Source organism: Sphingomonas sp. (genome assembly GCF_024508665.1).
GTDB lineage: Bacteria > Pseudomonadota > Alphaproteobacteria > Sphingomonadales > Sphingomonadaceae > Sphingomonas.
On sequence record NZ_JANINP010000001.1, the window covers coordinates 460133 to 622129 of the forward strand.

Consider the following 161997-nt stretch of genomic DNA (forward strand, 5'->3'; position numbering starts at 1 on the left):
GCCCGAGAGCTTCATCAAATATGGCGTGGCGGCGTTCAGCGGCTTCGCGGACTATTATCGCGGCGACGCGCGCAAGGCGTTCGCCAGCGTCCACGACAAGAAGATGCAGAAGGACCTGAAGGACGCGTCCGAAGCGGCAGCGATCGTGACCAGCGACCTCGCCAAATGGCTCGGCAACCAGAAGAAGACCGCGACCAAGGACTTCGCTCTGGGACCGGAGAAGTTCCAGCGCATGCTTGCCGAAACGGAAGGCGTGGATACCCCGCTCGACCAGCTCGAGGCCGCGGGCAAGGCCGATCTGGCCAAGAATCAGGAAGCGCTCAAGCAAGCCTGTGACAAATACGCGCCGAAGAAGACGATCCAGGCGTGCATGGACAAGATGTCCGCGAACAAGCCGGCCGGCAATGATCCGGTGGCCGAGGCGCGGCGGCAGATCCCGATGCTGCGCCAGTTCGTGGTATCGCACGACATCGTCTCGATCCCCGGTACCGAACAGGCTCTGGTCGAGGAAAGCCCGCCCTATAACCGGCAGAATTCCGCCTATATCGATCCGCCGGGACCGTTCGATAAGGGCATTCCGTCGGTCTATTACATCTCGCCGCCCGACCCGAGCTGGCCTAAGGCCAAGCAACTCGGCTTCGTGCCCGGCAAGATGGACCTGCTATTCACCTCGGTCCACGAAGTGATGCCGGGGCACTTCGTCCAGTTCCTCCACGCCAACCGTTCGCCGTCGCTCTTCGGCCAGCTGTTCGTCGGCTATGCCTATGCCGAGGGCTGGGCGCATTATGCCGAAGAGATGATGTGGGATGCGGGCCTCGGCAATGGCGATCCCGAGACGCATATCGGCGAGCTGTCCAACGCCTTGCTGCGCGATTGCCGCTTCCTGTCGGCGATCGGCATGCACGCGCGCGGCATGACCCAGGCGGATTCGTACAAGATGTTCCGTGAGCAATGCTATCAGGACGAGGGCAATTCGGATCAGCAGGCGGCGCGCGGGACATACGACCCGGCCTATCTCAACTACACGCTCGGCAAGTTGATGATCCGCAAGTTGCGCGACGACTGGACCGCGACGCGCGGCGGGCGAAAAGCGTGGAAGGCGTTTCACGACCAGTTCCTGTCGTACGGCGGCCCTCCGATCCCGCTGGTTCGCGGCGCGATGATGGGGACTGAGGCGAAGTCGGTTTTTTGAAGACGCTTAACCCTCTCCCGCGCGCGGGAGAGGGCTTTTGAAACCTCACCGCGTCGTTTTGAGCGTCGGAACGTCGCTCTGAACTTCGGTCCGTGTCGGGTTGCGGATCGAAGGGCGCAGGCGCGCGATGCTGCAAAGGCCCGCGACCGCGGCTAGCCCGACCGACACCAGCGGAGGGACGCGGCCCGACCCGACGCCCAGCGCCAACAGAAGCGCTACCACGGTCGCCCCCGTGGTCTGGCCGGTCAGGCGCACGGTAGAGATCAGCCCGCCCGCCGCTGCGGCACGCTCGCGCGGCGCGCTGCCGATGATCAGGCGCGCATTGGGCGGCATGAAGGTACCGAACCCCGATCCGCACAAGGCCATCCGCCAGGCGATGTCGAAATAGCTGGGATGGGCAGGCAGGAAGGCGATCAACAGCAACGCGGTGATGCTGACGCACATGCCGATGCCGCCGAGCAGCCCGGCGGGAATGCGATCGGACAGCCAGCCGGCCATCGGTGCCACGATCATGTTGGTCAGCGGCCAAGGCGCGATCGCCGCGCCGACCATTGCCGCGCTGAAGCCGAACTCCTGGGTCAGGCGGAAGGGCGTCGACAGCAACAGGGTCATCGACGCTATGAACGCGGTATAGGCTCCGATTACCGATAGCGCGATGACCGGGCGGTTGAGCAAATCGAGCGGCAGAATCGGATTGGCGTCGCCCCGTTCGCGCCGGACGAAATAATAGCCGATCAGCGCGCCGGTCGCGACGATCGCGGCCGACACGATCGGGCTATCGCCGTGCACCGCGCTTTCCGCGCCGCCGATGACCAGCCCGAACATCGCCGCGCACATCACTGCGCCGAGCAGATCGAAATTGGCGTGGCGCGGCTTCGGATCGGGCAGTGCGCGGCCGAGTAGCAAGCTGAGCATCGCGAACGGGATCGCGCAGGCAAATACCCAAGGCCATGGCGCGATCGCCAGTACCAGCCCGCCGATCGTTGGCGCGGCGGCCGCCGAGCTCGACACGATCACCGAATTGATTCCCAGCCCGCGGCCGAGTTGCTGCGAGGGATAGGTGGAGCGGATCAGCGCCGACGACACGCTGAGCGCGCCCGCCGCGCCGATCGCCTGCGCAGCGCGGACGACGAGCAGGAAGGGCAGGCTTTTGGCGAAGAAACAGAGCAAGGTCGCGACCGTGAAGATCATCTGCCCGACCTGGTACATGCGCTTCAGGCCGATCCGTTCGCCGAGCCCGGCAAAGGGCAGGAGCAGCATGACGAGCATCAACTGGTAGACGGTGACGATCGCCACGACCGAGCTCGCATCGACCTTCAAGTCGCGCGCGATCGAGGGCAGGGCGACATTGGCGATGCCGCCGTCGATGATGATCAACGCGGTCCCGCAGCATAGGGCGCCGATCGCGAGATAACGCCGTGGCAGGGCCACGCCGTCGCTGTGAGCGGGCTCGATTTCGGGGTCGTGGAGATCGATATCGCCGCTCACGCTGGGGACCATCCCGGAGCAGCCAACTCGAATCCGGCGAAATCGAACCCTGGCGTCACCACGCAACTGACCAATGCCCAGCCCTCGCGTGGTTCCGCCGCCTGCCAGGCATGGGCGGGGACGAGCATCTGCGGATTGTCGGGGCCAAGGCGGTGCTCGCGGGTCTCACCGTTTTCATGGATCAGCAACGTGAGCGGGTCGCCATCGTTCCAAATCCAGAGTTCGGCGGCGTCGACCCGATGCCAATGCGAGCGTTCGCCCATATCGAGCAGGAACAGGATCGCCGTGGCGAGATCGCGGCCGCCGCGCGGGTCGGGTGCGCGCATCGTTTCCCTGAACCACCCGCCCTCCGGATGCGGGGCGAGATCCAGGCGAGCGACGAGCGGATGCGGCATGGCAATGCCCATGCTCCCGGTAATCGGGTCAGGACAACCCCCAAACGTGCATCTGCGCTGGGTGGGGTTACACCCGACCTTTCGGTTCACGCGGAGGCGCGAAGGCGCGGAGATTTTGCTCGCGCGAAGGGGCGAAGGCGCAAAGAGCGAGCAAGCGCGCGTAAGCGCCCCCTTCCAATGCGGTCGATAGTTGAAGGGCTGCTGGCGCAGCCATACCAGCCAACTCCGCGCCTCCGCGCCTCCGCGTGAATCCAAATCTCTTTGCGCCTTAGCGCCTTAGCGTGAACAAATCGCGAGAACGGCGCAGCGGGCGCCTTGGCGCGAGGCGCGCGCTGTGCTTTGAAGCGGAGTATGACGATCCTCCTCCCCCGCCGTCTGCCCGCCATGTTTGCTGCATGCGGGCTCGTCCTCTCGTCGATCGCCCAGGCTGCGCCGTCCGGCGCCGTTGCGGCCGTCGATCCGTTCATCGGCACGGGAGGAGAGGGGCATACTTTCCCTGGCGCGGTGTCGCCGTTCGGGATGATGCAGGTATCGCCGGATACCGACGCGACGTGCGTGATCCGCACCTGTTATGGCCACGCCGCCGGCTATCGCTATGACGATCCGACCATCCAGGGATTCAGCCAGACGCATTTTTCGGGATCGGGCCATTCCGACCTCGGCGATTTCCTGGTCATGCCGGTTTCGGGTGACGCAGTGCCGCTCGAACCGGGCGATCCCGCCAAGCCGGGCAGCGGCTACCGCTCACGCTTCAGCCATCAGGGCGAAGTCGCGTCGCCCGGCTATTATGCGGTCAATTTGACCGACGCTGGCGTGCGAGCCGAACTGACCGCCGGGACGCGCATCGGCGTCCACCGCTACACGTTCGAGCGCGGCAATCCCGCGCACCTCGTCCTCGACCTGCGTTCCAGCCTCTATAATTATCCGGGCAAGGTGTCGTGGTCGTCGGTCCGCCTCCGCGCCGACGGCACGCTGACCGGCGGCCGCGAGACGCGCGGCTGGGCGCCGGGGCGCAAATTGTTCTTCGCGATGCGTTTCTCGCGGCCGCTCACCGGGCACGAATTCGTCAATCGCGAGACCGATATCCCGTATAAGGGCTTCAAGGCCCCCGGCCGCACGGGCAGCGACATCGCCGAGATCAAGGGCCGGGCGCTGGTCGCGCGGCTCGATTTCGGCCGGCTCGACGCGCCGCTCGAGGTCAAGGTGGCGATCTCCAGCGTCGACGAGGATGGCGCGATCCGCAACCTCGACAGCGAGCCGGGCGGGTTCGACGCGATCCGCGCCAAGACAGAGACTGCCTGGGCCAAGGCGCTCGGCGCGGTCGACATCCAGGCCGAGCCGGGCATCCGCAAGTCGGTATATACTGCGCTCTATCACGCGATGATGGCGCCGAGCATCGCCGGCGACGCCGACGGCCGTTATCGCGGGCCGGACGATCAGGTCCACAAGGCCGAGGGCTTCACCTTCCGCTCGACCTTTTCGCTGTGGGATACGTTCCGCGCCGAGCATCCGCTGCTGACGATCATCCAGCCGCAACAGACCTCGACCGATGTCGTGCGCTCGCTGCTCGCGAGCCAAGGCGAGAGCCCGTACGGCATCCTCCCGATCTGGCAGTTCCAGGGCCAGGAGACGTGGTGCATGATCGGCTATCACGCCGTGCCGGTAATCGCCGATGCGTATCTGAAGGGCATCAAGGGGTTCGATGCCAACAAGGCGCTCGATGCGATGGTCGCGAGCGCCACCTATGCTCCTTATGGTGGCCTGGGCGACTATATGAAGCTCGGCTACGTGCCGATCGACCGCGAGCCCGAGGCGGCGTCGAAGACGGTCGAATATGCGTTCGACGATTGGACGATCGCGCGGATGGCGCGCAAACTCGGCCGCACCGACGTCGCGGAGACGTTCGAGAAGCGCGCCGCGTTCTGGCGCAACAGCTTCGATACCCAGACCGGCTGGCTGCGTGCGCGCAAGAGCGATGGCAGCTACCGCACCCCGTTCGACCCGACCGCGATCAACTATGGATCGGACTATACCGAGGGCAATGCCTGGCAATATTCCTGGTTCATGCCGCACGATCAGGGCGGGCTGATCAAGCTGCTCGGCGGCGACGCCGCGACCGTGAAGAAGCTCGACGCGATGTTCGATTTCGACACTTCGAAGCTCGACTACAGCCACGCCGAGGATATTGCCGGCCTGATCGGCCAATATATCCATGGCAACGAGCCGAGCCACCACGTCGCCTATCTCTATGCCTATGCCGGCGCGCCCTGGCGGACCCAGGAGCGGCTCAAGCAGATCGTCGACAGCCAGTACAAGCCGACCCCCGATGGCCTGGCGGGCAATGACGATCTCGGCCAGATGTCGGCCTGGCTGGTGTTCACGTCCCTCGGTTTCTACCCGGTGGCGCCCGGCAGCGAGCAATATGTAATCGGCCGTCCGTTCGTCGACCGCGCGACGCTCAACCTGCCCAATGGCAAGCGCTTCACCGTCCTTGCCGACGGCATGTCGCCGGCCAACCGCTATGTCGGGACGGTGACCCTGAACGGCAAGCCGCTCGATCGCGTGTGGATCGGGCATGACGAGATCATGCGCGGCGGCACGCTCCGCTTCACCATGTCGGCGACGCCCAACAAGACGTGGGGAACCAGCATCGCCTCGCGGCCTTATTCGATGAGCGGCTATTGAGTGGGGCAGGGGGCGGACCCATTTGACGGGCTCCCCCTAGGAGGATCGCCATGTCCGATACCGCCACCGCCCGCCGCACGCTCATTCCGGGGCCCGACCATCCGATTACCGTGACGCCAAATCCGAAGCGCGTCGTCGTCAGCGCCGGTGGCAAGGTGATCGCCGACACGCGCCGCGCCCTGACGCTCAAGGAAGCGAGCTATCCCGCAGTGCAATATATCCCGCGCGCGGACGCCGATCTCGCTGCGCTCGAGCGCACCGAACACCACACCTGGTGCCCGTATAAAGGCGAGGCGTCCTATTTCTCGATTCCCGGGATCGATCGCGGCGAGAATGCGGTCTGGACGTATGAGGAACCGCACGAGGCGGTCGCCGAGATCCGCGATCATCTCGCTTTCTATCCCGACCGCGTGGCGATCGAGGAGCGCGACGACTGACCAAGGCACCCCTCCCTGCAAGGAAGGGGATTAAGGGGTCGGTCGAGCGACGGGCGAGGCTCGATGCCTCGTCCGTTGCTGTTCTGGCGGTGGACTGATGAATCTCTGAAGCGCGCAGACGCGCGCACCCACCCCCACCCCCTCCCTGGAAGGGAGGGGAGAGAAACCTTCCCTTAGACACGTCCCAACGCATCCATTCTTGCTGCAATGCAGCATATGCGCTATATCCGAGTCATGTACCTCGCCGAGAAAACCGATCCCGCGCCGAATGGCGGCGCCCCCGTCATCCTGGAAGGGATCGTTCGCAAGAAGTGCGTCGTGGCGACCTATAACCGCATGGCGGTGCTCCTCGCGCCGCACGCCTTGTTCACCAAGAACGACGCGCTCTACGTCGCCGCGGTGACGATCGAGCGCGACGGGCAGCGCCCGCGCGAGGAAAAAGTCGGGCTGTTCAAGCTCGACGGACTGGTCGGCCTGCGGCTCGACGAGCGCGATTTCGTGATCAGCTCGGTCTACGAGCCAGAGGACGAGCGCTTCGTCGGCTCGACGCTGATGGCGGTAGAGGGCTGATCTAAACCATTCTCCCGCGGCAACCCCGATACGCCTCGCGCGTAGTGCCGGGAGGAGACTATGGATGACCCTGACCGGCCGATGCCATTGCGGGCGCAATGCGTTCGAGATCGATGGCGAGCTACCCGAGACGCTGACCCGCTGCACTTGCTCCTTCTGCTCGAAGCGCGGGCATCTCTACGCTTATTACCCGCCCGAGCGGTTCAAGGTCACGCAGGCCGACAGCGACGCGATCTATCGCTGGAATACGCGCCAGGTGCACAACCATTTCTGCTCGGCTTGCGGGTGTGACCTCTATGCCGACAGCCCCGATTTTCAGCGCGACGGAAGTTGGGACGGCAAGACCCGGCGGATCGCGGTCAACGCGCGATTGCTCGACGATTTGGAGGCGGCCGACTGGCCGGTGACGGTAATCGACGGAAAGAATTTGTGGTGACGAAAGGGGCGGCCGATCGGCCGCCCCGTTCTTGTTCAGCGCCAGTTGCGCCCGCAGACGCGCACCCAGCGGTGATGGCGGCGCTCATTGTGGCAACGGCGATTGCTCCAGCCATAATGATTTCCGCGCCAGCCATTATTCCAGTCGCGGCCGCGGCGGTCGCTGCGATTCCAGTCGCGGCCGCGGCGATCGCTCCGGTTCCACTCGCTGCGGCTGCGGTCGCTTCGGTTCCAGTCCGCGCCACTGCGGTCGCTCCGATTCCATTCGGCTCCGCCGCGGTCGGTGCGGTTCGTGCTGCGGTCGGCGTCCTCGCGACTCTGGTCGCGGTTGCCGCGGGTCAGAGTGTCCTGGCCGCCGCGCTGCTGTGCAGCGCCGGGCGCGGTACCACCTAGCGGCGTTGCAGAGGCGGGTGCTGTACCCAACATGGCGGCCATCAAGCCGGCCGCGATCAACATAGTTTTCATGTCGTCCTCTCCTGGGCCCGAAACGGGCCATGGCGACGGATACGGACGAACGAACCATATCGTTCCGGAGAATTGTATATTTGCGCCGACGATCTGGAACCGGTCCGGCAGCCATGCGAGGGTCCGCGCGTTGGAGGACCGATGGCCGGCGCGGACGATATCGAAAGGGTGACCATGCCGGTGCGGAGGGGTGGCTGGGCGTGGCCGGCGCTAGCCTTGTTCGTGGTGTCGCTGGTGCTGTTCGGCGTGCATCTCGCCGACGAGTTGATCGAGGGGGAAGGCTTCTCGTTCGACACACGCTTGCTGCTCGCCCTGCGCGTGCCCGGTCATCCGCAGACGCCGATCGGGCCGTCTTGGCTGCTGCAGTCCGCGGTCGATATCAGCGCGCTCGGCGGGTACACCTTGCTGTGGCTGTTCGGCGTCGCCGGCATCGCCTGGCTGATCGGCGCGGGCAAAAGGTCGGAAGCGGCGGGCATCGCGGTGTCGCTGATCGGCAGCTCGGTGATCGACGGCCTGCTCAAGAGCTGGATCGCCCGCCCGCGCCCAGAACTCGTCCCGCATCTGGTCCAGGTGACCAATGCCAGCTTCCCCAGCGGCCACGCGATGATCTCGTCGGCAGTCTATCTGACGCTCGCACTGATGCTGGCCGAGGGGATCGACCGCACCAGCTGGCGAGGCAGGGCGGGGAGTGTGGCGGTGGTCGCCTTCTTCAGCGCGCTCGCGGTGCTGATCGGGATGAGCCGGGTCTATCTCGGCGTGCACTGGCCGAGCGACGTGCTGGCCGGATGGTGTTTCGGGACGGCCTGGGCATTGCTGGTGTGGATGGGAGATCGGTGGTTGGGGCGGAGGCAGAAATGATGGGAGGGTGCTGGGGTCGCAGGACGATGGCGGCATCCATGTTGGCCACGGCATGACCGGCGATCGCGCGCAATCCGATCTCGTCCGGCTGCTACGCCGAGCGCGTATGACTGCTACGTCGCTTATCACCGCCAGCCGCAGAGTGAGGCGAAGGGCAGCTGGCGGTGGATCGATGTACTAATGCTGACGGGACGCTCAAACCGTTGGCCATGACCGCGCACTTAGAGATAGAGAATTCTCGCTATCTGGCTCGGATACCCCTATTCTGGTTTAGTGACACATGAAATAGATTGCCTTCAGGTCGAGGAAATCATCGCAAAAACGGCGACTGGAATAACCGAGCCGTTTCTGTGTCGTCTCTCTGATGATGATCGTTACGTCGTAAAGGGCCGGGGTGCTCTGGTTCGAGGGCTGCTTAGCGAAATCTGCTGCGCTAAGCTTGCCAGTGCACTCGGTTTGCCAGTTCCCGATTTCGCTATCGCCCAAACGCGGGCGGATTTGTTTGCCCTAAATGCTGAAGCCAAATCATCTCTCGGTGTAGGGTTCGGATTTGGTTCGAAATATATGCCCAATGTTACCGAAATAGATTGGAATTCTCTAAAGGGAATATCTGCTACGATTCTGAGAAGAATATTCGTATTCGACTATTGGGTAAAAAACTCTGATAGGACTGGGACGGAGTGGGGTGGAAATTCGAATTTATTGTTTGATGTTTCGGAAAAAAGATTAGTTATGATCGATCACAATCTAGCGTTCGAGCGAAATTTTGACGTCGATCAGTTCAATTCTCTTCATATCTGTTCCAAGTTTTGGTTTGATTCTTCAAATCTTTTGGATAGAGTGGAGTTGCAGCAGCGCTTCGCCGTTGCTCGGGATACGCTGGCCGATATTGAGGAGGCTTTGCCCGAGGCATGGCTTGAGACAGAGCCCGCATTGTTAGATGAAATCCGAGCAACGCTTGATGCGTCGGACACTGAAGAGTTTTGGGATAGAATTCAGCCGTGAACGTGGCTCACTACGTAATTGTCAGGTTTCGGCCTCTCCTGGAAACGGGGGAGTACGCGAACGTAGGCATCGTTGCTTTTGATGAGAATTCAGTTGCGTTAGAGTATAAGCTGGCTCCCCGGAGATTCCGGAGAGTGACCCAGTTTTTCGATAATGTTGATGCCGAAATTTATTCCGACTCAATGCTATTCATCGATAAAGAGTTGGCTGACCTGAGTCTCTTTGTCAGCGGAAAGCCACGAGATACGGCGTTAGGAATATTCTCCTCGTTCGTGCGACAGCGAGAGGGTATAATTGTATTCAGCCCTGTTCGTTCTGTAATGACACCGGAATCCGGATCCGTAGTTGATCAACTATTTGATCGGCTTGTGCGGCGAAATATTGATGGCCCTCCGATGCGTGAGTTAAGGATGGTTCGGAAGATTCAATCCAGCCTCAAGCGAGCACATATTAATTCATTTAAAGCCAGGCGTGTGGGGGATGAACTTATGCCGCTTCGCCTGCCGTTAGTCAGCGGGAGTAGCCGTCCCTTTGTGATCAAGCCAATGGCTTTTGATCAAAAGACTACACTTGGAATTATAGATCACGCTAATATTTGGCGAGAGAGATTGAGCTATTTTATCGAGAAGAATATTCTTGATCCCAAGAATATTCTAATACCTATTGAGCGGTCTACTAAATTCGATGACGAATTGCTTGAAGATGCCTTTGACGTTGCTAGCGATCAAATCCATCGGCTGCCGGTAGAGGTGATAGATTATGAATCCCCTTCGGCAGATCAAACCATTATGGATTTTGCGAGGAGGGGGGATGTCTATCGCGGCGGGCTTCGGTAGATATCACCCCAAGGTTACAAAGCTATCCATCACCCGCTTCCGCCCGGCCTGTTCGAAGTCGATCTCCAGCTTGTTGCCCTCGATCTCCGCAATCTCCCCGTAACCGAACTTCTGGTGGAATACGCGCATGCCGACCGACAGGTCGCTGCGACCCTTGTTCCCCAAACTCACCGCACTCGCGCGGCTCTCCACCACCCGCGCCGGTTCGCGCGTGAACGTCCGGCTCTGCCACTCCCCACCCGGCTTGGCCGCGTTAAGCGTGCCCGCCGCGCGCTGCCAGCCCGGCCCGCGCCCCGTCCCACGCCCGACATCGGCGAACGGGTCGCTGCGTTCGCTCCAGTTCGCGCGCCACAGGCTTTCGCCGCCCGACATGCTGCTTTCGCTCTCGATATGCGCTTGCGGCAGTTCGCCGACGAAGCGGCTGGGGATGCTCGACGTCCATTGGCCGTAGATGCGGCGGTTGGCGGCGTGGATGATGATCGCGCGGCGCCGGGCGCGGGTGATCGCGACGTACGCCAGGCGGCGCTCCTCCTCGAGGCTGGTCAGCCCGCCTTCGTCGAGCGCGCGTTGCGAAGGGAACAGGCCTTCTTCCCAGCCGACCAGGAACACGGTGTCGAACTCCAGGCCCTTGGCGGCGTGGATGGTCATGATCGTGACCTTGGGCTCGTCGGCCTGGGCCTCATTGTCCATGACAAGCGAGACGTGTTCGAGGAACGCGCCGAGCGTCTCATATTCCTCCATCGCGCGGACGAGTTCGCTGAGGTTTTCGAGGCGGCCGGCGGCTTCGGCGGATTTCTCGTTCTGCCACATCGCGGTGTAGCCGGATTCGTCCAGGATGACGCGCGCGAGTTCGGAATGCGGCACCGCCCCTCCACCAGTTAGCTGCGCTAACTGGTCCCCCTCCCCGAGCGAGTTCGGGGAGGAATTGTTGAGCATGCCGCGCCAGCGGGCGACGTCGCCCACCAGATTGCCTAGCGCGCGGCGCGCCTGCGGGGTGAGTTCGTCGGTGTCGAGGATGCGTGCGGCGGCCGTGGTCAGCGGGACCTGTTCGGCGCGGGCGAGCTGGTGGACCTTGGCCAGCGCCTTGTCGCCCAGGCCGCGCTTGGGAGTGTTGACGATGCGCTCGAACGCCAGGTCGTCGGCCGGCTGCGCGACGACGCGGAGATAGGCGAGCGCGTCGCGAATTTCCTGCCGCTCATAGAAGCGGAAGCCGCCGACGATGCGATAGGGCATGCCGATCGAGATGAAACGGTCTTCGAACTCGCGCGTCTGGTGCTGCGCGCGGACCAGGATGGCGATGTCGTCCAGGCTGGCGCCGCGGATCTGTTGCGCCGCCTCGATCTCGTCGCCGACGCGGCGGGCTTCCTCGGGCCCGTCCCAGACGCCGAGCACTTTCACCTTCTCGCCTTCGTTATGCTCGGTCCACAGCGTCTTGCCGAGCCGGCCCGAATTGTTGGCGATCACCCCCGATGCGGCGGCGAGGATGTGCGGGGTCGAGCGGTAATTCTGTTCGAGCCGGATCACCTTTGCGCCCGGGAAATCCTTTTCGAATTTCAGGATGTTCTCGACCTGTGCGCCACGCCACGAATAGATCGACTGGTCGTCGTCGCCGACGCAGCAGATATTCTTGCGCTCCTGCGCCAGCAGCCGCAGCCAGAGATATTGGACGCTGTTGGTGTCCTGATATTCGTCGACCATGATGTAGCGGAAGCGCTGCTGGTATTGTTGCAGTACCTCGCGATGCGTCTTCAGGATCGTCAGCATGTGGAGCAGCAGGTCGCCGAAATCGCAGGCGTTGAGCGCGCGCAACCGCTCCTGATATTCGGCATAGAGCTGCGCGCCGCGGCCATTGGCGTAGCGTTCGCCTTCGCCGGCGTCGACGTCCTTCGGGGTCAGCCCCTTGTTCTTCCACTCGTCGATCAGCCCGGCGAGCTGGCGTGCGGGCCAGCGTTTCTCGTCGAGGTCGGCGGCCTGGATCAATTGCTTGAGTAGGCGAAGCTGGTCGTCGGTGTCGAGGATGGTGAAATTGGGATGCAGCCCGACCAGCTCGGCATGGCGGCGCAGCATCTTGGCGCCGATCGCGTGGAACGTGCCGAGCCACGGCATGCCCTCGACCGCGTCGCCGACCAGCCGGCCGACGCGTTCCTTCATCTCGCGCGCGGCGCGGTTGGTGAAGGTGACGCTGAGGATCTCGGACGGATAGGCCTTTCGCGTCCACAACAGATGCGCGAGCCGCGCGGTCAGCGCCGCGGTCTTGCCCGTGCCTGCGCCGGCCAGCACCAGCACCGGCCCGTCGGTGGTCAGCACCGCTTCACGCTGCGGCGGATTGAGGCCGCGCAGATAGGGCGGATCGTCGGGAAGGGAGGCGGGGGCAGGGTCGGTCACGCGTGAACACTTAGGGAACGGCGCCCGGCGGGGCAACCGTCAGGACGCGCGGGCGAGCGTCATCCGATACATCCCCGCGAAGGTCGACGGGTGGCGCATTTCATAAGCGTGCCAGGCCGCGAAGTCGCGGTGCAGCGGATCGTGCGGCGCGAGCTCGCGATATTGCTTGGCGTCCTCCGGCGTCGGCAGCTGGAAGCGGAGCAATTTGAGGCCCAGCGCATCGGTCGCTCGCTCGATCCGGGATATGTCGAAACAATCCTCGTGCACGTGGAACAGCAAATCGTGGACGCCCGCTGTGCTAAAGAAATCGCGCGAGTCGGTGACGCTCGGCAACGGTGCGGCGATCAGCCTCCGGCGCGCCTCGCGGATCACATCGTCGCTGACCGGTTCCTGCGTCAGCGTGCCCAGCCGCATCCGCGCCGCAGCGACCTGCAAGCGCGCGATCCGGCTGTACAATGCGATCTGCATCGTGCCGCCGGGCGCCAGCACATCGACCAGCGCCGCCCATCCGGCTTCGGGATCGGGCAGATGATGCAGCACGCCGGAGCAGGCGATATAGTGGAATCGCTGGCCGAGTTCGGCGACGGCGTGGAGGTCGTGCCGCAGCAACCGCAAATTGGCTTGCCCGGCGCAGCGCGCTCGCGCGACGGCGAGCGAGGTCTCGCTGAGCTCGATCGCCGTTACCGTCGCATCGGGCGCCATGCGGGCGATGCTCAGCGCCTCGCGTCCGGTGCCGCAACCGGCAACCAGGATGTTCGGTCGATCGGGCAGGATCGGCGCGTCGGCGCCGCAGGCGCGGAGCGACTCGCCAAGCGATCGCAGCGCAACGGCGTTCGCCCGCTGCCACACCGGATAGGGCCAGCGGCCATATTGCGCCGCCACCGCGCGCGTCACCGGCGCGGCGAAGTCCTCCTCCATCGTGCCCGGCGGTTCAGGCATATAGGCGGCAAGAAATTCGGGCGCGGCAGCTAGCGCCGCGCGCTCCTCCGCGTCGAACGGCCAGGCACCGCCATTGATCGCCGCTTGCCGGAGCAATGCCGCCGCCAACCGAGGAAAAGCGTCAGTCTTGTGCTCGATCAGCAGCCAGCGGCGTATTGTGCTCAACAAATGCTCGGCGGCGGTATCGGCGACCTGGGTTTCCTCGATCAGCGCGATCGCGAGATCGTGGCGTTCGAGCCAGAGCGCGGCAGCTTGCGGATCGGCGGGATCGGGTAGCATCGGACCGAGCGTGACCCAGCCTGCGCGTTCGAACTGCGCGGGGTCGATCTGCCGGTCGCGAACCATCGCTGCGATTGCCGGCAGGTGAGACGCGTCGGCCAAATCAGGCCGCCGCCACAGCAACACCGCCAGCCGGGTACGCGCAGCGGCATCGTCGGGCGCCGAGCGCCAGGCACTGGCCGCAGCGGCGAGGCGCTTGACGGAGGGCGTATCGGTCATCGCCGCGAGCATGGCGCCGCAGTCTGGAGGCGGCAAGGCCGGCTGCGTCCCGCGATTGCCCTGCGCGATCGAACGGCGCATCCTCGGCGCATCGAGGATCTGGGGAGGCATCGGATAATGCGAGGGCTCATTCCGCTGACGGCATTGTTGCTGGGCGCTGCCGCGACGCCGGCGAAGGTCGATATGGCCGCCGCGATCCTGCCGCCGCTCGCCGCGCCCGGCAAAGCAGTCGTGCCGTTCGTCAAATATGGCGCGGGTCGGATAGCGCTCGCGCATGTCCGGATCATCGACGGCACCGGCGCTCCCGCAGCCGACGATCGCATGGTGCTGATCGATGGCGGCACGATTGCGGGAATCGGCGCCGGCGGCGGCGCGGTGCCCGGGGAGTACCGCGTGATCGATGCGACCGGACAGACGGTGATGCCGGGCATCGTCGGGATGCACGACCATATGTATTATGCCGCGCGGCCCAACCTGACGTCCGAGGGCAAGTCCGAACCGCCGATCATGGTCCCCGAAATGGCGTTCAGCTCGCCCAGGATGTATCTGGCGGCGGGCGTGACGACGATGCGCACGACCGGCGCCGTCGAGCCGGCAACCGACGTCAACATCAAGCGCGCGATCGATCGCGGCGAACTACCCGGTCCGCACATGGATGTGACCGGCCCTTATCTCGAAGGCGCCAGCAGTCCGTTCATCCAGATGTAGCGGCTGAGGGATGCCGACGATGCCCGCCGCGTCGTCGCGTTCTGGGCGGATCACGGCGTGACCTCGTTCAAGGCGTACATGAACATCACCCGCGACGAGCTCAAGGCGGCGATCGACGAGGCACATCGTCGCGGGTTGAAGCTTACCGGACACCTCTGTTCGGTGACCTTTCCGGAAGCGGCCGCGCTCGGCATCGACGATCTTGAGCACGGCTTCTTCGTCAATACGCAGCTCGATCCGGGCAAGATGCCGGATAACTGCCCGGATAGCGGCGGCGATCCGACCTTGACCGTGATGACGCCCGGCAGCGCGTCGGGCGCGGCGCTGATCAAGCTGTTGGTCGACCACCATGTCGCGGTGACGTCGACCCTGCCGGTGTTCGAGGATGCTTCGCCTTCCTACAGGATTCTGCCACCGAGCCAATTGGAGCTGCTGACGGTGGAGGCGCGCACGGCGTATCTCTATGGGTTCGCCCGGGTCGGCCGCCGCAGCGCCGCCGCGCGGGCTCAGCTCGCGACTTTGTGGACCAACGAGCTTGCGATGGAACGCGCGTTCGTTGCCGCCGGCGGCCTGTTGCTGGCCGGCCCCGATCCCACCGGCGATGGCCATGTCTTGCCGGGATTCGGCGATCAGCGGGCGATCGAACTGTTGGTCGACGCGGGGTTTTCGCCGATCGAGGCGATCCGCGTCGGTACGTTCAACGGCGCGACCTATCTGGGGCTGGCTGATCGGATCGGGTCGATCGCAGCAGGCAAGCATGCCGACCTACTGCTCGTCCGTGGGGACCCGTCGCGGCGCATTGCCGACATCGAAAATGTCGAGACGGTGTTCAAGGACGGAGTGGGCTATGATCCCGCGGCGCTGCTGGCATCGGTGCGCGGGCGCTACGGCCAATATTGAGAGCGAAAAATCGGGGCGGTCCAGGGGAGAACCGCCCCGCAGTTCGGGAAGAGCCGGCACATGGGGATGGGCCGGCGCTCGCGGCACGCAAGGGGCCTACCGCGAGCGGCGCTCTGGGCGCGATTTGTCGCACGGACGTGTCATGGCTGTATCAAAATGTCGCAGCGTGAAAAAAAGCGTGTGGTTACCGGCGAGTTCGGTGCGCAACCGCGCCGGGCAAAAAAAGGGGGCGGTCCGCAGGTGGAACCGCCCCGTAGTTCAGGGAGGACCGGCCGACAGGGGAGACGGCCGGAACATGCCGCGGCAAGCAAGGGGAAGAACTCTCCGCGGCAAGGCTTAGGTAGGCGCTCTTTGTCGCAGTACAATGTCGCAATTGTTGCAAATTGTCGCAGGCTGCGTGCAGTGGGCACATGCACCCGATAATCGCCAATCGCCGCATCCTGCTCGCTGCCCTGGTCGGCACGTCGGTCGAATTTTACGACTTCTATATCTACGCGACCGCTGCCGCGTTGGTGCTGGGGCCGCTGTTTTTCCCGTCGACCTCCGACACCGCGCAATTGCTCTCGGCCTATGCCAGTTTCGGGCTGGCGTTCGTGGCGCGTCCGGTCGGAGCGGCGGTGTTCGGCCATTTCGGCGACCGGATCGGGCGGAAGTCGACCCTGGTCGCCAGTTTGATGCTGATGGGTGCGTCGACATTGCTGATCGCGTTCCTGCCGACCTATCAGCAGATCGGCTGGTGGGCGCCGTTATTGCTCTGCGTGCTCCGGTTCGGTCAGGGGTTCGGTCTGGGCGGCGAGTGGGGCGGGGCGGCCCTGCTCGCGGTCGAGAATGCGCCGGAGGGATGGCGCGGCCGGTTCGGCACCGCACCGCAAATGGGCGCGCCGATCGGGTTCATCGCGGCGAACGGGCTGTTCCTGATCCTTGGCGTGACGTTGACGCCCGATCAGTTCCGCGACTGGGGATGGCGGTTGCCGTTCCTGGCCAGCGCGATCCTGGTCGGGCTAGGGCTTTGGGTGCGGCTCAAGGTGAGCGAAACGCCGGCGTTCAAGCGCGTCCTGGAGGAAGGGCCGCCGCCAAGCGTTCCCTTGGGCGAAATGGCGCGCGAGCATCCCGGCGCGGTCGCGCGCGGGACGCTGGCGGTGGTGGCGTGTTTCGCGATCTTCTACATCGCGACCGCGTTCGCGCTGGGTTACGGCACCACCAAGCTTGGGCACCCCAAACAGGCGTTTCTCGGCGTGCAGCTCGTCGCCATCCTGTTCATGGCCGCCGGTATCGCGATCGCCGGCTGGTGGAGCGACCGGTCGACTCCGCGCACGGTGCTGATGTGGGGATGTGCCGGGACGGTCGTCGCCGGGATATTGCTCGCGCCGCTGATGGCCGGGCCGCTGGCGCTGGCTGGCTTATTTCTCGCCTTCGCATTGTTCGTAATGGGGTTCGTTTACGGGCCTGTCGGCGCATGGCTGCCCGATCAATTTCCGGCGCGCGTGCGCTATACGGGCTCGTCGATCGCCTTCAATGTCGGCGGCGTGATCGGCGGCGCGCTGACCCCGTTCGCGGCGCAGGCATTGTCGGCGCGCGGGTTGGGATGGGTCGGTCTCTATCTCGCCGCGGCGGGCGTGCTGAGCTGGATCGGCCTCGCGGCATCGCGCCGCCGTTGATTACAGAAGAACAGGTCGATCGGGGAACGGTTTAGCCCGCGCGACTATCAGGAAACCGGCAATACGTGCCCCACGGCGGGACGGCGTTGTAACAAGCTTGTCACACGATCCGTGCAGGGGCGGCGACATGGCTACCGATCTGACGGCCGATTCCGGCACCGTGCCTCTCGCGGCCGAGCCCGGCGCAACTCATGGCGGCAGGCGGCTCGATCAGCCCAACCACCCGATCGCGAAATTCGTGTTCGTCGCGCTGATCGTCGGCGCTCTCGGCTATGCCGGCTATTCGATCCTGGCCGACACCAGCCATGTCGGCGAACAGATGGCGACGCATGTTTTCGCCTTCCTGATCGTCGCCTTGGTGATCGCCCTGGGATTCGAGTTCGTGAACGGCTTTCACGACACCGCAAACGCGGTCGCCACGGTCATCTACACCAATTCCATGCCCGCGCCGCTCGCCGTGATGTGGTCGGGGACGTTCAATTTCCTCGGCGTGCTGCTGTCCTCGGGCGCGGTCGCCTATACGATCGTTACGCTGCTGCCGGTCGACCTGATCCTGCACGTCGGGTCGAGCGCCGGCTATGCGATGATCTTCGCGCTCCTGCTGGCGGCGGTACTGTGGAACCTGGCGACCTGGTATGTCGGCCTGCCCAATTCGTCGAGCCATACGCTGATCGGATCGGTACTGGGCGTCGGTCTCGCCAACCAGCTCATCTCGTCGGGTTCCAAGGGCGGGACTGCCGGTGTCGACTGGAGCCAGGCCTATGGCGTGCTTTCGGGTCTGTTCTGGAGCCCGCTGATCGGCTTCGTCTGCGCCTTCGCGCTTCTCTATGCGATGAAGGCTGTGATCCGTACGCCCGGACTCTATCGCGAGCCGGTCGGCGATACGCCGCCCCCGGGACCGATCCGGGCGTTGCTGATCTTCACCTGTACCTTGGTCAGCTTCTTCCACGGATCGAATGACGGGCAAAAGGGAATGGGCCTGATCATGCTCATCCTGATCGGCTGCGCGCCGACCGCCTATGCGCTCAACCGCACGATGCCAGCCAGCGCGACGGCGGCGTTCATCGAGACCGCCAAAACCGGCGTGGCGCCGTTCGCGATGCGTGCCGGCACCATCGATCCGAACACCGATCATGCGCGCACCACGCTCGTCGCCGCGCTTCAGCAGCGCAAGGCTGACGATGCGCGCGTCTATGGCGCCATTACCACCTTGTCGGCCGATATCAGCCAGCGGATCCAGGCGTACGGCGCCATCTCCAATATTCCCGCGGCGGCAACCGGCAACCTGCGCAATGACATGTATCTGGTCCTCGATACGTCAAAGCTGATCACCAAGGCGAAGGATGCGAGCACGCGGTTCCGGCCGGCGGAACTCAAGGCGATCGATGGCTATCAGAAGAATTTGGAGCAGGGCACGCGCTATATCCCGATCTGGGTAAAACTAGCGGTGGCGATCGCGCTCGGCCTCGGCACGATGGTGGGCTGGCGCCGGATCGTGAAGACCGTGGGCGAACGGATCGGCAAGACGCACCTAACCTACGGCATGGGCGCCACCGCCGAATTGGTCGCCGGCCTGACGATCGCTTTCGCCGACAAAATGGCGGTGCCGGTCTCTACCACGCATATCCTGACGTCGGGCGTCGCGGGAGCCAGCCTCGCCAATCGCGCCGGGCTACAATTCCGCACCATAAGGAACATGGTGCTCGCCTGGGTGTTGACGCTTCCGGCGGCGATGATCCTGTCGGGCGGGCTGTATTGGATCCTGTTGCAGTTCGTCAGTTGACGATCGCCTGATCGCGGGGAGGGGAGAGCGAATTTTTGCTCTCCCTTGCATTTAAGGGTTGCTTGTTCGTTCGAACGAACTAATGGGCGGCCGATGGTGCAGCAGCGACTTCTCGATATCGCGGTCGACGCTTTCGGAAAGCATGGGCTGGAAGGCGCCAGCACCCGCGAGATCGCGGCCGCGGCAGGGACTGCGATGTCCTCGATCACCTATCATTATGGCGGCAAGGAGGGACTCTATCTTGCCGCCGCCGATCACATCTCAAGCAAAATGGCTGAGGGCATGTCTCCGGCTCTTCTGGTCGAAGTTGCGGATGGCGATGCGGTCGGCGCGCGTCAGGCCGTGCACGGTATGCTGGACGCCCTGTTCGACAAGATGATGGCACAGCAGACCGAAAGCTGGAGTTTGTTCATCGTTCGCGAACAGATGCGGCCGACGGCCGCGTTCGCGCGGCTATTCGACGGGCCGATGGGACGGATGATGCGAAAATTGATCCGCTTCATCTGCCTCGCCACCGGGATAGAGGAAGACGAGGACGCGCGCATCACCGGCCTGATGCTGTTCGGGCAAGTCCTGGTGTTGCGGTCGGCCCGCGCCTCGGCACTTCGGCTGTTCGAAATCGACACGATCGACGACACGCTGGCGCAGCGCATCCGCGCCCGCATCCACGCCAATACCAATGCCATTCTCGATGCCCTGACGGCGGAAGCAAAGGAAACGCGATGAGCGACGATACCCAGCCACAGGCGACCCCCGACCAGCCCGAAGCCGGCAGCGAGACCGAGCAAGAGGCCAAGGCCAAGGACAGTACGCCGATCTACCGCCGGCCGTTCTTCTGGGTGTTGATCCTGGTGGCGGGCGTCGCCGTGGTCGGCGGTACGCTCTATTACCTGCATGCACGCCAATTCGAATCGACTGACGACGCGTTCGTCGACGCGCATATCGTCCGGATCGCGCCAGAAGTGGCGGGAACGCTGATCGACGTCGCCGACCTCGACAACCGCCACGTCAATGCCGGCCAGTTGCTTGCGGTGATCAAGCCGACCGGCCCCGAAGCGCAGCTCGCCGAGGCGCGCGCCGGGGTGGATCAGGCGCAAGCGCAGCTGCAACAGGCCGAGGCTCAAGTCAGCAGTGCGATCGCCACGCGCAATCAGTCCGCGGCGGAGGCGCAAGCGCCGATGGCGGCCGCGGTCAAGGCGGCGCAGGATCTCGCCCGCTATCAGAACCTGGCGAAGATCGACCGCTCGGCGGTGGCTTCGACCCAGCTTGACCAGGCGCGCGCCAACGCCGTCTCAACGCGGGCGCAGGCCGACGCCGCGCGGCGCCAGGTCGCCAGCGCCGACGCCCAGATTGCCGTCGCCCGCAAGGCGGTCGATGCCGCTGGTGCCGTGATCGCCGCCAAGCGTGCCCAGGTCGCCCAGGCCAATGTCACCCTCGGCAATCTCCGCCTCGTCGCTCCTGTCTCGGGTCAGGTAGTCAACCGCCAGGTCAACAAGGGATCGTACGTCGCGCCCGGCAGCCAATTGCTCGCGATCGTGCCCGACGCGATGTGGGTCACCGCCAATTTCAAAGAAACCCAGCTCAAGAACATGCGCATCGGGCAGCCGGTGTCGATCAAGGTCGATGCCTATCCCAATGTCGAATTCAAGGGCCGGGTCGATTCGATCCAGCGCGGCGCCGGCCAGGCCTTCGCCATACTGCCGCCGCAGAACGCGACCGGCAATTACGTGAAAGTGGTCCAGCGCGTGCCGGTGCGGATCAATTTCCTCGTCGGCAACGGCAATCCCGATCCGCGCAATTATCCGATTGGGCCCGGCATGTCGGTAATTCCGACGGTCAAGGTCCGCTGACGTGGCGAGCGCCGCGGCAGAAGCCGGCGCGGGATCGCCCGCGAAGCAAAGCGGCTGGGACAGCAGTCGCTCGGCGGCGGGGAAGTACAATCCCTGGCTGATCGTCGCGATCATCTCGCTTCCGACCTTCATGGAGGTGCTCGACACCTCGATCGCCAATGTCAGCCTCGACCATATCGCCGGCGGCCTGTCGATCACCACCGACCAGGCGACCTGGGTGCTGACGAGCTATCTGGTTGCTAATGCTATCGTCATCCCAATCTCGGGCTGGCTGTCCGATGCGATCGGGCGCAAGCGCTATTTCCTGATCTCGATTGCTTTGTTCACGATCTCGTCGCTGATCTGCGGCCTGTCGCCCAACCTATCGACGCTTGTCATCGCGCGGGTGCTGCAGGGTATAGGCGGGGGCGGGCTCGCACCGGTCGAGCAGTCGATGCTGATCGACAGCTTTCCGCCGGAAAAACGCGGCATGGCGATCGCCGCCTTCGCGATCGTCGTCGTCGTCGGGCCGGTATTGGGCCCGACATTGGGCGGCTGGATCACCGAGACGTCGAGTTGGCATTGGGTGTTCCTGATCAACGTGCCGGTCGGCATCGCGGCCTGGTTCCTCACCGAGATATTCGTCGACGAGCCCGAGCAGGTGAAGGCCGATCGCCAGCGCAAACTCGCCGGCGGACTGCGCATCGATTATGTCGGCGTCATCCTCGTCGCCTTGTCGCTCGGCTTGTTCGAGTTGACGCTCGATCGCGGTGAGCGCGAGGACTGGTTCGCCAGCGGCTTCATCGTGTTTACCGCGGTTACGTCGTTCCTCGGGTTCGTTGGCCTGATCTTCTGGGAGCTCAGACAGAAGGATCCGGTGGTCGATCTCCGCTTACTCGCCAATCGCAACTTCGCGATCACTTTGTTGGTCATGGGGATTACCGGTCTGATCCTGTTCGGCACGACCCAGCTGATCCCGCAGATGTTGCAGCAGGTGATGGGTTACAGCTCGTTCGATGCCGGACTGGCGCTGACGCTGGGCGGCATCGCGACATTGGTCGCCGTACCCTTCGCCGGCCGGTTGGTCGGCAAGGTCGACGCCCGAATCCTCCTTGGCGGGGCGTTATTCGTTCAGGCGGCCGCCTTGTGGAACATGTCGCATTTCAGTCCCGACATCAGCTTCGCCGATGCCGCTTTGGGGCGGCTCTACCAGGCGATGGCACTGCCGTTCCTGTTCGTGCCGATCAATGCAGTCGCGTATCAGGGGCTGCCCCGCGACAAGACCGCGCAAGCCTCAAGCCTGCTCAACGTCGCGCGCAACCTGGGCGGGTCGATCGGCATCTCTGCCGCACAATCGATGCTCGCCGGGGGCATGCAACGTCACCAGGCCGAGCTGGTCCAGAAACTCAATCCGCTCGATCCCAATTATACCGACTGGCTGGCCAAGGCGAAGGGCGCGTTCGCCGGTTTGGGTGATCCGACCGTGCTGCCCCAGGCGGTTCTCTATCAACAAGTACAGCGACAGGCGGCGATGCTCGGTTTCCTCGACGTCTTCCGGTCGCTGATGGTGCTGATCCTGATCTTGCTGCCGGTGGTCATCTTCATGAACTCGGGCAAGGGCGCGAGCGGCGGAATGGGACATTGATGATGCGGAAAAGAAACATCCTGCTCGTGTCTGCGCTGGCGCTTGCCGCCTGCACGGTCGGCCCGAATTATTCCAAGCCCTATCTGGCGGTCCCCGCGACCTATGCCGGCCCGCAAGGCGCGCCGCCGCCCGGCCAGGCGATCGATCCGGCGCGCTGGTGGGAGGCGTTTGCCGATCCCAAGCTGACCGACCTGATTAACCGCGCGCTCAAGGACAATCCCGACATGGCGACGGCGGCGAGCCGGGTGCGCCAGGCGCGGCTGGGCGAGATTCAAGCGCGGGCGCAATACAAGCCGGTGGTCAACGCCGATGCCAACGCGACCGACGTCAAATTCAGCAAGAATGCCGGCTTTGCGACCCTCGCGCGGGCCTTTTCCGGTGGCGGCAACAGCGGGCCGCCTTCGGGTGTCGCCTTGCCCGGCGACAGCATCAAGACTTTCGCGGTCGGCTTCGACGCGAGCTGGGAACTCGACATCTTCGGTGGTGGCCGGCGCGGCGTAGAGGCGGCGCTGGCGCGGACCGAGGCGGCCGAGTGGAACCAGCGCGACGCCGCCGTGACGCTCGCAGCCGAAGTCGCCGACGCCTATTTCGCGCTTCGCCTCGATCAGGAACAGATCGCGGTGCTCGACAGCGAAATCGACAGGCAAGGCCGGGCGCTGCAGATCGCGTCGAACATCTCGAAGGTCGGGCTGACGCCGTCGATCGACGTCACCCGGCAGAACGGCAACATCACTGCGACTCGCGCGCGACTGGAACCGCTCAAGGCCGACCTCGACGTACGCAAGCACGCGCTCGGCGTCCTGATCGGACAACCGCCGGAAGCCTTGATGGCGGAATTATCCGGGCCTTTGCCCGCGTTAGTGCCTACGCCGGAAATTCCGGCCGGATTGCCCAGCGACCTGTTGCGCCGCCGTCCCGACATTCGTGCCGCGGAACGCAATCTGGCCGCCTCGACCGCCGATATCGGAGTCGCAGTGGCCGATCTCTATCCTAAGTTCAGCCTGACAGGCATGGCGCAGTTGATCTCGACTTCGCTCGGCAGTCTCTTCGCCGGTGATAGCCTGCAGCTAACCGGCACCGGACAGGCGACATTTCCCCTGCTGGATTGGGGAAAGCGCAAGGCGACGGTTAAAATCCGCAAGGAGCAGCGTGAGCAAGCGTATCAAGATTATCGCATGACCGTGCTCCAGGCGTTACGCGACGTCGAGGACCCGTTGAGCAAGATCGACGCCGAACGCCGTCGTAACGCGCTGTTACGCCAAGCGCTGGCGGATGCCGACCGAACTGCCGCCGCGGATCAGGCGCGATACCAGGCGGGCCTGGTTGCGCAGGATACCGTCATCAATACGCAGGTGGACGTCCTGCGCGCGAAGGAAAACCTGGCGAATAGCGACGCGCAGCTCCGGCAGCTATCGGTGGTGTTGTTCAAGGCGATGGGCGGCGGATGGTCTGAAGGGACGCCGGGCACCCCCTGACGGGCGCGTTTGCCACGGCCGCACGGGCTGGCGCGTCGCTGCGCGGTATGATGGTTAGCGACCGATTCGTAAAATTTAAGAAAAGGTTAATTCGGCAAGGTTTGGGCTGTAATTACGGCCCGGCAACGCATCGAATTAACCAGATACAGAGCGACCCGCCTCCGCCGTCAACTTGTTGAATCAACAAGTCAATCGGTGGGAAGCGGGCCGTCTAATATCGCTTTACCAGGGACGAATGGTTTCGCCGTGGACGAGCGCAATAAGAAACGCGAGCATTGCTTTACTCCTGATGCGCCCACCCCGGGCACGGGAGTTTCTTAATAACTTTTTAACTTAAAAGCAATCGCGATTCCGGGCGGTTACGTGTTTTCCCTGAGGTCGGGGCTTGGGAGCTTAAGAGTTCTTTCAGGCCCTTTGGGGTAGCAGGGCGGCGATGACGCGCGTTCGCATCCCGATCAGCCCGGCCGAAGAGCCGGTAGGCCAATCCGGCCTATCGTCGACATCGCGGAGCCGTATGCGCGGTGCCGCGACCCCGTTTGCGCAGGTTTCCGCCACGAAACCCTGGGCCGTCCAGGCACTTGCCCAAATGACCAACCAGGCATTCCTGCGCCGGCATCTCGGTGTCGCGCGGTCGAACGACATCGCATTCGATATCGCCGACCGAATCGCCAATGCGATGCCCGGCGTGGTGGCCACGGTGATCGGCCGCTGGACGGTCGAAGTGGACACTTGCGTCGCCGACACCGCGGAACTTCAACAATTCTCCGACAGGTTGACCGAAGCGCTCGCCGCGCCCTTCGACCTCGACGGCGAACGCCATCACATCGACCTGGCCATCGGTATCGCTGCCGGACCCCCGGGTACGTTGGACGACATTCGCCTTGCTGAGGAAGCCGAGGACGCGTTGGTTCAATCGCGCAACGAAAGCCAATTGGTGTTGCGCGACTTGTCGCAAGTCGACCCGATGGTCGACAAATTGGCGTTGAAGCGTGAGCTCAAGGGAGCGATCGATCGCGGCGAGCTGTTCCTGCAATATCAGCCCAAGGTGCATGTCCGCCGCCAGGAGATCGCGAGCGCCGAGGCGTTGGTGCGCTGGCGCCACCCCACGCGTGGACTGATCCTGCCGAGCGACTTCATTCCGCTGGCCGAAACCTCTCGCGATATCGACCGGCTGACGCTGTGGACGATTGAGCAGGTCATTGCCGATCAGCATTATCTCCGGGCCGACGGCCAGGAGATCACGATCTTCGTCAACATTTCCGGCCAATTGCTGAGCAACGTGTCATTCGTGAAGCGTGCGTGCGAAATGGTCAGTAAAGCGGGCGTCCCGCTCGGCTTCGAGATCACTGAAACTTCGGTCATCCGCGATCCCGTCAGCGCGATCGCAAACCTGAATATCTTCGCCGATCACGGCATCGCGATCGCTATCGACGATTATGGCGCTGGCCTTTCGAGCCTTGCCTATCTCAAGCAATTGCCGGCCCGAGAGCTCAAGATCGACAAGATGTTCGTCCTGCAGCTGACCAGCAGCAACCGCGATCCCTTGATCGTGCGATCGACCATCGATCTTGCCCACGCGCTGGAAATGGAAGTGACCGCCGAGGGCGTCGAAACGCCAGCTGCGCTGGCGTTGCTCAGCGTGATGGGATGCGACATGATCCAGGGCTATCTGATCAGCCGCCCGGTCGAGATCGAGGCGTTCCGCCAGTTCCTGCGCGATCATAAGGACGCCGCGCTGGTGGATTCAGCGCGAGCCAGTTTCCGCGCCGCCGCTTTCCGCCGCCTCGGCTAATCGACGATGGCGGCCTTAGGGCGGTTTTAACGTCGCAAGTTCATTCTGGTTACGTCATGAATCGGTGGATCCTACGCGCGTGCACGCTGTTTGCGATTTTCGTCGCGACCCCGTGCGTGGCGCAGGTCGAAGGGGCGCCGGTCGACAAGGCGCAAGTCGACAAGGCGCTAGACGACGTCAAGGCGACGATGGGCATCGATCCGCAGCTGACGGTGCAGAAGGCGATTGCCGCGCGCCAGCTCGCTCAGCGTATGGCGGAGCCGGATCGCGACGTCGAGATCGCCACGGCGCTGTGGCTCCAGGGTGTCGCGTCCAATTTCAGCGGCAAGCCCGCCGCCGCGGGCCAATTGCTGGCGCAAGCGCTGATCATCACCGAACGGGCTGCGAAGGGCAGCAAACTCAACGCCGATATCTTGCTTGCCCGGGGCAGTTGGAATGCCGACAAGGCCGACATCGCCAACGCGTTGCGCGACTATCAAGCGGCGCACGACCTCTATCGCGCGATCGGCGATACGACTGGCCAAGCCAAGGCGTTGATCGGCATTGCCGGGATCTACCTTGATGCCAACGATTTCGATGGCGCGATCAAGAACAGCGACAAGGCGCTCGCGGTCGGCAGCAACGACCCTCAACTGCTGAGCACGATCCACGGCAACCGCGGCGACGCGCTCCGCGAATTGAAACGCTATGACGAGGCTGAAGTCGAGTTTCAGAAGGCGCTCAAATTCGCGCGACAAAGCCGGAATCCGGCCCTCGAAGCGATGGTGTTGCGCAATCTGGCCCGAAACGAATTGTGGGCAGGGAGGCTCGACGACGCCGAAAGGACAATCGCACAGGGCTTCCGCCTGACCGACAGTTCCTCGCGCGACGATGCTGCCCAGCTCTGGGCGCTTGCCGCCAAGGCCGCGTTCGAGCGTCGCAAGCTGACCGAGGCGCGCGCGAAGATCGAACGAGCCTTTGCGTTGGCGGGGAGCGCGGTCGACACCGTGGCATTCTGGCAGGCGCACACGACGGCCTATGACATCTACAAGGCCCTTGGCGACACGCCGCAAGCGCTGCACCAGCTCGAGGTGATTCGCGCGATCGATGAAAAGACGACGACGACCGCGCGATCGAATAACACCGCGCTGATGAGCGCAAAGTTCGACTTCGCCAACCAGGAACTCCAGATCGCCAAGCTGCAGGCCGACGAGGCCAAGAGGCGCGCCGATGCGCAATTCTGGATATTCGTCGCCACCGCGACCGTTTCGATCGTGGTGTTCGGCATGCTGAGCTTCGGCCTGATCACGATTCGTCGCAGCCGGAACCAGGTGCGCGCGGCCAATGTCGACCTCGAAGCGAGCAATGCCGCTCTAGGCAAGGCGCTGGCTGCCAAGACCGAATTCCTGGCCACTACCAGCCACGAAATTCGAACGCCGCTGAACGGGATCCTGGGGATGACTCAGGTGATGCTGGCCGACCGACGGCTAGATCCCGCGATGCGCGATCGCATCGGCGTGGTGCATGGTGCTGGCGTGTCGATGCGCGCGCTGGTCGACGACATTCTCGACGTGGCCAAGATGGAGACGGGCAATCTGACGATCGAGCGCGCGCCGGTCGACCTGGCGGCGATGCTGCGCGACGTATCGCGCATGTGGCAGGATCAGGCTGCCGCGAAGGGTGTCGGATTCGAACTCGATGTCAGCGAAGCGCCGTCCCGGATCGAGAGCGATCCGGCGCGTTTGCGGCAAATTGCGTTCAATCTGCTTTCCAATGCTCTGAAATTCACCCAAAATGGATATATTCACGTCCGGTCGGGGGTGATTCAGGGGGCCGACGGCGAATACGTGACCATCGAAATCCGCGATACGGGGATCGGGATCCCGCCGGACAAGCTCGAACTTATCTTCGAGTCGTTCCGTCAGGCTGACGCCGGCACCACGCGTCAGTTCGGCGGCACCGGCCTAGGTTTGGCGATTTGCCGCAACATTGCACGGGCGATGGGCGGCGACGTCACCGTGGCGAGCGTTCCGGGCGAGGGGTCTACGTTTACGGTGGCGGTCCCCTTGGTTCGCGTCGCCGAAGAACAGGCTACAGCGATCGACGACGAGCAAGGCAAGGCTCTGCTGATCCTCGACAAGAATCCGATCAGTCGAGCGATGCTCAAGACTTTATTCGCCCAGCGTTTTCCTTCGGTGAAGATCGCCGGATCGATCGACGATGCCGCCGCGATGTTGAAAGAAGGTGGAATCCAGCGGATTCTTACCGACGAAGCGACGATGGGGATGGACGGCGACGTGGAGGCGGGAATCGCGCGCCTGAACGGTGCGCCGATATCATTGCTATGGACAAGCCCGGATGCCGCCGACCGCACCCGGTTAACCGCGGCAGGCGTAGATCAACTGATTGCCAAGCCGATTGCCGGCGCCGCGTTGGTTCAAACAATCGTTTCGGTAGCGAAAGATGAAGATGTTGATAGTCGGGCCGCTTAGGCGGATAGGGGGATCGACCATGATCTCTAATGCCCCCCACGCTGCGGTCCGGACCGGTCCGCTACGATGAACGTGCTTTTCATTGAGGATGATCCGATGAATCGGCGCGTCGTCGCCGACATGCTGGACGTGGCGGGGGCGGCAATGACCGAGGCGGAAAGCGCCGAGATCGGTCTGAAACTGATCGACGAGCGCGATTTCGACATGGCGCTGGTCGACCTGCGCATGCCGGGGATGGATGGCATTACCGCGATCCGACGCATTCGTGAGCGGCCCGATGCCAAAGCCAAGCTGCCGATCATCGTCGTTACGGCTGATACCGCGATCGACCTGCGCGAACGCTGCATCGCGGCGGGCGCCAACGAGGTGCTGTTCAAGCCGGTCGCGATGGACGCTCTGTTCGAGGCGATGGGGCGCATTCTCGCCAGCGGCGAGGGCGACGTGATTCTTTAGCGCTATTTTGGCTTCGCTGGGTCGGTGCCGGTTTCAGCTTCAATGAAAAGGATCTTAGCCATTTCGGCTCGCCCGCGCTCGTGGCAAGAGCGCTGCCATGATCGAACGTCTTTCCGCTGAACCGCGGCCGCTCGGTAGAAGCGGCATCCTCGTCTCACCGATCGCCTGGGGCATGTGGCGGCTGCGCGGTGACGATATCGCCGGCGCCACGGCGCTGATCGAAGCGGCGCTCGATAGCGGAATCACGCTGTTCGACACGGCCGATATCTATGGATTCAACGGCACGAGCGGATTCGGCGATGCCGAGACGGCGCTAGGTCGCGTGCTGCAAGGCGCGCCTGAATTGCGGGCGCATATGGTGGTGGCGACCAAGGGAGGGATCATTCCCGGGGTGCCGTATGATTCGAGTCCGGCCTATCTCGAGCGCGCGCTCGACGCATCGCTGCGACGCCTGGGTATCGAGCAGGTGGATCTCTGGCAGGTCCATCGTCCGGATCTGCTTGCGCATCCTCAGGAGCTGGCGGCTGCGCTCGAGAAGATGATCGCAAGTGGGAAGACCCTGGCGATCGGTGTGTCCAACTTCACGCCGGCGCAGGTCGCGGCCCTCGAAAGCTTCCTTACCGTGCCGCTGGCGAGCACCCAGCCCGAATTCTCGCCGCTACACACCGATCCCCTCTGGGATGGCACGCTCGACTTGGCGATGACGCGCGATCATGCCGTCCTGGCTTGGTCGCCGCTAGGCGGTGGGAGGCTCGGTCAGAACGGACCGGTTGCGGCCTTGTTGGAAGGGAAGGGCGCACAACATGGCGTCTCCGCCGTAGCTGCGACTTATGCCTGGCTGATGGCGCATCCGGCGCGGGTCATTCCGATCGTCGGCAGTCAGCGCGTCGAGCGAATCCTTGAGACGCGCGACGCCTTCAAGGTCGAATGGTCGCGTGCCGAATGGTACGGCGTCTTGCAGGCATCGATGGGAAAGAAACTACCCTGACCGTCGGTCGCGATATCGCGATGATGGAGGCCCGTGCCGGAATCGAACCGGCGTAAACGGATTTGCAGTCCGGTGCGTAACCACTCCGCCAACGGGCCTCGAAGGCGTGGTAAGGCGCGGGGCTTTGCGCATCGGACGGCCTCAAGTCAACAGCGGCTTTATATGACGTTTGTAATTTAATGCGCTATTGCGGGTTGGCGTGCGGCGCAGCGCACCATATAGCAGCCGAGCGGCATGAAGTGTGTTGCATACGTAAAACAGTTATGCGATTGGGCGGGCTATGAACAATTTGGCGCCAGGGACGGTCGGCGAGGATATCAGCTTCGAGGCGATGCGCCATGCCATGGTGCAGAGCCAGTTGCGCACCAACGCGGTCAACGATCCGCGCGTGGTGACTGCGATGGCCAGGGTGCCGCGCGAGGCGTTCGTCCCCGAAAGCGCGCGCCGGCTCGCCTACCGCGACACTGCTGTAGCGATCGGTAGCGGCCGTTACCTCAACCTGCCGATCGCCACCGGCAAATTGCTGACCGAGGCCTATCTGGAGCCCGGCGACCGGGTGCTGCTGATCGGCGCCGCCGGCGGTTATACTGCCGCTGTGCTGTCCAGTCTGGTACGTTCGGTCGTCGCCGTCGAAAGCGATGCCGATCTTGCCGCGCACGCCCGTGCCGCACTGGCGGGTTACGGCAATGTCGAGTTGGTGGAGGGGCCGCTCGATCAAGGTCATGCGCCGGGTGCGCCTTATGACGTGCTGATCGTCGATGGCTGCGTGGAGCTAATTCCCGAATCGCTCGTCGGTCAGGTGATTCCCGGAGGGCGGGTGGTGACCGGGCTGCGCGAACGTGGCGTATCGCGCCTGGCGTCGGGACGTACGATCAAGGGGGCGTTCGGGCTGCGCGCTTTCGCCGACGTGGATTGCGTCGCGCTGCCCGGTTTTTCGGCGCCGCGGAGCTTCGCCTTTTGAAAGAAATGGCGTTTTGAAAGAGGTGGGGATTTGATGCGCGTTTCCGTTTTGCTCGCTGGTGTAGCCATGGTCGCGGTCGCCGCCGTCCCGGCTGCCGCCGACACTCTGCGCGAAGCGCTTGTCAAAGCGTACAACACCAATCCGGGCTTAGCCGCGGAGCGCGCCAATGTCCGTGCGTCCGATGAGAACGTCCCGATCGCCAAGGCGCAGGGACGTCCCAATGTCGGGGTCAGCGGCAACTATACCGAGAATGCCCTGAACAGCAGCCAGAACAGCTTGCTGTCGCCCGATCGCCAGCTTCAGGCGAGCGCGCAACTCGCCGTGCCGGTGTATAGCGGCGGCCGTGTCCGCAACTCGATCAAGGGGGCCGAAACGCGCGTCGAGGCGAGCCGGATGCAGCTGCGCGGCACCGAATCGGATACCTTCGTCGGCGTGGTCGGTGCCTATATGGACGTCATCCGCGACGAAGCGATCGTCGGGCTGAACAAGGAAAATGTGAAGGTGCTGGAGGTCAACCTCCAGGCCGCCAAGGATCGGTTCCAGGTCGGCGACCTGACGCGCACAGACGTCGCGCAGTCCGATGCGCGCCTGTCGGTCGCGCGCGGCCAATTGGAACAGGCCCAGGCCCAGCTCATCTCCAGCAAGGAAAGTTACATCCGGGTGGTTGGCTCGCCTCCGGGACAGCTGGAAGATCCGCCCGCTTTGCCGAACCTTCCCAATGCGCCCGACGATGCGGTCGAGGTTGCGCTCAGGAACAATCCGGTGCTGCTCGCGGCGCAACGCAACAGCGATGCGACACGCTTCGACATCGATGCGGCCAAGGGCGCGCGGCTGCCGACATTGAGCGGCGTCGTCGGCGGCAATTACTTCAATTATCTGGGTTCCTACGGCTCCGGCACCAGCCCGAAGCCGGGTCAGTCCGGCTCGGCTGGCACTGTCGGGCTGCAATTCTCGGTCCCGCTCTATCAGGGCGGCGGCCCGTCGGCACAGGTCCGCCAAGCGCAGGCGCGCCGCGCCCAAGCGCTCGAACAGGCAACCGATACCGAGCGCGGCGTGATCGCGCAGGCGCGCTCGGCTTATGCGATCTGGAAGTCCTCGCTCGAGGTGATCGCCTCGTCGCAACGCGCGGTTGAAGCCAACAAGCTGAGCCTCGAAGGCGTCCGCGCCGAGAATAGCGTCGGCAACCGCACGATCCTCGATATCCTCAATGCCGAGCAGGAATTGCTCAACAGCCAGGTGACCTTGGTGACCGCGCAGCGCGACGCCTATGTCGCCGGCTTCGCCTTGCTCGCGGCGATGGGACAGGCCGAAGCGCGCGACCTCGGACTCGAGGGCGGGGCGCTGTATGATCCGTTGACCAACTACAACCGCGTCAAGGGCAAATGGAGCGACTGGGACATTGATCCGGCCTATAAACCGACCGGTACCAGCACGCGCGATACCCCGCCGCAGGACTCGTCGCAGAAGCGCCCGCTCGACCCTCAGTTGAACGCCCCGGTTGACACGGCCCCCGATCGTCCCGCAAACGAGGCCAAATAGCTCGCGATTTGCGCGAGTTCGTGCGTCGTCAGGAAGCAGGCCGCCTATGGGGGATGTAAGCGCCGAACCGTCGATGGAGGATATCCTGTCCTCGATCAAACGGATCATCGCCGAGGATGTCGAGACCGGCGGGGCATCGCGTGCGCGCCGTCGTCCGGCTCCGCAGCCGACTCCGGTCGAGGTCGCCGAAGAGGATGACGTGCTCGAACTGAACGAGCCCGCGCCCGATTCGGATACCCCATCGATCGCGGCGCCCGTTGCCGCCCAGACTGCCGCGACGCCGGCGCCTGTGCCCGCCGAAAAGATCATCTCTGATGAGACGGCGGAAGCCAGCCGGGCACGGCTTGCCAGCTTGTCGCGGCTCGTCGTCAAGCCCGAAGTAGCGGGTAGCGACACGCTGGAAGGGCTGGTTCGCGATATGCTGAAGCCCATGCTGCGGGACTGGCTCGACGCGAACCTGCCTAGCCTGGTCGAAGCCATGGTCGCCAAGGAAATCGCCCGGATCACCGGTCAGCGCTGAGACTCAAACGCTCGGTCTCCCGCCCAACACGCGTCATTCCCGCTTGCGCGGGGATGACGTAGTCTGTGGCCGACAGACTGCTCCCCAGATCACCGACGAAGCGAGCATTTGCGGCGACGGGTAGTTGCTCGGGCAACCACCTTCTGCTCTACCTCGGGTCATGAAAAAGCTCCTCCTCGCGAGCGTCGCGCTCGCTTCGTTCGCTTTCCCCGCAACTGCGCGCCAACTGACGATCGAAGACGTGACGATGCTCAGCCGCGTCTCGTCGCCGGCGGTATCGCCCGACGGCCGCTGGCTGGTCTGGCAACAGCGTGAGACCGATCTGGCGGGCGACAAGGGGCGTTATGATTTGTGGCGGCTCGATCTGACCGCCAAAGGTGCGAAACCGGAAAAGCTGATCGGCGAATGGGCGGTCAACGAGACCAGCCCGCAATTCTCGCGTGATGGCAAGACCGTATGGTTCCAGTCGGACAAAGGCGGAGAGGACAATGTCTGGGCGATCGCCGTCACCGGCGGTGCGCCGACCCAAGTCACCGACCTGAAGGGTGGTATCGGCGGGTTCAAGGTGGCGCCGACCGAAGACAAGATGCTGATCTGGGCCGACCGCCTGCCCGGCGCGCTCTCGAGCGAGCCCCCCATGGTCAAGAAGCGCGACGATGCCGGCAACGGCCGCACCTTCGACCAGATGTTCATCCGCCATTGGGCGAGCTGGTCCGACGGCACGCGCTCGCAACTGTTCGTGCTGCCGATGGCGAACGGCAAGGCGCCAGGTTACGGCAAGGCGATTGAAGGCGGGCTAGTCGGCGACAGTCCGTCCAAACCGTTTGGCGGCGGCGAAGAAGTGTCCTGGTCGGCGGACGGCAAGACCGTGTACTTCGCGCTGCGAGAGGCGGGGCGGATCGAGCCGCTGTCGACCAATCTCGACATCTTCGCGGCGCCTGCGGACGGTTCGGCCGCGCCGACCAATCTGACCGACGCCAATGACGGCATGGACAACCTTCCCACGGCGTCGCCCGACGGCAAATATCTCGCCTGGTTCGCGATGAAACGTCCAGGCTACGAAGCCGACCGTCAGGTGCTTATGGTTCGCGACCTCGCGACAGGCCAGGTTCGCGCGTTGACCGAGGCTTGGGACCGTTCGGTCGGCTCGATTGCGTGGAGCGAGGACGGCAAGACGATCTACGTCACCGCCGAGGATACGCAGGAAACGCCGATTTTCGCGATCGATCTGAAGTCGGGCAAGCCGACGCGGTTGACGCAGGAAGGCAACGTCTCGGCGGTGGTACCGACCGCCAAGGGACTGGTCTATGCGATGAACTCGTTGACCTCGCCGGACGATTTCTACTGGCTGTCGGGCAAGAAGAGCGCGCGGCTGACCAGCGTGAACGCCGACAAGCTCGCCGGGATCGACATGCCGACGGTGACGCGGTTCAGCTTCACCGGTGTCAATAACGACAAGGTGTGGGGCTATGCGGTCAAGCCGGCCGGCCTCGCCGAAGGCGCCAAGGTGCCGGTCGCGTTCATGGTGCATGGCGGGCCGCAAGGGTCGAGCAACAACAGCTGGTCGTACCGCTGGAACCCGGCCTTGTTCGCCGGCGCGGGTTATGGCCTGGTCGCGGTCGATTTCCACGGTTCGACCGGGTATGGGCAGGGCTTCACCGACGCGATCCGCAACAATTGGGGCGGCTGGCCGCTCGAGGACCTGAAAAAGGGCCTCGACGCTGCGACGACCAAATTCACCTGGCTCGACGGCAACAATGCCTGTGCGCTCGGCGCCTCTTATGGCGGCTATATGATGAACTGGATCGAGGGCAATTGGCCCGACCGCTTCAAGTGCATCGTCCAGCATGACGGCGTGTTCGACGCTCGTGCCATGGCGTACGAAACCGAAGAACTCTGGTTCGACGAATGGGAGCATGGCGGCCATCCTTATTACGAGGATCCTGCCGCGTTCGAGAAATGGAACCCGGTCAATTTCGTCGACAAGTGGAAGACGCCGCAACTCGTCATCACCAGCGAGGGCGATTACCGCATTCCCTATACCCAGGGCATCGCCGCCTTCACCGCCCTGCAGCGGCGCGACATCCCGTCGCGGCTGATCGTCTTCCCCGGCGGCAGCCATTGGGTGCTCAACCCCAAGGAAAGCCGCCAATGGTATCGCGAGGTGCTTGGCTGGATGGGCAAGTGGACGGGGAAGGGCGCGAACTAACTCCTTCCTACCCTCAACAGCGGCCGATCAAGACCGAGTAGCGCTATCGCTTCGTCGCCAGCAATGCCTGCGCGCGCTTGAGATGCGGCATGTCGAGCATGGCGCCGTCGAGACCGACCGTGCCGGCGCCGGGATTGGCGTCGAACGCGGCCAGGACCTTCTCGGCATGCGCAATTTCTTCGGGTGACGGCGTGAAGGCGGCGTTGATCACCGGTACCTGATCGGGATGGATCGCGAGCATGCCGCGAAAACCGGCGCGGCGAGCGCGGCGGGCCATTTTCTCCAGCCCCTGCGCATCACGGAAATCGCCGTGGATGGTCTCGATCGCGCTGACCGATGCCGCGGCCGCGCCAGTCAGGCAGAGCGCACGAAAAAGCTGATAGGGGAAATCGTAATCCCCGTTGTCGTCGCGGTTGCTCGTCGCACCGAGCGCCGTTGCGCTATCCTCCGCGCCCCAACTCAAGGCGCAGAGGCGCGGGCACCCGGCGTAATTGCCGACATCGAACACGCCTACGGCAGTCTCGGTCGCAAGGACGAACACCGGGATGCCGCCGAGCGGAAGGCCGGCGGAGGCCTCCAGCGCCGACAGATAATTGTTCAGCCGCTCGGCATCGGCACGCGTCGCCTTCGGTAGGACGATGCCATCAGGACGCGCGGGCACGACCGCCGCGAGGTCGGGCAGCGCATGCGGCGTATCGAGCGGATTGATCCGTACCCAGTGCGGCTGTCGGCGGTGGGTGGTCTTGAGGTGTGCGGCGACCGACTTGCGCGCTTCCGGCTTGGCGCTTTCGGCGACGGCGTCCTCCAGGTCGATGATCACCAGATCGGCAGCGCTCAGCCCGGCCTTTTCGAGCTTGCGGGGCGAATCGCCTGGAGCGAACAGGAGCGAACGGGCGGCGAGCGGCTGTGTCATGGCGGCGTTCTGGCGCAGGCGAAGGACATGCGCCAGCCCTCTCGCTTTTCGCGTGCGTCGGCGCTAAGCGCCATACCCGATATTCGATAAATGAGAGGATAGAACATGCGCGAAGCCGTCATCGTCTCCACAGCCCGCACCGCCATCGGCAAGGCCAATCGTGGCTATTTCAACAATGCCGAGGCGACCGTGCTGGGGGCACACGTGATGAACGCTGCGGTCGAGAGGGCGGGGATCGATCCGGCGCGGATCGACGACGTGTTCTACGGCGCGGGAAACGAATGGGGGACGCAGGGCTATAACGTCGCGCGCAACACGATCTTCGCGGCAGGGCTGCCGACGAGCGTCCCGGCCTTCACGCTCGATCGCAAGTGCGGTTCGGGCCTGACCGCGATCGCGCTCGCCGCGCGCGGGATCATGTGCAACGAGCTCGACGTGGCATTGGCGGGCGGGATGGAATCGATAACGCTGACCACGAAGCAGGCGGGCAAGCCGTATCAGAACCAGTCGGTGATCGCGAAGAAGCCCTATGCGTATATGCCGATGATCGAGACCGCCGAGGTGGTAGCCGAGCGCTACGGCATCAGTCGCGAGGCGCAGGACGAGTTCGGCGCAATGAGCCAGCAGCGTGCCTATGAGGGGCTACAGAAAGGCGCTTTCGCCGAGGAGATCGTACCGATCACCGTCGAAAAGGCCAATTTCGACAAGGAAGGCAACCAGACCGGCACCGAACAGGTCACCGTGACGCAGGACGAAGGCATTCGCGGCGGCACGACGGCGGAAATCCTGTCGGGCCTGCGCACCGTGTTCAAGGACGGCATGGTGATCAAAGAGGGCAAATACATCACTGCCGGCAACGCCAGCCAGCTGTCCGATGGGGCTTCCGCGCAGATCCTGATGGAGCGCAAGGCGGCCGAGGCCGAAGGCAAGGACATTCTCGGCATCTATCGCGGTTTCCAGGTCGCGGGTTGCGAGCCTGACGAAATGGGCATCGGCCCGGTTTTCGCGATCCCCAAGCTTTTGAAGCGGGCGGGCCTCAAGATCGAGGATATCGGCCTGTGGGAGATCAACGAGGCGTTCGCGTCGCAATGCCTCTATTGCCGCGACACGCTGGGGATCGATCCCGACAAGCTCAACGTCAATGGCGGCGCCATCGCGGTCGGGCATCCGTTCGGCATGACCGGATCGCGGCTCGCAGGTCACGCCCTGATCGAGGGGCGCAAGCGCGGCGTGAAATATGTCGTGGTGTCAATGTGCACGGCCGGGGGCATGGGCGCGGCGGGATTGTTCGAGATTCCGGGCTAAGCATCACCCACGCCCATCACCCCGGACTTGTTCCGGCGTCCAATCCTGCACAATGGAATCCGTCCATTGTTGCCCGTTGGATGCCGGAACGAGCCCGGCATGACGATTGGTAGTGAGGCAGTGACGTCGCTCCGCTGCTTTCGTCTAAAGCAGTCTCATTTGCGCCATCCAACGCTCGACTAGCTGCGGCCACGCGCCGATCGGTTGGTCGCTCTTGCGCAGGCCAAAGGCGTGGCCGCCCTTCGCGAACAGATGTAGCTCGGTCGACACCCCGGCTTTGTCCAGCGCGCTGGCGTACATCAGGCTGTTGCAGATTGGATCGATCGGATCATCCCAGGCCTGGGCGATAAAGGTCGGTGGGGCCGCCTTGTTGACCGGCAGCGTGGGGTCGAACTTGCCGCCGTCGCGACAAATATGGCCGGGATAGAGTGCGATGGCGAAATCGGGGCGGCTGCTGATCCGATCGATCACATCGACGGGCTTGTAGGCGGGGGTCAGAATATTGCTGGTTTGCGCGACCAGATAACCGCCCGCCGAGAAACCCATCACGCCGATCCTGTTGGGGTCGATGTTCAGCGCTTTCGCCTTGGATCGCACCAGCCGGATCGTGCGCTGGGCGTCCTGCAGAGCGCGCATGATCTTGGGCGTGATGTGACGCTTGAGTTTGTCGTCCCAATAATCGTTGCCGCCGGGCGCGCGATATTTCGAGACGATGCATGTGATCCCTCTGGCAATCAGCCAGTCGCAGATCTCGAAGCCTTCCAGGTCGATGAACACCTTTTGGAAGCCGCCGCCGGGAAAGACGATCACGGCGGTGCCGGTATTATGTCCCCTGGCAGGAACGACGGTCACCGTGGGGATGGCGATGTTGTTAACCGCCTGCGACTTGCCGCCATATTCGGGCGGTTCCTTGTAGGTGTCGACGCTTTCCGGTGGCTGCGGGCGAAGCGTACCGTCGGGCGGATTGCCGGGCCAGATCGGCAACTGGACCAAACCTAGCGCGGGCTGCCAGACGCCGACAGTGCGTAGCGGTGGGTTCTTGGCGGGAGCGGGCGCCGCGCTGGTTTTGTTCGACTGCGGTGCGCTTGACGCGCTACAAGCGATTCCGGCCAAAGCCAGCGAACAGAGGAGCAAGGCAACGCGGCGCATGATGATTCTCCCCCGGGGCGGCTTGCTGCAGCTTTCGGTCCTCCTTGGCCCCGTGCAAGCTTTTCTGCGCCGTGTTGCAGCTTGTTGTGGATAAGCGCGATACCAGATTTGCGCGAAAGGGGCCTTCGCCCTTAGGACGCACTTCATGACCACGCACACGACCCGTATGCTCATCCTCGGTTCGGGCCCGGCCGGCCTGTCGGCTGCGATCTACGGCGCGCGCGCCGGGATGGAGCCGATCGTCGTCCAGGGCATCCAGCCCGGCGGCCAGCTGACGACCACTACCGACGTCGAGAATTATCCAGGCTTTCGCGAGGTGATCCAGGGACCGTGGCTGATGCAGGAGATGCAGGCCCAGGCCGAGCATGTCGGCACCCGCATGATGTGGGACACGATCGTCGAGGTCGACCTGACCAAGCGGCCGTTCCGGCTGATCGGCGACGGCGGCGATGTCTATGTCGGCGACGTGCTGGTGATCGCCACGGGCGCGCAGGCCAAATGGCTCGGGCTCGACAGCGAGGAGGCGTTGAAGGGCAAGGGAGTCAGCGCCTGCGCGACCTGCGACGGCTTCTTCTATCGCGGCAAGAAGGTGGCGGTGATCGGCGGCGGCAACACCGCGGTCGAGGAAGCGTTGTACCTGACCAACCATTCGCCCGACGTGACCCTGATCCACCGCCGCGACTCGTTGCGCGCCGAGAAGATCCTCCAGCAGCGCCTGCACGCCAACGAGCGGATCAAGGTGCTGTGGAACAAGGAGGTCGAGACCTTCGTCGATGGCGGCGGCACATCCGGGCTGGTCGCGCTCGAACTGCGCGACACGGTTACGGGCGAATTGTCGCGGCTGGATGTCGAAGGCGGGTTCGTCGCGATCGGGCACCATCCGGCGACCGAGTTGTTCCGCGGCCATCTGGAGCTCGACGCCGACCATTACATCAAGGTCGAGACCGGTTCGACCCGGACCAGCGTGCCCGGCGTGTTCGCCTGCGGCGACGTGATGGACAAGGTCTATCGTCAGGCGGTCACCGCTGCCGGCACCGGCTGCATGGCCGCGCTCGATGCCGAGCGGTTCCTGGCCGAGGCGGATTTCGAGAAGGTGGCCGAAGCGGCCGAGTGACGTCAGCCGTTTGTCGGCTCCCCTTTGGGGTCGGCATGCTCTCCTGCTGGGACGTCATGAGGGACGTTCCAACCGAAATAGACTTCGACCTCGACGACCTTGCCGTCGCGCAATCTGTGAACCTCCGTGTTGCGGAAGCGCCGGCCGCCCATCGTGCCGATATAGGTCACGAACACCGCATCCCGGTCGGATGCCATGCGGACGATCTCGAAATCGTCCATGTTTTCGCTGCTCGGCCAGCAGAGGCGAAAATAGGCGTCGCGGTCGATCCGGTTGTCGAGCGGGCTCGAGAAATGGAAATCTTCGGCGATCAGTTGCTCGATTGCCTCACGATCCTTGTCGACATAGGCCTGCAACGTACCGCGGACGACATCTTGGTTGGAACTCACTGCGGTTGCTCCCATGGCGTCGTGGGGCAAACGCTAACGGGCTGGCGCCGTTCCTGGGTCAGCCGCTCCGATCGCCGCCAGGATCTGCGCGCGGAGCCAATCGCCATCGCCGGCCCGCGCGAAGCTGTGACTGTCGGTATCGCGGCGGTGGACGATATCCGGCTCGTGCCATGCATGCTCGAAGCGGATCGCGGTATTGTCGCGCTGGGCGAGCAGGATCGTGCGCGGCGTATCGACCATCGCCACCGCCATCTGCGCGGCGATAGGATTGGTCGGCTGCTTTGATTTGGAAGAAGCCTTTCGTAACCCTTTGATCGCTTTTGCGATATCCATTCCTCCGGACAACGCGCGGAGCCACTGGCGTGGATCGCGCAGGCGCTGGGCGTAATGCGAGCGAATGGCGCTTGCCGGGGGCATATCGTCCTCCTCGCCGCCGATCCAGGGATTGGCAAGCACCAAGGCATCGATCCCGGCATCGCGGTGGAAGAGCGCCAGCGCAGTCGCCGCGTCGCAATTGCCGAATCCGACGACACGCTTCATGTGCGGCGCTAGCGTGCGGAATTTGCGCGCGGCGGCGGCGATATCGGGACCACTATTCTGATAACCGCGATTGGCGCCGTCCGAATCGCCGATCCCGCGCCGATCGAACCGGAATACCGGAATGCCCGCCGCGGCGAGATCGGCGGCCAACAGCGCCATGCCGCGATGCGCTCCGCAGCGCAGTTCGTTCCCCCCGGAGACGATCAGCAGCCCGGTTGTGCCCGGGGCGTCGTCGAACGTTCCGATCAGCGTGTCGCCATCGCGGGGGAAGGCGGTCAGCTCGCGCATTGCGCAATCCAGTCGGCGATGTCGTCCGCGAGCAGGTCGGCGAGCGCGGGATCGTCGCCGGGCTCGCTCTGGCGCCATAACGGCGCGCCGGCGACCTTGCGGTCGGCCACCGCTGGATCGGTGTCGAGCCGGACGACGCGGACCGCGCCCTCTCGCACGCAATCCGCGGCGTTGAGTTCGCGCAGCAGCGTTCGCGACAAAGCGTTGCCCGCGATCGTCACCGGGCCGCCCTCGTCATTGTAATTGGCTAGGTCGATGTCGATCCGCGCGCCAGCTGCCGCGCTCGTACGCAGGAGTTCGCGGATCAGCGCCTCGCCCTTGGCCGGGGCGAGTTGCCAGCGCGATGCAGCCTTGACGTCATGATCGAGCAACGCGCCGCCGCGAAAGGATAAAATATGGACCGGGCGCTCGCCTGCGGCTGCCGTCGCGGCGGACGCGAGCGCCGTTCGCCAGCCGGCGAGCATGGCATTTTCGGTCGGTACCAAGCTTTCGCCTTGCCCGGGAAGGTCGGGCAGCGCGCCAGCGATATCTCGCGCGGCCAGACGGCGCAGTATGCCGCTAACGAAGGTGCGCGTGCGATTGGCTTCCTCGAGCAAGGGCAGCACCACAACCACGACCGGGCCCGTGGCAGGCCCGAAGCGGATCATCGCCTCGCGCCCGCCAGCCCAGTCATAATGATCGATCATGTGCCTTTCTTAGCGCCAACCTTGGCTTCGGCGAAACGGCGGAGCGCACCGAAGCTCTCAAGCATCTCTCCATCCACCTCATCGTCCTCGATCAGGATGTGCAGCCGATCCTCGAGTTCGGTCAGCACGCCGGCGACCGCCATCGAATCGAGCTCGGGCAGGGCGCCGAACAAGGCGGTGTCGTCGTCGAACGCGGCGACGCGGTCGGCGTTGAGCGCCAGGACATCCTTGAGGACGGCGCGCACGGTCTGGTCGACCGTCGACGGAGCAGGGTGCGTGGTCATCGTTTCGGCGCGTTACCGACAGGGAGGCGGCTTGGGAAGGGCGGCTGGTAGTCGCGGATCGGGACTCCGCTCCTCATGTTACGAATAGGCCGGCATGCCGGGCTTGTCCCGGCATCCAACGCGCAACAACGCGGGATTCGGTTGGGGAGGGTTGGACCCCCGGAACAAGTGCGGGGTGGCGATGATGGGAAGGGGGGCGAAAGTACGAAAGCGACCTTGGGGGAAGCGCCCGGCCTCGCTATCACGACGCCATGATCCCGCTCGATCCCGTGCCCCGGCCACTCGATCACCTTGCCCTATGCGGGCGTTCGGGCGATCCCGCACTAGTGATGCGTGACGGTACGCTCGATTTCACGGGCCTGGAGGCGCAAGTCGGCACACTGGCAGGTTGGCTGGCCGCGCAGGACCTGGAACCCGGCGACCGCGTTGCGACCTGGCTGCCAAAGACGCGCATCGCCTGCCTGATGCCGCTGGCGGCGGCACGTGCCGGTTTCGTACACGTGCCGATAAATCCGTTGCTCAAGCATCTGCAAGTGCAGCATATTATATCAGATAGTGGCGCCCGATTGCTGATCACGCAGGCCGCGCGCGCCAAGACACTCGAGGCCGACGGCGTGCGGATCGTGACCGAGGAGCTCGATCTGGAGGGCGCGACGCTGCCGCCTTCCGATGCCGATCCCGATGCGCTTGCCGCGCTTCTCTACACGTCCGGTTCGACCGGCCGGCCCAAGGGAGTGATGCTCAGCCACGCCAATCTATGGCTGGGCGCGATCAGCGTGGCGCATTATCTTCGGCTCGGTCCTGCAGACCGTGTACTCGGCGTACTACCGCTCAGCTTCGATTACGGTCAGAACCAGCTCTTCTCGACCTGGGCGGTGGGGGCGTGCGTGGTGCCGTTCGATTATCTGCTGCCACGCGACGTCTATCGGGCGATCGAGCGCGAGCGGATCACGACGCTGGCGGGCGTGCCGCAGCTCTGGACGCAATTACTTGATATCGATCCTCAAGATATCGACACACGTTCTTTGAAAAGAATAACGAATTCAGGCGGCGCGCTGACCCGTCGTCTGATCGACGGCCTGCGCGCGCGCTTTCCGCGAGCGGACATCTATCCGATGTATGGCCTCACCGAGGCTTTCCGCTCGACCTATCTCGAACCCAGCCTGGTTGCCGACCACCCGGATTCGATCGGTCGGGCAATTCCGTTCGCAGAGGTCATGATCGTGCGGCCCGACGGCCAACGGGCGGCCGCCGGAGAGCCTGGCGAATTGGTTCATGCCGGCCCGCTCGTCGCGCAAGGCTATTGGCAGGATCCGGAGCGCACCGCGGCGCGCTTCCGACCAGCACCGGCCTGGTCGCAATCTGGTGGCATGGCGGTATGGTCGGGCGATACTGCCGTGGCGGACGCCGATGGCTTGCTGCGCTTCGTCGGTCGCGACGACGAGATGATAAAATCGTCGGGTAACCGTATCAGCCCAAACGAAATCGAGGAAGCGATCACCGCCGGCGGAGAGACCAGCGAAGCGGTCGCGATCGGCGTACCGGACGAGCGGCAGGGGCAGGCAATCGTGGTGGTGGCTAAAGGGGACGGTTCTGCGGAGCCAGCCTTGCGGGAGCGCCTCCGGCGCGATTTGCCCAATTTCATGCAGCCCGCGCGCTATATCTGGCTGGCGGAACTGCCGCGCAATGCGAACGGCAAGCTCGACCGCGCAGCATTGAGGGGGGTGACGTCATGAAGCCGATGGGCGCGATCCCGCAGGAATTTAAGTCGTTGCCTATGACGATCGGCGGCCGCTCGGTCGAAGAGTTGCTCACGTCCTCGCCACTATTCGTCTACGATTCGGCAGTGATCCGGAGCCGGATCTCGCGCTTCCGGGCGGCATGTCCAGGCATCGACCTCCATTACGCCGTCAAAGCTAATCCTTTCCCGCCGTTGCTCGCGGCGATGGCACCCCTGGTGGATGGGTTCGATGTCGCATCCGCAGGCGAGCTGGCGCGGGTTACCAAGCTCGGAAAGGCGGTCAGCTTCGCCGGACCGGGCAAGACCGATGCCGAGCTTGACGCTGCCATAGGGGCAGGGGTTACGATCAACCTGGAGAGTGAAGGCGAGACTGACCGCGCGTTGGCGGTTGCTGATCGACTGGGGCGGAAGCCGCGCCTCGCGGTTAGGGTCAATCCCGAATTCGAACTGCGCGGATCGGGCATGCGCATGGGTGGGCGCGCCTCGCCGTTCGGGGTCGATGCCGAGCGCGTGCCGGCGCTGGTGAAGCGGATCCTGGCCGCCGATGCCGAGTGGCGCGGGTTTCACATCTTCGCCGGGTCGCAGGCGCTCGACCCGGCGGCGATCATCGATAGCCAGGCGCATACGCTTGAGCTGGCCCTCCGTTTGGCGGACATGGCAGGAGCTTCCCCGCCGCTCGTCAATCTCGGCGGTGGCTTCGGGATTCCCTATTTCCCGGGCGAGCAAGCGCTTGATATCGAAGCGATCGGTGTCGCGCTGACGCCAAGGCTCGACGCCTTGCCCGACACGCGATTCGCGATCGAACTCGGCCGCTGGCTGGTGGGAGAGGCAGGCGTGTATCTGACCCGCATCGTCGATCGCAAGGAGAGCCGGGGAGAGGTTTTCCTGGTCTGCGACGGCGGCCTCAACCATCAGCTCGCCGCCACTGGGAACTTGGGCACCGTCGTGCGCCGCAATTATCCGGTGGCCGTCGCCACGGCATCGGCGGACTCGCGCTGCGAAATAGTGAGCGTGGTCGGTCCGCTATGCACGCCGCTCGATCGCCTCGCCGATCAGGTCGAGTTGCCGGTGGCCGGTCAAGGTGACGTCATCGCGGTCTTCATGGCGGGAGCCTATGGGCTTACCGCAAGTCCGTGGGAGTTCCTGGGCCACCCCAGACCCGCGGAAATCCTGGTCTGATCTTTTACTCCTAACGCAATATTTACCCCCTCGACCCCATAGCCAAGCCCGAAGTCTGCGCATGCCGGAGTGACGTCACCGGTCCAGCCGTGCGCCGACGGGAGGCTGATTATGAGTTTCGTGAAGTTTTCCAAAGCCTTGATGCTCGTTGGCGCGAGCGCCAGCGTGCTGACGGGGTGCGCCGGCGGCGGCGGTGCGCAATTGCCCCCCGCGTCCTTCGTCGGATCCCGCGAACAGCCGAGCGAGGAATATGTGATCGGTCCGATGGACCAGCTCAACATCTTCGTATGGCGCAATCCCGAATTGTCGGCGAAGGTCCAGGTGCGCCCCGACGGCCGCATCACCACGCCCTTGGTCAACGACATGCCTGCGGTCGGCAAGACCCCGGCGATGCTCGCCGACGACATGAAGATCGCGCTGTCGACCTATATCAAGGACCCGATCGTCTCGGTCATCGTCGAGAGCCCGCAGAGCACTTATAGCCAGTCGATCCGCATCGTCGGCGCGACCGAAAAGCCGGCATCGATCCCGTATCGTGCCAACATGACCCTGCTCGACGCGATGATCGCGGTCGGCGGGCTCAACCAATATGCCGCGGGCAACCGCGCGCGGCTGGTGCGCCAGGACCGCGCTACCGGCCAGCAGCGCCAATATAACGTCAAGCTCGGCAAGCTGCTCAAGGACGGCGACCCGTCGGCGAACGTCAAGCTCGAGCCAGGCGACGTCATCATCATCCCCGAATCGATGTTCTGACGGAGGCCTGAAACCGTGAACGGCCTCTATGACGAAGTTCGCATCGCGCTCCACGCGATCTGGAACCGCCGCTGGATTGCGCTGGCGGCGGCCTGGGTCGTCGCGATCCTGGGCTGGCTGGCGGTCAGCCAGATGCCCAACCGCTACGAATCGAAAGCGCGTGTCTTCGTTCAAATGGGCCAGGTGCTGCCCTCCAAGATCGGCATCAGTGCCGCGGAGCAGCAGAACGACGTCGACACGATCCGCCAGACGCTGACCAGCGCGGTCAATCTGGAAAAGGTCGTGCGCGGTACCGATCTCGCCAACACAGTCTCGACGCCGCAGGAGGTCGCCGACCGCGTCGCCGGGCTGCAGCAGAACGTCAAGATCGTCGCCCAGCAAAACAATCTGTTCGAGATCAGCGTGACGGCGTCGAGCCCCAAGCTCGCCGCACAGATCAACCAGAAGCTGATCTCGATCTTCGTCGACCAGAATCTGGCCGACGATCGCAACGACACACAGACCACGCTGCGCTTCCTCGACAGCCAGGTGGAGGATCTGCAGCGCCGGCTCGCCGACGCCGATGCCAAGCGCACGCAATTCCAGACGCAATATCTCGGATCGCTGCCGGGCACTGGGTCACTGTCGGACCGCATGTCGGCGGCGCGCACCCAGATGGCGCAGATCGACAGCGATCTCGCCGCCGCGCAGACGAGCCTGGCATCGATCAACGGCCAGATGGCAGGCACCGCGGCGACCATTCCGGGCGTCGGCGGCGCCGGCAGCGCCGGGCCGGCGCGCGCGCGTCTCGCGGCGATCGAGGGCCAGCTCGCCGATGCGCGGGCCAAGGGCTATACCGAGAACCATCCGGACGTGGTCGCGCTCAAGAGCCAGCTCGGCGCCGCGCGTGCCGCCGCTGCACGCGAGCCGGCGGTCGGCAGCTATGCCGGCAACGGCCAGCCGAACCCGCAATATCTCTCGCTCAAGTCGATGCAGGTCGACAAACAGTCGCAGGTCGCGGCGCTGACGGCGCGCAAGCAGCAGCTCCAGCATGACATGGATGCGATCACCGGCAAGCTGAACGGCGATCCCGCCGCGGCCAACGAGCAAAGCCAGATCGACCGCGACTACCAGGTGCTCAAGGCGCAATATGACAAATTGCTGAGCGATCGGGAGGATGTCCGCGTCCGCGCCCAGGCGCAGGCGCAGACCGATTCGATCAAGTTCAGGGTGATCGATCCGCCCGTCGCGCCGCGCGCGCCGACCGCGCCCAATCGCCCGTTGTTGCTGACGGGCGTGCTGCTCGCGGCGATCTTCGCCGGGATTGGCGGGGCCTTCGCGCTGTCGCAGCTCAAGGCGACCTATGCCACTGCCGGGCGGCTCGAAAAGGCGACCGGGCTGCCGGTGATCGGGTCGATCAGCGAGCGCGTATCGCGGGCGGAGGCCGAATTCAGGAAGCGCAAGCTGCGCATGTTCGCGGGCGCCGCGGCCGCATTGCCGGTCGCATTCGTCGGCCTGCTCGGCGTGGAGATGCTGATGCGGGGGCTCGCGGCATGAACAAGCCGATCATCACCAAAAAGGGGTCGCTGCTCGAGCGCGCCGCGGAAGTCTACGACTTCTCGGCGCGGCTCAACGCACGCGCGATTCCGGAAAGCGACTTGCAGGCGCCACCGGTCCGCACGCCGGTCGCGTCCGTTCCGGTCGCCGAGGCGCCGCAGCCGGTGGAAACGCCGAGGACTGGCGCCGTACCGGTCGAAATGCCCGCCGCGCCCGTCGCTCGGCCGGTACCCGTGCTGCCGGCGGCTTTGCCGGTACCGGGCCGCCAGGCCAATATCGATCGCGATCTGCTGGCGGAAAACCAGTTGCTTATCCCGGGCGCGCCGATCGGGGTGCTGGCCGAGGAATTCCGCCTCGCCAAGCGCCAACTGCTGCTCACCGCGCGCCAGCTCAACAAGCAGGAGCCCGACAAGGCGCGGACCATCCTGGTCTGCTCGGCCAAGCCGGGCGACGGCAAGACCTATTGCGCGATCAACCTGGCGATCTCGATGGCGGCGGAGCGCGACACCCGCGTGCTGCTGGTCGATGCCGATTTCGCCAAGCCGGGGATCATGGCCCGGCTTGGAGTCGCCGACGGTCCCGGCCTGCTCGATGCCCTTGGCGATCCCGCGATCGATATCGAAAAGTGCGTGGTCGGTACCGACATCCCCAATCTCAGCCTCCTGCCCGCCGGCGCACAGACCAATGCCGATGTCGAACTTATCGCCAGCGGCCGCACGCCCGAGCTCATCGCCCGGCTGCTCGCCGCGGATCCGGGCCGTGTGGTGATTTTCGATTCACCGCCTGCTCTGTCGGCATCGCCCGCCTCGGTGCTGGCGCTGCATGTCGGCCAGGTCATGCTCGTGGTCCGCGCCGACAAGACGTCGGAAGGCGAGATCCGCGACACCGTGCAGCGGCTGGACGGCTGCGAGCACATCCAGCTTTTGTTGAACAGCGTTTCGTTCGCCCCGGGGGGGGCTCGTTTCGGCAGTTATTACGGCCAGGAGGACGAGGGCCAATGATGCGCTGTATTTCCGCGGGGGTCGCGCTTGCGACGCTGCTGGCCGCAATGCCGGCGGCGGCGCAGGACGACGGCGGGGGCCGGGGTAAGGACCGCCGGGTCTCCGTTGCGCCCTATATCGAACTCAGCCAGGTGCTCACCGCCGATGTCCAGTCGGGCGACGTGCTGACCTACAGCTCGGCGGCCGCCGGTGTCGATGCCGCGGTCGAGACGCGGCGTGTGTCGGTCAATCTGTCGGCGCGGTACGAGCATCAATTCGCCTGGGACAAGAATAGCGGCGACGCCGATGTCGTCACTGGTCTTGCCAATGCGCAAGTACGCCTGACGCGTGGGTTGTCGCTCGACGCGGGCGGCATCGCCACGCGCTCGCGTAACGACATTCGAGGCGCCGCGCCGGCCTTCTTCGGCAACGACCGCGATAATGTCAGCAACGTCTATTCGGGCTATGTCGGCCCGACCCTGACCACCGGCAGTGGTCCGGTCGCGATCAATGCGGCCTATCGCTTCGCCTATACCAAGGTGACCGAGCCGGGCCCGACCGGGGTCGCCCCGGGTAGCCCGCGGCTCGACTATTTCGACGATTCGAAGACCCAGATCGCGACCGCCTCGGTCGGCTTCAAATCGGGCACCGTCCTGCCGGTCGGCCTGACTGCCAGCGGCGGCTGGACGCGCGACGATCAGAGCCAGCTCGGCGGACGTTTCGACGATCTCTACGGCCGCGTCGATGCAGTGCTGCCCTTGTCGGGCAACGTCGCGGCGGTGGGCGGCGTAGGCTATGAAAAGCTGACCTCGAGCGCACGCGATCCGTTGCTCGATAGCGCCGGCGTGCCGGTCACCGACAACCGCGGCCGGTTCGTCACCGACCCCAATTCGCCGCGCCGCATCGCCTATCAGACCGACGGCATCTATTGGGACGCCGGCGTCGTCTGGCGCCCGAGCCCGCGCACCGCGCTCGAAGCCCATGTCGGCCGCCGTTATGGCTCGTGGAGCTATACTGGCTCGCTCAGCTACGCGCCTTCCAGAAACGTCGGCGTCCAGGTCGGCGTCTACGATACGGTCGAGACCTTCGGCAGCCAGTTGCAGCGCAGCCTGCGCGGGCTTCCCGCCCAGTTCACCGCGACGCGTGACTTGCTGGCCCAGCAATTCAGCGGCTGCACCTTCGGCACCACCGGTGGAAGTGCCGCGGGCGCTTGCATGAATTCGGTGTTCCAGTCGGTGTCGACCGCGACCTATCGCTCGCGCGGAGTCGATGCGGTTGCCACCCTGACTCGCGGCACGTCGACGCTCGGCTTCGGCGTAGGTTATTCGAACCGCAAATTCTACGCGCCGAACAGCCCCGGCGTGGTGATCATCGGTACCAGCGACGAAAGCTATTACGCGCAGCTCTTCTACTCGACGTCGATCGGCGAGCACACCTCGTTCAACGCCGATCTGTTCGCTAATTATTACGACAGCGGCATTGCGCCGGGGATCTACAGCCTGGGTGCGACCGGGTCGGTCTCGCGCAGCTTTGGCCGCCTCGGCACGACCGTCTCGCTCGGCGCCTACACCTTCAGCCAAGAGGGGCAGGAGGACCAGACCACCGCGCAGGCGCTCGTTGGTGCCCGTTACCAGTTCTGACCGCAGAGGCGGGGAAACCCGCCCGGAGATGAAGACGATGTATGACGACCATTATGGATTGAGCGGACGCCCGTTCGCGCTGACGCCCGATCCGAAATTCTGGTTCGATACCGCCACGCACCGCAAGGCGATGGCGTATCTCGGCTATGGCCTGAGCCAAGGCGAGGGGTTCATCGTCATCACCGGCGACGTCGGCGCGGGCAAGACCACCCTTGTCGGCCATCTGATGGCGACGATCGATCGCGAACGGCTGCACGTGATCAAAGTGGTGTCGAGCCAAGTCGACGGCGACGATCTGCTACGCATCGTCGCGACCGGGCTGGGGGTGGAGACCGCCGGCCTGATGAAGGCGCAATTGCTTTTGGCGATCGAGCGCGGGCTGCACTCGGTCGCGCGTTCCGGCCGCCGCACCTTGCTGATCGTCGACGAGGCACAGGCGCTGCACACCGGTGCGCTCGAAGAATTGCGCATGCTGTCCAATTTCCAGGCCGGCGGCCATGCGCTGCTGCAGATCTTCCTGCTCGGCCAGCCCGAATTCCGCGCTGCTTTGCATGGCAGCGACCGGCTCGAACAGCTTCGCCAGCGCGTGATCGCCATGCATCACCTCGATCCGATGGGCGCCGAAGAAGTCGAGCCGTACGTCCTGCACCGCATGTCGCTGGTCGGCTGGAACGGCCGTCCCAAATTCACGCCGGATGCCTTCGCCGCGCTTTATCGCGGGTCGGACGGCGTGCCGCGCCGGCTCAACCAACTCGCCGGCCGCGTCCTGCTGTTCGGCGCGATCGAGCAGATCGACGTGATCGACGCCAAGGTGATCGATGCAGTGATCGCCGATATCACCGGCGACATGCCCGCGCCCAGCGCGCCCGCGCCGCGGCCGGTCGTTGCCACGCCCGAGCCGACGCCCGAGCCCGAAATCGTCCCGGCCCCTGAGCCGATCAAGGCGCCCGAGCCGATCGCGGCGCGCGAGCCGATCGCAGTAGTCGAACCCGCGGCACCGGCCAATGATGCCAAGCCCGCGCCGATCGAGATCGCGCAGGATCGCTTCGCCGCGATCGAGGCGCGTCTGGAGGAACAGGATGCGGCGTTGCGCCGCGTGCTGGCATTGCTGGTCGATTGGGTCGAGGGTAACGAGGCCGCGGCAGCGCGCGGTGGCCGCGCGGCCTGACGCGCGGCAGGAGCGGCAAGATGCGCAACGGCCTGTCAGTCGACGTCGAGGAGTGGTTCCAGGTCGGCGCTTTCGAACGCGTAATTGACAAGGCCGATTGGGACGGTCTGGACAGCCGCGTCGCCTATAATACCGGCAAGGTGCTCGATCTGTTTGGCGAGACGGGGGTCAAGGCGACCTTTTTCACCCTGGGTTGGGTGGCCGAGCGAAACCCTGCGTTGATCCGCCGCATCGCCGATGAGGGCCACGAGGTCGCCAGCCATGGCTGGGATCATGACCGCGTGTTTACGCTGACCGCCGAGGCGTTTCGGGCCGACCTCAAGCGCGCGCGTATTGCGTTGGAGGACGCGTCGGGCCAACGCGTGACCGGCTACCGCGCGCCGAGCTTCTCGATCGACCAGCGCACGCCGTGGGCGCACCAGGTGCTGGCCGAGGAAGGCTATGCCTATTCGTCGAGCGTCGCGCCGCTCGTCCACGACCATTATGGCTGGGCCGACGCGCCCAAATACGCTTATCGTCCGGTGGCCGGATCGGACCTGATCGAGCTGCCCATCACGCTCGCCGATGTCGCGGGCCGCAAGATCACCACCGGCGGCGGATTCTTCCGACTGTTTCCGGCGGCGATCACCGATCGCGCGGTGGCGCGTGCCAATCGCGACGAAAATCGGCCGGCCGTGTTCTATTTCCACCCTTGGGAAATCGACCCTGAGCAGCCTCGCGTTGCCCACGCGTCTCTCAAGTCGCGCCTCCGCCATTACAGCCGGCTGGGGGCGATGGCGGGCAAATTGCGCGGGCTGGTGCGGCGCCACGATTGGGGGCGCGTCGATACCGTCGTCGCGGCCGAAGCGGAGCGCCTGCAGTGACGATGCCCCTGGTCTCGACCCCGGTGGCGATCAACGCCGCCGACCTGGCCGATCCGGACGAGCGCGCGCGGATCGATGCCTATGTCCGCGCGCATCCCGATGCGACGCCGTTTCACCTGACCGGCTGGAACGTCGCAGTCGCCTGTGCATGCGACCAGACCGCGCATTGCCTGATCGCGGAACATGCCGATGGCAGTCTGGCGGGTGTGCTGCCGCTGACCGAAATACGCTCGCCGCTGTTCGGCAAGGCGCTCGTGTCGGCCGGGTTTGCGGTCGATGGCGGCATTCTGACCGATCGCGACGCGGTGGCTGACGCTCTCGCCGCCTCGGCCTGGGCGATGGCCGAGCGGCTGGGCTGCCCCAGCCTTGAACTGCGCGGCGGGCCGGCGCCGGGCGAGGGGTGGATGGTCGACGAGACCACCTATCTCGGTTTCTCGCGCGATCTCGCCAAGGACGACGAGGCCGAATTGCTCGCCATCCCGCGCAAGCAGCGCGCCGATGTCCGCAAGTCACTCGACGCGGATTTGGAAATAGCGATCGGCAGCACGGCGCGCGACCTCGCGATGCATTATGCGGTGTTCTCGGAGTCGGTCCGCAATCTCGGCACTCCGGTCTTCCCGGCCAAGCTGTTTCGCGAGGTTGCTGCCGAGCTCGGCGAGCATGCAGACATCGTCACCGTGCTCAAGGACGGCAAGCCGCATGCCAGCGTGTTCAGCCTCTACCTCAACGGCACCGTCTATCCGTTCTGGGGCGGCGGCACGCGTGAGGCGCGGGCGCTCAAGGCCAATGACCGGCTCTATTACGAACTGATGCGCCATGCCCGCGGCCGCGGTTGCACGCGCTACGATTTCGGCCGGTCGAAAGCCGGGACGGGAGTCGCCGCATTCAAGAAGAATTGGGGATTCGAGGGGGTGCCGCTGCGCTACGCCAAGCGCGTGGCCGTCGGCGAGACGCCGCGCGAGATGAACCCGATGAGCCCGAAATATCGGCTGCAGGTAGCGATGTGGAAGAAGCTGCCTTTGTGGCTCGCCAATGCGATGGGACCGGTGATCGCCAAAGGCCTCGGCTGATGGGTGACTTGTTGTTCCTCGCGCATCGATCGCCATTCCCGCCGGATCGCGGCGACAAGATCCGCGCGTTCAACGTCCTCAAGCACCTAGCCGCGAACCATCGCGTGCATCTGGTCGCGTTCGCCGACGATCCCCGCGACCTCGAGGCTAAGGATGGGCTGGCAAGGTTCACGGCAAGCCGAACGGTCCTTTGGCGCGGCAAATCGCGACCGCGCGCCTTGGCGGAAGCGATGGTCGAGCGCCGTCCGGCGTCGCTGACCGCATTCGATGGTCATGCTATGCGCGATGCCGTCGCCGACGTACTCGAGCGCGAGGCCATCGATACGATCTACGTCTTCTCCGGCCAGATGGCGCAATATCTGCCGGCCAAGACGCCGGCGCGGGTGATCATGGACTTTTGCGACATGGATTCGCTCAAGTTCGCCGACTACGCGAAAGGCTCGCGCGGACCCATGCGCTGGCTGATGCGGCGCGAGGCGAGGCTGCTGTTCGAGTTCGAACGCCAAATCGCGCAGCGCGTCGATGCCAGTCTTTTTGTCAGTGAGGCCGAGGCCGATCTGTTTCGGACGCGTTCGGGTGCCGCCAATGTCCGGGCAGTCGAGAACGGCATCGACACCGACTTCTTCGATCCGGCCGCCGCATTCGAACGGATCGACACGCCCGGCAAGCTGATCGTCTTCACCGGCCAGATGGATTATCGCCCCAATGTCGAGGCGGTGACCTGGTTTGCCGAGGCCGTGCTGCCGCACATCCGTGCCACGCATCCCGACGCCGATTTCGTCATTGTCGGTCGCAACCCGACCGACGCGGTCACCGCGCTGGCGAGGCGGGACGGCGTACAGGTGACCGGCGAAGTGGCCGACGTCCGCCCGTGGCTCGACGCCGCGGCGTGCGTAGTCGCGCCGCTCAAGATCGCGCGCGGTATCCAGAACAAGGTGCTCGAAGCCATGGCGATGGCGCGTCCGGTGGTGGCGAGTGGCCCCGCCGCTGAGGGGATCGATCATGACGGGACGATCCTGAGCGGCGACACGGTCGCCGAGGTAGCGGATGCTGTGGACGGCCTGCTGTCGGACGCACCGGGCGCGGCTGCGATGGGGCGCAACGCGCGTGAGCGGGTCAAGGCGCGTTATGGCTGGAGCGCGCGGCTCGCCCCGCTCGACGCGCTGATCCGGTCTGACGCTAAGCACGCCAGTCCGGCAGCAAAGGGGCGAGTGGCCGCATGACTAGTGTCGCCAGTGCCGTGCCGCAGGCCGGCACCACGATCTCACCGACCTGGCGCCGGCCGTTGGCTGCGCTGGCCGCGGCGATAGCGATCATTCTGTTGATGTTCGGGCGCGACGTCGCGGCACTGGCCGAGCTCTATTGGACCAACACCACGTTCGGCCATTGCCTGTTCATCGCACCGGTCGTCGGCTGGCTGGTGTGGATCCGGCGCGGCGAGCTCGCGCAACTGACGCCCCAAGCTTGGGCGCCCGGGCTCGCGCTGGTTGCGGCTGGAGGGTTTGGCTGGCTGCTCGGCGATGCCGGGGGCGTGTCGTTCGCGCGGCACCTTGGCGTCGTGATGATGTTGCAGGGTGCGGTGGTGACGATCCTCGGCCCCAATATCGCACGCGCGCTGCTCTTCCCGATCGGCTATGCACTGTTTCTGGTGCCGTTCGGCGAGTTCCTCGAACCGCCGCTCCAGACGATCACCGTGTGGATCACGATGCATCTGCTGCACCTGGTCGGCGTCGCGGCGACGGTCGACGGCGTGCTGATCACCGCGGGCGACAAATATTTCGAGGTGGCGGAGGCCTGCTCGGGCTCCAAGTTCGTCATCGCGATGATCGCTTATGGCGTGCTGGTCGCCAACCTCTGTTATCGGACCTGGCCGCGGCGGATCGCCTTCATGACGATGGCGATCATCGTGCCGGTGCTGGCCAACGGCGTCCGCGCGTTCGGGACGATCTATGCCGCGGTGCTGACCAGCGTCGAACAGGCGACCGGATACGACCATATCGTGTTCGGCTGGGTATTCTTTGGGCTGGTTATGGCGGCGGTGCTGGCGATCGGCTGGAAATGGTTCGACCGCGCGCCCGACGCGCCGGCGTTCGATCCGGCGCGGTTGCAGGGCGCCGTGCGCTGGCCGCTCGACGCCATCGTGGCCGCGTTGTTGGTCCTTGCGGTCGCTGCCGCCTTTCCCGGATGGTCGGCGGCGATCGCCGGTCGCGCGCAGACGCTGCCGCAACATATCGATCTGCCGCAAGTCGCCGGCTGGACCCGCGCCCCGGTCAGCACGCGCGCGCCCTGGGCGCCGACCTATCCGGGCGCCGATCATCAATTGTTCGGCCGCTATGTCGACGGTGGAGGCAACGCCGTCGACCTCGCCATCGCGGTCTATGGCAGCCAGCATCAGGGCAAGGAGATGGTCGGCTTCGGCATTGGCGTGATGCAGCAGGATGATCGCTGGGTGCGGGTCGAGGATCTTGACGATCTCGACGGCGGCACGGTGATGCGCATCACCGCGCCGGGACCGGTGGAGCGCCAGGTCGCGACGTGGTACCGGATCGGCAATGTCCTCACGTCCGATCCGAAAATCGTGAAGCTCGAAACGCTCAAGGCCAAGCTGCTGGGCGGGGCGCAGCGCGCGGTCGCGATCCATGTTTCGGCCGAAGCGCTGCCGGGGCACGACCCGCGCGCGGCAATGGCGAAGTTCCTCGCGGCTTTGGGGCCGCTCGACGTGTTGGCGGATCGTTCGGCGGGGATGGCCCGGTGACAATCGCCGTCATCCCGGCAAAGGCCGGGATCTCAAGCAATATGGCGACGTTGCGTGAGGCCCCGGCGTTCGCTGGGGTGACGACGATGGGGTTAGGGAGAATTCGATAAATGTGCGGTATCGCCGGGATCTACCACCCCGGAACTCCCAAGCCGGTCGATCGCGCTCGCGTGTTGGCAATGGCCGATGCCCAGGCGCATCGCGGGCCCGATGGTGCGGGCGTGTGGACCGCGTCTGGCGTCGGGCTGTCGCACCGTCGGCTGGCCATTATCGATGTCGCGGGTAGTCCGCAGCCGATGCGCGACGGCGACCTGACCGTCACCTACAACGGCGAGATCTACAATTTCGCCGAGGTCCGCGCCGAGCTGCAGGCGATGGGCGCGAAGTTCGTCACCAATGGCGATACCGAAGTGCTGCTCCATGGCTGGCGGCAATGGGGCCCGGCGATGCTCGACCGGCTCAACGGCATGTTCGCCTTCGCGCTGCACGATGCCGGGCGGCAATGCCTGTTCCTGGCACGCGACCGGCTGGGGGTGAAGCCGCTCCATTATGTCGTGCTGTCGGACGGATCGGTCGCCTTCGCGTCGGAATTGAAGGGATTGCTCGCGCATCCGCTGCTTCGCCGCGCGCCCGATCTCTCCGCGATCGAGGATTTCATGGGGCTGGGCTACGTGCCCGACGATGCCAGCGTGGTCGCGGGCGTGAAGAAACTGCCCGCCGCGCATTATCTGTTGCTCGAACGCGGCCGGCCGGTGCCGGCGCCGCGACGCTGGTGGGATCTCGACTTTACCAGCCGCGCGAGCGGATCGCTCAAGGACCTCGAGGCCGAATTGGTCGACCGGATGCGCGCGGCGGTGAAGCTGCGCATGGTCTCCGACGTGCCAGTGGGAGCCTTCCTGTCCGGCGGCGTCGACAGTTCGGCGGTGGTCGCGCTGATGGCCGAATTGTCGAAAGGCGCGGTCAAGACCTGCACGATCGGCTTCCACGAGGCCGGGCATGACGAGCGCGACTATGCCGAGGCGATCGCGGCACGCTACCATACCGATCACCGCGAGCGCGTCGTCGCCGCCGACGATTTCGGATTGATAGATCGGCTGACCAGCGCGTTCGACGAGCCGTTCGCCGATGCCTCGGCGCTCGCCACCTTTCGCGTCTGCGAACTGGCGCGCGAGCAGGTGACGGTGGCGCTGTCGGGCGACGGTGCCGATGAGGCGTTTGCCGGCTATCGCCGCTACAAATTCCAGGCGGCCGAGGAGCGCATCCGTTCGCTCTTGCCGCGGGAGATGTCCGCCAACGTGTTCGGCACGCTCGGGCGGTTCTATCCTAAGGCCGACTGGGCCCCGCGCCCGCTGCGCGCCAAGACGACCTTGCTTGCCCTCGCCGAGGATGGCGCGACCGCCTATGCCCATTCGGTCGGCGTGACGACGCCGGCGCTGCGCGAGAAATTGTTCACGGCCGAGGCCTGGCGCCAGCTCGGCGGGCATCGCGCCGAGAATCGCTATATCGCCACGATGCGCGACGCGCCGGCGCGCGACGCGCTCGACCGCGCGCAATATGCCGACATCCAGCATTGGCTGACCGGCGACATCCTGACCAAGGTCGACCGCACCAGCATGGCGGTCAGCCTGGAAGCGCGCGAGCCGCTGCTTGACTATAAACTGATAGAATTTGCCGCGACCCTGCCGGTATCGATGCGCTTGCGGCGCGGGCAGGGCAAATGGCTGATGAAAAAGGCGATGGAACGCTATCTGCCTGACGGCATCCTCTATCGGCCGAAAATGGGCTTCGTGACGCCGATCAGCGCCTGGTTCCGCGGCGCGCTGGCCGATGAGGCGGCTGGTTTGGCGCGCTCGCCGCGGCTGCTGCAATGGTTCGACGGCCCGGCGATCGAGCGGATCGCGGCGGAGCACAAGGTTGGCCGCGCCGAGCATGGTCGGACCTTGTGGCAATTGGTCACTCTGGATCGAAGTCTGGCGCGGTTGTTCGGGTAGCGCCCTCCGGGGAAGTCGAAACCGTCATCCCCGCGAAAGCGGGGACCCATCACCAGGACTATCGGCCAGGCACAGCCGCAAGGTTTGTGGCAACCGCCGGAGCTGGGTCCCCGCTTGCGCGGGGATGACGAGCACGGCGTTGTTCGGGACGCTCACCGCAATTTGGCGATCGACAGCCCGTCTTCCTTCGCCCGCTGCTTCACCGATTCCTCGCTCCGCGTCAGCGCCTTGGCGATCGCCTTCAGCGCCATGCCCTTCTTGGCCAGCGTGTGGAGCTTCTGCACTTCGTCCTGCCGCCAGGGCTGCCGATGGCGCTCGAATTTCTCAGCCACGGAATACCGCCATCCCGGCATGCAGTGTCAGGGCAGCCAGGACTAAAGTCGACAGCACGAAGATCGAAAATCGGATCGCAATCTTGTTGACGGTCGCCTGGACGATCGAGTGGACGATCCTGAGGCCGACATAGGCCCAAGCGAGATAGGCGTTGAACCCGTTGCCCGTTCCGGAGAGCGCGATGGTCAGCGCGACCGCATAGAACAGGGTCGGCTGCTCCATCAGGTGATTGTAATTGTGGGCCGGCCATTGCGCCTGTTCCGGCACCATGCCGTCGAGGATGCCGGGGCGACCGCCCCGCGCCTTGGACATGTCGATCCCGGCCTTCTTGAGCGCGGGCATCCGCACTGCCATCATCCACGCGCACATGACGAGCGTCCACGCGATCAGGACGACGACGGGCTTCAGGATTTCATAGTGCATGAACAGGCCCCCTGATTGTTATATCCGGGCAGGCTGCATCAATCGGTTCTCAAATGCAACGGATCGCGGCTGGCGAGCTTGGTCAGCTCGCGGACCGGGAGTCGAAATCAGCACGCGCCGCTTCGATCCGCTCCAGATTGTCTTTCGCCCAGATCCACACGCCGCAAAAAGCCTCGCCCAGCGTGAGGCCCAGTTCGGTCAGGCGATACTCGACACGCGGCGGGATGACGGGGTGAACGGTGCGCACGACCAATCCATCGCGTTCCATCTGGCGCAGCGTCTGGGTCAGCATCTTCTGGCTGATCCCGGGAACTTCGCGACCGATCCGGGTGAAGCGCAATTCGCCCTGCTCGGCGAGCACATCGAGGATCAACATGGTCCATTTGTCCGCCACGCGCCCGATGACTTCGGTCACCAACGCTTCGACACGCGGATCGACATGGGCTGGCCAGGGCAGGTCGCGAACGGGCGGTGAGCTCATCGAACACTCTCTTTCGGGTAAGTATAAATCTTTCTGGTGCCTTCTTTCGCCGGGAGAGTATCGGCGTACATCGCTCCCATCAACCCCAGGGAAGGAGCGATCCGATGAAGAACAGCGGCAATACCATCCTCATCACCGGCGGCGGGTCGGGCATCGGCGAAGCGCTTGCCCATCGGTTTCATGACGCCGGCAATATCGTGATCATAGCGGGCCGGCGCCAGGACGCGCTCGATGCTGCCGCGGCGGGCCGGCCCAATATTCACACTATGACACTCGACATCGAAAGCGGGCAGGGCATCACTGACTTCGCAGCGCGGCTGCTCGCCGCTTTCCCGGCGCTCAACGTGCTGATCAACAATGCCGGAATCATGCGGCTCGAACCGCTCGATCGATCGCGCGACCTAGGCGATGCCGAGGCGACGATCACCACCAACCTGCTCGGGCCGATCCGATTGACCAATGCCTTGATCGATCACCTGACGGCTCAGCCAGATGCCGCGATCGTCAACGTTACCTCCGGACTGGCGTTCGTGCCGTTGGTCGACACACCGACCTATAATGCCACCAAGGCAGCGATCCATTCCTATACCGTCGCGATGCGCGACGCGCTGGCGGGCAAGGTCGAGGTGATCGAACTGGTGCCACCGGCGGTGCAGACTGGCCTGACGCCGGGCCAGGAAACGCGCCAAGGCTATCAGCCGCTCGACGAGTTCGCGGACGAAGTGATGACGTTGTTCGCGCAACAGCCGACGCCGTCAGAGATCCTGGTCCAACGCGTCCATTTCCTGCGCGACGCCGAGCGGGAAGGGCGGTTCGACGCGGCCTTCGAGCAAATCAACCGCCTCGTCCGTCAGGCACGTGAGGCCCAGCAATAAGGAGATATTTCATGCCTTTCGCCAATTTCAAACTGCCCGAAGCCGCCCTCTCGAAGGCGCAAAAGGCCGACCTCGCGCACCGTACCACCGAGCTGTTGGTCGGATATTTCGGCGAAGGCGCCAGAGCGCACACGATGGTGCTGATCGAGGAGGTGCGCGATGGCGGCTACACCCGCGCCGACGAGGTGTTCGTCGTGCCTGAGGCGTATCGGGCGAAAGACTAACGCTCTCCCCTCCCTGCAAGGGAGGGGTCGGGGGGTGGGTGCGAGCGTGGTGACCCCCTGGACCAAGCGACAAAAGAAAAGCCGGGGCATCGAGCCCCGGCCTTTCTAACCCATCCCTTGATCCCCTCCCTTGCAGGGAGGGGAAGGGCTCAATCACGCAAAAAGCTTTGCCCAACGCCGCTCGGGGCGGTCCTTCCAAAGCCCGCGATGATAGGCATCGCTCGCCAGCAGCGGCATCACCGAGCCGGCCTCGGCGAACACCATCTGCTCGATGCCGGTATTGACCTTGCCCCAGCTCGCGGCCTCCTGCAGCGTCGAGGACGAACAGGCGCCGTCGCGGACGTCGGCGACCGTGATCTGCACCGCGTATTTGTGCACCTCGACATCCTCGTGGCCAAGGATCTCGGCACACACCACGGTGTCCTGAATGAAGTTCTTCGGCACGCCGCCGCCGATCATCAGCAGGCCGGTGGTACCGGCCTGGATCTTGATCTCGGTCAGCTCGCGGAAATCGGCGATCGCGTCGAGCACCATGTACGGCTGACCCACCTTGGCGCGGTCGACCTGATGCTTGACGAGGCCGAAACCGGCCGAGGAGTCGACGAACGCGGGGCAGAAGATCGGAACGTCATGCTCGTAAGCGAGCTTGACCAGGCTGTTCTCCTTCTTGCCATGCTCGGCGAGATACTTGCCCATCTCGCGAATGAAGGCGCGGCTCGAATAGGGCTTGGCTTCCAGGCTGTCGGCGATCTTCAGGATCGTGTGATCGCAGTCCTGGAGCTGCTCCTCGTCGATATAGGTGTCGTAGATGCGGTCGATATAGAGCGAGCGCAGCGTGTCGTCGTCCGGGATTTCAAGCGCTTGGTAGTGCTTGTGACCAAGACCCTCGAAGAAATCCATGTCGACGATCGAGGCGCCGGTGGCGACGACTACGTCGACCATCTTGTTGCGGATTAGCTCGGCATAGAGATCCATGCAGCCGCCGGCCGAGGTCGATCCGGCGATGACCAGGACGACGGTGCAATCCTTGTCCGCCAGCATCTGGTTGTAGATTTTGGTCGCGCGGCCGAGGTCGCGGCTGGTGAAGCTCATGTCGCTCATCGCGTCGACGATCGGACGCGCGTCGAACGATGTGATGTCGATATGCTTGACCGTCTTCGACAGCAATTCCGCCTTGCGGGTGTCGTTGATCGGCGCATTGGCGGCCGCGGTCTTGGTCAGGGTGTCGGTCATGGGTTCAGTTCCCGTTCTTCTCATGCCGCCGTCGTTCAAGGGGACGCGGAAACCCGTAAGAAAATAGTCGTCACCCCAGCGAAGGCTGGGGTCTCAAGCAGTAGGAATACTGCGCGAGATGCCAGCTTTCGCTGGCATGACGACTGTGGATGGCAGCTGTTACAGCTTTACGACGTTCGACGCGACCTCGCGGTCCTCGCTCAGGTAAAGCGATGCCATCGGCTCGTCCTCGACGATCACCGTCTCGTCCGATCCGAAGCCGTTGAACGCGGTCCGCATCGCCGATCCGTAGGCGCCGAGCATCCCGATCTCGAGATAATCGCCCGCCCGCACATCCGCCGGCAGCATGAACGGCCCGCGCATATGGTCGAGATCGTCGCAGGTCGGGCCGTAGAAGCTGAACGCCATGTCCTTGGCATTGCTGTCGGGCTCGCGCAGCAGCGTGACCGGAAACCGCCAGGCGATATGCGCGGCGTCGAACAGCGCGCCATAGGCACCGTCGTTGATGTACAATTCGTCGCCGCGGCGCTTTTCGACGCGCACGATGATCGAGCTGTACTCGGCGCACAAGGCACGGCCAGGTTCGGCCCAAAGCTCGGCCGAATAGGAAATCGGCAGGCTCTCGAAGGCGCGGTGGATCGTCTCGAAATAATGTTCGAGCGGCGGGGGCTCCATGCCGGGATAGGTCGAGGGAAAGCCGCCGCCGACATCGACGACGTCGACCGTCACGCCGGCCTCGACGATCGCCTGGCGCACGCGCTCCATCGCCTCGGCATAAGCGGCCGGCGTCATCGCCTGGCTGCCGACATGGAAGCAGATGCCCAACGCATCGGCGATTTGCCGCGCCCGGAACAGCAGCTCCTTCGATTCACCCGGCGCCACGCCGAACTTCGACGCAAGGCTGAGCTTGGAATGCTCGGACGACACGCGCAGGCGCACGCACAACGTCAGGTCGCTCGCGCCGTGGGTGGCGCGGACGATCTTGTCGAGTTCCTCGATCGAATCGAGGCTGAACGTCTTCACGCCATGCGTGAAATACGCCTCGTGGATCGCTTCCTCGGCCTTGACCGGGTGCATGAAGCACAGGGTTGCGTCGGGCAAAGTACGCCGCACCAGCCGCACCTCGGCGATCGAGGCCACATCGTAATGCGTGATGCCGCTATCCCAGAGAATCTGGATCAGTTCGGGCGATGGATTCGCCTTGACGGCATACATCGAGCGGCCCGGAAACTTCTCGACGAAGAATCGGGCGGCGCGGGAAGCCGCGTGCGGGCGAATGAGCGTGACCGGCTGAACCGGCCGCTGATCAAGAGCAATTCCGCGGGCGGAATTACCAGGGGCAGTCGCTAGCCCCAGCGCGCTATGATGCTTGTGCAACTCAAGGGACCTCCAAGTGGCTTGCGCCGTACGGTGAAATGCTGCCTTGCGGTTGGAAGTCCCATGGGGCAGCGGGAAGCGGGCAGATAAGGTCCAAAGATTACCAAGTAAAGACTTTTTGGACCCGATTTTGACGAGCGGAGATGAAAAGTGACGATCGTAAGACAGCCAACGCGGGCAGGAGTCCGGGACGCCGCCGCAAAGATCGCGGCCATCCTGCCACCGTCGCCGCTTTTTACGCAGGAAATCAACGGCGTGACGATCGCCTTCAAGGCCGAATCGCTACAGCCGATCGGCGCGTTCAAGCTGCGCGGCGCGTGGCATCGGCTGACCGCTTTGGACGATCATCAACGTACGAAAGGCGTGGTCGCCTTCTCGTCGGGCAATCATGCCCAGGGAGTCGCCTGGGCAGCGAAGCGACTGGGCATTCCGGCGACGATCGTGATGCCGTCGGATGCACCCAAGGCGAAGCGCGACGGCACGCTCGCGCTGGGAGCCGAAATCGTCCCCTATGACCGCATGACCGAGGATCGGGTGCGAATCGCCGCGGAGCTGGCCGAAGCGCGTGGCGCGGTGCTGGTACCGAGCTTCGACGACCCCTGGATCATCGAAGGGCAAGGCAGCGCCGGGATCGAGGCACGCCGGCAGATGGAGGCGATCGGGCTGGGCGAACCGACCCATGTGGTGATTCCCTGCGGCGGCGGCGGGCTCGCAGCGGGAATCGCGCTCGGCCTGACCGAAGCGAAGATAACCGTGGTCGAGCCCGAAGGCTGGGACGATATGCGCCGCAGCCTCGAGGCGAGCTGGATCGAGCCTGTCGGTCCCAATCCGCCGCCGACCTCCTGCGATGCCCTGCAGACGCCGGTCGTCTCGCCGCTGACCTTCGAGGTGCTGGCGCGGCGCGACGCCAAGGGGGTGGCCGTCAGCGAGGCGGAGATTCGCGCGGCACAGCGCTGGGCCGCGGCCAAGCTGCGACTGGTCATCGAGCCAGGCGGTGCGGTCGGGTTGGCGGCGCTGCTTGCGGGCAAGGTAGCCGCCGAGGCGGGAATGCTGATTATCCTGTCGGGCGGCAATGTCGATATCGACGCCTATGCCAAGGCGCTGGCTCCCGAACCCGCCGAAACGCCGGCCTTCCCGGCGCTGAGCGAAAGCGAATCATGAGCGGCATGCAGGACATGGCCTATGCCGTCGCGATGATCGCGGCGGCGATCCTCGCCTATTTCGGCGCGCGCTTGTGCCGCCGTGCTGATACGCGGACCAAGGGCGTGCTGATGATCGTTATGGCCATCGTGCTGGTCGGGAATGTGTTGGTTTGGACGTTGTAGACGGCGTCCGAGCCAGACCATCGCTCAATTTTCCCGCGCGCTTTCCAGCCGACCTCTCAGCCCACTTCCCGCCGGAGCGCGTCGATCATGCCCGGCACCGCGGTCAGCCGTGCTTCCTCTTCGTCCAGGATCGCATGGAACGCGCTGCGCTTGATCGCGGCGACGCGTCCCGGCTTCATTCGCACGCGCGGCGGGAGTGCCGAGACGATGATGTCGATCATCCGTTCGGCGCCGTGCAGCCGTCCCCACAGATAGTCGTTCTCGCGATAGGCGCGGCTGAAGAACGCGCCGAAACTGTTGAACTGAATACCTTTCAAGGTCGCTTCAGCGCCGCCGCTGCGGATTGCGGCGGCGTCCTCCGGGGCGATCCGGTCGACCTTGATTGGATCGAATTCGTCCAGCCCTTCTCCCTGCAGCAGCGGCAAGGTCGCAACGTCGAAAAAGGGAAAGCCGAGATAGGTCAGCAAGAGCGGCCGCTTCACGTCCTTCGCCATGCCGGCAAAGGCGGCGGCGAGCTTGGCATCGGTATCGTCATCTAGGTCTTTGAGGTTCAGCGACGCGGCCAGCTTTTCCAGCAATGGCGCGGCGTCGTTGTGCAGGCTGCGCACGTCGCGGCGCAAGGCGAGATGCGTGTCTGTCCGTTTCGCCTCGAGATAAGCGGCGAGCGCGTCGTAGATCGCGTCACGCGCGGCGGTCAGCTGCTCCTCGGATAGATCTTCTTCCAGTTCGGCGAGCCTGCGTGCGACCAGCCTCAGCCGCCGGATACGGAATCCAAGGTCGAACGAACGCAGGAAAAGGATTGCTGATTCACTGGCCTTGCCCGCGAAGGTGAGCCCGCCGTCGCGCGCTCGCACCGCGGCCTCGACCACCTGGCGGATGCGTATGAGGCGGTCGGGCCCGGTCTCGCCTCCAACCGCATGGAGCAGGTTGCTGATCAGGTCGATCACGCCCGCCACCTTGAGATGACCATAGGCCGCATAAGCGTAACCCGACTTCGCGGCCGCGGCATTCTGCGCCTTGATGCGCCAGTTCTTGAGGCGGGTCGCGGTCGGCGAATCCATGAACAACGTATAGTCGAACAGGCTTTCGATCTGCGTTTCGACCTCGGGCCGGATCGACTGCGTGATCGCGCGCATATTCTCGATCCGCTTGCTCCGTTCCTGGATTTCCTCGAGATTGTCGCGGATCGGCTGCTGCCGCGGAATTTCGGAGATTGCGCCGATGATCGTCTGGAAAAATCCCGGCGATTGCGCAGCGGTCGTGCCGAAATGGAAGCCGGCGCCGGGCGAGGGGTCGATATAGATGAACCGGCGGTCGATCTCGCGCCGCGCCGGGCGTTCGCGGAGCGCATCGATCGCCGGGCGGAACGGCGCGTTGACCAGCACCGATCCGTCGATCAGCACCGCGCTGTCGACCGCATTTACCGCATATTGCCGCGGCAATGCACGCTGCAGGAAGGCGTCGCGCGTTGGCCAGGCCATGTCGCGATCCGCCAGCACCTTGTCGAGTTCGGCGATGGTGAAGGGCGGAAAGGCTCCCGGAAAGCTCGACGTGGCGCGCGCGGCGAAGACGAGTTCGGCGGGGTCCGCGAATCCGCCCGTGCCATGGTCGGTGAACGGGATGACTAGGCGATGCTCGGTCTCCAGCACTTCGGGCGGCGAATTGAGCTCGAGCCGTTCGGGATGGCCGCGAAAATCGGTGACGGTAACGAACAGATCGAGCGGTTGCCCGGCGGGTAGCAATCGCCCGTCGCCGCCGCTCTCGGCCATCGCCGCCAGCGCATCGAGCACCAGGTTGGTGAAGCGCTCTCCCCCGAAGGGCGGCTCGAACCAGCGTGAGCGGACGAAATGCGACAGTTTTTTCTCGACTTCGGCGCGCGCTTCCGAATCGACCAGTTCGTCGACCCGCGCCGCGCCACGCCGCTGCGCCATCCAGGCGATTGGCAGCGCCCATGCTTTGGCGAACCGATGCGATGGCGCCGCTTCCGGATCGATCAGTGCCTCGACATCGGCGACGTCGAGCCACAATTGCGTCAGCGGCTCCAGGCTCTGTCCGGTCGCCAATGCTTGCGCCAGGAATACGCCGTTGATCCCGCCGGCGCTGGCACCCGCGACGATGTCCGGTAGCACGCGCAGCCGGATATCGGCATCCTTCTCGATCTCGCTCAGCAAGCCGCAATAGATATGCTCGGTCGATTTGACGTGCGGCGACCGCCCGGAGTGAAAAGCGCGGCTGGCCCGTGCGAGCCGCCAGATCTCCTTGGTGATGCCGTGCATATAGACCGCCAGGCTGATTCCGCCGTAGCAGACCAGCGCCATGCGCAGTTCTTTCTCGCGCGTCACGCCGTCTTCACCGTGGCCCAGATCGGCAGATGGTCGGACGCCCAGCGCGACGCGTGGCTGACATGCACCCCGCAATCGACGATCTCGAGGTCGGGCGAGGCCATAATCCGGTCGAGCCGCCCGACCGGTCGTCGCGCGTGGAAACTCGGCCCGGTCGGCGCGAAGTGAAAACGCGTGCCGAAATCCTTCAGGCAGCCCGAGGCGCGCGTCCATTCGTTGAGATCGCCCATCATCACTGTCGGCAATTGATGCGTACTGGCATCGAGATGCGCGAGGATCGCATCGGCCTGACGCCGCCGCATCAGTCCCGACAGATCGAGGTGCATGCCGACCACCCGGATCGCCTGGCCGCCGACGCGCAGGTCGGCCGTCACCGCACCGCGCGGCTCCAGCGTCGGCAGGTGGATAGCCTCGCAATCGACCACTTGGGCGTCGCGACGGACCAGCAGCACGTTGCCGTGCCATCCGCTCGATAGCGGCCGTGATCCGAATGGCAGGGCCTTCCACGCGCCATGGTCGGACAGATGCTCGGAATTCAGAATCGCCGCACGCCGGCCGAAACGGCGATCGGCCTCCTGCAGCGCGATCACATCGGCATCGATTTCATGCAGCACGGCCATGATCCGCTCTGGACTGCGGATGCGGTCGGTGCCGACCCCTTTGCGGATATTGTAGCTCGCGACCTTGATCATTGGAGTTTGTGTGAACGCCTTCGCCTGGTGCGAGTTGCAATGGACTAGCCCAAATGACCGGCGCGTGTCATCCCGGACGCGCCATGATCGACCAGAGCTCCGCCAACTCGATCGCCGATGTTGTCCGCGTCCGCGCGTTGTTGATTGGTGCGGCCAAGGCAGGCGAGGCGATCAGCTATTCGCACTTGCTGGCGAAATTGGGCCATCGCTTCACCCGGCCCAAGATGCGCGCGCTATGCAAGACGCTCGACGTGATCGACGAGGCCGCGATCGCCGCGGGCGAACCCGAGCTCGCTGTGCTGGTGGTGCGCGAGTCGGATGGCCTGCCGGGCCAGGGTTGGTGGGGTGGCGCGCGGGCATTTGTGCTCGGCTATGATGGCCCGTGGACCGGGCCGAGAGCAATGAAGCTGGTTCGCGAGCAGCAGCAGATCGCATTCGACTATTGGCGGGGTAGAATGCCCTGAGGACATGTCCTGCCGTTCCTTTGCATCGACGCCTTCAAGGGGCGGTTCGCTAGGCAGGATCTACTGTCGCGGGGTTGCTCACTGCTTTCCTGACCAACGCTACGAAACTCTTTCCGTGGCGTACCAATTGGGCCTTGTCGAAGCATGCCTTGGCGCCGCGCTCGATCGCCTCGGTCTCGGCGGCCGATCCCCATGTGGTGTGCGACGATACGACAAGGACCGGGGCGTGCGGATGTCCGGCCAGTTCGTCCAAAAATGCGAAGCCATCGATACCCGGCATTGCGAGATCGAGTATGATTACGCTCGGCACGAACTTGTCGATCATCTCTCGCGCCGCAACGACGCTATCCGCGGATCCCACGACCCGGAAATCTTTCTCGCTTTCCAGTAGTTGCTCGATGATCGCCCTCACCGTGAGCGAGTCGTCGATGACGAGCACATTGAACATGACGTTCTTCCTTCCGGGTTGGAAGGTATAACGCCTCAGCAGCGAATGAGTGGCGCACTGCCACGCCCTTCTCCAGCGCGCCCGGCCGAGTGGACCAGAAAAATTTCCCGGAACCGGCACTTCGATCCGATCGGGCATCCGATCACATGTGGGGCAGTCACGTTCGCATATCGGAGATGGACGGATGAATTTTCGCGCCGCAATGGCCTTGAGCTTGGCCCTGACGCTCGCGTTAGGTCTGCCGGCTGGGATCGGCCGCGCCGCCGACACGGCCGCAGTGCCGCAGGCGCCGCGCGACGGGTCGCACGATTTCGATTTTGCGCGCGGCGTCTGGCACACCCACATCACTCGCGTGCTCGATCCGTTCGACGGCGGAACTCATATCACCACGTCCGACGGCACCAAGACCGCTATGCCGATCTGGGGCGGCCGCGGCTGGATCGAAGAACTCGACGTCGACGGCCAGGACGGACATTGGCAGGGAGCGACGGTCTTTCTCTACAATACGAAGTCCCGCCAGTGGAGCCAGTCGTATATCGACAGCGACACCGCCGAGGTGGACACGCCCGGGATCGGTGAATTCAAGGACGGGCGTGGCGAGTTTTACTCGACCGGCAAATACAAGAATCGCGACGTCCTGGTGCGTGGAATCTGGTCGGACATCACACCAGATTCACATCGTTACGAGATATCTTACTCGCAGGACGGCGGGCGCACCTGGGCTGCCGTTTTCAAGGCCTATCTGACCCGGTTGAAATAGATCGACAGGATAACTCTGCTCATGGTTTGGACGGCCTACCGGGGGGAGCAAACTACAGTGCGCGCGCTTTAGCTGTCGCCCCAGAACCCCGGTCGCGGTGCACTGAGTTTCCCGGCGACGCATTCAACCCCGCCCTCGCGATCGTGCGCGAGCCATAGCGGTCCGTCGAGATCGGCGAACACGCTGTCCACCGCGATCATCAGCGCCGGCGCGATCGACAGCGAAGAGCAGACCATGCAGCCGGTCATCAAGTCAAGTCCGCGCCGACGCGCTTCCTGCGCCAGCTCGAGCGCGGCGGTCAGGCCGCCGGCTTTGTCGAGCTTGATGTTCACCACCCCATAGCCATCGGGCAGCGCCGAGAGGTTCGACGCTTCGTGCACCGATTCGTCGGCAGCAATAGGAATTGCCGAGACGAAGCCGGTGAGCGCGGCGTCGTCGGCCGCCGGCAGGGGTTGTTCGAGCAGGTCGACTCTCAGGTCGAGCAGCAATTGTTGCAGCGACCGCACGTCTTCGATCGTCCAGCTCTCGTTGGGATCGACGATCAGGCGGGGCAGGGGCGCCGCATCGCGGACCGCGCGCAATTGCGCGGCGGGATCGCTGCGGTCGACCTTGACCTTGATCAGCGGCACGTCGGCCAGCGCCGCCGCCGCCACGCGCATGCGGTCGGGCGTGTCGAGCCCGACGGTCATCGCCGTCGCGATCGGACCAATCGGCTGCTTCAGACCGATCATTGTCGCGACGTCGCTACCGGCGAGGCGCGCCTCCAGATCCCAAAGCGCGCAATCCACCGCATTGCGGGCAGCCCCAGCCGGCATCAGCCGCAACAGCTCCTCGCGCCCCGCGCCGCTTTCGAGGGCGTCGCGCACCGCGTCGATCGCGGCGATCGTGCTGTCTATCGTCTCGCCATAGCGTGGATAAGGCACGCACTCGCCACGCCCGGCGGCGCCTTCCTGTTCGATCCGCACGGTTACGACCTCAGCGGCGGTTTTAGTCCCGCGCGAGATACGGAACGGCGTGCTGAGCGGGAAGGTCTCGGGTTGGATCGTTATCGTGCGGTGCATGATGGCGATCAGGCGGTCTGCTTGGCGCCCGCGCGGGCAGGTTCGCCGAGCAACGTGTCGAGAATGGCATCGACGCCGAACCGGAACGGATCGGAACAGGGGAGATTCGTCTGGTCCGCGGTCCGGGCGCACAGCGCGCGCGCCTCGTCCTCGGGCAGGGCGGAAGTGTTGAGCGCGATGCCGACGGCTCGCACGTTCGGGCTGGTCAGTCGGGCTACCTGGAGGTTGGCGGCCAGACACTCCGCGATCCCGGGCAGGCCGAAATGCGGCAGGCCGCGCATATGCTTGCGCACCGGGTCGTGGCACATCACGATCGCGTCGGGCTGGGCGCCGTGCAGCAGGCCGGTGGAGACGCCCGCGAAGGACGGGTGGAACAAGGATCCCTGGCCCTCGATCAGATCCCAGCCGCCGTCGGCCCGAGCGGGCGACAATTGCTCGATCGCGCCCGAAATGAAATCGGCGATCACCGCATCGAGCGGCACGCCGCTCCCCGCCACTAGAATGCCGGTCTGGCCCGTGGCGCGGAAATCGGCCTTGATGCCGCGCTCGGTCAGCGCCCTCGTCAGGCACAAGGTGGTGTACATCTTGCCGACCGAGCAATCGGTGCCAACGGTCAGCAGGCGGTTGCCCGCGCGCGGCTTGCCGTTGCCGACCGGAATGCCCGGCTGCGGGTCGCGCACGTCATGCAATGCGCGGCCGAGCAGCCGCGCCGCCTCGACCAGTCGCGGTTCGTCCTTCAGGCGCTGGTGCAGGCCCGAGGCGATGTCGAGCCCAGCCTCCATCGCGGCGATCGCGTCGGCAACCATGTCCTCGCCCAGCGTGCCGCCGGCATTGGCGACGCCCAGGATCAGCGTCTTCGCCCCGGCAGCGGCCGCCGTCTCGAAATCCATTCGCGGCAAGTCGAGCGTGAGCCGGCAATCGTCGTGGCGGAACTCACCCACGCACACTTCCGGTCGGAACACGGCCAGCCCGCGCGACGTCTTGATGCCGGCATGGTCGTTCGAGTGACCGAGATACAGAAGGTAAGGCGTGGCGATCATGTCGGTTCGGCTGCAAATTTCGAGGGAGAACAAACTGTATCGCCGCGTCCGGATCAGCCCCAATATTTAACGCCACGGCCCCTATAGCGTGGGGCTATAGCTTATCGATCACGTCCGCCAGAAGCTCGAGGAATTCAGAGGCAGTGTGGGTCGGCGGGCGGTCCTGCATATAGACGGCGTTGATATCGAAGGTGATCGCGGGCTGGAGCGGGCGCGACGCGAGTCCCGGCGCGATCGAGGCCTGCGCGGTGAAATTGTCGACGATCGCCATGCCGACGCCGGCGCGGACCAGAGCGGCGGCGACATAATAGGTTCGCGCCGACACGACTTCGTCGAGTACGACGCCCAATTGGCTCAACTCGCTCGACAACATGCGGCCGATCGGCCCAGACTGGACGGGGCTGATGAATTTGTGCTCGCGCAAGTCGGAGAGGTGAACCCGGGACGGCGCATCGGGAAAATCCTCCTCGCGATAGAGCACGACCAATTCGCCTTCGCCGATCACCTGATGCCCGACCGGCGCGGCTGGGGGCACCTCGTAGCTGATCGCGATATCGGTCTCGCGCTCATACAATTTGCGCACCATTTCGTCGTGATGGAGCGTCTGCAGGTCGAACAGGATATCCTCATGCCCGCGCAGGAATTCCGCGACCGCGTCGGGAATCGCGCCCAGGCCCAACGAGGGGAGCGCCGAAATGCGCAACAGGCTGCCCCGGCCGAGCCGCATATTATGACACGCCTGGCGCAGCGATCGCACGCGGTCCTGGATCTCCGACACCTCCCCGAACAGCGACCGGGCATCCTGTGTCGGGATCAGCCGGCCGCGAGCGCGTTCGAACAGCGGCAGGCCGATCGAATCCTCGGCATGCCGGAGCACCTTGGTGACCGAGGGTTGCGAGACGTTGAGCGAGCGCGCCGCGGCGCTGACCGTGCCGTGCAGATAGACGGCGTGGAAGACTTCGAGCTGCCGCAGGTTCATGTCTTGGCCCTCTTGATACCCGCGTCGAAAACGCCGGTCATCGAACACCGCGTTGGATTTGCTCGTCATTGCGACGGCGGCGCCCGCTAACGGCCCGGGAATGGCGCGGTTTCCCCCAACCTATTCCCTAAAGCTATGGATTGCAAAGTCCGCCCGGAACCGGCCCCGAAAAGAGGAGGGGCGCCGCGCGACTTTCGGATCACGGGCGCCCCAGGGGAGGGACTCTAGGTCAGCGCAGCTTGATGCGAACGCCGACGCGGAAGGTACGTCCGAGCATATCGGAGTAGGTGGTGTTGGCGGCCAGGCCGGTTTCGGGGACCAACAACGGCCAGCGATTGAAGAGGTTGGTCACGTTGACGAAGAACTCGGCATCGGACGTGTTGTTGACCTTCACGCGCTGCGTCAGGTTGAGATCGACATAGAACAGGCCCGAGACATGGTTGTTGTCATAGGTCGGGTAGTTGGTGGTCGAAACCGGGCAGCTGGTCGAGCACTCGATGCCGTTGGAGGCATATTTGCCGGAACTCACCCCGCGCGCGACAGCGGTGATCGATGTGGTCGGGAAGTCGAGCGTGCCGCTGAAGTGGAAGATCCAGCTCGGCGTGCTGCCCTGGCCGCCGTTCACGCCCGCGGTGTTAACGACGACCGATCCCTGAACGCCGGTGTAGAGCAGATTGTCGAGATAGTTGGTTGCGGTGCCCCGCAGGGTGAAGCTGGTCGCGCTTCCAAGCGGCACGCGATACGCTGCCTCGAAGTCGATACCGCGCACCAGTTGCCGCGAGAAATTGAACGGCTGGGTACGGAATAACAGCTTCGATGCATTGGTCGGATCGACGGTATAGCCGGCGCAGAAGTCCTGGTTGCCCAGCGAGCAAAGGTTGATGATGTCCTGTGCGCCGAACGATCCGATCGCATCTTTGATCTCGATGCGGAAATAGTCGACCGACGCGTTGAAGCCGGGCAGGAACCTCGGCGTGAATACCGCACCGATATTCCAGGAGTCCGACTTTTCGGGCTTCAGATTGGGGTTGCCGATGACCGTTGCCGAATAGGCATAGGTGGCCGGGCCCTTCGACGGATCGTTGGCATCGTAGAAGGGGTTGCGAACCGAATCGCTGTTCGAACCGCCGGACTGATACAGGTCGCTGAGATTGGGCGCCCGAATGTCACGCGAACGCGTGATGCGGAAACGGATATCCTTGATCGGCTGCCAGGTAGCACCTGCCTTCCAGGTCGTGACATAACCTGCGGTCGAATAATCCGTCGCGCGTACCGCGCCGTTGAACTCGAGACCCAGGCCGAGGGGCACGACGGTTTCGAGATAGGCTTCCTTCACATTGTATCGGCCGTTGGTGGGCAGATAGTTGCCGACCGACCAGCGGTTGGTGGTGGAGATCGCCACTCCGTTCGCATCGCGGTTGATGATCGGCTGATATTGCTGCGGGACGGAGCCCTTGATGCTCTCTTCGCGCCATTCGGCGCCGACCGAGACGCTGACGTCCCCTGCCCAAGTGGCGAACGGCGTTACCGCCAGGTTGAGCCCCGCGACCTTCTGCTCGGCGATTTCGTTACGCTCCGGATTGCCCAGGACGTAGGAGAAAGCAGCCGGGTTGGCGACACCGATGCCGAGCCGGTTGAGCGGGATGCAACCATTGGTCGGATTGGTCAGCGTCGACCGGCACACGATCGTTCCCGCCGCGACGCCGAGCGCGTTGCCGGCCGGTGCGAACACCGCGTCGGTCGCGTTCAGCATATTCTGCGTGTTCATGATGTTGGTCAGCTGCTCGCGCATATCGGCGCGACCATATTGGGCATAGACGTCCCAATGTGCGTCCTTGCCGAATGCCTGGAACTTGCCGTCGGCACCGATGACGTAGCGCTGGACCTTGCGCTCGTTGTTGACGCCACGATAGGGCAGGTCGGCGGCGGTGGTCGCGACCGTCACGCCGGTGATGCCGGCAAGCTGCGCCGCGCCGAGTTCCTGGATCAGATAGGCGTTATCCGGCTTGTAGGCGATGCCGGTGGACAGGTTGGGGCCGGCATTGAACACCGACTTGCCGCGATTGTACGATCCCTCGAAATAGATTTCGGCATTGTCGGTGATGTCGTAGCTCAACCGGCCGAAGACGCCGTAGCGGTTCTCTTCCGGCATCAGGCCGATGCGGCGGCCCGAATCGTTGACCTGCCAGTCGCCGCCCTGAGTGAGGGAGGGACCGGACGCTCCGGTTATCGCCGGATAGGTCAGCGCACCGAACTGATAGTGATTCACCGAGCCGCCCTGGCCGAAATAGATGCCCCGCAAGCTGTTAGCGGTGGTTCCGGTCGATCCGGTGATGAGACCGCCCGGCGTCGAGTTGGCAGCACCAACTTGGCGCAATGTGGTGAGATATTGCGGTGCCGTGGTGCTGTTGGTCGACCAGGCAGGGTTGGTGATGCGGACATAGCCGGTGGCGTTCCAGGCGCGATCGACGTTGAAGATGCCGTCCTGATGCGCAAGCTCGCCGTTTACGACGACATGCCCGCGGCCGCCCGCGAACGACGTGCCGGCCGTGATGGTGAACCGGTAATTGCTGCCGTCGCCATACGTCGTGACGCCGCTGTCGGCCGAGACCTTCAGGCCTTCATACTTCTTGTCGAGAATGAAGTTGACCACGCCCGCAACTGCGTCCGAGCCATAGGCCGCCGAGGCGCCGCCGGTGACGACCTCGACGCTCTTCACCAGGCCTTGCGGGATCGTGTTGATGTCGACGATGTCGTTGACCGTCGAACCGACCGAGCGGCGGCCGTCGATCAGCACCAGCGTCCGTGTGCCGGTGGACGAATTATCCAGGTTGCGGAGATTGAGCGCGTTGATGCCCGCTTGGCCACTGCTGAGGTTGAGGCGAGAGTTAGCCGGCCTGGTCGAGCCGGCCAGCGCGGGAAGCGTATTGACGAAGTCGGCCAGATTGTTGGTCGGCGACTGCGTCTCGATCTCTTTCTGCGTCAGCACCGTCAGAGGTTGCGGCGACTGAAATCCGCTGCGCACGATGCGCGAGCCCGTGACGACAATGTCCGAACCGTCGACCGGCGCCCCAGCAGACGCATCCTGCGGTGTCGCCTGGGCATCCTGCGTCGCCGCCGGAGCCGCTTGCGCAAAGGCCGGAGCAGCGTGGACGACAGCCAGCGCCGTCATGGCGATGCCCACCGCGTAACGGCGGTCGATCCGCGGATGAATACGCCCGAAAATTGACATTCAAACAACCCCTTTGGCTTGCGATCGGGCCAATATGGAGGAACTCCTCCGACGCGTGGCGTCGAGACCCGATTTCGTAGCTTGGACCATGTGGCTGCCGACCAGCCCATGTATTCCACCTGCATTTGTCGGCGGGACGTACCGGAGAGCCGATCGGCTTGCTCCCGCCATCCCTGCCTTTTTGGAGGCGACCGTCCACTGTGTTGCGGAAACATGTCACTTCCGAGACGGGACGTTACAGGGCGCCAAAAAGGGGTCAATAGAAGCGGGGTTACTATGATTTTGCTTGGGTATAGCCCGGGGGAATAGGGTTCGCGGCAGGTGCCGATAACCCAGGGCTATAGGCCATGCCCGGCTTGCTATGCATTTTGCCTAACCGGCTGCGATAGGGTCTCGATTCATGACGATAACGATTGGGTGATGACGATTGGGGCCCTTGATGATTCAACGTCGCGCGTTCCTGTTGAGCTCGGTCGCGATGCTCGCTCTACCCGGTGCGAACATGGCCCACGGCGTGACTAAGTCCGGTCCTGAGCGCGGCCGCACTATCCGTCTGGTCGGTGCGCGAGCGCCGATCGAAATCCTCGAGGATGCGATGGGCGTCCCGCATATCCGCGCCAAATCCAAGCATGACGCCTTCTTCGGCCAGGGCTATGTCGTCGCGCGCGACCGGATGTTCCAGGTCGACTGGGACTATCGCCGCGAGCTCGGCCGCATGGCGGAAGTGTTCGGCCCGCGCTTCGTCACCGCGGATCGGGCAGCGCGGCTGTTCCTCTATCGTGGTGACGTCGACGCCGAACTCAAGTCGCTGCCGCCGGAAGTGTTTGACTGCGCGCGCGGTTACGTCGCCGGGATCAACGCGCGGATCGACGAGCTCGAGGCCGATCCCAGCCAGTTGCCGCTCGAATACGGCATATTGGGCATCACGCCGCTGCGCTGGGATGTGCGCGACCTCGTTCGTCTGCGCGGGGGCGGGATCGGCGACGTCGACGACGAGGTGCGCCACGCACAGCTCCAGGCGCGCGGTCTGCTGGAATATGACCGGTTCATGGATCCGCTGCGCCCTGCCTGGCAGTTCACCGTACCGGAGGGGCTCGATTGCTCGGCGGTCAGCGAGGCCGATCTCGGCATCCTGCTCGAAGGCTCGGCCCCGTTACCATTCGGCCAGAAGATCGCCGCGTACGACCGCGACATCGATCGCATCGACCGTATCGCGCAGGGCAGCAACGCCTGGACCGTCGCCGGCAGCCGCACCGCGACCGGCCGGCCGATCCTTGCCAACGACCCGCATCTCGGCATCGGTGGACTCAGCCCGCGGCATATCGTGCATCTGACCGCACCTGGCCTGGACGTAATCGGCGGCGGCGATCCCGGCCTGCCGGGCATCATGCAGGGTCATACGGACCGTTTCGCTTTCGGTCGGACCAACTTCCATATCGACCAGACCGACCTGTTCATCCTCAAGACGCGCGAGGACGATCCCGAGCAATATTGGCACAACGGCCAATGGAAGCACTTCGAGACTGTCGAGGAGGAGATCGCCGTCAAGGACGCGCCGGCCGAGCGTGTGACCTTGCGCTATTCGCAAGGCCGGCCGGTCATCTCCGAGGACCCGTCGCGTCACCGCGCGGTCGTGCAGGCGAGTGTCGCGCTATTGCCTGGCGCGAACATGCGGTTCGCGATCATCGCGATCAATTTGGCGCACGATTGGGCGTCGCTACGTCAGGCGCTCAAGATCCACGTCTCGCCGACCAACCATCACTACGCTGACATTCACGGCAATACCGGATGGCAGGCGAGCGGGTTCACCCCCAAGCGACCCAAGCATGACGGTTTGTTCCCCGCGCCGGGGGACGGCAGCTATGACTGGACCGGCATCCTCTCGGTCGAGGAAATGCCCAGCAGCTATAATCCCAAGGCGGGCTGGTTCGCCTCCGCCAATCAGATGAATTTGCCGTCCGACTATCCGTATCGCGAGCGCAAGATCAGCTTCAGCTGGAGCGATTCCTATCGTTATGACCGCATCGCCGAGGTGCTGGGCAGCCAGCCGAAGCATCGTGTCGAGGATAGCGTCGCGCTCCAGCACGACGTGCAATCGCTGCCGGCGCGCGCGCTGGTAAAGCTGCTGCCAACGACCCTTTCGCCCGAAGCGGCGCCGGCGGCGGCGCTGTTGCGGCAATGGAATTGCGGTATCGCGGCGGATAGCGCGGCGGCACTGCTATACGAACAGGTCATGCCGGAACTGTCCTCGGCGTTTCGCGACCTCGTCATCCCCAAGGCGGCGCGCGATCTTCTCAAGACGATGAACCTGTCGGAGATGCTGCGCTCGATCGCCAATCCCGATCATTATCTCGGCGACAATCCCGTGGCGGCACGCGACGCATTGCTCGACCGGGCGCTGGCGGCAGGATGGGCCAAGGCGGTCAAGCTCGCCGGTCCCGATCCGGCGCAATGGCGCTGGGGCGACCTGCACCAGGTATCGATCGCGCACCCGCTATCCGCATCGCCGGCGATCGCGGCGGCTTTCCCCAAGATCGACGGCGGTCGGTCGGGCGGCGACAGCTACACCGTGATGGCGCGTGGCGTGAACCTGGGGCGCAAGAGCTTCAACGTCATGCACGGCGCGAGCTATTTGCTCGTCGCCGATGTCGGCGCCTGGGATAATAGCCGCGTGCTGCTGCTGCCTGGTCAGTCGGCCGACCCGCGTTCGCCGCACTACCGCGACTGGTATCAGGATTGGCTGGCGGGCGACATGCAGCCTTTGTGGTTCAGCAAAGCGGCGGTGGACGCACATGCGGTGACACGGACAACCGTCACGCCGGCGAAGGGGTAAAGATCCTCACCGTGCCGGGGAGGAACTTCGATCAGTCTATCACTTCCGCGCCTTCAATGTCCGCGCGAAGAATGTTTCGGTAGCGCGATAGCTCGCCAGCCAGTCGCCATAGCGGAAGAATTCATGCCGCTCGTTCGGCAGGCTCAATTCCTCGAACGGTACGCCGCGCGCGGTCAGTTCTCGCGCGAGCAGCAGCGATTGGTCATGGTCGACATTCTTGTCGTCGTCGCCATGGACGATGAGCACCGGCGATCGCCAGCGCGCGATCGATCCCATCGGCGACGACTGCCATTGCAGTTCGCGTGCTTTTAGCTCGGCATCGGGTGACAGTGACGGATCGCCCGAACGAACCAGCGTGTGTACGCCGTGAAAGTCCGCGCCGGCGGCGAACAGGTCGCTGTTACGGGCAAGCGCCAGCGCGGTGAGATAGCCGCCCCAGCTTCCGCCCCAGATGCCGATGCGTTTGGGATCGACATCGGCCTGCTTCGCCAGCCACTGGCCGCCGGCGAGCACGTCGCGATATTCGGACGCGCCGCCGCGGCCGGTTTCTGCCGCCTCGCGAAACGCGCGGCCGTAATTGGTGCCGCTGCGATAATTGACCGACAGGACCGTATATCCCAGCGCCGCGAACTGCTGATTGCGGACATAGGCGTTCGAATAATAATGCATCGGGTTGAACCCCGGCAGCATCTGGCGGCGCGGCCCGCCATGGACGAAGATCAGGGCAGGGTGCGGACCAGGTCCCTTTCCGCGGAACAGCTGGCCGTGGACCTGCAAGCCGTCGGTAGCCGTGAAGATGATCGTCTCGGGTTTGGCATAGGACGAGGCTATCGCGACCGGACCGAGCGGTTTCATGCCCTCGACCAGCACCATATGTGCAGGTCGCTGGGCATCGGTCGCGGTTGCGGCCAACCGGTCGCCGCCGAAGACCGGGCGAAAGATGAAGGCATCGTCTTGTGTCAGCTGAGTGGGCTTGCTGCCCGCGATCGCGGTCCGCCAAAGCTGACGTGCGTCTAGATTGCCGGCATTGGCGGCATAGACGATCGCCTTGCCATCCGGCGTCGGTGTGAAATTCTCGACCTCGTTCGCGTCGGGAGTCAGGTCGCGCGGCGCGCCGCCGTTCGCGGCCGCCACCGCATAGACGTGCATCCAGCCGGTCCGCTCCCACGGAAACAGCAGGTGGCCGGACGCGGTCCAGAACAGATTGCGCCCGCGCGTTCCCGCGAACTGACCGCCTTTGCCGTTCGGCGCCGTCCAGACTGTGCGGACGATGCCGCTCGCAATGTCGGCCACTCGCAGGGACCAGAACGAGGCAGCGCTGTCCTTCAAGTCCGCCGGCGGATCACGATACTGGATGAACGCGACTTGGCGGGCGTCTGGCGAGAAGATCGGATCGCTCGATTGCCCCAAAGTCGGCCCGAGATAGCGGATCGCGCGCCGCTCGACGTCGAGCAGGCCGATAAAGCTGTGACCCTTGCGTTGTTCGGTGAACAGCAATTGCCCTCCGTCGGGCGACCATTGCAAGTCCTCGACCGAGCCGGCGAGGGTGGCGAGCCGGCGCGCGGCGGCGTCTCCGCTCCACAGCCAGATCTCTCCCTTGCGCGTATAGGCGATGCGAGTGCCATCCTGGCTGAACGCTGCGCCATGGCCTAGTCCGACCTTGACCGGAGCCTCCGCTCCCGCGACGTCGGCGACGAAGATCGCCTGCTCGGGTGCTTCGGGGGCAGTTCCCGTATTGGGCGCGCTCGCCTCGGGAAATTCGGCGTCCCCGCCGCGCACGAAGAGCAAGCGGCGGCCGTCCTGGCTCAGCTGTGGTTCGGAAAGTTCGATGCCCTCATCGCCGGTATAGGTGGTGCGCGGATGAGCCGGGGTGTCGGGCCCGCCAATCCAGACATTGCGCGCACCGGCCTCGTCCACGATCCAGGCAAAGACCGGTGCCCGGCGCGCGCCGGTCAGGTCGCTGGCGAAGGGCAGCGCGAGATTGGCCGCCAGCGCATCGGCGGGCTGGGAATTGCGAGGCTCGGATTGTCCTCCGAGCGCCGGCGTGGCGGCAACGGAAAGAACGAGCAATGCGGAGGCCAGCCAGGCGGGGTGCATCTTCATCCGCGCAGGCTAGGGTCAGAAAAACGTTCCGGGCAAGCACCGGATTCGCCGCTTATGCCGGACGGTTATGGCTTTCGTTTGCGGAGATATGGGCGACCTGGCGTTGACGGCGTAGTGCCTGGTGCAAAAGCGAGAGGCCGTGCTCGATCTCGGGAAGGTCGACCACGCCGTAACCGAGCACGATGCCGCGCCGTTTTGGCGAGCCGAGATGGTAGCGATCGAGTGTGTGGATCTTGACGTTGCTCGCGAGCAGGCTGGCGGTCACCGCTTCGATATCGACGCCATCTCGCGCCAGCGCCGAGATGTGCATGCCATAGAGTGGCGGGACCGGATCGAGCCATTCGCCGAGCCGCTCAGCCATGAACGACATGATCAGTCGCCGCCGCCGGTCGTATATGCCGCGCATCTTGCGGACATGACGCGCGAGATATCCGTCGCCGATGAACCCGGCCACTCCCAACTGGGTCGGGATCGGGCAATGCCAGTCCAGGCAATTCTTCGTAGCGACTAGCGTCCGCATCGCCCAGGGCGGAGCGATGATGAATCCCAGCCGCAACGAAGGTAGCATGGATTTGGAAAAGGTGCCGACATAGAAGACGAAGTCGGCGGCGTCGGTGGTCCTCAATGCCTCGATCGGGCTGCCTTCGTAGCGGAATTCTCCGTCATAATCGTCCTCGACGATCACCGCGTCATGCGCGCGAGCGAAGGCCGCGAGATCGGCGCGGCGCCGTGGGGACATGGTTACGCCGATCGGGAATTGGTGCGACGGGCAAACGCAGATGATGTTTGTGTCCGCCGGCAGTCGATCGACGAGGAGTCCTTCCGCGTCGACCTCAATGGGGACAATCGTCGCGCCCGCCGCGGCGAAGGCGACGCGCATTGGCGGGTAACCGGGATCCTCGATCGCAACGACGGTCTTGCCAGGCGTGACCAGTGTCCGGGCGAGAATGTCGAATGCTTGTTGCGCGCCCGCCGTGACGAGCGCATCCTGGGGACGAGCGGATACCGCCCGGGTCAGCGCGATATGGCGCACGATCGCCTCGCGTAGCCGGTAATTGCCCTGGTGGCCCTGAGCGCTCTTGAAGCTAGGCGGCTGGTTTTCGAGCTTCCGCAGTTGCTTGACGCTGATCTGCCGGAACACGTCCATCGGGAAGAGCCGGGCGTCGATCATCGCGGGACGAAAATCGATCGTGGCGCTCTTGTCGTCGCGCTTACCCGCGACCGGTTCGTCGCGCCAGAATCCGATTGCCGCGCGCGTTTCCTCGCTCAGCCAGAAGCCGTTCAACCTGGGATCGTCATTCGCCGCGTCCGGCTCGGCATCGAAGGGGGGCGCCATCGGCAGCGCGTCGACGACATAGGTCCCCGATCCAGGCCGGCTGACCGCATAGCCGTCGTTGATCAGCCGCTCATATATGTCGGTCGCGGTGTTGCGGGACACGCCGAAGAACTCGCTCGATTGTCGGGTGCCGGGCAAGCGCGCGCCGAGCGCCAAGCGGCCATCGATAATGGCGGCCTTCAACTGCTCATAGATGCCGCGCGTCGAATTGCGCGTGCCGCCACGCTCCAACCGCAACTCGAACAACGGATTCATCCCAGCCTTTTGCCGGACTTGGCCAAGTGGACCAACCGCTTTTGTCCCGACCGGCCCTCAATTCCCGGTCCGCGCCGGGATAGTTGCGAAGGGGGTTCATCGGATACAACCGGAGGCTATCGGCACGTTGGCGCAACCGTTCGGCGAACTGGATTGGCAGTGGGATTGGCGGCGTTGCGCGCCGCAATTCACCGACATGCCGATCAGTTCATCTTCAAGTTCGGGCGGCCTCTACGCTAAAGGAAGTCGCACCTGGCGCGCGGATCGTCCGAAGTCGACCGAAGGCATGGAGAGTTTGGATGTGGAAATTGGCAATGGGCTGCGCCGCGTTTCTTTGTCTCGCGGCTCTGGGACAGGCTGGCAGCGCCCAAACGATCGCGCCTGCCGCACAGGCTCCTGCCGCGACAGCGCCCACGCTCCCTGACGGCGAGCACGATTTCGACTTCGAGATCGGCGTGTGGAAGACGCATTTGTCGCGCCGCCTGCATCCGCTGACGGGATCGCAGACCTGGGTCGATTATGACGGTACCACAACCGTCAGGCCCGTCTGGAATGGCGCCGGAAACCTGGTCGAGCTTGTCGTCGATGGACCGGCCGGCCATTTCGAGGGTCTGTCGCTACGGCTCTACAACCCGCAGACCCGGCAATGGGCGCTGAACTTCGCCAATCGCAACGACGGGCAGATCGTGGCGCCGACGATCGGCGGCTTCCGCGAGGGCCGCGGCGAATTCTATCAGCAGGACACGCTCAACGGCCGCGCGATTTTCGTGCGCTTCATCATCACCAGGCGATCCAAGGACGCGATCCACTTCGAACAGGCTTTCTCCGCCGACGGCGGCAGGACCTGGGAAGTGAATTGGATCGCCGACGATACCCGCACGCCATCCTGACGCCCACGCACGCCATATTGGATGGTGCCGGTTGCAGGAATCGAACCCGCGACCTTCGGTTTACAAAACCGCTGCTCTACCAGCTGAGCTAAACCGGCCCTCACTTGCTGGCTCCCATGCGTCAGGTGATGCCGAAGGTCCAGCCCTCTGTTTGTGCGATCTCGGGAGTCAGGCGCTCAGGTGACCACAATTCCGGCCGCGGAGCATAGACGCGCAGCCAGGCCGCGGTGAGCAAAGCATCGGCGCTATGGTCGTCGATCGTGCCGCTTCCCGCCACCGGCGCGCTGCCGAGCGTCTCCAGCGCGACGTTCAGCGTCTCGATCGACATCATCTTGGTCCGTCCTTTCGCCCGACCGGCGGCGATCGCGGCGAGGCTGGTATAGATTTCGACGATCAGCGATCCTTGCGCCGGTGCAGGGTCGAACGGCCAGATCGGAAGCCTACCCGCAAGCTGGTGCATCACGCGCATCCCGGTCAGGCTCGATTTCCCGACTTGCGCCGCGCCGACCAGGTTGAGGTTGCTGTACGGGTTCAGACCCTGGAGCCGTTGCTCGATTTCGCTGATGCGCAGCCGCCCGCGACCGCCGCCATATTGATCGCCCTCGCGCCCGCCGTGCCGACGGAAATGGCGCGAGGCCTGGGGGTGATCGACAAAGGTCGAGGCGGCGAGATGCGGATCGTCGGCCGAGATTCGGTCGACCAACGCCCACAAGGCCCGCGCATTCGCCGGGCTCTCGTCCCACCCTGGAAAGAACGCGCCGCGATCGGCGAAGGGTAGCGAAAGGCCGAGGTCGAGCCCTACCAGCGTCCCCTCGGGCATCTCGGCGCGCAACCAATGGAGGACGGCGGTCCGCGACCATCCGCCCGGCTCAGCGATCAGTGCCGGAGCACCGCCGTCGCGGGCGCAGATCGCGACCGCGATGCCCCGCTGCACCGGGCCGACCGCGCCAGACCAGTCGATCGCCGCATAATAATCGAAATGGTCAGGGACGATCGCCAAACGCCGCTCGCTGCGCCTTGCCGGCTCGATCCCACCAGGCACGGGTGATAACGGTACGAACGCGGTCGGGATCGCTCGATCCATAGCGTACCAGCAGACCGGGCCAGCCTTCGTAATGCGGCGTCTGCCAGAAGGTGTCTGGGTCGGTTTCGAGCAACACAGCCTTTTCTTCGTGCGAGCTCATGACGTGAAAACTGTCTGCTTCGCGCCCCGGCGAGACGAACGCCTTCTTGTTCACTTTGGGACAAGGGGTGCCGTAGAAGCTTTCCATGTAGGTGTCGGGCAGGCCGAGGGCGAAGGCGACGACTTGATCCCAGTTCGCGAGCGCCTCAGCCATCGCTCTTGCGCCTCAAGCTGTCCCAATAATCCAGTCGTTCCTGGATGCGCTTCTCGAACCCGCGACCGGTCGGGGTGTAGAAGGTCTGCGGGCGCATGTCCTCAGGCCAGTAATTCGATCCCGAAAAGCCCTCCTCGGTGTCGTGGTCATAGGCATAGCCTTTGCCGTACCCAATGTCCTTCATCAGCTTGGTCGGCGCGTTGAGGATGTTCTGCGGCGGCATCAGCGAGCCAGTTTCCTTGGCCGACGCCCAGGCCGCACCCATCGCCTTGTACGCGGCATTCGATTTTGGTGCGGTCGCCAGATAGAGACACGCCTGGACCAGCGCGAGTTCGCCTTCGGGCGAACCCAGGAAATCATAAGTGTCCTTGGCGGCGATGCACTGGACCAGCGCTTGCGGGTCGGCGAGGCCGATATCCTCGATCGCCATGCGGACCAGTCGGCGCAACAGATAGAGCGGTTCCTCACCGGCTGTGAGCATCCGCGCGAGATAATAAAGCGATGCCTGGGGATCGCTGCCGCGCACCGCTTTGTGCAGCGCGGAGATCAGGTTGTAATGGCCCTCGCGGTCCTTGTCGTAGACCGCGACGCGCCGTTGCAGGAATGCCGACAGCCCGGCAGGGTCGAGCGGTTCAGGCAGGTCGACCGAATAGAGCGTCTCTGCTTGGTTGAGCAGAAAGCGCCCGTCTCCGTCGGCGCTGGCGATCATCGCTGCGCGCGCGTCGGGGGTGAGAGGCAGGGAACGCCCCATCAGCTCATCGGCACGGTCGAGCAATTTGCCGAGTGCGATTGCGTCGAGGCGATGCAGGATCAGCACCTGCGCCCGGCTGAGCACCGCGGCATTGAGCTCGAAGCTCGGATTTTCAGTAGTGGCGCCGACCAAGGTGACAGTACCGTCCTCGACATACGGCAGGAAGCCGTCTTGCTGCGCGCGGTTGAAGCGATGGATCTCGTCTACGAACAGCAGGGTGCGCTTGCCGATCCGGGCATGTTCGCGCGCTTCCGCGAACGCCTTCTTGAGATCGGCGACGCCCGAGAACACCGCGGAGATCGCGATGAAGCGCAGGCCGACCGCGTCGGCGAGCAACCGCGCGATGGTCGTCTTGCCGGTGCCGGGCGGTCCCCACAGGATCATTGACGACAGCCGGCCGGCCGCGACCATGCGCCCGATCGCGCCCTCAGGCCCGGTCAGATGCTCCTGGCCGACGACATCCTCCAGCCGGCGTGGGCGCAGCCGGTCGGCAAGGGGGGCATCCTCGCTCGGAACATCCTGGGGAGCAGCGTCGGGTTCGAAGCCCGCGAAGAGGTCGGCCATAACGGGAACATAGGGTTTTGGGCGGCGAATTCCCAGCATTCTGCGGTTTGTGGGCGATGGCCAGTTCCGCGCGAACGGGTGACGGTCAGGGTGAGCGCTTCCCAAGCGTCACGGTGCCGAGCGGTCATAGCATCGAGCCTCTAGTCGTAAGGCCTGCGTCCCGGCGGATCCTGGCCCAAAGCCGGGACGACGGTGTAAAAGGAGGGAAGCGTACTGAATGTTTCTAAGATATATCTTGATTTATTCTGTTCAAGATATATCTTGGCGCCATCATGAAACATCCGAGGAATCAAGAATCCATGTTTTTCCATCATCATCACGGCGGCCGCGGCTGCCATCCCGGTCAGCACGCGATGCGCGGCGGCTGGGGTCATCGCGGCTGGCATGGCCGTGGCTTCGGTGGCGGCCGTGAAGGTCGCGGCGAGGGCCGTTCGCGGCGCATGTTCGACGGCGGCGAGCTTCGTCTCGTCCTGCTCAAGCTGATCGCCGACGAGCCGCGCCACGGTTACGACCTGATCCGGCAGATCGAAGAGCTGACCGGCGGCGCCTATGCGCCGAGCCCCGGCGTGGTCTATCCGACGATCACCCTGCTCGACGATATGGGCCTGATCGAGGCCCAGCAGAGCGAGGGCGCCAAGAAGCTGTTCGCGGTTACCGAGGCCGGCACTGCCGAACTCGAGGCCAATGCCGAGCAGGTCGCGGCACTGATCGCCCGGTTGAGCGCGATCGGCGAGGAACGGCAGAAGGTCGACGCCACCTCGATCCGCCGCGCCATGGGCAATCTGCGTGAAGTGTTGGTCAACCGGCTCAACTCGGGCGAGGTCGATGACGAGGCGCTGCACCAGATTGTCGCCTTGCTCGATGAGGCCGCGCAGAAGATCGAGCGACTTTGAGTACAAAACCCTCTCCCTTTGGGAGAGGGTCGAGGCGCGTCAGCGCCGAGGGGTGAGGGCAGGGAGCTACATGCGGGCCTGCCCTCACCCTTCCGCCGCTCTTCGAGCGGCTCCCTCCCTCTCCCAACGGGAGAGGGACTTCAAGGAAGACCCCCATGACCGTTTCCGCGACCGCCAAGCTGCCGACCGCGAGCGCCAGCAAATATCTCCAGCAAGTGTGCAAGCATTGGCAGCACAATCTGACGGTTGAATTCACCGCCGACCACGGCACCGTGACTTTTCCCAGGGACGCGCGCGGGGCCGACTGGCCAGGAGACGCGCTGGTCACGTTCGACGCCTCGGCGGATACGTTAGAGGTCCGTATCGATGCCAGTATCGACGGGCAGCTCGAGGGGTTGAAGGGCGCCGTAGCGCGTCACCTCGACCGCTTTGCCTTTCGCGAGGCGCCGCTGGCGTTCGACTGGCGAGTGGCGTGAGGATTTAAAATCCTCCCCGTTCCGGGGAGGAATTTCACCCCGCCAACACCTTCTCCGCCACTTCCTCCATGCTGCCGACGACGAGCAGGGAGTCGCCGCCGACCATGCCGACCTTGGTCTGGCCGTTCTCGTCGGCGCGCAAATAGGCGATGTTTGCCGCGACCACGAGATAATCGCCGCCGCGCGACTTGAGCAGAATGAACTTCACGATCGACCTCCGACCTCCAGGGATTCCGGGGCGACCTAGATCGTTTTCCTTGATAATCCGTCACGAAGATCCGGGAGCGATCCCACGCCCGGCTTTCCATATTTAGGCCGAGTACCGCTCCGCCGTTGCCTTGATCAGCGCGATCATGTTGGGAATGCCTTGCGTTCGGTTCGAGCTGAGCTGGTTGCGCAGGTCGAACGGCGCCAGCGCGGCGTCGATATCGGTCGCCAATATTTCGGCTGGCTGGCGATCCTGCACCGTCAACAGGACTAACGCGATGATCCCCTTGGTGATCGCTGCGTTCGAGTCTGCCAGGAAATGAAGCGCACCGTCGTCGCGGACCGTGGGATAGACCCAGACCGATGCCGAACATCCCCGCACCAGGGTCGCGTCGGTCTTGAGCGCGTCAGGCATTGGCTCGAGCGCTCGGCCGAGATCGATCAACAGGCGATAGCGATCGTCGGCGTCGAGAAATTGATATTCGTCCTGCAGGTCGGAAAGGGTCGTCATGGTCGCGCTATAGCGCGCCGTCTGCCCAATCCAACCGCCACTCTGAGCTTGGCTCAGAACCCGAAGTCCTCGCCGCAGGCATCGGCGGCGCCTCCATCGGACCCCGGGCCCTGAGCCAAGCTCAGAGCGGCGGGGAAGCGGACCTCAGAGGTCCACTCCCGAAGCGATCGCCTCGAGCTTGCGGATCCGCTCCTTGAGGTCCGCGATCTCGATCCGCGCGCTGGCGTTGGGCAGCGAAGGACCGTCATGCCCACCATGATCGGCATAGGCGTTGATCTCACGCTCCTTCAGCGCCAGCCATCCGCGCCAACCGGCGAGCGATGCCATGCAGATCATGCCCAGGCCGGCCAGGCCGGCGCCCGCCATGGTGAAATACAGATTGGGGTCGGTCATCATTGACGTCTCCATTCGATTGTCGCCGGCCGCCCTCAGCGGTCGCGGTTGCGCAGCGATTCGATCTCGCGGTCGAGATTGGCACTGCTGCTGTTGGTGTCGGTGATCACGCGCTCGAGGACGGCGATGCGGTCCTTGAGATTGGTGATCTCGTTGCGAAGCTGGCGATTTTCCTCGCCGAGGCTCGGGTCTCGCAGGCTGTACTCGTTGCCCTGCCTGTCGCGACCGACGCCCATCCTCGCTCGGATGATGCTTCCGACGGTCACGATCAGGACGATGCCGATGACCATTTCAAAGGGGTTCATCTGGGGAGGCTCCCGTCAAGCGTTGGTTATTCGGCGGGCTGCATGCCGGCCTGGCGCATGGCGCGGCGGCGCGGCCGGTCGACCCGCTCGGCGAGCCAGACACCGATGCCGGTGGGGATCGCCAGGATCACGACGAAGATTGCTAAGCCGATCATTGCTGTTGTCCTATTCTGTCTGTTCAGTTCAGCGGCTGGGGCTCGTCGCCCCGCAGCTTGTCGATTTCTTCGGCGACCGCGATGCCGCGGTCGGTCACGATCCGCTCCAGCACGCGCACCCGTTGTTCCAGCCGCTCGGTCTGGGCGGCATATTGCGCGGCCTTTTCGGCGACCTTGTCGGCTTCGAGTTCGAGCTGGCGTTCGCGCAGCTTGAGCCAGGGCTTGACGAACACGCCGCCGAAGATCGCGAGCAGGCCGCAGCTGATGCCCAGGATCGGGATGAGGAGGGGGCTGATCATTGTCTTGGCTCCTCAGTTCAGCGGCTGCGCGTCGCGCAGCTTTTCGATTTCTTCCGCGACATCCAGGCCGCGGTCGGTGACGATCCGTTCCATGACGCGCATCCGCTGTTCGAGCCGTTCGGTCTGCGCCGCATATTGCGCGGCCTTCTCGGCGGCCTGGGCGTTGAGCGCCTCGGCCATTTTCTCGCGGTGCTGGGTCCAGGTCTTGAGCATCTCGCTGCCGATGCCGAGCGCGGCGGGGATACCCACGACCACCAGGGCAAGCATGAAGATGGTGAAGCCGTTGGTGGCGAAAAAATCGGTCATCTCGTGCTTCCTCAGTCGCGGTTGCGAAGTTCGTCGATCTCTCGAGCGACACGCTCGCCGGGATCGGTCGCGATGCGTTCGAGGACGCGCAGGCGCTCCTCCAGACGGCCGATCTGGCTGACGAGCTTGTCATTCTCGTTCGACAGCAGTTCGATCTTGCGCTGCGCTTCCAGATCGCCGCTGGTATCCACATAACCCCGGCGCATTGCGCGGCGGTGGTTGCGGTCCTCGAGCGGATAGCCGTGCTTTGCCCTGATCGACATCTTGACGATGCCGCCGACCGTCGCGATCGCGATGATCATCAGGACGAAGATTTGACCATGATCCACGTTCGTTCTCCTCGGTGGGCCGGCGCTTCAGCGCAGGCCGTCGATCTCGTGCGCCAGCCGTTTCGGCTGATCGGTGACAATCTCTTCGAGCACTGCCAGTCGCCGGCGCATTTCCGCCGTTTCGCGCTGCTGGCGTAGTTGATCGGGAGACGGTCCGCTCGGCGCCTGTTGCGTGGTGCTAAGCGCTTTCTTCACCTTGCGATTGGCGAACCATTGAATGGCCAGGGTCGCGCTCGTTCCGAACATCGCGCCCATGATGAAGTAAGGTGTCGGGTCCATTGTTCTTATCCCCTATTTCCGCCGACCGGCTCAGCGCAGTGCGTCGATCTCGTCGGCCAGGCGGGTGTTGCGGCTGGTGTACAGCGTCTCGATATCGGCCAGCCGGCGGTCGAGGTCGCGGAATTTGGAGCGGACCTCGGAGGCCGAGCGGCTCGGGTTCGAGCGCACGCCTTGCCAGAACTTCGCGTCCTCGGCGTCGTCGTACAGACCGAACGGCTTGCAGGGTGCCAGCCAGGCGGTGATGAAGTACGCGGGGATGACCCAGCCCGAGGTTATCAGCGCGAGGATGACCGTGCCGACCCGGACGACGGTGACGTCAATCCCGGTATAGTCGGCGACACCGGCACAGACACCCAGGAACTTCTTGTTCTGCTTGTCCAGGTAGAATTTGGTGCGGCTAGCGGACATTTCAGTTGCTCCGTGAAGCGATTTGGTCGGCCGGTTCGGCAAGCGGCATGCTCGCTTTCCAGTCTGGGTGGTCGGCAGCGACGATGCGCTCGACCGTCGAAACGCGATCCTCGAGGCGGCGGGCGAGCGAGTAGAGCTCATCCAGCAGCTTCTCGTCCTCATTCGTGATCTTCGGCGCCTGACGCCATTTGGTCACGTAGTGCAGTACAATCCACGGGAGCCCGATGAAGAGCATTCCCACGATCATGATCGGGATCAGGGCGTCCTCCATGTCTCAGCCCTCCCTTATTTCTTGCCGAGGCGGGCTTTGAGCGCTTCGAGCTCAGCATCGACCTTTTCGGCTGCCTTCAGCTCGGCGATCTCTTCCTCGAGCGTCTTGGGCAGCCCGCCCAGGTTGAGCGCCTCGGCGCGGCCCTCGGCCAGGTCGACGCGGCGTTCGAGCACGTCGAAGCGCGAGAAGGCGTCCTGCGTACGACCGGCTGAATAGACCTCGCGGATCTTGAATTTGTTGTTCGCGCTCTCCAGCCGGGTAGCGATCGAGGACTGGCGGTTGCGCGCCTCGCTCAGCTTCTTCTGGAGCTTGGCGATATCCTCTTCCGAACCCCGCAATGCCTCGTCGAGCACGCTGATCTGCTGGCTGAGCTCGACGACCATGTCGGTCGCCTTCTGCCGCTCGACCAGGGCTGCCTTGGCCAGATCCTCGCGATCCTTCGACAGCGCCAGTTCGGCCTTCTCGGTCCAGCTTTCCTCGAGCTGGCTGAGCTTGGCGATATGGCGGCGCATCTCTTTCTGGTCGGCGATGGTGCGCGCGGCGGAGGCGCGAACCTCGACCAGCGTCTCTTCCATCTCCAGGATGATCATGCGGATCATCTTCGCCGGATCTTCCGCCTTGTCCAAAAGGTCGGTGAAGTTGGCGGCGATGATGTCGCGGGTTCGCGAAAAAATGCCCATGTTGGTGTTACTCCTCGGATGTACGCTTTACTCGGATTGGTGGGACCGCCGAGGCGGGAAGCAAGGGGGAAACCCGCCCCGGCGGCTGTCCGTCACGCCTTCAGCGCGACGGGAACCTGCGGAGCCGGATTGGCCTGCGCCAGGCCCGGGCCGACGGCCGCGAGCATCAGCGCCGAACCGCAAGCGAAGGTGCTGGCGACCACCACCAAAGTGCGACCCAGACCATTAGAAACCGACTGCATTGTTCTTACTCCCTAGTATTTCGTGCCGATCAACCGGCGATGCCAGCTCAATTGCAGAAGCCGTGCCAATTTTGAAAAACGGCGGAAATCCGCCATTTTTTCTTCTGAAGGAGGGCGGGTTGGCGATTTGCACTTGCCAAAGATTGGGAAAATACACCAAGTCGTGGGCATGGAACGGACGACGCAGGTTATCGGGCAATCGGGACCCTTTCTCGACGCGCTGGAACGCGCCAGCCGCGCCGCCGCGCTCGACCGCCCCGTGCTGGTGATAGGCGAGCGCGGAACCGGCAAGGAACTGGTCGCCGAGCGTCTCCACCGCCTCAGCCCGCGCTGGGACCAGGCGTTGATCGTGATGAACTGCGCCGCGCTGCCGGAGACATTGATCGAGGCGGAATTGTTCGGCCACGAAGCGGGCGCGTTCACCGGCGCGACCAAGGCGCGGGCAGGGCGGTTCGAGGAAGCCGACGGCGGCACCTTGTTCCTCGACGAACTCGGCACACTCAGCATGGCCGCGCAGGAGCGGCTGTTGCGCGCGGTCGAATATGGCGAGGTTACCCGGATCGGCGCGTCGCATCCGATCCGCGTCGATGTCCGCATCGTAGCGGCGACCAACGAGCACCTGCCCGAGAAAGTCGAGCGCAACCAGTTCCGCGCCGATTTGCTCGACCGGCTGAGTTTCGAGGTCGTGACGCTGCCGCCGTTGCGCGCGCGGCCGGGGGACGTTCCGGTGCTGTCCGAGCATTTCGGGCGGCGCATGGCCGCCGAAATGAACCGCGACTGGCACGGCTTCTCGCCCGAGGCGCTCGATTCGCTGATCGACTATCGCTGGCCGGGCAATGTGCGCGAACTGCGCAACGTGGTCGAGCGCGCGGTCTATCGCTGGGAACAGGATGGGCCGATCGCGCATATCGAGTTCGATCCGTTCCAGTCGCCGCATCGTCCCGGCGGCGGCGGCACGCAGCCGGCGCCGATGGTCGATCATGTCGCACCGCCGGCGCCGCCGCCGGGCGAGAGCGAGCCGGCCGATTTCAAGAGCCGCGTTGCGCGGTTCGAACGCGATGTGCTGACAAAGGCTCTCGCCGCCAACCGCTTCAACCAGCGTCAGACGGCGGATGCTTTGGGGCTGAGTTACGACCAGTTGCGCCACGCTTTGCGCCGCCACGATCTGTTGCCGGGATAGAAAGCGAGCGCGGGGCGACGGAATCGCTTGCGCAACGAGTTCGCTGGACCCATTTGGCGGGCATGGGCGTTCGGCATCCGACGTCCCCTTTAGAGCCGTTCAAAGAAGGAGGAGCTTCCCCATGGCTTTCGAACTCCCGCCGCTTCCTTATGGATATGAATCGCTGGCGCCGACGATCAGCGAAGAAACCATGAAGTATCACCACGACAAGCACCACAAGGCGTATACCGACAATCTGAACGCCGGGATCGCTGAGAGCGGGCTCGAGGGCAAGTCGATCGAGGATATCCTCGCCAGTGCATCGACGGCGTCGGCCAAGGTACGCAACAACGGTGGCGGCTATTGGAACCACGACTTCTTCTGGAAGATCATGGCGCCCGGTGGCGGTCAGCCGTCGGGCAAGCTGGCCAACGCGATCGCCGAGTTCGGCGGCCTCGATAAACTCAAGGAAGAGTTCAACGCCAAGGGCGCCGGACAGTTCGGTTCGGGTTGGGCCTGGCTGATCGCCGACGCGTCGGGCAAGCTCAAGGTCACCTCGACTCCGAACCAGGACAATCCGCTGATGGACGTCGTCGCCGATCGCGGCACGCCGATCCTGGGCAACGACGTCTGGGAGCACGCTTATTATCTGACCTACCGCAACGACCGCGGGGGATATTTGAAAGCGTGGTGGGACGTCGTGAACTGGAACGAGGCTGGACGGATTTACGACAGCGTCGCCGGCTGATCGCCGCTACGATCGAACGATGGAGGGCTCCGCGCTGGCGGGGCCCTTTTTCGTTGCTGCCGGCACCGGTTCGGCCGGCGCAACACCGACGGAGGCGCACAGCTCGCGCGCGATCCGGCGATAGAACAGACAGACATCGTCCAGATCGCCGCGCGTCACGTTCACGTCCTGGCCGACCATCACGCGATCGAGCGGTGCATTGCAGCCTGTCCGCGCAGGCCATCCGACCGTCATCGCTATCCCGTCGCGACGATCGCCGCGTCCGACACGCCCGCCGCAATGGAACAGGCAGTCGCGCGACCGCCCCAGCGCGCGCAACCGGTCTCCGTCATGGTTCGGCAGCGATTTCGCGGTGCAATAGGTGGACAGCTTGTTCGCGGTGTTGCGCTGTCCAGGTCTCACGGGCAGTCCTTCCGCGCTCGAGGCGGCGTCGATCAACAGGTTGAGGAAACGGTCGAGCTCGCGCAGCCCGTTGCCGATCACCTTGGCGCGATAGCGGCCGGCGATCGCAAGGGATCGGGTGTCGGTGTCGGGCGCGACCGGCGCCCGCAGACAGCCGCCCAGGAAATCCGCCCCGCGGAACAATGTGGCGGCCGCATGCTGCATCTCTTCGGTGACGGCGCCGGGTGGCATGCGCGTTAGGCTTGATGATTCGTCGGCGCGCGCCATCAGGCCGAAGACGACGCGGATACGAGATAGGGCGGCATTCGCCCGAGCCCGACAGCATCGAGACAGGGCTGCGTTAGCTCGTGAATCACGTCCATGGCACCGCTTCGGCTGATGTAAGCGGGAGCGCGCCGGTCTCTCAGCTGCTGGCGCCTACGGACGGAAAACCAGCAGTCGCATGCCAATACACGTCCCGGCCCTAAATACCTAGCGTGCCCGCTTTCGTGCGAAGCCGAAGGTCAGCGACTGCTGCGGGCACGTCACGCCGCGACCGGCAATTCGTGACCCATCACGCGGGTAGGTACGCCCTGATAGCGCAGGCCCGGCAGCAGATGCTCATGCTTCATCACCACGCTATGGGCGCCGACATAGGTGTTTTCGCCGATCACTGCGCCGTATAGCGGCACCGTCGCCGCGGCCACGGTTGCGCCGGCTGCGATCGTCACCCTGTCGACCTTCAACACGCGGTCCTCGAACGTATGCGCCTGGAACATCGCGGTGACGGTCGCGCCATCGCCGATTCGGATCATGTCGGGGTCGACGACCTGGGCGAATTGCGGTCCCAGCACTGCGCGCTTGCCGATCCTGAGACCCATCGCGCGGAGATAGGCGGGCAAGAGGAAGGTGCCTTCCAGTCCTTGCAACAGCAACGTCGCATATTTCGCCCAGGCGACGTAGACGAAATCCCAGCGGCTGCACCAGCACGACCATAAGGCATGGTGCCCCGGCTTGACCCGGCCGATCAGCATCCATTTCAGCGCAAGCACCGTCGCGCACAAGGCGACGAGCGGAACCAGTGCGGCAAGCGGGATCACCACGAGTTGATAGACCAGCGGCGGCGCGGATTCCTCATCGACCATGATCGTGTACCACAGCAAGGTCAGCATCAGCGGCACCACCGGCAGCGCGAAGCGCAGCACTTCCCAGAACAGCCGGTTGAGGTAGCGGATCGCCGACGGATCGTGCGTCAGCCGGCGATCGGCCTCGACGATCTCGCGCCGCGGTAAATCGAAGCTGGGATGACCGAAGCGAGATTGGCCCTGCTCGATCAGCGACGAATCCGCGACTGTGCCGATCCCGATCAGGATGTCGTCGGGCAGGGTCTCGCCCGCCGGGATGACGGCGTGGTTGCCGAGGAAGGTGTTTCGTCCGAGCCGGACCGGGGCGAGCCGAACGCTGCCCTGGCGGACCTCGGCGCCACCGAGATAGATGCCGTCGGCGAAGAAGGTTTCCTCACCGATCGTGATCAGTTCGGGGACGACGTCGAGGATCGTGCTGATCTCGCATTTGGCGCCGATATTCATTCCGGCGAGCCGCAGCCATTTCGACCAGAATAACGTCCCGCTCAGCCATTCGCCTGCCGTATGGAGCATGCCCGTCTTGATCCAGACGCGGATATAAGCAGCGCTCCAACGGCCGATCGTGCCGGCGTGGACCCGGCCTATCAGCCGGAACATGAGTGCGGTCCAAACCAGTGTCAGCGGTATGCTCACCACCGTCAGTCCGATCACGACCATCGCGGTGCGCGACGCGAACACCGGATGGTACATCCAGCGCCAGATCTGATCGAACCCCACACCCGATAACCGGCATGCGGCGAGCGTCAGCAATTCGGCGGGGAGCGCCGCGATCATCGCCGCCGCGCCTTCGGCCAGCATCATCAACAGGCTGTGCCGCCACGGTTTCATTTGCCGCGAATGTATCGGGAGGGCCGGGGCAGGGGCCACCATGCCGGTACGGCCGGCGGGCACGCCATCCCAGATCTCTCCCGCCGGGATCGTGCCGCCGGCATTGAGCACCGACAAAGCGGTCAGCACGCTGCCCGCACCGATCCGGCAATCGCCTTCGACACCGGCGCGCACCATCATCGTCGCGCCGTCCTCCAGCGTGACCGACCCGACCACGATGTCGCCGCGATCCAGTTCGACCAGCCCGATATGCGCGTCCTGCCCAATCGCAACGTCGTCGCCGATCTCGAGCAGATCCCAGCCGCCCCGCCGCAGGTCGACACCGCGATGCAAGTGCACGCGCCGTCCGATCTTCGCGCCGAGCGCGCGCAACGCGATCTGCTGGAACACCGTGCCTTGGAGCATCGGCCAAGGGATCAGCCGAGCCGCCTGACAGACGATCCAGTGGCGGAGATAATAGGGACTCCAGACCGGCGCGCGGATCGGACGATATTTGCCGATCACCAGTCTTTTCACCGCGACGGCGAAAGCGACCGACAGCGGGATGTAGAGCACAGCCGCCGCCAGCGCGAGCACGGGCGCGAGCAGGATGAAGGCGGGCAGGCCGAGGTCGCCGAAGATCGGGGGAAGCAGAATGAAGGCGGCGAACCAGGTCGCCCAGGCACCGACAAGCAATTGGCCGCTGAGCCAGGCGATCTGCACGATATTGGCGAGCAATGGCCGCGCTTCGCCCTCGCGAAGCAGTGGAGGTTCGTCCGACGCATCGGCAAATGCCGGAATGCGGCCGGCGAGCTTGGCCAGCCCGCGCACGGTACGTGCATCATAGATGTCGCTCACCGTGATCCATTCGGTGTGATGATGGTCCCGCAGCAATGTGACCAGCATCGCCGCGCTCAGCGAATCGCCCCCAAGATCCTCGAAGAAATCGGCATCGACCGAAACTCCACCGGGCCGCTTGAGAATGTCGGCCATGCCGTCCGCAAGCAAGCGCTCCAGGTCGTTCTGGGGTGCAACGATCACGCCCGTTTCATGCTCCGTCGAGACCGGCATCTCCGGCAGCGCGGCGCGATCGATCTTGCCGCCGACCGTGGTCGGAATTTCGGCGATCGTCGCGACGTCGCGCGGGACCATGTAGCGCGGTAGTGTTGTGGCGAGTTGCGCTTTCAACGTGTCGCCACGCGGCGGGTTTGCCGGGTCTTCTGGGACGATATAGGCGATCAGTTCCTGCGCGCCGCGATGGTCCTGCACCCGGCATCCGGCCGCACGCACCCCAGGCAAGGCCGCCAGCCGCGCCTCGATCTCGGCCAGTTCGACGCGATAGCCGCGCAGCTTGACCTGGGCGTCGATCCGCCCGTGATAGAAGAAGTCGCCATCGACCTCGCGATGGACGAGATCGCCGGTGCGATAGATCCGCCCGAATTCGGGATGCTCCACGAACTTCTCGGCGGTGAGGTCGGGGCGATGGCGATAACCGCGTGCGACGCCCGCGCCACCAATGCATAGCTCGCCGCGCTCGCCATCGGCGACCGGCTGCAATTCCTCGTCGAGGGCCCAGGCCGCCATGTTCGGGATCGGCTTGCCGATCGTGATCGGCAGCACCGCGGCGATGTCGCCGCGCAGGCACGTGACTGCGCATTCGGTAGGGCCATAGCCGTTGACTAGCCGGCGCCCCTGCGACCACAGGTCGGCGATGTCGCGCGGTAGCGCTTCGCCGCCGACATAGAGCAATTTGAGGTCGGGCAGATCGCGCGCCGGATCGGTGCAGCCACTACTGCGCAACAGGGTCGGGGGCGGGCAGAACACCGTCGCACGCTCCTCCCGCAACCAGCGCACGATGTCGGGCCCCAGCCGGGCGGCGGCGTCGTCCATCACCACCAGGGTGGCGCCGGCCGCGAAGGCGAGCCAGGTTTCCTCGAGCGAGGAATCATAGGCGGCGGAGGAGCCCTGGATCACCCGATCGCTCGCGCTCAACGCGAACTCGGTCACGTCCGACGCGACCAGGTTGGCGATGTTACGATGCTCGATCATAACGCCCTTGGGGTGCCCGGTCGTGCCCGATGTGTAGATAACATAGGCCAGCCGTTCGGGCGGCAAATCCGCCGGGAGCGTGACGGGCGGTGGCTCGGCGGCCAGCAGCACGGCGGCGTCGAACAAGCGCACCGGGAGGTCGAGTGCGCCGAGGCGCGCCATCCCCTCGCGATCGGTCAGCACCGCGATGGGGGCGGCGTCCTCGACGATCTCGCGCATTCGATTGTCGGGAAAGGACGGGTCGAGACACGTGAACGCCGCGCCCGCTTTCAGTGCCGCAATCTGCGCGACGTAGAGCAAGGGCGACGTGCGCGGCAGCAGCAGGGCGACGATCGCCTCGTCCGATATGAGCGGCGCCAGATGCTGAGCCAGGCGATCGGACCGATCCGTCAATTCGCGATACGTCATGATCCGGCGCGTCTCGCGGCCGCGACCCGGTGGAATGTCGATCGCGGCATGGTCGGCGTGAGCCACGACTACGGGCTCGAGAAAATGGTGCAGTAGCAAGGGCGCCGGGCTCAAAGCCTGCGCTGTGGACAAGACGGGGTCTTCGAGTGCCATGAAATCGCCCCTAGCGGGGCTTTGATCCACGTCAATCGGATGCGCCCTATTCGGGTAGCGCACCTGTGGACAGGATTACGTCCTGGCCAGCCCGCGAGTCTCGCCGAACTTCATGCCGGCATCTTCGTGCGGCCGGATGTAAACCCGATAGATACTGGGAAATTCCGCCTGAAGGTCGCGCTCGATGGCGTCGATGATCCGCTCGACATCGCCGGCGCTCAGGCGGTTGTCGAAATCGACATTGACCGCGGCGACGATCTGCTCGGGCGCGTTGTGGATGGTCATGATCTCGCCCACCCCGGTAATCCCTTCGCGCGTCGTGGCGCGGCGGATACCGGCGATCAGGTCGGGATCGGCGGCCTCGCCGATCAGCAAGCCCTTCGCCTCGCGCGCCAGGAAGAGCGCGACGACGCCGAGCAACAGGCCGATCAGGACCGAGGCTACCCCATCGAAACGCGGGTCGCCGGTTAGTTGCGACAGCGCCAGCCCGACCGCCGCGATCAGGATGCCCGCCATCGCCGCGCCATTCTCCAGCAACACGATCACCGTGGTCGCATCCTTGGTCGAGATCAGCGCCTGCAGCCACGACTGGCGGCGGCGCGCGGCGTTGAATTCGCGGAATGCGGCAACGGTCGAGCCGCCTTCCAGCGCGAAGGCGATCGCGAGCACGCCATAGGCGATCAGCGGCGACACCGCGGGCTCGGGTTCGAGGAAGTGCAGCACGCCTTCATACACCGACACGCCGGCGCCCAGCGCGAACACGAGCAAGGCGACGACGAAGCTCCAGAAATAGAGCTCGCGGCCATATCCCGCCGGGTGGAGCGCGTCGGCGGGTTTGGCGGCGCGCTTCTGACCGTACATCAGCAGCAATTGGTTGGTCGAATCGACCAGGCTGTGCACGCCTTCGGTCAGCATCGCCGACGAGCCGGTAATTGCCGCCGCGACGAACTTGGCCACCGCGATGCCGACATTTGCGGCCAGCGCGATGATCAATACCCTGTTGTTATCCGCTTTCATGAACTGCGCCTAAGCATGAAGCGGTCGGCCGGGCCAGTCCCGTGCCGATCATTTCCGTGCGGCGGCCTTCAGTCGGCGTCGATTGGCACGGACCTTTCGCCGATAGAGGCGCACCGCGCGCTCCGCACCCTGCAATGGGCTCAGCGACAGGCCGCCGGCGACCAGCGAGGCCTGCAGTTCGATCGCGGCGGATATCTTTTCGGATGTCATCAGCGATGCTTCTGCCAGCGTGCCGTCGCCGCGTGCGATTTCGGCGAGGCGCAGGCCGACGACTGCCGATGCTTCCCACGCCAATGCCCAGCTATCGAACGCCAGGCCGCTCCACGCCGCCAATGGGGTGCGCGCGGTCAAGAGCGTCCTGCCGTCAGGTTGCGGCGTGACACGTCGCATCGGGCTTCGATATGCATGAAAATGGCTCCTCCAATCGACCTAGAACGGCGCGGAACGCGGCAGCGTTCCTGCCCGGCAAACTTAATTGCCGTTTCGTCACTCGGGCGGAAGTTCCTTGGCCGCCGCGTCGCCGACCTCGCTCATCAGGCCGTGCTTCATCATCATCGGCACGTTGGCGAGCGCGAAGATGAAGGTCATCGGGATCGCGCCCCAAAGCTTGAAAGCGGTCCAGAAATCGAAGCTGGTCGAACGCCAGACGAGCTCGTTGAGGATCGCCATGCCGAAGAAGAACAGCGCCCAGTTGCGCGTGACCTTCTGCCATCCAAGCGGCGACAGGCCGGGATAAGCAGTGCCGAGCAATTGTTCGAGCAGCGGTTTGCCGCTCAGCAAGCCAAAGCCCAGGATCGCCGCGAACACGGCATAAACGAAAGTCGGCTTCATCTGGATGAATTTGGGATCGTGGAAATAGATGGTCAGCCCGCCGAATACGAGCACCAAAGCCCCCGAAATCCACAGCATCGGCGAAATGCTGCCGAGTTTCACGCGTGACACGATCAGTGCGATCACGGTCGCCAGCATGAAGGCCGCGGTCGCGACGATAGCGCGTGACACGACGAGCGCGGACATCTGGTCGAGATCCGATAGCGAATGGCTGAAGCTCGAAACCAGCTTCATCGTCAGCGCTTGCGGGGCAAGGAAGTTGACCAGGAAAAAGATCACCAGCGGCGCATAATCGATCGCCAGGCGGAGGCCGGCGGTCCCGTTCTTACTCGTCGTGCTCATCGCACCAACTCCTCGACGCCCGCGATGATCCGGGCGACTTCCTTGGGGTCGAAGGGGCGCAAGTCGCTCAGCGTCTCGCCCACCCCGATGGCGTGGATCGGCAGGCCGAATTGCTCGGCGGCCGCGACCAGCACGCCGCCGCGCGCGGTGCCGTCGAGCTTGGTCATGACCAGACCGGTCACGCCGGCGACTTCCTTGAAAATCTCGATCTGGCTGAGTGCGTTCTGACCAGTGGTGGCGTCGAGCACCAGGATCACGTCGTGCGGCGACGCCGGGTTGATGCGCCCGAGCACACGGCGGATCTTGGCCAACTCGTCCATCAGCTCGCGCTTGTTCTGCAGGCGCCCTGCAGTGTCGACGATCAGCGCGTCGATGCCTTTTTCGGTCGCCTGCTTGACGCCCTCGAACACGATGCCTGCGGCATCGCCGCCTTCGGCACCGCGCACGATCGGAACGCCGACGCGCTCCGCCCAGGTCGCGAGTTGCCCGATCGCCGCCGCGCGAAACGTATCGCCCGCCGCAAGCATGACGCCGTAATCCTGCTCGACCAACCAATGCGCCAGCTTGGCGATGGTGGTGGTCTTGCCTGATCCGTTGACGCCGATCACCAGGATGACCTGCGGCCGCGGAAAGGCCTCGATCTCGAGCGGCTTGGCAACCTTTTCGAGCACCTTCTCGATTTCCTCGGCGACGACCAGGCGGATGCCGAGTTCCTCCATGCCGCGTTCGAAACTGCCCTCCGCGAGCCGGTCGCGGATGCGCTTGGCGGTGGCGGGGCCGAGGTCGGAGGCGATCAGCGCTTCCTCGATATCATCGAGCGTCGCGTCGTCGAGCCGCGCGGTGCCGAGACCGGCCAAGTTGCCGACCAGACGGTCGGAGGTGCGCTTGAACCCGCCGAGCAGGCGCTGGTGCCAGGATGGGGTGGTGCTCATGCGGTTACGGCCATTTCTCTTTCTTCGTCACCCGCGCTTTCGCGGGGATGCCGGATATGGGCTGGGTCGATTACGATCGGCAAGATGGAGCCCGCCGGATGGCGGCTCCCCAGCGCGAAATCGGCAAAGCTCGCGCCATGCCCGCGGTCGCCAGGCGCTTCGACCAGTATCTGTTGCGTCGTGCCGATCAGGCTGTCGAGCCACCGCGCCTTGCGTTTCGCTGCCGCCTCCCGCAGGCGCGCGGCGCGCTCGCGGCGCAGGTCCAACTCGACTTGCGGCATCCGTGCGGCCGGCGTCCCGGCGCGCGGGCTGAAGGGAAAGATATGGGCGTGGACGATGTCGCAATCGTCGATCAGCGCCAGGCTGTTCGCCGCCATAGCCGCGTCCTCGGTCGGAAAGCCTGCGATCAGGTCGGCGCCGATCGCGATCTCCGGCCGCGCGGTCTTGAGGCGCTCGACCAGCCGCACCGCATCCGCACGCATGTGGCGGCGCTTCATCCGCTTGAGGATCATGTCGTCGCCTGCCTGGAGCGACAGATGCAGATGCGGCATCACCCGCGCTTCCTGCGTCAGCAGCTCGAACAGGCGGTCGTCGATCTCCGGCGCGTCGATCGAGGACAGGCGCAGCCGCTGAAGGGCAGGGACCCGCGCCAGGATGCGCTCGATCAGGCTGCCCAGCGTCGGGCTGCCCGGCAGATCGTGTCCGTAACTGGTCAGGTCGACCCCGGTCAGCACGATCTCGTTCTTGCCCGCCGCGACCACGCGCTCGATCGCCTCGATCACCGCGCCGGCGGGCGCCGAGCGGCTCGGTCCGCGTCCGAACGGGATCGCGCAGAAGGTGCAGCGATGGTCGCAGCCATTCTGGACCTCGACGAACGCACGCGCCTGATCGACCGCAATCGCCAGATGCGGCGCGATCTCGGTCACGCGCGCCATGTCGCCGACGATCAGCGCGTCGCTCGATGCCCAGGCTTCGGGCAGCAATTTCTCGCCATTGCCGATCACGCGATCGACTTCTGGCATCGCGGCAAAGCTAGCCGGGTCGATCTGCGCCGCACAGCCGGTCACCGCGAGCATGGCCCCGGGCCGGGCGCGGCGGGCGCGGCGGATCGCGGTGCGGGTCTGCTTCACTGCGCTATTGGTTACCGCGCAGCTATTGATCACCACGACATCGCGCCCATCCAGCATGCGCTGGATCGTCTCGCTTTCTGCGATGTTGAGACGACACCCGAGACTGATTACCTCGGGCTGCGGAAGGGATGACATGGGCGACGATCTAGGAGCGAAGCGCGGGGAAGTCCACGACGAGGCGGCGCATGTCCTCCACTTCTGGTTCGAGGAGCTGAGCGAGGAACAGCATTGGGTCAAGTCGATCACGCTCGACGAGGCGATTGCGGAACGGTTCGGATCGCTCCGGCTGAACGTTGTGGAGAGTTCGGCTCGGGGATGGCGCGGCACCCCCGATACCTTGCTTGCCGCGATAATCCTGATCGACCAGTTTTCGCGCAATATGTTCCGCGATGAAGGCGCGGCGTTCGAGTATGACGAATTAGCCCGCGAACTGACGCTATATGGGCTTTTGCGCGGGTTCGATCGCAGATTGCCGAGGGAGCGCTGCGCCTTCCTCTACATGCCGCTGATGCACGCCGAGGATCCGGATCTGCAGCGGCTCAGCATCGAGCGCTTCACCGCGCTCGGCGACGAGCATAATCTGGGCTTCGCGCATGATCACGCCGCGGTGATCGAGCGGTTCGGGCGCTTCCCGTCGCGTAACCGGGCGTTGGGTCGACGCTCGACCGTGATCGAGCGCGAATATCTCAGCCAGCCAGGCGTCGGCTGGTAGCGGGATCAGACTCTGCGATGACCTCGGCGGCATCGGGCGCGATCAGCAAGCGGCGCTCTGCTAGCAGGCGACGCGCGCTGCCGGCTGTCAACGGTCGCCCATAGACATAGCCCTGGCCGCGCGCGCAGCCTAGGCTACGCAGGCGCTCCTCGATTGCCTTGTCTTCGATCCCTTCCGCGGTGATCGGCAAATTGAGGCTTTCGCCAAGGCCGACGATCGCGTTGACGATCGCAGCACTCTCCGGATTCTGATGCACCGACATCACGAAGCTGCGGTCGATCTTGATGCGGTCGAACGGCAGCGCGCGAAGATGCGCGAGGCTGGAATAGCCGGTGCCGAAATCGTCGAGCGCGAGCTTGATTCCCTGGTTCTTCAGGCTGGCGACGATCGACTGCGCCATCGCCAGATTGTCGAACAGCGCGCTTTCGGTGATCTCGATCTCCAGCCGGCTGGGCGCGAAGCCTGTTTCGGTGAGCAGCTTGATGATCTTTTGCGCGAGCCAGGGGTCCTTGAGCTGCCAGGGCGAGATGTTGACCGACAATTGCAGTTGCGGATGCCAGTCGCGCGCGGACAGAAATGCTTGGCGCATCAGGGACAGCGACAGGTCCGCGATCATGCCGGTTTCCTCGGCGATCGGGATGAACTGGTCGGGGATCATCACGCCGCGCTGCGGATGTTCCCAGCGCGCCAGCACTTCGAATCCGGTCAGACGTCCGGTCACCAGGTCGATCTGCTGCTCGAAATAAGGGACGATCTCGCCGCGGGGAATGGCGACGCGGAGCGAACTCTCGAGTTCGTTGCGCGACTGAAGCTCGCGCTCCATCGAGATGTCGAACCAGGCGTGGCGGTTACGCCCGGCATTCTTGGCCGCGTACATCGCGATATCGCCCGAACGGAGTAAGGCATCGATCGTCGCCGCGTCGCGATCGCTGCGGGCGATGCCGATCGAGCAGGTGACGTGAAGATGCCGTCCCTCGACGTAAAAGGGCTGGCTCATCCGCGACACGAGCCGTTCGGCGACGCGCTCGACGCTGTCGGGGTTCTGCGGGTCGAATAGCATGGCGCAGGCGAATTCGTCGCCGCCGAACCGCGCGACCAGCGCGCTTTCGGGCAACGCGGCCGCCATCTCGTCCGCGACGGCGCGAAGCAGCGCGTCGCCGACGGTATGACCATGCATGTCGTTGACCGTCTTGAAATGGTCCAGGTCGAGCATCATCAGCGCCATCGCCTTGTGACGGCGGTCGGCGCGGATCAGCATTGCGGCGCCTTCCTCGGCCAGGCTGCGGCGATTGAGGAAGCCGGTGAGCGGGTCCTTGGAGGCGAGGACGTTGGCGCGTTCCTCGGCCGCTGCACGCACCGAGACTTCATTGGCCAGGTCGCGATGGCGACGCCAGCCGAACAGGATCAAGGCGACATTGAGCAACAGGGCGATGATCAACGTCTGGTTGGTGCCGCCGTCATGGTGCATCCAATTGCTCAGCACCATCGACAATACCTGGCTGCCGGTGCCGATGAACATCAGGATCGCGGCGACCGTGATCGCGCCGCTCAACAGCTCGCGCCGGGCCGCTGCCGGTTCGCTCATGCCCCAAATCCCCTTCTTCGAGACCGCGCGTCCGCGGCTCTATCCAGCGCTGTTGATGGCATCGCGAGGTCAAGAAGATGTTAAAAGGGGGTGCCGCCCGCTTGCCTTTTTCAGGTCGAGCCTTTATCGGGCCGGCACCGTTCCCTTTGCGAACGCGACAAGGAGCACCCATGTGGTGACGCCGGCCGACGAGGTTTCGTCCGCCGGCGCTTTGTGCGTTTTGGGGTCCGGATGGGAGTGATTTGTTTATGTTCGACAGCCTGAGCGATCGTCTTGGCGGCGTATTCGACCGGTTGCGTGGCCGTGGCGCGCTGACCGAGGCGGATGTGCGCGCGGCGATGCGCGAAGTGCGTGTCGCGCTGCTCGAGGCGGACGTCGCCTTGCCGGTCGCGCGCGATTTCGTCGAGAAGATCACTGAGCAGGCCATCGGCCAGCAAGTGCTGCGCTCGATCACGCCCGGGCAGCAGGTTGTCAAGATCGTCCATGACGGCTTGGTCGAGATGCTCGGCGCCGACGAGAGCGAGCTCAACCTCGGCGTCACTCCGCCCGCCGTCGTGATGATGGTCGGCCTGCAGGGGTCGGGCAAGACCACCACTACCGCCAAGATCGCCAAGCGGCTGAGCAGCGGCCAGGGCGGGCGCGATCGCAAGAAGGTGCTGATGGCGTCGCTCGACGTCAATCGCCCGGCGGCGCAGGAGCAGCTCGCGATCCTTGGCGAGCAGACAGAGGTCGCGACGCTCCCGATCGTCGCCGGCCAGCAGCCGGTCGACATCGCCCGGCGCGCGCTCCAGGCGGCGAAGCTGCAGGGCTATGACGTGCTGATGCTCGACACGGCCGGGCGCTTGCACGTTGATCAGGCGTTGATGGACGAGATGAAGGCAGTCGCCGACATCGCCAAGCCGCAGGAAATCCTGCTCGTCGTCGACAGCCTGACCGGTCAGGATGCGGTCAACGTCGCGCGCTCCTTCTCCGATCAGGTGCCGCTGACCGGCGTCGTGCTGACCAGGATGGACGGCGATGCCCGAGGTGGCGCCGCGCTGTCGATGCGCGCGGTCACCGGCAAGCCGATCAAGTTCGCCGGCACCGGCGAAAAGCTCGACGCGATCGAGGGCTTCCACCCGAGCCGCGTCGCCGGCCGTATCCTCGGCATGGGCGACGTCGTCAGCCTGGTCGAGCGCGCTGCCGAATCGATCCAGCAGGAAGATGCCGAGCGCATGGCGCAGCGGCTGTCCAAGGGTCAGTTCGACATGAATGACCTGCGCAGCCAGCTGCAGCAGATGAAGAAGATGGGCGGCATCGGCGCGCTGGCGGGGATGATCCCCGGCATGAAGAAGGCGCAAGCCGCGGTCGATCAGGTCGGCGGCGACAAGGTGCTACTGCGCATGGATGCGATCATCACGTCGATGACGCCCAAGGAGCGCAACAAGCCGGAATTGCTCAACGCCAAGCGCAAGATCCGCATCGCCAACGGCTCGGGGACGACCGTCCAGGAAGTCAACAAGCTGATCAAGATGCACCAGGAAATGGCCACTGCCATGAAGCGCATCAAGAAGATGGGCGGCATCCGGGGTATGATGGCGATGCTGGGCAAAGGCGGCGGCGTCGGCAGCCTGCCCGGCGCGGCCGGTGGTCCCGACCTTGCCGATGCGATGAACCAGATGGGAGGGCTGCCCGGCCTGCCCGGCACGGGGGCCAAGCTGCCGCCAGGGTTCCAGAATTTCATGAACGTGAAGAAGAAGTAGCCCTCACCCCAGCGCAAGCTGGGGTCTCAAGCGGCAGGAATACAACAGAAAGATCCCAGCTTTCGCTGGGATGACGATTGAAGAAGGAAGTACAACTACCATGGCACTGAGCATTCGTCTTTCGCGCGGCGGTTCGAAGAAGCGTCCGTATTACCGTATCGTCGTGGCCGATGCGCGCAGCCCGCGTGACGGCAAGTTCATCGAGAAGATCGGCAACTACAACCCGCTGCTCGGCAAGGACGACGAGAAGCGCGTCGTCCTCGATGCCGATCGCGCCAAGCATTGGCTGGGCGTCGGCGCGCAGCCGACCGACCGCGTTGCCCGCTTCCTCGACGCTGCCGGCGTGAAGGAGCGTGCGGCCCGCAACAACCCGAAGAAGGGTGAGCCGGGCGAAAAGGCCAAGGAGCGTGCCGAGGAGCGTGCGTCGAAGGCCGCCGAGGCTGCCGAAGCTGCCGAGGCCGCCAATCAGGCCGAAGCCGAGGCGGTGATGGCCGCTGAAGTCGAAGCCGCGACGGAAGAGCCGACGCCCGAGGCCGAGGCCGTTGCCGAGGCGGTCGCCGAGGAGACCCCGGCCGCCGACGTTAATGAATCGACCCCGGACGCCGATGCCGGCGACACCGCCGCCAGCGAGGGCGAGAGCGCCCAGGCTCCGGCCGAGGGCTGATGCCAAAGGATACCTCCGTCACGCTCGCCGTCGTCACCGGCGCGCATGGCGTGACGGGGGAAGTCCGGCTGAAGGTCTTCGCCGAGGACCTGAAGCCGCATAAAAGCTTCAACGCCGGTGCGCTGACACTGAAGACTCTGCGCATCACGCCGCAGGGCGCGATCGCGCGTTTCGCCGAAATCCCGGATCGCACCGCCGCCGAGAAATTGCGCGGTACCGAACTCACCGTGCCGCGCTCGGCGCTGCCGCCATTGGGTGAGGGCGAATATTACCATGCCGATCTGCTCGGCCTGCCGGTCGTATCGGATACCGGCGAGTCGCTCGGCCATGTCGTGCTGATCGAGAATTTCGGCGCGGGCGACGTGATCGAGATCGAGCGGCCGGCGGAGGACGGCAAGCCTGGTAAGCGCTTCATGGTGCCGATGCGCCCCGAAGCGGTTCCTGAATGGGATGCGGATCGGCTGGTGGTCGCCGCAGCTTACGCCGACCAAGCCTGATCGAGGGTGACCGCAGGCGCGTCACACCGCCCAGGCGGTGAGGTCCTCCTGTTGCCCGATCAGCGCCAATCCGTGCGCGATCGAGGTGAGTTCTCCGCCTGACGCGATCCGGTCCTCGCCGAAACGGTCGGCGAACAGGCGCCGGATGCGCGGAGTCAGCGACGTGCCGCCGGTCAGGAAAACGCGATCGACGTCTCTCGCCTCGATCCCCGCGGCGGCCAGCGCGCGATCGGCCGCGACCTCTATCCGTGCGACATCGGAGGCGATCCAGGCTTCGAATTCGTCGCGCGTGACGTCCGCCTCGATCGCGAGGCCGGCGCCGGCGAAATGAAAATGAGCCTGGTCTGATGCCGAGAGCGCGCGTTTGAGCTGGCCGACGGCATCGTACAATTGATAGCCAAGTTCCTGGTCGATCACCGCGATCATCCGGCCGATCGCGGCCGGGTCGAGCGCAGCGCGTCGGAGTTTCTCCAGCTCGGCCAGAGTGCGCCGATTGCGCATCAGGGCCAGCTTCGACCAGTCCGCGAAGTCGGTGAAATAACCCCCTGGAATGTCGAGTATCTTGTCGAATGAGCGATAGCATCCGCCCTTGCCGAGCAGCGGCATGACCAGATTGTCGATGATTCGCGCATCAAACCGATCGCCGGCGATGCCGACGCCGGCATGGCCTAGCGGCGTACAGCGGCGCGGCGCGCCCGGTGCCTCGATCCGCACCACCGAGAAATCGCTGGTCCCGCCGCCGAAATCGGCGACCAGGATTGTCGCCGGATCGGTGATGCGCGACGCATAACTGAACGCGGCACCAAGCGGTTCGTAGACATAGTGGATTTCCGCGCCGAGCGGGGCGAACATCAAATCGTAACGCTGCCTGGCAATCGCCTCGTCGGGCCGGCTGCCGGCGAACTCGACCGGCCGGCCGACGATGATGCGGGACGCTTTTCCACCCAATCGCCCGCCCGATCGGGCAGCGAGCTTGCGCAGGAAAAGCTGGCCAAGATCCTCGAACCGCAAGCGGCGTTCGAATATCGTTGCATGTTCGAAGCTTGCGCTCGCGGCAACCGACTTGAACGACTGAATGAAGCGGCTGCCCTGCGGGAAGTCGAGATATTCGCGGATTGCCCAGGGGCCCGCTTCGGCACCGAGCGCGACCCGGGCGTCGCCGTCCTCCCAGAAACACAAAGCCGAGCGGAATACCGCATCCTTGCCCTCGGGGGCGTTGAGCATGATCAGTTCGGCGCTATCACCCTGCGTTGCGGCGACCACGCTGTTGGTGGTGCCGAAATCGAATCCCAGTGCGGAGGGGGCAGCGTCATTCATGGCCGGCGCGCCTCTAGCGGGGTTGGCGACCGGCGGCAAAAGCTGAAATGCCGTGCCTACGTGACTGTTTCCGCCATTTTCGTTTAGCCAGCCAGCCGGCCACTTGCCGTCCGGGGCGGCGCGGGCAATGGTCGAACGATGTCGACCGCCGTTCCTCCCAATTTCATCACCCTTGCCCTATGAGCCGGATCGCTGTCCTCACCGACATCCACGGCAACCTGCCCGCGCTGGAGGCAGTGATCGCCGACGCCCAGGCGCAAGGCTGTGGCGCGTTCGTCAATCTTGGGGATTCGCTGTCGGGACCGCTCTGGCCGGCGGAAACCGCCGATCGGTTGATCGCGCTCGATTGGCCAACGATCGCCGGCAACCATGAGCGCCAGTTGCTGACCATCGACCGCGCGCGGATGGGTGCGAGCGACGCCTTTGCCCGCGACACGCTCAGCGATCGTCACCTTCAATGGCTGGCCGCCCTTCCGCCGACGCTGCATTTGTCCCCGGATATGCTGCTCTGTCACGGCACGCCGACCAACGATCTCGAACATTTCCTTTATACGGTCGAAGGGGGGCGCGCTCGCGAGGCGACGGACGCCGAGCTACGAGAGCGGGCAGGGGACCGTAACGGGAGCTTGATCCTGTGCGGCCATACCCATTTGCCGCGCGTTGCGAGGCTGGCAGACGGCCGGACGATCGCCAATCCCGGCTCGGTCGGGTTGCAGGCCTATGACGATGATCACCCCATGCCCTATCGGGTCGAAATGGGCGATCCGCTGGCGCGTTATGCCATCGTCGAGGGGACAGAGGTGACGCTACGCTCGATCGGCTATGATCATGAAGCGGCCGCGCGGCGCGCCGATGCAAATGGCAGCGCGGGTTGGGCGGTCGCCCTCAGGACTGGGCGGATGGCATGACGTTCGCCGCTACCGTTCTCACGCTTTATCCCGACATGTTTCCCGGGCCGCTCGGCACTTCGCTAGCGGGCCGCGCACTGGGCGAGGGCAAATGGAGTCTCGACGCGGTCAATATCCGCGACTTTGCGATCGACAAGCATCGGACGGTGGATGATACGCCGGCAGGGGGCGGCGCGGGCATGGTGCTTCGTGCGGACGTGGTCGCGGGCGCCCTCGACAGCGTCATTGCCCATGGTCCTGGCGGCCGCCCGATCCTGGCGATGACACCGCGCGGCAGGCCGCTTACCCAGGCGCGCGTCCGTGATCTCGCGGCCGGTCCCGGCGCGATAGTGCTATGCGGGCGGTTCGAGGGATTCGACGAGCGATTGTTCGATGCGCGGCCGATCGAACAGGTGTCGATCGGCGACTATGTGCTGTCGGGTGGAGAGATGGGTGCGCTGGTGTTGCTGGACGCTTGCATTCGGCTGCTTCCCGGCGTAATGGGCGCGCCTTCCAGCGGAGATGAAGAGAGCTTCGAAAGCGGCCTTCTCGAATATCCGCATTATACCCGACCTGTCGAATGGGAAGGGCGCACGATCCCCGAAGTGCTGCGATCGGGGGATCATGCGAAGATCGCGGCCTGGCGAAAGTCGATGGCCGAGACGGACACACGGTTACGGAGACCGGATCTTTGGGAGCGCCACGAGGGCGCTCGGGTCCAGCCTCCCTCTGGCGCGCGGCGACGAAAGAAGGACGACTGAGATGAACATCATCCAGCAACTCGAGGCCGAGAACATTGCGAAGTTCGTAGAGGCCAAGAAGATCCCGGAATTCCGCCCGGGCGACACGCTGCGCGTCGGCGTGAAGGTGGTCGAAGGCGAGCGCACCCGCGTCCAGAATTACGAGGGCGTGTGCATCGCGCGCTCGAACAAGGGCATGGGTTCGAACTTTACCGTGCGCAAAATTTCGTTCGGTGAGGGCGTCGAGCGCGTCTTCCCGCTCTACTCGCCGAACATCGACAGCATCGAAGTCGTCCGCAAGGGCGCGGTGCGTCGTGCCAAGCTCTATTATCTGCGTGGCCGCACCGGCAAGTCGGCGCGTATCGCCGAACGCCGCGACACGCGGAACGACACCGCCGCCTGAGCGGCACGTTTTCGTGAGAATAGAAAGGGCGCGGAGGTCATCCTCCGCGCCCTTTTTGCGTTGGGGCGCGGTGGGTTCGAACTAGGGCATGCTCGGGTCGGTTTGACCTATCTCTAATCGCCCTCACCCTTCCGGCGCTTCGCGCCTCCCTCCCTCTCCCGATGGGAGAGGGAAGGGGCCCACCGCCGCAGGCGGTGGGAAGGGTGAGGGGGAATAGGTCACGCCAGCGCAATTCAGCTCTAGCGCCTATGCTCGCCGTCTATGGCCGCACCCTTTCAATCTATGGCGGCAACGAGTGGATCGCGATTAGTCTAGGCCCTCGGGATCGATAACGAGAGAGGGGAGCCCATGTCCCAGCGCCTGACGCGGCGGCAGCTGATCGGTGGAGCGGTGGCGGCCGGAGGACTCGCCAGCTGGGCGGTTCGCGCCGGGGCGTTGAGTGAGGCCTCTACGCTGTTTCGCGAGATCCTGCTGGTTGATGGCACCGGTGCCCCCGGACGGCTCGCCAACGTGCTCGTCGTCGGCGACCGCATCGCGCAGATCATGCCGGCGAGCGGCAAGACAGCCGCCACGGCGTCACGCGTGGTAGCGGGAGAGGGCAGGGTGCTCGCGCCCGGCTTCATCGACATGCACAGCCATGGAGACCCGTTGCACGATTCGTACGAGACGTTCCTGGCGATGGGCGTCACCACCATCACCCTCGGTCAGGATGGCGAAGGGCCGAGGATCGGCAATGACCTCGACCCCAGGAGCTGGATGCAGGCGGTTGATCGCGCGCGGGTCGATATCAACGTCGCGCTGCTCGCCGGCCACGGTACTCTCCGGCGAGCGGCCGGCGTGGCGGACTCGGTGCACCGCCTCGATGCCGCCGGGCTCGAGCGCATGGCGGCCCAACTCGATTCCGAAATGCGCATGGGCGCATTCGGTATTTCCTACGGGCTCGAATATGTTCCGGGCATCTATTCGGAGACGCCGGAGCTCAGCAATCTTGGCAAGGTCGTCGCGCGTTATGGCGGCGTCTGCATGAGCCATATGCGGTCGGAGAATGACGATGAGATCGAGGTGTCGATCAACGAACTTGTCGCCTCGTCGCTACCGGCGCGGCCGCATATCTCGCACTTCAAATCGGTGTTCGGCAAAGGCGAGAAACGTGGCCGCGAGTTGCTCGCCTTCGTTGCCGAGTTCCGCCGTCGCGGCATCGATTTGACCGCCGACGAATATCCGTACGAAGCCGGCTACACCGGGATCGCGATCCTGTTCCCCAAATGGGCACTGCCGCCGACCGATTACGCCGCGATGCTGAGCGAGCGGCGCCAGGAATTGCGTGACTATCTGATCGCGCGGATGACGCGGCGCGGTGGACCCGAGGCCCTCTTGATCGGCACACCGCCTTATGCCGGCAAGACGCTTGCCCAGGCAGCCCAACAGGAACGGATGCATTTCGCCGACCTGCTGATCAAACTAGGGCCAGAGGGTGGGTCGGGCGCGCATTTCACGATGGACAAGGTACTGCAGGACACGTTGCTGCTCGATCGCAACGTATCCTTCTCGACAGATGGCGGACCCGGCATGCGGCATCCGCGCGCGACCGGTACCTATGCCAAGCTCGTCGAGGAATATGTCGTCCGCGACAAGAAGCTGACGATCGAGGAAATGGTCCGCAAGGCGACCGGCTTTCCGGCGCAGACTCTACGCCTCTCCGACCGTGGCGTGGTGCGGGCCGGCGCGAAAGCCGACCTCATCCTGTTCGATCCGGCAAAGGTCAAAGCGCGCTCGACCTATGTCGATCCCTTCGCGATGGCCGAGGGGTTCGATCTGGTGATGGTCAACGGCCAGCCGGCGTTCGAGGGCGGCAAGCGGACAGGGTATTCGGGGAAGTTGCTGCGGGCGCGGCGTTAATTCCTCCCCGGAACGGGGAGGAATTAACGCCGCGCCACCGCCTTGCACAAACTATCCGTCGCCAGCGCGATCCGCGACTCCGGCATGTCGCGATTGCCGGGATCGTTCTCGACCTCGCGCGTCTCGGTGTTGAAGGTGAGCAGGCTGCCCATATGCTGGTCCGGACAGAGGCTCAGATAGGCGCGAAAGCCGTTCTGGTCGCCATTATGCCCGACGATGCGGATGCCGTCGGTCTGGTCGAGGAAGAAGGACAGCCCGCTCCAGGTCGTCTTCGCCATCCGGCCCTGGCTATAATCCTCGCCCGCCGAGATTTGCGGTTTCCACATCTCCTCGAGCGACGCGCGTTTGAGCACCACGTCATATTCGGCTTGGCGCGCCGGATCGCCGAGCAGGAAGGCGACATATTTCGCCATGTCGGGCAGCGGCGCATTGAGCCCGCCGTTCGATACCGTCACGCCGGTATCGACATCGAACGGCGCCTCGACCCTTTTCCCGTTGCGGATGTAATAACTGTGGGTTCGATGCGGCAGCAGATAGGGCGGCGTGCGGTCGAAATAGCTTGAATACATGCCGAGCGGTCGGAGGATGTTCTTGTCGATATAGACTTCGAAATCCTCACCCGACAGGCGTTCGATCACCTGACCGAGATAGACGATGCCGGGGTTGGAATAGCTGAACCGGCTGCCGGGTTTGAACTTCACCTCGGTATAGGGGATCATCGCCTTGAGCTGTTCCCAGCTCGGCGGCTCGAACGGCTGCCAGTCGCGATCACGCCAGCGCCAGGTCGCACCGCCGAAGCCCGCGCTGTGGCTCATCAACTGGCGGATGGTGATGTCGCCGGTGTCACCGAACGGATTGTGCACGCCGGCAAGTTCAGGGACATAGCGGACGATCGGGTCGTCGAGCTTGAGCAGGCCGCGATCGCGCAACTGCATGATCGCAACCCCGGTCATCGTCTTGGTGATCGACGCCCAGTGATAGATCGTCTGGGCGTCGATAGGCGTCTTGGTATCGGCGTCCTGTTCGCCGAGATGGTCCGCGACGACGATATGCCCGTCACGCACGACGTAGAAGCTGCTGCCGACGATGCCGGCTCGTTTGACCTCCGCCCGGTGCAGCGCGCGAAAGTCGGCCAGCGCCCTGTCGAACTGACGTTCCCCGGCTACTGCGGGGCTGGCAAGCGGGAAGGAAGCAAGCAGAAGGCAGGCGGCGATCCAGCGAGGCATGACGATCTTCCTTCCTCCCTTGCGCAAAGTGAGTCCCGATCCTGCTGGTCGTTTGCCCGTCGCGCAACGCAATTGGGTTGCGATCGGTATAGCTTACGGGATCGCTCGCTAAGCGTCGCGCGGGGCGCTATCGGACGGGTATGACCAATCGCTGTCCCTGGGCGGGTTCGGACCCGCAGATGCAAGCCTATCATGACAATGAATGGGGAGTGCCCGAACGCGACGGGCGCGCATTATGGGAAAAGCTGCAGCTTGACGGTTTCCAGGCCGGGCTCTCCTGGTCGACCATCCTCAAGAAGCGCGATGCGTTTCGAGAGGTGTTCGCGGGCTTCGAGCCGGAGAAGGTCGCCAGGTTCGATTCGCCCGATGTCGAGCGGCTGCTCGGCGACGCACGGATCATCCGGTCGCGCGCCAAGATCGAGGCGACGATCGGCAATGCGCGCGCCTATCTGACGATGCGCGATGCCAGCGAGGACTTCGCCGATTTCTGCTGGTCGTTCGTCGAGGGCGAGCCGCTCAAGGGTGACGGCGTGCACGTGCCCGCCAAGACGCCGCTGTCCGAAGAAGTCTCGAAACAACTCCGCAAGCGCGGCTTCAAGTTCGTCGGGCCGGTGATCGTCTATGCCTGGATGCAGGCATGCGGGCTGGTCGACGATCATTTGAACGGATGTTTCCGGCGGAGCGGTGGCCTCAGCCGTAGCTGACCAATTCGAACTCGGTGCCGTCGAAATCGAAGAAGTAGAACCGCCGGCCGGGTTCGTAGTCGCCATGATTGAACGGCTCGAGCCCCGCCGCCACGACGCGGCGTTCAGCATCGTCGAGATTGTCGACGACGATGCCGATATGGTTGAGCGGCCGGCCCTTGCGAAAAGCGTCGTCGGCGGTGTCGGCGCCGTCCTTCGTGTAGAATGCCAGGTAGAATTGGTCGTCACCGACATGGATCGATCGGCCGCCGCTGATCGCCGGGCCCTGCCAGCGGATGTTCCAGCCGAACAAATCGTGCATCAGCTTGGCGCTGCGTTCCGGATCGCGAACCGTAATGTTGACGTGCTCGATGAAGGTGCCGGGCATGGATCGTTCCTCGTATGAAGTTTCCGTGCCGGTGGAGATAGTTCCTCAACCTTAGTTGAGGTCAAGGGGTAAAAGCCGGTGCCTCAAATGTCGCGTCCGCGGCCCTTTACGGAACGTTCCGCGCCCGCGATAAGCCGCGGCAACGCCCGCGCTCAGTCGGGTGGGTAGGGAGTCGCGAAGGACATGCGGACATGGTTGACCGGTGGAATGATCGGGCTGGTGGCGGTTCTCGCGATCGGAACGAGTGCCGTGGCTGCTGATGATGCGCAGCGGACGCTGACGCTCGATCGGGTGTTCGGCAGCCCCGATCTGTCGGGATCCCAGCCCCGCGCGATGAAGCTCTCGCCCGACGGCAAATTGCTGACCCTGCTCAAGCCCCGTGCCGACGAGAAGAGCCGTTTCGACCTGTGGGCGCGCGACACCGCGACCGGCGAGGAACGGATGCTGGTCGATTCGAAGAAAGTCGGCACCGGCGCCGAATTGTCCGAGGCGGAAAAGATGCAGCGCGAACGCGCGCGCATCGCCGGCGACAAGGGCATCGTTGCCTATGATTGGGCGCCTGACGGCAAGTCGATCCTGGTTCCGCTCGACGGCGACCTCTACCTCGCGCATCTCGACGGCAAGGTCGAGCGGCTGACCAATACGCCGGGCGGCGAGCTCAACCCGGTGATCAGCCCGGCGGGCGGGTTCGTCAGTTTCGTGCGTGACCAGAATCTGTTCGTTCAGCCGCTCGGAGGCGGCGCTGCCAAGGCGTTGACATCGGACGGCGGCGGTACCGTCCATTGGGGTGAGGCAGAGTTCGTCGCGCAAGAGGAAATGGATCGCCGCACCGGCTATTGGTGGGCGCCTGGCGACCGTCTGGTCGCGGTCGAACGGTTCGACGAGGCGCCGGTCGGTATCGTCACGCGTGCGGCGATCGGCGCCGAGGGCACCAAGGTGTTCGACCAGCGCTATCCGTCGGCCGGCACGCCCAACGTTCACGTCCAGCTCTACGTCATCGACCCCGCGACCGGCGGCAAGGTCAAGGTCGACCTGGGCAGCGATCCAGACATCTACTTGACCCGCGTCGACTGGACGCCCGACGGCAAGACCTTGCTGGTCCAGCGTGAGAACCGCGCGCAGACCGGGCTCGACATGCTCGCCGTCGACCCCGCGACGGGCAAGGCGAGGACGTGGTTCAGCGAGAAGTCGGGACCCGACAGCTGGGTCAATCTCAGCGACAATTACCACGCGATGAAGGACGGCAGCCTGATCTGGTGGTCCGAGCGCGATGGCTTCGGACACCTATACCGGTTCGCCAAGGGCAAATGGATGCAGCTGACCAAGGGCCCGTGGCAAGTCACCGATCTGGTTGGTGTCGACGAAGCGCGCGGGCGGCTCTATTTCATGGCGAACAAGGACGACGTGCTCGAGCAGCAGCTCTACACGGTCGATATCGCTCGACCGAACGCGGTGACCCGGCTGACCGAGCGTGGCTGGACCAACAAGGCGGTGATGGACGATGCCGCGACGCGGCTGATCGTGACGCGCTCCAATCCCAACCAGCCGCCGCAGACCTATCTCGCCGACACGACGGGCAAGAAGCTTGGCTGGATCAACGAGAATGCGATGAAGCCGGGGCATCCTTATTACCCGTATCTCGGCACCCATCGGCAGCGGACGTTCGGCACGATCAAGGCGGCCGACGGCACCGATCTCTATTACGAGATGATCACGCCCCCGCTGGAGCCGGGCAAGCGCTATCCGGTGTTCTTCCAGCATTATGGTGGCCCGCACAGCCAGACGGTGACGCGCGGGTGGGAGAGCCCGCTCGAGCAATTGATCGTCAGCAAAGGCTATATCTTCTTCCAGCTCGACAATCGCGGCTCGCCCAATCGCGGCAAGGCATTCGAAGACAAGATCTATCGCGCGATGGGATCGATCGAGGTTCAGGACCAGCTAGCCGGCGCGAAGTGGCTCAAGCAGCAGGCCTATGTCGATCCCGACCGGATCGGGATCTATGGCTGGTCCTATGGCGGCTACATGACCTTGAAGATGCTGGAGGCCAATCCTGGCGTCTATGCGGGCGGCGTCGCGGGCGCACCGGTGACCAAGTGGGAACTCTACGACACGCATTATACCGAGCGTTACATGGGCAACCCCAAGGCGGACGCCAAAGCCTATGCGACGTCGGACGCGATCGATGACGCGCCGAAGATCAGCGACCCGCTGCTGCTGGTGCACGGCATGTCGGACGATAATGTCGTGTTCGAGAATTCGACCGCGTTCGCGGCCAAGATGCAGGCGGCCAATCGTCCGTTCGAAATGATGTTCTATCCGGGGAAGACGCATGCCGCGGCGCGCGACATCCATGTCTGGACGACGATCTTCAATTATTTCGATCGCGTGGTGAAGAACCGGCTGGCGCGATAGCCAGCCGCTCGGCATTTAGACGGCAAGTATCGGCTTTTTTTTAATCCTCCCCCGCCAGGGGGAGGTGGCAGGCGCAGCCTGACGGAGAGGGAGGAAGCACGACGGGTGAGCCGCTGTCCGCCCCCTCCGCCCCCTCCGTCGCCTTCGGCGCCACCTCCCCTTGGCGGGGGAGGATTATTCCAATGTTGATCTCCACAGACGGCCCGGTCAGCCGGCGCGGGTCCTAGCGGCTGATCAGCTCGACCAGACGGAGAGCGTCGAGCAAGGCGCGGCGCGCGATGCGGATGCGGTCGAGCAATGCGGGGTCGCCGATCTCGGCGATCGCGATCTCCTCGGGCCAATGTGCCTCGATCACCGCGGAGATTCGATCGAGCTTCGCCTCGTCGACCAGGAAGCGGGGATCGACGGTAGCGGGGTCGCACACCACGCGCAGCCTGAGGCAGGCCGGGCCACCGCCGTTGCGCATCGATTGCCGGACGTCGACCACTTCCAGGCGCCGGATCGGCCCATTACCCGCGATCATCTCGCCGAGCCACGACCAGACCGCGGCGTTGCCACGCGCCTCGCCCGGCAGGATCAGCGCCATCGTGCCGTCGGGGAGCGTCACCAGCTGCGCGTTGAACAGATACGATTGGATGGCGTCGGCAAGGCTGACGCGATGCGCCGGTACCTCGACGATCTCGGCCCAGGGCGCCTTCGCGGCGATCTCGGCATAGAGGCCGGCTTTATCCTCGAAGGCGAGTTCGTGCACGAACAGCACGCGTTCATTGGCGACCGCGACCACGTCGTTGTGAAAGGTGCCCGCAGCGATTGCCTCGACCGATTGCTGGGCGAAGATCGTTCGTGCCGGATCGAGGCGATGTGCGCGCGCGACCGCTTCCGACGCTTCGCGGCGCTGGCGGGCGGGGAAGGGGCCACCGCTTTCGCCGTAAACGAAGATCTCCACGCCGGGCTCACCGTGGCGTTCGCACAGCCTCATATGGTTGGCAGCACCTTCGTCGCCGAACGGGGCGGGGATAGGTGGGTGCACAAGGAAGGCCGGATCGGCGAAAGCGAGGCGGAGCTGCGCCAGCGTCTCTGGCCATTCGTGGCTGCGATGCGCCATCGTCACCAGATTGGCGACGGTCAGATGGCACAGGCGGTCGGCCGCGTCGGGCGCAGGGGACACCGTCGCCGCATTGGCTGCCCACATGGGGGAAGCGGACAAGGCTTGCGCCTTCAGATGCGATGGCGCTGACGCGTAATCGGTCGCCAGCGCCGCGAGCCAGCGATCGTCCGGCCGGTCGTGCGGCGGCAAAAGCCCCTGGGTCAAACCGAGCCGGAGATTGGCCCGCATCTTCTCTACGCCTTCGAGCGCGGCCTCGAGCGGGCGTGAGGTCAATCCGGCATTGCCGGTCGCGGCCAGATTGCCCAGGCTCAGGCCGGCATAATTATGGCTCGGACCGACCACGCCATCGAAATTGATCTCGACCAGCGGCATCAGAAGCGGCCGACATGAGTGATGTCATCGCCCTCGCGGACTCCAAGCGCTTCGGCCCCTGCGCGATCGATCACCACGCCCTCGCTCGCGGTGCGCAACTGGACGAAGGCGCAGCGAAAGCTCGACAGATGACCGGCCGCCGCGAGCGCGCGTTCACCGCCGTCATCCTCGATCGCGATCACCTTACTCGTCACCGCTTCGGCGATGCTGCGCACCTTGTCGGTCCGTGCAGTCATGGTCGGTCCGCCGTCGAAGATGTCGATATAATTCTCGAACGCGAAACCTTCGTTTTCCAGCATCCGCATTGCCGCACGGCCCGAGGGATGGGGCAGGCCGATGACGCTGCGCGCGCTCTCGGTCAGCATGGCGACGTAGATCGGGTGTTTGGGGAACAGGTCGGCGATGAACTGGTGGCCGTGAGTCGCGTTGAAGCGATCGGCGTCCTGGAAGTTCATCCCGAAGAAGCGCCCCGCCAGGCCATCCCAGAACGGCGATCCACCGGCTTCGTCGATGATCCCGCGCAATTCGGCAAGGATACGCTCGGCGAAACGCTGCCGATGCATCGCGATGAACAGATAACGGCTGCGCGCGAGCAGCATACCGAGCCCGCCCGCACGCTCGCCGGGATGGAGGAACAACCCGCCGACTTCGCTGCACCCCTCGAGGTCGGTCGACAGCGTCAGCATTTCAGCCCGGAAGGTCCGGTTGAGCTCCTCGCTCTTCTGCGACAGCGTCCCGATGCGATAGCTGTAAAAGGGATGCTGCTGGCCGACCTGACTGAAGATCTGGCACGTGCCGCGAACCTCGCCGGTCTCCACATTTTCTAGCATCAACACGAAAACGTCGTCGCCCAGTGTGTCTTCGGCGCGGCCAAAAGCGGCGCTGCTCTGCGCGAGGCGGCGGCGGAGCGCGCGACGATCGGCAGGCAGGTTGGTGAAGCCGCCGCCGGTCAGCTTCGCCATCTCATAGAGATGGTCGAGATCCTCGTCGTTCGCGGCACGGATACGGAAATTCACAATCCCCCCTTTTCGGCGATGCGCATGATGGTGAGCGCGGACAAGGCCGCGCGTTCGGGCAGGCTGTCGACCAGCAGGAACTCATCGGCCGAGTGGATCGCGCCGCCGCGGGCGCCCATCGTGTCGACCACGGGTACTCCCGCCGCAGCAATGTTGTTGCCGTCGCACACGCCGCCGGTCGCTTTCCAGCCGATCGCGAGGCCGAGCCCGGCGCCGACCTGCTTGACCAGGTCGAACAATTTGCCGGCGCCGGCGTCGATCGGCTTGGGCGGTCGGTTGAAGCTGCCATGCGCCTCGATCCGCACGTCGCGCGCGGTGGCGACCGCGGCGATCGCGTCGTCGATTGCGGCCTGCGCGCGGGCGATCGCCTCGGGCGAGGATGGGCGGAAATTGATTCGGAGGATGGCAAGGTCGGGAACGACATTGTTCGGGCCGCCGCCTTCGATCCGCGCGGGATTGACCGCGAGCCCTTCCTCCTTTGCCGCGAACAGCCGCACGGCGAGATCGCTCGCAGCGACGATCGCGTTGCGGCCGTCATCGGGATTACGTCCGGCGTGCGCGCTCCTGCCGTGCACGACGAGCGAGAAATTACCGGTGCCGCCGCGCGCTCCGGCCAACGTACCGTCGGCCAGAGCGGGTTCATAGGTCAGCGCGGCGACCTTGTCGCGCGCCAGGTCGGCGATCAGCGCCGACGAAGAGAACGACCCGGTCTCCTCGTCCGAGTTGATCATCACGTCATAGCCGATCCTGCTGGCCAGCGGGGACGCCTCGACTGCCTTCAACGCTGCGAGCAGCAATGCCAACCCGCCCTTCATGTCGGCGACGCCGGGACCGTTGAGCGTATTGGGGTCGAGGAACACCTGCTGCTGGAATGGATGATCGATCGGATAGACCGTGTCCATATGGCCGGTGAACAGCATCCGGACAGGCGCGTCGGGCCGCACGCGGACGACGAGGTGCCGGCCATGGTCGAGCGCGCTGACATGGCCATCCGGCGCGACGCTGGTTGCAGGAGCTGGCTCGACCAGCTCGACCTTTCCGGGCAGCGCGGAAAAGGCATCGGCCAGCGTCGCCGCCATCGTCTTCAGACCCGCAAGATTGCGCGTCCCGCTATTGATCGCGGCCCAGGCGCGGGTGTGCGCGAGCATCGGCTCGTTGCGCACGCGCTCGAGGATCGCGGCGTCCATCGTCTCCGTCATGCTACCGCTCTAGGCGGTCGCGGTCGATTGGTGAAGCCGTGACCCGAAGGGCGGGAATGGATCAGAAAGCGTAGACCAATCCGGCCCGGCTGATCTGGTCGGTGGTCACGCGGCCTTCGGGCGGCATGCTTTCGTATTGAACGTTGTACGATAGCTGGGCGGATAGCGGACCGAGCACCTTGGCGTTGAGCGCGGTCGTGCCGGTAACCGTCGAATTGTAGCGCTCGACATAAGCGGAGGCATTCTGGGTCAATTGCAGGCCGGGTGAGAGCTTCCAGGCGAAATCCACGCTCCCGCGCGCAGCGATGCTGCGTTCGGTCTCGCCATCGGTAAAGCTGGTCGCGCGATAGGCCGGGCCAAGTTCGAGATCGAGCTTCAGCCTGTTGCCCTTGAGGGCGCTGTAGCCGGCGCCGGCCGATACCGAATATCGCGTTGTATAGCCAAGGAAACGGTCGCTTTCGAATTGCCCCGACCCATAGATGTACGAGCGGTCGTCGATCTTCCAATTGGGCTCCCAGGCCGCCAGATAATGTTCGCGCGAGGTGACACCCAGGCTGCGTTGGTAATCCACCTGAGCCTTGAATTTCTGGCGCCAGTCGAGTCCGTTGCGAGTCAGAGCAAGCGACGCGGAAACGCCTTGGCTCTCGCTGTTGCCGGTCGAAATGAACCCGCCCAGCTCGGCGCGTCCCGACCACAAGTCGAAGAAGCCTGCTTCCTGCAACTTGGCGGTCTTTTCCTCGTTACGCTTCTTCTTCCAATCATCGACCAGCTTGGCGATGGCTTCCTTGCTGTCTGGCGAAGCCGTCCCGGCATATTTCATGATCGTCGCCACGTCGCCTTCGTTGCCCGAGGCGAGCGCCGCGTCGAGCATCGTCTTGATCTGGGGCGGAATAGATGCAGGATCGGCGTTGGCGAGCAGCATCGGCGCTGCTGCGACGAGAAGCAGGGGGAGGCGCATGACGCGCGACATAATACAGCAACCCTGCCATGAAAACCGTTACGCGACGATCCGTTGAGGGATTGTTGCGAATTGGTTTCTAGCCATTCAGATAGGGTGAAAACGCCGCGATAACGTCTTCATAGAGCTTCCGCTTGAACGGCACGATCAGCGCCGGAAGGTCGTGGGGATCGACCCAGCGCCACGTGCTGAATTCGGGATGTGTCGTCGCCAGATTGATGTCCAGATCCTCGCCCAGGAAACGATAGAGGAACCAGGTCTGGCGCTGGCCGCGCCACTTGCCCTTCCACACCTTGCCGACCAGCTCGTCAGGCAGATCGTAATAGAATTCTCCCGGCGCCTGGGCGATCAATTCGACCTTGTCGTGCCCCACGCCGATTTCTTCGTCGAGCTCGCGCACGGCGGCCTGGCCCGCGCTTTCGCCGGGGTCGATCCCGCCTTGCGGCATTTGCCAGGCTTCCATCGTCGTATCGATACGCTGACCCGCGAACGCCAACCCGTCGCGATTGAGGAGCATGACCCCGGCGCAGGGCCGATAGGGAAGGTCGATCTTGGCCGGGGCGTCGCTCATGCCGCCGCCTGTGCCATCGCCCGATCGCCTTCGGCCTCTACGATGATATCCTTGAGCGCCGCGAAAGCGCCCATCACGTCGCCGACGCTCGACGGGATCGCTTTCCGCAGCGTGATGAAACCGTGGATATTGCCCTTGGCCTCGCGAAACACCACGGGCACGCCGGCCAGCGCCAGTGCCGCGGCATAGGCGCGACCCTGGTCGCGGATCGGGTCGAGCCCGCCGGTCACAACCACGGCCGGCGGCATGCCGGCAAGATCGCCGAGCAGTGGCGAGCTGCGGATATGGTCGGCTTCGCTCTTATACGCCGCCATGAACCACTCCATGCTGTCGCGGGTCAGCAGATAGCCCTCGGCGAATTCGGCGTAGGACGGATATTCCTTGCTGGCGTCGGTCGCCGGATAGAAAGGCAATTGCGCGATCACCGGTATCTTAGCGGGCTGGTCGCGTAGGGCGGCCGCTGTGACAATGACCAAGTTACCGCCGGCGCTGTCGCCGCACAACACCAAAGAGGTGACCGAGCGGCCCAGTTCGGCGGGACTGTTCGCGACCCAACGCGCGGCCGCTTCGCAATCGTCCGGCGCGGCGGGCCAGGGGAATTCGGGAGCGAGGCGATAATCGACCGCGATCACCGGCAAGTCCAGCACGCGCGCCATCTCGGCGGTGAAGCTGCCGTGGCTCTCGAGGTCGCCGATCACGAACCCGCCGCCATGGAAGAAGACGATCGCCGGGCCCGGCTCGCGGCTGGCGCGCGGATCGTACAGGCGTGCTGGAATATCGCCCGCCGGGCCGGGGATGGACAGGTCGAGCAACGTACCGAGCTCGCCCACGGGCGGATCGCCGACATCCTTCATCGCGACATACATCTGGCGCGCCGTCGGCGCGTCGAGCTCGTGCATCTTGGGCCCGGGCAGGTTGTTGAGGAAATCGAGGAATCCGCGGACGTCGGGGCGGACGAAGGGCTCGGTCATTCGGGTAATCCTCTCGCTGGTGTCTGGCAATTTAGGTCTTAAGTTAAAACTTATGATCGCGGTCGTCCATCACCCTGACTATGTCGCGCCAGGGCAACCCAAATCCGGCTATCAATGGAACAAGAACGGCGCGATCCGCGACTTGCTCCGCGATGCCGGCGATTCGATCGAGTGGTTTCAGCCCGAAATGATGCCGCTCCGGTGGTTGGAGGCCGCGCACGACCCAGATTATGTCGCCGAAGTGATCGAGGCCCGGGTGCCGCGCGCGAAGGAGCGGCGGATCGGTTTTCCAATCAATGCTATGGTCGCCAACCGGGCGCAGATCGTTCCCGGCGGCACCTATCTCGCGGCGCGGCTCGCGCTCGATCGCGGCTTTGCCGCCAATAGCGCGGGCGGCAGCCACCACGCACTGGCGCACACCGGTGCGGGCTATTGCGTATTCAACGACCTCGCCATCGCGGCGATCCGTCTCGCGGAGGAGGGGCGCCGCGTCTTAATCGTCGATTGCGACGTACATCAGGGCGACGGCACCGCGGCGTTGACCGCCGGCCACCCGGCAATCGCAACCTATTCGATCCATGCGGAGAAGAATTTCCCGGCACGCAAGGCGCGCTCGACGCTTGACGTGGCACTGCCGGATGGGCTGGGCGACGACGCCTATCTCGCCGCGCTGGGGGAGACGCTGACGCCGCTGCTCGATGCGGAGCGTCCTGACCTGATCCTCTATCAGGCGGGAGTCGATCCGTTCGCGGGCGACAGGCTGGGCCGCCTAAATCTGAGCGACGACGGCCTGGTACGCCGCGAACGGCTGGTTGCTCGACTGGCGATCGAGCGGGGCCTTCCGCTCGCCAGCACGGTCGGTGGCGGTTATGGCGACGATGTTCTGGCGATCGCGCGACGTCATGTCGCGGCGATCCTGACCTTGGGTGCGGCCTTCGAGGGTCAGGCCTTAAAACAGCGCTAAGCGGCGTTCGCGGCCGCCCGTTTGAACGGGCCACGGGCATGATGTTTCGAGCCCAGCGGCGTAATCGCAGCACTTTCGTTTCGCCGGTATGGCAAAGAACGGTTTTCACGGGGATGTAATGTATCTACGTTGGCTCCAAGGGGTCCCGCGCCTAGAGAGACCTCCGAACACGACCGCAGGAATTAGTGCTGACATGGCGACCGCCGTCCACGAAGAGACGCCCTCCGAGGCGTCGGCAAACCCACAAGCAGAATCGATCGTCGTCCGTTTCGCCGGGGATTCCGGCGACGGCATGCAGCTGACCGGGGGACAGTTCACGTTGTCCACGGCGCTTGCCGGCAACGACCTGTCGACCTTTCCCGACTTTCCCGCCGAAATCCGTGCCCCGCTGGGCACGCTGTTCGGGGTGTCGGCATTCCAGATCAATTTCGGGTCGACCTCGATCGAGACCGCGGGCGACGCGCTCGACGTGTTGGTGGCGATGAACCCGGCGGCGCTCAAGACCAATGTCAATGAGCTCAAGCCTGGCGGATTGATCATCGCCGACACGGGCGAGTTCACCGAGCGCAACCTCGCCAAGGCGAAGTACGAGTCGAATCCGATCGAGGACGGCAGCCTTGCCAAGTGGCAAGTGCTGGCATTCGACATCTCCGCACTGACCGTTGCGGCGGTGAAGCCGTTCGGGCTGGGCAACAAGGAAGCCCTGCGCTGCAAGAATATGTGGACGCTGGGGCTCGCGCTCTGGATGTTCGACCGCGATCGCCAGCCGCTGATCGATTGGCTCAAGGCCAAGTTCGCCAAGGCGCCGGCACTGGCGGAGGCCAATATCGCCGCGCTCAACGCCGGCCATGCTTATGGCGAGACCGCCGAGCTATCGGGTCCGCTCAAGCAGCACCATGTCCCGGCGGCGGCAGCCGAGCCGGGCCTGTACCGCACCGTGACCGGCGCCGAAGCCATCTCTATGGGGCTGGTAGCAGGCGCGCAGCTCGCCGATCTGCCGATGTTCTTCGGCGGCTATCCGATCACCCCCGCCTCGGCGATCCTGCATCATCTGTCGCGGCTCAAGGAATATGGCGTCACGACCTTCCAGGCGGAGGACGAAATCGCGGCGGTCGCGAGCGCGATCGGCGCCTCTTATGCCGGTCAGCTCGGCGTCACGTCGTCTTCGGGCCCCGGCATCGCGCTCAAGGGCGAGGCGATCGGCCTCGCGATCATGACCGAATTGCCCTTGGTCATCGTCAACTCGCAGCGTGGCGGCCCGTCAACCGGGCTCCCGACCAAGACAGAGCAATCGGACCTCTATCAGGCGGTCTATGGTCGCAATGGCGATGCGCCGATGCCGGTCGTCGCCGCGCGCTCGCCCGCCGATGCATTCGAAGTCGCGATCGAAGCCTGCCGCATCGCCACACAGTACATGACCCCGGTGATGCTGCTGACCGACGGCTATATCGCCAATGCCGCCGAACCTTGGAAGGTGCCCGAGGTCAGCGAGTATGCGCCGTTCCCGGTGACCTTCCTGGACAAGGTGCCCGACAGCGGCTTCCTGCCTTATGCCCGCGACGACAAGCTCGCGCGCCCCTGGGTGAAGCCGGGCACGCCGGGCCTGCTGCACCGCATCGGCGGGATCGAGAAGAAGCAGGGCACGGGGAATATCGATTATTCGCCCGCCAACCATCAGGAAATGACCAACACCCGCAAGGCGAAGGTCGACGGGATCAAGGTGCCCGACCAGACGATCGAGATAGGCAATCCCGGCGGCAAGCTCGCGGTGGTCGGCTGGGGCTCGACCTTTGGACCGATTCATCAGGCGGTGAAGTGTGCGAGGCGCAAGGGGCTTAATGTCAGCCACATCCACCTCCGCCACATCTGGCCCATGCCGGCCAATCTCGGCGATTTGCTCAAGGGTTACGAGAAGATCCTCGTACCGGAAATGAACACTGGTCAACTCAAGACGGTGCTGCGCGATCAATATCTGGTCGACGCCAAGCCGCTCAACAAGGTGTCGGGCCAGCCTTTCCGCATCGCCGAGATCGAAGCTGCGATCGATGCGATCCTCGCCGGCGGATCGGGCGGCCAGGTGCCGGCCGATCAGACGCAATTGCCCAATCCCGTTGCCGGTCATGATGATGGCCACACCAAGCCAGGCGCGCTGTCGCCGCAGTCGCGCTGAAGGATTTACCGATGAACGACATGACCCCGCCGCAAAAGTCGCTGCCCAAGGATTGGGAAACCGACCAGGAAGTGCGCTGGTGCCCGGGTTGCGGCGATTATGCGATCCTGAAGGCGGTGCAGCGGACTATGCCCGAGATCGGCGCGCGGCCCGAAAACACCGTGTTCGTCAGCGGCATTGGCTGCTCGTCGCGTTTTCCCTATTACATGGAGACCTATGGCTTCCATACGATCCATGGCCGCGCGCCGGCGGTGGCGACGGGGGTCAAGCTCGCCAATCCCGATCTCGACGTATGGATCATCACCGGCGACGGCGACGCGCTGTCGATCGGCGGCAACCACACGATGCACTTGTTGCGGCGTAACCTGAATTGCCAGATCTTGTTGTTCAACAACGAGATTTACGGCCTGACCAAGGGGCAATACTCGCCGACCAGCCGCGAGGGTACCCGCTCGCCGTCGACCCCGTTCGGCTCGGTCGATCATCCGGCCAAGCCGTGCGCCTTCGCGCTCGGATCGGGCGCGCGGTTCGTCGCGCGCGGGATCGACGTCCACAAGAACCTGCCCGCGGTGCTCAAGGCGGCCTATGCCCATCAGGGCGCCGGCTTCGTCGAGATCTTCCAAAACTGCATCGTCTATAATGACGACGTGTTCGCGGCCTTCACGGAAAAGGCCAATGCTCCCGGGCATCAGCTGTGGGTCGAACACGGCCAGCCATTGCTGTTCGCGAACGGCACCAAGGGGCTGACGATGGACACCGACCGGCTGGTCCTGAAGGTCGTCGACGTGGTCGACGGCGATTGGCAAGGCGCCGGCGTCGCGGTTCATGACCAGACCAACCGCGGGCTCGCGCACATGTTGGTCGAAATGCCGTTCGGCGCGTTTCCGATGGCGCTGGGTGTGATCTACGACGATCCCGCCCCGACCTTCGACAGCGCGGTCATCGCGCAGAACAAGCAAGCGAGCGAGGGCAAGAAGCCGGACCTGCAGAAACTGCTGAGCCAGGGGCAGACCTGGCAGGTCGAGAAAGAGCCGCGCCCCGAATAAGTCTTTGATTCACGCGGAGGCGCGAAGATGAAGTCGCGTCGGTTCGGGTTTTCGCGCAGAGGCGCAAAGGGCGCAAAGTTGGTGGTCTCGGCTGCAGGCTCATGACTTACGCGAGCTTCGCGTCGCGACGCTCTATGAAATGCCGAGCTTTCAGCGCCTCTGCGCGAACCGGTCAGGTCGGCACAAGTCGGCGACCACGGCGTTGTGGCGCGATGATCGTTCTGAATGCAGATCTTCTTCGCGCCTCCGTGCCTCCGCGTGAATCAACCTTTCTTAACGAGCGCCAATGACTGCACCGACCCTTCTCTGGCTGCGCCGGGACCTCAGGCTCGCCGACCAGCCGGCATTGCTGGCGGCGGTCCAACAGGGGCCGGTCATTCCAATCTACGTCCTCGACGACGAGACTCCGAAGCATCGCAAAATGGGTGCCGCCTCGCGCTGGTGGCTGCATCATAGCCTGGACGCGCTCGACAAGGCCCTGCGCGAGAAAGGATCGCGGCTGATCCTGCGGCGGGGGAAATGCGACGAGGAACTCGGCGAGGTCGCCGAAGACGTGGGCGCCGATACGGTCCACGCAATCCGGCATTACGAACCCTGGTGGCGCAATGCCGAGCGTGCAGTGGCAAAACGGCTCAATCTGGTCTGTCACGACGGCAATTATCTCGCCCCGCCCGGATCCATCACCAGCGGCAGCGGCGAGCCGTACAAAATCTACACGCCGTTCTGGCGGGCGTTGCGCGATGTCATGCCGCCGGGGCATCCGCTCGACCGGCCCCGTGCAATTCCGGCGCCATCTCGCTGGCCGCAAACCGAAAGGCTGAGCGACTGGGACCTGCTACCGACCAAGCCGAATTGGGCAGCCGGTTTCGCCAAAGAATGGGTGCCGGGCGAAGGTGGAGCACACGACCGGGTCGACGACTTCGTTGACGAAGTTGCGCGCTATGACGAGACGCGCAACCTGCCGTCGATCGAGGGGAGCTCGCGCCTGTCGCCGCATCTCCATTTCGGCGAGGTCTCGCCTGGCTATGTCTGGCACCGGATGGCGGGAAAGGGCGGGTCGTCGTCGGTCTTCCTGAGCGAACTCGCCTGGCGCGATTACGCCCAGAACGTCATCCTGCAATTGCCTGATTATGGCGCCAAAAACGGCCGTGAGCGGTTCGACGACCTTCCCTGGCGCTCGGGCAAGGCTGCGCAAGACGACCTGCGGGCGTGGCAGCGCGGCGAGACGGGCTATCCGATCGTCGATGCCGGGATGCGTCAGCTTTGGGCGACCGGCTGGATGCACAATCGCGTGCGGATGATCGCAGCGTCGTTCCTGATCAAGCACTTGCTGATCGATTGGCGCGAAGGGGAGCAATGGTTCTGGGACACGCTGGTCGATGCCGATTACGGTAATAACAGCGTCAATTGGCAATGGGTCGCCGGCACCGGGATCGATGCCAATATGTGGGGCCGCATCATGGCCCCGCTGACTCAATCGGAGAAGTTCGACGCAGGCGACTATATTCGCCAATGGGTACCCGAACTGGCCCACATCCCCGATCCGGCGATCCACGATCCCGAGCAGGCGGGATGCCGGCCGCCGGGTTATCCCGCCAAGCTGATCGGTCATCGCGAAGCGCGCGAGCGGGCCCTGACCGCGGCCAAAATGGTGCGATAACTCACCCAAATCACTTGGCGAAACGTCTGCGACATGCTTTGAGGAAAGGCATGGATGCGCCTACGAGCGATAGGGGGCAGCGCAGCCGCGGAGGACCGTTCGCGCCGATCGGGCGACGGCTGTTGGCGCGCATCGACAAAAGCCTCGATCAAGGCGCAATTACCGTCTCGTTACCCAAAGGCGGTGCGCCGATGCGGCTTGGCGGCCGTGCGCCCGGGCCCGAGGCGATCGTCATCCTCAACAATTGGCGGGCCCTTTGGCGGCTGGCGACCGCTGGCTCGGCCGGCTGGTACGAGGCTTGGGCGGCGGGCGAATGGGAAAGCCCGGATCCGGTGGCGCTCTTCGAGCTCTTCTCGCTAAACCGGCATAGTCTCGCAGGCACGGGCCGAGCGCAGGGCGTGTGGCGGCTGTTGCGCCGCTTGTGGCACAAAGCGCACCGCAACGACCGCGCCGGCGCCCGGCGCAACATTCACGACCATTATGATCTGGGCAACGAATTCTACGAATTGTGGCTCGATCCGACGATGACCTATTCGAGCGCGATGTTCGAAAGGCCTGAGGAGAGCCTCGAGGAAGCGCAGCGCGCCAAGCTCGCCGCGATCCTGGCGCGAACCGCGACCAATCCCGGCGATCGCATCCTGGAGATCGGGTGCGGCTGGGGGTCGTTTGCCGAGACCGCGGCGAAAGCGGGCATAGGTGTCCACGGCATCACGCTCTCGACCGAACAAAAGGCCTATGCCGATGCCCGTATGGCGTGGCAGGGTTTCGATCAGGTCGAGATCGAACTGGTCGACTATCGCGACGTGACCGGCACCTATGACGGCGTCGCCAGCATCGAGATGGTCGAGGCGGTGGGCGAGGAATATTGGCCCGATTACCTCGCCGCGATCGCCCGCGCGCTCAAGGCCGGGGGACGCGCCGCGATCCAATATATCGCGATCGATGACGCGATGTTCGAAGGCTATGCGCGCAATGTGGATTTCATCCAGCGTTACGTGTTTCCGGGCGGCATGCTGTTATCGGAAAGTCGCTTTCAGGCGCTGGCGGAGAAGGTGGGATTGGCATGGCGCGATCGGCACGCCTTCCGGCTGGATTATGCCGAGACGTTGAAACGTTGGCGCGAAGCGTTCGACGCGGTTGTTGCCGCAGGCAGATTGCCTGAGCGGTTCGACAAGCATTTCATTGGTTTGTGGCGATTCTATCTAATGTATTGTGAAGGCGGATTTCGCGGTGGCGGGATCGAGGTCGCGCAGATCACGCTCGTCAAGGAGGGGTAATGAAGGGGGTAGGTTTTCTCGCGGCGCTCGTTCTCGCGGGCGTGGCATCGGCACAATCGGTCACGGTGACTCCGGACAATGCGACCAAGCTTCGCCAGGTCGGCGCGGAGGTGCTGTTCTGGAGCCAGGCGCAACGCGACCAGAATTTCCGCGAGATGGAGAAGATCTTCCCCGGCCATGTCGTCAAGGCCGGTACCAGGGTCCGGCCGCTACCCAATGGTAAACCGCTTCCGATCGCGGAGGCGGCCGTCAAAGCTGGCATGGCCGACCTGAATATTGCCGGGCTGATCGTGGTGCAGGATGGGAAGATCCGGCTCGAACGCTACGGGCTCGGGTACGGCGCGAATGGCCGCTGGACCAGCTTCTCGGTCGCCAAATCGTTCACCTCGACCTTGGTCGGCGCTGCGATCCGTGATGGGTATATCAAGTCGATCGACGATCCGGTGACGCGATACATCCCCGATCTCGCCGGCGGCGGGTATGACGGCGTGACGGTGCGTCAGCTCCTGACGATGACGTCGGGCGTGAAGTGGAACGAGGATTATACCGATCCCAAATCCGATGTGGCTCGGATGTTCTCCGATGGGGTGCCGGCGGGGCAGGATCCGACCGTCTGGTACATGAAGAAGCTGCCGCGCGAGAGCGCGCCGGGGACGAAATGGGTCTACAAGACCGGCGAGACCAATCTGATCGGCGTGCTGGTCGAGCGCGCGACCAAAAAGAGTCTGGCCGACTATCTGACCGAGAAGGTGTGGAAGCCGTGGGGAATGGAGCGCGACGCGTTCTGGATGACCAACCCGGCAGGAAGCGAGGTCAGCGGATGCTGCCTGTCGGTAAACTTGCGCGATTATGCCCGGATGGGAATGTTCGCGCTGTCAGGCGGCAAGGGCGTGGTGCCCGACGGCTGGTTCGCCAGCGCGACGACCAACCAGGTGCCGATCCCCAAGGACGAAGGGGGCTTCGGCTATGGCTATCAATGGTGGACGATGCCCGGCGGCCGCTTCGCCGCGCTCGGCATTTTCGGCCAGAGCATCATGGTCGATCCGGCGAAGAAGCTGGTCGTCGTCATGTCGGGGTCGTGGCCGACCGCCACGGCCGAAAAGCTATCGGCGGAGCGAGCAGAATTCTGGAAGAAGATCGAGACCGCCGCGGATTGAGAGCTGCCAGCTTCCCCGGACTACATCGTCACCCGGGCCTTGTTCCGGGGTGACGTTGGAAGAGAGGCTATGGCGGTGCCTCAATCGACGCGTTCGACATGTCCCGACGGGAAATCGTTCGCGACCAACTCGACGATCTTGTCCGCCACCACTTCCGGCGGCTTGACGCTGGCGGGATCCTCGCCCGGATAGGCCCGCTCGCGCATTGCTGTTCGGGTGGCACCGGGGTCGAGCAGGGCAACGCGGATGTTGCTAATTCCCTCGACCTCCTCTCCATAGGCTTGCACCAATGTCCCGAACGCCGCCTTGGACGCACCGTACGCGCCCCAGAAGGCACGCGGCTGGCGGCCGACCTTCGACGTGATCCCGACCACCCGCGCGCGCGCAGATTTGCGCAACGCCGAATCGAACGCGGCGATCAGCGCCTGTTGTGCGCTGACGTTGAGCGTCATGACCTTGGCGAACTCCTTGGGATCGATCGCCTGGACCGCCGACAGCGAACCGAGCGTCGCGGCGTTGAGCACGAGGATATCGAGTGTTCCCCAGCGTTCGGCGACCGCGCTCGCCAACCGCGCGATGCTGTCGGTTTCGATCAGATCGAGCGGCGCGATGGTCGCGGTGCCGCCTGCGGCATGGATCGCTTCCTCGACCTGCTCGAGCGCGCCGGCGGTACGCGCGGTCAGGATCACGTGGGCACCCTCCGCCGCGAGCGCCTTGGCGGTGGCGGCGCCGATCCCACGGCTCGCGCCGGTCACCAGCGCGAGCTGGCCGTCAAATCTTTTCGTCATGTTATTCCGCGGCTTCGGGGTGAAGAGCGAGTTGCTCGTCCATATGCGCGTCGCTGTAATCGGTCAGCACCGTCGGATAATCGCCGGTGAAGCAGGCGTCGCAATATTTGGGAGCCGGGCCGTTGCGCCCCGCTTCGCCCAGCGCCTTGTACAGGCCGTCGATCGACACGAACGCCAGACTGTCGGCATGGATGAAATCGGTCATGCCGGGGACCGAATAGCGCGAGGCAAGCAGCTTCTCACGCTCCGGCGTATCGACGCCGTAGAAACAGGAATGCGTGGTCGGCGGTGAAGCGATGCGCATATGCACTTCGCGCGCCCCGGCTTCGCGCATCATCTCGACGATCTTGAGGCTGGTCGTGCCGCGCACGATCGAATCGTCGACCAGGATGATCGACTTGTCCTTGATCAGCGCGCGATTGGCATTGTGCTTGAGCTTCACGCCCAGGCGGCGGACTTCGGCGCCCGGCTGGATGAAGGTGCGGCCGACATAATGCGAGCGGATGATGCCGAGCTCGAACGGGATACCCGATTGCTGAGCATAGCCGATCGCGGCGGGCACGCCCGAATCGGGCACCGGGATGACCAGATCGGCCTCGACCGGCGATTCGATCGCGAGCTGCGCGCCGATCGCCTTTCGGACCGAATAGACCGACTGGTCGCCGGCGATCGAATCGGGCCGCGAGAAATAGACCCACTCGAAGATGCACGGCCGCGGCGCGGTCTGGCCGAATGGGCGCAGCGAGCGCAGCTTGCCGTCCTCTATGATGATCAGCTCGCCCGGATCGACCGAGCGAACGAATTCGGCCCCGACCACGTCGAGGGCGACGGTTTCGGAAGCGAAGATGATCGCTTCGCCCAATTTGCCCATCACCAACGGGCGGATGCCAAGCGGATCGCGGCACGCCATCATCCCGGTCGGCGTCATAACGATCAGCGAATAGGCACCCTCCACCCGGCGCAATGCATCGACGAATTTGTCGAGCGGATCGCGATACGAGCTGGTCGCGACCAGATGGATGATGACTTCGGTATCGCTGGTCGACTGGAAGATCGCGCCGCGCTGAACGAGGTCGTTGCGCAGACGGAAAGCGTTGGAGATATTGCCGTTATGCGCGACCGCGAACCCGCCGCTGGCGAGTTCGGCGTAGAGCGGCTGGACGTTCCTCAGCGCGGTCTCGCCGGTTGTCGAGTAGCGGACATGGCCGCAGGCGGTTGCCCCGCGCAGCCCGCCCATGATCTCGTCCTTGTCGAAATTCCCCGCGACATGGCCCATCGCGCGGTGGCTGTGGAAATGCTTGCCGTCCCAACTGGTGATGCCGGCCGCTTCCTGTCCGCGATGCTGGAGCGCATGAAGCCCCAGCGCCACCAGCGCCGCGGCGCCGTCCGCACCGGACACACCGAAAATGCCGCACTCCTCGCGGAGCTTGTCGTCGTCAAAAGGATTCGTGGTCAGCATGGTGTCCGTACTCAGTGCGGACCCAAGGATCCGTGCTGCTGTGGCGCTCGGCCATATAGTGACGCCTGCCGGGTTTGTCGCGTATTTGTCATACGCCGCGTGCCGATTTTGTCGGATTGCGGTGCCGCGCTAGGGGAGAGGCATGACCGACTCGCGCGAAACCGGGCTGACGCTCGATCCGAAATGGGGTGCCGACGGGCTGATCACGGCAGTGGTCACCGACGGCGATTCGGGCGAGGTGCTGATGCTCGCGCACATGAACGCTGACGCGCTGGCAGCGACGATCGAGCGTGGCGAGGCCGTGTTCTGGTCGCGCAGCCGCGGTGAATTGTGGCGCAAGGGCGCGACGTCGGGAAATGTCATGCGCGTGCGCGATATCAGGATCGATTGCGATCAGGACGCGGTGTGGCTGATCGTCGATCCCGCCGGCCCGGCCTGCCATACTGGGGAGCGGTCGTGCTTCTATCGGCGAGTAACGAAGAACGGATTGGCGCAGGTCGATTGAGATGATGGAGGCCGGCTCCTTCTTTTATCGCCGGGCTGGGGCTGCGGCGGGCATATTAGCTCTTGCCGCCTGTCACGCCGACCAGTCTGCCTCACAGGCAAATTCGACCGCGACCAGCCTCGAAGCCGCCGCGATCGAAGCCGGCATAGTCGCCGATCCCGGAAATACCGACCCGACCGGTCTCTACGTGCGCGACCGCGACCGCATCTGCGTGGTGCCGAGTGCGACAGCGTTTCGGATCGGCATCTCCGTCGACTATGGCGACACGTATCATTGCAGCGCGCAAGGAGAGGCGACGCGCGCCGGCGAGACGTTGCATGTCGAACTCGCAGATACCCCCGGCTGCAATTTCGACGCGAAGTTCGAAGGGGACCGGATCGCTTTCCCCGGCCGATTGCCGGACGCCTGTCAGAAGGCCTGTTCCTCGCGTGGATCGCTGACCGGGCTCAATGTCGAACGAATGAGCGATTCGCCGTCGGAGGCGGGCGCCTTGCGGGACGGCAGGGGCAGGATGCTCTGCGCGTCGGTCAAATGATCGCACGACCCGTTTGACGTTAACGTCAAGCAAGCGTAAAAAGGGGTATGTCCTGGGTTCCGTCCTATGCCCCGATCGCGCCGCTCCACGACCGGCACAGCTTTTCCATTTCCGACCTGTCTACCGAATTCGGCGTTACGGCGCGCGCGCTGCGTTTCTATGAAGATGAGGGGCTGATCTCGCCCGAACGGCGTGGCACCCAACGCATCTATTCGCATCGCGACCGCGCGCGGCTCGCCTGGATCCTGCGCGGCAAGCGCGTCGGCTTTTCGCTTACCGAGATTCGCGAGTTGATCGACCTGTACGATGTCGGCGACGATCGGCGCACGCAGCGCGAGCGGACGATCGATCGTTGCAAGGAGCGCGTCGCCCTTCTCCACCAGCAAAAGCGCGACATCGACGCCGCGATCGCCGAACTCAACGATTTCATCGCGTTGCTCGAGCAAGGCTCGCGCGCCGACCGCCAGAAGGACTGATCATGCCGCAATACACGCCCCCGGTGCGCGACACGCGCTTCGTGCTCGATCACGTGCTTGGAATCGAGCGCTACGCCAATCTGCCGGGGTTCGAGAATGCGACTCCCGAAACTGTCGATGCCGTGCTCGAGGAGGGTGGGCGTTTCGTTACCGAAGTGCTGTTTCCGCTCAACCAGTCGGGCGACTTGGAGGGCTGTACGCGCCATGACGACGGCAGCGTGACCACGCCCAAGGGGTTCAAGGAAGCTTATCGGCAGTTCGTCGAATCAGGCTGGGGCACTCTCAGCGCGCCGGCGGCGTTCGGCGGGCAGGAAATGCCCCATGTCGTCTCGACCGCGTTCCAGGAGTTCATGATCTCCTCGAACATGGCGTTCGCCATGTATCCCGGGCTGACCCATGGCGCGATCGCCGCCTTGCTGGTCAAGGGCAGCCCCGAGCAGCAGCAGCTTTACGTCCCCAAGATGGTGTCGGGTGAGTGGGGCGGCACGATGAACCTGACCGAGCCGCAATGCGGTACCGATCTGGGCCTCATCCGCACCAAGGCCGAGCCGCAGGCCGATGGCTCTTATGCGATTACCGGCACCAAGATCTTCATCTCGGCCGGCGAGCACGATTTGACCAGCAACATCATCCATCTCGTGCTGGCCAAGACGCCCGGCGCGCCCGACAGTTCGAAAGGCATTTCGCTGTTCGTGGTGCCCAAGATCCTCGTCAACGCGGACGGATCGCTCGGCGAGCGCAATGCGGTCAGCTGCGGGTCGATCGAACACAAGATGGGCATTCACGGCAATTCGACCTGCGTGATGAATTACGATGGCGCCAAGGGATGGCTGGTCGGCGAGGAGATGAAGGGCCTGGCCGCGATGTTCATCATGATGAACGCCGCGCGGCTCGGCGTGGGGCTGCAGGGCCTGGCGGTCGCCGAAACCGCCTATCAGAACGCCGTTCAATACGCCCATGATCGTCGCCAGGGCAGGGCACTGGCCGGCCCGGCCGAACCTAACGAGAAGGCGGATACACTATTCGTCCATCCCGACGTGCGCCGCATGCTGATGGACGCCAAGGCGTTGACCGAGGGATTGCGCGCGCTCTGCCTGTGGGGTGCGCTTCAGGTCGACCTCGAACACGCCGCGGCCAGCGAAGAGGAAAGGCAGCTCGCCGCGGATCTGGTCGGTCTGCTGACTCCGGTTATCAAGGGATACGGCACCGACAAGGGTTACGACATCGCGACCAATGCGCAGCAGGTCTATGGCGGGCACGGTTACATCCGCGAATGGGGCATGGAGCAATACGTCCGCGATGCCCGTATCTCGATGATCTATGAAGGCACCAACGGCGTTCAGGCGATGGATCTGGTCGGCCGCAAGCTTGCCGCCAATGGCGGCCGAGCCGTGCAGGCGCTGTTCAAGGTGGTTGGCGAGGAAGTCGCCGCCGCCAAGGGTGATCCGGCAACCGCCGATTTCGCCGCGCGGCTGGAAAAGGCCAATGGCGAATTACAGGCCGCGACCATATGGTTCCTGCAGAACGGCATGACCAATCCCAACAATGTCGGCGCGGGTGCGCATAGCTATATGCACCTGATGGGGATCGTCGCGGTCGGACTGATGTGGCTGCGAATGGCCGCCGCTGCCGCGAGGCTGAAGGCGGCAGGCGAGGGCGATGCCGCGTTCCTCGATGCCAAGCTGACGACCGCGCGTTACTATGCAGAACGCATCATGCCTGACGCCGAAGCGCTGCGGCGCAAGATCGAAAGCGGATCGGAAGCTCTGATGGCGCTCCCGCCGGAGATGTTCGCGGCGGCCTGACGGGCGGGGCGCTATTCGCGCCCGCTCACTGCCAGCAATACGCTGCTCGAAACTGAGGGTATATTTGCGACGGTCCGGACTCGGCTTCGTGCCGGACTCAGTGGTAACTCGATTTCCCTGCCCTGGAGCCAGGTAGCTCCCTACCGCAACCGCTGCTCCACCAGGATCGGGTTGCGGTAGTGCGGGCGTATCAGCCGTAAAAGCAACGGTGTCGGTCGCTCGAGATAGACGACCTCGCGATAGGCGGGATCGCGCGGGAACGGTTCCGAACCGTCCAACATCGCGCTGTCGATCAGGCGGAGGCGGTAGGCGCCGACCGCCGGCTCGGCCGCAGTCAGTTTGCCTGTCATGCCGAGCCGGGCCAGCGGATAGGAGGCGCGGCCGACGATATGCTCCTCGGCACTATATTGTCCGGGATGCGCCGCCATATAGGGCACGATCACCTTTGCTTGCCAGCCTTGGTCGGGCGCGACGGCGATGGTGATGCCACCGCCCAGCAGGACAAGGCCGAGCAGGATCGATACGCGCCGCTTCAGCCTGGGTATTGCCAGCGCCGCGTCGAGATAGAGCGCGAAGCCGATCGTCGCGGCGGCGACCACGAACAGGTAGTAACGCGGCTGTGGCCGCAGCGTGAACACCCAGGTGACGGTCACATAGCTGGCGACGGCGAACAGCAGCAGCAACAGGGTCGGTATCCTGGGTCGTGGGATCGCCGGATCGCGAAAGAATGGCAGCGCGCTCAGCGCCCATCCCAGGATGACGAAGCCGAATGCCGGATCGATCAGGAAATCGCCGAGCGGATTGATCGCCCAATGCAGGCGTGTCGGCCCCGCCGGGATCCACCGGCTGGCGAGATCGGGATTGAGAAAGGGACTGCCCGAATAAGTCTTGCCGACCATATGATCGCTGGCGATCAGAACGTGGTGCTTGTCGACGTGCAGGCGATAGAGCGGGTCGCCCGTCATCGCCCATAGCCAGGCATTGTCGACCAGCAGTGGCAAGACGAAGCCGAGTCCGAGCAAGAGATAGGCACGGCGTGGCATTGCCGGGTCACGCAGGAAAGCCCAGCCGTAGAAAAGCAGCACGAATGCCGCCGTCTCGCGTGTCTGCACCGCGCAGCTCAGCATGAGTCCGGACAAAAGCGACCATGCCAGCGCGGCGCTGCCGTTAGAGCGGCGGGCATTGAGGAATGCCCAAATCGACGTCGCGCCGAACGCGAGCTCGAGCATTTCGGGGTAGCAACTGGTGCCCATGGCGTGAATCACGGGCGACAGGATCACCAACACCATCCAGAGGACGGCGGCGCGGGTTCCGGCCAAGCGCAGCACCGTTGCCACCGTCACGCCGACGAACAAGGCGTAGAACAATCGCGGCACCAGGAGCAGCGAGTCGATCGACGGGCCGAACAGGTGGAACATGCCAGTGATCGACAGGATCAGCGGGTGGCGTAGAGCCCAATGCGAAGTGCCGATCTGGGGGCCGTGGGCGTACCAGCCGAGCGCGATATCAAGATATTGTTGATCATCGCTTGGTCCCCCGGCGAACCCCGCCGGGTGAAAGAACAGCGACATTTCGGCGAGAAATATCGAAAGAGCGATGAACTGTGCCGCATTGGTCCGATAGCGCGGCATCACCGACACGCGACGTATCGTCCTCATGTCCGAGGTCAGATCATGCATTCCAAAAGCGCCCTGACATAAGCAACTCGTCCCAACGCGGCGGTGTCCCTGAACCATCGCCGCGCGCATCGTGACGCCCCGAAGGAATGACGTTGTCGAACGCGCCCAACATCATTCTTGGGATGAAATAGCCGGGAAGGGCTCGATGTTCCGGCCGGGAAGGCTGCCGAGTGCGGTCGCGTCGGTGAGCAGAGCCAAGATCGTGACGATCGAAGCGCCTTCAGCCGCGTTTATGGGCAGACAAATATTCCGCGGCCGCCGTGATCGGTAGCCGCCGCTCGAGAGCGTAAAGGATTACGGCCGCTCGGGAAGCGAGGCGGTAGGGCGCGGTGTCGGCGTTGCGGTCGCTTTGGGCAGGGTTGCGCTATCACCCGGCTTGCGCCGTACCCCGATCAGACCGTCAGGCGCGGTGGCGGACGTCGGCTTGACCGAGAAGGTCATGGTCGGCGGCGGCGCTCCCGGCTTACCCGGCGCCGTGCCGGTTACCGGTGGCGGGGTCAGGGGGCGTGTGCCGGGCGGTGGTGTGGTCGTGGTCTGTGGCAGGCCCAGCACCTGGAGCTTCATGCACTCGCCCTTGGAGGCGCGTTTGAACTGGGCACAATTCCACAACGCCTTTTCATAGCCGTGCGCCTTGTCGCGCAGATAGCTGAACGACATCGTTGCGATCTGCGCCTGGCCAAGCGGCAGGTTGGCCGGTGTGTGCGCCTTGTCGGTCCAGGCCATCAGCTTGCAATAATCGCGTGCGCCGCACGCCTTGGTCGCCACCGCCGGGAAAGAATCCGCGCCTGCGCGGGGGTCGAGTGTGACGAGGAAGCTGTTGGGATCGATAGATAAGGGCGAGCCGGCTGCTTCGCCGGCGGTGGGCGCGCCGTTGATCTCGGCGGGATTGACGTTGGCGACATCGACTTCGCCGACATGCGCGCTCGACAGTCCGCCCAGGGCGGCGATGTTCGGCTCGGATCCCGAAACCGTCCTGAGAAAGGCGGCGGGCGTTCCCCACCAGCCGGTCCAGCGGAAGAACAAATGCGTCTTCACCGCCGCGATTTTGTCGAGGCTCGCGCTCCAATAGGGTACGACCCAATCGGTGTGGTAATGCGTCGCATAGCCGACCTTGGCGAAAACCGAGCCGTTAAGTGCCGCGATTGCCACTTCTCGCGCGCGCTTCCAGGCCGCCGGGCTGGGACGCCAGCGGGTCAAGGCGCCGTCACAAGAGAAACTGAACTGACACCCGGTGCTGCGATCCGATCCCTGGAACACCACGCCGCACACCGATTTTGGGAAAGCGGGGTGGCGGACGCGGTTGAGCACGACCTGGGCCACTGCACGCTCACCCTCGGTATCGTCGCCCGCTTCGTAGAGTTGGGCGACGGCCAGGCAGTCGATGGCGCGCAGCCGGGCATCAGTCGAGCCGGAAAATCGGAACGGCCGGGCAGGAGGATTGGGCAAAGTCGAAAAGGGCACATTGGCGTTGAACGCCTTGGCGTCATCAGGATCGACCGACTGGAACTGCACCGGTTCGACCGGCGGCAATTCGGTCGGAGGGACGACCCGCTGCGGCAACACTGCCACGCCCTTCGGAACTGGGCGGACTGGCGGCATCATGGTCACGATCACGGCCGGAACCGCGACTAGCAGCATGGCCACCGCGCCCAGGACCAGGCGTAGCGCAAGCGAAGGGGAACGGGTCGGCGAATCGATCAAGTTTGTACCTGTGGAGGAGGCGCGTGTGCACAGTCGCAAAATCGCGCGCGCAGGCTCTTAGCGCAAAGCGTCCGCTGCCAAAACCCCGAGGGCCGGATTTGTTCCCCCGAAATGGGCCCTTCTCTTAGCCCTCGGCTCAGCTTTCGGGCAGGAAATCCGGCACCGACAGATAGCGCTCGCCGGTATCGTAGTTGAATCCGAGCACGCGCGTGCTAACCGGAAGGTCGGGGAGTTTCTGCAGGATCGCGGCGAGTGTCGCGCCCGAACTGATCCCGACCAACATGCCTTCCTCGCGCGCCGCACGGCGCGCCATATCCTTGGCGACACCGGCGTCGACCTTGATCACGCCGTCGAGCGCCTGGGTATGCAGATTGGCGGGAATGAAGCCCGCGCCGATCCCCTGGATCGGATGCGGACCCGGTTGGCCGCCCGAAATGACTGGGGAGGCATCGGGTTCGACCGCATAGACTTTGAGGTTCGGCCAGGTTTTCTTGAGGGTCTCCGCGACGCCGGTGATGTGCCCCCCGGTCCCGACCCCGCTGATCAGCACATCGATCGGTGCATCGGCGAAGTCTCGAAGAATTTCCTGTGCGGTTGTCTGTACATGGACATCGATGTTCGCAGGATTTTCGAACTGTTGCGGCATCCAGGAATTAGGCGTCTGCTCGATCAGTTCGAGTGCGCGCTCGATCGCGCCCTTCATGCCCTTTTCTCGCGGCGTGAGGTCGAATTGCGCACCATAAGCGAGCATCAGGCGACGGCGTTCGATCGACATCGATTCGGGCATGACGAGAATGATCTTGTAGCCCTTGACCGCGGCGACCATCGCTAATCCGACACCGGTATTGCCGCTGGTCGGTTCGATGATCGTGCCGCCCGGTTGGAGCTTACCATCGCGCTCGGCTGCTTCGACCATGCTCAGCGCGATGCGGTCCTTGATCGACCCGCCGGGGTTGGAGCGCTCGGACTTGATCCACACTTCGCTGTCCGGAAACAGCCGCTGGACGCGGATGTGCGGGGTGTTGCCGATCGTTTCCAGGATGGTGTTGGCCTTCATGGCTGTATCACTCCGTGTTCGGGGGCACTTTCGAGGATTTCGGGCGGGTCGAACGACTTTGCAAGCCTGAGTTCGGGGAACAGCCGCGACCAGAGCAGCGTGATGACGATACAACCGATCCCGCCGAACACAACCGCGCCGACCGGCCCCAAAAGCGAGCCGAGCAGCCCGCTTTCGGCCTCACCCAATTCGTTCGAGGCGGAGATGGTAAGCTGCGACACCGCGCTCACGCGTCCTCGCATCTCGTCGGGCGTGTGAAGCTGTATCAGCGACGAGCGGACATAGACCGACACCATGTCGGCACAGCCGGCGACGATCAGGCCGGCCAGCGCGAGATAGAAGGCATGGCTCGGAAGAATCAGATGCGCGGTGCCGAAGGTCAGGATGCCGAGCCCGAACACCACCACCGCGATCAGCATCTTGAGGCCGACATTGGTCTTCATCGGACGGAACGAGAAGAATAGCGCCGTCGAGGTCGCGCCAATGCCCATCCCGGCGGCCAGCAGGCCGAGGCCCTGGCTCCCGACATGGAGGATGTCGCGCGCGAATACCGGCAACAAGGCGGTGGCACCTGCGAGCAGGACCGCGAACAGATCCAGCGTGATCGCCGCCAATACCAGACGGTTGTGCCGGACGTAACGGAAGCCCTCGGCGATGCGATGAAGCGGGCGATGATCGGCTTGCGCTTGCGGCTGGGGCACCTTGCCGATCAGGAAGATCATCCCGAGCGCGATAAGGAAGAGCGCTGTCGAGGTGCCATAGGCGGCATCGGGGTGGATCGCGTAGAGAAAGCCGCCCAGGCTGGGGCCGATGATCACGCCGACCTGCCAGGCAATCGAACTGATCGCGATCGCGGTGGGCAGGGCCTCGCGCGGGACCAGATTTGGGGCGAGGGCGGAATAAGCGGGCCCCGCAAAGGCGCGCGCCAAGCCGATCATCACGGCGGCGAGAAACAGAATCGGCAAACTGAGGGCATGAAGCCAGGTGAGGGTGCCGAGCATCACCGTCGTAGTCACCAGCAGCGCTGTCGTGCCCCGCACGATCCAGCGGCGGTCGAACGTATCGGCGACCAGCCCGACGATCGGCGTCAGCACGAACAAGGGCACGAACTGCGCCACCCCGATCATGCCGAGCAGGAAGGTCGCTTCCTTGATGCTGAGATGATGAACGTCCCGCGCGATACTATAGACCTGCCAGCCGATGATGATCGACATGGCGGAAAGCGCGACGGTGCCGGCGAAACGCGACAGCCAATAGGCGCGAAAATTGGCGATGCGGAAGGGATGGTCGGCAGGGAACATCCGGCTTGCCTTAGGCGGAGCGTCCCGCATTCCGCAACCGTGGCATTGCTTGTTGGTTATGAAGTTATCGTGCGGATCGCCAATAGCGCAGCGCACGATTGAAAAGCGCAACAGGTCCGGCCTATAGGCCGCCCTTTCTCCCCCTACGGAAACGAGGTTTCCCCATCGTGGCAAAAGCCCCAGCGCGCGCCAAGAGCGAGCCCCCCATTACCAACCGTCCGCGGCCCGACGAGCCGCAGCCTTATCAGGCGTCGAAGGAGGAATTGCTCGAACTGTACAAGCAGATGCTGCTGATCCGCCGTTTCGAAGAGAAAGCGGGTCAGCTCTACGGCCTCGGTTTCATCGGCGGCTTCTGCCACCTCTATATCGGCCAGGAAGCGGTCGCAGTCGGGCTGCAATCGGCGCTCGACGGCGAGAAGGACAGTGTGATCACGGGCTATCGCGATCACGGCCACATGCTCGCTTACGGAATCGACCCCAAGGTGATCATGGCCGAGTTGACTGGTCGCGCCGCCGGCATCTCGAAAGGCAAGGGCGGGTCGATGCACATGTTCTCGACCGAGAAGAAGTTCTACGGCGGGCACGGCATCGTCGGCGCGCAGGTTTCGCTCGGCACCGGGCTTGCCTTCAAGCACAAATATTCGAACGACGGCGGCGTCTGTCTCGCCTATTTCGGCGACGGCGCGGCCAACCAGGGCCAGGTCTACGAATCGTTCAACATGGCCGAGCTGTGGAAGCTTCCGATCATCTATGTGATTGAGAACAACCAGTACGCGATGGGCACCAGCGTCAATCGGGCTAGCGCCGAGGATCAGCTTTATCGCCGCGGCGAGAGCTTTCGCATCCCGGGCATCCAGGTCGACGGCATGGACGTGCTGGCGTGCCGCGGCGCGGCCGAAGAAGCGCTGGCCTGGGTGCGTGCGGGCAAGGGCCCGCTCATCCTCGAGATGAAGACCTATCGCTACCGCGGCCACTCGATGTCCGACCCGGCCAAATATCGCAGCCGTGAAGAAGTCCAGGCGGTCCGCGACAAGTCCGACCCGATCGAGCATGCCAAGGCGCTGCTCGAGAAACTAGGCGTGAAGGAAGACGAGCTGAAGGCGGCGGAGGCCGCGATCAGGAAGCAGGTGAACGAGGCGGCGGACTTCGCCGAGCAGACGCCGGAGCCGGAGCTGGGCGAGCTTTATACCGACGTGCTGGTGGAGTCGTACTGAGATGGCGATCGAGATCAAGATGCCGGCGCTGTCGCCGACGATGGAAGAAGGCACGCTCGCCAAGTGGCTCGTCAAGGAAGGAGACACGGTCAAGTCGGGCGACATCATGGCCGAGATCGAAACCGACAAGGCGACGATGGAGTTCGAGGCGGTCGACGAAGGCACGATCGCGCAGATCCTGGTTCCAGAGGGCACGGACAACGTGAAGGTCGGCACCGTCATCGCGACGTTGGCCGCAGAGGGCGAAGAGGTGTCGAAGGCGGCGCCAGCAGCGGCGGCGGCGCCGGCGCCCGTTGAAGACAAGGCGGTCGAGCCGGAGAAGCAGGAACAAGCCGCCGAAAGCGGCACGCCCGAACCGCATCTGGTCGAGACCGGTGCGCGTCAGATGTTCGAAGCGGCCAAGCACGACGCCGAAGTCGCCGATCCGGAAGTTCCCGCCGGGACGGAGATGGTCAAGCTGACGCTGCGCGAGGCGCTGCGCGACGCGATGGCCGAGGAAATGCGGAAGGACGACCGCGTCTTCGTGATGGGCGAGGAAGTCGCGCAATATCAGGGCGCGTACAAGGTGACCCAGGGCCTGCTCGACGAATTCGGCGACCAGCGGGTGATCGACACGCCGATCACCGAATATGGCTTTGCCGGCGTCGGCACCGGCGCGGCGATGGGCGGCCTGCGCCCGATCGTCGAGTTCATGACGTTCAACTTCGCGATGCAGGCGATCGACCACATCATCAATTCGGCGGCCAAGACCAATTACATGTCGGGCGGCCAGATGCGCTGCCCGATCGTGTTCCGCGGTCCCAATGGTGCGGCGAGCCGGGTCGGCGCGCAGCACAGCCAGAATTACGGTCCCTGGTATGCCAGCGTTCCGGGCCTGATCGTGATCGCGCCGTACGATGCGCAGGACGCCAAGGGACTGCTCAAGGCAGCGATCCGCAGCGAGGATCCGGTCGTGTTCCTTGAGAACGAGTTGCTTTACGGCCGCACCTTCGAGGTGCCGCAGGTCGATGACTGGGTCCTGCCGATCGGCAAGGCGCGGATCATGCGCGAGGGCAAGGACGTCACCATAGTCAGCTATTCGATCGGCGTCGGGATCAGCCTGGAAGCCGCCGACGAGCTCGCCAAGGACGGCATCGACGCTGAGGTGATCGATCTGCGTACCCTGCGCCCGCTCGATCGCAAGACCGTGCTCAAGAGCCTGGCCAAGACCAATCGTATCGTCGTGGTCGAGGAAGGCTGGCCAACGTGCTCGATCGCTTCCGAAGTCGCGGCTTTCGTCATGGAGGAAGGGTTTGACGACCTCGACGCGCCGGTGCTGCGCGTGACCGACGAGGACGTGCCGCTGCCTTATGCCGCGAACCTGGAGAAGCTCGCGCTGATCTCGTCCGCCAAGGTCGTCGAGACGGTCAAGAAGGTCTGTTATCGCTGATATTGCCGTGATCGGCCCGATCCCGTTCGGGTCCCGCTTGTCGAATGCCCGCACTTCTCTCTACGAAGATGCGGGCGCTCGACGGGTGAAGCGCGAACGGGATTAGTCTGACTGGTGATGATCGGGGGCCGTATCTGATGGTGTCGACCACGACCCTCGGCCTTATCGGGGCGGCGCTCGCTCTGGCGATCGTCGCGACCTGCTGGATGCTGTACGCCGGATTGCGCGCCCGCGCGGCCGCTGCAGCGACGCTGGCTGGCAATGACAAGCTGAACGCGCTGCTGGCGTCCGCTCCCGCACTGGCGATGGTGGTGCGCGCCGACGGCCGGCTCGAATTGCCGGATCGGCTGGCCGACTGGCTGGGGTTGGTGCCGCCGCCTAAATATCTCGCGGAACTGGTCTCGCCAGGCACCGGCTTGACCAGCGAGGATGCGGTTCTCCTTGGCGACGCCGTTACCGCGGCGCAGAAGGCCGGCGAGCCATTTACCCTGACGATCCGCCCGCAAGGATCGACGCGCACGCTCTCGGTGCGCGGCCAACGCGCACCGCGCGAAGTGGGGTCGCCCGGCGGCGTGGTTGTCTGGTTCTTCGATTCGACCGAAAGCCAGGCGCAAATCGGGCAGTTGCGCGATGAAGCCGCCGATTTGAGCCAGGCGTTCTCAGCTTTGCGTGGGCTGATCGAGGCCGCGCCTTTGCCGATGTGGTATCGCGGACCCGACATGCGGCTGGCGATGGTCAATTCGGCCTATGTTCATGCCGTCGAGGCGAGCGACGCCAAGGATGTCGTGACGCGTCAGGTCGAGTTAATCGAGGGGTCGGGGATTGGCGGCCCCCTGGCGAGTGCGCTCGTCGCGCGCGATACCGATCGCCCCAACGTGCAGTCGATGCCCGCGACGATCGGCGGGGCGCGGCGCATGTTGCGCATCCACGACGTGCCGCTGCCGGCGCCGCCGGGTGGCGTCGCCGGATTCGCGATCGATATCGAGGATCTCGAACAAGCGCGCGGCGGGATGAAGCGATTCTCCGACGCCCAGCGCGCGATGCTCGACCGGCTGTCAGCGGGCGTCGCGCAATTCGCCGCGGACCGCAGCCTCGCTTTCTGCAACCAGTCGTTCCAGCGCATGTTCGCGATGCGCAGCGAATGGCTGGCCGACCGCCCTGAATTCGATCGCGTACTCGAACGGATGCGCGAGGCGAACCGGCTGCCCGAGGTGCGCGACTTCCCCGGTTGGAAGGCAGAGCGGCGTGACTGGTTCCTCGCCGCGGCGGGCGCGATCGAAGAAACCTGGACCTTGCCGGGGGGGGTGCACCTGCGTCTGGTTGGCAATCCGCTGCCCGATGGCGGTCTGCTGCTGATCTTCGAAGACCGGACCGAACAGGTCCAGCTCGCCAGCGCGCGCGATACCTTGCTTCGCGTCCGCACCGCGACTTTCGACAATCTGTTCGAGGCGCTGGGCGTGTTCGCGGGGGACGGGCGGCTCCAGATCTGGAACAACAAATTCCGTCAGTTGTGGGAATTCGACGAGGAGTTCCTTTCCAGCCATCCGCGCATCGACGCGCTGGTTGAAAGGGGCGCCTCGCGCCTCGCCCAGCCGGGCAGGGCGAGCGTCATTGCCGAGATCGTGCGTTCGGCCGCGGTCGGGCGGCAACAGCGCGGCGGCCGGGTGGCGTTCGCCGACGGTCGCCATTTCGAATTCGCCGGCGTGCCGCTGCCCGACGGCAACGCCCTGTTCACCATGCTCGACATCTCTGACAGCCGGCACATCGAACAGGCGCTGCGCGAACGTAATGAGGCACTGGAAGCGGCCGATCAGGTCAAGACCGCGTTCGTCGCCAACATGAGCTACGAATTGCGTACCCCGCTGACCTCGATCCAGGGCTTCGCCGAAATGCTGGGCGAGGGCTACGCGGGCAAACTGAGCAAACAGGCCGATTCCTATGTCGATGCGATCCTCGAATCGGTCGCGCGATTGGCGGCGCTCGTTGACGATGTGCTTGCTCTGACCGAGGCCGATCAGAACAAGATCGAGCGGCTGACCGTCGACCTGGAAACCATCGCGTACAATGCCGCAGAGACGATCGCGCCGATCGCCAAACGCAAGAAAGTCGATTTCGCGATCGAGGTCGCACCCTCAACCGGGATGGTGAAGGGCGACGCCAAGAAACTGCGCCAGATGATCGAGCATCTGCTCCGTCATGCCGTGAGCGGAATCGGGGAAGGCGGACGCGTGCTGCTCCACACCGATGGCGACGTGCGGACGGCGCGGATCGTCGTGTCGGACGACGGCCCGGGAATGACGCCCGATGAGATCGAGCACGCCTTCGATCGTTTCGGCGGGCACGCGGCGCGCGACGACGATCGCGCGCTCGGGCTAGGGTTGCCGATCGCGCGGCAATTCGCCGAAGCGCATGGCGGCACGATCCGGTTGCTGTCCGAACCCGGCGAGGGAACGCTGCTGATCGTGGAACTGCCGCGATAGCCTTGCGCTCCTAATTCGGTGCGCATATTCTATGCGCATAGGAGATTGTGATGGCCCGCGTTCGTGAAGACCGTTCCGCTTTTCGTCGTCCCACCAACGTGTCGCTCGATGCTCGATTAGTGGAGGACGCCAAGGCGTTGGGAATCAACGTTTCGCGTGCCAGCGAGGAGGGCCTTGCTCGTGAGATCAAGGCGGAACGCCAACGCCGATGGCTGGAGGAAAACAAAGGCGCCATCGACGACTATAATGATTGGGTAAGAAACAACGAACTTCCCTTGGCCAAATATCGTCAATTCTGATGGCGCGATTTGACGTCTATCGCACGGGAAAGGCAACGTTACTGCTCGACTGCCAAACTGATTTTCTGTCGAGTATCGAAACTCGATTAGTCGCTCCGTTGGTTCCCGCGGATAGCCATAAGTCCAATCTGCCGCGGTTGAATCCGATCTTCGAGGTGGCCGGCATACGGGTCATCATGATGACGACGCTGCTCGTCGGTATTCCGAAGGCCGAACTTGGCACGTCCGTGGGGTCGCTCGCCGAACATCAGGACACGATCATGAATGCCATCGACATGTTGCTGAGCGGCTTTTGATGATACTTCCGGACGCGACAGCGACGGAAGCATTAGGGGCGAGCCTTGCGGCGGTCGTGCGACCCGGCGACGTCGTCACGCTGTCCGGCCCCCTCGGCGCCGGTAAGACGAGCATCGCACGCGGGTTGCTGGCCGCATTGGGGTTGGAGGGCGAAGCGCCGTCACCGACCTTCGCGATCGTCCAACCCTATGCGCCGCCCGAGACGCGATTGCCGGTGATGCATGTCGACCTCTACCGCATCGAGCATGCCGAGGAACTCGACGAACTCGGGCTCGACGACGCGCGTGGGGACTCGGTCCTGCTGATCGAATGGCCCGAGCGCGCGCCCGGCGTGTGGCCCGATGCCTTGGCATTGACCTTGGACTTCGCACCCGATGGCGGACGCCGCTTGACAGCAACGGTGCCCACGGCATGGGAAGGGCGATGGCCCTTGACATGAATCCACCGGCGGGGACCGCCGATTTCCTCGCCAAGCTGGGCTGGGGAGAAGGCGATGTGCTCCCGCTCGCCGGCGACGCCTCGTTCCGGCGCTATTTCCGCGTCGCCGATCACGGCCGCAGCGCGATCCTGATGGATGCGCCGCCGCCGCACGAGGATCCGCGCCCGTTCATCGAAGTCGCGCAATGGCTGGTTGCACGCGGTTTCCCAGCACCGGCGATCTTCGGTACCGACCTCGAGCAAGGCTTGGTGCTGATTGAGGATTTCGGTGACGCCCGGATGCGCGAGACGGTCGATGCCGCGCCCGAAAGCCTGCTCAGGATGTACGAGGCTGCGGTCGACATCCTGATCCGTTTGCGCGGTGAACCCGCGGGCCCATGGCGCCCCTATGACCGCAAGGAGCTGCAGCGCGAAGCCGACCTGCTGACCGAATGGTATTGCCCCGCGGTCGGCGTGAAGGTCGATGCCGAGGGCTATGCCAAAGCCTGGGGCGAGGTGTTCGATCACGCGCTGGCGGCCGAGCCGGTGACGGTGCTGCGAGATTATCATGCCGAAAATCTGATGTTGATCGGGGGTACCGAGGCGCTCGGCCTGCTCGATTTCCAGGACGCTTTGGCCGGCCATCCGGCCTATGACCTGGTGTCGCTGCTGCAGGACGCGCGGCGTGACGTCGAGCCCGAGATCGAAGCGGCGATGCTGGATCGCTATCGCCGCGTGACCGGCGCGGGCGATGATTTCGATGCGGCCTATCACGTGCTCGGCGCGCAGCGGAACGCGAAGATCGTCGGTATCTTCACCCGATTGTGGCGGCGCGACGGCAAGCCGCGCTACCCGGCCATGTGTCCGCGCGTGTGGCGCTACCTGAACCGCGATCTCGACCATCCGGCACTTGCGCCGGTCAAAGCATGGTTCGGCGCCAATATTCCCGCCGACCTGCGCGGCGACCCGATGGAGATCGCCCGCGCATGACCGCGAAACGCACCTTGTCGCTGCGGCCAGACCCGGGGGGCACGGTTCCCGAGACCGCGATGGTAATGGCTGCGGGCATCGGCAAGCGCATGCGTCCGTTGACGGCGACGCGGCCCAAGCCGCTGATCCAGGTCGCCGGGCAGCCGTTGCTCGATCATGTCTTTGACCGTTTGCGCGCGGCGGGGATCAAGCGCGCGGTGGTCAACGTCCATTATCTCGCCGACGCGCTCGAAGCGCATCTCAAGAACCGGGTGAAGGGTATCGACGTCGTCATTTCTGACGAGCGCGATCAGTTGATGGAAACCGGCGGCGGGATCGTGAAGGCGCGCGAGTTGATCGGCGACAAGCCGTTCGTCGTCGCCAATGCCGACAATCTGTGGGTCGATGGACCAGCCGATACGATCAAGCTGCTCGCGTCGCGTTGGGATGACGATGCGATGGATGCGCTGTTGCTCGTGGTGCCGCTGGCGCGCGCGCACAATCATGGCGGGCTGGGCGACTTCCATCTCGACGCCAACGGCCGCATCACCGGGCGCCGAAAGCCGGGCAGGGTAGCCCCCTTCGTCTATACCGGGGTTCAGATATTGTCGCCGCGCGTGATCCATGATTGGCCGGAGGGTCCGTTCTCGACCAATGTATTCTGGAATCGCGCGATCGAAGCTGGCCGCGCTTATGGCTTCGTCCATCAGGGACTGTGGTTCGACGTCGGCACACCCCCGGCGATTGCCAAGACGGAAGCACTTCTGATCGATGCCTGAGCGCGGCCTCGCGCTTTACACGATCCCAGCGCAGCGCGCTTTTGCCGATGCGCTGGTCGCCGGGCTGATGAAGCGGTTTGGCGACGATCCGATGCGGCTCGCGCGCGGAGTCGTGCTGCTGCCGAACAATCGCGGGCGGCGTGCCGTACAGGACGCATTCGTCCGTGCGAGCGGCGGCGGGCTGTTGCTGCCGCGGCTGGTGACGATCGGCGATCCCGCGCTGGACGAGGCGGCCGGGGCGATGCTCGATCCAGCTGACGATCTCGAGCCGTTGCCGCCGCCGGTCGATCCGCTGGCGCGTCGGATGATCCTGGCGCGCCTAGTCAGCGAGGAACGCGCGCGCCAGGGTGAGCCGGTGGCCGCCGACGAAGCGGTGCATCTGGCCGGAGCGCTGGCACGAACGCTCGACCAATTGTTGGTCGAGGAAGTCGCAGTGGCGAAACTCACCGAGCTCGACGTCGGGCGCGAATTGACCAGCCATTGGGAACGCGCGCTCGACCTGTTCCGTATCGTCATCGACCGCTGGCCGGCCGAACTGGCCCTCATGGGGGCGATGGACGCGGCGGCGCGGCGTGCGATAATCCTGCGCCGACTGGCGGTGCGCTGGAGGGAGTCCCCACCGGCGGGTTTCGTCTGCGCCGCGGGTATCACCGACCCGGCGCCGGCAGTGGCCGCTTTGTTGCGGCGCGTCGCCCAACTCGACCAGGGATTGGTCGTGTTCCAGGATCTCGCCATCGCTATGCCGGATGAGGAATGGGACGCGCTCGGGCCGCACGAGCCGGATGCCAGCGGGTTCAGGGCGCGGTCGATCGAGACCCATCCCCAATTCCAGTTGAAGCTGCTGCTCGAACGGATGAACGCGGGGCGGGGCGAGGTGCGGACTTGGCGCGAAGGGAGCGATCACGATGCGTCCATCGCGCGCGGTAAGGCGATCGCAAACGCTTTTGCTCCGGCCGAATTCACCGGCAAGTGGACCGATCTGGAAGCGCCCGACCGGCGATTGACGGGAATTCGTGCGGTCGAGCTGGCGACGCCCGCCGACGAAGCACAGGTGATCGCGCTCGCATTGCGCGGCGCGTTGGAAGTCGAGGGGCGTACTGCTGCCCTGGTCACGCCCGACCGCGCGTTGGCGGAGCGTGTCGCGGCGCATTGTGCGCGTTGGAGGATTGATGTCGACGACACCGCCGGTCGTCCGCTTGCGACGCGCGCGCCGGGGACATTGCTGACGATGATGGCCGAAGCGGCGGCGCAGGACTTTGCGCCGCTGGCGTTGCTGGCGTTGCTCAAACACCCGCTCGTCCAGAGCGGCGAGCCGCGGACCTTGTGGCTCGATGGCGTGCGCGCGCTCGATCGCGCGCTGCGTGGGCCGCGCCCAGCACCCGGGCTTGCCGGCATCGACGCGCATCTGCTTGATGGCGACGAGCGCGAGGCGGCGATTCGCGCGGCGGCGCGGCAGGTCTGGCCGGAAATGCGCGGCTTGCTCGAACCGCTGTCGCGTTGCTTCGGTGGTGGCGAGCAGCCGTTGGCGGCGATGATCTCGACGCTGCGAGAGACGGCGGAGGCGCTATGCGGCTTTGCGGTCTGGGCGGGGCCGGCGGGTCGCGCCGCGGCCGAATTGCTCGCGGATCTCGAACTGCGTGCGGCGGAAGGGCCGGCATTGGTCGATCCCGCCAGCGTGGCGCCGCTGCTGCGCACCTTGATGGAGGAAGTCGCGATCCGCCCGCCCCAAGGCGGCCATCCGCGGCTGGCGATCTATGGCCTGATCGAAGCGCGGTTGCAGACCGCCGATCTGACGATCCTCGGCAGTTTGAACGAGGGGACATGGCCGGCGATCGCCGCGCCCGATCCGTGGCTGGCGCCGCGTATCCGTGCGGAACTGGGACTGCCGGGGCTCGACCGTGGGATCGGCATCGCGGCGCACGATTTCGCCAATGCCTTGGGTGCGCCCGAAGTGCTGATCACGCGTGCGCGCCGCGACGGGCGATCGCCGACCCTGGCGTCGCGGTTCTGGCTGCGGCTGGAGGCGCTGGCGGGAGATCGCTTCGTTCGCGATCCCGATCTCGCATCATGGGCAGCGGCGATCGACAACCCCGGCATGCACGAACCCGCCTCGCGGCCCGAGCCTTCGCCCGCTGTCGAGGATCGGCCGCGCCAGATTTCGGTGACCGAGGTCGACCGGCTCAAGGCTGACCCTTATGCTTTCTATGCGCGGCGCATGCTACGGCTCGGTGCGATCGAGCCGGTCGACGCCGAACCTAGCCCTGCCTGGCGCGGCAATCAGGTCCACGCGATCCTGGAGACTTGGTTTCGCGAGGATGGCGCCAATCCCGAAACCTTGCGCCCGCGCGCCGAGGCCTTGCTAGGCGACGTGCGCACGCATCCGATGATCCGGGCATTATGGGGGCCGCGGCTGATCGAGGCGGTCGACTGGATCGCGCGCGAAGTGTCCGATCGCGCGGGCGAACGGAGCATCCTGGCGGTCGAGGGCAAGGGCCTTTTGCAGCTGGCCGGCGTCGAACTGGCGGGCCGTTTCGACCGGATCGACCGGCTCAACGACGGCGGGCTGGTGGTGGTCGACTACAAGACCGGACAGCCGCCCTCGACCGCGGCAGTGCGCGCCGGCTTCAGCCTTCAACTCGGTTTGCTCGGCATGATCGCCGAGGCGGGCAAGTTCGCCGGTGTCGCGGGCAAGGTCGAAGGGTTCGAATATTGGTCGCTCGCCCGCAACCGCGCCGGCGCGTTCGGTTACGTCGATTCACCCTGCGACCCGAAGAAGAAGGATCCCATCCCGGCGGATGAATTTGTCGCCGAAGCGCGGCGCAATTTCACCGAGGCGGCGGACGCATGGTTGACCGGCGCGGCGCCGTTCACGGCCAAGCTGAAGCCCGAATATGCGCCGTTCGGCGATTACGACCAGCTGATGCGCCGCGACGAATGGTATGGCCGTGAGCGGCGCTGAGGGGATACTTCCCCGGCTCGTCGACGAACAGGCGCGCGCCAGCGATCCGTCGTCGCACGTCTGGCTGGCGGCGTCGGCGGGCACCGGCAAGACCCAGGTGCTGGCGGCGCGCGTCTATCGGTTGCTGCTCGGCGGTACCGATCCCGGCGCGATTCTGTGCCTGACCTTCACCAAGGCAGGCGCTGCCGAAATGGCGGGACGGATCAACCAGCGGCTGGCCCGCTGGGTACGTGCGTCCGAGGCCGACATCCGCGCGGATCTCGCCTCGCTGGGCGAGCGCGCTACCCCGGCGTTGATCGCGCGGGCCCGAACCTTGTTTGCAAAGGTGCTCGACGCGCCGGGCGGGGGCCTGCGCATCCAGACCATCCATGGCTTCTGTCAGTCTCTGCTTGCCGCCTTCCCGGTCGAAGCGGGCCTGACGCCGGGCTTTCGCCCGCTCGAGGCGCGCGAGGAATCGGCGCTGGCGCGCGAGACACTGGCGCAACTGCTGGTCGATGCCGAGCGCGAGGGGCGCGACGGTGCCGTCCGGGCGGTCGGCGCGCTGAGCCTGCGACTCGGCGAAGAGGGCGCGGAGGCCTTCCTGCGTGCCTGCGCGCGTGCGCCGGCGGCGATGGCGGCGCTGCCGATGGGTGAGGGGGTCGGTCCCTATATCCGCCGTACCCTGATCGGCGTCGACGATGTCGAGGCGGCGATCGCTGACGGCTGCGCCCAACTGGACGACGACCTGCTCGGACGGTTGCGCGATTGCAATCGGGCATGGGGCACCAAGAATGGGCTGGCCCGCGCCGACATGATTGACGCTTGGTTGACGAGAAGTCCCGAGCAGCGGGCAATGACACTCGACGAACTGCACGGCGTCTGGGCGCGGCAGGACGGCGAATTGCGCTCGTTCGCCAAAGGGCAGGCGCCGCAGGACGAGGACTATGCTCCGACCGCGGCCGATTGCCATGCGCAGGTCTCCCGCCTGATCCAGATGCGCCATCTGGCGGACTATGCCGATCTGTTGGCGGCCGGGCTCGCTATCGGGCGCGATTATGCCTTCGCCTATCGTGCCGCCAAGCGCCGCATCGGTGCGGTCGATTTCGACGATCTGATTGACGCCGCGGTCGCGCTGCTGCGGCAGGACGGGATGGGCGACTGGGTGCGCTTCAAGCTCGACCAGGCGACCGATCATGTCCTGATTGACGAGGCGCAGGATACCAATCTGCGGCAATGGGAAATCGTCGACGCGATCGCGAGCGACTTCTTCTCCGGTTTGGGCACTCGCGGCGACCGGCGGCGGACGCTCTTCACGGTCGGCGACTATAAGCAGGCGATTTTCGGCTTTCAGGGCACCGATCCGCTCAACTTCCGTTGGGCGGAACGGCATTTTCGTGACCTCGCCGAGGTGACGAGCGACATCAGCGAGATCGAACCGACGCCGTTCGAGCAGCTCGCGTTGACCTCCTCGTTCCGCTCGACCCAGCCGATCCTCGATTTCGTCGACGCCGCGATCGGCGTGCTGCCTGGCGGTGGGTTGGGGGTGGACGACAACCAGCGCCACTCGAGCAAGGTCGAAGGCCCGGGCCAGGTCAATTTGTGGGCACCGACCCTCGCCGGCGAAGAGGATGAGGGCGAGGAGGGCTGGGTCACCGATGCGGTCCGCGCGCACGCGACGCGTATCGCCGCCCAGGTCAAGGCGTGGCTCGATCCGAACGATCCGCTGATGCTGGAGAGCAAAGGGCGGCCACTCCGTCCCGAAGATATAATGATCCTGGTCAAACGCCGCGGCGAGCTCGCGTCGCTGATCGTTGCGCGGCTTTATGCCGAGGGCGTGCCAGTCGCCGGCGTTGACCGCTTGCGGCTTACCGCGCCGTTGGCGGTGCAGGATCTGCTTGCCGCCATCCGCTTCGTCTTGCAGCCGCAAGACGACCTCGCGCTGGCCAGCTTGCTGGTCTCGCCCTTGATTGGCTGGAGCCAGGACGAGCTGATGCGCGCGGCGATGAAACGTCGCGGCGGCTTGTGGGCGCACCTTCAGACGACGCAGCCGGCCGAGCGAATCGCGCTGCTCGCGGCAATGCTGCGGCGCGCGGATTTCACGACGCCCTATGTGTTTCTCGAAGAACTACTGACCGGGTCGCTGGATGGGCGGCGCAAGCTGATCCGCAGGCTCGGGCAGGAAGCGCGCGATCCGATCGACGAACTGCTCAACGCCGCGCTGGAATTCGAGCGAGTCGCGATCCCGTCCTTGCAGCGCTTCCTCGACTGGTTCGATCGCGGCGATGTCGAAATCGTGCGCGATCCGTCGCAGCCGCTCGACGCCGTGCGGGTGATGACCGCGCACGGCGCCAAAGGCCTGCAAGCGCCGCTGGTCATCCTTGCCGACGCCACCGCCGATCCCGAGGCGCGGCCACGCTCGACGCTCGACTGGCAGGCCGATCAGGACATCAAGCTGCCCGTGTTCCGTCCGCGCAAGGAACAACGGTCGGGCGTTTTGGCCGAGGCGATCACGACCGCCGACGCGCGCGAACTCGCCGAGCATTGGCGATTATTCTATGTCGCCGCGACGCGCGCCGAAGAGAGATTGGAAATAGCGGGGTCGTTGGGACCGCGATCGAAAGGCGTGCCGTCGGAGAATAGCTGGTATGCGGCGGCGGAAGCGGCGCTGGCGGCGCTCGGCACTGCGGAACGCGAAGAGGGCCCGCGTCGTTCGTTTGCCGGACACGATCCGCAACCGCCGGTAAGGGCGCGGCCTTCGCGCACCGCCGAGACGCATATAGTCGCTTTGCCCGATTGGGCATTCCAGCCCGCCCCGATCGAGGCGCGGCCGCCGCGGCCGCTTGCGCCCTCCTCCGTCGGCGAAGACGATGTCTCCGACCCGCCGCCCTCGGCGGCGATGCGGACGGCAGCCGAACGCGGCAGGTTGATCCATGCCTTGTTCGAGCGATTGCCTGCCTTGCCGCCCGATCGCAGAGCGACGGCGGCCGATCGTTGGCTGTCTGCGGTAGGGCAGGTCGCCGACAAGACCGTGCGGAGCGAACTGATCGAGACCGTGATGGCGGTACTCGACGACCCGGCGCATCGCGATCTGTTCGGCACGAATTCGCTGGGGGAGGCGCCGATCTCCGCGATCGTGCCCGGCGGCTATGTCATCGCGGGCACCGTCGACCGGCTGCTGGTCGAGCCGGACCGCGTCCGTGTGATCGATTTCAAGACCGGCCGCCGCGTGCCGCTGGGGATCAACGAAGTGCCGGTGTTTCATCTGCGCCAGATGGCGGCTTATGCCGAAGCGCTGCGCGTGATCTTTCCCGGCCGACGGATAGAGGCCGCATTGCTCTACACGGCGGCTCCCCGTCTTTTCGACTTGTCCGAGGCCGTGCTCGCCCCTCACAAGCCGGGCTTTGCCGCGATGGAGCAAAGCTAGGGTCAGACCCGTTGAGCAAGCGCATCGCTGCGCCTACATTCCGCTTCAAAGGAGATTCCCCATGGCGACCAAAAAGATCACCGACGACAGCTTCCAGGCGGACGTGCTCAATTCCGACAAGCCCGTGCTGGTCGATTTCTGGGCGGAGTGGTGCGGTCCGTGCAAGATGATCGGCCCGAGCCTCGAAGAGATTTCCGAGGAGCTGGGCGAGCAGGTGACGATCGCCAAGCTCAACATCGACGATCATCCCGACGCCCCGGCACGCTATGGCGTGCGCGGCATCCCGACCATGATCCTGTTCAAGGGTGGCAGCCCGGCAGCGACCAAGATCGGCGCCGAGCCCAAGGGCCGGATCAAGGCATGGCTCGAGGGCGAGCTCGCCTGAGCTGAAACAGAGTAACAATAAGGGGCCGTATCCTCTTGGGTGCGGCCCTTTTTTCAGCCCTCTCCCTCTCGCAGGAGAGGGAATTTACGTCAGCGCGATCATCACCTGGCTGGCATAGCCGGGCCGCGATTGCAGGCGGCGGTACCAATCGGCGACGTTCGGCAGGTCGGGCCGTTCGATATCGAGCGTGAACCAGGTATGGGCATAAACCCCCATCGGGACATCGCCGACGCCGAAATCCTCACCCGATAACCAGGGCGTCTGGGCGAGATAGCGGTCGAGGATCGCCATCCGCTCGCCGCAACGCTGCGCCGAACGGGCGACCGCGGCCATGTCGCGTTTGTCGGGCGCGACCCGCACGAGATTGACGAAGGCGTCGAGTTGCACCGGCGCATAGCCGTTCTGCCACTCCATCCAGCGATCGCCGAGCGCGCGCAATTGCGGTTCGTCGGGCCACCAGCGCACGCCGCCATGGCGCGCCGCGAGATAGCGCAGGATCGCATTAGACTCCCATAGGATGAAGCCGTCATCGTCGATCGTCGGGATCAGCGCATTGGGGTTCATCGCCAGATAGGCATCGCTCATCCCGAACTGCCCGCCGACATCGTGGCGGACATAGGAAAGCCCTAGTTCCTCGGCGAACCAGGCAACCTTCTTGACGTTATGCGAATTGAGCCGGCCCCAGATCGTCAGCACGGGTTCTCAGCTCCTGTAATCGGCGTTGATCGAGATGTAGCCATGGGTCAGATCGCAGGTCCACACCGTCGCGCGGCCATCGCCCAGGCCGAGATCGACTCCAATGTCGATCTCGCGGCCTTTCAAGTGAGCGGCGACCGGCGCCTCGTCATAGCCTTCGACCGCCAAGCCGTTCAGCGCGACCTGGGTTTCGCCGAAACGGATTGCCAGGCGGTCGCGTTCGGCGGGTTCGCCGGCCTTGCCTACCGCCATCACGACCCTGCCCCAATTGGCGTCCTCCCCCGCGATCGCCGTCTTGACCAAGGGCGAGTTGGCGATGCTCATGCCGATGCGGTGGGCGCTGGCGTCGCTTTCGGCGCCGGTCACTTCGATGGCGATTAACTTCGTCGCGCCTTCGCCGTCGCGCACGACGAGATGCGCGAGTTGGAGGCAGAGATCGTTGAGCGCGGCGGCAAAGGCGTCGGCGCCGGGATCGTCGTCATGCGCGATCGCGACATTGCCTGCCGCCCCGGTCGCGAAGGCGAGCACGGTGTCGCTGGTCGAAGTGTCGCTGTCGACCGTAATGCACGAGAAGCTGCGGGCATTGGCGCGCGCAAGCGCCGCCTGCAGCCAGACAGGATCGACCGCGGCGTCGGTGAAGATGAAACCGAGCATCGTCGCCATGTCGGGCGCGATCATCCCCGATCCCTTGACGATTCCGACCAGGCTGACCGGCTTGCCGTCGACCACCGCGCGTGTCACCGCCGCCTTGGCGAAGGTGTCGGTGGTCATGATCGTCGCGGCGGCTTCTTCCCAACCGCACGGCTCGGCCGCGAAAGCGGCTGCCAGCCCGGCCTCCGCTTTCTCGAGCGGCAATGGCACCCCGATCACGCCGGTAGAAGCGACGAACACGTCCGACGGCTGGCAATCGAGATGGCGCGCCACGCTGGCGACCAGCCCTTCGACCGCGTGGCGGCCGCGGTCGCCGGTAAAGGCATTCGAATTGCCGGCATTGACGACAAGCGCACGCGCGCGCCCGAGCACCAAAGCGGCTCGGCACCAATCGACCTCGGGCGACGCGCAACGGCTCTTCGTCAGCACGCCCGCGACCGCGGTGCCGGGCGCCAGCTCGACATAGGTCAGGTCGCAACGGTCCCAGGTCTTGTATTGCGCCTTGGCGATACGACGCGTGATGCCGGCAATGTCGGGCAGATCGGGAAAGGCGGTGGGGGCGAGGGGGGAGCGGTCGGTCATGGCGGCTCTCATAGAGAGGTGCGCGGCACAGGCAAAGGCGGCGGTGACAAGTCGGGTCGGGTTGGGCTAGCGTGGCGTCGACTGGGGAGAATAAGATGCGTATTGCCGTCGTTCTGGCATTGGCCGCCTTTGCGTTTCCAGGCGCCGCCCTGGCGCAGGATAACGACGAGCCGATTCCCACGACAAAACCTATCGGCAATCCGGGCAGCTGGATCCCCCAGGACGGCTATCCCCCGGCGGCGCGCGCGTCCGGAGAGCAGGGACGCGTGAGCTTCACATTGTCGATCGACGAGACCGGGCGGGTTTCCGACTGTAAGGTGACCAAGAGTTCCGAATCGCCGTTGCTCGATGAAACGACGTGCAATTTCATGACCGCCAATGGCCGGTTCGAAGTGCCACGCAACAAGAAGAACAAGCCGACGCCGAGCAAATGGAGCTCGTCGATGATGTGGAAGCTGGAGACACCGCCGCCCCCGCCAGAGCCCACCGGGGTGACTTCTCCGGCGACAGCAGCCGCACCGCGGGCGGGCAGTCCCGTAACTCCGCTCCAAAACCCGGGCAGTTGGGTCCGCGACGCCGAAGTTCCCTCGGCGGCGAGAAAGGGCAGGGGGACGGTCTCTGTACGGCTCGACGTGGCGCCCAGCGGAATGGTCTCGGGTTGTACGATTATCAAGAGCGACGCGTCGCCTGCCCTGAATGCTGCGACTTGTGCGATGTTCACCCGTAACGGTCGGTTCAAGCCGGCTCGCGATGCGTCCGGTAACCCGATCGCTTCGACTTACACGGTGCCGGGAATTCACTACGCTTTTTGAATTGGGAAACATTCCGGCGCTCTGGCGATTGTGAACGCGCGCAATTGAAAATCCGGTGGCTACTGCCTGTGGAAGCCGGACAGAAGCACTGAGAGTATTTTGATAGACCTTTGCCGGACGCGACCCTATGTCACCGTGCGTCATAATCGATGAAGTAGCGCTCGCTTGAACCTGATCCTGCTCCTGTCCGCCTTGTTGTCCGCCTTGAGCGGCACGGCTGGCGCGCGCGGGACGCAGGCGCCGATGGCGGTCAGTCGCACGGTGGTGGCGACAGCGATCAAGGCGACTGCAGAGGTACGGCGCCAGGTCGCGGCTCGGCCGGTTCAGCCGATCGCCGGACCGGTCCATGCCGTGGTTGCGGCGTTGCCCGCCTTGGCGTTTTCCGACGCCATTCCGACCTTTGCGAGCCGCCGGCGCGAATAGCGCCTGCGCAACCACATCCATTCGCAATCATTAGACGCGGCCCGCTGGGCTCGCGCATACCCATATAACAGGAAATCACCATGCTCGGCGGACTCGCCAAATCCATTTTCGGGTCGTCCAACGACCGCTACGTCAAGTCGCTCGGCGGCATCGTCAGCAAGATCGCGAGCTTCGAACCTGCGCTCCAGGCGATGGACGACGCGACGCTCGCCAACCAGACGGTGCTTTTCCGTGAGCGGCTGGCCAATGGCGAAAAGCTCGACGATTTGCTGCCCGAGGCGTTCGCGACGGTGCGCGAAGCTGCCCAGCGGGTGCTCGGTCAGCGCCATTACGACGTCCAGATGATCGGCGGCATCGTTCTCCATCGCGGCGAAATCGCCGAGATGCGGACGGGTGAGGGCAAGACGCTGGTCGCGACCTTGGCGGTCTATCTGAACGCGCTGCCGGGAACCGGCGTCCATGTCATCACGGTCAACGATTACCTGGCCAAGCGCGACGCCGAGTGGATGGGCCAGGTCTACAGATTCCTCGGCTTGACAGTAGGCGTGATCGTGCCAAATCTGACCGACTTCCAGCGCAAGGAAGCTTACGGCTCGGACATCACCTACGGCACGAACAACGAGTTCGGCTTCGACTATCTGCGCGACAACATGAAATACGAGCGCGACCAGATGGTCCAGCGCCCGTTCGCCATGGCGATCGTCGACGAAGTCGACTCGGTGCTGATCGACGAGGCGCGCACGCCGCTGATCATTTCCGGCCCGACCGACGACAAGTCGGAACTCTACAAGAGCGTCGACGCCGTGGTGAAGCAACTCGCGCCCGAATTGTACGAGAAGGACGAGAAGCAGAAGTCGGTCACCTTGACCGAGGAAGGGACCGAGACCGTCGAGCGCATGCTGGAAGCGGCCGGATTGCTCCAGGGCGATAACCTTTACGATTTCGAGAATACTCAGGTGGTTCACCACCTGAACCAGTCGCTGCGCGCGAACATGATGTTCAAGCGTGACATCGATTACATCGTCAAGGACGGCAAGGTCATCATCATCGATGAGTTTACCGGCCGTATGATGGACGGCCGGCGCTGGTCGGACGGCCTGCACCAGGCCGTCGAGGCCAAGGAAGGCGTCGAGATCGAGCCCGAGAACCAGACGATGGCCTCGATCACTTTCCAGAATTATTTCCGCATGTACCCCAAGCTGGCGGGCATGACCGGCACCGCGGCGACCGAGGCGGCCGAATTCTACGACATCTACAAGATGAACGTGGTGTCGATCCCGACCAACGTCCCCGTGCAGCGGGTCGATGAGGAAGACACGTTCTACAAGGACACCCACGACAAGTTCCGCGGCATCGCCAAGGCGATCAAGGTCCATGCCGAAAAGGGTCAGCCGGTGCTCGTCGGTACCGTCTCGATCGAGAAGTCGGAAATGCTGTCCGAATTCCTCCATGAGGAAAAGGTCGAACACAAGGTGCTGAACGCGCGCTATCACGAGATGGAAGCGCACATCGTCGCCCAGGCGGGTCGCAAGGGCGCGGTCACCATCGCCACCAACATGGCCGGCCGCGGCACCGACATCCAGCTCGGCGGCAAT

150 protein-coding genes and 2 tRNA genes (1 of these 152 running past the window's edge) are annotated in these 161997 nt (G+C 64.5%); 84 read left to right on the plus strand and 68 right to left on the minus strand.

Annotation, left to right across the window (positions count from 1 at the left end):
• On the plus strand, positions 1-1192 hold the 3' portion of the coding sequence (locus Q0L25_RS02115) for a DUF885 domain-containing protein (RefSeq protein ID WP_296611263.1). It extends 581 nt beyond the left edge of the window; the window shows 1192 of its 1773 coding nt (coding positions 582-1773); its start codon lies off the left edge, out of view; the stop codon is at positions 1190-1192.
• A 45-nt stretch (positions 1193-1237) separates the two neighbouring features.
• Here Q0L25_RS02115 and Q0L25_RS02120 read toward each other — a convergent pair whose 3' ends face one another.
• Positions 1238-2680 carry an MFS transporter gene (locus tag Q0L25_RS02120; protein ID WP_296611264.1) on the minus strand — a complete coding sequence of 481 codons (1443 nt, stop codon included), beginning with the start codon at positions 2678-2680 and terminating at the stop codon, positions 1238-1240.
• On the minus strand, positions 2677-3075 hold the full coding sequence (locus Q0L25_RS02125) for a cupin domain-containing protein (protein ID WP_296611265.1): 399 nt from the start codon (positions 3073-3075) through the stop codon (positions 2677-2679). The genes Q0L25_RS02120 and Q0L25_RS02125 overlap by 4 nt, the downstream gene beginning before the upstream one ends.
• A 384-nt stretch (positions 3076-3459) precedes the next feature.
• Between Q0L25_RS02125 and Q0L25_RS02130 the strand changes: the two genes are divergently transcribed.
• From Q0L25_RS02130 to Q0L25_RS02145, 4 genes are all read left to right on the plus strand, one after another.
• Positions 3460-5760 (plus strand): GH92 family glycosyl hydrolase, encoded by a 2301-nt coding sequence (locus Q0L25_RS02130; protein ID WP_296611410.1) that lies wholly within the window; start codon positions 3460-3462, stop codon positions 5758-5760.
• A gap of 50 nt (positions 5761-5810) precedes the next feature.
• Positions 5811-6197 (plus strand): DUF427 domain-containing protein, encoded by a 387-nt coding sequence (locus tag Q0L25_RS02135; RefSeq protein ID WP_296611266.1) that lies wholly within the window; start codon positions 5811-5813, stop codon positions 6195-6197.
• A gap of 216 nt (positions 6198-6413) precedes the next feature.
• Positions 6414-6767: a hypothetical protein gene (locus Q0L25_RS02140; RefSeq protein ID WP_296611267.1), complete on the plus strand. Its 354-nt coding sequence runs from the start codon at positions 6414-6416 to the stop codon at positions 6765-6767.
• Positions 6768-6831: 64 nt separating this feature from the next.
• Entirely contained in the window at positions 6832-7203 is a 372-nt protein-coding gene (locus Q0L25_RS02145; RefSeq protein ID WP_296611268.1) for a GFA family protein, read from the plus strand.
• Positions 7204-7238: 35 nt separating this feature from the next.
• Here the strand turns inward: Q0L25_RS02145 and Q0L25_RS02150 are convergent, their stop codons facing one another.
• The gene (locus Q0L25_RS02150; RefSeq protein ID WP_296611269.1) at positions 7239-7667 is read right to left on the minus strand and encodes a hypothetical protein; all 429 of its coding nucleotides are present in this window, start codon (positions 7665-7667) and stop codon (positions 7239-7241) included.
• 141 nt (positions 7668-7808) lie between these two features.
• Here Q0L25_RS02150 and Q0L25_RS02155 point away from each other — a divergent pair, with 141 nt between their 5' ends.
• The 3 genes from Q0L25_RS02155 (at position 7809) to Q0L25_RS02165 (ending at position 10366) form a co-directional block, all read left to right on the plus strand.
• Entirely contained in the window at positions 7809-8525 is a 717-nt protein-coding gene (locus tag Q0L25_RS02155) for a phosphatase PAP2 family protein (protein WP_296611270.1), read from the plus strand.
• 273 nt (positions 8526-8798) lie between these two features.
• Positions 8799-9530 (plus strand): HipA family kinase, encoded by a 732-nt coding sequence (locus tag Q0L25_RS02160; protein WP_296611271.1) that lies wholly within the window; start codon positions 8799-8801, stop codon positions 9528-9530.
• A 2-nt stretch (positions 9531-9532) separates the two neighbouring features.
• Positions 9533-10366, plus strand: coding sequence for a DUF3037 domain-containing protein (locus Q0L25_RS02165; protein WP_296611411.1), 834 nt, complete (start codon positions 9533-9535; stop codon positions 10364-10366).
• Between the two features lie 3 nt (positions 10367-10369).
• Here the strand turns inward: Q0L25_RS02165 and Q0L25_RS02170 are convergent, their stop codons facing one another.
• Together Q0L25_RS02170 and Q0L25_RS02175 are read right to left on the minus strand one after the other, a co-directional pair.
• Positions 10370-12751, minus strand: coding sequence for an ATP-dependent helicase (locus Q0L25_RS02170; RefSeq protein WP_296611272.1), 2382 nt, complete (start codon positions 12749-12751; stop codon positions 10370-10372).
• Between the two features lie 39 nt (positions 12752-12790).
• Positions 12791-14299 carry a bifunctional 2-polyprenyl-6-hydroxyphenol methylase/3-demethylubiquinol 3-O-methyltransferase UbiG gene (locus tag Q0L25_RS02175; RefSeq protein ID WP_296611273.1) on the minus strand — a complete coding sequence of 503 codons (1509 nt, stop codon included), beginning with the start codon at positions 14297-14299 and terminating at the stop codon, positions 12791-12793.
• 6 nt (positions 14300-14305) lie between these two features.
• On the opposite strand from Q0L25_RS02175, the gene Q0L25_RS02180 reads away from it, so the two are divergent.
• From Q0L25_RS02180 to Q0L25_RS02235, 12 genes are all read left to right on the plus strand, one after another.
• Positions 14306-14896 carry a hypothetical protein gene (locus tag Q0L25_RS02180; RefSeq protein ID WP_296611274.1) on the plus strand — a complete coding sequence of 197 codons (591 nt, stop codon included), beginning with the start codon at positions 14306-14308 and terminating at the stop codon, positions 14894-14896.
• A 57-nt stretch (positions 14897-14953) separates the two neighbouring features.
• Positions 14954-15796: an amidohydrolase family protein gene (locus Q0L25_RS02185; RefSeq protein ID WP_296611275.1), complete on the plus strand. Its 843-nt coding sequence runs from the start codon at positions 14954-14956 to the stop codon at positions 15794-15796.
• A gap of 410 nt (positions 15797-16206) precedes the next feature.
• The gene (locus Q0L25_RS02190) at positions 16207-17454 is read left to right on the plus strand and encodes an MFS transporter (RefSeq protein ID WP_296611276.1); all 1248 of its coding nucleotides are present in this window, start codon (positions 16207-16209) and stop codon (positions 17452-17454) included.
• Between the two features lie 127 nt (positions 17455-17581).
• Positions 17582-19237 carry an inorganic phosphate transporter gene (locus Q0L25_RS02195; RefSeq protein WP_296611277.1) on the plus strand — a complete coding sequence of 552 codons (1656 nt, stop codon included), beginning with the start codon at positions 17582-17584 and terminating at the stop codon, positions 19235-19237.
• A gap of 93 nt (positions 19238-19330) precedes the next feature.
• Positions 19331-19963 carry a CerR family C-terminal domain-containing protein gene (locus Q0L25_RS02200; RefSeq protein WP_296611278.1) on the plus strand — a complete coding sequence of 211 codons (633 nt, stop codon included), beginning with the start codon at positions 19331-19333 and terminating at the stop codon, positions 19961-19963.
• Positions 19960-21087, plus strand: coding sequence for an HlyD family secretion protein (locus tag Q0L25_RS02205; RefSeq protein ID WP_296611279.1), 1128 nt, complete (start codon positions 19960-19962; stop codon positions 21085-21087). The genes Q0L25_RS02200 and Q0L25_RS02205 overlap by 4 nt, the downstream gene beginning before the upstream one ends.
• Position 21088: 1 nt before the next feature.
• Positions 21089-22711 carry a DHA2 family efflux MFS transporter permease subunit gene (locus tag Q0L25_RS02210; RefSeq protein WP_296611280.1) on the plus strand — a complete coding sequence of 541 codons (1623 nt, stop codon included), beginning with the start codon at positions 21089-21091 and terminating at the stop codon, positions 22709-22711.
• Positions 22711-24186 carry an efflux transporter outer membrane subunit gene (locus Q0L25_RS02215; RefSeq protein WP_296611281.1) on the plus strand — a complete coding sequence of 492 codons (1476 nt, stop codon included), beginning with the start codon at positions 22711-22713 and terminating at the stop codon, positions 24184-24186. The genes Q0L25_RS02210 and Q0L25_RS02215 overlap by 1 nt, the downstream gene beginning before the upstream one ends.
• A gap of 433 nt (positions 24187-24619) precedes the next feature.
• Complete coding sequence (locus Q0L25_RS02220) at positions 24620-25978, plus strand: bifunctional diguanylate cyclase/phosphodiesterase (protein WP_296611282.1); 1359 nt, start codon at positions 24620-24622, stop codon at positions 25976-25978.
• A gap of 56 nt (positions 25979-26034) precedes the next feature.
• The gene (locus tag Q0L25_RS02225; protein ID WP_296611283.1) at positions 26035-28449 is read left to right on the plus strand and encodes an ATP-binding protein; all 2415 of its coding nucleotides are present in this window, start codon (positions 26035-26037) and stop codon (positions 28447-28449) included.
• 66 nt (positions 28450-28515) lie between these two features.
• Complete coding sequence (locus Q0L25_RS02230; protein ID WP_296611284.1) at positions 28516-28902, plus strand: response regulator; 387 nt, start codon at positions 28516-28518, stop codon at positions 28900-28902.
• A gap of 97 nt (positions 28903-28999) precedes the next feature.
• Positions 29000-29890 carry an aldo/keto reductase gene (locus tag Q0L25_RS02235; RefSeq protein ID WP_296611285.1) on the plus strand — a complete coding sequence of 297 codons (891 nt, stop codon included), beginning with the start codon at positions 29000-29002 and terminating at the stop codon, positions 29888-29890.
• A 24-nt stretch (positions 29891-29914) separates the two neighbouring features.
• Here Q0L25_RS02235 and Q0L25_RS02240 read toward each other — a convergent pair.
• Positions 29915-29988, minus strand: a tRNA-Cys gene (locus Q0L25_RS02240).
• Positions 29989-30170: 182 nt separating this feature from the next.
• On the opposite strand from Q0L25_RS02240, the gene Q0L25_RS02245 reads away from it, so the two are divergent.
• The 4 genes from Q0L25_RS02245 to Q0L25_RS02260 all read left to right on the plus strand — a co-directional run bounded on the left by Q0L25_RS02245 (position 30171) and on the right by Q0L25_RS02260 (position 35119).
• A complete protein-coding gene (locus Q0L25_RS02245) occupies positions 30171-30851 on the plus strand; it encodes a protein-L-isoaspartate O-methyltransferase (RefSeq protein ID WP_296611286.1) in 681 nt (226 codons plus the stop codon).
• 33 nt (positions 30852-30884) lie between these two features.
• A complete protein-coding gene (locus Q0L25_RS02250) occupies positions 30885-32390 on the plus strand; it encodes a TolC family outer membrane protein (protein WP_296611287.1) in 1506 nt (501 codons plus the stop codon).
• 46 nt (positions 32391-32436) lie between these two features.
• The gene (locus tag Q0L25_RS02255; protein WP_296611288.1) at positions 32437-32910 is read left to right on the plus strand and encodes a DUF2497 domain-containing protein; all 474 of its coding nucleotides are present in this window, start codon (positions 32437-32439) and stop codon (positions 32908-32910) included.
• A gap of 160 nt (positions 32911-33070) precedes the next feature.
• Positions 33071-35119, plus strand: a complete 2049-nt coding sequence (locus Q0L25_RS02260) for a S9 family peptidase (RefSeq protein ID WP_296611289.1) — start codon at positions 33071-33073, stop codon at positions 35117-35119.
• Positions 35120-35162: 43 nt separating this feature from the next.
• On the opposite strand, the gene Q0L25_RS02265 is transcribed toward Q0L25_RS02260, so the two are convergent.
• Positions 35163-36032: a CoA ester lyase gene (locus Q0L25_RS02265; RefSeq protein ID WP_296611290.1), complete on the minus strand. Its 870-nt coding sequence runs from the start codon at positions 36030-36032 to the stop codon at positions 35163-35165.
• Positions 36033-36137: 105 nt separating this feature from the next.
• Between Q0L25_RS02265 and Q0L25_RS02270 the strand changes: the two genes are divergently transcribed.
• Positions 36138-37337 carry an acetyl-CoA C-acyltransferase gene (locus Q0L25_RS02270; protein WP_296611291.1) on the plus strand — a complete coding sequence of 400 codons (1200 nt, stop codon included), beginning with the start codon at positions 36138-36140 and terminating at the stop codon, positions 37335-37337.
• A gap of 144 nt (positions 37338-37481) precedes the next feature.
• Here Q0L25_RS02270 and Q0L25_RS02275 read toward each other — a convergent pair whose 3' ends face one another.
• Positions 37482-38486 carry an alpha/beta hydrolase gene (locus Q0L25_RS02275; RefSeq protein ID WP_296611292.1) on the minus strand — a complete coding sequence of 335 codons (1005 nt, stop codon included), beginning with the start codon at positions 38484-38486 and terminating at the stop codon, positions 37482-37484.
• Positions 38487-38631: 145 nt separating this feature from the next.
• Here Q0L25_RS02275 and trxB point away from each other — a divergent pair, with 145 nt between their 5' ends.
• The gene (gene trxB, locus Q0L25_RS02280) at positions 38632-39600 is read left to right on the plus strand and encodes a thioredoxin-disulfide reductase (protein ID WP_296611293.1); all 969 of its coding nucleotides are present in this window, start codon (positions 38632-38634) and stop codon (positions 39598-39600) included.
• A 2-nt stretch (positions 39601-39602) separates the two neighbouring features.
• On the opposite strand, the gene Q0L25_RS02285 is transcribed toward trxB, so the two are convergent.
• Genes Q0L25_RS02285 through Q0L25_RS02300 form a run of 4 tightly spaced genes read right to left on the minus strand, consistent with a single transcriptional unit; the run spans position 39603 to position 41787 of the window.
• Complete coding sequence (locus Q0L25_RS02285) at positions 39603-39989, minus strand: nuclear transport factor 2 family protein (protein ID WP_296611294.1); 387 nt, start codon at positions 39987-39989, stop codon at positions 39603-39605.
• Positions 39990-40022: 33 nt separating this feature from the next.
• Positions 40023-40817 (minus strand): hydrolase 1, exosortase A system-associated, encoded by a 795-nt coding sequence (locus Q0L25_RS02290; RefSeq protein WP_296611295.1) that lies wholly within the window; start codon positions 40815-40817, stop codon positions 40023-40025.
• On the minus strand, positions 40805-41503 hold the full coding sequence (locus tag Q0L25_RS02295) for a hypothetical protein (RefSeq protein ID WP_296611296.1): 699 nt from the start codon (positions 41501-41503) through the stop codon (positions 40805-40807). Before Q0L25_RS02295 ends, Q0L25_RS02290 begins: the two co-directional genes overlap by 13 nt.
• A complete protein-coding gene (locus Q0L25_RS02300; RefSeq protein ID WP_296611297.1) occupies positions 41500-41787 on the minus strand; it encodes an acyl carrier protein in 288 nt (95 codons plus the stop codon). The genes Q0L25_RS02295 and Q0L25_RS02300 overlap by 4 nt, the downstream gene beginning before the upstream one ends.
• Positions 41788-42038: 251 nt before the next feature.
• Between Q0L25_RS02300 and Q0L25_RS02305 the strand changes: the two genes are divergently transcribed.
• The 12 genes from Q0L25_RS02305 to Q0L25_RS02360 all read left to right on the plus strand — a co-directional run bounded on the left by Q0L25_RS02305 (position 42039) and on the right by Q0L25_RS02360 (position 57463).
• On the plus strand, positions 42039-43523 hold the full coding sequence (locus Q0L25_RS02305) for an AMP-binding protein (RefSeq protein WP_296611298.1): 1485 nt from the start codon (positions 42039-42041) through the stop codon (positions 43521-43523).
• The gene (locus tag Q0L25_RS02310) at positions 43520-44707 is read left to right on the plus strand and encodes a pyridoxal-dependent decarboxylase, exosortase A system-associated (protein ID WP_296611299.1); all 1188 of its coding nucleotides are present in this window, start codon (positions 43520-43522) and stop codon (positions 44705-44707) included. Before Q0L25_RS02305 ends, Q0L25_RS02310 begins: the two co-directional genes overlap by 4 nt.
• A 111-nt stretch (positions 44708-44818) precedes the next feature.
• Positions 44819-45460, plus strand: a complete 642-nt coding sequence (locus Q0L25_RS02315; RefSeq protein WP_296611300.1) for an XrtA/PEP-CTERM system exopolysaccharide export protein — start codon at positions 44819-44821, stop codon at positions 45458-45460.
• A 15-nt stretch (positions 45461-45475) separates the two neighbouring features.
• Positions 45476-46996: an XrtA system polysaccharide chain length determinant gene (locus Q0L25_RS02320; RefSeq protein ID WP_296611301.1), complete on the plus strand. Its 1521-nt coding sequence runs from the start codon at positions 45476-45478 to the stop codon at positions 46994-46996.
• Positions 46993-47997, plus strand: coding sequence for an AAA family ATPase (locus tag Q0L25_RS02325; protein ID WP_296611302.1), 1005 nt, complete (start codon positions 46993-46995; stop codon positions 47995-47997). Before Q0L25_RS02320 ends, Q0L25_RS02325 begins: the two co-directional genes overlap by 4 nt.
• Positions 47997-49616, plus strand: a complete 1620-nt coding sequence (locus tag Q0L25_RS02330) for a hypothetical protein (protein WP_296611303.1) — start codon at positions 47997-47999, stop codon at positions 49614-49616. The genes Q0L25_RS02325 and Q0L25_RS02330 overlap by 1 nt, the downstream gene beginning before the upstream one ends.
• Positions 49617-49653: 37 nt before the next feature.
• Complete coding sequence (locus tag Q0L25_RS02335) at positions 49654-50784, plus strand: AAA family ATPase (RefSeq protein ID WP_296611412.1); 1131 nt, start codon at positions 49654-49656, stop codon at positions 50782-50784.
• A gap of 20 nt (positions 50785-50804) precedes the next feature.
• Positions 50805-51647, plus strand: a complete 843-nt coding sequence (locus tag Q0L25_RS02340; protein ID WP_296611304.1) for an XrtA system polysaccharide deacetylase — start codon at positions 50805-50807, stop codon at positions 51645-51647.
• Positions 51644-52717, plus strand: coding sequence for a FemAB family XrtA/PEP-CTERM system-associated protein (locus Q0L25_RS02345; RefSeq protein WP_296611305.1), 1074 nt, complete (start codon positions 51644-51646; stop codon positions 52715-52717). Before Q0L25_RS02340 ends, Q0L25_RS02345 begins: the two co-directional genes overlap by 4 nt.
• Positions 52717-53940: a TIGR03087 family PEP-CTERM/XrtA system glycosyltransferase gene (locus Q0L25_RS02350; RefSeq protein ID WP_296611306.1), complete on the plus strand. Its 1224-nt coding sequence runs from the start codon at positions 52717-52719 to the stop codon at positions 53938-53940. The genes Q0L25_RS02345 and Q0L25_RS02350 overlap by 1 nt, the downstream gene beginning before the upstream one ends.
• On the plus strand, positions 53937-55472 hold the full coding sequence (gene xrtA / locus Q0L25_RS02355; protein WP_296611307.1) for an exosortase A: 1536 nt from the start codon (positions 53937-53939) through the stop codon (positions 55470-55472). Before Q0L25_RS02350 ends, xrtA begins: the two co-directional genes overlap by 4 nt.
• A gap of 110 nt (positions 55473-55582) precedes the next feature.
• On the plus strand, positions 55583-57463 hold the full coding sequence (locus Q0L25_RS02360; RefSeq protein WP_296611308.1) for an XrtA/PEP-CTERM system amidotransferase: 1881 nt from the start codon (positions 55583-55585) through the stop codon (positions 57461-57463).
• Between the two features lie 152 nt (positions 57464-57615).
• Here Q0L25_RS02360 and Q0L25_RS02365 read toward each other — a convergent pair whose 3' ends face one another.
• The 3 genes from Q0L25_RS02365 to Q0L25_RS02375 form a co-directional block, all read right to left on the minus strand.
• Complete coding sequence (locus Q0L25_RS02365; RefSeq protein WP_066584739.1) at positions 57616-57795, minus strand: hypothetical protein; 180 nt, start codon at positions 57793-57795, stop codon at positions 57616-57618.
• Positions 57788-58219 carry an MAPEG family protein gene (locus Q0L25_RS02370; protein ID WP_296611309.1) on the minus strand — a complete coding sequence of 144 codons (432 nt, stop codon included), beginning with the start codon at positions 58217-58219 and terminating at the stop codon, positions 57788-57790. The genes Q0L25_RS02365 and Q0L25_RS02370 overlap by 8 nt, the downstream gene beginning before the upstream one ends.
• Positions 58220-58301: 82 nt before the next feature.
• A complete protein-coding gene (locus tag Q0L25_RS02375; protein ID WP_296611310.1) occupies positions 58302-58700 on the minus strand; it encodes a helix-turn-helix domain-containing protein in 399 nt (132 codons plus the stop codon).
• A gap of 104 nt (positions 58701-58804) precedes the next feature.
• On the opposite strand from Q0L25_RS02375, the gene Q0L25_RS02380 reads away from it, so the two are divergent.
• Together Q0L25_RS02380 and Q0L25_RS02385 are read left to right on the plus strand one after the other, a co-directional pair.
• Positions 58805-59575 (plus strand): SDR family oxidoreductase, encoded by a 771-nt coding sequence (locus tag Q0L25_RS02380; protein ID WP_296611311.1) that lies wholly within the window; start codon positions 58805-58807, stop codon positions 59573-59575.
• Positions 59576-59586: 11 nt separating this feature from the next.
• Entirely contained in the window at positions 59587-59799 is a 213-nt protein-coding gene (locus Q0L25_RS02385; protein WP_296611312.1) for a 4-oxalocrotonate tautomerase family protein, read from the plus strand.
• 153 nt (positions 59800-59952) lie between these two features.
• Here Q0L25_RS02385 and Q0L25_RS02390 read toward each other — a convergent pair whose 3' ends face one another.
• Entirely contained in the window at positions 59953-61032 is a 1080-nt protein-coding gene (locus Q0L25_RS02390; RefSeq protein ID WP_296611313.1) for a deoxyhypusine synthase, read from the minus strand.
• Between the two features lie 159 nt (positions 61033-61191).
• On the minus strand, positions 61192-62409 hold the full coding sequence (locus Q0L25_RS02395; RefSeq protein ID WP_296611314.1) for a type III PLP-dependent enzyme: 1218 nt from the start codon (positions 62407-62409) through the stop codon (positions 61192-61194).
• Between the two features lie 150 nt (positions 62410-62559).
• Between Q0L25_RS02395 and Q0L25_RS02400 the strand changes: the two genes are divergently transcribed.
• Together Q0L25_RS02400 and Q0L25_RS02405 are read left to right on the plus strand one after the other, a co-directional pair.
• Positions 62560-63570: a threonine/serine dehydratase gene (locus tag Q0L25_RS02400; protein ID WP_296611315.1), complete on the plus strand. Its 1011-nt coding sequence runs from the start codon at positions 62560-62562 to the stop codon at positions 63568-63570.
• The gene (locus Q0L25_RS02405; protein WP_296611316.1) at positions 63567-63734 is read left to right on the plus strand and encodes a hypothetical protein; all 168 of its coding nucleotides are present in this window, start codon (positions 63567-63569) and stop codon (positions 63732-63734) included. The genes Q0L25_RS02400 and Q0L25_RS02405 overlap by 4 nt, the downstream gene beginning before the upstream one ends.
• A 56-nt stretch (positions 63735-63790) precedes the next feature.
• Here the strand turns inward: Q0L25_RS02405 and Q0L25_RS02410 are convergent, their stop codons facing one another.
• Positions 63791-66052 (minus strand): patatin-like protein, encoded by a 2262-nt coding sequence (locus Q0L25_RS02410; RefSeq protein WP_296611413.1) that lies wholly within the window; start codon positions 66050-66052, stop codon positions 63791-63793.
• A gap of 20 nt (positions 66053-66072) precedes the next feature.
• Positions 66073-66768 (minus strand): endonuclease/exonuclease/phosphatase family protein, encoded by a 696-nt coding sequence (locus Q0L25_RS02415; RefSeq protein ID WP_296611317.1) that lies wholly within the window; start codon positions 66766-66768, stop codon positions 66073-66075.
• A gap of 53 nt (positions 66769-66821) precedes the next feature.
• On the opposite strand from Q0L25_RS02415, the gene Q0L25_RS02420 reads away from it, so the two are divergent.
• On the plus strand, positions 66822-67232 hold the full coding sequence (locus tag Q0L25_RS02420; protein ID WP_296611318.1) for a ribose-phosphate pyrophosphokinase: 411 nt from the start codon (positions 66822-66824) through the stop codon (positions 67230-67232).
• Positions 67233-67281: 49 nt separating this feature from the next.
• On the opposite strand, the gene Q0L25_RS02425 is transcribed toward Q0L25_RS02420, so the two are convergent.
• Complete coding sequence (locus Q0L25_RS02425) at positions 67282-67680, minus strand: response regulator (protein ID WP_296611319.1); 399 nt, start codon at positions 67678-67680, stop codon at positions 67282-67284.
• A gap of 184 nt (positions 67681-67864) precedes the next feature.
• Here Q0L25_RS02425 and Q0L25_RS02430 point away from each other — a divergent pair, with 184 nt between their 5' ends.
• Entirely contained in the window at positions 67865-68440 is a 576-nt protein-coding gene (locus tag Q0L25_RS02430; protein WP_296611320.1) for a hypothetical protein, read from the plus strand.
• 68 nt (positions 68441-68508) lie between these two features.
• On the opposite strand, the gene dgcA is transcribed toward Q0L25_RS02430, so the two are convergent.
• The 4 genes from dgcA to Q0L25_RS02450 all read right to left on the minus strand — a co-directional run bounded on the left by dgcA (position 68509) and on the right by Q0L25_RS02450 (position 74752).
• A complete protein-coding gene (gene dgcA, locus Q0L25_RS02435) occupies positions 68509-69501 on the minus strand; it encodes an N-acetyl-D-Glu racemase DgcA (RefSeq protein WP_296611321.1) in 993 nt (330 codons plus the stop codon).
• Positions 69502-69509: 8 nt separating this feature from the next.
• Positions 69510-70541, minus strand: coding sequence for an N-acetyltransferase DgcN (gene dgcN, locus Q0L25_RS02440; RefSeq protein ID WP_296611322.1), 1032 nt, complete (start codon positions 70539-70541; stop codon positions 69510-69512).
• 94 nt (positions 70542-70635) lie between these two features.
• A complete protein-coding gene (locus Q0L25_RS02445; protein ID WP_296611323.1) occupies positions 70636-71520 on the minus strand; it encodes a LysR family transcriptional regulator in 885 nt (294 codons plus the stop codon).
• A 229-nt stretch (positions 71521-71749) separates the two neighbouring features.
• Positions 71750-74752 (minus strand): TonB-dependent siderophore receptor, encoded by a 3003-nt coding sequence (locus Q0L25_RS02450; protein WP_296611324.1) that lies wholly within the window; start codon positions 74750-74752, stop codon positions 71750-71752.
• Positions 74753-75191: 439 nt separating this feature from the next.
• On the opposite strand from Q0L25_RS02450, the gene Q0L25_RS02455 reads away from it, so the two are divergent.
• Positions 75192-77585, plus strand: a complete 2394-nt coding sequence (locus tag Q0L25_RS02455) for a penicillin acylase family protein (RefSeq protein ID WP_296611325.1) — start codon at positions 75192-75194, stop codon at positions 77583-77585.
• A gap of 39 nt (positions 77586-77624) precedes the next feature.
• On the opposite strand, the gene Q0L25_RS02460 is transcribed toward Q0L25_RS02455, so the two are convergent.
• Together Q0L25_RS02460 and Q0L25_RS02465 are read right to left on the minus strand one after the other, a co-directional pair.
• Positions 77625-79688, minus strand: a complete 2064-nt coding sequence (locus Q0L25_RS02460) for a prolyl oligopeptidase family serine peptidase (RefSeq protein WP_296611326.1) — start codon at positions 79686-79688, stop codon at positions 77625-77627.
• A 52-nt stretch (positions 79689-79740) separates the two neighbouring features.
• Positions 79741-81279, minus strand: coding sequence for a PLP-dependent aminotransferase family protein (locus tag Q0L25_RS02465; protein WP_296611327.1), 1539 nt, complete (start codon positions 81277-81279; stop codon positions 79741-79743).
• 299 nt (positions 81280-81578) lie between these two features.
• Between Q0L25_RS02465 and Q0L25_RS02470 the strand changes: the two genes are divergently transcribed.
• Entirely contained in the window at positions 81579-82169 is a 591-nt protein-coding gene (locus tag Q0L25_RS02470; protein ID WP_296611328.1) for a hypothetical protein, read from the plus strand.
• 22 nt (positions 82170-82191) lie between these two features.
• On the opposite strand, the gene Q0L25_RS02475 is transcribed toward Q0L25_RS02470, so the two are convergent.
• The 4 genes from Q0L25_RS02475 to Q0L25_RS02490 form a co-directional block, all read right to left on the minus strand.
• Positions 82192-82267: transfer RNA gene (locus Q0L25_RS02475), tRNA-Thr, on the minus strand.
• Between the two features lie 23 nt (positions 82268-82290).
• Positions 82291-83163, minus strand: coding sequence for a hypothetical protein (locus tag Q0L25_RS02480; RefSeq protein ID WP_296611414.1), 873 nt, complete (start codon positions 83161-83163; stop codon positions 82291-82293).
• Positions 83153-83506 (minus strand): MmcQ/YjbR family DNA-binding protein, encoded by a 354-nt coding sequence (locus Q0L25_RS02485; protein ID WP_296611329.1) that lies wholly within the window; start codon positions 83504-83506, stop codon positions 83153-83155. Before Q0L25_RS02485 ends, Q0L25_RS02480 begins: the two co-directional genes overlap by 11 nt.
• Positions 83499-84821: a replication-associated recombination protein A gene (locus tag Q0L25_RS02490; RefSeq protein WP_296611330.1), complete on the minus strand. Its 1323-nt coding sequence runs from the start codon at positions 84819-84821 to the stop codon at positions 83499-83501. The genes Q0L25_RS02485 and Q0L25_RS02490 overlap by 8 nt, the downstream gene beginning before the upstream one ends.
• Positions 84822-85174: 353 nt before the next feature.
• On the opposite strand from Q0L25_RS02490, the gene Q0L25_RS02495 reads away from it, so the two are divergent.
• Both Q0L25_RS02495 and Q0L25_RS02500 read left to right on the plus strand, forming a co-directional pair.
• Positions 85175-85714 (plus strand): PadR family transcriptional regulator, encoded by a 540-nt coding sequence (locus tag Q0L25_RS02495; protein ID WP_296611415.1) that lies wholly within the window; start codon positions 85175-85177, stop codon positions 85712-85714.
• Positions 85715-85869: 155 nt separating this feature from the next.
• Positions 85870-86190, plus strand: a complete 321-nt coding sequence (locus Q0L25_RS02500) for a DUF2218 domain-containing protein (RefSeq protein WP_296611331.1) — start codon at positions 85870-85872, stop codon at positions 86188-86190.
• Positions 86191-86224: 34 nt separating this feature from the next.
• Here Q0L25_RS02500 and Q0L25_RS02505 read toward each other — a convergent pair whose 3' ends face one another.
• The 13 genes from Q0L25_RS02505 to Q0L25_RS02565 all read right to left on the minus strand — a co-directional run bounded on the left by Q0L25_RS02505 (position 86225) and on the right by Q0L25_RS02565 (position 90575).
• Positions 86225-86398, minus strand: coding sequence for a hypothetical protein (locus Q0L25_RS02505; RefSeq protein ID WP_169804221.1), 174 nt, complete (start codon positions 86396-86398; stop codon positions 86225-86227).
• A 102-nt stretch (positions 86399-86500) separates the two neighbouring features.
• A complete protein-coding gene (locus Q0L25_RS02510; protein WP_296611332.1) occupies positions 86501-86908 on the minus strand; it encodes a SufE family protein in 408 nt (135 codons plus the stop codon).
• A 144-nt stretch (positions 86909-87052) separates the two neighbouring features.
• Entirely contained in the window at positions 87053-87301 is a 249-nt protein-coding gene (locus Q0L25_RS02515; RefSeq protein ID WP_296611416.1) for a hypothetical protein, read from the minus strand.
• A gap of 35 nt (positions 87302-87336) precedes the next feature.
• Positions 87337-87591: a hypothetical protein gene (locus tag Q0L25_RS02520; RefSeq protein WP_367184063.1), complete on the minus strand. Its 255-nt coding sequence runs from the start codon at positions 87589-87591 to the stop codon at positions 87337-87339.
• A gap of 41 nt (positions 87592-87632) precedes the next feature.
• Positions 87633-87761, minus strand: coding sequence for a hypothetical protein (locus tag Q0L25_RS02525; protein ID WP_281178798.1), 129 nt, complete (start codon positions 87759-87761; stop codon positions 87633-87635).
• Between the two features lie 23 nt (positions 87762-87784).
• Positions 87785-88060 (minus strand): hypothetical protein, encoded by a 276-nt coding sequence (locus Q0L25_RS02530; RefSeq protein WP_296611334.1) that lies wholly within the window; start codon positions 88058-88060, stop codon positions 87785-87787.
• 12 nt (positions 88061-88072) lie between these two features.
• Positions 88073-88273, minus strand: a complete 201-nt coding sequence (locus tag Q0L25_RS02535; protein WP_245662084.1) for a hypothetical protein — start codon at positions 88271-88273, stop codon at positions 88073-88075.
• 104 nt (positions 88274-88377) lie between these two features.
• Positions 88378-88668 carry a hypothetical protein gene (locus Q0L25_RS02540; RefSeq protein WP_296611417.1) on the minus strand — a complete coding sequence of 97 codons (291 nt, stop codon included), beginning with the start codon at positions 88666-88668 and terminating at the stop codon, positions 88378-88380.
• Between the two features lie 54 nt (positions 88669-88722).
• Complete coding sequence (locus Q0L25_RS02545; RefSeq protein WP_296611335.1) at positions 88723-88974, minus strand: hypothetical protein; 252 nt, start codon at positions 88972-88974, stop codon at positions 88723-88725.
• Between the two features lie 30 nt (positions 88975-89004).
• Positions 89005-89382, minus strand: coding sequence for an envelope stress response membrane protein PspC (gene pspC, locus Q0L25_RS02550; RefSeq protein ID WP_296611336.1), 378 nt, complete (start codon positions 89380-89382; stop codon positions 89005-89007).
• Between the two features lies 1 nt (position 89383).
• A complete protein-coding gene (gene pspB, locus Q0L25_RS02555) occupies positions 89384-89653 on the minus strand; it encodes an envelope stress response membrane protein PspB (protein ID WP_296611337.1) in 270 nt (89 codons plus the stop codon).
• A 14-nt stretch (positions 89654-89667) separates the two neighbouring features.
• Entirely contained in the window at positions 89668-90333 is a 666-nt protein-coding gene (gene pspA / locus Q0L25_RS02560) for a phage shock protein PspA (protein ID WP_296611338.1), read from the minus strand.
• A gap of 92 nt (positions 90334-90425) precedes the next feature.
• Entirely contained in the window at positions 90426-90575 is a 150-nt protein-coding gene (locus Q0L25_RS02565; RefSeq protein WP_157082329.1) for a hypothetical protein, read from the minus strand.
• A gap of 169 nt (positions 90576-90744) precedes the next feature.
• Here Q0L25_RS02565 and pspF point away from each other — a divergent pair, with 169 nt between their 5' ends.
• Together pspF and Q0L25_RS02575 are read left to right on the plus strand one after the other, a co-directional pair.
• The gene (gene pspF / locus Q0L25_RS02570; protein ID WP_296611339.1) at positions 90745-91755 is read left to right on the plus strand and encodes a phage shock protein operon transcriptional activator; all 1011 of its coding nucleotides are present in this window, start codon (positions 90745-90747) and stop codon (positions 91753-91755) included.
• A 121-nt stretch (positions 91756-91876) separates the two neighbouring features.
• Entirely contained in the window at positions 91877-92482 is a 606-nt protein-coding gene (locus Q0L25_RS02575; protein WP_296611340.1) for a superoxide dismutase, read from the plus strand.
• A gap of 6 nt (positions 92483-92488) precedes the next feature.
• Here the strand turns inward: Q0L25_RS02575 and Q0L25_RS02580 are convergent, their stop codons facing one another.
• The 7 genes from Q0L25_RS02580 to mtaB all read right to left on the minus strand — a co-directional run bounded on the left by Q0L25_RS02580 (position 92489) and on the right by mtaB (position 101812).
• Positions 92489-93115: a hypothetical protein gene (locus tag Q0L25_RS02580; RefSeq protein WP_296611341.1), complete on the minus strand. Its 627-nt coding sequence runs from the start codon at positions 93113-93115 to the stop codon at positions 92489-92491.
• Positions 93116-93408: 293 nt separating this feature from the next.
• The gene (locus Q0L25_RS02585; protein ID WP_296611342.1) at positions 93409-97425 is read right to left on the minus strand and encodes a non-ribosomal peptide synthetase; all 4017 of its coding nucleotides are present in this window, start codon (positions 97423-97425) and stop codon (positions 93409-93411) included.
• Positions 97426-97500: 75 nt separating this feature from the next.
• Positions 97501-98442, minus strand: a complete 942-nt coding sequence (locus Q0L25_RS02590) for a cation diffusion facilitator family transporter (protein WP_296611343.1) — start codon at positions 98440-98442, stop codon at positions 97501-97503.
• 48 nt (positions 98443-98490) lie between these two features.
• Positions 98491-98832: a hypothetical protein gene (locus Q0L25_RS02595; RefSeq protein WP_296611344.1), complete on the minus strand. Its 342-nt coding sequence runs from the start codon at positions 98830-98832 to the stop codon at positions 98491-98493.
• Between the two features lie 96 nt (positions 98833-98928).
• Positions 98929-99615 carry an inner membrane-spanning protein YciB gene (locus Q0L25_RS02600; protein WP_296611345.1) on the minus strand — a complete coding sequence of 229 codons (687 nt, stop codon included), beginning with the start codon at positions 99613-99615 and terminating at the stop codon, positions 98929-98931.
• Positions 99612-100547, minus strand: coding sequence for a signal recognition particle-docking protein FtsY (gene ftsY, locus Q0L25_RS02605; protein WP_296611346.1), 936 nt, complete (start codon positions 100545-100547; stop codon positions 99612-99614). Before ftsY ends, Q0L25_RS02600 begins: the two co-directional genes overlap by 4 nt.
• Entirely contained in the window at positions 100544-101812 is a 1269-nt protein-coding gene (gene mtaB / locus Q0L25_RS02610; protein ID WP_296611347.1) for a tRNA (N(6)-L-threonylcarbamoyladenosine(37)-C(2))-methylthiotransferase MtaB, read from the minus strand. Before mtaB ends, ftsY begins: the two co-directional genes overlap by 4 nt.
• On the opposite strand from mtaB, the gene Q0L25_RS02615 reads away from it, so the two are divergent.
• Positions 101811-102389, plus strand: a complete 579-nt coding sequence (locus tag Q0L25_RS02615) for a DUF924 family protein (RefSeq protein ID WP_296611348.1) — start codon at positions 101811-101813, stop codon at positions 102387-102389. The genes mtaB and Q0L25_RS02615 overlap by 2 nt on opposite strands.
• On the opposite strand, the gene Q0L25_RS02620 is transcribed toward Q0L25_RS02615, so the two are convergent.
• Positions 102364-103974: an EAL domain-containing protein gene (locus Q0L25_RS02620; RefSeq protein ID WP_296611349.1), complete on the minus strand. Its 1611-nt coding sequence runs from the start codon at positions 103972-103974 to the stop codon at positions 102364-102366. The two genes, Q0L25_RS02615 and Q0L25_RS02620, sit on opposite strands and share 26 nt — an antisense overlap.
• Positions 103975-104222: 248 nt before the next feature.
• On the opposite strand from Q0L25_RS02620, the gene ffh reads away from it, so the two are divergent.
• From ffh to rimM, 3 genes are all read left to right on the plus strand, one after another.
• Positions 104223-105716 carry a signal recognition particle protein gene (ffh, locus tag Q0L25_RS02625; RefSeq protein ID WP_296611350.1) on the plus strand — a complete coding sequence of 498 codons (1494 nt, stop codon included), beginning with the start codon at positions 104223-104225 and terminating at the stop codon, positions 105714-105716.
• 100 nt (positions 105717-105816) lie between these two features.
• A complete protein-coding gene (gene rpsP, locus Q0L25_RS02630; RefSeq protein ID WP_296611351.1) occupies positions 105817-106380 on the plus strand; it encodes a 30S ribosomal protein S16 in 564 nt (187 codons plus the stop codon).
• Positions 106380-106877, plus strand: coding sequence for a ribosome maturation factor RimM (gene rimM, locus Q0L25_RS02635; RefSeq protein WP_296611352.1), 498 nt, complete (start codon positions 106380-106382; stop codon positions 106875-106877). The genes rpsP and rimM overlap by 1 nt, the downstream gene beginning before the upstream one ends.
• A gap of 21 nt (positions 106878-106898) precedes the next feature.
• On the opposite strand, the gene Q0L25_RS02640 is transcribed toward rimM, so the two are convergent.
• A complete protein-coding gene (locus Q0L25_RS02640; RefSeq protein ID WP_296611353.1) occupies positions 106899-108194 on the minus strand; it encodes an Hsp70 family protein in 1296 nt (431 codons plus the stop codon).
• Positions 108195-108373: 179 nt separating this feature from the next.
• On the opposite strand from Q0L25_RS02640, the gene Q0L25_RS02645 reads away from it, so the two are divergent.
• The 4 genes from Q0L25_RS02645 to Q0L25_RS02660 all read left to right on the plus strand — a co-directional run bounded on the left by Q0L25_RS02645 (position 108374) and on the right by Q0L25_RS02660 (position 112123).
• Positions 108374-109102: a metallophosphoesterase family protein gene (locus Q0L25_RS02645; protein ID WP_296611354.1), complete on the plus strand. Its 729-nt coding sequence runs from the start codon at positions 108374-108376 to the stop codon at positions 109100-109102.
• Complete coding sequence (gene trmD / locus Q0L25_RS02650) at positions 109099-109842, plus strand: tRNA (guanosine(37)-N1)-methyltransferase TrmD (protein ID WP_296611355.1); 744 nt, start codon at positions 109099-109101, stop codon at positions 109840-109842. Before Q0L25_RS02645 ends, trmD begins: the two co-directional genes overlap by 4 nt.
• Before the next feature lies 1 nt (position 109843).
• Entirely contained in the window at positions 109844-110224 is a 381-nt protein-coding gene (gene rplS, locus Q0L25_RS02655; protein WP_296611356.1) for a 50S ribosomal protein L19, read from the plus strand.
• A gap of 348 nt (positions 110225-110572) precedes the next feature.
• Positions 110573-112123: an amidohydrolase family protein gene (locus Q0L25_RS02660; protein ID WP_296611357.1), complete on the plus strand. Its 1551-nt coding sequence runs from the start codon at positions 110573-110575 to the stop codon at positions 112121-112123.
• Between the two features lie 23 nt (positions 112124-112146).
• Here Q0L25_RS02660 and Q0L25_RS02665 read toward each other — a convergent pair whose 3' ends face one another.
• Positions 112147-113349: a serine hydrolase gene (locus tag Q0L25_RS02665; RefSeq protein ID WP_296611358.1), complete on the minus strand. Its 1203-nt coding sequence runs from the start codon at positions 113347-113349 to the stop codon at positions 112147-112149.
• A gap of 140 nt (positions 113350-113489) precedes the next feature.
• On the opposite strand from Q0L25_RS02665, the gene Q0L25_RS02670 reads away from it, so the two are divergent.
• Positions 113490-114053 (plus strand): DNA-3-methyladenine glycosylase I, encoded by a 564-nt coding sequence (locus Q0L25_RS02670; protein WP_296611359.1) that lies wholly within the window; start codon positions 113490-113492, stop codon positions 114051-114053.
• On the opposite strand, the gene Q0L25_RS02675 is transcribed toward Q0L25_RS02670, so the two are convergent.
• Entirely contained in the window at positions 114040-114420 is a 381-nt protein-coding gene (locus tag Q0L25_RS02675; protein WP_296611360.1) for a VOC family protein, read from the minus strand. The genes Q0L25_RS02670 and Q0L25_RS02675 overlap by 14 nt on opposite strands.
• Positions 114421-114603: 183 nt before the next feature.
• Here Q0L25_RS02675 and Q0L25_RS02680 point away from each other — a divergent pair, with 183 nt between their 5' ends.
• The gene (locus Q0L25_RS02680) at positions 114604-116832 is read left to right on the plus strand and encodes a DPP IV N-terminal domain-containing protein (protein WP_296611361.1); all 2229 of its coding nucleotides are present in this window, start codon (positions 114604-114606) and stop codon (positions 116830-116832) included.
• Positions 116833-117055: 223 nt separating this feature from the next.
• Here Q0L25_RS02680 and Q0L25_RS02685 read toward each other — a convergent pair whose 3' ends face one another.
• From Q0L25_RS02685 to Q0L25_RS02710, 6 genes are all read right to left on the minus strand, one after another.
• Positions 117056-118312, minus strand: a complete 1257-nt coding sequence (locus Q0L25_RS02685; RefSeq protein WP_296611362.1) for an N-succinylarginine dihydrolase — start codon at positions 118310-118312, stop codon at positions 117056-117058.
• On the minus strand, positions 118312-119328 hold the full coding sequence (locus Q0L25_RS02690) for an arginine N-succinyltransferase (RefSeq protein ID WP_296611363.1): 1017 nt from the start codon (positions 119326-119328) through the stop codon (positions 118312-118314). The genes Q0L25_RS02685 and Q0L25_RS02690 overlap by 1 nt, the downstream gene beginning before the upstream one ends.
• Complete coding sequence (locus Q0L25_RS02695) at positions 119325-120527, minus strand: hydrolase (RefSeq protein WP_296611364.1); 1203 nt, start codon at positions 120525-120527, stop codon at positions 119325-119327. Before Q0L25_RS02695 ends, Q0L25_RS02690 begins: the two co-directional genes overlap by 4 nt.
• Positions 120528-120588: 61 nt before the next feature.
• Complete coding sequence (locus Q0L25_RS02700; RefSeq protein WP_296611365.1) at positions 120589-121485, minus strand: YdiY family protein; 897 nt, start codon at positions 121483-121485, stop codon at positions 120589-120591.
• A 79-nt stretch (positions 121486-121564) separates the two neighbouring features.
• On the minus strand, positions 121565-122056 hold the full coding sequence (locus tag Q0L25_RS02705) for an RNA pyrophosphohydrolase (RefSeq protein WP_296611366.1): 492 nt from the start codon (positions 122054-122056) through the stop codon (positions 121565-121567).
• On the minus strand, positions 122053-123027 hold the full coding sequence (locus Q0L25_RS02710; protein ID WP_296611367.1) for an alpha/beta hydrolase: 975 nt from the start codon (positions 123025-123027) through the stop codon (positions 122053-122055). The genes Q0L25_RS02705 and Q0L25_RS02710 overlap by 4 nt, the downstream gene beginning before the upstream one ends.
• Before the next feature lie 52 nt (positions 123028-123079).
• Here Q0L25_RS02710 and Q0L25_RS02715 point away from each other — a divergent pair, with 52 nt between their 5' ends.
• From Q0L25_RS02715 to Q0L25_RS02740, 6 genes are all read left to right on the plus strand, one after another.
• Positions 123080-123991, plus strand: coding sequence for a histone deacetylase (locus Q0L25_RS02715; RefSeq protein WP_296611368.1), 912 nt, complete (start codon positions 123080-123082; stop codon positions 123989-123991).
• Between the two features lie 193 nt (positions 123992-124184).
• The gene (locus tag Q0L25_RS02720; protein WP_296611369.1) at positions 124185-126161 is read left to right on the plus strand and encodes a 2-oxoacid:acceptor oxidoreductase subunit alpha; all 1977 of its coding nucleotides are present in this window, start codon (positions 124185-124187) and stop codon (positions 126159-126161) included.
• An 11-nt stretch (positions 126162-126172) separates the two neighbouring features.
• The gene (locus tag Q0L25_RS02725) at positions 126173-127207 is read left to right on the plus strand and encodes a 2-oxoacid:ferredoxin oxidoreductase subunit beta (RefSeq protein ID WP_296611370.1); all 1035 of its coding nucleotides are present in this window, start codon (positions 126173-126175) and stop codon (positions 127205-127207) included.
• A 286-nt stretch (positions 127208-127493) separates the two neighbouring features.
• On the plus strand, positions 127494-128867 hold the full coding sequence (locus tag Q0L25_RS02730) for a deoxyribodipyrimidine photo-lyase (protein ID WP_296611371.1): 1374 nt from the start codon (positions 127494-127496) through the stop codon (positions 128865-128867).
• Positions 128868-128917: 50 nt separating this feature from the next.
• On the plus strand, positions 128918-130144 hold the full coding sequence (locus tag Q0L25_RS02735; protein WP_296611372.1) for a cyclopropane-fatty-acyl-phospholipid synthase family protein: 1227 nt from the start codon (positions 128918-128920) through the stop codon (positions 130142-130144).
• Positions 130144-131301: a serine hydrolase gene (locus tag Q0L25_RS02740; RefSeq protein WP_296611373.1), complete on the plus strand. Its 1158-nt coding sequence runs from the start codon at positions 130144-130146 to the stop codon at positions 131299-131301. The genes Q0L25_RS02735 and Q0L25_RS02740 overlap by 1 nt, the downstream gene beginning before the upstream one ends.
• Before the next feature lie 80 nt (positions 131302-131381).
• Here the strand turns inward: Q0L25_RS02740 and Q0L25_RS02745 are convergent, their stop codons facing one another.
• Together Q0L25_RS02745 and purF are read right to left on the minus strand one after the other, a co-directional pair.
• Positions 131382-132089: an SDR family NAD(P)-dependent oxidoreductase gene (locus tag Q0L25_RS02745; RefSeq protein WP_296611374.1), complete on the minus strand. Its 708-nt coding sequence runs from the start codon at positions 132087-132089 to the stop codon at positions 131382-131384.
• 1 nt (position 132090) lies between these two features.
• Positions 132091-133548: an amidophosphoribosyltransferase gene (purF, locus tag Q0L25_RS02750; RefSeq protein WP_296611375.1), complete on the minus strand. Its 1458-nt coding sequence runs from the start codon at positions 133546-133548 to the stop codon at positions 132091-132093.
• A 142-nt stretch (positions 133549-133690) separates the two neighbouring features.
• Here purF and hisI point away from each other — a divergent pair, with 142 nt between their 5' ends.
• From hisI to Q0L25_RS02770, 4 genes are read left to right on the plus strand one after another with little or no spacing between them, the layout of a single operon-like run.
• Positions 133691-134053 carry a phosphoribosyl-AMP cyclohydrolase gene (hisI, locus tag Q0L25_RS02755; RefSeq protein ID WP_296611376.1) on the plus strand — a complete coding sequence of 121 codons (363 nt, stop codon included), beginning with the start codon at positions 133691-133693 and terminating at the stop codon, positions 134051-134053.
• A gap of 1 nt (position 134054) precedes the next feature.
• Positions 134055-134588, plus strand: coding sequence for a hypothetical protein (locus Q0L25_RS02760; RefSeq protein ID WP_296611377.1), 534 nt, complete (start codon positions 134055-134057; stop codon positions 134586-134588).
• A 47-nt stretch (positions 134589-134635) separates the two neighbouring features.
• On the plus strand, positions 134636-135064 hold the full coding sequence (locus Q0L25_RS02765; protein WP_296611378.1) for a MerR family DNA-binding transcriptional regulator: 429 nt from the start codon (positions 134636-134638) through the stop codon (positions 135062-135064).
• A 2-nt stretch (positions 135065-135066) separates the two neighbouring features.
• Positions 135067-136869: an acyl-CoA dehydrogenase C-terminal domain-containing protein gene (locus tag Q0L25_RS02770; protein ID WP_296611379.1), complete on the plus strand. Its 1803-nt coding sequence runs from the start codon at positions 135067-135069 to the stop codon at positions 136867-136869.
• A gap of 140 nt (positions 136870-137009) precedes the next feature.
• Here Q0L25_RS02770 and Q0L25_RS02775 read toward each other — a convergent pair whose 3' ends face one another.
• The 4 genes from Q0L25_RS02775 to Q0L25_RS02790 all read right to left on the minus strand — a co-directional run bounded on the left by Q0L25_RS02775 (position 137010) and on the right by Q0L25_RS02790 (position 142607).
• Positions 137010-138527, minus strand: a complete 1518-nt coding sequence (locus Q0L25_RS02775; protein WP_296611380.1) for a glycosyltransferase family 39 protein — start codon at positions 138525-138527, stop codon at positions 137010-137012.
• Positions 138528-138842: 315 nt separating this feature from the next.
• Positions 138843-140186: a cell wall hydrolase gene (locus Q0L25_RS02780; protein ID WP_296611418.1), complete on the minus strand. Its 1344-nt coding sequence runs from the start codon at positions 140184-140186 to the stop codon at positions 138843-138845.
• A gap of 199 nt (positions 140187-140385) precedes the next feature.
• Entirely contained in the window at positions 140386-141306 is a 921-nt protein-coding gene (cysK, locus tag Q0L25_RS02785) for a cysteine synthase A (RefSeq protein ID WP_296611381.1), read from the minus strand.
• Positions 141303-142607: an MFS transporter gene (locus Q0L25_RS02790; protein WP_296611382.1), complete on the minus strand. Its 1305-nt coding sequence runs from the start codon at positions 142605-142607 to the stop codon at positions 141303-141305. The genes cysK and Q0L25_RS02790 overlap by 4 nt, the downstream gene beginning before the upstream one ends.
• A gap of 167 nt (positions 142608-142774) precedes the next feature.
• Here Q0L25_RS02790 and pdhA point away from each other — a divergent pair, with 167 nt between their 5' ends.
• The 11 genes from pdhA (at position 142775) to trxA (ending at position 157238) form a co-directional block, all read left to right on the plus strand.
• The gene (gene pdhA / locus Q0L25_RS02795; RefSeq protein ID WP_296611383.1) at positions 142775-143821 is read left to right on the plus strand and encodes a pyruvate dehydrogenase (acetyl-transferring) E1 component subunit alpha; all 1047 of its coding nucleotides are present in this window, start codon (positions 142775-142777) and stop codon (positions 143819-143821) included.
• A gap of 1 nt (position 143822) precedes the next feature.
• Positions 143823-145250, plus strand: coding sequence for a pyruvate dehydrogenase complex E1 component subunit beta (locus tag Q0L25_RS02800; RefSeq protein WP_296611384.1), 1428 nt, complete (start codon positions 143823-143825; stop codon positions 145248-145250).
• 137 nt (positions 145251-145387) lie between these two features.
• Complete coding sequence (locus tag Q0L25_RS02805; protein WP_296611385.1) at positions 145388-147730, plus strand: PAS domain-containing sensor histidine kinase; 2343 nt, start codon at positions 145388-145390, stop codon at positions 147728-147730.
• A gap of 50 nt (positions 147731-147780) precedes the next feature.
• A complete protein-coding gene (locus Q0L25_RS02810) occupies positions 147781-148029 on the plus strand; it encodes a type II toxin-antitoxin system CcdA family antitoxin (RefSeq protein WP_296611386.1) in 249 nt (82 codons plus the stop codon).
• On the plus strand, positions 148029-148325 hold the full coding sequence (locus tag Q0L25_RS02815) for a CcdB family protein (RefSeq protein WP_296611387.1): 297 nt from the start codon (positions 148029-148031) through the stop codon (positions 148323-148325). Before Q0L25_RS02810 ends, Q0L25_RS02815 begins: the two co-directional genes overlap by 1 nt.
• Complete coding sequence (tsaE, locus tag Q0L25_RS02820; RefSeq protein WP_296611388.1) at positions 148325-148765, plus strand: tRNA (adenosine(37)-N6)-threonylcarbamoyltransferase complex ATPase subunit type 1 TsaE; 441 nt, start codon at positions 148325-148327, stop codon at positions 148763-148765. The genes Q0L25_RS02815 and tsaE overlap by 1 nt, the downstream gene beginning before the upstream one ends.
• Entirely contained in the window at positions 148762-149733 is a 972-nt protein-coding gene (locus Q0L25_RS02825; protein ID WP_296611419.1) for a phosphotransferase, read from the plus strand. Before tsaE ends, Q0L25_RS02825 begins: the two co-directional genes overlap by 4 nt.
• Entirely contained in the window at positions 149730-150491 is a 762-nt protein-coding gene (locus tag Q0L25_RS02830) for a nucleotidyltransferase family protein (protein ID WP_296611389.1), read from the plus strand. Before Q0L25_RS02825 ends, Q0L25_RS02830 begins: the two co-directional genes overlap by 4 nt.
• Complete coding sequence (gene addB, locus Q0L25_RS02835; protein WP_296611390.1) at positions 150484-153450, plus strand: double-strand break repair protein AddB; 2967 nt, start codon at positions 150484-150486, stop codon at positions 153448-153450. Before Q0L25_RS02830 ends, addB begins: the two co-directional genes overlap by 8 nt.
• On the plus strand, positions 153431-156853 hold the full coding sequence (gene addA / locus Q0L25_RS02840) for a double-strand break repair helicase AddA (protein ID WP_296611391.1): 3423 nt from the start codon (positions 153431-153433) through the stop codon (positions 156851-156853). Before addB ends, addA begins: the two co-directional genes overlap by 20 nt.
• A gap of 61 nt (positions 156854-156914) precedes the next feature.
• On the plus strand, positions 156915-157238 hold the full coding sequence (gene trxA, locus Q0L25_RS02845) for a thioredoxin (RefSeq protein ID WP_066587158.1): 324 nt from the start codon (positions 156915-156917) through the stop codon (positions 157236-157238).
• Positions 157239-157322: 84 nt separating this feature from the next.
• Here the strand turns inward: trxA and Q0L25_RS02850 are convergent, their stop codons facing one another.
• Both Q0L25_RS02850 and argJ read right to left on the minus strand, forming a co-directional pair.
• Entirely contained in the window at positions 157323-157934 is a 612-nt protein-coding gene (locus tag Q0L25_RS02850; protein ID WP_296611392.1) for a glutathione S-transferase family protein, read from the minus strand.
• Between the two features lie 6 nt (positions 157935-157940).
• Complete coding sequence (gene argJ, locus Q0L25_RS02855) at positions 157941-159167, minus strand: bifunctional glutamate N-acetyltransferase/amino-acid acetyltransferase ArgJ (RefSeq protein WP_296611393.1); 1227 nt, start codon at positions 159165-159167, stop codon at positions 157941-157943.
• Positions 159168-159262: 95 nt separating this feature from the next.
• On the opposite strand from argJ, the gene Q0L25_RS02860 reads away from it, so the two are divergent.
• The 3 genes from Q0L25_RS02860 to secA form a co-directional block, all read left to right on the plus strand.
• Positions 159263-159979, plus strand: a complete 717-nt coding sequence (locus Q0L25_RS02860; RefSeq protein ID WP_296611394.1) for an energy transducer TonB — start codon at positions 159263-159265, stop codon at positions 159977-159979.
• A gap of 165 nt (positions 159980-160144) precedes the next feature.
• Positions 160145-160402 (plus strand): hypothetical protein, encoded by a 258-nt coding sequence (locus Q0L25_RS02865; RefSeq protein ID WP_296611395.1) that lies wholly within the window; start codon positions 160145-160147, stop codon positions 160400-160402.
• An 80-nt stretch (positions 160403-160482) separates the two neighbouring features.
• The coding region (secA, locus tag Q0L25_RS02870; protein WP_296611396.1) for a preprotein translocase subunit SecA at positions 160483-161997 on the plus strand (1515 nt) is incomplete at its 3' end.

Excerpts from the sequence above, each read along its gene's own strand:
- Q0L25_RS02125 (WP_296611265.1), bottom strand. The coding sequence starts at position 3,075 with ATGCCGCATCCGCTCGTCGCTCGCCTGGATCTCGCCCCGCATCCGGAG.
- Q0L25_RS02130 (WP_296611410.1), top strand. The coding sequence starts at position 3,460 with ATGTTTGCTGCATGCGGGCTCGTCCTCTCGTCGATCGCCCAGGCTGCG.
- Q0L25_RS02135 (WP_296611266.1), top strand. The coding sequence starts at position 5,811 with ATGTCCGATACCGCCACCGCCCGCCGCACGCTCATTCCGGGGCCCGAC.
- Q0L25_RS02140 (WP_296611267.1), top strand. The coding sequence starts at position 6,414 with ATGCGCTATATCCGAGTCATGTACCTCGCCGAGAAAACCGATCCCGCG.
- Q0L25_RS02145 (WP_296611268.1), top strand. The coding sequence starts at position 6,832 with ATGACCCTGACCGGCCGATGCCATTGCGGGCGCAATGCGTTCGAGATC.
- Q0L25_RS02150 (WP_296611269.1), bottom strand. The coding sequence starts at position 7,667 with ATGAAAACTATGTTGATCGCGGCCGGCTTGATGGCCGCCATGTTGGGT.
- Q0L25_RS02155 (WP_296611270.1), top strand. The coding sequence starts at position 7,809 with ATGGCCGGCGCGGACGATATCGAAAGGGTGACCATGCCGGTGCGGAGG.
- Q0L25_RS02175 (WP_296611273.1), bottom strand. The coding sequence starts at position 14,299 with ATGCCTCCCCAGATCCTCGATGCGCCGAGGATGCGCCGTTCGATCGCG.
- Q0L25_RS02180 (WP_296611274.1), top strand. The coding sequence starts at position 14,306 with ATGCGAGGGCTCATTCCGCTGACGGCATTGTTGCTGGGCGCTGCCGCG.
- Q0L25_RS02190 (WP_296611276.1), top strand. The coding sequence starts at position 16,207 with ATGCACCCGATAATCGCCAATCGCCGCATCCTGCTCGCTGCCCTGGTC.
- Q0L25_RS02195 (WP_296611277.1), top strand. The coding sequence starts at position 17,582 with ATGGCTACCGATCTGACGGCCGATTCCGGCACCGTGCCTCTCGCGGCC.
- Q0L25_RS02200 (WP_296611278.1), top strand. The coding sequence starts at position 19,331 with ATGGTGCAGCAGCGACTTCTCGATATCGCGGTCGACGCTTTCGGAAAG.
- Q0L25_RS02205 (WP_296611279.1), top strand. The coding sequence starts at position 19,960 with ATGAGCGACGATACCCAGCCACAGGCGACCCCCGACCAGCCCGAAGCC.
- Q0L25_RS02215 (WP_296611281.1), top strand. The coding sequence starts at position 22,711 with ATGATGCGGAAAAGAAACATCCTGCTCGTGTCTGCGCTGGCGCTTGCC.
- Q0L25_RS02220 (WP_296611282.1), top strand. The coding sequence starts at position 24,620 with ATGACGCGCGTTCGCATCCCGATCAGCCCGGCCGAAGAGCCGGTAGGC.
- Q0L25_RS02225 (WP_296611283.1), top strand. The coding sequence starts at position 26,035 with ATGAATCGGTGGATCCTACGCGCGTGCACGCTGTTTGCGATTTTCGTC.
- Q0L25_RS02230 (WP_296611284.1), top strand. The coding sequence starts at position 28,516 with ATGAACGTGCTTTTCATTGAGGATGATCCGATGAATCGGCGCGTCGTC.
- Q0L25_RS02235 (WP_296611285.1), top strand. The coding sequence starts at position 29,000 with ATGATCGAACGTCTTTCCGCTGAACCGCGGCCGCTCGGTAGAAGCGGC.
- Q0L25_RS02245 (WP_296611286.1), top strand. The coding sequence starts at position 30,171 with ATGAACAATTTGGCGCCAGGGACGGTCGGCGAGGATATCAGCTTCGAG.
- Q0L25_RS02250 (WP_296611287.1), top strand. The coding sequence starts at position 30,885 with ATGCGCGTTTCCGTTTTGCTCGCTGGTGTAGCCATGGTCGCGGTCGCC.
- Q0L25_RS02255 (WP_296611288.1), top strand. The coding sequence starts at position 32,437 with ATGGGGGATGTAAGCGCCGAACCGTCGATGGAGGATATCCTGTCCTCG.
- Q0L25_RS02260 (WP_296611289.1), top strand. The coding sequence starts at position 33,071 with ATGAAAAAGCTCCTCCTCGCGAGCGTCGCGCTCGCTTCGTTCGCTTTC.
- Q0L25_RS02265 (WP_296611290.1), bottom strand. The coding sequence starts at position 36,032 with ATGACACAGCCGCTCGCCGCCCGTTCGCTCCTGTTCGCTCCAGGCGAT.
- Q0L25_RS02270 (WP_296611291.1), top strand. The coding sequence starts at position 36,138 with ATGCGCGAAGCCGTCATCGTCTCCACAGCCCGCACCGCCATCGGCAAG.
- Q0L25_RS02275 (WP_296611292.1), bottom strand. The coding sequence starts at position 38,486 with ATGCGCCGCGTTGCCTTGCTCCTCTGTTCGCTGGCTTTGGCCGGAATC.
- trxB (WP_296611293.1), top strand. The coding sequence starts at position 38,632 with ATGACCACGCACACGACCCGTATGCTCATCCTCGGTTCGGGCCCGGCC.
- Q0L25_RS02290 (WP_296611295.1), bottom strand. The coding sequence starts at position 40,817 with ATGCGCGAGCTGACCGCCTTCCCCCGCGATGGCGACACGCTGATCGGA.
- Q0L25_RS02295 (WP_296611296.1), bottom strand. The coding sequence starts at position 41,503 with ATGATCGATCATTATGACTGGGCTGGCGGGCGCGAGGCGATGATCCGC.
- Q0L25_RS02300 (WP_296611297.1), bottom strand. The coding sequence starts at position 41,787 with ATGACCACGCACCCTGCTCCGTCGACGGTCGACCAGACCGTGCGCGCC.
- Q0L25_RS02305 (WP_296611298.1), top strand. The coding sequence starts at position 42,039 with ATGATCCCGCTCGATCCCGTGCCCCGGCCACTCGATCACCTTGCCCTA.
- Q0L25_RS02310 (WP_296611299.1), top strand. The coding sequence starts at position 43,520 with ATGAAGCCGATGGGCGCGATCCCGCAGGAATTTAAGTCGTTGCCTATG.
- Q0L25_RS02315 (WP_296611300.1), top strand. The coding sequence starts at position 44,819 with ATGAGTTTCGTGAAGTTTTCCAAAGCCTTGATGCTCGTTGGCGCGAGC.
- Q0L25_RS02325 (WP_296611302.1), top strand. The coding sequence starts at position 46,993 with ATGAACAAGCCGATCATCACCAAAAAGGGGTCGCTGCTCGAGCGCGCC.
- Q0L25_RS02330 (WP_296611303.1), top strand. The coding sequence starts at position 47,997 with ATGCGCTGTATTTCCGCGGGGGTCGCGCTTGCGACGCTGCTGGCCGCA.
- Q0L25_RS02335 (WP_296611412.1), top strand. The coding sequence starts at position 49,654 with ATGTATGACGACCATTATGGATTGAGCGGACGCCCGTTCGCGCTGACG.
- Q0L25_RS02340 (WP_296611304.1), top strand. The coding sequence starts at position 50,805 with ATGCGCAACGGCCTGTCAGTCGACGTCGAGGAGTGGTTCCAGGTCGGC.
- Q0L25_RS02350 (WP_296611306.1), top strand. The coding sequence starts at position 52,717 with ATGGGTGACTTGTTGTTCCTCGCGCATCGATCGCCATTCCCGCCGGAT.
- xrtA (WP_296611307.1), top strand. The coding sequence starts at position 53,937 with ATGACTAGTGTCGCCAGTGCCGTGCCGCAGGCCGGCACCACGATCTCA.
- Q0L25_RS02360 (WP_296611308.1), top strand. The coding sequence starts at position 55,583 with ATGTGCGGTATCGCCGGGATCTACCACCCCGGAACTCCCAAGCCGGTC.
- Q0L25_RS02370 (WP_296611309.1), bottom strand. The coding sequence starts at position 58,219 with ATGCACTATGAAATCCTGAAGCCCGTCGTCGTCCTGATCGCGTGGACG.
- Q0L25_RS02375 (WP_296611310.1), bottom strand. The coding sequence starts at position 58,700 with ATGAGCTCACCGCCCGTTCGCGACCTGCCCTGGCCAGCCCATGTCGAT.
- Q0L25_RS02380 (WP_296611311.1), top strand. The coding sequence starts at position 58,805 with ATGAAGAACAGCGGCAATACCATCCTCATCACCGGCGGCGGGTCGGGC.
- Q0L25_RS02385 (WP_296611312.1), top strand. The coding sequence starts at position 59,587 with ATGCCTTTCGCCAATTTCAAACTGCCCGAAGCCGCCCTCTCGAAGGCG.
- Q0L25_RS02390 (WP_296611313.1), bottom strand. The coding sequence starts at position 61,032 with ATGACCGACACCCTGACCAAGACCGCGGCCGCCAATGCGCCGATCAAC.
- Q0L25_RS02405 (WP_296611316.1), top strand. The coding sequence starts at position 63,567 with ATGAGCGGCATGCAGGACATGGCCTATGCCGTCGCGATGATCGCGGCG.
- Q0L25_RS02410 (WP_296611413.1), bottom strand. The coding sequence starts at position 66,052 with ATGGCGCTGGTCTGCTACGGCGGAATCAGCCTGGCGGTCTATATGCAC.
- Q0L25_RS02415 (WP_296611317.1), bottom strand. The coding sequence starts at position 66,768 with ATGATCAAGGTCGCGAGCTACAATATCCGCAAAGGGGTCGGCACCGAC.
- Q0L25_RS02420 (WP_296611318.1), top strand. The coding sequence starts at position 66,822 with ATGACCGGCGCGTGTCATCCCGGACGCGCCATGATCGACCAGAGCTCC.
- Q0L25_RS02425 (WP_296611319.1), bottom strand. The coding sequence starts at position 67,680 with ATGTTCAATGTGCTCGTCATCGACGACTCGCTCACGGTGAGGGCGATC.
- Q0L25_RS02430 (WP_296611320.1), top strand. The coding sequence starts at position 67,865 with ATGAATTTTCGCGCCGCAATGGCCTTGAGCTTGGCCCTGACGCTCGCG.
- dgcA (WP_296611321.1), bottom strand. The coding sequence starts at position 69,501 with ATGCACCGCACGATAACGATCCAACCCGAGACCTTCCCGCTCAGCACG.
- dgcN (WP_296611322.1), bottom strand. The coding sequence starts at position 70,541 with ATGATCGCCACGCCTTACCTTCTGTATCTCGGTCACTCGAACGACCAT.
- Q0L25_RS02445 (WP_296611323.1), bottom strand. The coding sequence starts at position 71,520 with ATGAACCTGCGGCAGCTCGAAGTCTTCCACGCCGTCTATCTGCACGGC.
- Q0L25_RS02450 (WP_296611324.1), bottom strand. The coding sequence starts at position 74,752 with ATGTCAATTTTCGGGCGTATTCATCCGCGGATCGACCGCCGTTACGCG.
- Q0L25_RS02455 (WP_296611325.1), top strand. The coding sequence starts at position 75,192 with ATGATTCAACGTCGCGCGTTCCTGTTGAGCTCGGTCGCGATGCTCGCT.
- Q0L25_RS02460 (WP_296611326.1), bottom strand. The coding sequence starts at position 79,688 with ATGAAGATGCACCCCGCCTGGCTGGCCTCCGCATTGCTCGTTCTTTCC.
- Q0L25_RS02465 (WP_296611327.1), bottom strand. The coding sequence starts at position 81,279 with ATGAATCCGTTGTTCGAGTTGCGGTTGGAGCGTGGCGGCACGCGCAAT.
- Q0L25_RS02470 (WP_296611328.1), top strand. The coding sequence starts at position 81,579 with ATGTGGAAATTGGCAATGGGCTGCGCCGCGTTTCTTTGTCTCGCGGCT.
- Q0L25_RS02485 (WP_296611329.1), bottom strand. The coding sequence starts at position 83,506 with ATGGCTGAGGCGCTCGCGAACTGGGATCAAGTCGTCGCCTTCGCCCTC.
- Q0L25_RS02490 (WP_296611330.1), bottom strand. The coding sequence starts at position 84,821 with ATGGCCGACCTCTTCGCGGGCTTCGAACCCGACGCTGCTCCCCAGGAT.
- Q0L25_RS02495 (WP_296611415.1), top strand. The coding sequence starts at position 85,175 with ATGCGCGGCGGCTGGGGTCATCGCGGCTGGCATGGCCGTGGCTTCGGT.
- Q0L25_RS02500 (WP_296611331.1), top strand. The coding sequence starts at position 85,870 with ATGACCGTTTCCGCGACCGCCAAGCTGCCGACCGCGAGCGCCAGCAAA.
- Q0L25_RS02510 (WP_296611332.1), bottom strand. The coding sequence starts at position 86,908 with ATGACGACCCTTTCCGACCTGCAGGACGAATATCAATTTCTCGACGCC.
- Q0L25_RS02515 (WP_296611416.1), bottom strand. The coding sequence starts at position 87,301 with ATGACCGACCCCAATCTGTATTTCACCATGGCGGGCGCCGGCCTGGCC.
- Q0L25_RS02520 (WP_367184063.1), bottom strand. The coding sequence starts at position 87,591 with ATGGTCATCGGCATCGTCCTGATCGTGACCGTCGGAAGCATCATCCGA.
- Q0L25_RS02525 (WP_281178798.1), bottom strand. The coding sequence starts at position 87,761 with ATGATCGGCTTAGCAATCTTCGTCGTGATCCTGGCGATCCCCACCGGC.
- Q0L25_RS02530 (WP_296611334.1), bottom strand. The coding sequence starts at position 88,060 with ATGATCAGCCCCCTCCTCATCCCGATCCTGGGCATCAGCTGCGGCCTG.
- Q0L25_RS02535 (WP_245662084.1), bottom strand. The coding sequence starts at position 88,273 with ATGCTCAAGACCTGGACCCAGCACCGCGAGAAAATGGCCGAGGCGCTC.
- Q0L25_RS02540 (WP_296611417.1), bottom strand. The coding sequence starts at position 88,668 with ATGATCATCGCGATCGCGACGGTCGGCGGCATCGTCAAGATGTCGATC.
- Q0L25_RS02545 (WP_296611335.1), bottom strand. The coding sequence starts at position 88,974 with ATGGACCCGACACCTTACTTCATCATGGGCGCGATGTTCGGAACGAGC.
- pspC (WP_296611336.1), bottom strand. The coding sequence starts at position 89,382 with ATGTCCGCTAGCCGCACCAAATTCTACCTGGACAAGCAGAACAAGAAG.
- pspB (WP_296611337.1), bottom strand. The coding sequence starts at position 89,653 with ATGGAGGACGCCCTGATCCCGATCATGATCGTGGGAATGCTCTTCATC.
- pspA (WP_296611338.1), bottom strand. The coding sequence starts at position 90,333 with ATGGGCATTTTTTCGCGAACCCGCGACATCATCGCCGCCAACTTCACC.
- Q0L25_RS02565 (WP_157082329.1), bottom strand. The coding sequence starts at position 90,575 with ATGCAGTCGGTTTCTAATGGTCTGGGTCGCACTTTGGTGGTGGTCGCC.
- pspF (WP_296611339.1), top strand. The coding sequence starts at position 90,745 with ATGGAACGGACGACGCAGGTTATCGGGCAATCGGGACCCTTTCTCGAC.
- Q0L25_RS02575 (WP_296611340.1), top strand. The coding sequence starts at position 91,877 with ATGGCTTTCGAACTCCCGCCGCTTCCTTATGGATATGAATCGCTGGCG.
- Q0L25_RS02580 (WP_296611341.1), bottom strand. The coding sequence starts at position 93,115 with ATGCCACCCGGCGCCGTCACCGAAGAGATGCAGCATGCGGCCGCCACA.
- Q0L25_RS02585 (WP_296611342.1), bottom strand. The coding sequence starts at position 97,425 with ATGGCACTCGAAGACCCCGTCTTGTCCACAGCGCAGGCTTTGAGCCCG.
- Q0L25_RS02590 (WP_296611343.1), bottom strand. The coding sequence starts at position 98,442 with ATGAAAGCGGATAACAACAGGGTATTGATCATCGCGCTGGCCGCAAAT.
- Q0L25_RS02595 (WP_296611344.1), bottom strand. The coding sequence starts at position 98,832 with ATGCGACGTGTCACGCCGCAACCTGACGGCAGGACGCTCTTGACCGCG.
- Q0L25_RS02600 (WP_296611345.1), bottom strand. The coding sequence starts at position 99,615 with ATGAGCACGACGAGTAAGAACGGGACCGCCGGCCTCCGCCTGGCGATC.
- ftsY (WP_296611346.1), bottom strand. The coding sequence starts at position 100,547 with ATGAGCACCACCCCATCCTGGCACCAGCGCCTGCTCGGCGGGTTCAAG.
- Q0L25_RS02615 (WP_296611348.1), top strand. The coding sequence starts at position 101,811 with ATGGGCGACGATCTAGGAGCGAAGCGCGGGGAAGTCCACGACGAGGCG.
- mtaB (WP_296611347.1), bottom strand. The coding sequence starts at position 101,812 with ATGTCATCCCTTCCGCAGCCCGAGGTAATCAGTCTCGGGTGTCGTCTC.
- Q0L25_RS02620 (WP_296611349.1), bottom strand. The coding sequence starts at position 103,974 with ATGAGCGAACCGGCAGCGGCCCGGCGCGAGCTGTTGAGCGGCGCGATC.
- ffh (WP_296611350.1), top strand. The coding sequence starts at position 104,223 with ATGTTCGACAGCCTGAGCGATCGTCTTGGCGGCGTATTCGACCGGTTG.
- rpsP (WP_296611351.1), top strand. The coding sequence starts at position 105,817 with ATGGCACTGAGCATTCGTCTTTCGCGCGGCGGTTCGAAGAAGCGTCCG.
- rimM (WP_296611352.1), top strand. The coding sequence starts at position 106,380 with ATGCCAAAGGATACCTCCGTCACGCTCGCCGTCGTCACCGGCGCGCAT.
- Q0L25_RS02640 (WP_296611353.1), bottom strand. The coding sequence starts at position 108,194 with ATGAATGACGCTGCCCCCTCCGCACTGGGATTCGATTTCGGCACCACC.
- Q0L25_RS02645 (WP_296611354.1), top strand. The coding sequence starts at position 108,374 with ATGAGCCGGATCGCTGTCCTCACCGACATCCACGGCAACCTGCCCGCG.
- trmD (WP_296611355.1), top strand. The coding sequence starts at position 109,099 with ATGACGTTCGCCGCTACCGTTCTCACGCTTTATCCCGACATGTTTCCC.
- rplS (WP_296611356.1), top strand. The coding sequence starts at position 109,844 with ATGAACATCATCCAGCAACTCGAGGCCGAGAACATTGCGAAGTTCGTA.
- Q0L25_RS02660 (WP_296611357.1), top strand. The coding sequence starts at position 110,573 with ATGTCCCAGCGCCTGACGCGGCGGCAGCTGATCGGTGGAGCGGTGGCG.
- Q0L25_RS02665 (WP_296611358.1), bottom strand. The coding sequence starts at position 113,349 with ATGCCTCGCTGGATCGCCGCCTGCCTTCTGCTTGCTTCCTTCCCGCTT.
- Q0L25_RS02670 (WP_296611359.1), top strand. The coding sequence starts at position 113,490 with ATGACCAATCGCTGTCCCTGGGCGGGTTCGGACCCGCAGATGCAAGCC.
- Q0L25_RS02675 (WP_296611360.1), bottom strand. The coding sequence starts at position 114,420 with ATGCCCGGCACCTTCATCGAGCACGTCAACATTACGGTTCGCGATCCG.
- Q0L25_RS02680 (WP_296611361.1), top strand. The coding sequence starts at position 114,604 with ATGCGGACATGGTTGACCGGTGGAATGATCGGGCTGGTGGCGGTTCTC.
- Q0L25_RS02685 (WP_296611362.1), bottom strand. The coding sequence starts at position 118,312 with ATGCCGCTGGTCGAGATCAATTTCGATGGCGTGGTCGGTCCGAGCCAT.
- Q0L25_RS02695 (WP_296611364.1), bottom strand. The coding sequence starts at position 120,527 with ATGACGGAGACGATGGACGCCGCGATCCTCGAGCGCGTGCGCAACGAG.
- Q0L25_RS02700 (WP_296611365.1), bottom strand. The coding sequence starts at position 121,485 with ATGCGCCTCCCCCTGCTTCTCGTCGCAGCAGCGCCGATGCTGCTCGCC.
- Q0L25_RS02705 (WP_296611366.1), bottom strand. The coding sequence starts at position 122,056 with ATGAGCGACGCCCCGGCCAAGATCGACCTTCCCTATCGGCCCTGCGCC.
- Q0L25_RS02710 (WP_296611367.1), bottom strand. The coding sequence starts at position 123,027 with ATGACCGAGCCCTTCGTCCGCCCCGACGTCCGCGGATTCCTCGATTTC.
- Q0L25_RS02715 (WP_296611368.1), top strand. The coding sequence starts at position 123,080 with ATGATCGCGGTCGTCCATCACCCTGACTATGTCGCGCCAGGGCAACCC.
- Q0L25_RS02720 (WP_296611369.1), top strand. The coding sequence starts at position 124,185 with ATGGCGACCGCCGTCCACGAAGAGACGCCCTCCGAGGCGTCGGCAAAC.
- Q0L25_RS02725 (WP_296611370.1), top strand. The coding sequence starts at position 126,173 with ATGAACGACATGACCCCGCCGCAAAAGTCGCTGCCCAAGGATTGGGAA.
- Q0L25_RS02730 (WP_296611371.1), top strand. The coding sequence starts at position 127,494 with ATGACTGCACCGACCCTTCTCTGGCTGCGCCGGGACCTCAGGCTCGCC.
- Q0L25_RS02735 (WP_296611372.1), top strand. The coding sequence starts at position 128,918 with ATGGATGCGCCTACGAGCGATAGGGGGCAGCGCAGCCGCGGAGGACCG.
- Q0L25_RS02740 (WP_296611373.1), top strand. The coding sequence starts at position 130,144 with ATGAAGGGGGTAGGTTTTCTCGCGGCGCTCGTTCTCGCGGGCGTGGCA.
- Q0L25_RS02745 (WP_296611374.1), bottom strand. The coding sequence starts at position 132,089 with ATGACGAAAAGATTTGACGGCCAGCTCGCGCTGGTGACCGGCGCGAGC.
- purF (WP_296611375.1), bottom strand. The coding sequence starts at position 133,548 with ATGCTGACCACGAATCCTTTTGACGACGACAAGCTCCGCGAGGAGTGC.
- hisI (WP_296611376.1), top strand. The coding sequence starts at position 133,691 with ATGACCGACTCGCGCGAAACCGGGCTGACGCTCGATCCGAAATGGGGT.
- Q0L25_RS02760 (WP_296611377.1), top strand. The coding sequence starts at position 134,055 with ATGATGGAGGCCGGCTCCTTCTTTTATCGCCGGGCTGGGGCTGCGGCG.
- Q0L25_RS02765 (WP_296611378.1), top strand. The coding sequence starts at position 134,636 with ATGTCCTGGGTTCCGTCCTATGCCCCGATCGCGCCGCTCCACGACCGG.
- Q0L25_RS02770 (WP_296611379.1), top strand. The coding sequence starts at position 135,067 with ATGCCGCAATACACGCCCCCGGTGCGCGACACGCGCTTCGTGCTCGAT.
- Q0L25_RS02775 (WP_296611380.1), bottom strand. The coding sequence starts at position 138,527 with ATGAGGACGATACGTCGCGTGTCGGTGATGCCGCGCTATCGGACCAAT.
- Q0L25_RS02780 (WP_296611418.1), bottom strand. The coding sequence starts at position 140,186 with ATGCTGCTAGTCGCGGTTCCGGCCGTGATCGTGACCATGATGCCGCCA.
- cysK (WP_296611381.1), bottom strand. The coding sequence starts at position 141,306 with ATGAAGGCCAACACCATCCTGGAAACGATCGGCAACACCCCGCACATC.
- Q0L25_RS02790 (WP_296611382.1), bottom strand. The coding sequence starts at position 142,607 with ATGTTCCCTGCCGACCATCCCTTCCGCATCGCCAATTTTCGCGCCTAT.
- Q0L25_RS02800 (WP_296611384.1), top strand. The coding sequence starts at position 143,823 with ATGGCGATCGAGATCAAGATGCCGGCGCTGTCGCCGACGATGGAAGAA.
- Q0L25_RS02805 (WP_296611385.1), top strand. The coding sequence starts at position 145,388 with ATGGTGTCGACCACGACCCTCGGCCTTATCGGGGCGGCGCTCGCTCTG.
- Q0L25_RS02810 (WP_296611386.1), top strand. The coding sequence starts at position 147,781 with ATGGCCCGCGTTCGTGAAGACCGTTCCGCTTTTCGTCGTCCCACCAAC.
- Q0L25_RS02815 (WP_296611387.1), top strand. The coding sequence starts at position 148,029 with ATGGCGCGATTTGACGTCTATCGCACGGGAAAGGCAACGTTACTGCTC.
- tsaE (WP_296611388.1), top strand. The coding sequence starts at position 148,325 with ATGATACTTCCGGACGCGACAGCGACGGAAGCATTAGGGGCGAGCCTT.
- Q0L25_RS02825 (WP_296611419.1), top strand. The coding sequence starts at position 148,762 with ATGAATCCACCGGCGGGGACCGCCGATTTCCTCGCCAAGCTGGGCTGG.
- Q0L25_RS02830 (WP_296611389.1), top strand. The coding sequence starts at position 149,730 with ATGACCGCGAAACGCACCTTGTCGCTGCGGCCAGACCCGGGGGGCACG.
- addB (WP_296611390.1), top strand. The coding sequence starts at position 150,484 with ATGCCTGAGCGCGGCCTCGCGCTTTACACGATCCCAGCGCAGCGCGCT.
- addA (WP_296611391.1), top strand. The coding sequence starts at position 153,431 with ATGGCCGTGAGCGGCGCTGAGGGGATACTTCCCCGGCTCGTCGACGAA.
- trxA (WP_066587158.1), top strand. The coding sequence starts at position 156,915 with ATGGCGACCAAAAAGATCACCGACGACAGCTTCCAGGCGGACGTGCTC.
- argJ (WP_296611393.1), bottom strand. The coding sequence starts at position 159,167 with ATGACCGACCGCTCCCCCCTCGCCCCCACCGCCTTTCCCGATCTGCCC.
- Q0L25_RS02860 (WP_296611394.1), top strand. The coding sequence starts at position 159,263 with ATGCGTATTGCCGTCGTTCTGGCATTGGCCGCCTTTGCGTTTCCAGGC.